The 168,147-nt window shown below is 64.2% G+C and carries 154 protein-coding genes, 5 tRNA genes and 1 pseudogene (1 of these 160 running past the window's edge); 78 read left to right on the top strand and 82 right to left on the bottom strand.

Features of this window, described 5'->3' with window-relative positions; translation table 11 throughout:
- Position 1: 1 nt before the first annotated feature.
- The 3 genes from C7449_RS11225 to C7449_RS11215 all read right to left on the bottom strand — a co-directional run bounded on the left by C7449_RS11225 (position 2) and on the right by C7449_RS11215 (position 2,248).
- Positions 2-73, bottom strand: a tRNA-Glu gene (locus C7449_RS11225).
- Between the two features lie 97 nt (positions 74-170).
- Complete coding sequence (locus C7449_RS11220) at positions 171-1,337, bottom strand: YcbK family protein (protein WP_245414358.1); 1,167 nt, start codon at positions 1,335-1,337, stop codon at positions 171-173.
- 470 nt (positions 1,338-1,807) lie between these two features.
- Positions 1,808-2,248 carry a VOC family protein gene (locus C7449_RS11215; protein WP_108002893.1) on the bottom strand — a complete coding sequence of 147 codons (441 nt, stop codon included), beginning with the start codon at positions 2,246-2,248 and terminating at the stop codon, positions 1,808-1,810.
- Positions 2,249-2,444: 196 nt separating this feature from the next.
- Between C7449_RS11215 and C7449_RS11210 the strand changes: the two genes are divergently transcribed.
- The 7 genes from C7449_RS11210 to C7449_RS11180 all read left to right on the top strand — a co-directional run bounded on the left by C7449_RS11210 (position 2,445) and on the right by C7449_RS11180 (position 8,084).
- On the top strand, positions 2,445-3,023 hold the full coding sequence (locus C7449_RS11210; RefSeq protein WP_108002892.1) for a cold-shock protein: 579 nt from the start codon (positions 2,445-2,447) through the stop codon (positions 3,021-3,023).
- Positions 3,023-3,523: a DUF192 domain-containing protein gene (locus tag C7449_RS11205; RefSeq protein WP_108002891.1), complete on the top strand. Its 501-nt coding sequence runs from the start codon at positions 3,023-3,025 to the stop codon at positions 3,521-3,523. Before C7449_RS11210 ends, C7449_RS11205 begins: the two co-directional genes overlap by 1 nt.
- A 203-nt stretch (positions 3,524-3,726) precedes the next feature.
- Positions 3,727-3,978 (top strand): hypothetical protein, encoded by a 252-nt coding sequence (locus C7449_RS11200; RefSeq protein WP_108002890.1) that lies wholly within the window; start codon positions 3,727-3,729, stop codon positions 3,976-3,978.
- Between the two features lie 77 nt (positions 3,979-4,055).
- On the top strand, positions 4,056-5,156 hold the full coding sequence (locus tag C7449_RS11195) for an alginate lyase family protein (RefSeq protein WP_170115862.1): 1,101 nt from the start codon (positions 4,056-4,058) through the stop codon (positions 5,154-5,156).
- A 141-nt stretch (positions 5,157-5,297) separates the two neighbouring features.
- Complete coding sequence (locus tag C7449_RS11190) at positions 5,298-6,149, top strand: D-amino-acid transaminase (protein ID WP_108003193.1); 852 nt, start codon at positions 5,298-5,300, stop codon at positions 6,147-6,149.
- 100 nt (positions 6,150-6,249) lie between these two features.
- On the top strand, positions 6,250-7,287 hold the full coding sequence (locus C7449_RS11185) for a DmpA family aminopeptidase (protein WP_108002888.1): 1,038 nt from the start codon (positions 6,250-6,252) through the stop codon (positions 7,285-7,287).
- Positions 7,284-8,084 (top strand): M55 family metallopeptidase, encoded by an 801-nt coding sequence (locus C7449_RS11180; RefSeq protein ID WP_108002887.1) that lies wholly within the window; start codon positions 7,284-7,286, stop codon positions 8,082-8,084. The genes C7449_RS11185 and C7449_RS11180 overlap by 4 nt, the downstream gene beginning before the upstream one ends.
- Before the next feature lie 36 nt (positions 8,085-8,120).
- Here the strand turns inward: C7449_RS11180 and C7449_RS11175 are convergent, their stop codons facing one another.
- On the bottom strand, positions 8,121-9,062 hold the full coding sequence (locus C7449_RS11175; protein WP_108002886.1) for a LysR family transcriptional regulator: 942 nt from the start codon (positions 9,060-9,062) through the stop codon (positions 8,121-8,123).
- A 183-nt stretch (positions 9,063-9,245) separates the two neighbouring features.
- Here C7449_RS11175 and C7449_RS11170 point away from each other — a divergent pair, with 183 nt between their 5' ends.
- The 6 genes from C7449_RS11170 (at position 9,246) to C7449_RS11145 (ending at position 16,260) form a co-directional block, all read left to right on the top strand.
- Positions 9,246-10,874 (top strand): amidohydrolase, encoded by a 1,629-nt coding sequence (locus C7449_RS11170; protein WP_108002885.1) that lies wholly within the window; start codon positions 9,246-9,248, stop codon positions 10,872-10,874.
- Positions 10,875-10,944: 70 nt separating this feature from the next.
- Positions 10,945-12,537 carry an ABC transporter substrate-binding protein gene (locus C7449_RS11165; protein ID WP_108002884.1) on the top strand — a complete coding sequence of 531 codons (1,593 nt, stop codon included), beginning with the start codon at positions 10,945-10,947 and terminating at the stop codon, positions 12,535-12,537.
- Positions 12,538-12,633: 96 nt separating this feature from the next.
- The gene (locus tag C7449_RS11160; protein ID WP_108003192.1) at positions 12,634-13,569 is read left to right on the top strand and encodes an ABC transporter permease; all 936 of its coding nucleotides are present in this window, start codon (positions 12,634-12,636) and stop codon (positions 13,567-13,569) included.
- 5 nt (positions 13,570-13,574) lie between these two features.
- Positions 13,575-14,396: an ABC transporter permease gene (locus C7449_RS11155; RefSeq protein WP_108002883.1), complete on the top strand. Its 822-nt coding sequence runs from the start codon at positions 13,575-13,577 to the stop codon at positions 14,394-14,396.
- Positions 14,393-15,301, top strand: a complete 909-nt coding sequence (locus C7449_RS11150; RefSeq protein WP_108002882.1) for an ABC transporter ATP-binding protein — start codon at positions 14,393-14,395, stop codon at positions 15,299-15,301. Before C7449_RS11155 ends, C7449_RS11150 begins: the two co-directional genes overlap by 4 nt.
- Positions 15,298-16,260: an ABC transporter ATP-binding protein gene (locus tag C7449_RS11145; RefSeq protein WP_108002881.1), complete on the top strand. Its 963-nt coding sequence runs from the start codon at positions 15,298-15,300 to the stop codon at positions 16,258-16,260. The genes C7449_RS11150 and C7449_RS11145 overlap by 4 nt, the downstream gene beginning before the upstream one ends.
- Positions 16,261-16,316: 56 nt before the next feature.
- Here C7449_RS11145 and C7449_RS11140 read toward each other — a convergent pair whose 3' ends face one another.
- From C7449_RS11140 to C7449_RS11125, 4 genes are all read right to left on the bottom strand, one after another.
- Complete coding sequence (locus C7449_RS11140) at positions 16,317-16,640, bottom strand: c-type cytochrome (protein ID WP_108002880.1); 324 nt, start codon at positions 16,638-16,640, stop codon at positions 16,317-16,319.
- A gap of 372 nt (positions 16,641-17,012) precedes the next feature.
- Entirely contained in the window at positions 17,013-17,735 is a 723-nt protein-coding gene (gene aqpZ, locus C7449_RS11135; protein WP_108002879.1) for an aquaporin Z, read from the bottom strand.
- Between the two features lie 181 nt (positions 17,736-17,916).
- Positions 17,917-17,993 (bottom strand) — tRNA-Arg (locus C7449_RS11130).
- Between the two features lie 18 nt (positions 17,994-18,011).
- Positions 18,012-18,317 carry an ETC complex I subunit gene (locus C7449_RS11125; RefSeq protein WP_108002878.1) on the bottom strand — a complete coding sequence of 102 codons (306 nt, stop codon included), beginning with the start codon at positions 18,315-18,317 and terminating at the stop codon, positions 18,012-18,014.
- Between the two features lie 338 nt (positions 18,318-18,655).
- On the opposite strand from C7449_RS11125, the gene C7449_RS11120 reads away from it, so the two are divergent.
- Together C7449_RS11120 and C7449_RS11115 are read left to right on the top strand one after the other, a co-directional pair.
- Entirely contained in the window at positions 18,656-18,931 is a 276-nt protein-coding gene (locus C7449_RS11120) for a hypothetical protein (protein WP_108002877.1), read from the top strand.
- A 95-nt stretch (positions 18,932-19,026) separates the two neighbouring features.
- Positions 19,027-19,103, top strand: a tRNA-Pro gene (locus tag C7449_RS11115).
- 94 nt (positions 19,104-19,197) lie between these two features.
- Here the strand turns inward: C7449_RS11115 and C7449_RS11110 are convergent.
- The 4 genes from C7449_RS11110 to C7449_RS11095 all read right to left on the bottom strand — a co-directional run bounded on the left by C7449_RS11110 (position 19,198) and on the right by C7449_RS11095 (position 25,653).
- Positions 19,198-20,556, bottom strand: coding sequence for a PQQ-dependent sugar dehydrogenase (locus C7449_RS11110; RefSeq protein WP_108002876.1), 1,359 nt, complete (start codon positions 20,554-20,556; stop codon positions 19,198-19,200).
- Positions 20,553-21,002 carry a DUF2231 domain-containing protein gene (locus C7449_RS11105; protein WP_108003191.1) on the bottom strand — a complete coding sequence of 150 codons (450 nt, stop codon included), beginning with the start codon at positions 21,000-21,002 and terminating at the stop codon, positions 20,553-20,555. The genes C7449_RS11110 and C7449_RS11105 overlap by 4 nt, the downstream gene beginning before the upstream one ends.
- A 257-nt stretch (positions 21,003-21,259) precedes the next feature.
- Positions 21,260-24,397 carry an efflux RND transporter permease subunit gene (locus tag C7449_RS11100; protein ID WP_108002875.1) on the bottom strand — a complete coding sequence of 1,046 codons (3,138 nt, stop codon included), beginning with the start codon at positions 24,395-24,397 and terminating at the stop codon, positions 21,260-21,262.
- 56 nt (positions 24,398-24,453) lie between these two features.
- Positions 24,454-25,653 carry an efflux RND transporter periplasmic adaptor subunit gene (locus C7449_RS11095; RefSeq protein WP_108002874.1) on the bottom strand — a complete coding sequence of 400 codons (1,200 nt, stop codon included), beginning with the start codon at positions 25,651-25,653 and terminating at the stop codon, positions 24,454-24,456.
- A gap of 233 nt (positions 25,654-25,886) precedes the next feature.
- Here C7449_RS11095 and selD point away from each other — a divergent pair, with 233 nt between their 5' ends.
- Positions 25,887-26,936, top strand: coding sequence for a selenide, water dikinase SelD (selD, locus tag C7449_RS11090; protein ID WP_108002873.1), 1,050 nt, complete (start codon positions 25,887-25,889; stop codon positions 26,934-26,936).
- Positions 26,937-27,002: 66 nt separating this feature from the next.
- Positions 27,003-27,359 (top strand): hypothetical protein, encoded by a 357-nt coding sequence (locus C7449_RS11085; RefSeq protein ID WP_108002872.1) that lies wholly within the window; start codon positions 27,003-27,005, stop codon positions 27,357-27,359.
- Between the two features lie 75 nt (positions 27,360-27,434).
- Here the strand turns inward: C7449_RS11085 and C7449_RS21765 are convergent.
- Positions 27,435-27,530, bottom strand: a tRNA-Sec gene (locus C7449_RS21765).
- A 103-nt stretch (positions 27,531-27,633) separates the two neighbouring features.
- On the bottom strand, positions 27,634-28,725 hold the full coding sequence (locus C7449_RS11080) for a YihY/virulence factor BrkB family protein (RefSeq protein WP_108002871.1): 1,092 nt from the start codon (positions 28,723-28,725) through the stop codon (positions 27,634-27,636).
- Positions 28,726-28,994: 269 nt separating this feature from the next.
- On the opposite strand from C7449_RS11080, the gene C7449_RS11075 reads away from it, so the two are divergent.
- The 3 genes from C7449_RS11075 to C7449_RS11065 are packed head-to-tail and all read left to right on the top strand — an operon-like array spanning position 28,995 to position 30,989.
- Entirely contained in the window at positions 28,995-29,600 is a 606-nt protein-coding gene (locus C7449_RS11075; RefSeq protein WP_108002870.1) for a nutrient deprivation-induced protein, read from the top strand.
- Positions 29,593-30,012, top strand: coding sequence for a phage holin family protein (locus tag C7449_RS11070; RefSeq protein WP_108002869.1), 420 nt, complete (start codon positions 29,593-29,595; stop codon positions 30,010-30,012). Before C7449_RS11075 ends, C7449_RS11070 begins: the two co-directional genes overlap by 8 nt.
- Positions 30,009-30,989 (top strand): DUF3618 domain-containing protein, encoded by a 981-nt coding sequence (locus tag C7449_RS11065; RefSeq protein WP_108002868.1) that lies wholly within the window; start codon positions 30,009-30,011, stop codon positions 30,987-30,989. The genes C7449_RS11070 and C7449_RS11065 overlap by 4 nt, the downstream gene beginning before the upstream one ends.
- Positions 30,990-31,087: 98 nt before the next feature.
- On the opposite strand, the gene selB is transcribed toward C7449_RS11065, so the two are convergent.
- The 11 genes from selB to C7449_RS11005 form a co-directional block, all read right to left on the bottom strand.
- Positions 31,088-33,040: a selenocysteine-specific translation elongation factor gene (gene selB, locus C7449_RS11060; RefSeq protein WP_108002867.1), complete on the bottom strand. Its 1,953-nt coding sequence runs from the start codon at positions 33,038-33,040 to the stop codon at positions 31,088-31,090.
- Positions 33,040-33,831, bottom strand: coding sequence for a tetratricopeptide repeat protein (locus C7449_RS11055; RefSeq protein WP_108002866.1), 792 nt, complete (start codon positions 33,829-33,831; stop codon positions 33,040-33,042). Before C7449_RS11055 ends, selB begins: the two co-directional genes overlap by 1 nt.
- Positions 33,818-35,218: an L-seryl-tRNA(Sec) selenium transferase gene (selA, locus tag C7449_RS11050; protein WP_108002865.1), complete on the bottom strand. Its 1,401-nt coding sequence runs from the start codon at positions 35,216-35,218 to the stop codon at positions 33,818-33,820. The genes C7449_RS11055 and selA overlap by 14 nt, the downstream gene beginning before the upstream one ends.
- A gap of 4 nt (positions 35,219-35,222) precedes the next feature.
- Entirely contained in the window at positions 35,223-36,143 is a 921-nt protein-coding gene (fdhE, locus tag C7449_RS11045) for a formate dehydrogenase accessory protein FdhE (RefSeq protein WP_108002864.1), read from the bottom strand.
- A gap of 38 nt (positions 36,144-36,181) precedes the next feature.
- Positions 36,182-36,868 (bottom strand): formate dehydrogenase subunit gamma, encoded by a 687-nt coding sequence (locus tag C7449_RS11040; RefSeq protein WP_108002863.1) that lies wholly within the window; start codon positions 36,866-36,868, stop codon positions 36,182-36,184.
- On the bottom strand, positions 36,855-37,838 hold the full coding sequence (gene fdxH / locus C7449_RS11035; protein ID WP_108002862.1) for a formate dehydrogenase subunit beta: 984 nt from the start codon (positions 37,836-37,838) through the stop codon (positions 36,855-36,857). Before fdxH ends, C7449_RS11040 begins: the two co-directional genes overlap by 14 nt.
- Positions 37,835-40,930: a formate dehydrogenase-N subunit alpha gene (gene fdnG, locus C7449_RS11030; protein WP_146165068.1), complete on the bottom strand. Its 3,096-nt coding sequence runs from the start codon at positions 40,928-40,930 to the stop codon at positions 37,835-37,837. The genes fdxH and fdnG overlap by 4 nt, the downstream gene beginning before the upstream one ends.
- Positions 40,931-41,115: 185 nt before the next feature.
- Positions 41,116-41,886 (bottom strand): amino acid ABC transporter ATP-binding protein, encoded by a 771-nt coding sequence (locus C7449_RS11020; protein WP_108002859.1) that lies wholly within the window; start codon positions 41,884-41,886, stop codon positions 41,116-41,118.
- Positions 41,887-41,904: 18 nt separating this feature from the next.
- Entirely contained in the window at positions 41,905-43,056 is a 1,152-nt protein-coding gene (locus tag C7449_RS11015; RefSeq protein ID WP_108002858.1) for an amino acid ABC transporter permease, read from the bottom strand.
- Between the two features lies 1 nt (position 43,057).
- A complete protein-coding gene (locus C7449_RS11010; protein ID WP_108002857.1) occupies positions 43,058-44,266 on the bottom strand; it encodes an amino acid ABC transporter permease in 1,209 nt (402 codons plus the stop codon).
- A 94-nt stretch (positions 44,267-44,360) separates the two neighbouring features.
- Complete coding sequence (locus tag C7449_RS11005; protein ID WP_108003190.1) at positions 44,361-45,389, bottom strand: amino acid ABC transporter substrate-binding protein; 1,029 nt, start codon at positions 45,387-45,389, stop codon at positions 44,361-44,363.
- 368 nt (positions 45,390-45,757) lie between these two features.
- Between C7449_RS11005 and C7449_RS11000 the strand changes: the two genes are divergently transcribed.
- Complete coding sequence (locus C7449_RS11000; protein WP_108002856.1) at positions 45,758-46,948, top strand: cystathionine beta-lyase; 1,191 nt, start codon at positions 45,758-45,760, stop codon at positions 46,946-46,948.
- 66 nt (positions 46,949-47,014) lie between these two features.
- Here the strand turns inward: C7449_RS11000 and C7449_RS10995 are convergent, their stop codons facing one another.
- Together C7449_RS10995 and C7449_RS10990 are read right to left on the bottom strand one after the other, a co-directional pair.
- Positions 47,015-48,181, bottom strand: coding sequence for an FAD-dependent oxidoreductase (locus C7449_RS10995; protein WP_108002855.1), 1,167 nt, complete (start codon positions 48,179-48,181; stop codon positions 47,015-47,017).
- Positions 48,182-48,207: 26 nt separating this feature from the next.
- Positions 48,208-48,453, bottom strand: coding sequence for a zinc-finger domain-containing protein (locus C7449_RS10990; RefSeq protein WP_108002854.1), 246 nt, complete (start codon positions 48,451-48,453; stop codon positions 48,208-48,210).
- A gap of 172 nt (positions 48,454-48,625) precedes the next feature.
- Here C7449_RS10990 and C7449_RS10985 point away from each other — a divergent pair, with 172 nt between their 5' ends.
- The 8 genes from C7449_RS10985 (at position 48,626) to C7449_RS10950 (ending at position 55,435) form a co-directional block, all read left to right on the top strand.
- The gene (locus tag C7449_RS10985; RefSeq protein ID WP_108002853.1) at positions 48,626-49,411 is read left to right on the top strand and encodes an alpha/beta fold hydrolase; all 786 of its coding nucleotides are present in this window, start codon (positions 48,626-48,628) and stop codon (positions 49,409-49,411) included.
- A 116-nt stretch (positions 49,412-49,527) separates the two neighbouring features.
- Positions 49,528-50,361 carry a serine O-acetyltransferase gene (cysE, locus tag C7449_RS10980; protein ID WP_108002852.1) on the top strand — a complete coding sequence of 278 codons (834 nt, stop codon included), beginning with the start codon at positions 49,528-49,530 and terminating at the stop codon, positions 50,359-50,361.
- A 93-nt stretch (positions 50,362-50,454) separates the two neighbouring features.
- Complete coding sequence (locus C7449_RS10975; RefSeq protein ID WP_108002851.1) at positions 50,455-50,658, top strand: DUF3126 family protein; 204 nt, start codon at positions 50,455-50,457, stop codon at positions 50,656-50,658.
- A gap of 170 nt (positions 50,659-50,828) precedes the next feature.
- Positions 50,829-51,182: a phasin family protein gene (locus C7449_RS10970; protein WP_108002850.1), complete on the top strand. Its 354-nt coding sequence runs from the start codon at positions 50,829-50,831 to the stop codon at positions 51,180-51,182.
- Positions 51,183-51,426: 244 nt separating this feature from the next.
- Entirely contained in the window at positions 51,427-51,777 is a 351-nt protein-coding gene (gene clpS / locus C7449_RS10965) for an ATP-dependent Clp protease adapter ClpS (RefSeq protein WP_108003189.1), read from the top strand.
- A gap of 9 nt (positions 51,778-51,786) precedes the next feature.
- Positions 51,787-54,279 (top strand): ATP-dependent Clp protease ATP-binding subunit ClpA, encoded by a 2,493-nt coding sequence (clpA, locus tag C7449_RS10960; RefSeq protein ID WP_170115861.1) that lies wholly within the window; start codon positions 51,787-51,789, stop codon positions 54,277-54,279.
- 71 nt (positions 54,280-54,350) lie between these two features.
- Positions 54,351-55,097, top strand: coding sequence for an AzlC family ABC transporter permease (locus tag C7449_RS10955; protein ID WP_108002849.1), 747 nt, complete (start codon positions 54,351-54,353; stop codon positions 55,095-55,097).
- Positions 55,094-55,435 carry an AzlD domain-containing protein gene (locus C7449_RS10950; protein ID WP_108002848.1) on the top strand — a complete coding sequence of 114 codons (342 nt, stop codon included), beginning with the start codon at positions 55,094-55,096 and terminating at the stop codon, positions 55,433-55,435. The genes C7449_RS10955 and C7449_RS10950 overlap by 4 nt, the downstream gene beginning before the upstream one ends.
- Positions 55,436-55,466: 31 nt before the next feature.
- Here the strand turns inward: C7449_RS10950 and C7449_RS10945 are convergent, their stop codons facing one another.
- Genes C7449_RS10945 through C7449_RS10930 form a run of 4 tightly spaced genes read right to left on the bottom strand, consistent with a single transcriptional unit; the run spans position 55,467 to position 58,328 of the window.
- A complete protein-coding gene (locus tag C7449_RS10945; protein WP_108002847.1) occupies positions 55,467-55,892 on the bottom strand; it encodes an HIT family protein in 426 nt (141 codons plus the stop codon).
- 38 nt (positions 55,893-55,930) lie between these two features.
- Entirely contained in the window at positions 55,931-57,127 is a 1,197-nt protein-coding gene (locus C7449_RS10940) for a GNAT family N-acetyltransferase (RefSeq protein ID WP_108002846.1), read from the bottom strand.
- A 2-nt stretch (positions 57,128-57,129) separates the two neighbouring features.
- Positions 57,130-57,861, bottom strand: coding sequence for a glycerophosphodiester phosphodiesterase (locus tag C7449_RS10935; RefSeq protein ID WP_108002845.1), 732 nt, complete (start codon positions 57,859-57,861; stop codon positions 57,130-57,132).
- The gene (locus C7449_RS10930) at positions 57,861-58,328 is read right to left on the bottom strand and encodes a RidA family protein (protein ID WP_108002844.1); all 468 of its coding nucleotides are present in this window, start codon (positions 58,326-58,328) and stop codon (positions 57,861-57,863) included. The genes C7449_RS10935 and C7449_RS10930 overlap by 1 nt, the downstream gene beginning before the upstream one ends.
- A 167-nt stretch (positions 58,329-58,495) precedes the next feature.
- Here C7449_RS10930 and C7449_RS10925 point away from each other — a divergent pair, with 167 nt between their 5' ends.
- From C7449_RS10925 to lpxB, 14 genes are all read left to right on the top strand, one after another.
- The gene (locus C7449_RS10925; protein WP_108002843.1) at positions 58,496-59,323 is read left to right on the top strand and encodes a cell envelope integrity EipB family protein; all 828 of its coding nucleotides are present in this window, start codon (positions 58,496-58,498) and stop codon (positions 59,321-59,323) included.
- A 203-nt stretch (positions 59,324-59,526) separates the two neighbouring features.
- Positions 59,527-60,291 (top strand): 30S ribosomal protein S2, encoded by a 765-nt coding sequence (gene rpsB / locus C7449_RS10920; protein WP_108002842.1) that lies wholly within the window; start codon positions 59,527-59,529, stop codon positions 60,289-60,291.
- A gap of 282 nt (positions 60,292-60,573) precedes the next feature.
- Positions 60,574-61,497, top strand: coding sequence for a translation elongation factor Ts (tsf, locus tag C7449_RS10915; protein ID WP_108002841.1), 924 nt, complete (start codon positions 60,574-60,576; stop codon positions 61,495-61,497).
- Between the two features lie 176 nt (positions 61,498-61,673).
- Entirely contained in the window at positions 61,674-62,396 is a 723-nt protein-coding gene (pyrH, locus tag C7449_RS10910) for a UMP kinase (protein WP_108002840.1), read from the top strand.
- 57 nt (positions 62,397-62,453) lie between these two features.
- Positions 62,454-63,014 (top strand): ribosome recycling factor, encoded by a 561-nt coding sequence (frr, locus tag C7449_RS10905; protein ID WP_108002839.1) that lies wholly within the window; start codon positions 62,454-62,456, stop codon positions 63,012-63,014.
- A 43-nt stretch (positions 63,015-63,057) separates the two neighbouring features.
- On the top strand, positions 63,058-63,801 hold the full coding sequence (locus C7449_RS10900) for an isoprenyl transferase (protein WP_108002838.1): 744 nt from the start codon (positions 63,058-63,060) through the stop codon (positions 63,799-63,801).
- Complete coding sequence (locus tag C7449_RS10895; RefSeq protein WP_108002837.1) at positions 63,801-64,631, top strand: phosphatidate cytidylyltransferase; 831 nt, start codon at positions 63,801-63,803, stop codon at positions 64,629-64,631. The genes C7449_RS10900 and C7449_RS10895 overlap by 1 nt, the downstream gene beginning before the upstream one ends.
- A 27-nt stretch (positions 64,632-64,658) precedes the next feature.
- Complete coding sequence (gene rseP, locus C7449_RS10890; RefSeq protein ID WP_108002836.1) at positions 64,659-65,792, top strand: RIP metalloprotease RseP; 1,134 nt, start codon at positions 64,659-64,661, stop codon at positions 65,790-65,792.
- Between the two features lie 216 nt (positions 65,793-66,008).
- Positions 66,009-68,369, top strand: a complete 2,361-nt coding sequence (gene bamA, locus C7449_RS10885; RefSeq protein WP_108002835.1) for an outer membrane protein assembly factor BamA — start codon at positions 66,009-66,011, stop codon at positions 68,367-68,369.
- A gap of 49 nt (positions 68,370-68,418) precedes the next feature.
- A complete protein-coding gene (gene lpxD, locus C7449_RS10880; RefSeq protein WP_108003188.1) occupies positions 68,419-69,483 on the top strand; it encodes a UDP-3-O-(3-hydroxymyristoyl)glucosamine N-acyltransferase in 1,065 nt (354 codons plus the stop codon).
- Positions 69,480-69,947 carry a 3-hydroxyacyl-ACP dehydratase FabZ gene (gene fabZ, locus C7449_RS10875; RefSeq protein ID WP_108002834.1) on the top strand — a complete coding sequence of 156 codons (468 nt, stop codon included), beginning with the start codon at positions 69,480-69,482 and terminating at the stop codon, positions 69,945-69,947. Before lpxD ends, fabZ begins: the two co-directional genes overlap by 4 nt.
- Positions 69,944-70,759 carry an acyl-ACP--UDP-N-acetylglucosamine O-acyltransferase gene (gene lpxA, locus C7449_RS10870; RefSeq protein WP_170115871.1) on the top strand — a complete coding sequence of 272 codons (816 nt, stop codon included), beginning with the start codon at positions 69,944-69,946 and terminating at the stop codon, positions 70,757-70,759. The genes fabZ and lpxA overlap by 4 nt, the downstream gene beginning before the upstream one ends.
- Before the next feature lie 5 nt (positions 70,760-70,764).
- Positions 70,765-71,643, top strand: a complete 879-nt coding sequence (locus tag C7449_RS10865) for an LpxI family protein (protein ID WP_108002832.1) — start codon at positions 70,765-70,767, stop codon at positions 71,641-71,643.
- Positions 71,640-72,821 (top strand): lipid-A-disaccharide synthase, encoded by a 1,182-nt coding sequence (gene lpxB, locus C7449_RS10860; protein WP_108002831.1) that lies wholly within the window; start codon positions 71,640-71,642, stop codon positions 72,819-72,821. The genes C7449_RS10865 and lpxB overlap by 4 nt, the downstream gene beginning before the upstream one ends.
- 73 nt (positions 72,822-72,894) lie before the next feature.
- On the opposite strand, the gene gltA is transcribed toward lpxB, so the two are convergent.
- Positions 72,895-74,184, bottom strand: coding sequence for a citrate synthase (gene gltA / locus C7449_RS10855; protein ID WP_108003187.1), 1,290 nt, complete (start codon positions 74,182-74,184; stop codon positions 72,895-72,897).
- Between the two features lie 295 nt (positions 74,185-74,479).
- Between gltA and C7449_RS10850 the strand changes: the two genes are divergently transcribed.
- The gene (locus C7449_RS10850) at positions 74,480-77,014 is read left to right on the top strand and encodes a ComEC/Rec2 family competence protein (protein ID WP_245414357.1); all 2,535 of its coding nucleotides are present in this window, start codon (positions 74,480-74,482) and stop codon (positions 77,012-77,014) included.
- Here C7449_RS10850 and lexA read toward each other — a convergent pair.
- On the bottom strand, positions 76,995-77,711 hold the full coding sequence (lexA, locus tag C7449_RS10845; protein ID WP_108002829.1) for a transcriptional repressor LexA: 717 nt from the start codon (positions 77,709-77,711) through the stop codon (positions 76,995-76,997). The genes C7449_RS10850 and lexA overlap by 20 nt on opposite strands.
- A 220-nt stretch (positions 77,712-77,931) precedes the next feature.
- Here lexA and C7449_RS10840 point away from each other — a divergent pair.
- Positions 77,932-78,021, top strand: a tRNA-Ser gene (locus C7449_RS10840).
- Positions 78,022-78,426: 405 nt separating this feature from the next.
- Here C7449_RS10840 and C7449_RS10835 read toward each other — a convergent pair.
- The 3 genes from C7449_RS10835 to C7449_RS10825 form a co-directional block, all read right to left on the bottom strand.
- Positions 78,427-79,533: a hypothetical protein gene (locus tag C7449_RS10835; protein WP_108002828.1), complete on the bottom strand. Its 1,107-nt coding sequence runs from the start codon at positions 79,531-79,533 to the stop codon at positions 78,427-78,429.
- Positions 79,534-79,652: 119 nt separating this feature from the next.
- The gene (locus C7449_RS10830; RefSeq protein WP_108002827.1) at positions 79,653-80,048 is read right to left on the bottom strand and encodes a hypothetical protein; all 396 of its coding nucleotides are present in this window, start codon (positions 80,046-80,048) and stop codon (positions 79,653-79,655) included.
- The gene (locus C7449_RS10825; protein ID WP_210204720.1) at positions 80,045-80,359 is read right to left on the bottom strand and encodes a hypothetical protein; all 315 of its coding nucleotides are present in this window, start codon (positions 80,357-80,359) and stop codon (positions 80,045-80,047) included. Before C7449_RS10825 ends, C7449_RS10830 begins: the two co-directional genes overlap by 4 nt.
- Before the next feature lie 33 nt (positions 80,360-80,392).
- Here C7449_RS10825 and pglZ point away from each other — a divergent pair, with 33 nt between their 5' ends.
- Positions 80,393-81,664 (top strand): BREX-3 system phosphatase PglZ, encoded by a 1,272-nt coding sequence (gene pglZ, locus C7449_RS10820; protein WP_210204719.1) that lies wholly within the window; start codon positions 80,393-80,395, stop codon positions 81,662-81,664.
- Here the strand turns inward: pglZ and C7449_RS10810 are convergent.
- From C7449_RS10810 to C7449_RS10755, 12 genes are all read right to left on the bottom strand, one after another.
- Complete coding sequence (locus C7449_RS10810) at positions 81,633-83,648, bottom strand: DEAD/DEAH box helicase (RefSeq protein ID WP_245414356.1); 2,016 nt, start codon at positions 83,646-83,648, stop codon at positions 81,633-81,635. The two genes, pglZ and C7449_RS10810, sit on opposite strands and share 32 nt — an antisense overlap.
- Positions 83,593-83,847, bottom strand: a complete 255-nt coding sequence (locus C7449_RS10805; protein ID WP_245414355.1) for a DUF6079 family protein — start codon at positions 83,845-83,847, stop codon at positions 83,593-83,595. Before C7449_RS10805 ends, C7449_RS10810 begins: the two co-directional genes overlap by 56 nt.
- Positions 83,848-83,861: 14 nt before the next feature.
- Positions 83,862-84,320: a BREX-3 system P-loop-containing protein BrxF gene (gene brxF / locus C7449_RS10800; protein WP_108002826.1), complete on the bottom strand. Its 459-nt coding sequence runs from the start codon at positions 84,318-84,320 to the stop codon at positions 83,862-83,864.
- 1 nt (position 84,321) lies between these two features.
- On the bottom strand, positions 84,322-85,212 hold the full coding sequence (locus C7449_RS10795) for a WYL domain-containing protein (RefSeq protein ID WP_170115860.1): 891 nt from the start codon (positions 85,210-85,212) through the stop codon (positions 84,322-84,324).
- Between the two features lie 174 nt (positions 85,213-85,386).
- Positions 85,387-85,587 (bottom strand): helix-turn-helix transcriptional regulator, encoded by a 201-nt coding sequence (locus C7449_RS10790; protein ID WP_245414354.1) that lies wholly within the window; start codon positions 85,585-85,587, stop codon positions 85,387-85,389.
- A gap of 366 nt (positions 85,588-85,953) precedes the next feature.
- Positions 85,954-86,325 carry a hypothetical protein gene (locus tag C7449_RS10785; RefSeq protein WP_108002823.1) on the bottom strand — a complete coding sequence of 124 codons (372 nt, stop codon included), beginning with the start codon at positions 86,323-86,325 and terminating at the stop codon, positions 85,954-85,956.
- 402 nt (positions 86,326-86,727) lie between these two features.
- Positions 86,728-87,270 (bottom strand): DUF4376 domain-containing protein, encoded by a 543-nt coding sequence (locus tag C7449_RS10780; protein WP_108002822.1) that lies wholly within the window; start codon positions 87,268-87,270, stop codon positions 86,728-86,730.
- Positions 87,270-88,058, bottom strand: a complete 789-nt coding sequence (locus tag C7449_RS10775) for a hypothetical protein (protein WP_146165067.1) — start codon at positions 88,056-88,058, stop codon at positions 87,270-87,272. Before C7449_RS10775 ends, C7449_RS10780 begins: the two co-directional genes overlap by 1 nt.
- A gap of 191 nt (positions 88,059-88,249) precedes the next feature.
- The gene (locus C7449_RS10770; RefSeq protein ID WP_108002820.1) at positions 88,250-88,672 is read right to left on the bottom strand and encodes a capsid cement protein; all 423 of its coding nucleotides are present in this window, start codon (positions 88,670-88,672) and stop codon (positions 88,250-88,252) included.
- 14 nt (positions 88,673-88,686) lie between these two features.
- Positions 88,687-88,878, bottom strand: coding sequence for a hypothetical protein (locus C7449_RS10765; protein ID WP_108002819.1), 192 nt, complete (start codon positions 88,876-88,878; stop codon positions 88,687-88,689).
- 53 nt (positions 88,879-88,931) lie between these two features.
- Entirely contained in the window at positions 88,932-89,633 is a 702-nt protein-coding gene (locus C7449_RS10760) for a hypothetical protein (protein ID WP_108002818.1), read from the bottom strand.
- Entirely contained in the window at positions 89,563-90,018 is a 456-nt protein-coding gene (locus C7449_RS10755; RefSeq protein ID WP_108002817.1) for a hypothetical protein, read from the bottom strand. Before C7449_RS10755 ends, C7449_RS10760 begins: the two co-directional genes overlap by 71 nt.
- 478 nt (positions 90,019-90,496) lie before the next feature.
- Between C7449_RS10755 and C7449_RS10750 the strand changes: the two genes are divergently transcribed.
- The 9 genes from C7449_RS10750 to C7449_RS10710 all read left to right on the top strand — a co-directional run bounded on the left by C7449_RS10750 (position 90,497) and on the right by C7449_RS10710 (position 99,487).
- Positions 90,497-90,994, top strand: a complete 498-nt coding sequence (locus C7449_RS10750; protein ID WP_108002816.1) for a hypothetical protein — start codon at positions 90,497-90,499, stop codon at positions 90,992-90,994.
- Positions 90,995-91,418: 424 nt separating this feature from the next.
- Positions 91,419-91,709 (top strand): HdeA/HdeB family chaperone, encoded by a 291-nt coding sequence (locus tag C7449_RS10745; protein WP_108002815.1) that lies wholly within the window; start codon positions 91,419-91,421, stop codon positions 91,707-91,709.
- Positions 91,710-92,068: 359 nt separating this feature from the next.
- Complete coding sequence (locus C7449_RS10740; protein WP_108002814.1) at positions 92,069-93,079, top strand: septal ring lytic transglycosylase RlpA family protein; 1,011 nt, start codon at positions 92,069-92,071, stop codon at positions 93,077-93,079.
- A gap of 65 nt (positions 93,080-93,144) precedes the next feature.
- Positions 93,145-94,308: a D-alanyl-D-alanine carboxypeptidase family protein gene (locus C7449_RS10735; protein WP_108002813.1), complete on the top strand. Its 1,164-nt coding sequence runs from the start codon at positions 93,145-93,147 to the stop codon at positions 94,306-94,308.
- A gap of 151 nt (positions 94,309-94,459) precedes the next feature.
- Positions 94,460-95,143, top strand: coding sequence for a dTMP kinase (gene tmk, locus C7449_RS10730; RefSeq protein ID WP_245414353.1), 684 nt, complete (start codon positions 94,460-94,462; stop codon positions 95,141-95,143).
- Complete coding sequence (locus tag C7449_RS10725) at positions 95,140-96,174, top strand: DNA polymerase III subunit delta' (protein WP_108002812.1); 1,035 nt, start codon at positions 95,140-95,142, stop codon at positions 96,172-96,174. The genes tmk and C7449_RS10725 overlap by 4 nt, the downstream gene beginning before the upstream one ends.
- A 126-nt stretch (positions 96,175-96,300) precedes the next feature.
- Positions 96,301-97,848, top strand: a complete 1,548-nt coding sequence (gene metG, locus C7449_RS10720; protein WP_108002811.1) for a methionine--tRNA ligase — start codon at positions 96,301-96,303, stop codon at positions 97,846-97,848.
- An 11-nt stretch (positions 97,849-97,859) separates the two neighbouring features.
- Positions 97,860-98,642: a TatD family hydrolase gene (locus C7449_RS10715; protein WP_108002810.1), complete on the top strand. Its 783-nt coding sequence runs from the start codon at positions 97,860-97,862 to the stop codon at positions 98,640-98,642.
- Complete coding sequence (locus C7449_RS10710) at positions 98,639-99,487, top strand: MBL fold metallo-hydrolase (protein WP_108002809.1); 849 nt, start codon at positions 98,639-98,641, stop codon at positions 99,485-99,487. The genes C7449_RS10715 and C7449_RS10710 overlap by 4 nt, the downstream gene beginning before the upstream one ends.
- An 80-nt stretch (positions 99,488-99,567) precedes the next feature.
- On the opposite strand, the gene C7449_RS10705 is transcribed toward C7449_RS10710, so the two are convergent.
- Positions 99,568-100,527, bottom strand: a complete 960-nt coding sequence (locus C7449_RS10705; RefSeq protein WP_108002808.1) for a phosphoribosylaminoimidazolesuccinocarboxamide synthase — start codon at positions 100,525-100,527, stop codon at positions 99,568-99,570.
- Between the two features lie 579 nt (positions 100,528-101,106).
- Between C7449_RS10705 and C7449_RS10700 the strand changes: the two genes are divergently transcribed.
- Both C7449_RS10700 and C7449_RS10695 read left to right on the top strand, forming a co-directional pair.
- On the top strand, positions 101,107-103,056 hold the full coding sequence (locus C7449_RS10700) for an elongation factor G (protein ID WP_108002807.1): 1,950 nt from the start codon (positions 101,107-101,109) through the stop codon (positions 103,054-103,056).
- A 216-nt stretch (positions 103,057-103,272) separates the two neighbouring features.
- Complete coding sequence (locus C7449_RS10695; RefSeq protein WP_108002806.1) at positions 103,273-103,695, top strand: DUF4864 domain-containing protein; 423 nt, start codon at positions 103,273-103,275, stop codon at positions 103,693-103,695.
- Between the two features lie 124 nt (positions 103,696-103,819).
- Here C7449_RS10695 and tgt read toward each other — a convergent pair whose 3' ends face one another.
- The 5 genes from tgt to coaD all read right to left on the bottom strand — a co-directional run bounded on the left by tgt (position 103,820) and on the right by coaD (position 107,777).
- A complete protein-coding gene (tgt, locus tag C7449_RS10690; RefSeq protein ID WP_108002805.1) occupies positions 103,820-104,962 on the bottom strand; it encodes a tRNA guanosine(34) transglycosylase Tgt in 1,143 nt (380 codons plus the stop codon).
- Positions 104,959-106,044 (bottom strand): tRNA preQ1(34) S-adenosylmethionine ribosyltransferase-isomerase QueA, encoded by a 1,086-nt coding sequence (gene queA / locus C7449_RS10685; RefSeq protein WP_108002804.1) that lies wholly within the window; start codon positions 106,042-106,044, stop codon positions 104,959-104,961. Before queA ends, tgt begins: the two co-directional genes overlap by 4 nt.
- A 106-nt stretch (positions 106,045-106,150) precedes the next feature.
- The gene (locus C7449_RS10680; RefSeq protein ID WP_108002803.1) at positions 106,151-106,660 is read right to left on the bottom strand and encodes a peptidylprolyl isomerase; all 510 of its coding nucleotides are present in this window, start codon (positions 106,658-106,660) and stop codon (positions 106,151-106,153) included.
- 23 nt (positions 106,661-106,683) lie between these two features.
- A complete protein-coding gene (locus C7449_RS10675; protein WP_108002802.1) occupies positions 106,684-107,253 on the bottom strand; it encodes a peptidylprolyl isomerase in 570 nt (189 codons plus the stop codon).
- Positions 107,254-107,282: 29 nt separating this feature from the next.
- A complete protein-coding gene (gene coaD, locus C7449_RS10670) occupies positions 107,283-107,777 on the bottom strand; it encodes a pantetheine-phosphate adenylyltransferase (RefSeq protein WP_108002801.1) in 495 nt (164 codons plus the stop codon).
- A gap of 380 nt (positions 107,778-108,157) precedes the next feature.
- Between coaD and C7449_RS21760 the strand changes: the two genes are divergently transcribed.
- Positions 108,158-108,298 (top strand): hypothetical protein, encoded by a 141-nt coding sequence (locus C7449_RS21760; RefSeq protein WP_170115859.1) that lies wholly within the window; start codon positions 108,158-108,160, stop codon positions 108,296-108,298.
- Positions 108,299-108,377: 79 nt separating this feature from the next.
- On the opposite strand, the gene gyrA is transcribed toward C7449_RS21760, so the two are convergent.
- Positions 108,378-111,185 (bottom strand): DNA gyrase subunit A, encoded by a 2,808-nt coding sequence (gyrA, locus tag C7449_RS10665; protein ID WP_108002800.1) that lies wholly within the window; start codon positions 111,183-111,185, stop codon positions 108,378-108,380.
- Between the two features lie 237 nt (positions 111,186-111,422).
- Here gyrA and C7449_RS10660 point away from each other — a divergent pair, with 237 nt between their 5' ends.
- Positions 111,423-112,052: a MarC family protein gene (locus C7449_RS10660; RefSeq protein ID WP_108003184.1), complete on the top strand. Its 630-nt coding sequence runs from the start codon at positions 111,423-111,425 to the stop codon at positions 112,050-112,052.
- 10 nt (positions 112,053-112,062) lie between these two features.
- On the opposite strand, the gene C7449_RS10655 is transcribed toward C7449_RS10660, so the two are convergent.
- A complete protein-coding gene (locus C7449_RS10655) occupies positions 112,063-112,926 on the bottom strand; it encodes an oxygenase MpaB family protein (protein ID WP_108003183.1) in 864 nt (287 codons plus the stop codon).
- 260 nt (positions 112,927-113,186) lie between these two features.
- Positions 113,187-113,714 carry a single-stranded DNA-binding protein gene (locus tag C7449_RS10650; protein ID WP_108002799.1) on the bottom strand — a complete coding sequence of 176 codons (528 nt, stop codon included), beginning with the start codon at positions 113,712-113,714 and terminating at the stop codon, positions 113,187-113,189.
- A 296-nt stretch (positions 113,715-114,010) separates the two neighbouring features.
- Between C7449_RS10650 and uvrA the strand changes: the two genes are divergently transcribed.
- Genes uvrA through C7449_RS10635 form a run of 3 tightly spaced genes read left to right on the top strand, consistent with a single transcriptional unit; the run spans position 114,011 to position 118,405 of the window.
- Complete coding sequence (uvrA, locus tag C7449_RS10645; protein WP_108002798.1) at positions 114,011-116,929, top strand: excinuclease ABC subunit UvrA; 2,919 nt, start codon at positions 114,011-114,013, stop codon at positions 116,927-116,929.
- A gap of 5 nt (positions 116,930-116,934) precedes the next feature.
- Complete coding sequence (locus tag C7449_RS10640) at positions 116,935-117,558, top strand: glutathione S-transferase family protein (RefSeq protein ID WP_108002797.1); 624 nt, start codon at positions 116,935-116,937, stop codon at positions 117,556-117,558.
- Between the two features lie 34 nt (positions 117,559-117,592).
- Positions 117,593-118,405, top strand: a complete 813-nt coding sequence (locus C7449_RS10635) for a DUF72 domain-containing protein (protein ID WP_108002796.1) — start codon at positions 117,593-117,595, stop codon at positions 118,403-118,405.
- Positions 118,406-118,426: 21 nt separating this feature from the next.
- Here C7449_RS10635 and C7449_RS10630 read toward each other — a convergent pair whose 3' ends face one another.
- A complete protein-coding gene (locus tag C7449_RS10630; RefSeq protein WP_108002795.1) occupies positions 118,427-119,320 on the bottom strand; it encodes an EamA family transporter in 894 nt (297 codons plus the stop codon).
- 150 nt (positions 119,321-119,470) lie between these two features.
- On the bottom strand, positions 119,471-120,958 hold the full coding sequence (locus tag C7449_RS10625; RefSeq protein WP_108002794.1) for an NAD(P)H-hydrate dehydratase: 1,488 nt from the start codon (positions 120,956-120,958) through the stop codon (positions 119,471-119,473).
- Positions 120,959-121,300: 342 nt separating this feature from the next.
- Here C7449_RS10625 and C7449_RS10620 point away from each other — a divergent pair, with 342 nt between their 5' ends.
- The 3 genes from C7449_RS10620 to hspQ all read left to right on the top strand — a co-directional run bounded on the left by C7449_RS10620 (position 121,301) and on the right by hspQ (position 123,726).
- Positions 121,301-121,639 (top strand): P-II family nitrogen regulator, encoded by a 339-nt coding sequence (locus C7449_RS10620; RefSeq protein ID WP_108002793.1) that lies wholly within the window; start codon positions 121,301-121,303, stop codon positions 121,637-121,639.
- Between the two features lie 74 nt (positions 121,640-121,713).
- Positions 121,714-123,123, top strand: coding sequence for a type I glutamate--ammonia ligase (gene glnA / locus C7449_RS10615; protein ID WP_108002792.1), 1,410 nt, complete (start codon positions 121,714-121,716; stop codon positions 123,121-123,123).
- Between the two features lie 267 nt (positions 123,124-123,390).
- Positions 123,391-123,726 (top strand): heat shock protein HspQ, encoded by a 336-nt coding sequence (gene hspQ, locus C7449_RS10610; protein WP_108002791.1) that lies wholly within the window; start codon positions 123,391-123,393, stop codon positions 123,724-123,726.
- Between the two features lie 84 nt (positions 123,727-123,810).
- On the opposite strand, the gene C7449_RS10605 is transcribed toward hspQ, so the two are convergent.
- Positions 123,811-124,434 carry an invasion associated locus B family protein gene (locus tag C7449_RS10605; protein ID WP_108002790.1) on the bottom strand — a complete coding sequence of 208 codons (624 nt, stop codon included), beginning with the start codon at positions 124,432-124,434 and terminating at the stop codon, positions 123,811-123,813.
- 265 nt (positions 124,435-124,699) lie between these two features.
- On the opposite strand from C7449_RS10605, the gene C7449_RS10600 reads away from it, so the two are divergent.
- Both C7449_RS10600 and C7449_RS10595 read left to right on the top strand, forming a co-directional pair.
- The gene (locus C7449_RS10600) at positions 124,700-126,511 is read left to right on the top strand and encodes an extracellular solute-binding protein (protein WP_245414352.1); all 1,812 of its coding nucleotides are present in this window, start codon (positions 124,700-124,702) and stop codon (positions 126,509-126,511) included.
- Between the two features lie 110 nt (positions 126,512-126,621).
- A complete protein-coding gene (locus C7449_RS10595) occupies positions 126,622-127,293 on the top strand; it encodes a DsbA family oxidoreductase (protein ID WP_108002789.1) in 672 nt (223 codons plus the stop codon).
- An 82-nt stretch (positions 127,294-127,375) separates the two neighbouring features.
- On the opposite strand, the gene mfd is transcribed toward C7449_RS10595, so the two are convergent.
- Together mfd and C7449_RS10585 are read right to left on the bottom strand one after the other, a co-directional pair.
- Entirely contained in the window at positions 127,376-130,885 is a 3,510-nt protein-coding gene (gene mfd / locus C7449_RS10590; RefSeq protein WP_108002788.1) for a transcription-repair coupling factor, read from the bottom strand.
- On the bottom strand, positions 130,882-131,199 hold the full coding sequence (locus C7449_RS10585) for an FAD assembly factor SdhE (protein WP_108002787.1): 318 nt from the start codon (positions 131,197-131,199) through the stop codon (positions 130,882-130,884). The genes mfd and C7449_RS10585 overlap by 4 nt, the downstream gene beginning before the upstream one ends.
- Positions 131,200-131,373: 174 nt before the next feature.
- On the opposite strand from C7449_RS10585, the gene recG reads away from it, so the two are divergent.
- Positions 131,374-133,479: an ATP-dependent DNA helicase RecG gene (recG, locus tag C7449_RS10580; protein ID WP_108002786.1), complete on the top strand. Its 2,106-nt coding sequence runs from the start codon at positions 131,374-131,376 to the stop codon at positions 133,477-133,479.
- A gap of 6 nt (positions 133,480-133,485) precedes the next feature.
- Here the strand turns inward: recG and C7449_RS10575 are convergent, their stop codons facing one another.
- From C7449_RS10575 to C7449_RS10555, 5 genes are all read right to left on the bottom strand, one after another.
- Entirely contained in the window at positions 133,486-134,184 is a 699-nt protein-coding gene (locus tag C7449_RS10575; protein WP_108002785.1) for a DUF502 domain-containing protein, read from the bottom strand.
- A 22-nt stretch (positions 134,185-134,206) separates the two neighbouring features.
- Positions 134,207-134,701 (bottom strand): GNAT family N-acetyltransferase, encoded by a 495-nt coding sequence (locus tag C7449_RS10570; RefSeq protein ID WP_108002784.1) that lies wholly within the window; start codon positions 134,699-134,701, stop codon positions 134,207-134,209.
- Positions 134,698-136,524 (bottom strand): glutamine--fructose-6-phosphate transaminase (isomerizing), encoded by a 1,827-nt coding sequence (gene glmS, locus C7449_RS10565; protein WP_108002783.1) that lies wholly within the window; start codon positions 136,522-136,524, stop codon positions 134,698-134,700. The genes C7449_RS10570 and glmS overlap by 4 nt, the downstream gene beginning before the upstream one ends.
- A gap of 194 nt (positions 136,525-136,718) precedes the next feature.
- Entirely contained in the window at positions 136,719-138,098 is a 1,380-nt protein-coding gene (gene glmU, locus C7449_RS10560) for a bifunctional UDP-N-acetylglucosamine diphosphorylase/glucosamine-1-phosphate N-acetyltransferase GlmU (RefSeq protein WP_108002782.1), read from the bottom strand.
- Positions 138,099-138,173: 75 nt separating this feature from the next.
- A complete protein-coding gene (locus C7449_RS10555) occupies positions 138,174-139,817 on the bottom strand; it encodes a Na/Pi cotransporter family protein (RefSeq protein WP_108002781.1) in 1,644 nt (547 codons plus the stop codon).
- Between the two features lie 343 nt (positions 139,818-140,160).
- Between C7449_RS10555 and C7449_RS10550 the strand changes: the two genes are divergently transcribed.
- Genes C7449_RS10550 through C7449_RS10530 form a run of 5 tightly spaced genes read left to right on the top strand, consistent with a single transcriptional unit; the run spans position 140,161 to position 145,641 of the window.
- Positions 140,161-142,044: a peptidylprolyl isomerase gene (locus tag C7449_RS10550; RefSeq protein WP_108002780.1), complete on the top strand. Its 1,884-nt coding sequence runs from the start codon at positions 140,161-140,163 to the stop codon at positions 142,042-142,044.
- Between the two features lie 23 nt (positions 142,045-142,067).
- Positions 142,068-143,090: an anthranilate phosphoribosyltransferase gene (gene trpD, locus C7449_RS10545; RefSeq protein ID WP_108002779.1), complete on the top strand. Its 1,023-nt coding sequence runs from the start codon at positions 142,068-142,070 to the stop codon at positions 143,088-143,090.
- Between the two features lie 9 nt (positions 143,091-143,099).
- Positions 143,100-143,915, top strand: coding sequence for an indole-3-glycerol phosphate synthase TrpC (trpC, locus tag C7449_RS10540; RefSeq protein ID WP_108002778.1), 816 nt, complete (start codon positions 143,100-143,102; stop codon positions 143,913-143,915).
- Positions 143,915-144,409: a cyclic pyranopterin monophosphate synthase MoaC gene (moaC, locus tag C7449_RS10535; protein WP_108003181.1), complete on the top strand. Its 495-nt coding sequence runs from the start codon at positions 143,915-143,917 to the stop codon at positions 144,407-144,409. Before trpC ends, moaC begins: the two co-directional genes overlap by 1 nt.
- A gap of 2 nt (positions 144,410-144,411) precedes the next feature.
- Entirely contained in the window at positions 144,412-145,641 is a 1,230-nt protein-coding gene (locus tag C7449_RS10530; RefSeq protein WP_108002777.1) for a molybdopterin molybdotransferase MoeA, read from the top strand.
- A gap of 49 nt (positions 145,642-145,690) precedes the next feature.
- On the opposite strand, the gene C7449_RS21560 is transcribed toward C7449_RS10530, so the two are convergent.
- A complete protein-coding gene (locus C7449_RS21560; protein WP_146165066.1) occupies positions 145,691-145,921 on the bottom strand; it encodes a hypothetical protein in 231 nt (76 codons plus the stop codon).
- A 72-nt stretch (positions 145,922-145,993) separates the two neighbouring features.
- Between C7449_RS21560 and C7449_RS10525 the strand changes: the two genes are divergently transcribed.
- Positions 145,994-147,670 (top strand): M10 family metallopeptidase, encoded by a 1,677-nt coding sequence (locus tag C7449_RS10525; RefSeq protein ID WP_108002776.1) that lies wholly within the window; start codon positions 145,994-145,996, stop codon positions 147,668-147,670.
- Between the two features lie 170 nt (positions 147,671-147,840).
- Here the strand turns inward: C7449_RS10525 and C7449_RS10520 are convergent, their stop codons facing one another.
- The 5 genes from C7449_RS10520 to cysG form a co-directional block, all read right to left on the bottom strand.
- The gene (locus C7449_RS10520; protein ID WP_108002775.1) at positions 147,841-148,653 is read right to left on the bottom strand and encodes a ferredoxin--NADP reductase; all 813 of its coding nucleotides are present in this window, start codon (positions 148,651-148,653) and stop codon (positions 147,841-147,843) included.
- Between the two features lie 214 nt (positions 148,654-148,867).
- Positions 148,868-149,368 carry a DUF934 domain-containing protein gene (locus C7449_RS10515; protein ID WP_108002774.1) on the bottom strand — a complete coding sequence of 167 codons (501 nt, stop codon included), beginning with the start codon at positions 149,366-149,368 and terminating at the stop codon, positions 148,868-148,870.
- 14 nt (positions 149,369-149,382) lie between these two features.
- On the bottom strand, positions 149,383-151,053 hold the full coding sequence (locus C7449_RS10510) for a nitrite/sulfite reductase (protein ID WP_108002773.1): 1,671 nt from the start codon (positions 151,051-151,053) through the stop codon (positions 149,383-149,385).
- Between the two features lie 9 nt (positions 151,054-151,062).
- Positions 151,063-151,380 (bottom strand): DUF2849 domain-containing protein, encoded by a 318-nt coding sequence (locus C7449_RS10505; protein WP_108002772.1) that lies wholly within the window; start codon positions 151,378-151,380, stop codon positions 151,063-151,065.
- A 1-nt stretch (position 151,381) separates the two neighbouring features.
- On the bottom strand, positions 151,382-152,818 hold the full coding sequence (gene cysG, locus C7449_RS10500) for a siroheme synthase CysG (RefSeq protein WP_245414351.1): 1,437 nt from the start codon (positions 152,816-152,818) through the stop codon (positions 151,382-151,384).
- 74 nt (positions 152,819-152,892) lie between these two features.
- Here cysG and C7449_RS21555 point away from each other — a divergent pair, with 74 nt between their 5' ends.
- From C7449_RS21555 to mazG, 3 genes are all read left to right on the top strand, one after another.
- Positions 152,893-154,431, top strand: a complete 1,539-nt coding sequence (locus C7449_RS21555) for a GGDEF domain-containing protein (RefSeq protein ID WP_170115857.1) — start codon at positions 152,893-152,895, stop codon at positions 154,429-154,431.
- Positions 154,432-154,525: 94 nt separating this feature from the next.
- Complete coding sequence (locus tag C7449_RS10490) at positions 154,526-155,113, top strand: nucleoside deaminase (protein WP_108002770.1); 588 nt, start codon at positions 154,526-154,528, stop codon at positions 155,111-155,113.
- A 20-nt stretch (positions 155,114-155,133) separates the two neighbouring features.
- Entirely contained in the window at positions 155,134-155,967 is an 834-nt protein-coding gene (gene mazG / locus C7449_RS10485; protein WP_108002769.1) for a nucleoside triphosphate pyrophosphohydrolase, read from the top strand.
- 116 nt (positions 155,968-156,083) lie between these two features.
- Here the strand turns inward: mazG and hflX are convergent, their stop codons facing one another.
- The 9 genes and pseudogenes from hflX to dusB all read right to left on the bottom strand — a co-directional run bounded on the left by hflX (position 156,084) and on the right by dusB (position 166,891).
- Positions 156,084-157,424 (bottom strand): GTPase HflX, encoded by a 1,341-nt coding sequence (gene hflX, locus C7449_RS10480; RefSeq protein WP_455363810.1) that lies wholly within the window; start codon positions 157,422-157,424, stop codon positions 156,084-156,086.
- Between the two features lie 44 nt (positions 157,425-157,468).
- Positions 157,469-157,711, bottom strand: coding sequence for an RNA chaperone Hfq (gene hfq / locus C7449_RS10475; RefSeq protein ID WP_108002767.1), 243 nt, complete (start codon positions 157,709-157,711; stop codon positions 157,469-157,471).
- A 110-nt stretch (positions 157,712-157,821) separates the two neighbouring features.
- A pseudogene (locus C7449_RS10470) lies at positions 157,822-158,111 on the bottom strand (hypothetical protein); the annotation flags it as partial.
- A complete protein-coding gene (trkA, locus tag C7449_RS10465; RefSeq protein ID WP_108002766.1) occupies positions 158,071-159,447 on the bottom strand; it encodes a Trk system potassium transporter TrkA in 1,377 nt (458 codons plus the stop codon). The pseudogene C7449_RS10470 and the gene trkA, both read right to left, overlap by 41 nt.
- A gap of 27 nt (positions 159,448-159,474) precedes the next feature.
- On the bottom strand, positions 159,475-160,839 hold the full coding sequence (ntrX, locus tag C7449_RS10460) for a nitrogen assimilation response regulator NtrX (protein WP_108002765.1): 1,365 nt from the start codon (positions 160,837-160,839) through the stop codon (positions 159,475-159,477).
- The gene (locus C7449_RS10455) at positions 160,829-163,117 is read right to left on the bottom strand and encodes a sensor histidine kinase NtrY-like (RefSeq protein ID WP_108002764.1); all 2,289 of its coding nucleotides are present in this window, start codon (positions 163,115-163,117) and stop codon (positions 160,829-160,831) included. Before C7449_RS10455 ends, ntrX begins: the two co-directional genes overlap by 11 nt.
- Positions 163,118-163,274: 157 nt before the next feature.
- Entirely contained in the window at positions 163,275-164,729 is a 1,455-nt protein-coding gene (gene ntrC / locus C7449_RS10450; protein WP_108002763.1) for a nitrogen regulation protein NR(I), read from the bottom strand.
- Between the two features lie 12 nt (positions 164,730-164,741).
- Entirely contained in the window at positions 164,742-165,824 is a 1,083-nt protein-coding gene (locus C7449_RS10445; RefSeq protein WP_108003179.1) for a two-component system sensor histidine kinase NtrB, read from the bottom strand.
- Between the two features lie 44 nt (positions 165,825-165,868).
- Positions 165,869-166,891, bottom strand: coding sequence for a tRNA dihydrouridine synthase DusB (dusB, locus tag C7449_RS10440; protein WP_108002762.1), 1,023 nt, complete (start codon positions 166,889-166,891; stop codon positions 165,869-165,871).
- Between the two features lie 151 nt (positions 166,892-167,042).
- Here dusB and C7449_RS10435 point away from each other — a divergent pair, with 151 nt between their 5' ends.
- Positions 167,043-168,147, top strand: the 5' portion of a protein-coding gene (locus C7449_RS10435; protein ID WP_108002761.1) for a bifunctional 2-C-methyl-D-erythritol 4-phosphate cytidylyltransferase/2-C-methyl-D-erythritol 2,4-cyclodiphosphate synthase. Its footprint extends 107 nt past the window's final position; only the first 1,105 of its 1,212 coding nucleotides appear in the window; it begins with the start codon at positions 167,043-167,045; the stop codon falls past the right edge of the window.

The following is a 168,147-nucleotide window of genomic DNA, read 5'->3' as shown; positions in this document are numbered from 1 at the left end:
GCACGCCCTAGGGGAGTCGAACCCCTCTTTTCAGAATGAAAATCTGACGTCCTAACCGATAGACGAAGGGCGCGTGCGGGGGTGCTTCTACTCAGCCGGGGCGGTTCGCGCAAGGCCCGAGGAAGGGGGCGCTGCAAGATATCCACAGGCCGCCCGCCCGCCCCGGAACGTTACTTGCGCTGGGCGCGGCACTGCCAGTTCCAGTCGCGCTCCGGACCGATGTCGATGTGGACCGATTCGGTGTGGCAGTAGGTGCCGACGCCGCCGCGGCCGGGCATTGCGCGCAGGTACTCGGCGAGCTCCCAGCGGCTGACGCCGGCGATCTGGATGTCGGCGGCCTCGCAGCTGGTGTGCAGGGACTGGCGGGAGCGTCCCCCTTTCACCTGCCGGACGCCGGAGGTGACGATGACCGGCTTGCCGTAGTGCTTCTCGACCGTCTTCAGCACGTCCAGCAGCTGCGGCTTGAAGCAGCCGGTTTCGACCTTCTCGGTCTGCAGCCACAGGCCATTGGGCGAGAGGCGGGCAAGGCCCGCCAGCGAGGCGACCTCCGTCACGCCGTTGCCGGTCGGCTGATCGTGCGGGGCGTCCTCCTCCGCTTCCGAATGGTCCTGCGGCGCAAAATCCGCTTCGGGCAGGGTGGTGGTGCCGAGCGAGGCAAGCTGGGCGGCGGCGGCCGTATGGCGGTTCAGGACGGGCTTAGCGGCGTTCTTCGGAACCGCTCCCTGGGCGGGATCCGCCTTGCGCTTGGCGGCAAAGAGCGCCGCAAGGGTCAGGGTCTTGTCGAGATCGCCGGCCGGCGCCTGCCGCGGGGCGCCACCGCCTGGCACGCCGGAGACGGCGGCTTCGAATGCTTGGGGTGCGGCTTCCGCATCCGCCTCGGCGAACATGGCCGTGCGGGCGCTTGTCGGCAGCGGCACGTGCGAGGGCACGAGCGACGCCTCGTTGTCGCTGCCGGGCACCGGTCGGCGCGCGCCGGCGGACGGGATCGAGCCGGTTGTCTCGGCGCCGTCCTGAACCGGCATGCCAGCGGCATCGACCCGGTAGAGATTGCTGAAAGCCGCGTTCTGCGGCGCAGCGGCAGGAGCTGCGCCGGATGAGGCCGCCGGTGCATAGATGCTCGCGGCGTGAGCGTTCAACTGGGCCGGCTGCATGATCGCGTCGGCGAGGTTTGCCGGCTGGGCGGGCATGGCCGGCGCCGCCGATTCCGTCCGGCCGCCGCCGGCTCCAGCCACCGTCACCATCGGATCGCGGTAGCCGGCCACCGCCGCATCGGGTTGTTCGATCTGTTCGGGTCCTTCGGCCGTCTCGACGGAAGGGATACTGTCTTGCGCGCTCATGTCTGCCGTCGCGGACACGCAGCCGGAAAGAGCCAAGACGGCGATCAGGAGACCGCTCCGAAGGCGGAAAGCGTCTCCGCCGGATTTTCGTGAGACCAGCAAGCCGCACTCCTGCATTCTGCACTGCCGGATCGTCGCCGACCCGACGTCATTCGAATCGGAAAAACGCATGACGCCGAAGGCCTATGCCTTGCGTTTTCCCATGGCCCGCGACGAACGTGCGGGCGACGAGACCAATGCACCGGAATGAGGCCGACGAGCGGGAGCGGAGCCCTTCACTCATGAGCGAATCATTCCGTCGCCGGCGGCCACGGCAGGGTCCGGGCGCAGGACGGCGAAAGCATGACGAGGCCACGTGCATGCGTTGCAGGCACGGCCCTCTGGCTAACGCCGGTGCCTAAGGTCGCAGTAGACTTCCGGCACCGGTGTTTGCTTGCTCGAGAAATTAGGGGGTGGGCGTTGCGCGAGGCTTACCAGACGCCGGTATTCGGCATCGACAGCCAGGGTTCTGCCGGGGAGAGGCTGCCGCCCTTCTGCAGGAGCTCGATGGAGATGCCGTCGGGCGAGCGGACGAAGGCCATGTGGCCGTCGCGCGGCGGGCGATTGATCGTCACGCCGTTGTCCATCAGCTTCTGGCAGGTAGCATAGATGTCGTCTACCTCATAGGCGAGGTGGCCGAAGTTGCGTCCGCCGGTATAGGCCTCCGGATCCCAGTTGTAGGTAAGCTCGATGCAGGGCGCGGCGTTTTGCCTGGCGGTCTCGGCGTCGCCAGGGGCGGCGAGAAAGATCAGCGTGAAGCGTCCCTTCTCGTTCTCGATGCGACGGGTTTCGACGAGACCCATCAGATCGCGGTAGAAATGCAGCGATTGCTCGATGTCGGTGACGCGAACCATTGTGTGAAGATAGCGCATGAAAAGTCCTCGGGTCAGATCGGTGATGCGCGCAAAGATAGGCCACCGCAAGCCAGAGGCAAGCCTCGCATCGTAACAGCGGACGGGCAAAACTTTTCGTGAGGACTTGTCCATTCAAGACGGGACGATGTTATTCTGATCGGCAAGAATCAGTTAACCGTAAATCATGTGACGCGTAATCGAGGGGCGGCAGGTCATGGCGGACAGGATGTCGACGAAGGAAATCACCGGGCGTGATGACCAGGGTGGCGATGCGGTCGACCTGATCGAGATCACCGGCGTCATCAAATGGTTCGACGTCGCCAAGGGTTTCGGCTTCATCGTGCCGGACAACGGTATGCAGGACGTCCTCGTCCATGTCACGTGCCTGCGCCGCGACGGCTACCAGACGGTGCTGGAGGGAACGCGCGTCGTGGCGCTGATCCAGCGCCGCGAGCGGGGCTATCAGGCGTTCCGGATCCTGTCGATGGACCAGTCCACTGCCGTCCATCCCTCACAGATGCCGCCGGTCAGGACGCACGTGCAGGTCACGCCGACGAGCGGCCTGGAGCGGGTGCTGGTCAAGTGGTTCAACCGCACCAAGGGCTTCGGCTTCCTGACCCGCGGCGAGGGCACCGAGGACATCTTCATCCACATGGAGACGCTGCGCCGCTTCGGCCTGACCGAACTGCGCCCCGGACAGGTGGTGCTCGTGCGCTTCGGCGACGGCGAAAAGGGGCTCATGGCTGCCGAGATCCATCCAGACAATCCGGCGCCGGGGAACCGGGCGCACTGATGGCGATCCTCGATCGCCTGCCTGCCCTTGCAGGCCGCAGCGCCCTCGTGGCGCTTTTTTTGTCGCTGCAGGCACCGGTCGCGGTCGTTGCGCAGGAGGTGTTCGGCGAGGAGCCGCTGGCGATCATCACCGCCGACGGCAAGCGGCAGGAATTCACCGTCGAACTGGCGTTGACGCCGGGCCAGCGCGCCCAGGGACTGATGAACCGGCGCACGATGGCGCCCGACCGTGGCATGCTGTTCTCCTTCGGGCAGACGCGGCAGGTGCTGATGTGGATGAAGAACACCTACCTGCCATTGGACATGCTCTTCATCGACAGGGGCGGCACGATCCGGACGATCCGGGAGAATGCCGAGCCGCAATCCGAAACGATCATCGATTCGCAGGTGCCGGTCGCCTTCGTGGTGGAACTCAACGCCGGGACGGTCCGGACCCGCGGCATAAAGATCGGTGACACGGTCGAAAGCGAAACGATCCGCAATGCAGGCGACGGGCCCTGAGCCTATGCGCGGGTGGGGCAGGGCGTGTTCGTTGCCTTCAAGTGCCTGCGGCCTGTGGCGAGCCTGCAAAATTCTGCCGCATCTCGCCTGAGCGCGGCGGTTCCGCACAAAGCCATGCATAAGGCCAAAATCTCAGGGAAGATTGCGTGCTTTTTGCCCGATCTGCTTTAATAGCTTCCCCGAACGACAAGCGGGACGACGAAATGGCAGCGCGCGATCGATACTCGAGAAAGCTCGAATGCTCCAGATGTGGACGTGCGGGCTTCGCCGAAGCGTCGGAAGACGACGATCCTAGGCGCAAGAACCCTGGTTTCAGGGTTGATGAGATGCCCTCCGGGTTCTCGACGGAGCGCGCTTCCAGCGATCCGGCCCGCTATATGATCCGATGCCGCTGCGGCAACGTGTTCGCATTCAAGCAGCGCACCCATTATCCGCCGGGTGGTGAGCCGGCCTGACGAAGCGGGCCGGTTCATGGCACCGGATGGTGCAGGCCTCGGGTGGCGCGCTGGCAGCGCACAAGAGGAGAATGGACATGCACCTGCTCCGATTTCCGGTAGTCATCGTCATCTCCCTGGCATTGACCGTGCCCGCGCTCGCGGCCGACTTCGTCCACCCCGGCCTGATCAACTCCGGCAAGAGCCTCAACGAACTTTCGCAGCTGGAGACGGCAAACGGCAACTCGGCCCGGCGGGAGAGTTATTCCCGGCTGCTGCAGAAGGACCATCGCTTTGCGGCCGATTATCAGCCGCAACCGATGGCCTATGTGGTCGTTACCGCCGGCGGCACCAATCCCAAGGAACGGCGTTTCCGAAACGATACGATCGCCGCCTACTTCACGGCGCTGCGCTGGGTCGAGGCCGGCGACGACCGCTATCGCGCCACGTCCATCGCGATCATGAACGCCTGGGCGGAAACCTTCGTCGCGCTGCAGAACGACGTCGGGACATGGCCCGAGCAGGAGCGCCTGGAAGCGGCCTGGGCGGTTCCGATCTGGACGAACGCCGCCGAAATCATCCTGTCCTATAGGCCCCGGCTGGACGTGCGAACCGAATGGAAGGACAACGATGTCCGGCAGTTTCGCCGCTTCGTGAAGCGCATGCACGACCAGATCGCCGAGATGCACAACAAGCCGAGCAACCAGGGCGTTTCCGCCGCCCTGGCCGACGTCACCCTCGGTGTGTTCGACAACGACCGGCCACTCTACGAATCGGGGCTGCGCCAGATGCGCGAGCTGATGCCGAAGATCATCCATCCCGACGGCGAGGTAAAGGAACTGCGCCAGCGCGACTGCAACCATCCGCAATATTCGCTGGTCGGCTTCACTCAGGCGGCCGAGATCGAGATGAACCAGACGGGCAGGAGCACCCTGGCGACGCTGCGCCGGCCGGGCGAGGCGGCACCGATGCTGGCCGCCGGCATCGAATACATGGCACGGGCCCTGAACGAAGTGTCCGATGCCCGGGACTGCCGCGCCAAGCGGCTGATCGATGGCTTCGCACCGATCGCACTGCGCCTTTACGCGACCGACGGCAGGGTGAAGCTGCGCGAGTTGCATGAAGTGATGGACAGCGGCCCGCCGCGCATGTCCGGCCTTTTCCCGGAGGGCACCGCGATCACGCATGGTGGGCCGTAAAAGACGAAAACCGCCGCTAACCTGCTGAAGGATATAGGGTCAGGCGATTTTTGCATGAACTTTTGCCCAAAATGAATTGGTCAGCCGCCGCAAGGCGCACCAATGTCCGCGCCGACGCAACGGATGCATTATGAGGAACAGATGGGCAGGATCGTCTATGTCCACGGTGATTTCGTCCCGGAGGAACAGGCCCGGATCGGACTTTTCGATCGTGGCTTCCTGTTCGGGGACGCGGTCTATGAGGTGACGGCGGTGATAGAGGGGCGGATGGTCGACAACGACCTGCATCTCGCCCGTCTCGAGCGCTCATTGAAAGCGCTTGGGATTCCACTGCCCCAGTCGCTTGCGCAGATCGTGGAGGTCCAGTCGCAGCTGATCGCCCGCAACGCCTTGCATGAGGGGGCCGTCTATCTTCAGGTGTCGCGAGGCGAGGCGGATCGCGATTTTCTCTATTCCGAGAACATGACGCCGAAACTCATCGGCTTCACGCAGGCGAAGACAATGGTCGGCACCAAGACCCAGCGCGACGGCATCTCTGTCGACCTGGCCGCCGATCCGCGCTGGCAGCGGCGAGACATCAAGACAACCATGCTGCTCGGACAGGTAATGGCGAAGCAGGCAGCGCGGGCGCGCGGCTTCGACGACGTCTGGCTGGTCGAGGACGGGCTCGTGACCGAGGGGGCGTCGTCGACCGCCTATGTCGTTACCGCCGACGGGCGGATCCTCACCCGGGCCGCTTCGCAGGCGACCTTGCCGGGCTGCACGCAGCGGGCCCTCGCCCGCCTTTGCGCCATGCATGACGTGCGCATCGAGGAACGCGCCTTCACGCCCCAAGAGGCGCAGGGCGCCGCGGAAGCCTTTCAGACCTCCGCCACCAGCCTGGTGATGCCGGTCGTGCGCATCGCCGACCGGGTAATCGGGGACGGCAAGCCAGGCCCTATCACCAGGCGGCTGCAGGCCCTCTATCTGGAAGCGGCCGGCGTTCCTGCCTAAAGGCAGAGTGAATGGCGCGTCCGCCTTGCTGAAGCGAGACGGCGACACACTTTCGGCAGTCATCCAGTAGGGAACGTCAACGGCGTTCGAAGGGACGAACATGAAAACGGCACGGGAACTGGGGCTGATGCCCAAAGGCAAGCTGGCGGCCGGACCGAACAATGCGATCACCGACGTGACGGGGGTCACGGTCGGGCACCGCTCGCTGCGGGGCGAGGGCATTGCCACCGGCGTGACGGCCATAATCCCGCATCCGGGCGACATTTTTCGCCTCAAGCCGCGCGCCGCCGTCGAGGTCATCAACGGCTTCGGCAAGTCGGCGGGCCTGATGCAGGTGGCGGAGCTCGGCACGATCGAAACGCCGATCCTGCTGACCAATACGTTTGGCGTCGCCGCCTGTACCGAAGCGCTGATCCGCCGCGCCATCGCCGCCAACCCGGCCATCGGGCGAAAGACCTCGACCGTCAACCCGCTGGTCTGCGAATGCAATGACGGCAGCATCAACGATATCCAGGCCATGGCCGTCACCGCGGCCGATGCCGATGCGGCGCTGGACGACGCCCGGGCCGGTGCGGTGGAGCAGGGGGCGGTCGGGGCCGGGTCGGGCATGACCGCGTTCGGCTTCAAGGCGGGAATCGGCACCGCCTCACGCCTGATGCGGGTGGGGAAACGCGATTTCACGCTCGGTACGCTCGTGCTCGCGAACTTCGGCGCGGCGGGCGATCTCGTCCTACCCGACGGGCGGCGCCCGGATCCCCGCGTGCCGGCGAGTCCCGAGCGCGGCTCGGTGATCGTCGTCATGGCCACCGACCTGCCGCTGGGAGACCGGCAGTTGCAGCGCGTGGCGCGGCGTGGCGGGGCGGGCCTTGCACGGCTCGGTGCCTTCTGGGGGCATGGCAGCGGCGACGTCTGCCTGTGCTTCACGACCGCCGATCCGGTCGAACATGATCCCGCCGCGCCGATCGCCAGCCAGCAGCGGCTTTCCGACGACTTCATCGACATCGCCTTCCGCGCTGCCGCCGAAAGCACGCAGGAGGCGGTTCTCAACGCGCTCTGCACGGCGCCGGCGACCGCGGCGCGCAACGGCCGCATCTATCCCGCCCTTGCCGACTGGCTGAAGGAGAACCCGCTGTCATGAAAGTCTTCATCTCCGCCGACATCGAAGGCACGGCAGGCATCGCCCATTGGGACGAGGCCGAACGCACGCATTCCGACTGGGCCGAGTTCCGGGCGTTGATGACCGCGGAGGTGGTCGCCGCCTGCGAAGGCGCGCGCGCCGCCGGCGCGACCGAGGTGGTGATCAAGGACGCCCACGACAGCGGCCGCAACCTGATCCTCGAGCGGCTGCCGGACTATGTCCGGATCGTCCGGGGCTGGTCCGGCCATCCCGACGGGATGATGTTCGGGCTCGATGCCGGGTTCGCCGCGGCGATCTATACCGGCTACCATTCCAAGGCAGGCAGCGAAGTCAATCCGCTCGCCCACACCAACAACCTGCGCATTTCGCGTCTGCTTCTGAACGGGGAGGTGGCCTCGGAGTTCACGATCAACGCGCTGTGTGCGGCGGGCTATGGCGTGCCATCCGTCTTCCTGTCCGGCGATGCCGGCATCTGCGCGGAGGCTCGGGAGGCGGTGCGGGGGCTGGCCACGGTCGAGACGCTGGACGGCAGGGGCCGTGCCTCGACATCGATCTCGCCCGCCTGGTCGCGCCGGCTGATCCGCGAAGGCGTGGCGGCGGCGCTGTCGGGCGACTTCACCCGGGCGCTTCCCGCGCGGGCCGAGCGCTACGAGGTGGTGATCGAGTTCAACAATCCGACCGATGCCTACCGGGCTGGCTGGTATCCAGGCGCCAGGGCGCATGGGCCCCGTGCCGTGGCCTTCGCCAATGCCGACTTCGCGGAAATCCTGCGGGCGCTCGTGTTCATGAAGGCGTAGGGTTCGGGTTCGGGCACTCCACGCGCGCGTTCGCCTTCAGGCTACTTCGAATTCCAGCATTTGCCGGGCCGTACGCCACAGGTCCTCGACCTTGCGGTTGCGACTGCCGGCATGGCGGTAGAGGCGGATTTCGAGGTCGAGATTCCAGCCGTCATCTGCGGAGGCGGGCACGAGACGCCCGGCCTCCACCTGTTCGCGCGCCAGGCTTTCCGGCAGCCAGCATACCCCGGCGCCGGTCAGCGCCAGGTTCATCAGGCCGGCGCTGATCGTCGCCTCGTGCGTCGTGCGTCGGCGGAAGGGCGGCCGGCGCAGCAAGAGCCGCGCCAGGGCCACGCCGAAGAAGGAATTGAACCCGTAGCTGAGATAGGGAATCGCCAGGCGCGGCTGTGCGACGGCCCGATCCAGCAGGTTGCGGCCCGCTTGCGTGCTGCCGGCGATCTCGACTTCGGCCGCCACCAGCGGGACCAGCCGGTCGTGGGCGACGGTGAGCGATTGGAACTTGCCGCGATCCAGGTGGAACGGCACTTCCGGATGGGCATAGGTAAGAAAGAAATCCGCTTCGTCGTCGACGAGGGCGTCCAGATTGGCCTCGATGCCGCCGCGGTCGGGGATCAACGAGGTACTGAAGAGCCCGCCGGCCTTCTCGAGCCCCTTCAGCCAGCGCGGGAAGAACGTCACCGTCAGTGTGTGGAGCGCGGCAAAGCGGATCAGGCCGGGTTCGTGCGGGGGGCGCAGCGCTTCCCTGGCCGCATAGAACGTCCGGATCGCTTCCTCGGCGACGGGCAGGAAGTTCCGCCCGGCCGGCGTCAGTTCGGCCGGCATGGTGGCGCGACTGATCAGGGTGGCGCCCAGCCAGCCCTCGAGCTGCTTGATTCGACGGCTGAAGGCCGGTTGCGTCACGTTGCGCAGTTCGGCGGCGCGCGAGAAGCTGGATGTGTCGGCAAGCGTGACGAAATCCTCCAGCCACTTGATTTCCATTTTCCCGCTCTCCCCTCGCTGTTCGCCTGTGACCGGGGATCATAAGTGTTTCTTTCAAAATGAGTATGCCAATTTCGCATGGGATTTTGCCAAAAGCGAATTGGCCAAGGCTGCTGCAAAATCACACGTTGCAGCTGGAGGAAATTGGCGCTGGTCGTCCGGTGCCGACAGGGGGAGTTGTGAATGGCATTCGGAATTGAAGCTGATCTTATCCTTCATAATGGCCGTATCTGGTGCGGCCGGGAGGAGGGCATCAGCAACGCGGTCGCCGTCTGGCAGGGAAAGGTTCTCGCAACCGGGACGAATGCCGAGATCATGGGCCTGAAGGGGCCGCGGACCGAGACCATCGATCTGGAGGGCCGCTTTGCCAGCCCCGGACTGATCGACAACCATCTGCATCTGATTGCGACCGGCATCGTCATGGGCTGGGTCGATGCCACGCCGGCCGCCGCGCCGACCCTCGCCGTACTGATGGAGAAACTCGCCGAACGCGCCGCGAAGACGCCGAAGGGCGGCTGGGTCCGGGCCCGCGGCTATGATCAGGTCAAGCTGGATATCGGCCGGCATCCGACGCGCGAGGAGCTCGACAGCGCGGTGCCCGACCATCCGGTGCTGCTGACGCGGGCCTGCGGCCATGTCGCGATCGCCAATTCCCGTGCGCTCGAACTGGCCGGCGTGACCGAGGTGACGCCGGTGCCGGAAGGCGGCGTGATCGGCCTGACCGACGGCAAGCTCAACGGCTTCCTTGCGGAAAATGCCCAGAACCTCCTGAAGGCCGCCATGCCGCCGGCCACGACGGAAGAGCTGATCGCCGGCATCGAGCGGGCAGGGAAGTATCTGCTGTCGTTCGGGATCACCAGCTGCATGGATGCCGCCGTCGGGCAGATCGCCGGGCTTGCCGAAATCCAGGCCTACGAGATGGCCAAGCTCGCCGGGCGGCTGCCCGTGCGGGTCTGGCTGACGCTTCTCGGCGATCCGGGCGTTTCGATCGTCGAGGACTGCTGGCGCGCCGGCCTGATCTCGGGTGCGGGTGACGACATGTTGCGGGTCGGCGGCGTGAAGATCTTCCTCGACGGGTCGGCCGGCGGGCGCACCGCCTGGATGTCGAGCCCCTACGAGGGCGAACCCGACAACATCGGCGTGCAAATGCTGCCCGACGCTCAGGTCCAGGACATCGTGAAGTCCTGCCATGACCGGGGCTACCAGATGGCCTGCCACGCCATCGGCGACGGGGCGATCGAGCAGCTCATCACCGCCTATGAAAAGGCGCTGGCTGCCAATCCGGACCCGGATCGCCGCCATCGCGTCGAGCATTGCGGCTATTCAACCCCCGACCAGAATGCACGCATGCAGGCGGCGGGTATCCTGCCGGCGCCGCAAATGGCCTTCATCCACGATTTCGGCGACAGCTACATTTCCGTGCTCGGGGAGGAGCGCGGCATGCAGTCGTACCCGATCGGCACGTGGGCGCGCATGGGGCTGCGGCCGTCGACCGGTTCGGATTCGCCGGTCTGCTCGCCGGATCCGTTCCCGAACCTCTATGCGATGATCACGCGCCAGACGGGGAAGGGCACGCTGATGGACGCGTCCGAGCGGCTGAGCCGTGAGGAGGCGCTGCAGGCATTCACCGAATACGGCGCCTATTCGCAGAAGGCGGAAGCGGTCAAGGGACGGCTCGTGCCCGGCCAGTGGGCGGACATCGCAGTGTTCGACAACGACCTGCTGACCGCGCCGCCGGAAACCATCCTGTCAGGCACCCGCTGCCTCCTGACCCTGCTTGCAGGCCGTGTCGTGCACGATGCGCGCGGCTGACACCTGCCGGAATGACTAAAGTGAATAATGCCGAAGCCGGACGGCGATCGGCACAACGAGGGAGAACAGAATGCTGAAGAGACTGTCACTTGCCGCCATGCTCAGCCTTGGCGTTGCGTCCGCGGCGCTGGCCGAGGGCGAGCGCTACGGCGGAACACTGGTCTTCACCGCGCCCTACGGATCGAGCTTCGCGACGCTCGATATCCAGGCGAGCCCGAACACCCAGGAAGAATTCATCACCCAGGCCATCCACCGGGCGCTCTACAGCTGGGATTCGATCGACAACAAGCCGGTCCTGGAACTGGCGACTTCGGCCGACGTCTCGGACGACGGCACGACCTACACCTATCACCTGCGCCAGAACGCCGTGTTCCATAACGGCAAGCCGCTGACGGCCGATGACATCATCTACAGCTACAAGCGCATCGCCAGTCCGAAGAATGCCTTCCCCGGCGCCAGCTTCGTCGCCAACATCAAGGGAGCGGAGGACTTCATCGCCGGCAAGGCCGAGGACATCAGTGGCCTGAAGAAGATCGACGATCACACGCTGGAGATCACCTTCACCGGGCCGATCAATCCGGGCTTCCCGCTGATGCAGAACACGACGGCGATCTATCCGTCGAACATCGAAGACGAATCCACCTTCGCCAAGAACCCGGTCGGTCTCGGCCCCTTCGTCTTCAGGGAGCACGTGCCGGGCTCGCAGGTGGTAGTCGAGAAGTTCGACAAGTACTACGAGGAAGGCAAGCCCTATCTCGACCGCGTCAACATCGTGCTGATGGCCGAGGATGCGGCGCGCGACGTGGCGTTCCGCAACAAGGAAATCGACGTGTCGGTTCTCGGGCCGACCCAGTACCAGGCCTATCAGGGCGAGGACGCGCTGAAGGACCACCTGCTGGAAGTCGCCGAGGTCTATACGCGCAATATCGGCTTCAACCCGGCCTTTGAGCCCTTCAAGGACAAGCGGGTCCGCCAGGCGATCAACCACGCGATCAACGCGCCGCTGATCATCGAGCGGCTGGTCAAGAACAAGGCCTATCCGGCCTCCGGCTGGCTGCCGATCTCCTCGCCCGCCTTCGACAAGGACAAGGCGCCCTATGACTACAATCCGGAAAAGGCCAAGGCGCTGCTGGCCGAAGCCGGTTATGCCGACGGCTTCGAGTTCGAGGTGACCGCAAGCCCGAACGAAAGCTGGGGCGTGCCGATCGTCGAAGCCATCCTGCCGATGCTGAAGAAGGTCAACATCACCGTCAAGCCGAAGCCTGTCGAAAGCTCGGCGCTGGGCGACGCGGTGACGTCGAACAACTTCCAGGCCTTCATCTGGTCGAACCTCTCCGGTCCCGATCCGCTGAATGCGATGCGCTGCTACTACTCGAAGACGCAGCAGTCGGCCTGCAACTACACCAGCTACTCGAACCCGGAATTCGACAAGCTGTATGAGGCTGCCCAGCAGGAACGCGATCCGGCCAAGCAGAACGACCTCCTGCGCCAGGCCAACAACATCGTGCAGGACGACGCGCCGGTCTGGTTCTTCAACTACAACAAGGCCGTCATGGCCTACCAGCCATGGGTCCACGGGTTGGTTCCGAACGCCAATGAACTGGCGGTCCAGCCCTATGAGGAGATCTGGATCGACGACACGGCGCCTGCATCGCGCAAGTAACACGAGCGTCATGCCGGTGGCCGCGGGAAACATCCGCGGCCACCGGATCGGATACGGCTGTCTTTCGCCAGGATGGCGACCCAACAGGAATCGCTCATGCTTCGTTTCGCGCTGCGACGCAACCTGCAGATTGTGCCGACGGTCATCGTGGTGGCGTTGTTGATCTTCGTCATCTTCAGCGTCGTGCCCGGCAGTTTCGCCGCAAGCCTCTTCGCCGACGGCAAACGCGCCGCCGACCCGCAGATGATGGCCCGCCTGACCCAGGAACTGGGCCTCGACAAGCCGTTGATGGAACGGTTCGTGACCTATGTCACCGATCTGGCCCGGTTCGATCTCGGCACCAGCTTCCGCACCCGACAGCCGGTCATCGACCTCATCAACGACCGCATGTGGGCCTCGCTGCAGCTCGCGATCGCCGCCATGGTGTTTGCCGTGCTCGTCGGCGTGCCGCTCGGCTTTCTCGCAGCGCTGCGCCCCGGATCCGTTCTCGACACGGTGACGATGATCGGTGCGGTGTCGGGCCTTTCCATGCCGCAGTTCTGGCTCGGGCTGCTGATGATGTATGTCTTCGCGCTGCAACTGAACTGGCTGCCGAGCTTCGGCTACGGCGACGGATCGCTGCAGAACCTCATCCTGCCCGCCGTGACGCTTGGCGTCACCCCGCTGGCGCTGCTGGCACGGACGACGCGGGCCGGGGTTCTGGATGTGCTCAACGCCGATTTCATCCGCACCGCCCATTCCAAGGGGATGAGCGAGGCCAAGGTCGTGCGCTGGCACGTGGCGCGCAATGCGCTGGTGCTGATCGTCACGACCGTCGGCCTGCAGTTCGGCTCGCTGATCGGGCAGGCCGTCGTGATCGAAAAACTGTTCGCCTGGCCCGGCATCGGCTCGCTGCTGGTCGACAGCGTGGCAATCCGTGACATCCCGGTGGTGCAGGGCACGATCCTGGTCATCGTGCTTTGGTTCCTCATCATCAATACCGCCGTCGATCTGATCTATGCCGCGATCGATCCGCGCATCAAGCAGGAGTGACGCGGATGCGTTTCGGCTTCAACTTCATGCTCGGCGCCACCCTGACGGCGCTGGTGATCCTGGCGGGGATTCTTGCCCCGTGGATCGCCCCCTTCGACCCGGTGCTCGACGCCGACCTGATGAACTCCGAACTGCCCCCCGACGCGACGTTCTGGTTCGGCACCGACGGGCAGGGGCGCGACGTCTATAGCCGCATCCTCTATGGCGCCCAGATCTCGCTGACGGTCGGCATCGTCTCGCAGGTCATCAACTCCATCATCGGCGTCACGCTCGGCATGACGGCCGGCTATTGGGGCGGCTGGTGGGACGACCTGGTGAACGGGCTGACCAACGTGATGCTGGCGATCCCCTCGCTGATCTTCGCGCTCGCCGTCATGGCCGTGCTGGGACCGGGCCTGCCGTCGCTTCTGATCGCGCTCGGGCTGACGAACTGGAGCTGGACCTGCCGCATCGCCCGCTCCTCGACGCTGTCGCTGAAGTCGCAGGGCTACGTGCAGGCGGCACAGACGCTCGGTTACGGCGACCTGCGCATCATGTTCACGCAGATCCTGCCCAACATGATGGGGCCGATCCTCGTCATGGCGACGCTCGGCATGGGCTCGGCGGTGCTGTCCGAGGCTGCCCTGTCATTCCTGGGGCTCGGCATCCAGCCGCCGTTCCCGAGCTGGGGGTCGATGCTGACGGATGCGCGGCAGCTGATCCAGATGGCGCCGTGGGTGGCGGTCTTCCCGGGCCTTGCCATCTTCCTGTCGGTGCTCGGATTCAACCTTCTGGGCGACGGTCTGCGCGACAGCCTCGATCCGCATATGAGGACGCGCAACCCATGACCGCACCGCTTCTCGATGTCCGCGGCCTGAAGGTGGCTGCAAGGCTGGGGGACCGGGCGCATCCGATCCTCAAGGAGGTCTCGTTCCAGATCATGCCGGGCGAGGCCTATGGCCTGGTCGGCGAATCCGGCTCCGGGAAATCCGTGACGTCGCTGGCCGTCATGGGGCTGCTGAAGAAGCCTCTGCGGGTGGCGGGCGGCGAGATCCTGTTCAAGGGCCAGGATCTGCTGCAACTATCGAAACGCGAGATGCGCCGCCTGCGCGGCAACCGCGTCGCCATGATCTTCCAGGAGCCGATGACGGCGCTGAACCCGCTGTCGACCGTCGGCCGGCAGATCGCCGAGATGTTCGTGCTGCATCAGGGCAAGGGCTGGGACGAGGCGCAGCGGCTTGCCGTCGACGCGCTGGCGAGCGTGCGGGTGCCCAATCCCGACCGGCGGGCCCGGAATTTTCCACACCAGATGTCGGGCGGGCTGCGCCAGCGCGTGATGATCGCCATGGCGCTGGCCTGCAATCCCGATCTTTTGATCGCCGATGAGCCGACCACGGCGCTCGACGTGACCGTCCAGGCCGAGGTGCTGCGCCTGATCAAGGAGCTTTGCGCCGAACGCGGCACGGCGGTGCTGTTCATCAGCCACGACCTCGGCGTGATCGCCAGCACCTGCCAGCGGGTGGGCGTGATGTATTCGGGCTGCCTGGTGGAGGAGAACGAGACGCAGGCGCTGTTCGGCGATCCCCGGCACGAGTACACGCGCGGCCTTCTCGGCGCGCTGCCGCGGCTGGGCAGCCGCAGCCAGCATGGAAGGCAACGGCTGGTGGATATCGACAGCATCATCAGCGACCGCTCGAAGCTCACCGAAACGCGATTCATCGCTCCGCGTGCTGCGGAAGGAGGCCAGCCATGACCGCCCCGCTGCTGCAGGTGGATGACCTGCATGTGCGTTTTCCCATCGCCGGGGGCGGCCTGCTGGGGGGCAGGCGGACGCTTTATGCCGTCAACGGCATCAGCTTCGATCTGGCAAAGGGCGAATGCCTGTCGATCGTCGGCGAATCCGGCTGCGGAAAGTCGACCACAGCGCTGTCGATTTTGGGGCTGCAGGAGGCGACGGAAGGTTCAATCCGGTACCGTGGCCAACCGTTCAGCGGGGCCGGTGGGCCGGGGCGGATGCAGCGGGCGAGGGCCGTGCAGATGGTGTTCCAGGACCCCTATGCCTCGCTGAACCCGCGCCAGACGGTCAGGACGTCGCTTTCGGCCCCGCTGCGGCTGCACGGGATCAAATCCGCTTCGGAGATTTCCGACCGGATCGAGGCGATGCTCGCCGACGTCGGCCTCACCCCAGAACAGGCCGACCGGTATCCGCATGAGTTTTCAGGCGGCCAGCGCCAGCGCATCGGCATCGCCCGGGCGCTGATCCTTGAGCCCGAGATCGTCGTTCTGGACGAGCCGGTCTCGGCGCTGGACGTCTCCATCCGGGCCCAGATCATCAACCTTCTCCTGGACCTGCAGGAAAAGCGCGGCCTGTCCTATCTGATGATCAGCCACGACCTGAGCGTGGTGGAGCACATGAGCGACCGGGTGCTCGTCATGTTCGCCGGCCAGGTGGTGGAGGAGGGGGGCTGGCGGCAGATCTTCGAAACCCCGGCCCACCCCTACACGCGCCGGCTGATTGCGGCCATTCCCGATCCGGACGTGGCCTTACGGCGCAGCGAAAGATCGGAGCGGTCCGCCGACCTGCCGATGCTGGACGGACGGGCATTCGTGGCCGACGGCAGCGTGGCGCCGGACGTTTTCGTCCGACCGGCGCCGTCGGAACTGGTCGAGTTCGCGCCGGGTCACAAGGTCCGTCTCGCCGCGGCGCATTGACACTGCGGGAACGCGTCGGCCAGGGTCGCCGGGTTCTGAAGTGATCGTCGCGGCGCCTAGGGCTGTTTTGCCTTGATGTACGCCGCGAGATCGGCGATCTCTGAACGTGTGAGCGACAGGTTGGGCATCCGGGAGTGGGGCGGCGCCGCCAGGAAAGCCGACAGGCTGCCTTCGTCAAATCGTTCCGATCGACCGATCTGGGCGAACGTCGGCACGCCATCGGTACCGTGGCTTTGGCCTGGCGCCACGACGTGACACTCACTGCACCAGCGTTGCGCGATGTCACGGCCCCGGGCCGCATCGGCCGCGACGCTCTCGCCGACGCCCATCAGGGCAAGAGTAACGGCACCGGCACATTGGAAAGCGCGTATTGCATGCATCGCAAGGCGTCTCCTTGTTACACCAGAAGCTCTGTCGTCAATATTTGGCGGTTTCGGCTTTGCGAATGCATCCAGGGTATGGATTCGCTAGCGTCCGACGTCGTGATATGATGCCAAAAATCGGGCTGTGTCCAGCAATGGCGGAGGCTGCCGCCACACCCTCTTTCACCGCAGCAGAGCGACCCGCACACGCGCGCACATTGACTTCGAAGGTCCAATCGTCACCGGGCGGCGGGACGGGTTTGAGGGCGGCGAGCGAGGCTCGATACGCTCGGGCATCGGATCGCGGGGAGTTGGGGCGGGACGCTTGGCCAAGGCACATTATGGGGCAGGAACCGAAGCGTAAGGAAGTCAGCCGAATTATCGGCGCGATTATACGTCCCCAATCACAGGTGCAGAGGGCTCGGCGCTGATCCAGCGATAGAGCACCCCGCCGGCTGCACCACCGGCCAGCGGGGCAATCCAAAAAAGCCAGAGCTGCTGCAGTGCCCAGCCGCCGACGAAAAGAGCCGGTCCGGTACTGCGTGCCGGATTGACCGAGGTGTTCGTCACGGGAATGCTCACCAGATGGATCAGGGTGAGCCCAACTCCAATGGCCAGCGGTGCGAAGCCCGCGGGCGCCTTGCCATGCGTTGATCCCATGATGATGAACAGGAACATCAGCGTCATCACGAATTCGGTGACGAACGCAGAGGTAAGGTTATACTTGCCCGGAGAGTGTTCCGCGTACCCGTTTGCCGCGAATCCGCTGGCGACGGCATCGAACCCCGCAGTGCCGCTGGCAATGAGATAAAGGAGTGCAGCGCCAACGATGGCGCCAATGATCTGAGCAACCACGTAAGGAACAATCTGCGAAGCCGGGAAGCGGCCCCCGGCGGCCAGCCCGACCGTAACCGCCGGGTTGAGGTGGCAGCCCGAGATGTGGCCGACAGAATACGCCATGGTGACTACGGTGAGGCCGAAGGCCAGCGAGACGCCGAGAAGCCCGATGCCCAGGGTGGGAAACGCCGCTGCCAAAACAGCGGAGCCGCACCCGCCAAACGTCAACCAGAACGTACCGATCGCCTCGGCCGCATATTTACGTGAGTCAGCCATGAGATTGTCCACTCTCAGTTCGCCATCCCGCTTTCCGGATATATGGCGCCAACTGGAGCGGCAAGTCGAGAGCGACGATATCATCGCAATGCGACTCTTGGGCGTCGAAGCGCTGCGAAGAACCTCAAGCCCCGCGACCTCTGTCACCATCGGCCAGTGGACGGAACATCTGGGCGGGTGGTGGCGACCCCTGCAGGATTCGAACCTGCGACCTAGTGCTTAGAAGGCACTTGCTCTATCCAGCTGAGCTAAGGGGTCGTGTGCATCAACCCGCCGTCAATGCGTCCAGGGCTGGATCCGGTTGAAGCGGAAATTGTCCGGGTAGGCGAGTTTCTTGGGCGTCGGCTCGTGCGGCTCGATCACCCGGTAGGCGATGCCGTTGCGCTCGGCATAGGCGACGGCCAGTTCGCGCGTGTCGAAAAACAGCTTCACCTGCTGGCGCATGTCGCCGGAACTGGTGTAGCCCATGATCGGATCGATGGTGCGCGGCCGCTCCGGATCGAATTCCAGCACCCATCGTTGCGTTTTCGCCTTGCCGGACTGCATGGCGGTCTTGGCGGGGCGGTAGATCTTCGCGGTCATGGGTTTGTCTGGCTCCGACGGTTTCACATGTGCCGCTTCGACGTGCACCGGAATGGCGCAGTCACCGCACGGCAAACGCATCGGACGTTTCCCGCAAAGCCGGCCGGACGAGCGCACGGCTCGCGCGGCGGGCCGAACCGCCCTCTGCTGCGCCAGTCCTTAGCATCCGACCGGACGCATTTCAACGGGATAGCCATGCCATCAGCGACGGCCGGCGCAGGCGGCTGTCGCGAACGCCCTGCGGGTCGCTATCATGAGAGGGCCACGTCGCGGTGCCGGCCATGGGACGGCCTGCGCTCTCGTGGCGACGCATCGATGCGGATGGGAGCTGGCAAACGATGAGAACGCCGATTGTTCTTTGCGCAGCCGCCATCGGCCTGGCCGGCTGCGTGACGCAGGGCGGTAACATCTACCCCGAGCCGATCCCCGGCAGCATCACCTATGGCGGACAACCCCGCTCGAAGCTGACGAAGGCGCCGGTCGGCAGTTGGTTCCATCATCGCTTTACCGACCAGTACGGCCGCACCGTCGAGGAGACCTACGTCATCCAGCCCGACCGATCGCTGCTGCTGACCCAGCGGCTGGTGCTGGAGTATTCCGTTCATTCGCATTGACGGCTGTGGATGTCGTTGCGCTCACGTCGGGTTGCGGTCGATATTTGCTGTTGCGGGCTTTGCCGGATGCGTGTATCTCCGCCTGCACGGAACGGCGGAGTGTAGCGCAGCCTGGTAGCGCATCTGGTTTGGGACCAGAGGGTCGGGAGTTCGAATCTCTCCACTCCGACCACCGTCATATCACCCTCTAATTTCAGGCCGAATCGTTAGCTAGTCTTCGTCCCCGCGGCGGACGGATTCGCGGCCCTCTCCTCAAAGCTGCAAACTCAAGTTCCCGGTGCGGCTGCCGCTGTGACGCGCCAGACCGTGTTGCCGACATCGTCGGCGACCAGCAGCCCGCCCGACTTGTCCACGGCAAGGCCGACGGGGCGGCCATGGGTCTTGTTTTCGTCCTGCAGAAAGCCCGTGACGACGTCGCGAGGCTCGCCGTTCGGACGGCCGTCCTTGAAGGGAACGAACACAACCTTGTAGCCATTGAACTTGTCGCGATTCCAGCTTCCATGCTCGCCCACGAAGGCGCCGCCCTGGTAGGCGGCCGGCAGGTTGGTTGCGCTGTAGAAGGCCAGGCCGAGCGGGGCGACGTGGGAGCTCAGGGAATAGTCCGGGACGATCGCCTTGGCGACGAGATCGGGCCGCTGCGGCATCACCCGCGGATCGACGTTCTGGCCAAAATAGCTGTAGGGCCATCCGTAGAAGCCGCCGTCCTTGACCGAGGTCATGTAGTCGGGGACGAGGTTGGGTCCGAGCTCGTCGCGCTCGTTGACGACGGCCCAAAGAGCGTGGGTCTGCGGCTCCCAGCTCAATCCGTTGGGGTTGCGCAGCCCGTCGGCGAAAATGCGGTGGCGGCCGCTTTCCCGGTCGACTTCCCAGATCGCGGCCCGTTCCTTCTCCGCCTCGAGGCCGTTTTCCGTGATGTTGCTGTTCGAGCCGACGCCGACATAGAGAAGCTTGCCATCCTCACTGGCAACGAGGCTCTTCGTCCAGTGATGATCGATCGGACCGCCCGGCAGTTTGGTCACCACGGTGCCGGGCGCGGTGATTTTCCTCTCGCCCGGCTGATAGGGGTAGCGCACGATCGAATCGGTATTGGCGACGTAGAGGTCGTTGCCCACGAGCGCCACGCCGAACGGCGAACTGAGGTGGTCCAGGAAGGTTTCCTTGACGTCGGCCACGCCGTCGCCGTTGCTATCCCGCAGCAGCGTTATCCGGTTGCTTTCCTTGCTGCTGTCGCCCCCGCCGGATGTTGCAACCGACTCGACCCAGGCCATGACGATGTCCTTGGGGCGTTTCACGGCCGTCTCAGGCGGGGCAACCGACTCAATTGCGAGAACATCGCCGTTCGGCAGAACATAGACGGAGCGCGGATGCTTCAAGCCCGTAGCGAGCGCCTTGATCTGCAGATCCTTCGGCACGACCGGCGTCTCGTTCTCCTTCCAGCCCACGACGGAGGCCACGTGCATCGGAGGGAGAAGGTACTGCTTGAGGGCGGGAAGTTTCGGATTGGACCCTATTTCGCTGTCCGGAACAGGTTCGCTCTCGCTGCAGGCCGCCAGACTTAGACCGCAGCCGCAAAGAAGCACGACGGCGACGGCTCGGCCGCCGCTCGGAAGCGAAAGGCTGCTCATGGCGTCAAAACCTCGAAACGTTGGCGTTGGACGATGCGGCCGAGGACGGCATTGATGACCATCAGAACGACGACGACAGCCGAGAGCGTCATTCCGGTCGGTACGACCGACGTCCAGGCATCGCGGCTGTGGATGAAGGCGTTGAAGAGCGCGATGACGAAGGCGGCGATATTGCCCAGCACGTAGAGCCATCCGACGCCCTGGCGGAGCGGCAGCCTTCCGGTGGCGATGTCGATGATGCCGGCCATGCCGGCAAGGCCGCCGACGAGCAGGCCCGCCGCGAGCAGCCACGCCGAAAAATCGGCCCACGTCATTTCCGCCGTCATCCAATAGGCGATGTCGGTCGCAAGGACACCCGTGAAGCAGGCGGCGGAGAAGTGAAGAAGAATGGAGCGCAAGGGGCGGGGCGGAATCAGTATCTTGGCGGAGGGTCTCGCGTAGGTCATCGTCATCATCCGCATGTAGCTGACGGCGGTGAAACTCGGTCTTCGGCGCAATGTTCCGTGCATGGTCATGCAAATATCGAGTGTATCCACCGGGCGCGTAAATAGGTTCCGGCCAGCCGCCGGCCGCGATCGGGACCAGGCGCGACAGCGCATTGTCCTGCCGTATATGCGCCCTGGCGATCACCGGCAGGCATGCCTGGAGCCGCGGGTGTCGGTCAGCGCCGGTTTCAACCTCGGTCCAAGGCACGCATTCCGCTCTATTCAAGGGCAACGCTGCCGCGATCCGGGGCCGGTCGGTTGCGCCGCGTGAACAGGTGCGGCACCGAGGTCTTGAGGCGCTCCATGAAGAGATAGATCACGGGCGTCACGTAAAGGGTGAGAAGCTGCGACACCAGCAGCCCGCCGACGACCGCCACGCCGAGCGGCTGCCTGAGTTCGGCGCTGGCGCCGGTTCCGAGTGCGATCGGCAGGGCGCTCATGATCGCGGCGACCGAGGTCATCATGATCGGCCGGAAACGCATCAGGCAGGCCCGGTGTATCGCCTCGAGCGCCGGGCTGCCGTCTCGCTGCAGCGACAGCGCAACGTCGATCATCATGATCGCGTTCTTCTTGACGATGCCGATCAGCATCAGCAGGCCGATCACCGCGATGATGGAGAGATCAAACCCGAACAGCCACAGCGCCAGCAGTGCGCCGGACGCCGCCGACGGCAGCCCCGACAGCACGGTGAGCGGGTGGATGAAGCTCTCATAGAGGACGCCGAGGACGATGTAGATGGTCACGACGGCCGCCAGGATCAGCAGGCCCTGGTTGGCGGCGGCGTCCTGGAACAATTGCGCAGTTCCGTAAAAGCGCGTTGTCACATCCGGCGGCAGGCCGATTTCCGCCTTCAGGCGGTCGATCTCGCGAACGGAGTCGCCGAGCGCCACCCGATCGGGAAGGTTGTAGGAGATGGTGACGGCCGGCAACTGGCCGAGCTGGTTGATGGTCAGCGGTCCCGGCATGGTCTCGATCCGCGCAAAGGCACCGAGCGGCACAACGCCGCCGCCAGCGGTCCCGACCTGCAACTCCGCCAGCCTTGCGGCGGACCAGTTGATCGCCGGATCCAGTTCCATGATGACCTCGTAACTGTCGCTCGGCGTGTAGATCGTCGAGATCTGCTCCGTGCCGAATCCGTCATAGAGCGTCGAGCGCAGTTCGCCGGCACTGACGCCGAGCACCGAGGCCTTGTCGCGATCGACGACGAGCCTCGTCTGCGGCGCATTGTTCTGGAGGTCGCTGCTCACGTCGGCAAAGTAGGCCCGGTCGCCGCGCATCGCCTCGTAGAGCTTGTCGGCCCAGCTGTTCATGATGCCCTCGTCGAGACTTTGCACGATCAGCTGGTACTGGCTCGCCGAGGCACGCGATCCGACAGAGAGGTTCTGGGCAGGCGTCATGAAAGCCTGGATGCCGGGGACGGTCGCAAGGTGGGCTCGAAGCTTCGACAACACGACCTGCAGCGGCGGGCGTTCGTTCTTCGGCTTGAGCTCGACGAACAGCCGGCCGGAATTGAGGCCGGCTGCGGCACCGCCGGCGGTGCCGACCGAGCTTGCAACATGGGCGACATAGGGCGAGGCGGCGAAGACCGCCTCCACCTTGGCTTGCAGGTCCGACATGGCGGCGTAGGAGACGTCCTCACGGGCGCGGGTCGTCACCAGCAGCTGGCCGATGTCTTCCTGCGGGAAGAAGCCCTTAGGGATCGTGGCAAACTGATAAGCGGCAATGGCGAACGTTGCGAGGAACAGCACGAGCATCGTCGGCCGATGACGCAGGCAGACCTTGAGGGACCGGTTATAGCCCTGCAACATGGCGTCGAAGGCTTGCTCGAATGTCCTGTCCAGTCGTCCGGCAAGTCCGCTGCTGATGCCAGCAGCGGGTTTATCCGGCAGGCGGGAGGCCAACATCGGCGTCAACGTCAGCGAAACGAACGCGGATGCGAGGATCGCGACGGTGACGACGACAGCGAACTCGTTGAAAATGCGGCCGATCACGCCCCCCATGAGCAGGACGGGAATGAAGACGGCTACGAGCGACAGCGAGATTGCAATGATCGTAAAACCGATCTCCCGCGAGCCGGCAAGGGCAGCTGCGAGCGCGGGCTTTCCATCCTCTTCCATGTGCCGGACGATATTTTCCAGCATGACGATGGCATCGTCGACGACCAGGCCGACGGACAGGGTCAGTGCCATGAGAGAGATGTTGTCGATTGAAAAGCCCAGGACATACATCGCTGCGAAGGTGGCGATGATCGATACCGGGACGGCAAGCGCCGGGATCAAGGTCGCGTAAAGCCGGCGGACGAAGGCGAAGATCACGAGGATGACGAGACCGACGGTCAGTGCCAGCGTCAGCTGCACGTCGCGCACCGCGCCGCGGATCGACGCCGAGCGGTCGTTCAACGGCGCGATCGTGGCTGCCGCCGGCAAGGCCTGGCGCAGCGATGGCAGCTTCGCCATCACCGCATCCACTACAGCCACGGTGTTTGCATCCGGCTGGCGCTGAATTGCCAGAATGATCGCGCGCTCGCCGTCGCTCCAGCTTGACGTCTGGTTGTTGGCGACGGAATCGATGACCTTGGTCACCTCGCCGAGGCGCACGGTCCTGCCGTCTTTGCTCTTGACGACGACCCTGGAAAAGGCGGCGGCATTGTCGAGCGGGGTGTTGGCGACGATGGCCATCTGCCGGGCGCGGGTCTGCACGGTGCCAAGCGGCGAACTGTCGTTTGCCGAAGCAACCGCCGCCTTCAGGTCATTGAGGGAGATGCCGCGCGCGGCGAGCGCATCCGGGTCGATCTGGATGCGAACCGCGTATTGCTGACTGCCGAAGATCGACACTTCGGCAACGCCCTCGAGCGTCGAGAGCGTCGGCGAGATCACCTGCTGGGCGATCGCATCGAGCTGCGTCAACGGCACCGTCTGGCTTCGCAGCGCCAGCAGCAGAACAGGCGCGTCGGCCGGGTTGACCTTGCGGTAGCTCGGCGGTGCCGGCATGTCCTGCGGCAGGGTCCTGAGGGTTCGGGTGATCGCCGCCTGGACGTCGGCCGCGGCAGCGTCGATGTTGCGGCCCAGATCGAACTGGATGGAAATGGACGTCGAGCCGAGCGCGTTGGTCGTCGAGATCGTGCTGATCCCGGCAATCGTGGCAAACTGCTTGATCAACGGTGTCGCGACCGAGGTGGCCATTGTGTCCGGCGACGCCCCGGGGAGGCTGGCCGACACATTGATGACCGGAAAGTCGGTGCGCGGCAGCGCCGCGATCGGCAGGCCCAGATATCCGAACAGACCGGCGATCACCAATGCCACCGACAGAAGCACGGTTGCCACCGGGCGACGAATGCAGAACTCGGACAAGGTCATGGCCGTATATTCCAGGGCCGGAATTGCGGGGCGTACCGGCGGTACCGATTAATCTATCAACCCGTCGCCGGCGCAGCCGACGCGACCGACACCCGCTCGCCCGGCTTCAAGCGGGACTGTCCCTCGATCACGATCCGGTCGCCGGAAGAAAGGCCCGCCTTGATCGCAGAACTGGTTCCGTCGTCGGCGGCCACGGCGATCGGGCGCACTTCGACGGTATCGTCATCCTTGAGGCGGTAGACATAGGGGCCGCTCTGTCCGAACTGCACCGCGACGGTGGGGACGACCGGAACCTGCGCCAGGGTCTCTTCTTCCACGTCCACATCCACATACTGGCCGGGCCAGAGCTTCTGCGCACCGTTCTCGAAGGTTGCGCGCATCCTGATCGTGCCGGATGCGGTATCGACGGCCGAATCGATGAAATCGAGCATTCCCTGGCCGATCACCGTGTCCGTACCGCTGACTTTTGCCACCACCTGCGGCCTTGCGCCGCTATCCAGCAGTTGCTTGAAGGTCTGCAGGCGGTCTTCCGGCAGGGTGAAGTCGACATCGATCGGATCGACCGCGGTGATCGTCACGAGGCTGGTCGACGCGGTGCCTGACTGGCCGACGAGATCGCCGATCGCCACCTGCACCGTGCCGAGCCGGCCGTCGATCGGTGCATGAATCTGCAAGAGGCTGAGCGCGACCTGGTCGGCATCGATCGTCGCTTGATCGGCGGCGATCGTGGCTTCGGTGGATTTCTGGACGGAGAGGGCGGTCTCGTAGGCCTGCTGGGTGCCGGTGTTTTCATCGCGCAGGGTGCGTGCCCTTTCAAGCCCGGTATTCGCCGCCGCCAACAGTGCGTTATCCTTGGCAAGGATGGCTTGGTCTCGGGCGAGGTCGGCCTTCGCCTGGCGATCGTCGAGGCTGAACAGGAGGTCGCCGGCCCGGACCATCTGGCCATCCTTCACGTGGATTGCGGTGATCTGGCTCGCTGTCCTCGCGGCAACGGCGACGGTCTGGGGCGCCTGGACATGGCCGAAGGTATGAAGGACGACCGGGAAATCCCGGTTCTCCACGATCGCTGTCTGCACGGTTATGCCGGCTCCGTGCGCCCCGCCCGGTTCGCCTCGCGCCCCGGCGGGCGAGGTGGAGGCCGTGGATGTGGCGTAGGCCGTCTTGTCCGCCCCCGGCGTGGCATACAGTCCGTAGAGACCCGAAGCGCCGAGAAGCGCGATGAGCGAAACCACGAGTACGGCGCGTTTGTTGACCATGAAGGCCTCCGGGGCTTAGCCCATCCGCCATACTTGCTCCGTCAGTTCGGCGCATTCAAGCAGATTACAGAGATTTAACCTGACCAACGGCCAGCGACGCGTGGCGAGGGCGCGAACGTGTCGGCTTTGGGCTGGGAAGGGGGCTGCCCTGATTTGCACACGGTTGCGGGTGTCGCTTTCGTGCCCGCCCTGTTAAGGTAACGGCGAGCCTGAAGGACTGGTCAGGAGGATCCATGGACAGCATCGTTCCTCGCATCACCGAACTTGCTCACGGTGGCGGTTGTGGCTGCAAGCTGGCGCCCTCCGTCCTTCAGAAGCTGCTTGCCACGCAACCGGCTGCACAGCCCTTTGCCCAGCTCCTCGTGGGCAACGAGGCGGCCGACGACGCCGCGGTGTGGCAGGTCGACGACAAGACATGCGTGATCGCCACGACCGATTTCTTCATGCCGATCGTCGACGACCCGCGCGACTTCGGGCGGATTGCCGCCACCAACGCCATTTCGGACATCTACGCCATGGGCGGCAAGCCGATCCTGGCACTGGCGATCGTCGGCATGCCGATCAACAAGCTCGACCCGGCGACGATCGCCGCCATTCTCGAAGGCGGCGCTTCCATCTGCGCGGAAGCGGGGATTCCCGTTGCCGGCGGGCATTCCATCGATTCCGTCGAGCCGATCTACGGACTAGCCGTCATCGGCATCTGTCGCCCGGAGCAGGTACGCCGCAACGGCGGCGCAAGGCCCGGCGACAGGCTGATCCTGACCAAGGGCATCGGCGTCGGCATCTATTCGGCGGCCATCAAGAAGAATGTGCTGCCGGAGGGCTGCTACGAGGAGATGATAGAATCGACGACGCTGCTCAACCGCATCGGTGCGGACCTAGCGGCCGACGCCGACGTGCACGCGCTGACGGATGTCACGGGTTTCGGCATCCTCGGGCATGGGCTCGAGATGGCGCGTGCATCCGGCCTGTCCCTCACCCTTCGCCGGTCCGCCATACCCTGTCTGTCGCAGGCGGAGCGGCTGGCGCAACAGGGCTTCGTCACCGGGGCCTCGGAACGCAACTGGGCGAGTTACGGGGCCGACGTGGTGTTGCCGCAAGACTTGCCGGACTGGCAGCGCCTGCTGCTCGCCGATCCGCAGACCTCGGGCGGGCTTCTGGTCGCGTGCGCACCGGAAAGGTCCGATGCCCTGGTCGAGCAAGTCCGGCGCGCCGGTTATCCGCTCGCCAGCATCGTCGGAACCGCGCAGCAGGGAAGCGCTGGAATTCAGGTCGTTCCCTGAGGGTTTCCGTCTCCGGCGGAACAAGCGCCGCCGAGCGCCGTTGGTGAACCACGAAGGGAGATCGCCATGCGCAACCTGATAACCACCCTCCAGTCCGCATTAGCGTTGGGTGCCGTTTGCCTGCTGACCACCGTTCCCCCCGGTCCGGCATTCGCGCAGACCGCGAAAGGAAAAACCGATTGTGTCACCCCGGGTCCCAAGGCAGGCGCCAAGGCGGAGCCGGGGACTGCTCCCGACCGGACCAGCGCCGACGGCACGGCGCCGGGCAACAGCGGCTCGACCGGCTGGACCGGCGGCACCGGTGGCGCGCATATCGGCACAAATCCGCAAGGGGCGACGGCTACGTCGACCACCTGGCAGCCGCCGACCGCACGCGGGCTCGACCTTGCCATGGCGCCGAAGGCGGCGGAAACGGGCTGCTGAGGATTTGGAAAGACCTCTTCCTCAAGCCTGGTTTGACGATGCTCTTGCCAACTGACGGCATCTCGGCCGTCAGGCTGGCGGAAGAGAATGGGAGTCGAACCCACCCGAGACAGCCTCGCTGCCCCACCCGGATTTGAAGTCCGGACATGCCACCGGGCATGGTTCTCTTCCGTCGCCTGATTTCACTGTTGCAGCGCAGCCAGCAAAGCACGATTGTCGCGGCGTTGCCATCCTTGCGCTTGATTTTGGGATAGGGCGCCAATGGACCGGCGACCTAGTCGACGGTCTTTCCAATATCGTCGGCGACAAATGCGCCCCGTTCTCCGATCGGCTGCGGTGGGCCGGTTGTCGAGTCCCGTTCCGTCTGGTGCTCGAGTTCGGCGTTCACTTCCGCTCCGACGATGAGAACAGCAACGGAAAGCCACATCCAGACCATGAATCCGATCAGCCCGCCGAGGGCGCCGTAGGTCGCATTGTAGTTCGCGAAGTTGTCGAGGTACCAGGAGAAGCCGAGCGTCATCAGGAGCCAGGCGAATGTGGCCAGGGTCGCTCCCCAGGTAATCCACCTTACTTTTGCTGGCTCGCGGCTCGGGCCGAAGCGATAAATCGCCGTGAGCGCCAGGAACATCATCGCCAGCAAGAACGGCCAGCGGGCAAGCAGCGTCAAACTCTCCTTCAGCGGGGTCAGCGAAAGATGTGAGGTGATCACGGGCAGCAAGGCGAGGGCGCCGATCATCAACGCCGCGCTCACCATCGCGCCAAGTGTGAAGGCTAACGCGACCAGGTTCAGCCGGATGAAGCCGCGCTTCTCCTTTTCATCGTAGGCCACGTTCATGGCCTGGAAGACCGCCAACGTGCCGTTGTGAGCGCTCCACAGGGCGATCGCAAGTCCGCCAAGGAATGCAAATCCTAGCGTGGTGTTCCTGTTCTGAATCAGTGACTGAAGCTGGTCGGAGAAGATCTGAATGGCAGCCGGCGGCAGGACGCCGGCCATGTCGCGGATATGCGCGGAGATATCGGCGGGATCTGCAAGCAACCCGTAGAGCGACACTACGGCCGCAAGGGCCGGAAACAGCGCGAGAAGCAAATAGAAGGTGACGCCGGCAGCGACAAACGTGACGTTGTCGTCGGAGACCGAACTCACGGTTCTCCAGAATACGTCGAGCAGCCCCGGTACAGGAATTTCGGTTGGGCGTTCGGCATGTCTTCCGCGGCCATCCGACGCAGATTGCGTTTTCCGATCGGTCCCTTTGTCGAGGGTCCGAGCGGGGGCGTCTCCTCGCGGCGACAAGACACCGGCCACTAGTCCGAGGCCTACGAGTGCCAAGGCTGCGGGAGTGTTGATAATGAACTGTCCACGAGACATGACGACGCCTCCACCAAACCGAAGGCGTTAACGCCTGGAACTTGAAATCGATGCATCGCTGGCTTGGTTTATTGAGGCGTCTCGAAAGTTCGCAGCATCGGCTACGAGAACCGTCATCGTCATCTTTTCCATGCTCATCTCCCGTGGGTCCGCTTTCCGTAGGGCGGAGCCAGGTCGTTGTCCTAGTCTGCTGGAACAATCCGATTGACCGTTTGTTTCATAAACGGATTGCGGCCGTCGATGGCTGCAAATCAGTCGGGAGAATGATGATGAGCAACCCATTCGAAGGCGACGGCACGATCGTTCCCGAGGGGCAACGCCCAGTGAACCCGAGTGTGGCCGAACCACGGGCCACTGCGGGCGAGCCAAGGGATACTGAACCTCGGCAGGGAACGGCGCAGAGCAGCACAGGCGAACTGACCCAATCCCTGCAAGAGGACGTGCAAACGCTGGGGCAGCTCGCCAAAGATCAGACGCGGCAGGTGAAAGAGGCAGCAGGCAAGCTCGCTGCCGATCAGAAGGGCTTCGCCGCCAGCAAGGTCAGCGGAGTTGCTGCAGCCATTTCGAAAGTCGGCGCAGAACTCGAACAGAGCGATCAACCGGAGGTCGGCCGCTATGCCCGACAAATCGGCGACTCCCTCCAGAACTTCGCGGGCGAAATCAAGGACCGCGACCTGGGCGAGATCGCCCATATGGCTGAGGATTTCGGACGCAGGCAGCCGCTGGCCTTCCTGGGAATGGCCGCACTGGCGGGACTGGTGACCAGCCGCTTCGTCATGGCCTCGTCTCGGCGACGCCCGCGGAGAACAGCTTCGACTGGAACCACCTCAGTGCGACAAGGCCCACAGGATCAGGAGGGTATGTATAATGGCTAATCACAGCGACCATCGTCCGCTCCCCGAACTGGTTGGCGGTCTGCTCACGGACATTTCCGGGCTCTTTCGCAAGGAAATCGACCTGGCTAAGGCCGAGGCCTCGGAAAAGATGGACCGCGCCCTCGGCGGGCTCGAACTTCTTGCCATCGGTCTCGTTTTCGCCATCGGAGCGATCGGCGTTCTCCTGAGTGCGGCGGTGACCGGGCTGGCTGCTTTCCTGGTGTCACAGGGAATGACCGGGCCGAACGCCAATGCGCTTTCGGCCGTTATCGTCGGCGTCATCGTCGCCATCCTGGCATGGGCCATGATCTCACGCGGGATCGGGGCGCTGCGCTCCAACAATCTTTCGCTCGACCGGACCGCGACATCGCTCCGGCAGGACGCTGAAGTGATCAGGGGAGATCGGCTATGAAACACGATCAAGACCATCGCACCGCCGCCGAACTTCAATCGGAGATCGAAGCCGACCGCGAGCGCATCGAAGAGAAGCTGCATGCCATTCAGGAGCGGATGTCGCCCGGCCAAGTGGTCGACGAGCTGATCGAGTACGCCAAGAACAGCGGCGGCGCCGAGTATGTCAGCAATCTCGGTACGGCGTTGAAGACGAACCCGCTCCCGGTGGCGCTGATGGGCATCAGCCTCGCCTGGCTCATGGCCAAATCCGGCTCCGCTTCCAACGGTTCAGGGGGGCGGACGGAGCGGGAAGAGTATCCCCTCGCCAGGGTCACCGGCGCGGTGAGGAGGACCGAGCCCGTGCAGGATCAGTTCGGTGAGCGATACAGTCATTTCTCCGACGAGCGCGGCAACCGCTTCCGGGCTCTGACAGATAAGGCCGGTCGGCGGGCGGGCCACTTTATCGATGAAGCCGGCCGGACGTACCGCGGATTCGCCGATGCCGCCGGAAACCAGATCCAGGACATCAGGGACGAGGCCGGCACGCTGTTTGACGAGGCATCCGGCTGGATTTCGCAGTCCTGGTCGCAGATAACCGAGTCCGCGGCAAGGGTCCAATCCGCGATCAGCGACGCCGGGCGAAGTGTCGGCGAAAAATCCGCCGCAGCCGGCAACGCGATCAGCAATCAGACGGCCAACCTCAATCAAGCTCTGTTGACGCAGTTTCGGGAACAGCCGTTGGTGGGCGGTGCGCTCGCATTTGCTGTCGGGGCAGCGATCGGATCGGCGCTTCCCAACACCGAGCAGGAAGACGAAATCATGGGCGAGCCTGCCGATGCGCTTCGCGAGGCCGTCGCCGATCGGGCGAGTGATGCGATGCACAAGGTCGGCGAAACCGCTGCCGATCTATACGGTCGGGCAACTGCTGTTGCCTCCGACGTCCACGACGCGGCGAAGGAACGCATCGCAGAGGAAGCGCGCGACTACAAAGGCTAGCGAATGCTGCCCCAGGGTGGTGCCTTGGGGCAGTGTTGCCATGTGTTCCCGCCATGTTGCTTGAGGTTTGTGCCATCAGACCTGCGCTGAATTGAAGTTCAGACGATCCCTGGGACGCTCCCGGCTCCGGATTCCCCGTAAAGATCAAGCCTGTGCGGATTGACCCGACGGACATCGCCGCGCCGGATCGTGACGCCCTGACGGTCGAAGAACTCGAGGATCTCGATCGCGACCTTCCTGCCGTTGTTGACGCGGTCGCGAAAGTGGCCGGCGGAAAACTCGCCCCGCTCCGCGTGCGCGGCGACATCCTTGATGATCTCGACCATCTCCGCCGTCGTCCCGCGGATGAAGAAGTGGTCGTGACGAATTTCATCGACACGGCCGAGGCGGGCACAGAGTTTTAGGACGCGTCGGATCTCCCGCTCGTCGAGGCCCAGCATTTCGGCGAAGTCGCGGACCCGGGGCGGGCGAAATCTTTGCTCCTCCATCAGGTAGGGGCGGATTTTCGCATAAAGGTCCTCCTCCCTCTCATTAAGCCGAACTTCGTGTCCGGGCAGTCGCACGAACGCGCCCTGGAGCACCAGCCGCCCGGCCGCCTGTTCGATCCTGAGCGCAGCCAGAAAGGTCGGCGGAGGAAGGCGCGGGGTCATCTGCAGCCGCAGTCGTTCGCGACCGATCCCCTGCAGGTCGGGGTGCTCGGCGTGAAAGGCGCCAAGTATCCCCTGCAGGGTGTCGGAGAATTCGGCATGCCGGCGTATGGAAATGGCGTGCCGGGCCGGCGGAGCCTCAATCGTGTCGGCCTGCGCGAAGGCGATCGCCGTCTGCAGGTCCGCTTCGGACAGCACCCTGTCCCGGGCAAAGGCCACGAGATCAACGAGAAACGGCGGGACATCGAGCAACGCCGCAAGCGCAGAGCCGGGATGCGACAGGGACGCGGCATCAAGGAGGTCCAGCCGCTCGGCGGACCGCCGTTTGCGCAAAGGCGCCCGCAGGTCGAGAAGTCGGCCGCCGCCGATGGTGCGTTGCGCCGAGACGTCGCGCAGGATGAAGCGGTCGCCAAAGGCGGCGGCGATCGGTCGGTCGAGTACGAGCTGAACCTTTCCGCGACTGCCTGGCGCCAGCGGCCGTTTGAGCGGGACGATGCGCGCACCGGCCTCGGCGCTGCCGTGATGGAAGCGGGCCGGAAACCAGTCGCCGATTGCCTTCGCCTCGCTATCAAGCACCCGTAGCTCGGCATCGATGCGGTCGGTCGGGGCATGCAGGGAGGGATCGACGACCAGGTCGCCGCGGCCCACCGCCTCCTTAGAGATATTCTCTCCGGTCAGGTTCAACGCACACCGCTGGCCGGCAAAGCCGCGCTCGGCCTGCTGATTCTGGGCATGGATGGACCGAACCCGTGCCACAAGTCCGGAGGGCGAGATCATCACCCGGTCGCCAAGGCCGACCGAGCCGGAAAGCACGGTTCCGGTGATCACGGTGCCTTTTCCCGGAAGCGTGAAGCTGCGATCGACGGCGAGCCGGAAGCAGCCTTCGGCACTCGCGGCAACCGTGGCGCGTTCGGCTGCGGCCAGCCGGTCCCTGAGCGGCTTGATGCCCTCACCGGTTGCGGACGAAACGGGCAGGATCTCGGCATCGCGAAGATGGGTGGACGCCAGCATGCCGCCGATTTCTACCATCAGGCTGTCGAGGCGGGCAGGGGCGGCCAGGTCCGCCTTGGTGATCGCGACGAGCCCGCGGTCGATGCCGAGCAGGTCGAGGATTGCGAGATGTTCGCGGGTCTGGGGCTTGATGCCGTCGTCCGCCGCAACGACCAGCAGCGCGTAGTCGATGCCGCCGGCACCGGCGAGCATGGTGTGAATAAAGCGCTCGTGGCCGGGGACATCGATGAAGCCGGTCACCGCGTCGTCTGCGAACCGGGCATAGGCAAAGCCGAGCTCGATGGTGATGCCGCGCGCCTTCTCTTCCTTCAGGCGGTCGGTGTCGACACCGGTCAGCGCCTTGACGAGCGTCGTCTTGCCATGATCGATGTGCCCCGCCGTGCCGACGATCATCACGCCCTCCCAGACAGCGGCTCCGCGGCCCGGCGTTCCGCTTCCTCGGCATCGGCCGGCGAGAGACTGTCCCGGACAGCGCCGATGAACGGCTGCGCCAGCGTGCTGCCGCCGTTGGTCGCCCGGATCAACCACGCCAATGCCGCCACGCCGTCGCGCGCCGTGCCGGCGCCCATGTGACAGGCCGCGCCGAGCATCGCCTGAGCGTCGGCGTCACCTCTCTCTGCGCCTTGCCGCCACCAGTCGGCGGCCCTCTTCGGGTCTCGCTCCGCGCCGAGCGCATCGTGATAGAGCATGCCGAGCCGCGTCATCGAGGAGGCGATGCCGGCCGCCGCGGCACTTTCCGCCCAGCGTCGGGCCTCGACGGGGTCGGCTGGCATGACCTCGCCTTCGAGCAGCAGCCAGCTCAGCATGTCCTGGGACGGGGCGTCTCCCTTTTCGGCTGCGCGCCGGTAATATTCGGCGGCCGTCCGGTAATCCGGATCGCTGCCGTTCAGCCCCTGCATGTGAAAGGCCGCATAGTTGCGCTCGCCGACCGGATCGCCAGCCTCCGCAGCAAGCCGCAGCCATTTGAGCGCCAGTTCGAGATTTTGGGGCACGCCGATCCCTTCGGTGAAACAGGCACCGATATTGTTCTGTGCGCGTGGGACACCGGCTCGCGCCAAGGGTGTCCAGATCCGCAACGCGGTCGCGTAGTCGCCGGCCTTGGCCGCTGCAAGGGCATCGGCCATCGCGTCGGCCTCGGCCGCAGCCTCGGGTTCGCGCCGAAGTATCCGATCAAGCCACCGCATGACCTCTGACCTCGGACAGGCTTTCCAGGAACGCCGCCTCGTCGGACAGGCACCGCAGGTCCAGCACGAGGGCGCCGTCCTGCAGGCGGCCGAGGATCGGACGGGGCAGGGACCGGAACAAGGCGGACAGCGCCTCGAGCGCGCTTCCGCTCGGCGCTGCGATCCTGATCCCCGCGCTTTGGATGGTTTCGACCGGAAGTGCACCGGAGCCGATCTGGCTCGAACAACAGCAGACCTCGACCGTGTACCCCTGCGGCGTCAGGAGAGCCCCGATTTCGGGGGCCAGCCGTTCCGCCTGTGCCCGTATCTCAGCCTGCTGGCGGGCGAGCATTTTGAGTGTCGGAAGGCGGGAGGCCAGGCGATCGGGGTCGCGGTAGAGCTTCAGGGTGGCCGCCATCGCCGCGATGCGGATCTTGTCGACGCGCAGCGCCCGCTTCAGCGGGTTGCGATTAATTTCCGCGATCAGATCCTTGCGGCCGACGATGAAGCCCGCCTGCGGCCCGCCGAGCAGCTTGTCTCCGGAAAACGTCACCAGATCGGCGCCTTCCGCGACGGCGTCGCGCACGGTGGGCTCCCTACCAAGACCGTAGCGCGACAGATCGATCAGCGTGCCGGCGCCGAGATCGTTGAGGAGCACCACGCCGGCCTCCTGTGCAATCGCCGCAAGCTCTGCACCTGGGACAGCGGCAGTGAAGCCTTCGATCCGGTAGTTCGATGTGTGTACCTTGAGGATCAACGCGGTTTCGGCACCGATCGCGTTGATATAATCCTTCGCATGGGTGCGGTTGGTCGTGCCGACCTCGACGAGTTCGACGCCGGCGCTCTGCATGATGTCGGGCATGCGAAAGGCACCGCCGATCTCGATGAGCTCACCGCGCGAGACGATCGCCTGCCGTCCGGCGCCGATGGTGTGGAGAGCGATCAGGACGGCCGCCGCATTGTTGTTGACGATGGTGGCAGCCTCGGCGCCGGTGAGTTCGCAGAGCAGTTCTTGCAGATGGCTGTCGCGTTCGCCCCGCTTGCCGGTCGCAAGGTCAAATTCAAGGGCTGCCGCGTCGCGCATGGCAGCCACGGACGCGGCGACGGCCTCCTCGGCGAGCAGAGCCCGGCCGAGGTTGGTGTGCAGGACCGTGCCTGTGAGGTTGAACACCGGACGAAGCGTCGAGCACTCGCGCTGATCAAGCCGGCTCAGCAGCGAGGCGACGATGCCGTCCTCACCCGGTAACGTACCGCCGCCGCGCACGGCGATGCGGATGTCTCCGAGCACCGCACGCAGTTCGTTTGTCACCACCACCCTCCCGTGGCGTTCGACGAGCGGTGAAACGGACGCAGCTTTCAGCATCTGGTCGACCGAGGGCAGGGCGCGCAGCGCGGCAGGTCCCGACATCGCATCAATACCCCATCATGAATGGGTCGAAGCCCGCCCGCCTGTATTCGGTATCCTTCATCAAGAGATCGAGCCCGAGGCTCGCGACATCATCGGCCACGGCCTCGATGGAAGGATTCTTGTTCTGGTAGAGGATCTTCACCCAGCTGTGGCAGCTGTCGCAGACTTCGGCCTTGACGGTAGCCTCTTCGTCGCCGGTCTCGACCGCCCGATAGCCGATGCCCTTGGTGGAACCGCAGGCCAGACATTTGATGCGAACCTCGTTCCACATCGTGGCGCAGCAGGAGCAGCAGGCATAGCGCACGCCTTCGGCGGGCTGAAAGCCGACCACCATGGAAGCGACCGGCTTGCCGCCGCAGGCGGGACAGACGCCGATGCGGATCGGCACCAGCCGGCCTCCGTCAAGCCCGGCCGCGATGCGCGCGGCGTGGACCTGGACCGCGGCGGCAATGTACAGGTGATGGGCAAGGCTGTCGCCCGGCAGGTCGTCGCTGATAACGTTGCCGATCAGCCAGGCAAGTGTTTCCTCGTCGGCGCCGCGGACCTGCGCCAGCGCCTCGGCCGCGGCATCAGGCTTCTCCAGTGCGTCGGCTGCATTTAAGAACTGGTCGAGCATCTGCCGAAAATCCGGCGATGTCGCCATTGCTGAACGATCGATCGGCGGCATGGCGTTCGCCCGGGCCCGCGCGAGTTGCTCTGGGTCGATCGGCGGAAGCTCGGGCAGAGTGGATGCAAGTTCGCCCTGGATGCGCACAATCGCCGCCAGGAAACGGAGGTAAGGTCCCAGCCGGCTGCCGTCGGCGAGCACCTCCAAGCGATCGGCGCGAACCTTGAAGAGGCGTGACGGGTCAGGCATCAAGGCAAAGAGGGCCTTGGGAACTCCCCCGACCATCGACGGATCGGGCTCTAGACGGGATCCGGACATCACACCTCGCGGGCCGACCGGCCACTGCTATTGCCACCTTACTCTGCCGGATCGATCCGTCCGCGTCCAGCCAGTTCCCTGAGCCATTTGCGATGGTGCCGCCAGGCCCATCCGCCGGTGACCGAGCCGCGCGTCATGGCGCGCAGCGTGCCGCGCGTCCAGAATGCCGCATAGACGTGCACGATGAACACGCAGATGATGACCGCTGCGGCTATGGCATGGATCAGCACGGCAATGCGGTTTGTCTGGATCGACGTGTAACTATGAAAGTACTGATCCCAGATGATGACGCCGGTTGCGATCAGAATTACGATGAGGATGGCCATCGACCAGAAGATCACCTTCTGGCCGGCGTTGTATTTGCCCATCTCTGGCAGCCGTTCCTCGTTGCCGCCAATCACGTCGCGAACGCCCATGAACCACTCCATGTCCGCCCTGTTGAATATGTTGGCCCGCCAGAGTTGGAAAAAGAAGACGTAGAAGCTGAAGAACAGCACCACGCCGATCCAGGGATGCAGCATCCGGGTGTTCTGCCCGCCGCCGAACAAGCCGGTGAGGAAAAACAGCGAGGGGTGAAACATCGCAAGGCCGGACAGCGCCAGCAGGATCAGGCTGGTGGCCGTGATCCAGTGATTGACGCGCTTGGCCGGCCCGTAGCGGTTGACGGTCACCGGCGGCCCGCGATGGATCGTGTCCTCCGATTGAATGTCGCTAGCCGGGGTCATCAGGCGTCCTCCCGCGCGTCTCTGCGCTATCGACCAGCCTTTCCGCGTTAGCCTCGTCTTCAGGCTGCACGCGGTTCGCCCTGCCGAAGATCCCGTGGAGCACCGCGCCGACGGCGACAAGCCCCATGGCAGCGAGACCGGTATACTTCGTCACACCCTTCCAGGTCTGGACGACACCGGAAATCTTCGGGTGATCAGGCAGATCGGAATAGATGTGCGGCTTGTCGTTGTGATGAAGCACGTACATGACGTGGGTGCCGCCCACGCCTGGCGGGTCGTAGAGACCGGCGTTCGCATAGCCGCGCGACTTGAGATCGGTAATGCGGTCGTCCGCATGCTTCTTCATGTCTTCCTTGGTGCCGAACACGATCGCCTGGGTCGGACAGGCCTTGGCACAGGCCGGGCCCTGACCGACGGCCACCCGGTCGGAGCAGAGGGTGCATTTGTAGGCAGTGTGGTCCACCTTGGAGATGCGCGGGATGTTGAACGGGCATCCCTTGATGCAATAGCCGCAGCCGATGCAGTTCTCGTGAATGAAATCAACGATGCCGTTCGAATACTGCACGATCGCGCCGGGTGCCGGGCAGGCCTTGAGACAGCCCGGATCGGCGCAATGCATGCAGCCGTCCTTGCGGATCAGCCATTCCAGATTGTCCGTTTCCGGATTGACCCACTCGGTGAAGCGCATGAGCGTGAACATGTCCTCGGTGAGGTCATGCGGGTTGACATAGGAGCCGACATTCTCGCCGATCTCCGGGTTGGTGTCGTTCCACTCGACGCAAGCCGACTGGCAGGCCTTGCAGCCAATGCATTTCGACACGTCGATCAGCTTGGCGACGGGCGTCAGCTGCCGCTCGGGGGGCGGCAATTCACTGGTGGCAGAGCGGCGGATCAGATCCTTCTGCGTGAGGTTCGTCTCCATCGGCTGCACCGGCGGATTGCTGACGGCCGTACGAGGACTGTCCATCATGCGCTTGCCCCCCTGTCCTTGGGTGCAGTCGAAGGCTCGATGTTGACGAGGAACGCCTTCGATTCGGGCGTCTCGATATTGGCATCACCGACAAAGGCTGCGAGCGAATTGGGGCCGAAACCCTTCTTGGCCGAGCCGGTGAAGCCCCAGTGCAGCGGCACCCCGACAATATGGACCGTCTTTCCGTCGCAGGTCAGAGGGCGGATGCGCTTCGTCACCATGGCCTTGGCTTTCACCTCGCCACGCTTCGACCAGACGCGTACCCAGCCGCCGTTGTCGATGTTCTTCTCCTTCGCCAGTTCCTCCGAGATCTCCACGAAGAATTCCGGCTGAAGCGCCGAGTTCACCCGGTTGTGCTTCGTCCAGAAGTGAAAGTGCTCGGTCAGGCGGTAGGAGGTCCCCGCATAGGGGAATTCGTCCGACGTGCCGAGCTGCGCCACGTCGGTCTCGAACACCCGCGCCACCGGATTGCCGCGCATCTTCGGATTGAAGACGTTGGCGACCGGGGATTCGAACGGCTCCATGTGGGCAGGGAACGGCCCGTCACGCATCAATCCGCGCGCGAACAGGCGGGCTGTGCCCTCCTGGTTCATGATGAACGGACCGACTTCGTCCGGCTTGGCCGTCGGGGCAATGTCCGGGACGTCGTAACCCGTCCATTTCGAGCCGTCCCACTCGAGCAGCTTGCGCGACGGATCCCAGGGCTTGCCTTGCAAATCGGCCGAAGCGCGATTGTAGAGCGTGCGCCGGTTGAGCGGCCAGGCGAACGTCCAGCCGAGATAGGCGCCGGTGTCGTCTGGATCATGATTGTCGCGCCGGGCCATGTTGTTGCCCTGCTCGTTGAAGTTGCCGGAATAGATCCAGCAGCCGCACATGGTCGAGCCGTCGTCGCGCAGTTGCGAGAAGTTTGTCACCTGCTTGCCGGCCGCGACCAGGACCTTGGTCGGGTCGGCAGGGTCCGTGAGATCGCTCAGCGCGCGACCGTTGATCTCCTTGGCCAGTTCCTCAGGAGTCGGATTGTTCGGATCGGCATACTCCCATGACAGGTTGACGATCGGATCGGGGAAGGCGCCGCCTTCCTTGCGATACAGGTCCCGCAATCGCAGGAACAACTGGGCGATCGTATAGGTGTCGTGCTTCGCTTCGCCGGGCGGCGTCCCGCCCGCCCAGTGCCATTGCAGCCACCGGCCGGAATTGGTCAGCGAGCCGTCGTCCTCGGCAAAGCAGGTCGTCGGCAGCTGGAACACCTCGGTCTGGATTGATGCGGTGTCGACCGGGTTGAAGTCGCCGTGGTTTTCCCAGAACCGTGACGTCTCGGTGTCGAGCGGATCCAGGGTGACGAGCCACTTGAGGTTCGACAGCGCCTTGGTGTTCTTCGCCCGGTTGGGGAAGGCCAGCAGCGGATTGAAGCCCTGGCAGATGTAGCCGTTGACCTTGCCGTCATACATCAGTTCGAACACCCGCAGCACGTCGTAGGACGGCACGTCCAGCTTGGAGAGGTAGTTGAAGGCCCAGTCGTTGTCGGCGCGGGCGGCGTCGCCCCACATGGCCTTCTGGAAGGAGACCATGAATTTCTTGTAGTTCTGCCAGTAGCTCGTCTGGCCGGGACGCAGCGGCTTGAACTGGCGCGTCGACATGTAGGTCGCGAAGTCGACCTCCTTTTCCGTCGGCATCGTCAGGTAGCCGGTCAGCAGGTGCGACATCAGGCCGAGGTCGGTCAGGCCCTGGATGTTGGAATGGCCGCGAAGCGCATTCATGCCGCCGCCGCGCACCCCGATGTTGCCGAGGATGAGCTGCAGCATGGCCATGCCGCGGATGTTCTGCGAACCCTTGGAGTGCTGGGTCCAGCCGAGCGCATACATCGACGTCATCGTCTTGGTCGGCGACGAGCATTCCGAGATCATCCCGGCGACCTTCAGGAACTTGTCCTTTGGGGTGCCGCAGATCCGTTCCACCATGTCGGGCGTGTAGGGGGCGAGGTGCTCCTTCAGCAGGTTCCACACGCAGCGCGGGTTCTGCAGTGTCGGGTCGGTTACGACAAAGCCGTCGTCGCCGATCACATAGTCCCAGGTCGACCGGTCATAGTCGCGCTTTTCCGCATCGTAGCCGGTGAACAGGCCGTCCTTGTAGCCGAAGCCGTCCTTGACGAGGTAGGAGGCGTTCGTGAACGCCTTCACGTACTCCCACTGTACCTTGTCGTTGTCGATGCAGTACCTCATCACGCCGTTCAGGAACGCGATGTCGGTTCCCTGGCGGATGGGGGCGTAGAGGTCCGAAACCGAAGCCGTGCGCGTATAGCGCGGATCGACGACGATCAGCCTGGCGCCGCGGTTCGCCTTCGCCTCGGTTACCCATTTGAATCCGCAGGGATGGGCTTCGGCCGCATTGCCGCCCATCACGACGACGAGGTCGGTGTTCTTGATGTCGGTCCAGGAGTTCGTCATCGCTCCACGGCCAAAAGTCGGGCCCAAACTGGACACCGTGGGGCCGTGTCAGACGCGCGCCTGATTGTCGAAACCGACCATTCCCAGGGCCTTGGCAAACTTGAACGTCGCCCAGGCCGTCTCGTTCGTCGTCGCGGACGCGGCAAGCAGGCCGACCGTCGTCCAGCGGTTGACCGGAACGCCCGCAGCATTCGTCGCCACGAAATTGGCGTCGCGGTCGTCCTTCATCAGCCGGGCGATGCGATCGAAGGCATCCTCCCAGGAGATTCGCTCGAACTTGTCGGAGCCCGGCTTGCGGTGCATCGGGTACTGGAGGCGGGTGGGGGACTTCACGAAGTCCTTGAGCGCCGCGCCCTTGGGGCAGAGCGTCCCGCGGTTGGTGGGATGATCCGCGTCGCCCTCGATGTGGACGATGTCGGCGGTCTCCCCTTTCCGAAGGTCGCCCTTCGAATACATGATGATGCCGCAGGCGACGGAACAATAGGGGCAGGTGTTGCGCGTCTCGGTGGTGGTGGTCAGCTTGAAGGGCCGGACATGCGCGATTTCGGCCGCCTCAGCCTCGCCAAACCCCATTGCACCGAGTGATGTCGCTGCAACTCCCGTTCCGGCCAGCTTCAGAAAGCCGCGCCGAGAGAGTTCCATGTTCATTAGAACAGCCCTCCATCTTCGAACGCCGAGAAACGAAGCGTATCGCGCAAGGCCAGAAAGTCAACGTAATCTGTGGCCGGTTCCATGGAGAGGACAATGCGACGCGGACGCGCGGGCGAACGCGGAGGCAACAAAAAGCGGGCGGGTCAGGGACCCGCCCGCTGCATTCGGCTTGCCGTTCAAGTTCAGTGCAGGATCTGGCTGAGGAACAGCTTGGTGCGCTCGTGCTGCGGATTGTCGAAGAAGTTGTGCGGGTCGTTCTGTTCGACGATCTGGCCTTGGTCCATGAAGATCACGCGATTGGCGACCTGTCGGGCGAAACCCATCTCATGGGTGACGCAGAGCATGGTCATGCCTTCCTCGGCGAGCGACACCATGGTGTCGAGCACTTCCTTGACCATTTCCGGATCGAGCGCCGAGGTCGGCTCATCGAACAGCATGATCTTCGGCTTCATGCACAGCGAGCGCGCGATGGCGACGCGCTGCTGCTGACCGCCGGACAGCTGGCCCGGGTATTTGTGGGCCTGCTCGGGGATCTTGACGCGCTCGAGATAGTGCATCGCGACCTTCTCGGCTTCCTTCTTCGGCATCTTGCGCACCCAGATCGGCGCAAGCGTGCAGTTCTCCAGGATGGTCAGATGCGGGAAGAGGTTGAAGTGCTGGAACACCATGCCGACCTCGCGGCGCACCTCATCGATCTTCTTCAGATCGTTGGTGAGCTCGATGCCGTCGACGATGATCTGCCCCTTCTGGTGCTCTTCCAGCCGGTTGATGCAGCGGATCATCGTGGATTTGCCCGAACCGGACGGCCCGGCGATGACGATTCGCTCGCCCTTCATCACCCTCAGGTTGATGTCGCGCAGCACGTGGAAGTCGCCGTACCACTTGTTCATGTTGACGATGTCCACGGCCACGTCCGTGGCCGAAACCGTCAATTTCTTGGCTAGATTTGCCATCGATGTATTCCCCCTGAATTATCTCGTGTGGCTCGTGTCGAGCCGGCGTTCCACGAATGCTGAATAGCGCGACATGCCGAAGCAGAAAAGCCAGAACACGAAGCCTGCGAAGATTAGACCCGTCAACGGGGTCACCGGCGTGATCCAGCCGCTGTCTCCGAAGCTCGCCTTGACGATTCCGAGCAGGTCGTACATCGAAATGATCGTCACAAGCGAGGTATCCTTGAACATGCCGATGAATGTGTTGACGATGCCCGGGATGACGAGCTTGATCGCCTGCGGCAGCACGACGAAGGTCATCTTCTGGAAATAGTTGAGACCGAGCGCATCGGCGGCCTCGTACTGGCCCTTCGGAATCGCCTGCAGCCCGCCACGGATCACCTCGGCCATGTAGGCCGAGGCGAAGATCGAGACGCCGATGAGCGCACGCAGGAACTTGTCGATATTGTTGCCGGGCTGAAGGAAGAGCGGCAGCAGCACGCTCGCCATGAACAGCACGGTGATCAACGGAACACCGCGAATGAGTTCGATGAAGGTGATCGCGAACGTCCTGACGATCGGCATCTTCGAGCGGCGCCCGAGTGCGAGGAGAATGCCGGCCGGCAGCGATATGGCAATACCCACGAAGGACAGGATCAGCGTGACCATCAGGCCGCCCCAGAGCGGCGTCTCGACGTGCGACAGGCCGAAATAGCCGCCCAGCAGCAGTACGTAGGCGACGATCGGAAAGGCGATGAGCAGCAGGATGGCGTTCAGCCCCTTGCGCGGCACCTTCGGCAACAGCATCGGGATGAGGAGCGCCACGAACATCGCGACAACGAGAAGCGGCCGCCAGAGCTGGTCGCGCGGATAGGAGCCGAACATGAACTGGATGAAGCGGTCATTGACATAGGCCCAGCAGGCGCCGCTCCAGCCGCTTGGCAACAAGCCGCCCTGGTCGACGGTGAGGCAGACGCTGCGGTCCGGTCCGGACCAGACGGCGGAGAGGAACAGCCAGTCGATTGCTGGCGGCAGGAAGTACACGATCGCGGCGATCGCGATCAAGGTCAGCGCCCCGTCGGTCCAGGAGGCGAACAGGTTCCTGTGGATCCACCCGAGTGCGGTGGATTCGGAAACCGGCGGCTTCTCGGCGGTCAGAAACCGGTCGCGGACGAAGGAAATCTCGGTCATCTCAGCGCTCCACCAGTGCCATCTTGGCGTTGAACCAGTTCATGAACAGCGAGGTGACGAGGCTGATCGTGACGTATACCATCATCCAGATCGCAATGATTTCGACGGAGTGTCCGGACTGGTTGAGGATGGTGCCGCCGACCGCGACAAGGTCGGCATAGCCGACCGCAACGGCAAGCGAAGAGTTCTTGATGAGGTTGAGATATTGTGAGGTGAGCGGCGGAATGATGATCCGCAGCGCCTGCGGCAGCACGACCAGCCTGGTCGCCAGTCCGGCTCGCAGCCCCAACGCATAGGATGCCTCGCTCTGGCCCTGCGGCACGCCCCGGATGCCGGCGCGCACGATCTCCGCGATGAAGGCGGCGGTGTAGAGCGAGAGCGCCAGATAGAGGGCGAGGAATTCCGGTGCGACGACCATCCCGCCGCGCATGTTGAAGGAGCCGGGGATCGGGTAGTCGAAGGACAGCGGCCGGCCGAGCAGGGCGAAGACGACGAGCGGCAGCAGCAGGACGAGTGCAAGATTGACGTTCAGCACCGGCGGGCGCTGGCCCGTGGCGCGCTGCCGCGCATTGGCCCAGGCCGTGTAGGCGATCGCGGCCACGACACCGACGCCGAAAGCGGCGATCACGTAGCCGAAGCCTTCGCCGAAGATCGGGGCGGGCATGTAGATGCCGCGGTTGGAAATGAAAAACACCGCGTTCGGGTTGTCCTTCACGTGCTGGAAGATGCTGCGGATCGACGGCAGCAGGGCAAGCACGCCCAGGTACCAGAAGAAGATGACGAGGAGCGGCGGGATGTTGCGGAAGATCTCGACATAGACCGTGCAAAGCCGCGATACGAGCCAGTTGGGCGACAGGCGGCCGATGCCGATGAGAAGCCCCACGATCGTTGCGGTGACGATGCCGCAGGCGGCAACGACGAGTGTGTTCACGAGGCTGACCTGCAGCGCCCGGAAATAGGTCGAATCGGCGCTATAGGCGATCAGGCTCTGGGCGATGTCGAATCCGGCGCGGCTGTTGAGGAAGCCGAAGCCGGTGGTCATGTTGGCGCGGGCGAGGTTCTGCGCCGCGTTGCTCCAAGCGTACCAGATCACCCAGACGATCAGGATCAGTGTTGCCGCCTGGTAGACATAGCTTCTCAGCGCAGGATTGTAGAGGAGCGATACCTTCGGAGGATCGCCGGACCCGGTTCGGGCGTCCGCAACAGCCATTTAGTACCCCTATCATTGTGTTCGCCCTTTTTTCCGGGCGTTCAGGTGAGGAGGGCGGCTGGCCGCCCTCCCGTCAGTCAATCGGCATTCCGTCTCAACGGATCGGCGGCGCGTACTGCAGGCCGCCCTTGTTCCACAGCGCGTTCAGGCCGCGGTCGATCTTGAGGGGTGACCCCTGGCCGACGTTGCGCTCGAAGGATTCGCCGTAGTTGCCGACTGCCTTGATGATCTGCACGGCCCAGTCGGAGGGCAGGCCAAGGTCGGCGCCGATGGTCGAATCGGCCTCTTCACCGAGGAAGCGCTTGATGTCCGGGTTGTCGGACTTCTTCATTTCCTCGACGTTGGCCTGCGTGATGCCGAATTCCTCGGCGGCGACGAGCGCGTAATGCGACCAGCTGACGACGTCGAGCCACTTCGAATCGTTCTGGCGGACCGCCGCACCGAGCGGCTCCTTGGAGATGATCTCCGGCAGAACCATGTGGTCGTCCGGGTTGGTCATCTTAAGACGGATAGAGTAGAGGCCCGAGGCGTCGGTCGTGTAGGCGTCGCAGCGGCCGGCGTTGTAGGCGGCGTCCGCTTCGTCCTGCGCTTCGAATACGACCGGCTTGAACTCCATGTTGTGGGAGCGGAAGTAGTCGGCGAGGTTCAGTTCGGTGGTGGTGCCGGACTGTACGCAGACGGAAGCACCATTCAGCTCCAGCGCCGACTTGACGCCGAGTTCCTTCTTCACCATGAAGCCCTGGCCGTCATAGTAGGTGACGGCGCGGAAGTCGAAGCCGAGCTGCGAATCGCGGCTGGTGCTCCAGGTCGTGTTGCGCGCCAGCATGTCGATTTCGCCGGACTGCAGCGCGGGGAAGCGATCCTTGGCGGAGAGCGGGGTGTATTTCACCTTGGTCGCATCACCGAAGATCGCGGCCGCAACGGCCTTGCAAAGATCGATGTCGAGTCCGGCCCAGTTCCCGGCCGAATCCTGCGCGCCGAAGCCGGCCAGATTCGAACCGTTCACGCCGCACTGTACGAAACCTTTTGCCTTTACGTCTGAAAGCGTGTCGGCCTGAGCGGCCGAGGCGCCAATCCCCATGACGGCAGCGCCGACGAGGGCTGCCACGATTGTTTTTGCCATGTTCAACAACCTTTGTTCATTGTCATTCTGTTGTTTGCCCGGCGTCGGCGTCTTGCGGAAGCGCCGCGGCACCCGCCACCCTCCCGGGGCGAGTTAAGCTATCTCATGCTCAAAAAGCCGCATGGTCAAGAGAGACCGCCGATTTTCCGACAACCCCGTTCAATTGTTCGGTACAGTTCGGAAAAGCCTTGAAGAATCATGCGCCAACAAACGTTTTCTCATTGGAGAACTTCCCGCCGGGCAGCGCGCCGATTGCCACACGTCAGCGTTGCGTGATGGGTTCTTCAGGAATTTTGTCTTGACCGCGGAAACCGGCGGGCCGACTAATCCGGATTCATTCGATGCATAAAACCCCCGGAAAGTAAGCGATGAACGACAAAGCAGCAGTGCTCGCCGATGCGGGCGACAATACCCGCCTTGCCCATATTGGAAACGATCCCGCGGAGTTTTACGGCTTCGTCAATCCGCCGGTGGTTCATGCCTCGACCGTGCTGTTTCCCAACGCCGAGACGATGGAGAAGCGGGCCCAGAAATACAGCTACGGCACCCGCGGGACGCCGACCACGGATGCGCTCTGCGACGCCATCAATGAACTGGAGGGATCGGCCGGAACGATCCTGCTGCCGTCGGGGCTGGCGGCCGTCACCGTGCCGTTCCTGGCCTTCCTGTCGGCCGGCGACCACGCGCTGGTGGTCGATTCGGTCTACAGCCCCACCCGCCACTTCTGCGACACGATGCTCCGCCGGCTGGGCGTTACGGTCGAGTATTACGATCCGGCCGCAGGCGCCGACATCGCCCGGCTGATGAAGCCGAACACGAAGCTCGTCCACACCGAGGCGCCCGGCTCCAACACCTTCGAGATGCAGGATATTCGCGCGATCGCCGATGCGGCCCACAAGGGCGGGGCGATCGTCACGATGGACAACACGTGGGCGACGCCGCTCTACTTCAAGCCGCTCGACCACGGCGTCGACATCTCCATCCACGCGGCGACGAAATACCCGGCCGGCCACTCCGACGTCCTGTTCGGCACCGCCTCGGCCAATGCCGCCCACTGGCCGCAGCTCTGGGAGGGCAATTTCGCGCTCGGGATCTGCGGCTCGCCGGATGATTCGTACCAGATCCTGCGCGGCCTGCGGACGATGGGCGTGCGGCTGGAGCGCCATCAGGAAACGGCGTTGCGGCTCGCCGAATGGCTGGAGGGGATGGACGGCGTCACGCGCGTGCTGCACCCGGCGCTGCCGAGCTTTCCCGGCCATGCGCTCTGGAAGCGCGACTTCAAGGGCTCCAGCGGCATCTTTTCCATCGTGCTCGATGCCGGCAGCCCGGACCGTTTCCGCGCAAAAGCGCACGCCTTCCTGGACGCTCTGCGCATCTTCGGCCTCGGCTACTCCTGGGGCGGCTACGAGAGCCTGGCGGTGCACGTCAACCTCAACGACCGCACGGTCTGCACGGCCCCGAAGGAAGGTCCGGTGCTGCGCCTGCAGATTGGGCTCGAGGACATTGCCGATATCCGGGCCGACATCGAACGCGGACTGGCCGCGGCGGCCGCTGTCTGACGGTCCGGCTCGGACGCTTGCGCCTGCCCAGAGATAGCGAGAAGCAGAAGCCGCGGCATCGCGGCTTCAGATGGCCGGGCGATAGCCGTAGAGCCAGTCGAAATCGGCGGCCAGGCTTGCCTGGCTGCGCAGCGCCAGCACCGCGTCGCGCGCCAGCGCGATCGGCCCACGGGCGTGGTAGGCGAAGCGGTTGAAGTCGGCGCGGGCCCGGACCCGGCGCAACCGCTTGCGCCGGGCGGTCTCGAAGGCGGCCAGCGCGATGTTCGCATCGGCAGCGCCTGCCACCGCGGCGGCGAGTTCGGCGGCATCCTCGATCGCCATGGCGGCTCCCTGCGCGGCAAAGGGCGTGGTCGCGTGGGCGGCATCGCCGATCAGGATCAGGCCGTTGCCGTCGAACCAGCGTCCATCCCCGCATTCGTAGAGCGGCCAGGCCAGCGGCGCGTCGGCATTGCGCAGGAGCGCCACGATCGCTTCATTCCAGCCCGAGAAGGCTTCGACCCGCAGAGCAGCGCCCGCCGCTGCGGGGGGCGTCGACCAGTCGTGCCGGCCCGCCGGTCCCTGGTGGATGGCGACCAGATTGAACGCCTTGGCCTCGAGTAGCGGGTAGGCAACGAGATGGGCCGAGGGACCGACCCAGGCGGTGACGCAACGGGCGTCAAGAAAATGAGGGGCGCTTGCGAACGGCACCGAAAAGCGCCACGCGATGTAGCCGCTGAAGCGGGCCGGGGCTGCTCCCGGCACGGCGGTGCGCATCGTCGACCAGACGCCATCGGCGGCGATCGTCAGGTCCAGCTGCGCTGCTATGGCAGCGGCCAATGCTGCGCCATCATACCGATCGATCCGTTTCCCGAGATCGAGACTTATAAGCGGGTCGGCCCGCACGGCATCGAGAAGGACGTTCTGCAGGGTGGCCCGATGCAGTACGCCGTATGGAAAGTGCCAGCGTCGTCGCGCATCGACACCGACCGGGACGGCCGTCAGGGGTTTCAACGTCCGGCCTGACGCGAGCACGACGCGATCAGGCTCGAGCCATTGGGCTTCAAGGGCGGAGAGGAGGCCGAGCGTGGCGAGGACGGTGGTGGCGTTCGGCGACAGTTGCAGGCCGGCGCCGACCTCTTCGAGGCGGTCGGCCTGCTCGAACAGGTGGACCTTGATGCCCTTGCGGGCGAGGCACAGCGCCGCCGCCAAGCCGGCGATACCGGCGCCGACGATTGCGACCGTTCGCACGGTCATCGCCGCGACGCCGCAGAGCACATCGATCAGGCCACCTGATTGGCGAAGGTGCAGCCGACCGGATTCGTCTGATGCGGCTTGAGCGTCGGATTGTAGCGGTACAGCGTCGAGCAGTAGCCGCAGACCTTCTCGTTGTCGTCGCCCATGTCGATGAAGATGTGCGGGTGGTCGAAGGGAACGGAGGCGCCGACGCACATGAATTCCTTGACGCCGATCTCGATCACGGAATGTCCGCCGTCGTTCTGGAAGTGGGGAATGCTGTGGCCGGCCATAGGGGTACTCCGAAGTCGAAGGTCGATTTTGCGCCGGACCATATAGGGCTTGCCCGAAAAAGTGTAGCGGCAAAAGCGCGGCAAAGTTCGACAAATAGTGCCGCTAAACGTTTCCACGGCGGCAAAAGCGGTCTATGAGCGGGCCGCTTTGATCAAATGGCAGAGGCGCGCGATGAACCTCAATCCTCCCTCTTTTTCCCGGTTTCGTCACGACGGCCTGGAACTCGCCTATTTCGACGAGGGCGACCCATCCGGCGCGCCGGTGCTACTGATCCACGGATTCGCGTCGAGCGCCACCGTCAACTGGGTCAATCCCGGCTGGTTGAAGACGATTGGCGAGGCCGGCTATCGCGTGATCGGCATCGACAATCGCGGTCACGGCGCGAGCGACAAGCCGCACGATCCGGCGCTCTACCATCCGCCGCAAATGGCCGCGGATGCGGCGGCCCTGCTCAGTCACCTCGGCATATCCGAGGCGCACGTGATGGGGTATTCCATGGGTGCGCGCATTACCGCCTTCATGGCGCTTGCCCATCCGCACCGCGTCCGCTCGGTGGTGTTCGGCGGCCTCGGCAGCGGCATGGTGGACGGGGTAGGGGATTGGGACCCGATCGCCGATGCCCTGCTGGCCCCCTCGCTCGAGGACGTCAGCCATGAGCGCGGGAGCATGTTCCGCGCTTTTGCCGAACAGACGAAATCGGACCGCCGGGCCCTTGCCGCCTGCATCATGACCTCGCGCGATCTGCTTTCGCCGGCCGACATGGCACGCATCGACCAGCCGGCCCTCGTCGCGGTCGGCACCAAGGACGACATCGCCGGCTCCGCGCAGGCGCTTGCCGCACTCATGCCGAATGCGCGTGCTATCGACATCCCCGGGCGCGACCATATGCTGGCCGTCGGAGACAAGGTGTTCAAAAAGGCGGTCCTCGAGTTCTACGCGGAGATTGACCAGCGGTAGTGCGGCGCTTGGCATCAAAACCGGCCGGCCGCTCGGGGGCAGAGCACGCGATGATGCATTTCGCCCGGGAGGCGTTTGCACTATATAATGACGAGGATCGAGAAGGGAGTACGGCGATGGTCGCCACCAGCGAGAAACGCGCGGACGAAAAGCTCAAGGCGATGGACCCGATCTGGGACAGCCTGCAGCAGGAGGCACGCGCCGCAGCGAAAGAGGATCCGCTGCTTGCAGCCTTCCTCTATTCGACGGTCATCAACCAGCCCTCCCTCGAGGCGGCGGTCATCCACCGGGTGTGCGAACGCCTCGATCATCCCGACCTGCAGGCGAACCTTCTTCGCCAGACCTTCGAGGAGATGCAGGCAGCTTCCCCGGAGTGGGGTCCGATGCTGCGCGTCGACATCCAGGCCGTGTATGACCGCGATCCGGCCTGCATCCGTTTCATCGAGGCCGTGCTTTATTTCAAGGGCTTCCACGCGATCCAGACCCACCGACTGGCGCATTGGCTCTACCTGAACGGCAGACGGGATTTTGCGCTGTACCTCCAGAGCCGGTCATCCAGCGTCTTCCAGACCGACATCAATCCGGCAGCCCGCATCGGCAAGGGGATCTTCCTCGATCATGCGACGGGCCTTGTCGTCGGCGAAACCGCCGTGATCGGCGACAACGTGTCGATCCTGCACAATGTGACGCTCGGCGGCACCGGCAAGGAGGGAGGCGACCGTCATCCGAAGATCGACAACGGCGTTCTGATCGGGGCCGGTGCGAAGATCCTTGGCAACATCCATATCGGGCATTGCTCGCGGATTGCCGCCGGTTCCGTGGTGCTGAAGGATGTGCCGCCGAAAACGACCGTCGCCGGCGTGCCGGCCAAGGTCGTCGGCGAGGCCGGCTGCTCCGAGCCGTCGCGGGCGATGGACCAGATCCTGCACGGCGCCGGCTTCGACATCTGAGCGGAAAACCGAGAACGACGTCGGTTCGCGGGTTTACAGCTTCGGGCGCAGGTGCGAGAAGCGGCCAGATCGAACCCATACGGAGACACCATCGTGAAGCCCGAAGAGATCCGGAAGCTTGAGGCCTACTTCAAGCGCAACTTCAACAAGGACATGGTCGTCAAGGCGCGTCCGCGCAAGGACGAGTCCGCCGAGGTCTACCTGGCCGACGAGTTCCTGGGCGTCGTGTTCCGCGACGACGAGGACGGCGAACTGTCCTACAATTTTTCGATGGCGATCCTCGACATCGACCTGTGATCCATCGTTCCTGCGGCGCTAGAGAGCCCGGTGCAGCCGGGTCGTCTTCAACAGCGGGGCGTCATCAAGCAGTTGCGAATGCTCGGTATTGTTGCGATGCGGCATTTCATTGACTTCATTGTGCACCGCATATAACGTGCCGCATCCGGGTGGAACGAAGGAGCAGTTACATGTTCAGTTTCGATGAGGCCAACAAGAAGGGCCAGGAGGCGATGGACACCATGCTGAATAGCTATTCCTCGCTGGCCAAGGGCATGCAGGCGATCGCCACCGAGGCCGCTGACTATTCCAAGAAGTCCTACGAAGAGAGTGTCGCCCACTTCGAGCGGCTCACGAGCGCTGGAAGCCTTGAAGCGGTGATCGAGCTACAGGCCTCCTATGTGAAGAATGCCTGTGAGGCCTACGTTGCGGAAGCGATGAAGATCGGCGAAATGTATTCCGATCTCGCGACGGGAACCTACAAGTCCTACGAGGCTCCCGTTGCCAGAGCGGCGGCTCCGGCCAAGGCCGCCGCAGCTGCCTGATCGTCCGTTTCTGTTACTTTCGAGCCGGCGGTGCGCGAGTGCCGCCGGCTTTTTCATTTGCGCGCTACGGGTTCCGGACAAATTGCCGGCTTTCCTTTCGGGAAGGGTCGATTATCCTTGCAGGACGAAGCGGGGGCCTTAAAATCTGCGAGGAAACCACTAGATTATGTAGATCTGACGACGGCACTCATCGCCGCCGCGGCTCCGCCCCAGGATGGCCGCGCTCACGGAGAATGAACTGGAAATGAATGCGACACCGGTCCGGTTGCAGGGCAATGAAGGAAACGGCGACAGTCCGGGCCGCGGCACTTCGGTCATTGCCCGGACGAAGCCGAAGATCAAGAAGCCAAGCCTCTATCGGGTGCTGCTTCTCAATGATGACTACACGCCGATGGAGTTCGTGATCCATATCCTGGAACGTTTCCTCCAGAAGGACCGCGAGGCGGCGACCCGTATCATGCTGCATGTGCACAATCATGGCGTGGGTGAGTGCGGTATTTTCACCTACGAGGTTGCCGAAACCAAAGTGACACAGGTGATGGATTTCTCCCGCCAGCACCAGCATCCGCTCCAGTGTGTCATGGAAAAGAAATGAGGAAAGAACGTGCCAACTTTTTCGACCAGTCTTGAGAAAGCGCTTCACCAGGCACTGACGTACGCCAACGAGCGCCACCACGAATATGCAACGCTGGAACACTTGTTGCTGGCGCTGATAGACGATGCCGACGCGGCGGCCGTGATGGGCGCCTGCAACGTCAACCTCGCAGCATTGCGCAAGACGGTCACCGATTACGTCGACAACGACCTCGCCAACCTTGTGACCGGCTACGAAGAGGATTCCAAGCCGACCTCCGGCTTCCAGCGGGTCATCCAGCGCGCCGTCATCCACGTGCAGTCGTCCGGTCGCGAAGAGGTGACCGGCGCCAACGTGCTGGTGGCGATCTTCGCCGAGCGCGAGAGCCACGCCGCCTATTTCCTGCAAGAGCAGGAGATGACCCGCTACGACGCGGTGAACTTCATCTCGCACGGCATCGCAAAGCGGCCCGGCTCCTCCGAGGCGCGAACGGTGCGGGGTGCTGACGAAAATGAGAACGAGCAGAAGCAGCCACGCCAACAGGGCGAGCAGGAAGACGGTGCCAAGAAGCAGGATGCCCTCAGCGCCTATTGCATCAATCTCAACGAGAAGGCCCGGAACGGCAAGATCGATCCGCTGATCGGCCGACATGCCGAGGTCAACCGCACCATTCAGGTGCTCTGCCGCCGCTCCAAGAACAATCCGCTTTATGTCGGCGATCCCGGCGTCGGCAAGACGGCGATCGCCGAAGGGCTGGCCAAGCGCATCGTCGAGAAGAAGGTGCCGGAGGCACTGCAGGACGCGACGATCTTCTCGCTGGACATGGGGACGCTGCTCGCCGGCACCCGCTATCGCGGCGATTTCGAGGAGCGCCTCAAGCAGGTCGTCAAGGAACTCGAGGACTATCCGGGCGCGGTGCTGTTCATCGACGAGATCCACACCGTCATCGGCGCCGGTGCTACCTCCGGTGGCGCGATGGATGCCTCGAACCTGTTGAAGCCGGCGCTGTCCAGCGGGGCGATCCGCTGCATCGGCTCGACCACCTACAAGGAATACCGCCAGTTCTTCGAGAAGGACCGGGCGCTCGTCCGCCGCTTCCAGAAGATCGACGTCAACGAGCCGACGATCGACGACACGATCGAGATCATGAAGGGGCTGAAGCCCTATTTCGAGGACTACCACAAGCTGAAATACTCGAACGAGGCGATCAAGTCGGCCGTCGAGCTGTCGGCGCGCTACATCAACGACCGCAAGCTGCCGGACAAGGCCATCGACGTGATCGACGAGACAGGTGCCGCGCAGATGCTGCTGCCGGCCGGCAAGCGTCGCAAGCTGATCACCGAAAGAGAGATCGAGGCAACGATCGCCACGATGGCGCGCATTCCGCCAAAGTCGGTCTCCAAGGACGACGAGGCGGTTCTTGCCAACCTCGACAAGGAACTTCGCACGGTCGTCTACGGCCAGGACCTGGCGATCGAGGCGCTTGCCTCGGCGATCAAGCTGGCCCGTGCAGGCTTGCGCGAACCCAACAAGCCGATCGGCTGCTATCTGTTCTCGGGCCCGACGGGCGTCGGCAAGACGGAAGTGGCCAAGCAGCTTGCCGCCTCGCTCGGCGTGGAACTGTTGCGCTTCGACATGTCGGAATACATGGAGCGTCACACGGTCTCGCGCCTGATCGGTGCGCCTCCCGGCTATGTGGGCTTTGATCAGGGCGGGCTGTTGACCGACGGCGTCGACCAGCATCCGCATTGCGTGCTGCTGCTGGACGAGATCGAGAAGGCCCATCCGGACCTCTTCAACATCCTGCTGCAGGTCATGGATCACGGCTCGCTGACAGACCACAACGGGAAGAAGGTCGACTTCCGCAACGTCATCCTGATCATGACGACGAACGCGGGCGCCTCGGACATGGCCAAGGCCGCCATCGGCTTCGGCTCGTCCAAGCGCGAGGGCGACGATATGGAGGCGATCAACCGGCTGTTCACGCCGGAGTTCCGCAACCGCCTGGATGCGATCATCCCGTTCGCCTCGCTGCCCACGCCGGTCATCCACCAGGTCGTCCAGAAATTCGTCATGCAGCTCGAGACGCAGCTTGCCGAACGCAACGTCACCTTCGAACTTCAGCCGGAGGCGATCGCATGGCTGGCCGACAAGGGTTATGACGAGAGAATGGGCGCCCGGCCGCTGGCGCGCGTCATCCAGGAGAACATCAAGAAGAAGCTCGCCGACGAAATCCTTTTCGGCAAACTCAAGAAGGGCGGCGTCGTGCGTGTGTCGGTCGGCGTGAAGGAAGACGGAAGCAAGGGCATCCTGCTCGACGCCGTTCCGGAAACCGCGCCGATCAGGCCGAAGGCCGAAATCCCGGCACAGGCGCGCAAGGCGGCGAAGCCCCGGAAGGCCAAGGAGACCGTTGCCGCGGAGACCCCGGCGCGCGGCAAGTCCGGCAAGGCTGGCGAGCCAGATCAGCCAACTCCGCCGACCCGGAAGGGCAGTGCGGTGCCGAAAGTGCCGCGGAAGCGGTGACGCAATAAAGGACGACTGGTGCCGGGCGGGCGATCGCCCGGCATTTTCATGTGCAGGATAGGAATGCGTGAATGGATGCCGAGGTGCGGCTAAGCGAGAAAACGAACCGCTACTGGTTCGTTCAAGGCATGTGCGGCATCTGGAGCGTTCCGGCGGTGATCCTGATGCTTTCCTTCGTCGGTTTCGCCGCTTTCACGGCGGAAGCCGGCGTGCCGGTCGGGCAGGTCATGTTCATGACCGGCATCGTCTGGGCGCTGCCCGCCAAGGTCATCCTGGTCGGCAGCATGCTGTCCGGCGCCAACCTCCTGGCCGCGTTCGTCGCCGTATCCCTGTCCTCGGTGCGGATGATGCCGATGGTCGCCTCGCTCGTGCCCGAACTGCGGGCGCGCACCACGCCGACCTGGCTGCTGCTGATCCTGTCGCATTTCGTGGCGATCACCGCATGGGTGTTTGCCACGGAGCGCATCTCGTCGGTACCGCGCGAACGGCGGGCGGCCTTTTTCGCAGGCTTTGGAGTAACGCTGACGACGGTGAACATCCTGCTCGTCGGCATCGCCTACAATCTGGTGACGCAGATGCCGCCGGTCGTCGCCGGCTGCCTGTTCTTTCTGACCCCGGTCTACTTCCTGACGTCGCTCTGGATTTCGGCGCGCCACCGCGTGATCCACTGGGCGCTGGGAATCGGCCTCGTGCTCGGTATTGTCTTCCACGAGCTTGCGCTGGAGTTCGACATCCTGCTTGCCGGGCTCGTCGGCGGCACGGTCGCCTGGGCGGCCGAGCGCCGGTGGCGGTCGGCGCGGGCAGGGGGTTCCGCATGAGTTTCGAAGGCCTTTGGCCCTATGTCTTCATCGGCATCGCCGGTTGGCTGGCGACCGACATCTGGCGCTGGCTGGGCGTGCTGGCCGGCAACAGGCTCGACGAAGACTCCGAAATGCTGAACTGGGTCAAGGCAGTGGCGACCGCGCTCGTGGCGGCCGTGATTGCCAAGCTGATCGTCTATCCGACCGGCACTCTCCAGGCATCGCCGCTGTGGCTGAGACTGGCCGCAGTCGCTATTGGCGCACTTGCATTTTTCGCCAGCGGTCGCAGGCAGCTTTACGGCATCGTCGCGGCGATCGCCTTCCTGGCCGGCGGCCTGTCGCTCCTCGGCGCCTGAGCGCCAAGGAGTACGGTTTTTCATGTCGGCTTCAGGCGGCCAGCGCGTCGCGCATCTTGCGCGCATTGGCGGCGAGGATCTCCTGGTCCTCCATGGTGCCGGAGTGCGGCTTGAGCGGCACGCCCTCGAACCGGGGGATGACGTGGAAATGCAGGTGGTAGATCGTCTGGCCGGACGCCGGCTCGTTGAACTGGATCACCGTCACCCCGTCGGCCTCGAACGCCTCCTTGGCCGCGATCGCGATCTTCTGCACCACCGGCATCAGCCGCGACAGCGTCGCAGGGTCCGCATCGAGGATGTTGCGTGACGGTACCTTTGGGATGACCAGGGTGTGGCCGGTTCCCTGCGGCATCACGTCCATGAAGGCGAAAGCGTCGTCGTCCTCGTAGATCTTGTGCGCGGGGATCTCGCCGCGCAGGATCTTGGCGAAGATGTTCCCGGGGTCGTAACTCGTCATTTGCAGTCTCCTTGGGTCCGGCTCGTCGGCCGTGTCTGTCAATCGTTGCCGCGCGGCGGCGCGCCGGTCTTGCGGAACGGGCCGTGTTCGGCAAGCCACTCACCGGCCTCGGCGACGTCGCGGCGCTCCCGCTCGAGGTAGTCGGCGACGGCCCGGCGCAGGCCCGGATGGGCGAGATAGTGCGCCGAATGGGTCGTGATCGGCATGTAGCCGCGTGCCAGCTTATGCTCGCCCTGGGCGCCGGCCTCGACGCGCTTCAGGCCGCGGTCGATCGCAAAATCGATCGCCTGGTGGTAGCAGACCTCGAAATGCAGGAAGGGGTGGTCCTCGACGCAGCCCCAGTGGCGGCCGTACAGCGCGTCTTCGCCGATGAAGTTGATGGCGCCGGCGATGTAGCGGCCGGCGCGCCTCGCCATCACCAGCAGGATGTCGTCGGCCATGCGTTCGCCGACCAGGGAATAGAAGCGGCGCGTCAGATAGGGACGCCCCCACTTGCGCCCGCCGGTGTCCATATAGAAGGCGAAGAACTGGTCCCAGATATCCTCGGTGAGGTCGCCGCCGGTCAGCCAGTCGATCTCGATGCCGTTTTCCAGTGCCGCGCGCCGCTCCTTGCGCAGCGCCTTGCGCTTGCGGGAGGCGAGCGTCTCGAGGAATTCGTCGTGCGAGCGATAGCCTGCATTGATGAAATGGAACTGCTGGTCCGTGCGATGCAGGAAGCCCGCGGCCTGCAGGGCGGGCAGTTCGTCCTCCGGCAGGAACGTCACGTGCGCAGACGACAGGTCGTGTCGGAGCGTCAGTTCTCGTAGGCCGGCGGCCAGCGCCTGCCGGACCGGGGCCGGATCGAGACCATGGCGGTGCAGCAGTCTCGGTCCGGTTGCCGGCGTGAAGGGCACCGACGCCTGAAGCTTGGGATAGTACCGGCCGCCGGCGCGCTGGAACGCCTCCGCCCAGCCGTAATCGAAGACGTATTCACCGCGGCTGTGGTTCTTCACGTAAGCTGGCACCGCGCCAAGCAGCGTGCCGTCCTCCTGTTCAAGCAGCAGGTGCTGGCCGAGCCAGCCGGTTTGCGGCGTCGCCGAGTCGGATTCCTCCAGCGACGACAGGAAGGCATGGCTGACGAAGGGATTGTAAGGCGTTCCGGGGCCGCCGCGCGAGGCGCCGGCAAGCCCCGCCCAGTGTTCCGCCGCGATTTCGGCGAAACTCTGGATGACGCGTATCCGGCAGGCGTCGGTCATCGTCAGGCGACCACGGGTTCTCGCGGGTCGAATCCCTCGAACGTCATCTGGTCGGCTTCCTCGCGGGTTCTGTCGATCCCGTCCTGGTCGCGGACGGTCCAGGTGATCACCGGGATCCCGGCCTGCCGCTCCTTGGTGATGAACGGATTGGGCAGGTGAGCGTAGTGATAGGAGATGAAGTCGAGGCCGAGCTGCATGGCTTCCTCGTGGACGAAAAAGGTCTCCGGATCGGTCCCCTCCGCCGTAAGGCCGACCGGCCGGGGCGAGCCGAGTTCCTTGAGCTCCTTCAGTAGCCAATGATCGAAGCTCATCAGCGCCACCGGGCCGTCATAGGCCTCGACCGCCTCGAGGACGCTGGCGGCGAAGCCGTCGTCATCCCCGGCCCGGCCCTTCAGTTCGATGACGAGCGGGACCCGCCCGCCGACGAGCTTGAGCATCTGCGTCAGCGTCGGCACCTTGTCGGCTGTGCCGCCGACCGAAAGCATGCCGAGCTCGACCGAGGTCTTCGCCCGCACGTCGCCGGTGATCGCGCACAAGCGCTCCAGCTGGTCGTCGTGGAACACGACCGGTACGCCGTCGGCCGCGTATTGCAGGTCGCATTCGATCGCATAGCCGGCGTCTACCGCCCGGGAGAATGCGGTCAGCGTGTTCTCCCAGACCGTGCGGTTCAAATCATGCAGGCCGCGATGGGCAATCGGCCGTTCGGTCAGCCACCGGAGGTCATGGCGCGGCATCAGGCGATTTCCATGATGGCGTCGATCTCGACGGCGGCATTCAGCGGCAGTGCTGCCATGCCGACCGCAGCGCGGGCATGCTTGCCGGGCTCGCCAAGCGCAGCGACGAGCAGGTTGGAGGCCCCGTTGATGACGAGGTGCTGTTCGACAAAAGTGGGAACGGAAGCCACGAAGCCGTTGATCTTTATGATCCGACGGATGCGGGACAGGTCGCCGCCGAGCGCCGCCTTGGCTTGGGCCAGAAGGTTGATGGCGCACAGCTCGGCCGCCTTCTGGCCGGTTGCAACGTCGACGTCATTGCCGAGATGGCCGGTGACGGCGATCTTGCCGCCATCGATCGGCAGCTGGCCGGATATGTGCAGGATCGAGCCGCTGATCACGTAGGGCACGTAGTTGGCGGCCGGAGCGGCGGCCGTCGGGATCGTGTAGCCCAGTTCCTTTACCCGGTTCTCGATTTCAGCGGACATTCTTCTCTCCCCATGCGAATTCTGCGTTTCAGCGCGGCATGCCGGTGTCGTGCAAGGCTGCCTCGATTGAGTTTCCTGCTATAATAGGGCATGCAGAGGCTCTGACGCCTCGCTCTTGCCGGAACTGTTCTTATAACATCTAGGCGGAGTTCAACAGGAGGAAACGGATGTTTCGCTCAACCTTTGTCCCGGCCCTTTCCGCCGCGACATGCCTGGCGGCGCTGCTGCCCGGTCCCGTTTCCGCGGCCACGGCGGTCGGCCTCGCACCGCATCGCGCCGTCTACGACCTGCAACTGAAGGATGCCTCCGAACGGTCCGGCATTGCGGGCATGTACGGGCGCATGGTTTACGAATTCAACGGCAATCCTTGCGACGGCTACACCGTGAGCTTCCGCTTCGTCACCCAGGTCAACACCGGGGAAGAGACGCGGGTGACCGACCAACAGACGACGACCTATGAGGACCTGAGGAACAAGAGTTTCCGCTTCCTCACCCGTTCCTTCACCGATGACAAGTTGGACAAGGAAGTCCGCGGCAGCGCACGCGACGACAAGAAGGGCGTCAATGTGGAGCTGACCTCGCCCGACCCGAAGGCGGTGGAACTGGCGGAAAGCATCTTCCCGACCGAACACATGCTGGAGGTGATCGACCGCGCCCGAAAGGGCGAGCGGTTCTTCGAGGCGCGAATCTTCGACGGCTCCGATTCCGGAGACAAGACGCTGATGACGACCACCGTGCTCGGCAACAGGCAGATGCCCGAGGCCGGAGACGTTGACGCGGCCCAGGCCGGATCCTTCGCGAAGCAGGCCTATTGGCCGGTCACCATCGCCTATTACGACGATGTGGCGAAAGGCGACGCCCTGCCGGTCTACAGGATGTCGTTCAAGCTCTACGAGAACGGCATCACGCGCGATCTGACCATGGACTACGGCGACTTCGTGCTGACCGGCAAGCTGGCCAATCTCGAGGTCTTCAAGAGCACCGAGTGCAAGTAGCCCTGGACCTGCCGCCCGCTGCGGCGTTTCGGCTTTTTCGCCGGGCCGGTCTTGATTTCGGGGGCGACTGCGGTTAAGGCCACCGCATTCCACACGTGAGGCATGGGGCGTCCGGGAGAAATCCGGTGCGTTCCGCCGGTGGCAGGGCCGATGGGTTCTGCTGTTCGCCTTGCGGAGGTTCAACCGGAAAAGGAGAATAAGGCATGGCATTGCCCGATTTCAGCATGCGCCAGCTTCTGGAAGCTGGTGTTCACTTCGGCCACCAGACCCACCGCTGGAACCCGAAGATGAAGCCGTACATCTTCGGCGACCGCAGCAACGTCCACATCATCGACCTCGCCCAGACCGTGCCGCTGCTCAACCGCGCGCTGCAGGTCATCAGCGACACCGTGGCCGGCGGCGGCCGCGTCCTCTTCGTCGGCACCAAGCGCCAGGCATCGGAAATCATCGCCGACGCCGCCAAGCGTTCGGCCCAGTACTACGTCAATGCCCGCTGGCTCGGCGGCATGCTGACCAACTGGAAGACGATCTCCAACTCGATCCAGCGGCTTCGCAAGCTCGACGACATCCTGGCCTCGGAAGCCTCCGGCTTCACCAAGAAGGAACGCCTGAACCTCGAGCGCGAGCGCGAAAAGCTGGACAAGGCTCTCGGCGGCATCAAGGACATGGGCGGCACGCCCGACCTGATGTTCATCATCGACACCAACAAGGAGTCGATCGCGATCCAGGAAGCCAAGCGTCTCGGCATCCCGGTCGTCGCCATCATCGACAGCAACTGCGATCCGGATCCGATCGACTATCCGATCCCGGGCAACGACGATGCGTCGCGCGCCATCGCACTCTACTGCGATCTGGTCGCCCGTGCCGCCATCGACGGCATCGCCCGCCAGCAGGGCGCTTCGGGCCGTGACATCGGCGCCTCCGCCGAAGTTCCGGTCGAGCCGGCACTGAACGAGGCCGAAGCCTGAGCAGGGCAGGGCGCGAAACATCGTCCTAGGTATTGATCGGACAAGGCCGTTTCTCGCCGGAAGGTCGAACGGCCTTGTCGCTTTTGCGACGGGAATGCGGACGGCGTTGCCGCTGGCGAGCCGGCCTGTCATCATCCTGTAACGCGCAATGAATTGGCTGCCGCCACGGTGGATGCCCCCCGCGGCATAAGGCGCCGAACGAAATGAAATCGCGCATCGCAACGGTACGGCTCTTAAGTGAGCGGCCGGCGCGAGGCGCAGAAACCGCGAAGAGGCGAGACGATGGAAATCACTGCAGCAATGGTGAAGGAACTGCGCGAGAAGTCCGGCGCAGGCATGATGGATTGCAAGAAGGCGCTTGCTGAGACCAACGGCGACATGGAAGCGGCGATCGACTGGCTGCGCGCCAAGGGCATCGCCAAGGCCGACAAGAAGTCGGGCCGCACGGCTGCCGAAGGCCTGGTCGCCATCGTCAGCGGCGGCGTCAGGGCCGTGGCCGTCGAGATCAACTCGGAGACCGACTTCGTCGCCCGTAACGAGGCCTTCCAGGATCTCGTCCGCGGCGTCGCCAACGTGGCACTGAGCACCGACGGCAGCGTCGAGGCGATTGCCAAGGCCGCATATCCGGCGACCGGCAAGTCCGTCGAAGACACGATCAAGGACGCGATCGCCACCATCGGTGAGAACATGACGCTTCGCCGTTCGGCACTGCTGACGGTCGAAGACGGCGTAGTTGCAACCTACATCCACAACGCTGCCGGCGACGGTATCGGCAAGCTCGGCGTGCTCGTCGCGCTGAAATCGACCGGCGACAAGGAAGCGCTGAACGCTATCGGCCGTCAGGTCGCCATGCACATCGCTGCGACGAACCCGCTGGCGATCCGCGCCGAAGAAGTCGATGCGGCTGTTGCCGAACGCGAGCGCAACGTCTTCATCGAGCAGTCCCGCGCCTCGGGCAAGCCGGACAAGATCATCGAGAAGATGGTCGAAGGCCGCATGCGCAAGTTCTTCGAGGAGGTCGCGCTGCTGTCCCAGGCGTTCGTCATCAACCCGGAGATCACCGTCGGTCAGGCGATCAAGGATGCCGAGAAGGCCGCCGGCGCGCCGATCGAAGTTACCGGCATGGCCCGCCTCCTGCTCGGCGAAGGCGTCGAGAAGGAAGAATCGGACTTCGCAGCCGAAGTCGCGGCTGCCGCCAAGGGCTGATTTCTTTACCCGATCCGGGAAAAACCGAGGGCATCGCGTGACAACGCGGTGCCCTTCGTGTATCCGGCTGACGGCGAAACGCGCCAGCCTCTGACAGCGCCGCGGCATGCGGCCTGGCGCATAGCAGCAGCCTCCGCTTCGCCGTGACGTCCAGAACAACCAGCCCAGGAGCGCCAATGTCCGCCAAACCTCTCTACAAACGCGTTCTGCTGAAGGCATCGGGTGAGGCGCTGATGGGCTCGCAAGGGTTCGGCATCGACGTCGCCGTCGCCGACCGAATGGCCGGCGACATCGCCGAAGCGCGGGCGCTCGGGGTCGAGGTCGGCGTGGTGGTCGGCGGCGGCAACATCTTCCGCGGCGTCGCGGTCGCCTCCAAGGGCGGCGACCGGGTGACGGGCGACCACATGGGCATGCTCGCCACCGTGATCAACGCGCTGGCACTGGCCACCTCACTGCGCAAGCTCGACATCGACACCGTCGTCCTTTCGGCAATCGCGATGCCGGAGATCTGCGAAAGCTTTTCGCAGCGTGCGACCCTTCACCACCTTGCGCAGGGGCGCGTGGTGATCTTCGCCGGCGGTACGGGCAATCCGTTCTTCACCACCGATTCCGCCGCAGCCCTGCGGGCCGCCGAAATCGGCGCCGAGGCAATCTTCAAGGGAACCCAGGTCGACGGCATCTACTCTGCGGACCCCAAGAAGTTTCCCGATGCGACGCGATTCGAGCGCTTGACGCACAACGAGGTCCTTGAGAAAGGTCTTGCGGTGATGGATGTGGCCGCAGTGGCGCTGGCGCGTGAAAATTCGATCCCGATCGTCGTCTTCTCGATCCACGAGAAGGGCGGGTTCGCGCAGATATTGACCGGTGGCGGCCGCGGTACCATCGTGTCCGACAACTAATTTCCGAAAACGGCGCCCGCGGGTGTATCGTTTCTCAACTGCCAGGAGTTCCATACCATGAGTGAAGGTGTCGACCTGAAGGAACTGAAGCGCCGCATGGACGGCGCCATTTCCGCGTTCAAGCACGATGTCGCCTCGCTGCGTACCGGCCGAGCCTCGGCCAACGTCCTCGATCCGGTGACGGTCGAAGCCTACGGGTCGCGCATGCCGCTGAACCAGGTGGCGAACATCACCGTGCCCGAGCCGCGCATGCTGGCCGTCTCCGTCTGGGACAAGTCGATGGTCAACGCCGTCGACCGGGCGATCCGCGAGTCCAATCTCGGGCTGAACCCGATCATCGACGGCCAGAACCTGCGCATCCCGCTTCCGGAGCTGAACGAGGAGCGCCGCCGCTCGCTGGCCAAGCTCGCCCACGACTATGCCGAAAAGGCCAAGGTGGCGATTCGCCATGTGCGCCGCGACGGCATGGACGACCTTAAGAAAGCCGAGAAGGACGGCGATATCGGACAGGATGTCAGCCGCAGCCAGTCGGAGAAAGTCCAGAAAATGACCGACGAGATGATTTCCGAGGTCGATCGCTTGCTTGCCGAGAAGGAAAAGGAAATCATGCAGGTCTAGCCGCAGGCCGGCCTGGTTTCCCGTTTTCTCGCACGGATCGCTGATGACGCAGCATGCTATGAACAACATCCCCAACCACGTTGCCATCATCATGGATGGCAACGGGCGCTGGGCCAATGTTCGCGGCCTGCCGCGCAGCATGGGCCACCGCAAGGGGGTGGAGGCCGTGCGCGAAGCGGTTCGTACCGCGGCCGAGGCGGGTATCGGCTACCTTACGCTGTTTGCCTTCTCCTCCGAAAACTGGAGCAGGCCGGAGAGCGAGGTCAGCGACCTGATGGGGCTTCTCAAGACCTTCATCCGCCGCGACCTCGACAGCCTGCACAGGGAAAATGTCCGCATCCGCGTCATCGGCGATCGCACGAACCTGCGCAGCGACATTCTGCCGTTGCTGCTCGAAGCTGAGGAGCGGACGCGCGACAACACGGCGATAACGCTGGTCATCGCCTTCAACTACGGCTCGCGCGACGAGATCGCCCGGGCGATGCGCTCGATCGCAGGCGACGTCGCCGCCGGGCTGCTGCATCCGGCGGACGTTTCGCCGGATCTGATCTCGGCGCGCCTGGACACGGCCGGAATTCCCGATCCCGACCTGATCATCCGGACAAGCGGCGAGGAGCGGCTGTCCAATTTCCTGCTTTGGCAGGCGGCATATGCGGAGCTGATGTTTATTCCCGATTTCTGGCCCGACTTCACCCGCGCGACGTTCCTTGCTGCGCTTGCGGCCTATGCCGGGCGTGAGCGCCGGTTCGGCGGCGTCCCGGCGGCCACGCTGGCGGTTGGCTCCTGATGAGCAGCGAGCTTCGCCTTCGCATCGCCTCCGGGCTTGTCCTCGCCGTGATCGTGCTGGCCGCCACCTGGGTTGGCGGCTTGCCGTTCCGCCTGCTGTCCGTCCTGATTGCCATGCTCGTGTACTACGAATGGTCGACGATCACGCGGCTGGTAGAGGTGGATTTCCGCGGCAACGCCTTCGGCTGGGCGATCACCGCAATAGCCGGCGGCATGATCGTTCTCGGCGAAGGCGAACTGGCGCTCGTGACCGTCGCCGTCGCCAGCATTCTGTCGTTGCTGCACGCGCTCTGGTCCCGGCGAAGTTTCTGGCTGCCGGGCGGGATCGCCTATGCCGGCCTGACGGCACTTTCGCTTGCCTCCATCCGCGCCGACGACGCCACCGGGCTGATCGCCATGTTGTTCGTCTTCGCGGTGGTGTGGGCTACCGACATCCTGGCCTATTTCGTCGGGCGGGCGATCGGCGGGCCGAAGCTGGCGCCGGCGATCTCGCCGGGCAAGACGTGGTCCGGAGCGATCGGCGGCGCAGTTGCGGCTGTAGTCGCAGGCTGCGGAGTCTACTTGCTTTTCTTTCCGTCCCCGGGCCTGTGGGTGCCGGTCGTCGCATTCGTCCTGTCGGTCTTCAGCCAGGTCGGCGACCTGTTCGAATCGTTCATCAAGCGTCGCTTCGGCGTGAAGGATTCCAGTCGCCTCATTCCCGGCCACGGGGGTGTCATGGACCGCGTCGACGGTCTTGTTTTCGCCTGTTTCGCGGCGTTCCTGTTGGGGTTGGCCGCGACTCACGGCCAGCGGACGGTCGCCTCGACCGGCGCCTTTCTTCTCGGCCTTTGACCCGCCAGCCAAGGAGGCCACGGGACCATGGAACTGCTGCACCAGGCCTTCGGGCTTCTCACAGGGACGATCATTCCGTTCCTCGTCGTGCTGACGCTGATCGTGTTCGTGCATGAGATGGGGCACTATCTCGCCGGCCGGTGGTCCGGGATCGGGATTACGGCGTTCTCCGTCGGGTTCGGTCCGGAGATCGCCGGCTTCACCGACCGCCGCGGCACGCGATGGAAACTGTCGGCAATTCCGCTTGGCGGCTACGTGAAATTCCTCGGCGACGAGGACGCCGCCTCAACGCCCGACTACGAGAAGTTCAATCGCCTGCCGGAAGCCGAGCGGGCCCGCACCTTTCTGGGCGCGGCCCTGTGGAAGCGCGCAGTCACCGTGGCGGCCGGGCCGATCGCGAACTTCATTCTGGCGATCGCCATCTTCAGCGTGGCGTTTGCCCTCTACGGCCGCCCGGTCGCCGACCCGGTCGTAGCCGAAGTACGCGAATCGAGTGCCGCAGCCACCGCCGGCATCCAGCCCGGCGACCTGCTCGTTGCCATCGATGGCGAGCCGGTGCGGACGTTCGAGGACGTGCGCCGCTATGTCAGCGTGCGCCCCGAGACGCCGATCGTCGTGACGATCCGGCGCCACGGCGTCGAGCAGGACCTGCGCATGGTCCCCCAGAAGACGGAACTGACCGACCAGTTCGGCAACCGGATGGAAGTCGGCGTCATCGGCATCGTCACGACGGAGGCAACCGGCAATTTCCGCGTCGTCCATTACGGACCGCTGGAGGCGCTGGAGCAGGGCGCCCTGCAGAGCTGGTATGTGGTGAGCGGAACGTTCGACTATCTCGCCAATGTGGTAACCGGCCGCATGAAGGCCGACCAGATCGGCGGACCGATCCGGGTGGCGCAAGTGTCCGGGCAAATGGCATCGATCGGGGTGGCCGCGTTGCTGCAACTCGCCGCCGTACTGTCTGTTTCCATTGGACTATTGAACCTTATGCCGGTGCCGGTACTTGATGGTGGCCATTTGATGTTCTATGCGATTGAAGCTGTACGGGGCAAACCGATCGGCCCGAGGACGCAGGAAATCGCCTTCCGCATCGGGATGGCGCTGATCCTGATGCTGACGGTGTTTGCGACCTGGAATGATACATTTGGAAGGCTTGGATAGTGCCGCCAGGTACGCCAGTGACACGGAGGGGTAGGCGCTAAGGTGCTGTTTACCGTAAATGAAAGCTTTTAGTGGCCGAAGGGCCACGGTGCGATTCGAAGTAAACAGAATTTAACGGCCGCGCTTGCTTGTATGGCAGAAGCGGTTACAAACGGCAGCGTTGCCGGAATCGGGTTCTGCTCTCCGCGAGACATTGAAACAAAGGTAAGTTGTGAAATGAAAGCTGGTTCAAGATTTTTGAACGCGGTGTCCGCCGTCGCCCTTTCAACGAGCATGGTGGTGGCTGGTGGAGCAGCCGTCTCGCTCGTTACCGTGAGCGCAGCAGAAGCCGCCGTAATCCAGCGCGTCGAAGTCCGCGGCGCAAATCGCGTCAGCCCCGAAACGGTGCGTGCAAACCTCACGATCCAGCCCGGCAAGAGCTTCAGCAATACCGATATCGATGCCTCGGTGCGCCGCCTGTTTGCCACCGGCTATTTTTCCGATGTGCGCATCAGCGTGTCCGGCAGCACGCTCGTCGTCGTCGTCGACGAGAACCGCTTGATCAACCAGGTCGTTTTCAACGGTAACCGCAAGATCAAGGACGACAAGCTTGCGGCCATCGTGCGCTCCCAGTCGCTCGGTCCGTATAGCGAAACCACGATCGAGGCCGACATCCAGGCGATCAAGGAAGCCTACGCCGCGATCGGCCGCAGCGATGCGACCGTCACGACGCAGACCTATGACGTCGGCAATGGTCGCGTGAACCTCGCTTTCGTCATCAATGAAGGCGATCGCACCAAGATCTCCCAGGTCAACTTCGTCGGCAACAACGCCTACAGCGACGGCCGGCTCCGCTCGGTCATCAACACCAAGAAGTCCGGCCCGCTCTCGTTCCTGACCCGCAAGGACGTCTATGACGAGATGAAGATGCGCGCCGACGAAGAGGCGCTGCGCCAGTTCTACTTCAATCGCGGCTATGCGGACTTCCGGATCGTGTCGTCGGATGCCGTTCTCGACGAGACCACCAACGAGTACACCCTGACGTTCACGGTCGAAGAAGGCGAACGCTACAAGTTCGGCGACATCACCGTCGAATCGACCGTCGAGGGCATCAATGCCGAGGAGCTCAAGGGGCTTATCAAGTCCCGTGCTGGCGAGGTATACCGCGCCAACGACGTTCAGGATTCGATGTCCGATATCTCGAAGGTGGTGGCTGCCCAGGGATATCCGTTCGCCCGTGTCACCCCGCGCGGCAACCGCGACTTTGCCAACCACACGATTGCCGTCGACTATCTGGTCGACCAGGGCGAGCGGGCCTATGTCGAGCGCATCGAAATCCGCGGCAACACCCGCACGCGCGATTACGTCATCCGCCGCGAGTTCGACATCAGCGAGGGCGATGCCTTCAACCAGGAAGTCATCAGCAGCGCCAAGCGCCGCCTTGAGGCGCTGGGCTTCTTCTCCACCGTAAACATCACCACGGCACCGGGCACTGCTTCGGACCGCGTCATCCTGATCGTTGACGTGCAGGACCAGTCCACCGGCACGTTCGGCGTGGGCGCCGGCTACACCACCGGCAGCGACGGCGGCTTCAAGCTCGAGGCCTCCATCGAGGAGAGGAACTTCCTCGGGCGTGGCCAGTACATCCGGATTGCGGCCGGCGGCGGGAGCGATTCGCGCAACTACAGCCTGTCGTTCACCGAGCCGTATTTCCTCGGCTATCGACTGGCGGCCGGTTTCGACATCTTCCGCAACGAGGATGACTCGGAGGATTTCTACAACGTCGACTCGCAAGGCGTCACGCTGCGGGTGACGGCGCCGATCACCGAGGCGCTGTCCACGACGTTGCGCTACAATTACGCCAAGTATGACTACAGCACGAGCGTCGATCAGACCGCCGATCTCGCCAAGCCGCCGTCTGAGCGCAAGATCTCGCAGCCCTACTGGGACGCGATCAACGGCAGCCCCTGGGTGCGTTCTTCGATTTCCCAGTCGATGACCTACGACACGCTTGACGACCGCAAGCTGCCGCGTGATGGCATCTATGCGACCTTCACGCAGGAATTCGCGGGTCTCGGCGGCGATTCCGACTTCTACAAGATCTACGGCAAGGCGCGTTACTTCCGCACCTTGATGGAAGACGCCGACATCATCGGCAGCCTGACTGCCGGTGCCGGATACATGCTGCCGACCAGCGGCGACCTGCATGTTTTCGACCAGTTCCAGCTCAACGCCAACGACCTGCGTGGCTTCGAGAGCGGCGGCATCGGGCCGCGGATGACCAACGGCGACCAGATCGGCGGCACGACCTACTTCACCGTTTCTGCCGAGACGTCGTTCCCGTTGCCGTTCGTGCCGCGTGACGCGGGCTTCCGTGGCGCCCTGTTTGCCGATGCGGGCACGCTTTATGGAAACAAGGTCGACCTGAGCGGTAGCCCCGTGAACGGCACGAGCATGGAGTGGCGCGCGTCGCTCGGCGCAAGCCTGATCTGGTCGTCGCCGTTCGGACCGCTGCGCGTCGACTACGCGATCCCGGTCCTGAAGGAAGACTTTGACCAGGAGCAGCGGTTCAAGTTCGGTATCTCGTCGAACTTCTGATCCCGGCAGTCCAGAACTGCGAAGAACAACCGTTCTGGAGTCCATGCTGATGGAGCAAAACTGGTTCTTTCCGCCGCATGACGGCATCCGCCTGGGAGACCTAGCGGAGCGTCTCGGGGCCGAACTGCTCGACGGTTCGGCCGCCTCGCGGCTCATTCGCAACGTTTCGCCGGTCTACCGGGCGAAGGACGGCGACATCTGCTACATGCTTTCGCGGAAGAGCAGAGCAGACCTCGACACCTGTCGCGCGACGGCCATCCTGTGCGACAAGGCGATCGCCGCCATCGTTCCGCCGCACATCGCCGTGTTGCAGACGTCGCGGGCCCATATGGCCTTCGCGCTTGCCGGGGAGATCCTGCAGCCGTCTGCCATGCGCCCGGCGCTGACGACCTCCGAGTTGTCCGGCATTTCCCCGCTGGCCTATGTCGATCCGACCGCGCGCCTGGAGGCGGGGGTGGTGATCGAACCGACCGCTGTGATCGGTGCCAATGTCGAGATCGGCGAAGGCACCCGCATCGGTCCGGGTGTCGTGCTCGGGCAGGGGGTAAAGATCGGGCGCGACTGCACCATATCCGCTGGTGCCAAGGTCCAGTGTGCGCTGCTCGGCAACCGTGTGATCCTGCACCCCGGCGCCTGCATCGGCCAGGACGGCTTCGGATACGGGCCGAGCCCGAAGGGCGGGATGATCAAGATTGTCCAGGTCGGCCGCGTCATCATCCAGGACGACGTCGAGATCGGCGCAAACACCACGATCGATCGCGGCACGATGGACGATACGGTGATCGGCGAGGGCACCAAGATCGACAACCAGGTCCAGATTGGCCATAACGTCCGCATCGGCCGCCACTGCGGCATCGTCAGCAAGGTTGGCATCGCGGGAAGCACGACCGTCGGCGACGGCGTGATGATCGGCGGGGCGGCTGGCCTCAACGGCCACATCACCATCGGAGACGGCGTTCAGATCGCCGCGATGAGCGGCGTTGTGGCGGACATTCCGGCAGGCGAACGGTACGGCGGCATCCCTGCACGTCCCATGCGCGACTTCCTGCGCGACGTTGCAGAAATAACGATGCGCGGGACCAACAAGAACAGCAAAAGGGGTGACAAGGAATGAGCGAGGAAACCAGGCAGGTCTTGGGCATTGCGGAACTGAAGGAAATCCTGACGCTTCTGCCACATCGCTATCCTTTCCTGCTGGTCGACAAGATCGTCGATATCGATGGCGACAACTCCGCCGTCGGTATCAAGAACGTCACCGTCAATGAGCCCCAGTTCACCGGCCACTTCCCCGATCAGCCGATCATGCCGGGCGTTCTGCTGATCGAGGGCATGGCTCAGACGGCGGGGGCGATCTGCGCCCGCAAGACCGGCTCCGGTTCCAACCTCGTCTACTTCATGACGATCGACAACGCCCGCTTCCGAAAGCCGGTGGTGCCGGGCGACCGGGTCGAGTACCACGTCGTCAAGCAGAAGCAGCGCGGCAATATCTGGAAGTTTCACTGCGATGCAAAAGTTGATGGGCAACTTGTCGCCGAAGCTGATATCGGCGCCATGATCGTGAAAAAGGAAGACGCCTGAATATGATTGCAGCCAGTGCCAGGATCCATCCGCTATCCGTCATCGAAGACGGGGCGGTGATCGGGGAGAATGTCGTTATCGGCCCCTTCTGCCATGTGGGGCCGAAAGTCGTTTTAGGGGATGATGTCGAACTGCTTAGCCATGTGGTGGTCACCGGCCGCACCACGGTGGGCCGTGGGACGCGCATTTTCCCATCGGCGGTGATCGGCGGCGATCCGCAGAGCATCCATCATGGCGGCGAGGAGACGACGCTCACTATCGGCGAGCGCAACACGATTCGCGAAGGCGTCACGATGAACACCGGTACGACCGACGGCGGCGGCAAGACGGTCGTCGGGGACGGCAACCTGTTCCTTGCCTATTCGCACATCGCCCACGACTGCATCGTCGGCAACAATGTGATCCTGTCGAACAACGTCATGCTGGCGGGACATGTGACGCTCGAGGACCGCGCCATTCTCGGCGGCGGTTCGGCGGTCCATCAGTTCACCCGCGTCGGCCGACAGGCCTTTGTCGGCGGCCTTTCCGCCGTTTCCTATGACGTCATTCCCTACGGCATGCTGAACGGCAACCCGGGCATCCTCGGCGGCCTGAACGTGGTCGGCATGTCGCGCGCCGGCATGGACAAGCCGACGATTCATCGGGTCCGCCGCGCCTACAAGCAGATTTTCGAGGGCGAAGGCTCGATCCGGTCGAATGCTGCAGCAATCCGCGGCGAGTACCTGGATTGCGCCCCGGTGATGCACATTCTCGATTTCATCGCCAGCGACAGCGACCGCGCGCTCTCCTCGCCGAACCGCAACAAGGGCTGACCCGCATGGCGAGCGGCCGGCCTGACAACGGGAAGCGGCTGGCCATCATCGCCGGCAGCGGACTACTGCCGTTCCATGTGGCGCAGGCGGCCCGCAGCCATGGGGAAAACCCCTACATTCTGGCGCTGACCGATGAGGCCGATCAGGACTGGTCGGCGTTCGACCATATCCGTATCGGCGTCGGGGATTATGCCGCCATGAGCCGGGCCTTCGAACGCGAGGGTATCGACCGCGCCGTGCTATCGGGTGCTGTCCGACGCAGGCCTGAGTGGCGCGACATTCGCCCGACGCTGCGCACGCTGCTGGGGCTCCCCGCGGTGGTGCGCACGCTGTTGATGGGCGGTGACGATGCCGTGCTTAGAATGGTGATCCGGCTGATCGAGGCGAACGGCGTGCGCGTCGTCGGAGCCGATGAGATCGCCCCGGAGCTCTTGGCGACCGAAGGGGTGATCGGCAAGGTGACCCCGGATGCGGAAGCGATGCAGGATATCGCGGCCGGTTGCGCCGCTGCCCTTGCTCTCGGCTCTCTCGATGTGGGGCAGGGCGCCGTCGCAGTTGGTGGGCGGGTGATCGCGCTGGAAGGGGCCGAAGGGACCGACCAGATGCTCGAGCGTGTCGCCGAGCTGCGCCGCCAGGGGCGGATTTCCAGCCGACGCAAGGGCGTTCTGGTGAAACTGTGCAAGCCCGGTCAGGACAGCCGCGCCGATCTGCCCGCCATCGGTGTCGACACGGTGCACTGGGCCCAGGCTGCCGGACTGGCGGGTATCGCCAGCGAGGCAGGGCGGTCGCTGGTCCTCGATCGCCGTCGGATGGTGGAAGAGGCCGATCGCGCCGGATTGTTCATTACCGGCATCCTGCCGCGCAGATCGGAGGGATACCGATGAGCCGTCCACTCAAGCTTGCCCTGGTCGCCGGCGAAGTGTCCGGCGATCTTCTGGGCGCTGATCTGGTCGCTGCGCTGCGTCCCCGGCTGCCGGACGGCATCGTCCTGGTCGGCGTCGGCGGCGAGGCGCTGCAGGCGCAGGGGCTTGCCTCGCTGTTCGATTATTCCGAACTGTCGATCATGGGCTTCTCGCAGGTGCTGGCGAAGCTGCCTAAGCTCGTCGCCCGCATCCGGCAGACGGCGGCTGCAATCGTCGCAGCCAGGCCGGACCTCCTCGTGATTATCGACAGCCCGGATTTCACCCATCGCGTCGCCCGCGCCGTCCGGCAGCATCTGCCCGATCTGCCGATCGTGAACTATGTCTGCCCGAGCGTCTGGGCCTGGAAGGAAGAGCGCGCGCCGCGCATGCGCAGCTATGTCGATCATGTGCTTGCTGTGTTGCCGTTCGAGCCGGAGGTGATGGAACGCCTGCAGGGACCGCCGACCACCTATGTCGGGCACAGGCTGGCGAGCGATCCGCACGTCGCCTCGGTCCGCGACGCCCAGATCGCCAGGCCGGCGCCCCAGCTCGGGACGGCGACGGCGCGCACCTGCCTGTTGTTGCCGGGGTCCCGTCGGGGTGAGATCACGCGGCTCTTGCCGGTCTACCGAGAGGTCGTGGACGAGCTATGCGCCGGCAACGTCCCGTTCTCGTTCCGGCTTCCCACGGTGCCGCGACAGGAGAACCTGGTCCGACAGATGGTTGCGGACTGGCCCGTCGTGCCGGAGGTGACGGTCTCTCCGAACGACAAGTGGCGCGCCTTCCAGGCCGCGGACGTCGCGATCGCGGCATCCGGGACCGTGCTGCTGGAACTAGGGCTGGCGCGGGTGCCGGTGGTCTCCTGCTACAAGCTCGACTGGATCGCCCGGCTGATGACCCGGAAGATCAGGACCTGGACCGCCGCGCTGCCGAACCTGATCGCGGACTATGCCGTGATCCCTGAATATCTCAACGAGGTGGTCCGCCCGGGGAGCCTGGCCAGATGGGCGGTGCGCCTGTCCCACGACACGATCCAGCGGCGGGCGATGCTGGAGGGATTTGATCTCGTCCACGCCCGCATGCAGGACGAACGCGCCCCCGGCGACAAGGCGGCCGGTGTCATCGTCGATCTCCTGGAAAGAAAAAAGCCCGGCATCTGACCGGGCTTCTTCTTGTTCTCCTGAACGTCTCCCGAAAACCGCTCTTCGGGTCCTTCGGGAGACGCTTGCCGATTCAGCGCTTGGAAACGGGAACGTAGTCGCGTTTCGGCTCGCCGATGTAGAGCTGACGCGGACGGCCGATGCGCTGTTCCGGATCTTCGATCATTTCGTTCCACTGGGCGATCCAGCCGACCGTGCGCGCAAGAGCGAACAGCACGGTGAACATGGTGGTAGGGAAGCCCAGCGCCTTGAGAGTGATACCGGAGTAGAAGTCGATGTTGGGGTACAGCTTCTTCTCGATGAAGTATTCGTCGGTCAGCGCGATGCGCTCCAGTTCCATTGCCACTTCCAGCATCGGATCGTCCTTGACGCCGAGCTCGCCGAGAACCTCGTGCGTCGTCTTCTGCATGATGCGGGCGCGCGGATCGTAGTTCTTGTAGACGCGGTGGCCGAAGCCCATCAGACGGAACGGATCGTTCTTGTCCTTGGCGCGGGCGACATATTCCGGAATGCGATCGGGCGTGCCGATCTCGGCCAGCATGTTGAGCGCTGCTTCGTTGGCGCCGCCATGTGCCGGCCCCCACAGGCACGCGATGCCGGCCGCGATGCAGGCGAACGGATTGGCGCCGGACGAGCCGGCCAGGCGCACCGTCGACGTCGAGGCGTTCTGCTCATGGTCGGCGTGCAGGATGAAGATGCGGTCCATGGCACGCGCCAGTACCGGATTGACGACATATTCCTCGCAAGGAACCGCAAAGCACATGCGCAGGAAGTTCGAGGCGTAGTCGAGGTCGTTCTTCGGATAAACGAAGGGTTGGCCGATGTGGTACTTGTAGGCCATGGCCGCGATCGTCGGCATCTTGGCGATCATTCGCAGCGAGGCGACCATGCGCTGGTGCGGATCGGTGATGTCGGTCGAGTCGTGATAGAACGCCGACAGCGCGCCGACGCAGCCGCACATCACCGCCATCGGGTGCGCGTCGCGACGGAAGCCGGTGAAGAAGCGCGACATCTGCTCGTGCACCATCGTGTGGTGCGTGACGCGATAGTCGAAATCGTCCTTCTGGGCCTTGGTCGGCAGCTCGCCATAGAGAAGCAGGTAGCAGACCTCGAGGAAGTCGCCGTGTTCGGCGAGCTGCTCGATCGGATAGCCGCGGTGCAGCAGGACACCCTCGTCGCCATCGATGTAGGTGATCCTGGATTCGCACGAAGCCGTCGAGGTGAAGCCAGGGTCATAGGTGAAAGTGCCGGTCTGCTTGTAGAGGGTCCCGATGTCGATCACCGACGGACCGATCGATCCGGTTCGCAAGGGCAATTCCACCTTCTTGTCACCAACCGTGACATCCGCGCTTTTTCCCGTCATGACGATCTCCATTGTCCGTATGGTGGCACAGCTGTGCCGTATCGTGCCGCTTTGCTGCCCTTCCGCGACGCCCCGCCAAGCCCAGACGAGAGCCACATTGTGCGATGCAAAATCCGGCGACCCGGCTTGGCAATATCTACTCTTCAACGGCAGTTGCAAGCAACCTATGGGCGAGTAAAAACAAATGTGGAGGGGGCATTCTTTCTCCGGCAGGAGAAGGCCCTTCACCGCCTTGTGATTGAATTCGGTAATCACAAGTTGCAGTATGCGTGGATCGGCGGCCGGGGACATCGCCATGGAGGAGGGGAGCGCCACCAAACTCGACAGTCCCGCCCTGCGTGTGGAGCGCGCAACGGGGGCGGCTGCGGGCTCACCCCCCGTGCGCCGGCCGATGCTCGGCACGTTTGCGGCTGGCGTTAAAGGGCTGGTCCGCGTGCGGCCCGGCGCCCGCTCAAGTGTATCGGCCGCTTGGCAGAGCGAACGCGATCACGGCATCGGACTTCTTTTCGTGCCGGTCTTCATGGGGTGTGGCAGTTGGGCGTGGTTCGAACTGGACCGCGAACCATCGCTGCTGGCGCTGATGGCGGTTGTGCTGGTCAGCGGCGGTGGCGCCTGGGTCTGGCGGCATCGGCGGGACTTGCCGGGCTACACGACGCGCGCCGTGTTCCTGTTCGTTCTCGGCATGGTGCTGGCAGCATTCGAAAGCCACAGGCTTTCGACGCTCATGCTCGATCGCCCGGTGACCACCACGATCGATGGGCGCGTGTTGAGCCGCGAAGCCGACGATCGGGGCCGGATACGATACAGGATCGAGGTGCGTTCGACGCTCGACCCTGCGTTGCGACGGCCACCTGAAACGGTGAACCTGCTTGCGCGCGGCGACCATGCACCGATTGCGATCGGCGAGGGGATCACCGGGCGGGCCCGTCTGAATCCGCCATCGGGGCCGGCGCTGCCGGGGCTCAATGACTTCGCCTTCGATGCCTATGTCGCTGGCACCGGCGCGATCGGGTTCTTTTACGGCGCGCCGACGAGGCGGGAACTGGATGACGCCGGTGCGGGCCAGGCTTGGCCGGCCGTGGTTGCAAGGATTATTGCCGGCTGGCGTGCCGCGCTCACCGAGCACATCCGCGCCCGAATCGGCGGCGACGCCGGTGCTATCGCCGCGGCCCTCATAACCGGCGAACAGCGCGGCATAAGTCCCGGCACGATGGAGGCGCTCCGGCAGGCGGGCCTCGCGCACATTCTGGCGATCTCCGGCCTGAACATGGTGCTCGCCGCCGGAACCCTTCTCGTCGGTGCGCGTCTTCTCCTATCGATCGTGCCGGGTGTCGCCGAACGCTTTCCCGTCAAGAAAATCGCCGCAGTCGGCGGCCTGATCACGGTCACGCTGTATATCCTGATCTCCGGCGGCGCGGTCTCGGCGATCCGATCCTGGCTGATGATCGTCGTGATGCTGATCGCCGTCCTGTTCGACCGTGCGGCCATCAGCAGGCGCAATATCGCCTTGTCGGCGATCGTCATCCTGGCAGTCACCCCCTCGACCGTGACCGGCCCTGGCTTCCAGATGTCCTACGCTGCCACGTTGGGACTTGTCGCCGGCTACGCGATCTGGCGCGACAGGCCGGTTTCGCGACGACCCGCCGCAATCGGCGGCCGGCGGCTCTTCGGCGCTTTTTCCAGCTTCCTCGGCGGCCTGCTTCTTTCATCATTGATCGGCGGCGTGGCGACGCTCGTCTACTCGATCGGGCATTTTCACCGAATTCCGGCCTATGGCCTTGCCGGCAACCTGCTGGCGATGCCGATCATCTCCATCCTCGTCATGCCGATGGCCGTCATCGCGATGCTGCTGATGCCGCTCGGCCTCGACGGCCTGCCGCTGGCTGTCATGGGGCGGGCGATCAGCTGGATGATCGAAATGGCCACCTGGGTGTCGGGCTGGGGCGGGGAGGTGACGACCGGACGGCTGCCGCCAATCGCCTTTGCGTTCATTGCGGTGGGCGGCGGGCTCGCCTGCCTGTTTCGCACACGCCTCGCGCTGATTGCCCTGCTGCCAATCGTCGGCGGGGCGGCGCTCTCCTATCTCGCCCAGCCGGCGACATCACCGCAGCTGCTCATCTCCGAAGACGGCCGCTTCGTCGCCATGCTCGCAGACGGGCAGGCCGCCAGCAACCGCACCCGGCCGCCCGATTTCCTCTACGACCAATGGCGGCGTGCGCTGCGGGTCGACGTGCACCGGCCGCCGGTATTCCTCGAAGCAAACGACGACCGACGCGTCCGGAAGGCGCCAGCGGCTGAAACCAGCGAGTCCCAGTCCGACACACCGCAGCGTCGAATCCAATTGTCGCGCACGGGAGAACCGAGGCCTCCAACCGGCGCCCCGGCGGCATCGCTGGCCTTCACTGCGCAGGAACCTGGCGAACTCCAAGCCGCCTTGTCGGCATCGGCCGGGGAAAAGCGCTTCGTCTGCCGTCGCAAACAATGGTGCGCGGCGGTCACATCGGCGGGCTGGCGCGTCGTCACACTCGATGACCCGGCTTATCTGGGGATCGCCTGCGACAGCGCCGACTTCGTCGTTGCGCCGCAGTTCATCAACCGAAATTCCTGCCGCTCGGGTGCGAGACTGATCACGGCCGCCACCCTGCGCCGCACCGGAGCGCTGGAGATCGCGCCAGGAAAGGCAGACGGACCACCGGATGGGACCGGCTACAGAATCACCAAGGCTGTCGACACGCTGGACCGGCCATGGGCGCGCCATCGGCTCTACGACTGGCGCACCGACAGCTTCGCCGATCCACAGTTCCCGGAAATCATTGATAACGCCGAATGAGGCCAACCAGCTTGCCCTGCACCTTGACCCGGTCGGGGCCGAAGATGCGGGTCTCATAGGCCGGGTTGGCCGCCTCCAGCGCGATCGAGGCGCCCTTGCGCCTAAAGCGCTTCAGCGTCGCCTCCTCGTCGTCGACCAGGGCGACGACGATGTCGCCGGGGTTGGCGGTATTGCCGTTGCGGATGATCACCGTGTCGCCGTCCAGAATGCCGGCCTCGATCATCGAATCACCCTTAACTTCCAGCGCATAGTGTTCACCGCTGCCCAGGATCTCCATGGGTACGGAAATGTCGTGGGTGTTGTTCTGGATGGCCGAGATGGGCACACCGGCGGCGATGCGGCCCATCACGGGAACGTTCACCGAGCCGTCGGCCCCGGAGGCGGCCCGGGTCGCTGCGGCGGGGGCAGGGGTGGGCTTGCCGAGGCTGCCCTCGATCACAGAAGGCGAGAAACCGCGCCGCCCCTTGAGGCTCGGCGAATAGGCCTCCGGCAGCTTGATGACCTCGAGCGCACGGGCCCGGTTCGGCAGACGGCGAATGAAGCCGCGTTCCTCGAGTGCCGTTATGAGACGGTGGATGCCGGATTTCGACGCCAGGTCGAGCGCGTCCTTCATCTCGTCAAAGGAGGGCGGAATGCCGGTCTCCTTCATCCGTTCATGGATGAATAGAAGCAGTTCCTGTTGCTTGCGGGTCAGCATGGCGCGCCATCCAGAATCGTGAAACAAATCCAGAACGGACACTATCTGTTCCACATGTGTTCCGCAAGTGGATAATATTTGCGAACGATCGGGAGTGACGGGCGGTGCAGTGCACTATTTGAGAGACCAACGCAGCCCGCTGTCGTGTTGACGCCAGGTCGCGAACAGCTATAAAGCGCCGACGGGCTGGTCGCGCAATTCCGACCGGTTTCGGCGTTATGGAAGAGTGTCCGAGTGGTTTAAGGAACCGGTCTTGAAAACCGGCGTGCGGGCAACCGTACCGTGGGTTCGAATCCCACCTCTTCCGCCATTATCTTGTAGCGAACCCGAGATGAGGCTCCCGTTGGGGGCCTTTTCCTTTTTGTTTCGAAGGCGTTTAGCGGAGACGCCCGAACCTCGGAGACTGGCCCCGCGCCGAATTTCTGTCTCTGAACAGCCCTCCGTCTCTAACCGACCGAACCTCGTCCGGCCCGGTTCGGCTTCGTGAACGCCAGCGTTTCCAACGGGTTTCGCAGTTCGCTCGACAATGCATTCAGCGGGCGTTCTTCCGGTTGGCGTGGCCGCCGGGGAACACGCGGTAGGCGTTTTGAGGCGAAAGGCCACGCAACGGACCACTTGCCGATACTGGGGATCGCAGTGGCAGACGTGGCCTGATCGCGACTACACGGATCACCTTCGATCTACAAAGCCATGCCTCGCCCGCCCAACCCGGTGCTCAAGGTGCCACCAGCTCGTTCAGCCATTCGCTGAGAAGGATTTTCGACTCCAGAAACATTTCGCAGAAGGCGAAAACCGATACAAAGGGTATCCCCTCAATGCGAAGAAGGTGCGTTCGAAACGTAGCGTCCTGCACTTTGCCATGCTGAAGGCTCTGCCCAAAACGTTTCTGCCGGTCTTCTCCGGCGTATACGTTGATAGCCAAATCGAGGTGCTGCATCTCAACCTCACCGAGAGGCGTGAACGCCGGATCGTGGGTGTCGAGATGAATACAGCGTCCGACCATCAGTCCATTCGGATCGTCGGCCCTGGGCAGTTCCTCTATCAGCATCGAGAGATAGTTGTCCTCGCGGCGCTGAACGTGGACTTCCAGCCGGCGCAGATGTCGAACATGATAGTCCCAATATTCGGCATGTCCTTCTGAAACTGGCCGGTTCTGAAGCTCGTAGGCGGCAAAGTCCTTCATCCCCTTGCGAAGGCTGAAATCAGGCAGCCATCGCGGGTTTGCGGGTACTAATGTGGCTTCAGTCAGCAACTGAACTGGTTGGTCGCCGAAGTAGGCATTGGCGTCGAGCCGAACATAGGTTGGCGCCGAAGGCCACTGCTTCTGTACCCAGTTGACAATGCCTGGACTGAGGAACGGACAGAGCTTTGTGAAGCCGTTTCCAGCTTGATAAACCTCGCTTCCTGACACAGATCGGACCGCCCCCAGATCAATGAGTTCATAGTCCTGGCTACCGCCTTTCTTGCGACGGATGCGCTCGAACAGCGACGGCACATTCTGAAAGAGCAGCTGTGTCTGGCTATAGGGCTCACATTGCGCCCGCAGTCTCAGGCGAGTGGCCTCGTGCTGCACATCGAACGTCATTGCGAAGCTGGCGAGACGTGCTCGACGTAACCGGCCTGCGAAAAAGCCGATCGCCAGATAACAGCTGAGATCATTCTCTTCTTCGCCGGAAAGAAGGGTTTCCCTGAATTGTACAGACGGATTGACAATCGAGGCGTACCGGCCTGGACTTTCTATCATTTCATGAATGGCAGCATTGGCCTCGTTGGCGAAGGTAGCCAGCTTTCTGACATTAGCGAAGAAGGTATCGATGTCCAAGACTACGGGCCTCCTGAGCGCCGACCCAAACTCTCTGTTGCTTGTCCGCGCGACCCAAACAGAGCAAAGCGAACCTGCTGCGATCGTACCCCCGAAAGCATGATGGCACCTAAGCTGCTTTAATCCAACGATGATCCGGTAACGAGTTCCATCTGCTCCGCCCACGGCCGTTCGGCAACCGCAACGAGGTCGTTCAGCGAAAGCGCCGGCGGCACGCGCCTGATGACGAGGTGATCGAGCACCTCGGGCGACAGATAGGCGAGCCGCATCATTCGGCTGACGAACCGGTCGGAGACCTTCTCGGCCGCAGCGATGTCCTGGATCGTGGAAGCGGCGCCCGTTTCCAGTTGCCGCCGCCAGCTCCAGGCGCGGGCAATGGCGCGCAGCACATGAGGGTCTTGCGACCGGCCGTCCCGGACTGTCACCTCGTCGGGCGGGAGGATCTTCGTCCGCCCATTGCGTTTGCGGATCGTCAGGGGGATGACGACGCGGATGGTGTTCGTCGAGTCGGTCATGCGTGGGCCTCCGTCTGGCGGGTGGCCATCATGTCCCGCAGGACCGAGCCCAGCCCCTCATGGCGCAGATCGACGGCGATGCCGTCTTCGCCGACGGTCACCCGTTCGACCAGCAGCTGGACGATGCGGGTCTGCTCCGCCGGATAGAGCGCCGCCCAGAGCTGATCGAACTCGCCAAGCGCCTGGACGACCGCCTTCTCATCGACGGTCGAGCTCTCGTCGCGAAGAGCCTTTATGGTTCGCGCCGCGACTTCGGGTGCGCGGATCATGCGGCGGATTTCGCCGACGACGGCATCCTCGACCATGTCCACAGCGAACGCACCTCGGACGACCCCGCAGAGGTATTGCCGGAGGTTTCAGTACCTTTTGAGCATCCCGACGTCAGGGTCATCGTCGATACGATGTTCCTCGAAGGGGCTCTTCAGCCTGTCCAGGCGCATGGCTCTCCGACTGACTTGCCGGAGTGGGTCAAGGTGGGGCTGGTTGAGGATCCCCATGCGCTCGGTAACCTTGTATCCGAAGGTGTAAGGAGGATTGCCGCTGACCTACCTGATGCCAACGCGACGCATCGCGACTGGGTCGAACTGGCCCGCCGGCTCGGCGAAGTCATCTCGCGCTTCAATAGTCTCAGCACAGAGATCGCCGAGCCGATCCAGCAGCAACTTTGCAAGCTGCAGCGCGACGCTGACGAGCGGTTGAGGGGCTGGCTAGTTCAGCATTACGCGGATCTGCCCTCCCTCCCGGCGGCGAAAGGGCCAGTGATGGTTCATCACGTGCCGCGATACCTGGCGCTGCGCCGAAATGTAGTCGAGGAACGGGTGGCGCTCCTTGTGTTCGACGGCTTGGCACTGGATCAGTGGTTCCAAATCCGAGAGCACCTGGCGGCTCGTCTACCTGGCTTTTCAGCGGAAGAAGGTGGGTGCTTCGCATGGCTGCCCACCCTCACTTCCGTCTCACGACAAGCTCTTTTTTCAGGTCTAAAGCCCCGTGAGTTCTCGAACTCGATCGAAACTACATCGCAGGAGCCGTCTCTCTGGGCACGCTTCTGGCAGGAGAACGGCCTTCGCAAGCCAGAGATCGTTTATCAGAAAGGCCTGAAGCGGACGGAGCAGCTGGCTGAGCTGGAGGATGCCATCTCCAAGCCGGCAACAAGGGTTGCCGGCATAGTCGTCGATATGGTCGATGAAATCGTTCACGGGGCGATGCTTGGAAAGCGAGGTATCGCCGGGCAAATCAATACGTGGTGTGAAACTGGTTTCGTCGAGAAGCTGTTCTTGCTCCTCACAGAGCAAGGGTATCAAATCTACCTCACCGCGGACCACGGCAATGTCGACGCAGAAGGCATTGGCCGTCTCAGCCAAGGTGTCGTGTCAGAGCTGAGAGGCGAAAGGGTTCGTACCTATCGCAGTGAACCGCTGGCAGCATCTGTGCCGTCGGAAATCGATGCGTTTAGGTTCAATAGTTCTGGACTACCGCCAGACTTCTTGCCGGTATACGCCGGCACGCGGGGAGCCTTCGTTCCAAAGGGAGATCAAATCGTCGCGCACGGGGGGATTTCCGTTGAGGAACTCATCGTTCCCTTCATCAAGATAAACATAAAAAGACCAGCATCATGAACTCCTCGTCGCCGCAAATAGGTTTCGACCGCTTCATCCAACTGGACTGGGCTTTGCTTGCCCTCCGCATTCGAGCTGGTAGGAGCACTCTCGATGACCTCGACGAGGTTCTAGCGTCATCACACTCCGGACCAGCAGCGAAGAAAAAGACCAGGACGGTACTCAACCGCCTTTGGCTGGAGCCCCGTGCGGACCTTGTCGACTTTGCCGACCGCGGAGTTGAAATCTTCTGCGATGCGCCCGAGACAACGGTGCCAGCACTGACATCGTAGGCGTACTTGGCGCGTTCGCGCTCTTCCTGGATAAGGGCCCTGTGCTCCTCCACCATCTCCGCGAAGATGCGTTCGCCTTGGGTGAGAGCGGCATTCTTAGCGCGGTCAAAGCAGCCGTTTGCATCTGCGGCGGCGACAGCTCCGACACTCTCGACCCGTTCCGTCAGAAGAAGATCCCAGATCCGCTTTGCTGTCGGCAGGAAGGCTCGCCCTTCGTCGTTCACGAAGACGGACAGGAAGCGCCGTCGGCTGAAATCATCGGCAGACAGGCTAATCTCCCACAGCGACCATACGCCCCGGACACTCTCCGGAAGGCCGGCAATCCGGACGGTAGGAAGCGGTTGACCCGAAACGCAGCGCGGCAGATCGCTGATCACTGCCCGAGCCCGGGGATCTTCAAGCGTTACCCATTCCACATCGGGCCGCTCCTCGGCCGTCCTCGCGTCGAAGCAGACCTTGGCCGACTCGCTGCCGTCCACCCAACGCACCCGCCAAACATCGGCTTCCCTAACGGCATCCCCGCCGCGCGCGGGCAGTCCGGTCGTGATTGCCCGTTCCAGCCAGAACTGCGCCGGGTGGTCTCTCCATTTGCGGGCATCGTCTGCATCAAGCTGATGCCCATCCGACAAGAGCTCGCTGCTCTTGCGGCTTTCGGCGATGGTCGACCTAAGCTGCGACACAACCGCGTCGCATTCGCTTTCGATGGCGTCTGGGTTCTTAAGCCCTTGGACGAAGAGCTCATCGAACAGCGGTTCTGCTTCGACCGAGTCCATTACGTCGGCGGCTTTGTCCACGCCGAACTCTTCGGCGATGACCGCGAGCTTCGTTTCCAGAACCTCGCGCACGCGATGCTCGACCGTGTCCTCTAGGACGAAGTTGATCGCGCGCACGACGTGCGGCTGCCCGATACGGTCGACGCGGCCGATGCGCTGTTCGACTCGCATAGGGTTCCACGGCATGTCGAAGTTCACGATGACGTGGCAGAACTGGAGGTTCAAACCCTCGCCACCAGCGTCTGTCGAGATCAGAATGCGAATATCTCGGGAGAATGATTGCTGCGCCCGAGTGCGAGCTTCGAGATCCATGCTACCGTTCAAAGTGGCGACCGAGAAGCCACGGCTTTCGAGGAAGTCCGCAAGCATTGCCTGCGTGGGCACGAACTCGGTGAAGACCAGCACCTTCAGCTCAGGATCATTCTCCTCCTGCTGAAGCTTGTAGATCAGCTCCAGGAGCGCCTCAGCCTTGGCGTCCGTCCCCTGCGCCTCGGTGGCGCGGGCCAGGTCGAGCAGCGTGTCCACCTCGGCCTTTTCCATCTCCCAGCCCTTGGTCTGGATGGCGAGATCCACCTGGGTCTGCCCGTCCAGCTCAGCCCACTCGTCAACGTCGGCTGTCTCGAACAAGGACGGTTGAAGCTGCGGCTGGTCCAGCAAAGCTTGGCGTTTTTCGAGGGTGGCCCGAATGGCGGCAGTGCTGGATGTGACGAGCCGTTGCATCAGGATCATCAGGAATCCGATGTGCCGCTGCTTCGCGGCCATGGCCTGGTTGTAGCCGTGGCGGACATAGTCCGTGACGGCCTCGTAGAGCTTCTGCTGGCTCGCGTGGCGGTCCTGCCATGCCACCGGATGGAGGCGGGTCATGCGCGGTTTGAAGAGCGGCTTACCCTCGGCATCGATCGCGACGCGCTTCTCCGTGCGCACGACGAAGGGGCGCAACCAGCACGCCCTTGTGGTCTACAGCCTCGTCGAACGAGAGCTGGGGGATCATTTGCTTGGCGATCCGCTCGGCCATGTCGTCGGAAATGACGTAGGTCGAAACAAGCTTCTTGGCCTCATCCGGACGATTGGCGTCCAGAAGCTGAATGACCGACTCGATCGGTTCAAACTGAATGAGATCGCCATAATGCATCGGCATCCCGAGTTCCCCCTTCAATGAATTTTGAACGGGACCAGGCCGTCGATGCCGTAGTCCTGATGTTCTGGATGTCCTGTCGTGGCATAGGAAAGCCGGCCTTCCTGCAGCTCTCCTGGCCACACTGCAACGACGCGACGTGCGTGAGCATGCCGCTTCAGTAGATCTAGCGGGCTGAGTTGAAGTGTCCGATCGAACAGGAGTTCGATGTTATCAAGGAGCAAGAGCCCCTGACTGGCACATCCATCCGCGAGCTCTTTCAGTCGATCAGCCGCCTGTAGGTGTCTTCGGGTGCCAGGCACCGTGAGCAGTTCACGACCGAGGGCAGCGCCAACGCTCAAGACGCGCGCCTGCCGCCGCTCGGCCAACTTCCCAAGGAGATTGCTTTTCCCTGATCGTGGCGGCCCGATCAGCAGGATCAGCTTGCTGTTCAGGCCCGCGATATCCTCGACCAGTTGATCCAGCTTCTCGATCATCTCAGCCCTCCATCCGAGACCCGGCGGATCTGGCCTGAGTCTTGATGCTGAGCTCGGCCGCGTTAAGCAGCACGATTTGCTGGTCTTGGGGGCGCCGCGCTGTGGGGTCGGTGTCCAGCCCCAGCCGCTTGAGCGCGTAATAGACAAGCGCCTTGCGCACGGGAATCTTGGCCCGTCCGCCTCGCATCCCGTAATCGAGGGCAATGACTTTCTGCTGCGTGTCGGACAGCTCTGGGTGCGGTCCGATCTCCAATGTCACCTGCTCGTTCCAGTCCGCGTCGCCATCGGCATCTACCTCGCTCGATTTGGTGCCGCGGGTCTCGATGATCCGCGAGAGCAGGAAATCCTTGAAGCTCTGATCGGTGAGACAGAAGGCCCGTGTGTGCCAGCGGAAACCGTCGAACCCGATCGCGTGTGGCGCAATCCAGAGCCAGCGCGGCTCCGGCCGGGACAGCGACTGATACTTGACCTCGATCGCCTCTGATCGCCGGATTGCGGCGACCACTGACCGCAGGGTCTTTGCATTGACTCCCCGCACGGGGGTCGGTGCGGCGTCGTAGGCAGGGAACTGGCCAATCCAGGCGTCCGCGCGGTCGAGGATGCCATCGGCGACGGAACGCAGCTGAGAAAGGTAACGGCTGGCATCCGGCTTCAAAAACAGGGGACCGAACTCGCTGCCTCTGATGTAGGTCCGGGCGCTCTTGTCGTAGACCATGTTGTCCGGAGCCATTCCGATGTAGCGGTTCAGGTCGGTGGACGCCTGGTTCACCGACACACCGAACGCATCCATCAAATCGCCCCGATTCACATGCCCCTCCCAAAACAGGCGGAACTCGATGAATTCGAGCCGACGCTCGACGCCCCACCGAAGATCAGCCTTCTCTGTTCCCACCATGCACTCCCAGTGACATGATCCGTCCTGAAACTAGGCGCACCCAGTTTCTAGATTTTCGATCAAGCTATCTGAGAAGCTGTGCGGCTTCAACCGAAATTGGTAGGGTCTGCAAGCAAGGGAGAGGGCGGAATGGCGGCTGCGCCTCGGCCAACCGCCATCTCGGCGCTATGGTCAGACGCCCGCTTGCTGAGCCTGGCCAGGGTCGGAGGTGCTGGAGCGGACAATCGACTGCTCGTATTCCTCGACATCGGATAGGCGATAGACCACCCGGCCGCCCACCTTGAGGAACTTCGGCCCTTCACCGGTCCAACGCCACCGCTCAAGTGTGCGATGGCTGATCCCCCAGCGCACGGCCAGTTCAAGTTGGTTCATGCATGTTGCCTTCATTTTCGTGTCCTTTCGTCCTGGCAAGTTGGAATGCGACACGACGAAGGCGTGGCCGGAAAACACTATCAAGGTAATACTGGCGGGAGCCACAAAACCGAAGGCTTGCCGCGTCTCGTCTTGAAAAGAGAAGTTCCTCGAAAGTGAAGATTCACCTACGAATACGAAGGCGTGCTAGCGCGATGTGGGGCATACTTCGAGCGAGTTTGTCGAAGAGTCCTTTCCCTCCGCCAATGCTCTGCAGATCAACGCGCTGACCCGCCCTTGGCCGCGCCCAATCTGTGCGCCGGTGGCTGTAGCTTGTCGCGCGAAATCGGAATTTTGACACACGCAACTGGAAAAACCGTTTTTTGATCAGTCCGGCTGTAGCGGCTTCTTCGGGGCTTCATTGCTGTTCTGGATGAGGCATTTCTGAAAGCGCAGCCAGAACCTCTTTATTTCACCGACAGGCGGCTTCCGTTCCTCGCCAAATCGCCGCTCGATATCCGCGACGACCTCTCGCGCAGTCATTAAGCCTCGCCGCACAGCAATGAATATTGCAACTTCCGCGTCATGGGCGAAGAGGCCAAGGCTATTGTCCTCATTCAGAACCCCGCATGCCTTCCACGCCTCCAGACATAGCCGATCCTCACGAAGGTCGAGATACTCGGCATGGGGGATCGTTACCGTCGCCTCATCGCATACCATGCTTCTTTGAGGCAGGCTTGAAGGTGCTTCGAGGGGCATTTAAATCTCCATGAATGGGCGTTTGAGACCCTGCCTCTATGCCTCGTCCGAAGCCTCTTCACGAAGCTTGTTCCAGTACCTGTAAGCTGCACTCTGGGATGGCGTCCTGGGCGCTCCAAATCGTCGCCTACAACGCCGCAGCAGGTGCTCCATGCTTTCCAGGCCAAAGTTCTGAGCCAGAATACCGCAACCTCGGGATTGCGTTCGATGCGTGAGCGAAGGGGCGATAGCAACTGTCCGTGACTGACGGTTCGTTCCGCCAATTGACGTTTCAGGTCGAGCAGCTCGGCATAGCAGCTCAAGGGGATCGTCACCAAGTCCACGCCTGAGACGGTGCGATGTCGAATCCCTTTTGAGCGCTCTTATCGGTCATTCAAACCTATCCGAGATCCTTGACGTTGATCATGCGACTATCCACGGCGCCGTAACGTCTGCGAAGGCCGCATCGATCTGGGCAGTGGTGGTAATATTCCCCGTGCCGATGGCGGCCAGCACGTCGGCACGACGGTCAAAGGTGCGCTGCACCCACTCGCCGATGGCTTCCGCGAACGCGATCGCCTGCGAGGCGGTCAGCGTCACGGTGCCGATCGCACTGTCGAAGTGGAACGCGCGCCCACTGTCGCGCTCGGCCAGCGCGACCATGCCGTTGATGAGCGACAGGCTGCCGTCATCGAGCCGCACCGGCACGCCGTTGATAGTGGTGCCGTCCCCGCGCGTCCGCCAGGACAGGTCGCGGGCATAGGCGGTGAGATCGATGGGCTCCGGCTCCGGCTCCGGACTGGGCTCCGGCTTCGGCGGATCGATGACCGCAAAGCCGCCGTTGATGGTGACGAGCTTGCCAGCCAGCATACCCTCGATGCCGTCCTGATATTGCTGTTCCGTGATCTCGATCGCGTTGGTGCGGACATCGCGGGACACCCCGCCTCCGAATGCGTATGCGGTCATCACAGGACCCTCATGTAATAGGTGACGCCTAGGTTCTTCGGGCGGGTTTCGGTTGCTGTGCGCGCGGCTTTGGAAAGGTCGAAGTTGATCGCTCGGTCACCGGCATTGCTGCCGCCCCCAGCGCCGTTCGAGATAGGGTCAAACGTGGTGTGGAATGGCCCCGTTCCGGCGGCAATGCGGACGCCAGATCCCATGACGAGGGTACCGGTTATGTTCTGCATCGCGTCTCCCTCAGCGACCCCAGCGCTGCCAGCTCTGAGGAACCGGCGCGAGGTGTTGACGAGGTCGATCGTTCGGCCGTTGATCGTACTTCCTGCCAGGTTGATGACGGCGCTGGCCTCTACCAGCGGAGCAGTCCCGGTGACGGTCTCGCCTGTAAGCAGGCCCTCGTTGTAGCCGCCGGCGCCCGTCAGCCCGGCTGTAAGCCGGACGTACCGATAGGCCTTGTCCTTCGGTGGAGCGGCGACACCGGCCAGATTGTCGAGCAGCGGGATCGGGACGCCGATGGGCTGCGTAGACCAGCCATCAGTGATGCCGAAGGTGATGGCGCCGGTGGCAGTATCGAGGGTGTAGAGCAGCCGGTCGCTCGTGCCGTCGTAGCAATAGTACTTGTGTTGGCCGACCGTTGCAGTGTCCAGCCAGACCGTCCCGGCCACAGCATAGGACGGCCGAGATGCACCAGAATGCGCGCTCAGCAGCGCCATGAGGCTGTCGTCCATTCGGGCGGCCATCGCGGCCGGCGTGCACGGACCAGATAGCGGAACGCCAAATTTCGTTGCTTGGCTCATTGCAGGACTCCATATCGCTTTCGCGACCTAGTCGAGTGTTCGGGAGATCGCCGCACCCCGCGGCATTCTTGAAGGTGGGCAGACGGCAATACCGTCCTCAAAGAAAGCCCGGAGGCCGCTAAAGTCGTGGCCTCCGGGCTTGGCAGGCAATGGTGAACCCCGGCCTTGCCTGCCTTCTCTGCGACGAACCTTCAGCGCCGCAAGAGAACTTCAACAAATGCGCCGGCTGCGCTGGACGGTTCCAGCGCATCGGCAAAGACAAATTCCGGCAGCTCGCCCCCGGTCAACACGGTGTTGCCATTGGCAGCGGTCGACGTGACGGGCGTGGCACCGGCTGCGATCGCCAGCTTGCCGGTTGACGCGACCGCCCGTCCCTGGGTATCGACGACGAGGCTCGCGCCGATCGCAAACGCGCCGCCGGTTTCAATAACGGCAGTACCGGCAACGGTGGCATCGCTGTGCTCACCATCGGCCGCAGGGCGCGGCGCGACGCCGAGCACCTTCTGACCGGCGACGCTCGCCTGCGCGCCGTTTAAGCCGACAGCGCGGCGCTGTGAGACCGCGCCGGACGCGCGGTAGGTAAGGCTGAGAGTGGGGATGCTCTGCTGTCCCATAGGATGCTCCGGGTTCAGGTGCGCGTTACGCGCGTTTCGGCATAGCGGGCGGCTTCCGCATAGGTGCCGCCGTGCTGGTTCATATGCTGGCGAGCGATCCGATCGATCTCGGCAGAACGATAGTCGACCGTGTAACCTTCCGGGGAAGCGAAACTCTCTCCCTCCTCCGAGTACTCGCCAGCGGCGGCAAGCTCTCGCGTGTCCACTGGCTGCGGAAGCTTTGCGAGGAAATCAAGGAACCACTCGGCCTGGCTGAATGTCAGGCTGTCGCCGTCGTCACCCTCGGAGAACTCGAAGCTTTGGGATTTGCCAAGGCTTTCGGCAAAGGCCAGCGTTCCGGCAGAAGACCGATCGGCAACCGCCCTTCCTTCTGGATTCTCCGAAACGTGTCCTCGATTTCACGGCGGCGATATTGCCGCTCGCGCGCCGTGATGCTGTGCTCGCGCAGGGCAATCATATCCTCCTCGGCAAAGAGCAGCGCTTCGCCCTCCGAGAACTGGACCGCGCTAAGCCCCTTCACGGCCGGCGGCTCCGCTCCGAGGAACCCGACGTGCCGCAGATATGGCGCGCCCGGCTTCGGGTTGTTCGCGGCGTTGGCCGGATAGAAGGCGGCAGAGACCTTCTTGTAAGCGCCTTGCTGCACGAGCTCCGAGAACTCGGCATTGACCTGCCGGGGAATCGCGTGCAGGCCGTCCGACTTGGCAATAACCCTTTCGATCCAGCCATAGGCCGGAGCATCCGTCTTCGGATGGCCGACAACAATAGGCGCTTCGTGCGTACGCGGATCGTAGGACGCGGCGATGGCGTCCAGGTCGCGTTCGGTGAAGGTCAGCGTTTGGCCGCTGCTGCTGGTGTGCCGGCCGGCGCGGAAGGATGGATGCTCTGCATGCCTATTCCTCCGCAGCCGGGTTGATGAACAGATAGCCGGCCGACATGCCCGCAAGCACCGGCGCGCGCTCATAGGTCACGCCGTAGATCCAGCTCTTGACGTTCTCCTCCCAATAGGGCTGCTCCACAAAGGGATGTGCCTTCATGGTATCGGTGTAGCCGAAGCTCGGCTCCTCGACGCCACCGGGGTTCTTCGGCGCATAGGCGAGGACGGCATAGTTGCCCCAGACGTTCGCAAACTCGCCTTTGTCGTTGGCGACCATCGCCTGACCTTCAACAACCTCGTCCAGTTCGAACAGCTTGGCCAGCAGGTCGGCGGTGATCAGGTCGACGTTGCGGAAGCGGCTGGCGATGAAGTCGTTGTTCTTCAGCGCCGAATAGGCGAACGGCCCGAGAATGAGCTTGTTGGGATAGATGCCGCAGGAATTGCGGATGCGCTGCCGGCCTGCAGCGCACATCGATCCACTTCGCCTTGCAGGCGGTGGACACACGGCTTGAGTGCGATGTGTTCCGCGCAGCCTACCAGCGGATGGCGGCTGCTGCGCTGAGGTTCTACCAGACGAAAGTTGAGAGGCCCGCAGCTTGAACGCGGGCATAGACCCCTATGGACGGGTCGCAGCGATTTTGAAGCCCTTTTAAAGCTCGTAGGCGCGTTTTTAGGGCTTGCCGCGACTGGCGGAGCATCCGCGCCCCGAAATCGCTTCCTTGTGTTTCTGGCGAGGTCGGGCATAATTCGAGGCCAGGGCGCGACACGGTGATATTCTCGCTGCCGTAGGACCGCCTTCGGGCGGGATCGCTATGTAGGGTTCCTGCGAGGCCCTACCGCCCTTCCAAGCTCTTTCGGATCAATCGAAGAGCAACCGGATATCCTGAAATTCCGGCACCCCTCCAAACACCCACAACGGTTTGCGACTGTTTCGACGCAGCCGCAAACCTATGCTGTCATCCATGAAAATCACATGGACCGACCGCAATGGAAACGAGATTACAGGGCGCATTGACGCGGCACTTTGGCCGTACGTCAAGGCGCTCGGCGTGGACAAAGCAGCCCGCTTCTTTATCCGCTTCGGCGGCAGCTACATCTACATTGGCCGCAAGCGCGCTAACGGTACCAGCGAAGTGGCGGCGGTGCTTGGCCCCGTCGCATCCCAGCAGCTAATCGAAAGCGGTGTCGGCCCCGGCAGTGTGCGTGTTCCGCTCGCCAACGGATTTCCTGCCCGATACCTGCGGTCGCGTGGGCGTACCGTGAACCAGATTTGCCGCGCTGTCCGCTGCACGGACGTGCAGGTGCGCGGCCTGCTCAAAGCAGACCATGCCCGCCGCGATGCCAGCATCCGCATGGAGGCGAAACGGCGGGAGACCTACCTCGCTGATGCCGAGTTGCTGGCATCGCTTCCCCAAGCTCTTACCCAACCACAAGGACCCCAGCCATGACAATGAACGCAGCGCGCGCACGCGTCGTCGATTCCGTCCTCAGCAACCACGTCCGCGGCTATCGCCAGGCCGCCCATCTCGGACCGATCTGCTCTTCCCTGCCGTCTCTCTCTGTCAAACAACAGTGGCTACGCGACCGACACGTCCTTGCAGGGCTCCTCCCCCCAGCAGTTGCTTATTGAGGGCTCCGGGCGAGCAGATCGGTCCGAGAGGGGCGGCCAATTGAGAACGCATCACATCTATCGCGTGGCGTGAATTTTTCAGAGCGTCTGCAATAGTGCTGTGCTATTATTATTAGAGATTGCGAAACTTAGAACTGGAGCGGTATCCGGTTGTTCAGCGTTGCAGTCTTTCCAGAGAAAATCCCGAATAAATGCAACCACTTGCCCCCGATGAGGGGCGCGTTCCCTTTAGGAGACGGACTATGAAACGCCTCTTTTCGATCGCACTAGCCGTTGCAGGTATCGCCATGGCCGGGCAGGGACTGGCGAAGGAAATAGACATGTCGAAGATCACCTGCAAAGAGGTCAGCGAAATGCCCGCCGCTCGGACGCTCGGCGTCGCCATGTGGATGAGCGGCTATGCTCACGGCAAGGCCAATAACCCGATGGTGGACAGTGAGAAAGCGCATGCCAACGCGGAGAAGATCGTCGCGCACTGCAAGAGCAATCCCTCGACCACACTAACCGACGCAGTCCAGGCGATGGGCCATTAACAGCTGAGGCCGAGCCCGCCACCATGTGGCAGCCCCGAGACGGGCTCGGCTGTCCTTCCTCGGTCCCACGCAAGCCCATAAGACCGCCCACAAAAGACGGGTCGTGCCCAGCAGCCCGTGCGGACACGATCGTCGGCGCCGTCATGCCGATGGGGCATCCGGCCCCCTCAAATTCACGATCCATAAACCATAACCCCAGAAATCGCGCCGCCACCGGGCTGGAAGCGCATGTCTACTCCGATTTTCGCCATTTTGCCGTCCTGATTAACAAACTGTTTTCGGGCGGCCGGTAGGGTCGGGGATGCGGTGGCAAAGCGCCTCCGTGGAAATTGACTGTGGAATGTAGCGGCGTGGGACATATGACTTGCGGAAATTTATCGGCGGGCGCGCTTCGGGCGATGCGCCTTGTTGCCGTACCGATGGTGTGTGCGGGCCTGGCGGCCTGCGGCACAACCGGAAAGAATGAGGCCAGGGCCGGCCGCAGCAAGGAGTATTTCGCCGAGTCGGAGTATGGCGTGAAGGCCAGCCCGCGGGTCGTGAAGGAGGGGCAGCCGGTGCCCAAGGGTGGCGGCCGCTATCAGGTCGGCCAGCCCTATCAGGTCCGCGGCAAGTGGTATCAGCCGAAAGAGGATCAGGCCTACGACAAGGTCGGCCTGGCCTCATGGTACGGGTCGGCGTTCCACGGTCGCTACACTGCCAATGGCGAAATCTACGATCGCCACCACCTATCGGCCGCGCATCCGACCTTCCCGTTGCCGAGCTACGCCCGCGTGACAAACCTGGAAAACGGTGCCTCGATCCTGGTGCGCGTCAACGATCGCGGTCCGTACTCGGACGGCCGCATCATAGATCTATCCTCCAAGGCGGCGGAAATGCTCGAGGTCAAGGGCAAGGGGACCGCCAAGGTCCGCGTTCAATATGCCGGAAAGGCCCGCATGGACGGGCACGACATGCCCTACCTGATGGCCTCCTACATTCCGAAGGGCTCGCGCGCCCCGGCCGTGGACCCGGGTGGACAGATCGCTACCGGGGTGATGGTCGCGTCCGCGGCGCCGGTCGCAGATGCTCTGCCAGTGGCCATCCCGACCTTTGCCGAGCGAAGCTACGCCTCGGGCGATGCGGCCCCGATCACCGCGCTGGCAGCGCCGCGGCCGGCAAGCGCGGCAGCGGCGGCCATGCAGCAGTTCGCACTGCTGCCCGAAATCGGTCCGTTGCCGACCGAACGGCCTGATTTCGTTCCGGTGCCCGGCATCGATCCGAACTATGCGGCAGCTTACACGGCCGATGTACCGGTCTCGGCTGTCGGGGCGTTCGATGCGATCCTCCACCGTGACGGTTCGCTGAGCAAGCTTACGGACGTCCGCGGCTGAACGCCCGAAGATGGCTTGCCGTTTCCGCCGGCGTGTAGGACTGTAGGCGGCCTGCCGGAGTCTCCATGTCCATCCGTTCGATCGCCATCCTCGTTCTTTGCCTGTTGCTGCCCCTGTCTGCCGCTGCAGAGCCGGCGCGAACATCAGCGACATTCGACACCAAGGCCAGGCAGGCCTATCTCGTCGACGGCGCGACCGGCACGGTTCTTTTCGCACGCAATGAGAACGAGCCGGTCACCGCCGCCTCGCTGGCCAAGGCGATGACCCTGGCCATCGTGTTCAAGGCATTGCGGACCGGCGAGACGACACTTGAGACGCTCTATCCCGTTTCCGAGCATGCCTGGCGCACCGGCGGCGCGCCGTCGCGCACCGCCACCATGTTCGCCGCCCTGAACTCGAGGATCCGGGTCGAGGACCTGATCCGTGGCGTGGCGGTGCAAGCCGCCAACGACGCCTGCATCATCCTGGCCGAAGGGTTGTCCGGTTCAGAAGGCGCGTTCGCTGTGCGGATGAACGATGAGGCCCGCCAGCTCGGGCTTACCCAATCCCGTTTTGAGAACGCCACCGGACTGCCGGCGCCGGGCAATCAGGTCAGCATGCACGATCTGGTGGTGCTGGCGCGGCATCTGCACCAGAGCTATCCCGACCTCTATGGCTACTATGCCGAGCCGGAATTCGAGTGGAACCGGATCAGGCAGCGCAACCGCAATCCACTGGTGGGATTGAACATAGGCGCCGACGGCCTCGTCATGGGCTTTGCGGAAGATGCCGGTTACGGGCTCGTCGTCTCGGTCGAGCGCGGCGGACGCCGGCTCTACCTGGCGATGAGCGGGCTTTCGAGCGAGAAGGAAAGGCTCGACGAGGCCCGCCGCATCATCGACTGGGGGATGACGGCGTTCACGTCGAAAACCTTGTTCAAGGCCGGCGACGTCGTTGCCGAGGCGAGCGTCTACGGCGGCAGTTCGGGCCGAGTGCCGCTGGTGACGCCGAAAGAGGTCGACGTGCTGCTGCCGATCGACAACACGGACCGGCTTGCCGCCCGAGTGATCTATTCCTGGCCGCTGAGGGCGCCGGTAGGGCCCGGACAAAGGGTTGGGGTGCTGCGCCTTTGGAACGGCGACCGGTTCCTGCGCGAAGTGCCGCTCGAAACCGCATCGGCAGTCGAGGTCGGCACGCTATCCAGCCGGGCGCTGGATGCGTTGCAGGAATTGCTTTTCTTCTGGTTGTAAAGGATGCGGATCGCCGACTTTCGTGCCGGGTGGCTGCCGCGAATGCGTTTTCGGTTTTCCGGTTTATGCGTTACTAGTTGACCGACTCGCCTCGAGGCGAGCGCAGAAGAAGTACCGGCGCGCCGGTATTCGGAAGTTGGATTGAGTTGGCTTGACCGGTTTGTTCATAACGTTCGAGGGGGGCGAGGGCGCCGGCAAATCGACCCAGATCCGGTTGCTGGCCACGGCACTTCAGGAACGCGGGCGGGAGGTGCTCGTGACGCGCGAGCCCGGAGGCTCGCCCGGCGCCGAGGCGGTGCGCCACGTCATTCTGTCGGGTGCTGCGGAACGCTACGGGACTCGGATGGAAGCACTGCTCTTCGCTGCAGCGCGCAGCGACCATGTCGAGGAGGTGATCCGCCCGGCGCTGAAGGCTGGCAAGATCGTGCTGTGCGACCGTTTCCTCGATTCCTCGCGGGTCTACCAGGGTATCACCGGCAACCTCGAGCCGGACTTCATCGAGCGGCTGCAGCGCATTGCCGTCAACGGCGTCATGCCGGATTGCACGCTGATCCTCGACCTGCCTGCATCAATGGGGCTGGAGCGGGCGCGACAGCGCGCCATCGGTGGCCCGGAGGAGGGTGGTCCGGATCGCTTCGAAAAGGAAGAGCTTCAGACGCACGAGAAGCGGCGGGAAGCGTTTCTCGACCTAGCGGATCGCGAACCGCTACGCTGCCGCGTCGTCGATGCGAGCCGGCCGCGCGAGGAAATTGCCCGGCAGGTGCTCGCCATCGTCGAGCCTTTGCTGCCGTCGCACAAAGCGGACCGCTCGTCCTCCCCGGAGGATGCCACGTGAGCACCGAGCAAACCGGCGTGCTCGACGGTGCAGTCGCCCCGGCGGAACAGACCAGGCTCTTTGGTCATGATGCGGCCCAGGCCTTCCTGGCGCAGTCCTATCGCTCCGGGAAGGGGCATCACGCCATCCTGATCGAGGGGCCGGAAGGGATCGGCAAGGCGACGCTCGCCTTTCGATTTGCACATCATGTGCTGACCCACCCCGATCCGCTGGCGGCGCCGGCGACGCTGGCCGATCCGGACCCGGATTCGCCACTCGTCCGGCAGATCGCCTCCGGCGCCTCGCACAATCTTCTCCACCTCAGCCGGCCCGTCGACGAGAAGACCGGCAAGGTGCGGGCGGCAATCACAGTCGACGAGGTGCGCCGGGCCGGCAAGTTCTTTGCCCAGACGTCCGGGACCGGCAACTGGCGGATCGTCATCATCGATCCGGCCGATGACCTCAACCGCAACGCCGCCAACGCCATCCTGAAGATCCTCGAGGAACCGCCCCGCAACGCGCTCTTCCTCGTGCTGACCCATGCGCCGGGCAAGCTGCTGCCGACGATCCGCTCGCGCTGCCTGCCGCTCAGCCTCGCGCCGCTGTCCGGGCAAGATCTGACGCAGGCATTGGACAGTCTCGGCGTTGCACTGCCGCCCGCCCAGGCGGACCGCGTTCTCGCGGCTGCCGGCGGCAGCGTCGCGACGGCGCTGAAGCTGCTCAACTACGGCGGCTTCGATATCCTCGAGGCATTTCGCACGATCGTTGAAGGGGCCGGGGCTTCGCGCAAGGACGTGCACAAGCTCGCCGACGTCCTTGCGGCCAAGGACGGAGACACGCTTTACGATTTCTTCTGCAGCCAGGCGATCGAGCATGTCGCAGCCCAGGCAAAGGCGGCGGCATTGCGCGGCGACATCGTGCGGGCGGAGCGCATGGCGAGGCTTGCCTCGGCATTGACCGAAAAAATCGGCATTGCCGCCGCCTATAACCTCGACCGCAAGCAGACCGTGATCGAGTTGCTCGACGAGATCGCAGCGCACACGGCAGGGTAGGGCTGCCGCCTCACGCGGCGAACACGCGGCGCGGGCATGGCAGGCGCGCAAACTTGCTGTTTCCCTTTGCGGTCGCCATGCGTTAATAGCTGCGACCGACACAGGACAAGACAGGCCAGCTCCGACATGACAGACACGTCGCCCTTCTACATCACGACGGCAATCGCCTATCCGAACGGCAAGCCCCACATCGGGCACGCCTATGAGTTGATCGCGACCGATGCGGTGGCGCGCTTCCAGCGGCTGGACGGACGCGACGTGTTTTTCCTAACGGGCACGGACGAGCACGGCCAGAAGATGCAGCAGACCGCGCGCAATGAGGGAATCAGCGCCCAGGAGCTGGCCGACCGCAACACCGCGGAATTCCAGAAGATGGCGGTGCTGCTGAATGCCTCGAACGACGATTTCATCCGCACCACCGAACCGCGCCACCATGAGGCCTCCCGGATCATCTGGAAGCGCATGGCGGATGCCGGTGACATCTACAAGGACAGCTATTCCGGCTGGTATTCGGTACGCGACGAGGCCTACTACCAGGAGAACGAGACGGAGCTGCGTGACGGCGTGCGCTATGGGCCGCAAGGCACGCCCGTCGAATGGGTCGAGGAAGAAAGCTACTTCTTCCGGCTGTCGAACTATCAGGACCGGCTTCTGAAGCTGTACGAGGAGCAGCCTGACTTCATCGGCCCGGCGGAGCGGCGAAATGAGGTGGTTTCCTTCGTCAAGTCCGGGCTGAAGGACCTTTCGGTGTCGCGCACGACCTTCGACTGGGGCATCAAGGTGCCGGACGATCCGGCCCATGTCATGTACGTCTGGGTCGACGCGCTGACCAACTATATTACCGCGACCGGAAACCTGACCGATCCGAACGGCCCGCGCGCGAAATACTGGCCGGCCGACCTCCACATGATCGGCAAGGACATCATCCGCTTCCACGCCGTCTACTGGCCGGCTTTCCTGATGTCGGCGGGCCTGCCGCTGCCCAAGCGCGTCTTCGCGCATGGCTTCCTGCTCAACAAGGGCGAGAAGATGTCGAAGTCGATCGGCAACGTGGTCGATCCGGCCAACCTGGTCGAGCACTTCGGCCTTGATCAGGTCCGTTACTTCCTGCTGCGCGAGGTTTCGTTCGGCCAGGACGGCAGCTACAGCGAGGAGGCGATCGCCACGCGCATCAATTCCGATCTCGCCAACGGTATCGGCAATCTTGCCAGCCGTTCGCTGTCGATGATCGTCAAGAATTGCGACGGAAGGATCCCGACCTGCAGCCCGCTGACCGACGCCGATCGGGCCATGCTTGCATCGGTCGATGCCCTGCATGCGATCACGCGCGAGGAGATGGGCAAGCTGATGATCCACCGGGCGCTGACGGCGATCATCGCGGTCGTGTCCGAGGCCGACCGCTATTTCGCCGGCGAGGCGCCGTGGGCGCTGAAGAAGACGGACCCGGAGCGGATGGGCACGGTGCTGTACGTCACGGCGGAGGTGGTGCGCCAGATCGCGATCCTGCTGCAGCCGTTCATGCCCGCGTCGGGCGCCAAGCTGCTCGATCTCGTCGCCGCTCCGGCTGACAAGCGCGACTTCGCAGCCCTTGGGGAGGCGGGGCGGCTCGTCAGCGGCACGCCGCTGGAGGCGCCGGCGCCGGTGTTTCCGCGCTACGTCGCTCCGGAAGCCTGAGAGAACCCGCGATGCTGATCGACACCCACTGCCATCTGGACTTCGCCGATTTCGACCCGGAGCGCGACGACATCGTCGCCCGGGCGCATGCCGCCGGCGTCGGACAGATGGTCACGATCTCGACAAGGGTGAGGAAATTCCCGACGATCCTCGCGATCGCCGAGAAATATCCGACCGTGTTCTGCTCGGTGGGTACCCATCCGCACAATGCGGACGAGGAGCTGGACGTGACGGTGGACGAACTCGTCCAGCTTTCCGCCCATCCAAAGGTCGTCGCGATCGGCGAGGCGGGGCTCGACTACTTCTACGACAATGCGCCGCGCGAGGCGCAGGCGCAGGGGCTGCGCACCCACATCGCCGCGGCCCGGCAGACCGGGCTGCCGCTCGTCATCCACAGCCGCTCGGCCGACGACGACATGGCGGCGATCCTGACCGAGGAGACCGGGAAGGGGGCCTTCCCCTTCCTGCTGCACTGCTTCTCTTCCGGCGCGGACCTCGCCCGCATCGGCGTCGAGCTCGGCGGCTATGTTTCCTTTTCCGGCATCCTGACCTTCCCGAAGTCGGAGGAGCTGCGGCAGATCGCAAGGACCGTGCCCACCGACCGCATGCTGGTCGAGACGGATGCGCCCTATCTCGCGCCGAAGCCCTACCGCGGCAAGCGCAACGAACCGGCCTATGTGGCGCACACGGCGGCGGTCCTGGCCGAGACGTTGGGCATTGAGGCCGACGAGATGGCGAGGATCACGACCGACAACGCGTTGCGGATCTTCTCGAAGATGCCGAGGGTCTCGTGACCTACACGCGGCGCTTCACGGTCCTCGGCTGCGGCTCGTCGCCGGGCGTACCGCGCATCAACGGCGAATGGGGCGCCTGCGATCCCGGCAATCCGAAGAACCGCCGCACGCGGGCGGCCCTGCTGGTCGAGCAGATCGGCCCGTCCGGCACGACGACGGTCGTCATCGACACCGGCCCGGACTTCCGCGAGCAGATGATCGCCGCCAAGGTGCAGAACATCGACGCGGTGCTCTATACCCATGCGCATGCCGACCACATTCACGGCATCGACGACATTCGTGGTTTCGTCCAGCACCGCGGGGACCGCATCCCGATCTGGGCCGATGCCACGACGATGGCACGTATCCGTGAGGGGTTTCCGTACTGCCTGGAGACGCCGCCGGGCAGTTACTATCCGCCGATCGTCGCCGCACAGTTGATCGAGCCGATCGACCGGCCGGTCGAAATCCTCGGAGCAGGGGGGGCTATACGCCTCCAGCCATTGCTGCAGGTCCACGGCTCGATCCACTCGCTCGGCTTCCGGGCTGGTGACGTGGCCTATTGCACCGATGTAAGCGCGTTCCCGGAAGAAACGGCGGCACGGCTCATCGGGCTCGATCTGCTGATCATCGACGCTCTGCAGTATCGTCCACATGTCAGCCACTTCTCGCTGGAACAGGCGCTCAACTGGATCGGCCGCCTGCAGCCGCGGCGCGCCGTCCTGACCCACATGCACATCCCGCTCGACTACGACACCGTCATGGCCGAGACGCCCGACCATGTGGAGCCGGGTTATGACCAGATGGCGATCGAGTTCGACGTCACGGCCGAGATGAATGCCATCGAAGGCACGGGCGACGCCTGATACCGATCAAGTTCGCGCCCCCGGCGTTCTGAAGTTTTCATATCAGAACACGTTTGCAACGCATTGATTTTGATGCGGATTCACTTGACGCCGAAAAACGGCTGCAGATTGGCACGGATTCGCTCCAGTACAGTCGCGCCGGAAAGGTCCGGTATGAAGGTCTGTCCGGTGATCATCTCATAGGCCTGGATGTAAACCGCCGACGTCTGTTCGATCAGCTCAGCCGGGATTTCCGGAATCGGATCCGTGTACGGATTGCAGCGCTCCGTGACCCAGGCGCGCACGAAATCCTTGTCGAAGCTCGGGGGGCGCGTGCCGGCGGCAAAGGCCTGCTCGTAGCCCTCGGCGATCCAGTAACGGCTGCTGTCGGGTGTGTGGATCTCGTCTGCAAGCACGATGCGGCCGTCTTTGTCCGTGCCGAACTCGTACTTGGTATCGACAAGGATCAGGCCGCGCTCGGCGGCGCGGGCCTGGCCGCGGGCGAAGAGCGCCAGTGCATAGGCGGAAACGGTCTGCCATTGCTCCGCGGTCAGCAGGCCCTGGGCCAGGATCTCGTCGCCGGACAGCGGCTCGTCGTGGCCGCCGTCGAAGGCCTTGCTGGTCGGGGTGATGATCGGTTGCGGCAGCTTCGCGTTGTCGCGCAGGCCGTCCGGCAGGCGGATGCCGTACATGTCGCGCTCGCCGTTGCGGTACTTGGTCAGGACCGAGGTGCTGGTGGTGCCGGCGAGATAGCCGCGCACGACGACCTCGACCGGCAGGATGTCGAGCCGGGTGCCGATGACGACGTTCGGATCCGGATAGGCCAGCACATGGTTCGGACAGATGTCGGCCGTTTCCTCGAACCAGTAGCGCGCCGTCTGCGTCAGCACCTGGCCCTTGAACGGGATCGAGGTCAGGATCACGTCGAAGGCGCTGAGCCGGTCGGTGGCGATGATGATGCGGCGGCCGTCCGGCAGGTCGTAATTCTCACGGACCTTGCCCTTGTAGCGGCCCGGCAGTTTTGGGATGAAGGCATCTGAAAGTGTGCGGAGTTCGCTCATCGGCCGGGCCTCGCATGAGAATAATGGATGGCAGGCTAAAGCAGGCATGGCCGCAAACGTCAAGGCGAAGCCGGCGCCAGACGGGTGTAAAGATCAGCAAGACTGTTCCATAATCTATCTTATGTGACATTGATTTGGCGGTGGGTGGGTAAGGAAATCCCGCTCCCCGGGGTTCGCAATCAGCATGCTGTTCGCATGACCCTGTCTGCCCCGGCAGACCCTGTCTGCCCCGGCGATGCGATCCGAAACATAGATCGAGCTAGCGCGCTGAGAGCGTGCCTTGAATGCACCAGTCATTGAAATCCGGCATCCTGAGAAATGGTGTCGGGCCACGCTTGCCAAGGTACCCAGCCGGTTTGCATGCCGCGATTTGAGCCGTGACCGTTTGTGCTGGAGGTTCAGCCGAACTGATCGCAGAAATGGAAGCATCATTTGGTTGCTCCCGAATTCGGGCTATTGTCCGTCGGTTTCGCCGGCCCTTCACGGCGTAGCCGATAAAATCTCTCTGGCGCTTCGCCCGGCTTCGCGTCATCCTTCCTTGCGAGGAGACTTGCGATCCTGGCCATGGGAGGAATGCCGATGCGTTGCTTTGCCGTAATTGGGCCTTCGCAGACGGGAAAGACCACGCTCGTCGATCGGCTCGGGGCGCTCGAGGGATCGGCACGAAAGGCCGCCTCGCCCTATGGACTGAATATTTGCCAGTTCGAGTTCGGTGGAGAGACCTGGTCTGCCTTGGATGCGCCGGGGTCGATCGAGTCGATCATCCACGCGCAAGATGCGCTGCTGGCGAGTGACGCGTGCATACTGTGCGTTTCTCCGGTGCCGGAGGAAGCCGTGCTTGCCGCGCCCTATCTGCGGGTGATCGAGGCGTCCGGAACGCCCTGCGTCGTCTTCATCAACCGTATCGACGAGCCGCGCGGCCGCATTCGCGACGTCATCGCCGCGTTGCAGGACTACGCGCGCCACACGCTTGTGTTGCGGCAGATACCGATCCGCGACGGCGAGAAGGTGATCGGCAGCGTCGATCTGATCTCGGAGCGCGCCTGGCGTTATCGGGATGGCCAGACCTCGTCGCTGATTGCCATCCCCGAGGACATGGCGGTACGCGAGCACGAGGCCCGCACCGAGCTTCTGGAGAGCCTTTCCGAGTTCGACGACTGGCTGCTCGAAGAACTGATCGAAGACCGGGAGCCTGACAGCGCCGCCATCTATGCGATCGCGACCAGAACGATGAAGCAGAACCGCATGACGCCGGTGTTCATCGGCGCCGCCAGCCACAGCAACGGCATCCTGCGGTTGATGAAGGCGCTGCGGCACGAGGCGCCCCCCGTCGAGGCGCTGCGTGACCGCCTGGCGGTTGACACCGAGCCCGAGCCGCTCGCGGCCGTGACGTTCCACGCCTTTCACAGGCCGAACATCGGCAAGACGGTGCTGGCGCGCGCGCTCGATGGCGTGAAGCAGGCAGCCGCACTCGGCGAGACCGGCCTCGGCAGCCTTCAGGACCCGATCACCGGCCGCCCGCTGCCTAATGTTGTGCCGGGCGCCGGCGAGGTCTTCGCCACCGTGAAATCCGATCGCCTCCCCGCCCCGGCCCTGATCAAGGCGGGTGCCGCTCTGCCTCCGCCGGACTGGACCGCACCGCCCTCGCCCATGCTGGACCGCATCCTCGTGCCGTCAAGCGAGCGCGACGAAACCAAGCTTTCCAGCGCTTTGGCGAAGATTGCCGAGACCGATCGCGGGCTGTCTGTGGCACAGGAGGAGGGATCCGGCGCCTATCTGGTCAGCGTCCAGGGGCCGCTGCACCTGCGCGAGGTCATCAGGACGCTGGCGGAGGTGTTCCGCATCGCGGTCACCGATCAGGCGCCAAATCCCGTCTATCGGGAGACCGCGTCAAAAGCCTCGGACGTGCACTACCGCCACCGCAAGCAGACCGGCGGCGCCGGTCAGTTCGCGGACGTCAAGCTGAGCATCCATCCGAATGGCCGCGGCAGCGGCTTCTCGTTCAACGAAGTCGTCAAGGGCGGCGCGGTACCGCGCAACTTCATACCGGCGGTGGAGGCAGGCGCGCGGGAGGCGATGGAAAAGGGGCCGCTCGGATTCGGCGTCGTCGATGTCGGGGTGACGCTCACCGACGGGCAGCATCACTCCGTCGACAGCTCCGACCACGCCTTTCGCGCCGCCGCCAGGATGGGCGTCCGGCAGGCGCTGTCGCAGGCCTCGCCGGTCCTCATGCAGCCGATCGTCAGGGTCGAGATCCATATTCCCTCGATCCATACCGGCGGTCTCGTTCAGATCGTCTCGGCGCTGAAGGGACAGGTGCTTGGCTTCGACCGTGACGAGGCGGCCAAGGGATGGGACACGTTCCGGGCGCTTGTACCGGGCAGCGCGCTCGACGAACTGGCGCGCTCGCTGCGGTCGGTGACGCAGGGGATCGGCTATTTCTCCAAAGAGTTCGATCATTTCGAAGAGATGTACGGCAAGGAGGCGGACGCGATCGTCACCGCCCTTGGTTCTCATGCCATGGTGTAAAAGCGCCGCTCGCCTGGCCGAGGCTGCACAGCCGGTGAGGCGGTTCACGATCATTTGAGAATTCCTCTCGAAGATGAAGTTTTTTGAACAGGCCGTCGATTTGACGCATTTATCTCGGCTGTCGCGACCGCAGAGCTCGACCTGACCCGAATGCAAACGCCCTTCCTTGCGAACGCAGCAGTCCTAACTCATCCGATGTTGGTCGGAGGGCGTGTGATGAAGGCCAAACTCTCGGTGCTTGCCGTTACCGCGGCGATTCTGGCTGCGGCGCTTCCCCTGAGGGCAGAGGACCCGCTGGTCTCGGCGCAGAACGTGATCGAGCGCCAGATCGACGCCTTCCTGCGCGACGACGCCGCGGCTGCCTACGCCCTCGCCTCGCCGAGCATCCAGGAGAAGTTTCCCGACCAGGCCGCCTTCATCGACATGGTCAGGCGCGGCTATCCGCCGGTCTACCGGCCGGGCAATTATGCCTTCGGCCGCAGCAAGGTCTCCGGCGGAACGATCCTCCAGGAGGTGCTGATCACCGGCAGCGACGGCAAGGACTGGACGGCGATCTACCAGATCGTCCACCAGCCGGACGGCAGCTACAAGATCAACGGGGTCCACATGCAGCCGGCGGCCGCAGGTTCCGACATCTAGTGCCGCGCGCGCCGTGCGCGTTGGCTCATTCGGATAGAGGCAGATGGGGTGCACCCGGTTTCACCCATCTGTGCACCGGTTCGCACCTCGGCGCGACCTCGCCCGCTGAATCCGAGGCGGCCGGTCAGGCGGCGGCCCGCTTCGCCTCGGCCTCGCCGCGCGCCCAGGCCTCCTGGGTCTCCGCCATGAAGTCGGCATAGCGGCCCTGCTCGATTGCCGCCCGGATGCCGGCCATCAGTTCCTGGTAATAGGCCAGGTTGTTCCAGGTCAGCAGCATGCCGCCGAGCGACTCGTTGGCGCGCACCAGGTGATGCAGGTAGGCGCGGGAATAGTCGCGGCTCGCCGGACACGCGGACTGCTCGTCGAGCGGCCTTGTGTCTTCCGCATGGCGGGCGTTGCGGATGTTGATGCGGCCGTGGCGGGTGAAGGCGAGCCCGTGGCGACCGGAGCGGGTCGGCATGACGCAGTCGAACATGTCGATGCCGTGCGCGACCGACTTCAGGATATCGTCGGGCGTGCCGACGCCCATCAGGTAGCGCGGCTTCTCAGTCGGCAGATGCGGGCACGTCGTGTCGATCATGTCGAGCATGACCCCCTGCGGCTCGCCGACTGCCAGCCCGCCGATCGCGTAGCCCTTGAGATCCAGCCCTGCGAGCGCCTGGGCCGAGCGCACGCGCAGTTCCGGAATATCGCCGCCCTGGACGATGCCGAACATCGCCTTGCCGGGCTGGTCGCCGAAGGCGACCTTGCAACGCTCGGCCCAGCGATAGGACATCTCCATCGCCCGCTCGATCTCCTTGGGTTCTGCCGGCAGCCGCACGCATTCGTCGAGCTGCATCTGGATGTCGCTGTCGAGCAGCCCCTGGATCTCGATCGAACGCTCGGGCGACATATGGTGCAGCGAGCCGTCGACATGGCTCTTGAACGTCACCCCCTGCTCGTCGAGCTTGCGCAGCCCTTCCAGCGACATCACCTGGAAGCCGCCGGAATCGGTGAGGATCGGATAGGGCCAGCGGATGAACTCATGCAGGCCGCCCAGCCGCGCGACACGCTCGGCGCCGGGACGCAGCATCAGGTGGTAGGTGTTGCCGAGGATGATATCGGCGCCAAGCTCGCGCACCTGGCCGAGATACATGGCCTTGACCGTGCCGACGGTGCCGACCGGCATGAAGGCCGGGGTGCGGATCGTGCCGCGCGGCATGGTCACCTCGCCGCGCCGCGCCTTGCCGTCGGTCGCAAGCAACTTGAATTCAAAGCGTTCGGTCATTGGTCATTCCGGAAAAGCAGGCTGGCATCGCCATAGGAGTAGAAGCGATAGCCGGTGTCGATTGCGTGCGCGTAGGCCGCCCGCATCGTGTCGAGGCCGGAGAAGGCCGAGACAAGCATGAACAGCGTCGACTTCGGCAGGTGAAAGTTGGTCATCAGGACGTCAGCGGTGCGGAAGCGATAGCCGGGCGTGATGAAGATGCCGGTGGCGCCGGACCACGGCTCGATCGTGCCGTCCTCGCGCGCGGCGCTTTCGAGCAGCCGCAGCGAGGTCGTGCCGACGCAGACGATCCGCCCGCCCCTCGCCCGCACGGCGTTCAGCGCCTCGGCCGTCTGCTTCGAGACGTAGCCGAGCTCCTCGTGCATGACATGGTCGTCGGTGTCGTCCGCCTTGACCGGCAGGAAGGTCCCGGCGCCGACATGCAGCGTGACGAAGTGGCGTTCGACGCCCTTGCGGTCCAACCGCTCGAACAGCGCCTCGGTGAAGTGCAGGCCAGCGGTGGGCGCTGCGACGGCGCCCTCCTCGCGAGCATAGATGGTCTGGTAGTCGCGCCGGTCAGCCTCGTCGTCCTCGCGCTTGGAGGCGATATAGGGCGGCAGCGGAATGTGGCCGACGGTCGCGATCGCCTCGTCCAGCGTCGGGCCGAAGAAATCGAAGCGCAGCGTCACCTCGCCGTTCTCGCCCTTCTCCTCGACGGTGGCGTCGAGCGTGCCGAGCAGGCAGACCCTGCCGCTGTGGCCGAAGGAAATGCGGTCGCCGACCTTGATGCGCTTGCCGGGCCTGGCGAATGCCTTCCAACGGTCGGCGGCGACGCGCATATGCAAGGTCGCCGATACCTGCTGGCCGCCCGCGCCTTCCCTGTGGCGAATGCCTTCGAGTTGGGCGGGGATGACGCGCGTGTCGTTGAACACCAGCGCATCGCCAGGCTCGAGAAAGTCGGGCAGATCGCCGACCTTACGATCGGCAAAGCGGTCCGGCTGCCCGGGACGGACGACAAGGAGGCGCGCCTCTTCGCGCGGGGTGGCCGGGCGTAGGGCGATGCGCTCTTCCGGGAGCTCGAAATCGAACAGATCTATGCGCATGGGTGATCATTGGCTCAGGTTCAAATGCCGATACCCCATTCGGCAAAAAAGGGAAACCCGCCCCAACGCCGCAGGCGCCGGAGCGGGCTCGTCCGATCGCAGTGGATCAGGCGTCGGCGGCGACCTTCATCGAGATGATGGTGTCGGGATCGCGCACGGGTTCGCCGCGCTTGATCTTGTCGATGTTGTCCATGCCTTCGATCACCTGGCCCCAGACGGAGTACTGCTTGTTCAGCCAGGGCGCATCCGTGAAGCAGATGAAGAACTGCGAGTTCGCCGAGTTCGGCATCTGGCTGCGGGCCATCGAGCAGGTGCCGCGGACGTGGCTCATGTTCGAGAACTCGGCCTTCAGATCCGGCTTGTCGGAGCCGCCCATGCCGGCGCGGGCCGGGTTGAAGTCCTTGCCACCGGTCTTGCCGTACTGCACGTCGCCGGTCTGGGCCATGAAGTCCTCGATCACGCGATGGAAGACGACGCCGTCATAGGCGCCCTCGCGGGTCAGTTCCTTGATGCGCGCGACATGGCCGGGGGCCACGTCCGGAAGAAGCTGGATCACCACCCTGCCCTTCGAGGTCTCCATGATGATGGTGTTTTCCGGATCCTTGATCTCGGCCATGGTCTTTCTCCTTGTTCTGAGGCTTACTTGCCGACGGTGACCTTGATCATCCGGTCGGGATCGGTGACGGCGCCGTTGGCTGCCTCGTCGCCGCGCTTGATCTTGTCGACGTTCTCCATGCCCTCGACCACCTGGCCGACGACCGTGTACTCGCCGTTCAGGGACGGGGCGGGCGCGAACATGATGAAGAACTGCGAATTGGCGGAGTTCGGATCCTGCGCGCGGGCCATTCCAACCGTGCCGCGCTCGAACGGCACATCGGAAAATTCGGCCGGAAGGTCCGGCAGCGAGGAGCCGCCCATGCCGGCAGCCTCGGGCTTGTAGCCGTGTTCCATGTCGCCGTACTGAACGTCGCCGGTCTGGGCCATGAAACCCTCGATCACGCGGTGGAAGGCAACGTTGTCATATTCGCCGGCCGACGCCAGCGCCTTGATGCGCTCGACATGCTTCGGGGCAATGTCGGGCCGCAGTTCGATGACGACCGGGCCGTCCTTCAACTGGATCGTAAGATATTCCTTTGCCTGCGCAAAGGCGGTTCCGGTCGCGGCCGCAAGCAGCAGTGCACCGGCAAAGGCGATCTTGAAGAGTTTCATAATCACTCCATTTTCGTTGGAAGTGCGGATCACGGCCGCCGGCGCGCCATCAGGGCGGCATTGACAACCTTGGGAACGAAGGCACTGACATCGCCGCCCATGCCGGCGATCTGCCGAACCAATGTAGCGGTTATCGGCCGCGAGGCAGTCCCGGCCGGCAGGAAAACGGTCTGCACGTCAGGCGCCATTTGCTGGTTCATGCCCGCCATCTGCATCTCGTAGTCGAGGTCGGTGCCGTCGCGCAAGCCCCGGATGAGCAGGTGGGCGTTGTGGGCGCGCGCCGCGTCGACCACCAGCCTGTCGAAGGCGACCACGGATACGTCGCCGGCGCGGGCAGGCAGTACCTCGGAGATCGCCTCGCGGATCAACCCCGCGCGTTCCTCGAACGAGAACAACGGAACCTTGCCCGGGTGAACCCCGATGGCGACGATCACTTTCGGCGCGATGTTGAGCGCCTGGACCAGAACGTCGAGATGACCATTGGTGATCGGGTCGAAGGAGCCCGGATAAAAGGCGACAGCCATGGCGTTTTCCCGTTTGCCGCGTTTTGTCACGCAACGCCCCGTTAGGCAATAGAGCGCTCGGCACGTCCGGCCCCTGTCCCCGGCAAAACCCGGACCTGGAAGGCTGCTGAACTGTCTGAATGCGGCGTCGGCGCAAACGCACCACGCCCGGCCATATAGGGCGACCTGGAACAAAAGTCGAAGCAGGCTCGTTGAGGCCGCAACTGGAGTTTGAAAGCCCCCCACCTTTCAAGGAGATCCCAGATGGTGCTCGCTCTTCTCTGCCTGGTAATGTTCTTTCTGCTTACGGCAGCCAGCATGCGCGCAGTCCGGGAAGAGGTGGCCCGTCCGGTCGCTGCAGCGCCCAAAAGGCGGGGGTTCATGGCCTCGGGAGCGCAGGAATGACCAGCTACCTGACGGTGTTCGCCGGCCTCATCGCGGCAATCCTGACCGTCGATGTCTCACGGACGATCCGGACGCTGCGGAGCCAGTGCGTCGCTCTCGAAGCCCGGGCCCGACGAGGCGCCGGCTTCGAAGTGTAGCACCGGGTGTGGTCTGCCCGAATCAGAAGGGCCGGCTTTCGGCCGGCCCTTTCGTATGACGATGTGACCTGATGCGGTCTTAGTCGCGGGACTCGGGCGCTTCTTCCCCGGGAGCCGGCGCTTCGCCCGCGTCCGGCTCGGGAGCCGTGCCGCCGTTCCCGTTCTCCTCGCTCTCGTCGTCGCCATCCGGCTCGTTGATGCATTCCACCGACACCACCTTCTCGTCCTTTGCGGTCGAGAAGATCGTGACGCCCTTGGTGGCGCGGCTGGCGATGCGGATGCCGCTGACCGGAACGCGGATCAATTGCCCGCCATCCGAGACCAGCATGATCTGGTCCGCCTCGCCGACCGGGAAGGCCGCGACCAGTTCGCCGATTTCCGCCGTCTTCGACGTGTCTGTGGCGCGGATACCCTTGCCGCCACGCCCGGAGGTGCGGAAGTCGTAGGAGGACGAGCGTTTGCCGAAGCCCTTCTCCGACACCGTCAGCACGAATTGCTCGCGCGCCTTGAGCTCTTCGTAGCGCTCGTCGGAAAGCTGGCCCTCCTCGGCGACTTCCTCGCCGACAAGCGCGATCTCCTCGACCTCGCCGCCGGCAGCCCGCCGCTCGGCCGCGGAGCGCTTCAGATAGGCAGCCCGCTCCCATGGCTCCGCATCGACGTGGCCGACGATCGTCATAGATATGATCCGGTCACCGTTGCCGAGCGAGATGCCGCGAACACCGACCGAGTTGCGGCCGGCGAAGACACGAACGTCATCGACCGGAAAGCGGATGCACTGGCCGAGCGCCGTCGTCAGCAGCACGTCGTCCTGATCGGTACAGGTCTCGACGGAGAGGATCTCGTCACCCTCCTCCTCGAGCTTCATGGCGATCTTGCCGTTGCGATTGACCTGGACGAAGTCGGACAGCTTGTTGCGACGAACCGTGCCACGCGTCGTCGAGAACATGACGTCGAGGTTTTCCCAGGTGCTCTCGTCCTCGGGCAGCGGCATGATCGTGGTGATGCGCTCGCCGGGCTCGATCGGCAGCATGTTGATCAGCGCCTTGCCCTTCGACTGAGGCGTTCCGATCGGCAGGCGCCAGACCTTCTCCTTGTAGACGATGCCGCGCGAGGAAAAGAACAGGACCGGCGTATGCGTGTTGGCAACGAACAGCCGGGTGACGAAATCCTCGTCGCGCGTGGACATGCCGGAGCGGCCCTTGCCGCCGCGGCGCTGCGCCCGGTAAGTGGCGAGCGGAACGCGCTTGACATAGCCGAGGTGCGACACCGTCACGACCATGTCTTCCTGGGCGATCAGATCCTCGTCGTCCATGTCCGGACCGGCGTCGGTGATCTCGGTGCGACGCGGTGTGCCGAATTCGTCGCGGATCGCAATCATCTCGTCCTTGACGATCGCCTGGATGCGCAGGCGGGAGGCCAGGATGTCGAGATAGTCGCGGATTTCCTCGCCGATCTTGTTCAGCTCTTCGTCGATCTCGTCGCGGCCGAGTGCGGTGAGACGGGCGAGACGCAGCTCGAGGATGGCGCGCGCCTGCTCTTCCGAGAGGTTGTAGGTCAGGTCCTCGTTGATGCGGTGGCGCGGATCGTCGATCAGGCGGATCAACGCCTCGACGTCGAGCGCCGGCCAGCGCCGCGTCATCAACTGCTCACGCGCCGTCTGCGGATCGGGCGCGTGGCGGATCAGGTTGATGACTTCGTCGATATTGGCAACGGCGATTGCCAGGCCCACCAAGATATGAGCCCGGTCGCGCGCCTTGCGCAGCAGGTACTTGGTGCGGCGGCTGACGACCTCCTCGCGGAAGGCGACGAAGGCGCGCAGCATGTCGAGCAGCGTCATCTGCTCCGGCTTGCCGCCGTTCAGCGCCACCATGTTGCAGCCGAAAGACGTCTGCAGCGGCGTATAGCGATAGAGCTGGTTGAGGATGACGTCGGCGTTCGCATCGCGCTTCAGCTCGATGACGACACGATAGCCCTCGCGGTCGGACTCGTCACGCAGGTCGGAGATGCCCTCGATACGCTTCTCGCGCACCAGTTCGGCCATCTTCTCGATCATCGTGGCCTTGTTCACCTGATAGGGAACCTCGGTGATGATGATCTGCTCGCGATCGCCACGCATCGGCTCGATATGGGCGCGCCCACGCATGATCACAGAGCCGCGGCCCGTCTCGTAGGCCTGGCGGATGCCGGCGCGACCGAGGATCAGCGCCCCGGTCGGGAAATCCGGCCCCGGGATGATCTGCATCAGTTCCGGCAGTTCGATCGCCGGATTGTCGATCAGCGCGACACAGCCGTTGATGACCTCGGACAGATTGTGGGGCGGGATGTTGGTAGCCATGCCGACGGCAATGCCGCCGGCGCCGTTGACGAGAAGGTTGGGGAACTTCGCCGGCAGCACCGACGGCTCCTGCAGGGTTCCGTCGTAGTTGTCGCGGAAATTGACCGTTTCCTTGTCGAGGTCGTCGAGAAGCGAATGGGCCGCCTTCTGGAGGCGGCACTCGGTGTAGCGCTGCGCCGCGGGCGGATCGCCGTCGACCGAACCGAAGTTGCCCTGACCGTCGATCAGCGGCAGACGCAGCGACCAGTCCTGCGCAAGCCGCGCCAGCGCGTCGTAGATGGCCGCGTCGCCGTGCGGATGGTATTTACCCATCACGTCACCGGTAACGCGCGCGCACTTGACGTACTTCTTGTTCCAGTCGACCCCCATCTCGCCCATGCTGAAGAGGATGCGCCGGTGTACCGGCTTCATGCCATCACGCACGTCGGGCAGCGCGCGGCTGACGATCACGCTCATCGCGTAATCGAGGTAGGACCGCTGCATTTCCTCGATAATGGAAATCGGCTCAATGCCGGGAGGGTTCTTGCCGCCGGGAGTCGTTTGCTCTGTCAATGTCAGTCACGATCTTTGTAAGAATCAGTCGGGATTTTATAGCCTAACGGCTTGAACTGCGCCAATTTTGCCGGAGGTTTTGAACAGTCTTTTGCCAGAAATCCGCCAATTGCCGCAATTTGATGGCACTCGCCGAAGCCCTGCCGCCGTCCCCTTCACTTCCGCCCGCCTCTCCCCTAACAATAACGCGGAAAAGCGCCGCAAGAGCGCGCCCGAATGGCAAGGGGGATCGGCCGAATGTACGACATGGATCTGGTCGTCAACGCATTGACGACCGTGCTTGTGACCCTCGACCCGCCCGGCCTCGCGCCGATCTTTCTCGGGCTGACGGCGGGCATGACCCGCGCCGACCGTCGACAGGTGGCGCTGCGCGGCTGCATCATTGCCTTCGGCATCCTGGCGGTTTTCGCCGTGTTCGGCACAGGCGTGCTCGGCCTGCTCGGCATCTCGATGGGCGCCTTCCGCATCGCCGGCGGCATGCTCCTCTTCTACATCGCCTTCGAGATGGTGTTCGAGCGTCGCCAGGAGCGCAAGGAGAAGACGTCGGAGGTGGCGATCACCAAGGACCACATCCGCAATATCGCCGTCTTTCCCCTGGCCTTGCCGCTGATTGCCGGCCCCGGCGCCATCTCGGCGACGATCCTGCTTTCCGGCTCGTTTGCCTCGCCAGTCGGACGCGGCGCACTGATCGTCGTCATCGCGCTGTGCGTGGGCGTCGTCTACCTGACGCTAGCCATCGCCGAGCGCGTCGACCGCTATCTCGGCGTCACGGGCCGGGCCATCCTGACACGGCTTCTGGGCGTCATCCTCGCCGCGCTCGCGGTGCAGTTCGTGGTGGACGGGATCCGCGCGGCCTTCGTGGTCTAGGCAGGGTGCGTCAGCGCCCGTACAGATGGTCCTCCGGCAATCCCATTCGTCGGCACGCCTGTGCCGGCGGACTGGACGGCAAGACGGTGTTGTCAGCGGCGGCACAGAGCAAGCGCAAGAGGCTGACATCGCCCAACCGAAGGACGTACTTCTCCTTCAGTCCGATGTGTTCGCGGATCTGCGGCGGCACCAGCTCGACAGCACCACGTACGAACAGGCCCTGCAGGCTGCGCAGCGGGCGCGGCAGAAGCGCGCGGCTGCGCATGATGTCGAGGAATTCGAGAATGATCGGAGAAGGTTCGAGCCGGTCCAACATCCGCTCGAGCAGCAGCTCCCATTGGTCGGCCGACGCCGGCGCGTTGACGGCCCCATATAGGCGGGAAGTCTGGGCCCCTTCCGCGAACGCCTGAGAAATCTCCTGTTCGCTCAGCGGCGAGGCATAGCGGCTGTATGCGGTCACGAAGCCGAATGTCGCAGTCGCCTGGACCCAGTCCAGCAGTTCGGGGTCGCTTGCATGATAGGCAACCCCGTCCGGCGTTGTCCCGGCAATCCGCTCGTGGCGGCGGACAACGCCAGCAATCATGCTCTCGGCCGTCCGCCTTGGTCCGTAGACGGTCATCATCGCCGCGAGCCCGGTGCGCTGCAGTCTTCGGAGCGGATCCTTCCGGAAGGAACTGTGCTCCCAAACCCCCGTTCGGACCGCCGGCTCGGCAAGTTCGAGGATGACGGCCGTGATGCCGCCGATCAGCACCGAGACGGGGTTCTTGAAGATGCGCCACGACAGCGAATCGGACGACAGGAGCGCGGCTTCACCGGGCGGCTGCGAAAAATCGATGGCCCGACTGCCGGGCGGGAACATGGCGCGCACCGCCATGCCGTCGATGAACCGACCGAATGGGGACAGGAGCACTTTTGCCGGAGATGCCTTTTTCGGGTGCATATCCAACATCTGCGCCCTTGCGGACGGAAATCAACCCCTGCAGGGGCGTCCCGTCACGCCATCCGCCAAGTCGCCTGCCTCAGCGCTTTCGGATGACCGCCATGCGGAGCCGTGGTAAGACGCGGCAGGCGTTTATCCGTCCTCAGGTCGCCGGCTCATTGGGCGACCTCTAGCTCCGAAGGGCGCATGAGGGCCTAGAACGGGATGTCGTCGTCCATGTCGCGCGAGAAGTTCGACGCTCCACCGCCCCGGCTTGCGCCGCCGGACGAGGACGGCTGCGAGCCGTAGTCGTCATAGCTCGGCGCGCCGCCGCCATAGTTGCCGGCGCCGCCGAAGTCGGAGCCGCCGCGACGGTCGCCTCCGCCCTCGCCGCGACCGTCAAGCATTGTCAGCGTCGAGTTGAAGCCCTGCAGCACCACTTCCGTCGAATAGCGGTCGTTGCCGTTCTGATCCTGCCACTTGCGGGTCTGCAACGCGCCTTCGATATAGAGCTTGGCGCCCTTCTTCACATACTGTTCGACGACCTTGCAGAGACCTTCGTTGAACACCACGACGTTGTGCCACTCGGTCTTCTCGCGGCGCTCGCCGGAATTGCGGTCGCGCCAGCTCTCCGAGGTCGCAATGCGCAGGTTGGCGATCGGGCGGCCGTCCTGGGTGCGGCGGATTTCCGGATCCGCCCCGACGTTGCCGATCAGGATTACCTTGTTGACGCTGCCTGCCATACGCTTTTGTCCTTGTTGGCGCTCCGGACAGACCCCGGACCGCATGAATTTCATCCGTTCATCTTAACGGCTGGCGGCAGCAGGCGCCGCCCCATGGGCCAGACAATCCACAGATTCAGATTCCGGTGTATTTCGTTCTTTTTTTGTTCTAGTAAATCCCTGCAATCTTGTCAACCGAATCGGAAAGAGGCACGGTTTTGCCGATAACGCGCATGGACAGGCGGGTTCCAGTCCCTACATAGGGTGCGCTACCGACAAACGTCTTCTTCCGATCCCGGACATCTGGCGCTGGACACATGAGCGAACTCAAGACCATTTCCATTCGCGGCGCACGCGAGCACAACCTCAAGGGCATCGACCTCGACCTGCCGCGCAACAAGCTGATCGTGATGACCGGGTTGTCGGGCTCCGGCAAGTCGTCGCTGGCTTTCGATACGATCTACGCCGAGGGGCAGCGCCGCTATGTGGAAAGCCTGTCTGCCTACGCGCGGCAGTTCCTGGAGATGATGCAGAAGCCGGATGTCGACCAGATCGACGGGCTGTCGCCGGCCATCTCCATCGAACAGAAGACGACGTCGAAGAACCCGCGTTCGACCGTCGGCACGGTCACCGAGATCTACGACTACATGCGCCTCCTGTTCGCCCGCGTCGGGGTACCCTATTCGCCGGCAACAGGCCTTCCGATCGAGAGCCAGACCGTCAGCCAGATGGTCGATCGGGTCATCGATTTCGGCGAAGGCACGCGTCTCTACATCCTGGCGCCGATCGTGCGTGGCCGGAAGGGCGAGTATAAGAAGGAACTCGCCGAGCTGATGAAGAAGGGCTTCCAGCGCGTCAAGGTCGACGGTCAGTTCTACGAAATCGCCGACGTCCCCGCGCTCGACAAGAAATACAAGCACGACATCGACGTCGTGGTCGACCGCGTCGTGGTGCGTCCGGACCTCGCCGCCCGCCTCGCCGACAGCCTCGAGACCTGCCTGAAGCTGGCCGATGGACTGGCCATTGCCGAGTTCGCCGACAAGCCGCTGCCAGCGGAGGAAACCGCCGCCGGCGGCGCGGCCAACAAATCGCTCAACGAGACACATCAGCGGGTGATGTTCTCGGAGAAGTTCGCCTGCCCGGTCTCCGGCTTCACCATTCCGGAGATCGAGCCACGGCTGTTCTCGTTCAACAATCCCTTCGGCGCCTGCCCGACCTGCGACGGGCTCGGCAGCCAGCAGAAGATCGACCCCGACCTGATCACTCCCGAGCCGCAGCGCACCCTGCGCGACGGCGCGATTGCGCCCTGGGCCAAGTCGTCCTCGCCCTATTACAACCAGACGCTTGAGGCGCTCGGCGCAGCCTATGGCTTCAAGCTCTCGAACCGCTGGTCGGAGCTGTCCGAGAAGGCGCAGCGGGCCATCCTCTATGGCACCGACGAGAAGATCGAGTTTCACTACCAGGACGGCGCGCGGTCCTACAAGACGACCAAGACCTTCGAGGGCATCGTGCCGAACCTCGAGCGGCGCTGGAAGGAGACGGATTCCGCCTGGGCGCGCGAGGAGATCGAGCGCTACATGTCGGCTGCACCCTGCCCCGCCTGCAACGGCTATCGGCTGAAGCCGGAGGCTTTGGCTGTGAAGATCGACAAGCTGCATATCGGCCAGGTCACCGACATGTCGATCCGCGTCGCGCGCGACTGGTTCGACGCGCTGCCCGGCCACATGAACGCCAAGCAGAACGAAATTGCCGTCCGGATCCTCAAGGAGATCCGCGAGCGCCTGCGCTTCCTCAACGACGTCGGCCTCGAATACCTGAGCCTGTCGCGCAATTCCGGCACGCTGTCGGGCGGCGAGAGCCAGCGCATCCGGCTGGCCTCGCAGATCGGCTCCGGCCTGACCGGCGTGCTCTATGTGCTGGACGAGCCGTCGATCGGCCTGCACCAGCGCGACAACGCCCGGCTGCTGGAGACGCTGCGGCATCTGCGCGACATCGGCAACACGGTGATCGTCGTCGAGCACGACGAGGACGCGATCCTGACGGCCGATTACGTGGTCGACATCGGCCCCGCCGCCGGTATCCATGGCGGCGAGGTCGTGGCCCAGGGCACGCCGGCGGACATCATGGCGAACCCGAACTCGCTGACCGGAAAATATCTCTCCGGCGACCTTGCCGTCTCGGTTCCCGCCGAACGCCGCAAGCCGAAAAAGAAGAAGGAGATTACCGTCGTCGGCGCCCGGGCGAACAACCTGAAGAACGTCACAGCCTCTATCCCCCTCGGCGTCTTCACCGCCGTCACCGGCGTCTCGGGCGGCGGCAAGTCGACCTTCCTGATCGAGACGCTCTACAAGTCGGCGGCGCGACGCATCATGGGTGCGCGCGAGATCGCCGCCGAGCACGACCGCATCGACGGCTTCGAATACATCGACAAGGTGATCGACATCGACCAGTCTCCGATCGGCCGCACGCCGCGCTCGAACCCGGCCACCTATACCGGCGCCTTCACGCCGATCCGCGACTGGTTCGCCGGGCTGCCGGAGGCGAAGGCGCGCGGCTACCAGCCGGGCCGCTTCTCCTTCAACGTCAAAGGCGGGCGTTGCGAAGCCTGCCAGGGCGACGGCGTCATCAAGATCGAGATGCACTTCCTGCCCGACGTCTACGTCACCTGCGATGTCTGCCACGGCAAGCGCTACAATCGCGAGACGCTCGATGTCACCTTCAAGGGCAAGTCGATCGCCGACGTGCTCGATATGACGGTGGAGGAAGGCGTCGAGTTCTTCGCCGCCGTCCCGGCGGTACGCGACAAGCTGGTGACGCTGAACCAGGTCGGCCTAGGCTACATTAAGGTCGGCCAGCAGGCCAACACGCTGTCGGGAGGCGAGGCGCAGCGCGTCAAGCTCGCCAAGGAGCTCTCGAAACGGTCCACGGGTCGGACGCTCTATATCCTCGACGAGCCGACCACCGGCCTGCACTTCCATGACGTGGCAAAGCTGCTGGAGGTGCTGCACGAACTCGTCAACCAGGGCAATTCGGTGGTGGTGATCGAGCATAACCTGGAGGTCATCAAGACGGCCGACTGGATCATCGACTTCGGCCCGGAGGGCGGCGACGGCGGCGGCGAGGTGATCGCCCAGGGCACGCCGGAGGACGTGGTGAAGGTCGAGCGATCCTACACCGGCCACTTCCTCAAGGAACTGCTGGAACGACGGCCGGTCCGCAAGGCGGCGGCGGAGTAGGTGCGATGATCCTGATCGGCCAGTACGACTCGTCCTATGTCCGCCGCGCCGCAATCGCCATGCGGCTCTATGGGCTGCCGTTCGAGCATCGGCCCTGGTCGGTGTTCAGCGAGGGGGAAAAGGTGCGGGCCGTCAATCCCCTGATGCGGGTGCCGACGCTGGTGCTCGACGACGGCGACATCGTGGCCGACAGCAATTCCATCCTGGATTTTCTCGACGGCCTGGTGCCTGCGGAAAAGAGATTGCTGCCGCAGGACGAGCCGCAGCGACGGCGGGCGCTGAAGATCATGACCTTTGCAACCGGACTGGCCGACAAGGGCGTCAGCCTGTTCTACGAACAACATCTGCACGAGGCTCCGTCGGCCTATTTCGTCGAGCGCTGCCGCGCGCAGATCGCCGCCGTGCTCACCGCGCTGGATGCGGACCGCGCCGCGCGGCCGGGCGCTTATTGGTTCGGCCGGATCACCCATGCGGATATCGCGGTCGCCTGTGCCTGGCGGCATGTCGGCGAGGCACATCCCGGGCTCATCGATCAGGCCGCCTATAAGGCGCTCGCGGCCCACTGCGCCAGCATGGAGGCCTTGCCGGTCTTCAAGGAAATCTCGCAGCCATTCATCGCGCCCGCTTAGCGCGCGCCCCACCCTGTCGTCGAGGAGCGCAGGCATGAGCACATCCGGCACCATCCGCACCGGCATCGGCGGCTGGACTTTCGAGCCCTGGGAGGGCAGCTTCTACCCTGAGAAACTCGCGAAGAAGCGCCAGCTTGAATTTGCCAGCCGCGAATTGACGGCGATCGAGATCAACGGGACCTATTACAGCTCCCAGAAGCCCGAGACCTTCGCCCGCTGGGCCACCGAGGTGCCGGAGGGCTTCGTCTTTTCGCTGAAGGCCAGCCGCTTCGCGACCAACCGCAAGGTCCTCGGCGAGGCCGGCGAGTCGGTTCAGCGCTTTCTCGGCCAGGGACTGACGGAACTCGGTGCCCATCTCGGTCCCATTCTCTGGCAGTTTGCGCCGACGAAGAGGTTCGATCCGGTGGATTTCGAGGCGTTCCTGAAGCTGCTGCCGGACAGGCAGGACGGTCTGCCGCTTCGTCACGCATTGGAGGTGCGCCACCCTTCGTTCATCGATCCGGAATTTGCCGCGCTCGCCCGCAAGCACAGGGCCGCGATCGTCTACGCGCACCATGACGAGTATCCCGAGATCGCCGACATCACGGCCGATTTTGTCTATGCCCGCCTGCAGCGGGGCTCGGACGACGTCCCGACGTGTTATCCGCCTGCCGAACTCGACGCATGGGCCGATCGCCTGCAGGAGTGGGCCGAGGGCGGCCGGCCGCGCGACCTGCCGCTGTGCGACCCGGAGCACCAGACCGCCAAAGAGCCGCGCGACGTCTTTGCCTTCTTCATCTCCTCCGGAAAGGTGAATGCCCCCAACGGGGCACGCGAGCTTTACAGCCGCGCCGGCCCGCGCGGCTGAGCAAAGCCGAGCAGCGCAACGTCAGGAGGTAGCGGAAACCGGCCGGCGCAGCCTGCCCAGCAGCCGCGGCCCCAGGGCGGTCAGCACGAGGCCGCAGACGACGAGGCCGGCGCCAGCGAGCCGGAGCGGGCCGAAGCTTTCCCCGAGCACCAGCGCCGAAGACCCGATGCCGAACACCGGAACGAGCAGGGAAAACGGCGCCACCGTCGAGACGCCGTGCTTCCGGATCATGTAGCCCCAGACGCCGAACCCGAAAATGGTGGCGATATAGGCGATGTAAGCGACCGCGCCGAGACCCTGCCATGACAGCGCCGAAAGCGCGGCGATGTCGTGGTCGAGGCCCTCGGCGACCAGCGAGATGATCGCCAGCGGGATCGGCGGCACGAGGCTCACCCAGACCATCAGCGCCAGCATGTCGACGCTGCCGACCTTCTTCATCAGCAGGTTCGAGCAAGCCCAGGCGAGGCCGGCGGCGAGCGCCAGTGCCAGGCCGGCAAAGGTGAACCCCTTGTCGACGGTGATGGCGATCGCTGCCATGCCGACGAAGGCCACGAAAATTCCGAGCGACTGCACGGGACGCGGCCGATCGGCGTAGACCAGGGCCGCCAGCAGCACGGTGAAGAACGCCTGCGACTGCAACAGCAATGACGCCAGCCCGGCGGACAGGCCGATATCCATGCCGATGAAGAGAAAACTGAACTTCACCACGCCCAGCACAACGCCGATGCCGAGGATGAGCCGCCAGGAAACGTCGGGTCGCGGCAGGAAGAAGACGAGTGGCACCGCAGCGAACAGGAAGCGCAGCGCGGAGAAGAGGATCGGCGGGAAGTTGGCGATGCCGATCTTGATGACGACGAAGTTGAAGCCCCAAGCGGCCGCGACGAGAATGAGAAGTGCGATATCAATCAGGCCCATGGTCCCGGTTTTCCGCTGCGAGCCGCCGCGAGCGACGGCATCGATGTTTTGGGGCGCCGGTACGGCTACTCACGCCCTTCCGGCGACCAAGTGAGCGCCCGCCGCGTCATTGATGGGCGGAGCATGATCAAACGGTCAGGCTCATCCAAGTCATTTGATTTGATCGAAACCATTCAGGAAATTGATGAGGTCTTCTGCGGTCATTCCCGACCCCGCGGCCGCTGCCGCCGCGCCATGGCGCCAGACGCCCGCCGCAGCAGCCTCAAAAGCCGGCATGCCTTGCGCCAGATGGGCGGCGATGACACCGGAGAGCACGTCGCCCGAGCCGGCCGTTGCCAGCCACGGCGGCGCGTTGGCGTTGATGAGCGCGCGGCCGTCGGGCGCGGCAATCACCGTATCGGCCCCCTTGAGGACGATTACGGCATGGCTGCGCAGCGCCGCCGCACGCGCCCGGTCCACTTTCGACAGCGTCGCGTCGTCGGCGAGATCGGCAAAGAGGCGGGCGAACTCGCCGGCATGCGGCGTCATGACGAGTCTGATCGGTCCATCCGAGAAGGCATGGAAAAGCCGGTCCGGCTCATCGCGGAACGCGGTGATCCCGTCTGCGTCGAGCACCAGCGGCCTGCCCGACTCGGCCAGCGCCAGTACGTAATTGCGCGCTCGCGCAAAGTCGCCAAGGCCGGGACCCAGGGCGAAAGCGGAAAACCTCGGATCGGACAACAGGGTCCGCAATGCCGCGAGATTGTCGATCTGCCTGACCATCACCGCAGTGACGTGCGCGGCGTTGGCGTCCGCTGCCTCGGCCGGGGAAAGGAGCGTCACGAGCCCTGCCCCCGCCTTCAGGCCGGCGCCGGCCGCAAGGCGTGCCGCCCCGGTGGTAAGCCTCCCGCCGCTGAAGACCCCCAGATGGCCGTGCCCGTACTTATGGGCGTCGATACCGGCGCTGGGCAGGCTCATGCGCCAGAGGTGCGGTTCGTTGACGCGAAGATGGTGAGAGGCGGCGGAAACGATCCTTGCGGGTATCCCGATGTCGTAGATCTCCAGTGACCCGCAGAACGATCGCCCCGGCATCAGCAGGTGACCGGGCTTGCGGCACATGAAGGTGACGGTGCGCTCTGCCTGGAACGCGGCCCCCCGGACGGCGCCGGTGCGCCCATCGATGCCGCTCGGCAGATCGATTGCGATCACCGGAATGGCAAGGCTGTTCACCCGTTCGATCGCCGCGCAGAGGGGCTCCGCGAGATCGCGGGCGAGCCCGGCACCGAACAGCGCGTCGATCACGACATCGCCCCGCATGGGCTGGTAATCCACGAACGGTCGGGCAAGACCGCGATAACGCCTTCGCGCCCTGCCCGCATCGCCCTTCGTCGGCGGTGGCCCGAAGGCAAACAGTTCGACGGTGCACCCGGTTTTCAACAACGCCCGTGCTGCCACGTAGCCGTCGCCGCCATTGTTCCCAGGGCCGGCCAGCACGACAAAACGCAACGCACCGGGATGATGCCTCAACGCCACGGCGGCGACCGCCTGTCCGGCACGCTCCATCAGCGCAAAGCTGTCCAGGCCACTATCCGCGGCCGCTCTGTCGATGCCGGCCATTTCGGACGGCGTGACGACGAGGGTTTCAAGGTCGATGTGCATGCGGCGACAATGCCTGCAAATCGGTGAACGCGCCATGGCAATTTCATTTCGACCAAATGCACAAGATTTGGGCAGCTGCACGCCTTTGGCGCTCAAATCGCGGGCTGCGGTCGCTCTTTGACATGACGGTCATGCGACACAATCTATGCCGGCGCATTTTTTGGGCAGATCACGCCGCGTGTTCGCGTCGCAATGGTCGGCATTCGCAGCCGGTGCAGCAAACCGGCTGCGACAAAATGGACAGTTCCGAGCGCTAGCCTCGAACTGGCACGCAAAATGCATCAGACTGGGCAGCGGGGATCGACCCCGGTCAAAAACGAAAGAAGCGGAGAGACATTTCTCATGAAAAAGATCGAAGCGATCATCAAGCCATTCAAGCTGGATGAGGTGAAGGAGGCGCTTCAGGAGGTCGGGCTGCAAGGCATCACCGTCACCGAGGCGAAGGGCTTCGGACGCCAGAAGGGTCATACGGAGCTCTACCGGGGCGCCGAGTACGTGGTCGACTTCCTACCCAAGGTGAAGGTCGAGGTCGTGCTGGCCGACGATCACGTCGAGGCCGTCATCGAGGCGATCCGCAATGCAGCGCAGACCGGCCGGATCGGCGACGGCAAGATTTTCGTTTCCAACATCGAGGAAGTCATCCGCATCCGCACCGGCGAGACCGGCGTCGACGCCATCTGACCCCAGCCATACCAATCCATCGGTCATCCGGCCGGTGCTCTCACCTCGTCATCTCACACAGGGACTTTCGAAAAATGACGACTGCCAGTGATATTCTCAAGCAAATCAAGGAAAACGACGTAAAGTTCGTCGACCTGCGCTTCACCGACGTAAAGGGCAAGCTGCAGCACGTGACGATGGACGTTTCCTGCGTGGACGAGGACATGTTCGCCGACGGCGTGATGTTCGACGGCTCCTCGATCGGCGGCTGGAAGGCCATCAATGAATCGGACATGGTGCTGATGCCAGACCCGGTGACCGCCCACATGGACCCGTTCTTCGCGCAGTCGACCATGGTCATTGTCTGCGACATCCTGGATCCGGTCTCCGGCGAAGCCTATAACCGCGACCCGCGCGGCATCGCGAAGAAGGCCGAGGCCTACCTCAAGGCCGCCGGCATCGGCGACACCGTGTTTGTTGGTCCGGAGCCCGAGTTCTTCGTGTTCGACGACGTCAAGTACAAGGCCGATCCCTACAACACCGGCTTCAAGCTCGACTCGTCCGAACTGCCCTCCAACGACGACACCGACTACGAGACCGGCAACCTCGGCCACCGGCCGCGCGTCAAGGGCGGCTATTTCCCGGTCCCGCCGGTCGACAGCTGCCAGGACATGCGCTCGGAGATGCTGACGGTCATGGCCGAAATGGGCGTTGTCGTCGAGAAGCAGCACCACGAGGTGGCCGCTGCCCAGCACGAACTCGGGGTCAAGTTCGACACGCTCGTTCGCAGCGCCGACAAGGTGCAGATCTACAAGTACGTCGTCCACCAGGTCGCCAATGCCTACGGCAAGACGGCCACGTTCATGCCGAAGCCGATCTTCGGAGATAACGGCTCGGGCATGCACGTGCACCTGTCGATCTGGAAGGACAGCAAGCCGACCTTCGCCGGGGACGAGTATGCCGGCCTGTCGGAATCCTGCCTCTACTTCATCGGCGGCATCATCAAGCATGCCAAGGCCATCAACGCCTTCACCAACCCGACGACCAACTCCTACAAGCGTCTCGTGCCGGGCTACGAGGCGCCGGTCCTGCTCGCCTACTCGGCGCGCAACCGCTCGGCTTCCTGCCGCATTCCGTTCGGCACCGGTCCGAAGTCGAAGCGCGTCGAGGTCCGCTTCCCCGACCCGCTCGGCAACCCCTATCTCAGCTTCGCCGCCATGCTGATGGCCGGCCTCGACGGCATCAAGAACAAGATCCATCCGGGCAAGGCCATGGACAAGGACCTCTATGACCTGCCGCCGAAGGAACTGAAGAAGATCCCGACCGTCTGCGGAAGCCTGCGCGAAGCGCTGGAAAGCCTCGACAAGGACCGCAAGTTCCTGACGGTCGGCGGGGTGTTCGACGACGACCAGATCGACTCCTACATCGAACTCAAGATGGCGGAAGTCATGCGCTACGACATGACCCCGCATCCCGTCGAGTTCGACATGTATTACTCGGCCTGAGGCAGCGCAGCCGTTTGTCCCGGCTGAGGGGACGCAAGGGGTCCGGCAATTGCCGGGCCCCTTTTTTATGTGTCTCACCCTTGAGCAGCCTGCCCCCGGGCGTCATGACCAGGGACGGGAGACGCCTCACTTTGAACGTAGGCTGCCTCGCCGCACGAGAACCGTGGCGAGCAGATCGTCGACCCGGCGGGCCGCGTACTCTGAACGGCTAAGGCCTTGAGTTTTTAAGGGCCGCTTCCCAAATAGGGAACGAAAGGAAGGCCAAGGATGAAGATCAGAACTGCCAGATTCGGTATCGGAGACGTCGTTCGGCACCGCGTGCATCCGTTCCGCGGCGTGGTCTTCGACGTCGACCCGGAGTTCGCCAACACGGACGCGTGGTGGAATTCAATTCCCGCAGAAATCCGCCCGTCGAAGGACCAGCCGTTCTATCACCTCTTCGCCGAGAACGCGCAGACGGAATACATCGCATACGTCTCCGAGCAGAACCTCGAGCTGGACGACAGCGGCATACCGATGCGGCATACCCAGGTTCGGGCGCTGATGGTTCCCGACGACGCGGGCATGTACCGTTGGAAGGTGAACGCCGGCATCATGCACTGACGCACCTCCCCCTGTGACTGGTGACAGTATCGCGCCATGAAAAAACCCGGCCTGGTGGCCGGGTTCTTCGTGTATCGGTCGGACTTACTGGCTCTTGGCAGCCTTCTGGGCGTCTTCGAGCTTCTTGCGGGCTTCGTCCGCCTTCTTCTGCATTTCTTCCTGCAGCAGGCGCTGGCGCTCCTCGAGCTTGGACTGTTCGATCGGCTCGCCATCAAAGGCGCCGGTAAAGCCCGACAGCGACATCTTGATGGGGTTCGGCGAACGCTGGAAGTTGACCGAGGTGAAGACAACCTCGCCGCCCTTCTTCAGGCTGGCCAGCAACTGGTCCGTCAGTGGGGCCTCGGCGACGCACTTGTCAGGCATGCAGATAGCGTAGTCGAGCTTCTGCGGCTTGCCGCCGTCGATCTGCATGGCGATGCCCGGGGGAACCAGACGGGCGCTGGGGACCGAAACCTGGATGATCTTGCGGTTGACCTTACCCTCGACCGTGATGAGGCCGACTGCGGTGAGCAGCTGGCCACCGCCGGCGGTGAGAAGGTTCTGGACGATGCAGACGTCGTTGTCTTCCTGCTTGGTGCAGACCTTGAACCAGCCCTGCGGAGCTGCAGCCTGCTGTGCCTGGGCGACTGACGGCAGCGCGCCCGCCAACAGCGAAACCGCGAATGTCGAAAGCACAGCCTGTTTGGTGAAGATCGATTTGAAGATCATAACGAGTCCCGTCTCCTGAAGTCCGATGCCGAGCGCTGTTCGCCCTGAATGTTCCGGTCAGCCGTGCGCTCTCCTGTCGGCGAAATGAGGCAATTGCATGACCCGTCTCTTCGGTTTCCCTGTTACAATGAGCCGTTGCAGATATCCAGTCTCCCACCCGTGTTTTTGCCCAGACTTCCTGAAAAATAGGCCTTCAACATTGTTTGCGGGCGACGCGACCATGTAAGTTCGGGCCGACTCGACCCGGCATTTACGAGGAATCATCTTGCGGGCATTACTGACAGCACTCTTCATCGGCCTTGCGGTGCAGCCGGTCGGCCATGCGGCGTCCGCCCCCCTGCACGGCATCGCCATGCACGGTGATCCAGCCCTGCCGCCGGGCTACAAGCACTTTCCCTACGTCAATCCCGACGTGAAGAAGGGCGGCAGCATCACCTACGGCGTCGTCGGCACGTTCGACAATCTCAACCCGTTCATTCTGAAGAGCATGCGCACCACGGCGCGCGGCATGTGGGATCCGGAATTCGGCAACCTTGTCTACGAGTCGCTGATGCAGCGTTCGCGCGACGAGGCGTTCTCCATGTACGGGCTTCTCGCCGAATCGGTTGAGTGGGACGAGGCGCGCAGCTTCATCCAGTTCAACCTCGCCCCGAAGGCGAGGTGGGCGGACGGCATACCGGTGACACCCGATGACGTCATCTTCAGCTTCGAGCTGCTGCGCGACAAGGGGCGCTCGCCGTTCAGTCGCCGGCTCGACGTCGTCTCGAAGATGGAACAGATCGGCGAGCACGGAATCCGCTTCACCTTCAACGACAAGGCCGATCGCGAATCGCCGCTGCTGCTGGCCCTGTCGCCGGTGCTACCCAGGCACGCAACCGACGTCGAGGGTTTCGACCGCACCAGTTTGAAGTTTCCGCTCGGGTCAGGCCCCTACCGGGTCAAGGAGGTCAAGCCGGGCGAGAAGATCGTCTACGAGCGCAATTTTGACTACTGGGGCCGCGACATTCCCTCAAAGGTCGGCTTCGACAACTACGACAGGATCACGGTCGAGTATTTCCTGCAGGAAAACTCGCTGTTCGAGGCTTTCAAGAAGGGCGATGTCGATATCTTTCAGGAGGGGAATCCAACGAAGTGGGCGCGTGGCTACGGCTTTCCCGCGGTGACGTCGGGCGAGATCGTCAAGGACGTCTTCAAGCCGCAGGTCCCGTCCGGCATGCTCGGCTTCGTCTTCAACACCCGCCGGCCGATGTTTTCCGACGTCCGTGTCCGCCACGGCCTGTCGCTCGTCTTCGACTTCGAGTGGGTCAACCGGAACCTGTTCGAAAACGCCTACAAACGGACGGAGAGTTTCTGGCAGAACTCTGAGCTTTCCTCTCTCGGCGTGCCGGCGGATGACAAGGAGCGGCAGTTGCTCGGGCCGGCGCTCTCGCGAATCGAGCCGGCGATCCTTGACGGCACCTATCGCTGGCCGAAGACCGATGCGTCAGGCCGGGACCGCAAGGTGTTGAAGCAGGCGGTGATTCTGCTGAAGGAAGCGGGGTACTCGATCAAGGACGGCGTCATGAGCGACGCCTCCGGCAGGCCGCTGGCGTTCGAGATCATGACCCAGAATGCCGACCAGGAAAAACTCGCCCTCGCCTACCAGCGCTTCCTTGCAGCTCTCGGCATCCGCGCCTCCGTACGGACAGTCGACGATTCGCAATACCAGAGCCGCGTGCAGACCTTCGACTACGACGTCATCATCCGCGCCTATGCCTCCTCGCTGTCGCCGGGGATCGAGCAGGCTGTGCGGTGGCGCTCCGACTTCCGCGAACGCGACGGCAGCGAAGCCTTCGCCGGTGCAGACGATCCCGACGTCGACCGGCTGGTCGACGCGATCCTGACGGCCCGAAGCGCCGAGGACTTCCGTTCCGCCGTGCGGGCGCACGACCGGCTGCTGCTTTCCAACCACTATGTGCTGCCGCTCTACCATCTCGGACAGCAATGGGTGGCGCGCCACCGTCGTATCGCCCGCCCGGAGACCGTGCCTCTCTACGGCTACCAGCTTCCGGTGTGGTGGGACGCGAAGGCCCAGTGACGGCTCCAGCGCCCCGCCGGTGAACGGCGGGAGTTTGGGCCAGCGTGTTGAATAGTGCGGCAAGGGCGACTATCTGCCTAGTAAGCCGGATCATAGAGGACGAGACAGACATGGAAACGGTAACGATCGACGTCGTCTCCGACGTGGTGTGCCCATGGTGCTATCTCGGCAAGAAGCGGCTGGAACAGGCGATCCAGTCGGTCTGCGACGAGGTGGAGGTGGCCGTCACCTTTCGCCCTTACCAGCTCAATCCCGACATGCCGGTGCAGGGCGTCGATCACAAGAAGCACCTGGCCGAGAAACTCGGTGGCGCGGAAGCCGTCGAGAGGACGCACCGCAAGCTGACCGAAATGGGCCATGAAGCGGGCATCGACTTTCATTTCGATGCGATCGCAACCAGCCCCAACACGCTCGATGCGCACCGGCTGATGCGATGGGCGATGATCGAGGATCCCGAGGTGCAGAACCGGCTGACGCTGGCGCTGTTCAAGGCCTATTTCGAAGAGGGCAGAAATATCGGCGATCGCGCCGTGCTGCTCGACATTGCCGAGGCGGCGGGCATGGACCGCGCCGTCGTCTGCGCCCTGTTTTCCGCCGGCGCCGACGTCGATTCGGTGAAGGAGGAGATCGGCATAGCGCGCGAGATGGGCGTGACCGGCGTTCCCTGCTTCATCATCGACAACAAATATGCCGTGATGGGCGCACAGTCGAGCGAGGTGCTCGCCGGCGCGCTGCGCGAGGTCGCGGCGCTGAAGAAGTCCGAAACGGCAACCGGCGCCTGAGCAGCAGGCCGCGCAGGCCGATCAGAAACATCCGACCGTTCAGCGAGCTAACCGCAATAGGAGGCGCGGCAACCGCCGCGCCCTACGTCGGCTGCTTCGCCAACGCCGCGAGTTGCGTCATCAGCTGCGCTGCTCCCGTCAGCCGCTTCTCCGGCGTCGGCAGGTCGCGGGACAGGAACAGGCTCTGGTCCGGGCGGATCTTGGCCAGTGTGCCTTGCTTGGCGATGTAGCCGACGAGCGCGGCGGGATTCGGGAACTCCTTGTGGCGGAACTGGATGACGACGCCCTTCGGGCCGGCATCCAGCTTCTCGACATTGGCGACGCGGCAGAGCGACTTGATGTAGACGATCTTCAGCAGGTGCTGCACCTCGATCGGCAGCGGCCCGAAACGGTCGATCAGTTCGGCGCCGAACGAGTCGATCTCGCTGAGGTCGGTGATCTCGCCGAGCCGGCGGTAGAGGCCGAGCCGCAGGTGCAGGTCGGGCACGTAGTCGTCCGGGATCATCACCGGCGTGCCGACGGAAATCTGCGGCGACCAGCCGGTGTCGATGATCTCCTCGTCACCCTTGATCTCGGCGACCGCTTCCTCGAGCATCTGCTGATACAGCTCAAAACCGACCTCCTTGATGTGGCCGGACTGCTCCTCGCCGAGCAGGTTGCCCGCACCGCGAATGTCCAGGTCGTGGCTGGCGAGCTGGAAGCCGGCGCCGAGCGTGTCGAGCGACTGCAGCACCTTCAGCCGCCGCTCCGCCGTGGCGGTCAGCTTCTTGTTCACCGGCAGGGTCATCAGCGCAAAGGCACGCACCTTGGACCGCCCGACCCGACCGCGCAGCTGGTAGAGCTGGGCCAGTCCGAACATGTCGGCGCGATGGACGATCAGCGTATTGGCCGTCGGCACGTCGAGGCCCGACTCGACGATGGTCGTCGACAGCAGTACGTCGTAACGCCCGTCATAGAAGGCGTTCATGATGTCCTCGAGTTCGGTGGCGGGCATCTGGCCATGGGCGACTGCCACCTTCAGCTCCGGGACGTCCTGTTGCAGGAACTCCTGAATTTCAGCCAGGTCGCTGAGGCGCGGGCAGACGTAAAAACTCTGGCCGCCGCGATAGTGTTCGCGCATCAGCGTCTCGCGGATCACCAGTGGATCGAAGGGCGAAATGAAGGTGCGCACTGCCATGCGGTCGACGGGCGGCGTGGTGATGAGCGAGAGTTCGCGCACGCCGGTCATGGCAAGCTGCAGCGTGCGCGGGATCGGCGTGGCCGACAGCGTCAGCACATGCACGTCGCTCTTGAGCTCCTTCAGCCGCTCCTTGTGCTTGACGCCGAAATGCTGCTCCTCGTCGATGATGAGCAGGCCGAGATTGGCGAACTTGATCCCGCTTCCGAGCAGCGCGTGGGTTCCGACGACGATGTCGGTCTTGCCCTCGGCAACCTCTTTCTTGGTAAGCGCCAATTCCTTGGAACCGACCAGGCGCGAGGCCTGCTGCAGGCGGATCGGCAGGCCACGGAAGCGCTCGGAGAAAGTCTTGAAATGCTGGCGCGCCAGCAAGGTGGTCGGCACCACCACCGCCACCTGCACGCCGTTCATGGCGGCGATGAAGGCGGCGCGCAGCGCGACCTCCGTCTTGCCGAATCCGACATCGCCGCAGACCAGCCGGTCCATCGGCCTGCCGGCGCCGAGATCCTCACGCACCGCGTCGATCGCATTCGCCTGGTCGTCGGTCTCGTCATAGGGAAAGCGTGCAGCGAACTCGTCATAGACGCCGTCCTGTGCGGTCAGCACCGGCGCGTGGCGCACGAGCCGGGCGGCGGCGACCTGGATCAGGCCGCCCGCCATTTCCAGCAGGCGTTTCTTCAGCTTGGCCTTGCGTGCCTGCCAGGCGACCCCGCCGAGCTTGTCGAGGATCGCATCTGACCCCTCGCCGCCGTAGCGCGAGAGCAGGTCGATGTTCTCGACCGGCAGGAACAGCTTGGCGTCGTCGGCGTACACGAGTTCAAGGCAGGCGTGTGGCGCGCCCGCGGCCTCGATCGTCCGCAACCCGACGAAGCGGCCGATGCCGTGCTCGGCGTGAACCACGATGCTGCCTTCATCCAGGCCGGCCACCTCCGAGATGAAGTCGGCGCCGCGCTTGCGCCGCCGCGACCGGCGGACCATGCGGTCGCCGAGAATGTCCTGCTCGCCGATGAAGACCAGGTCGCCGACCTCGAAGCCGTTCTCGAGGCTCAGGACGGCAGAACCGGCCTGCCCCGGCTTCAGATTGCGCAACGAGGCAAGGTCGGCAACACCAACGACGTTGCCCAGACCATGCTCGCCGAGAACCTGCATCAGGCGGTCGAGGGAGCCCTCGCTCCAGCCGGTGACGAGCACCTTCCGACCGGAAGCGCGCAGATCGGCGATGTATTTCACCACCTGGTCGAAGACGTTGACGCGGTCGTTGCCGGCCTCGCCCTCCCTGGTGGCCTTCGCCCAACGCACCCCGGCACGTGCGCCGATCGCAAACACCCGTCGCGCCTCACCCTCATGCTCGTTGAAAGGCGAGATGCGGATGGCGTCGTGCTCGTCCAGCAGTGCCGCGAAGCGTTCGTCGTCGAGGTAGAGCTGGCCGGGTGGGACCGGCTTATAGGGCGTCGCCTGGGCCAGCTGTCCCTTGGCGGAGGCGGAGGTCTGCCGGGCCTCAAAGTAGTCGCGCACCAGCTTCGAGCGTTCCGCGGCCGCCTCACGTGCGGCATGGTCCGTCACGATGCGGAAACCGGCGAGGTAGTCGAAGGCGGTCTCAACGCGTTCGTAGAACAGCGGCAGCCAGTGTTCCATGCCTGCAAAGCGCCTGCCCTCGGAGACCGCCTGGTAGAGGGCGTCGTCGCGCGTGGCGGCACCGAAAAGCGACAGATACTGGGTGCGGAAGCGGCTGATCGTCTCGGGCGTCAGCGTCACTTCGCTCATCGGATTGAGTTCGAAGCTCTTCGCCTGTCCGGTCGAGCGCTGGCTGCCCGGATCGAAGGCGCGGATACTCTCCAGCGTGTCGCCGAAGAAGTCGAGGCGCAATGGCTCCGGACTGCCGGGAACGAAGACATCGAGGATGCCGCCACGCACCGCATATTCGCCAACCTCGCGCACGGTAGCGACCCGGTCGAAGCCGTTTTGCTCGAGGCGGGCGGCGAGGTCGTCCATGCGCACCTGATTTCCCGGCCGGGCCGAGAAGCCCAGACTGCCGATGACCTGCCGCGGAGCCGTCTTCTGCAGCATCGCATTGACGGTGACGAGGACGATCGCCGGGTGCGGCTTGTCCTTGTGGGCGTTCAGCGCCGAGAGCGCCGCGAGCCGCCGCGCCGATGTGTCGGAGCTCGGCGAGACGCGGTCGTAGGGCAGGCAATCCCAGCCGGGCAGCGTCAGAACCGGAATTCCGGGAGCGGCAAAGCCGAGCATCTGCTCCATGTCACTGATGCGCTGCCCGTCGGACATGACGTAGGCCACGGAGCCGAACTCGCGCGCCAGTTCGGCAACCACGAGCGCTTCGGCCCCGCTCGGCACCGCTCCGATCGTCGCGGGCTGGCCGATCGTGGCAAGTTCTGCGGTATCGAGCCCTGGTATCATTTCGCCTTCCCGATGGTCTCGACCGTCACCGGCGAGAAGTCCGGCTTGAACGCGCAGATGCGCGGGAAGATCCCGGTGCGGAACCGTTCCGGCGTCGGCCTTTCGCCGGTCACCCACTTCACGAGGTCAGCGTCGTCAACGGCCAGGATCGCCTCCAGTTCGTCCAGTTCGGCATCGGAGAGCGTCGCGATCTCCGCGTCGGCGAAGGCACCGAGCACCAGGTCCATCTCGCGTATGCCGCGATGCCAGCAGCGGAAGAGGGTGCGTTTGCGGCGCGGGTCGATGTCTGCGCTCGTTCGGGTGGTGCCGGTCATGTCCACTGTCTTTCCCGCATGAGAAACCTGCCGCGGCGCGCGATGGAGGGCGGCCGAACAGAAAGGCGACGGGCCCGTCCGGATGGCCGAGGGCGACCGTCGCGGTCTCTATAGACGGTCGAAAACGGATTGTCAGCCTTGCCAAGCAGCGATTTTCCAGCGCATTTTGGCCCCATGCGCCCTGCCCTGCTCGACCCGCTTTTCGCCTCACTCGCCAACCTTCCCGGCATAGGGCCGAAGACCGGCGAGCTGTTTGCGAAGCTGCTCGGACAGGAGAGCATTGAGGAGTGCCGGGTCGTCGACCTCGTCTTCCACACGCCTTCCGGCCTGATCGACCGCCGCAACCAGCCGGGCATCGCGCACGCGCCGCAGGGGGCGATCGTCACCATATCCGGCCGCGTCGACCGTCACCAGCCGCCGCCGCGCGGCAGGTCGAACGTGCCCTACCGGGTTTTCCTGCACGACGACACCGGCGAACTGGCCCTTACCTTCTTCCGCGCCAAGGGCGACTGGCTGGCCAAATCACTGCCGGTGGACGAGCAGGTGATCGTCAGCGGCAAGATCGACTGGTTCAACGGGCGGGCTTCGATGGTCCATCCCGACTACATGGTCAAGGCTGCCGAGGCCGAGGCGATGCCGATGGTCGAGCCGATCTACGGCCTGACGGCGGGCCTGTCGCCGCGAACGCTGCGAAAGGCGATCGAGGCCGCCGTCAGCAGAATCCCGCACCTGCCGGAATGGGGCGATAAAACCCTTATCGCCCGGCAGGGTTTTCCCGGCGCGACCGACGCCTTTACAGCCCTGCACAATCCACGCGATGCACTCGATCTCGATCCGCAAGCACCCTCCCGCCGGCGGCTCGCCTATGACGAGTTCCTCGCCGGGCAGGTGTCGCTGGCGCTGGTGCGGCAGAACCTGCGCCGTCTCGCCGGCCGGCCGGTGATCGCCACCGGCGAACTGAGCGGCAAGGTTCTCGGGGGGCTGCCCTTTGCGCTGACCAGCAGCCAGTCGGCTGCGATAGCCGAAATCCTCGAGGACATGGCGACCGATCAGCGCATGCTCCGCCTGCTGCAGGGCGACGTCGGCTCGGGCAAGACCGCCGTGGCGCTGATGGCGATGCTGGCAGCCGTCGAAGCGGGTGGGCAGGCCGTGCTGATGGCGCCGACCGAGATCCTGGCGCGCCAGCACCACGCGACGCTGTCGCGCATGGCCGAACCGGCCGGACTGACGATCGACGTGCTCACCGGACGCACCAAGGGCCGCGAACGGGAGCAGATCCTGGAGCGGATCGCATCCGGCGAGACGAACATCGTGATCGGCACCCACGCGCTCTTCCAGGACAATGTCAACTACCGGGACCTTGCTCTGGCCGTGGTCGACGAGCAGCACCGGTTCGGCGTGCACCAGCGCCTGCGGCTGACCGCCAAGGGGATTTCGCCTCACATGCTGGTGATGACGGCCACCCCGATACCACGGACCCTCGTGCTTGCTGCCTTCGGCGACATGGACGTGTCCAAGCTGACCGAGAAGCCGGCCGGCCGCAAACCTATCCAGACCGTGGTCGTGCCGCAGGAACGCACCGACGAGATCGTCGAACGCCTGCGGGGCGCGATCTCCGAGGGCAAGAAGGCCTACTGGATCTGCCCGCTCGTCGAGGAGACCGAGGAATCGGAGCTGATGTCCGTGGAGGAGCGCCACGCGGCGCTCGCGAGGGTGTTTGGCGACAAGGCGGGTCTCGTGCATGGCCGCATGAACGGTGCACAGAAGGACGAGGCGATGCTCGCCTTCAAGAACGGCGAGACGCGCCTTCTTGTCGCCACCACCGTGGTCGAGGTCGGCGTCGACGTGCCGGACGCCTCGATCATGGTGATCGAGCACGCCGAGCGATTCGGGCTGGCACAGCTGCACCAGTTACGAGGCCGCGTCGGGCGGGGCGACGCAGCTTCGACCTGCATACTGCTCTACAAGGGCCCGTTAAGCGAGAACGGCCGGGCGCGGCTGGGCATCTTGCGGGAAACGGAGGACGGCTTCCGGATCGCCGAGGAAGACCTGAAGCTGCGCGGCGAAGGCGAGTTGCTCGGCACCCGCCAGTCCGGCACGCCGGGCTTTCTCATCGCCAGCCTCGAAGCGCATGGCGACCTGCTGGAGATCGCCCGCAAGGATGCGGCGCTGGTGCTGGAGAAGGACCCGGACCTGATGACCGAACGCGGGCAGGCGTTGCGCACCCTGCTTTATCTCTACCGGCGCGACGAGGCGATCCGTTTCCTGCGGGCGGGCTGACTTCGACTACTTCGTAAGCTTCTGCTTCAGCCGGGCGGACAACGGCGTCGGTGGACTGAGCAGTTCGTCCGTCGGCGTGACCAGCCCGACCGAGATGATCAGCTTCGCCGCATCCTCGGCGCTCATGTCGAGGAGCACGATCTTTTCGCGCGGCACGAAGACCAGATAACCGGCGGTCGGAAACGGCGTCGGCGGCAGGAAGCAGGCGACCATGTCGCGCCCCATCGCATCGAACTTCGACTTCATCTCGCCCTTGGCATCCGTGGCGATGAAGACGATCGACCAGAGGCCGGCGCTCGGATATTCGATCAGCCCCGCCTTGTTGAACGAGGTGCCCTTCTCCTTCAGCACCGTTTCGAAAATCTGCTTCAGGCTCTTGTAGATCGTGCGCACCAGCGGCGTGCGGTTGAGGATCGTCTCGCCGAAGTTGACGATCGAGCGGCCGATGAGGTTCTTGCCGAGAAAACCGACGAGCGTGATGACGACGAGCGCAATCAGCAGGCCGAAGCCGGGGATGGCGAACTGGAGATAGCTTTCCGGATTGTAGCGGTTCGGGATGTAGGGCTTCACCCAGCTATCGGCCCAATGGATGAAGGTCCATGTGAGCCAGATAGTGATCGCGACCGGCGCGCAGATCACCAGCCCGGTGAGGAAGTTGTTGCGCAGCCGCGTGGCGAAGGAAAGTCGAGGGACGATATCGTTCATCGCGAAACAGCCGCTGCCAACCTCAACTGAAGAAAGCCGGATGATAGGTAACCGCCCCGCCCCCGTAAACGGGTGAAAACGCAAGGCGCATGAAATACTCCTGCGGGATTGCTGTCGACGTGAAGGCCGGATCGACGCCAAAGCCGAAGCGCCCGTAATAGGCGGGGTCGCCAGCGAGCACGCAGCCTCGCGCATCGAGCGCTTGCAGACGCGCCAGTCCCTCCCGCACAAGCGCGCTGCCGATGCCAAGGCCCTGCCGGGCCGGAAGGACCGAGAGCGGGCCGAGCCCGTACCAGCCGTTCCCCTGCCCGGCCACGGTCACCGGCGAGAACGCCACGTGTCCGACGACCTCGTTCTGTTCCTCGACCACCAGCGAAAGCGTCAGCGCGCCCGCGGCCCGCAGGCGCTCGATGATCGCCGGTTCGGAACCGTCGCTGTAGGGCATGTCGGCGAAGGCCGCAGCCGTGACCGACCTGATGGCGTCGACGTCGGCTGCGGTCTCGTCGCGGATGATCATTCCACCGTCACCGACTTGGCGAGATTGCGCGGCTGGTCGACGTCGGTGCCCATGAAGACGGCGGTGTGGTAGGCGATCAGCTGGATCGGCAGAGCGAAGAGCAGCGGCGCGATGATCTCGTCGACGCAGGGCAGCACGATCGTCGCCATCGTCTCGAGCCTTGTCGCGGCGGCGCCGCGCTCGTCGGTAATGAAGATGATGCGCCCACCGCGCGCCGCCACCTCCTGCATGTTCGACACGGTCTTCTCGAAGAAGCGATCGAACGGCGCGATGACGATGACCGGCAGGTTCTCGTCGATCAGCGCGATCGGGCCGTGCTTCAACTCACCGGCGGCATAGCCTTCCGCGTGGATGTAGGAGATTTCCTTTAGTTTCAAAGCTCCCTCGAGCGCCAGCGGATAGCTGGTGCCACGCCCGAGATAGAGCACGTCCCGGCACTTCGACAGTTCGCGTGCCAGATGCTCGATCGAGGGCTGGATGGTGTTGAGCACGTTCGCCATCAGCCGCGGCGTCTCGGCGAGGCTGCGCACCAGCGCGGTCTCCTGCGCTTCGTCGATCATGCCGCGCGCACGGCCGGCCTGGATCGCCAGCGAGGCGAGCACGGCGAGTTGGCAGGTGAACGCCTTGGTCGAGGCGACGCCGATCTCCGGTCCGGCAAGCGTCGGGAACACGACGTCCGCCTCGCGGGCGATCGTCGATTCCGGCGCGTTGACGATCGCGCCGATCTGCAGCCCGGCATCCCGGCAGTAGCGCAGCGACGCCAGGGTGTCGGCCGTCTCGCCTGACTGCGAGATGAACAGCGCCGCCGACTTCGGGTTGAGCGGCAGTTCGCGGTAGCGGAATTCCGATGCGACATCGATCTCAACCGGAAGCCGCGCCAGCCGCTCGAACCAGTACTTGCCGACCAGGCCGGCAAGGTAGGCGGTGCCGCAGGCCGAAACGGCAAGACTTGGAACGGAAGCGAAGTCAATTCCTTCCGCCGGCTCCTTCACTTTGTTTGCAATAAAATCGATATAGTGGCTCAGCGTGTGCGACACCACCTCGGACTGCTCATGGATCTCCTTCTCCATGAAATGGCGGTGGTTGCCCTTGTCGACCATATAGGCGGCGGCATTGGAGACCTGACGCGGACGGTCGACCGGATTGCCGTCGAGATCGAAGATGTGCACGCCGTTCTTGCCGACCACGGCCCAGTCGCCGTCGACCAGATAGGTTATCTCGGAGGTGAAAGGGGCAAGTGCGATCGCATCCGAACCGAGGAACATCTCGCCCTTGCCGTGGCCGATGGCGAGCGGCGGACCGTTGCGCGCAACCATGATGGTCGACGGGTCGTCTTCGAACATCACTGCCAGCGCATAGGCGCCGGCGACCCGCTGCAGCATCGAAAGCATCGCTTCACGACGTCCGTGCCCCTGCCTCCGCAACCGCGCCAGCAGTTGCGCGACTACCTCGGTATCGGTCTGTGTCACGAACTCGGCGCCACCGCCGATAAGCTCATCCTTGATCTCGGAGAAGTTCTCGATGATGCCGTTGTGGACGACCGCGACGCCATCGGTGAAATGCGGATGGGCATTGCCTTCGGTGGGGGCGCCGTGCGTCGCCCAGCGGGTGTGGGCAATGCCGATCGTCCCCGCCAGCGGCTCTTCCGCCAACCGGGTCTCGAGATTGACGAGCTTGCCCTCTGCCCTGCGACGATCGAGACGGCCGTCGCGAATCGTTGCAACACCGGCCGAATCGTAGCCGCGATACTCCAGCCGCTTGAGCGCCTCGACGAGACGCCCGGCCACAGGCTCGCTACCGACGATGCCGACTATTCCGCACATGATCACTCCGTCCCAGGATTTTCGCACGTCCGCATTCGATGGCGGCGCGTCTCGACATGAATGGCGCATATCCCGGGCCGAAAAGCCATTCAGGCTTTTGGGGGTATGCGGGTTAAGTGCCGCATTCTGGTAGTGATTTTTGCAAGGTAAGCAATCGCCGCGCGCTCACTTTCGGTTTCAATCGTTAACGGCGGTCACTCCGCGGCCTTCTTCCGCGCCGCCTTGAGCGCGGCGTTGCGCTCGCGCACCAGCTGGGCGCGCCCCGGCTTGTTCTCCTGACGGGCGCGGCCGAAGGCAACGGCATCGTCGGGAACGTCCTGGGTGATGACGCTGCCGGAGGCGACATAGGCGCCCTCACCGATGGTGACCGGCGCGACCAGTGCCGAATTCGAGCCGATGAAGGCGTTCGCGCCGATCCTGGTCTCGTGCTTGTTGATGCCGTCATAGTTGCAGGTGATCGTGCCGGCGCCGATATTGCTGCCGGCGCCAATGAAGGCGTCGCCGATATAGGTCAGGTGGTTGACCTTCGCCCCATCGCCGATCTCCGCCTTCTTCACCTCGCAGAAATTCCCCACCTTGGCCTCGGCCCCGAGATTGGCGCCGGGGCGCAGCCGGGCGAACGGGCCGACCGAGGCACCGGGGCCGACATGGGCGCCCTCCAGATGCGAGAAGGCGTGGATGACGGCGCCGCTCTCGACCACGACTCCGGGTCCGAAGACGACGTTCGGCTCGATCGTCACGTCGGGTTCGATGCGTGTGTCGTAGGACAGGAACACGGTTTCCGGCGCGATCATCGAGACGCCGGACAGCATGAGTTCCGCACGCCGACGCTGCTGCCAGAGCCGCTCGATGAAGGCGAGCTCGGCGCGGGTGTTGCAGCCGGTCAGTTCCTCCTCCGGCGCCTCCACCGCCGTGGCGCGGCCGCCGGCGGCGCGGACGACCTCGACGATGTCGGTGAGGTAGTATTCGCCCTTTGCATTCGCATTGCCGATCCGCTCGATAAGCGCGAGCGCCTTGCGACCGTCGATCGCCATCAGTCCGCCGTTGCAGTAGGTAATCGCCCGTTCGGCATCGGTGGCATCCTTCTCCTCGCGAATCGCAACCAGCTCGCCGTTCTCGACGATCAGGCGGCCGTAGCCGAAGGGGTCGGCGGCCATGAATCCGACGACCACGACGTCGCTGCCCTGCGCCAGCCCGGCGCGGGCGGCCTGCAAGGGGGCGGCGGTCAGAAGCGGCGTGTCGCCGAAGACGACCAGAACATCGTCATAACCCGCTCCGATCGCCTCGCGGGCCGCCAGCACCGCATGCGCGGTGCCGAGCCGCTCCGTCTGGATATAGGTCGTGGAACGGACGGCCGGATTGCGCGCCGCCGCCTCGACCTTGTCGGCGTCGCGGCCGAGCACGAGCGCGATGTCGGTGATGCCTGCGCTAGCCAAAGCATCGACCACGTGGGCGATCATTGGCCGGTTGCCGATCGGATGCAGGACTTTCGAACGGGACGATTTCATGCGGGTGCTTTCACCGGCCGCCAGAATGACGGCCAGGCAGCTGCGTTTCGTCTCGTCCTTGTTCATAGCTATCCTCGTTTCGTGCGCATCGCGAGCCGTTCCTTAGCAAAGGCGAGCGAGCATAGACAAAGGGAATCAAACCTACTCGGCGCCGCGCAAGCGGCTTTCGACCAGCAACCCGCTCTCGTCCAGGATGGGATAGGCGACCGAGACCAGGTGGGCGTTGACGCGTTTCAGGTCGCGCAGCATGTCGAGGTGCAGCGAACTCGTCTGCAAGCTCTCGAGCCGGCCGTCACGCAGGCGGGCCAGGTGACGTTCGGACGATTCCTTTTCCATCCGGCGAACCGCCACCTTCACCTCGACAAGCTGCCGCGCCAGCGAAAAATCACGGCTGACGAGGATGGTCTGGGCGATTCGCAGGTTCTCGATTGTCAGATTGAACAGGCCGGTCAGCTCGGCATAACCATCGGCCGAGAACCGCAGCCCATTGACGATCTTCTTGCGCACCTGCTCCTGCAAGCCCTTCTCGATGATGTCGCCGATGTGTTCCAGGTTGATCGCATAATCGATAATGACGATCGACCGGGCTGAATTTTCCGGGGTGAGGCTCTCGTATCCCAGACGCGACAGGTACAGCTTGATCGCCTGCTGCAGTTCGTCCACCTGTTTTTCGAGAGCGCCGATCCTGCTCAGTTCCGCAAGGTCGTTCTCTTCGAACGCCTTCATCGTGTGGATCAGCATCGTCTCGATCAGATCGCCGACCCGCAGGACTTCCCGGGTGGCGCCCGACAGCGCGACGACAGGCGTAGCCAGCGCCCCCTCGTCGAGATGCTGCGGCCCCGTCTCGCCGGGCGGTTCGTCTGGGACGAGACGCTCCATCACCCGCGCCAAGACCGGCGAAAGCGGCCAGAAAACCAGGGCGACGGCGAGGTTGAAGGCGAGATGGGCGTCGACCGGCAGTTTCGTCGCGGGCAGCGGCAATTGTGAAAGCGCCTCCGCCGCCACTCCCGCGAACGGCAGGGCGATCAGGCAGCCGACCGCACGCACCAGCAGGTTCCCGATTGTCACCCGGCGCACCGAGGCCCGCGATCGCAGCGTTGCGATGACCGGCGGGATCGCGCCGCCGAGATTGGCGCCGAGCACCAGCACGATCGTCAATGGTGGCGACAGAATGCCCATCGTGGTCAGCGACAGGATCAGGACGACGATTGCCAGGCTCGAGGAGGAGACGAAGGCGAGCGCCGTGGAAAAGGCGAGCGCCACCGGCCAGGCGCCATCCAGCAGGCTCAGGAAAGCCGCCAGCGCCGGCGACTGGCGCATGGGCTCGGTCGCAAGGCTCAAAAGATGCAGCGACAGCAGCATCAGGCCCACGCCGACCAGTGCCGCTCCGGCGCCCTGCCGCACCGTCGAGGCAGCGCGGTAGAAGACGACGCCCACCAGAATCAGGAGAGGTGCAACCCAGGCGATCCCGGTGGCGACGATCCACGCGGTCACAGCCGTACCGACATTCGCCCCGAGCAGCACCACCTGCGCCATGCGGGAGCGGATCAGGTTCTTCTCGACAAAGGATGCGGTCATCAGCGCCGTCGCAGTCGAACTCTGCAGCGCGATGGTTGACACGAAACCGGCGATGAAGGCCCGGAACGGGCCGCCGGTGCCGCGCGCCAGCCCGCTGCGCAGGCGCCCGCCGAACGCGCGGGTCACGCCGTCCTTCACCTGTGCCAGGCCGAACAGGAGCAAAGCCACCGCACCGAACAGATTGATCATGACGATGGTCGATTCCATGCACGTGCCCTTCCCGATCCGCCCCGCCGGCCCTCCTGCCGCTATCGAGGCTGAATCGCTGCGTCGTCGCCGCCACGAACTTCGCAGAATGCGCCTATTCTGCAATTCATCAATTGTTTCGGCCAAAAATCTTTTGCCGGCAAATTAAAATCAAGCGGGCCGGCCCAGTTTCGACGTCAACGGACCGGATCGTCGCCGGGCGCCGCTTGCTTCAGAATTCTCCTGTCAGCCCTGCCCCGACCGAAGCGCCTCCACTCGTTTCATCCTGCTTCAATTCCGCAAAACTTTCCGTTAAGAGACGAGTTCCGTCCGGCCGACGCCGTACCAGCAAGGAAACGCGAAAATGCTCGAATCACTGAGAAAAGGTGCCCAAACCTGGGTCGCCAAGGCCCTCATGCTTATTCTCGTCGTCTCTTTCGGCGTTTGGGGCATTTCGAGCTCGCTGGCGACCGGCACCTCCAACGCGGTGGTCACCGTCGGTGACGTCAAGGTCTCCCCGACTGACTTCCGGTTGACCTACGAACGGCAGCTTTCCGCCCTGTCGCAGCGCTTTGGCACGCGCCTGACCAGCGAACAGGCACGGGCGCTCGGGGTCGAGAACCAGGTCTTTGCCGAACTGGTGGCCGGCGCTGCGCTGGACCAGCTGTCGCGCGACATGAACCTCGGCTTGAGCAAGGACCGCCTGGCACAACTGATCGCCGACGATCCGGCGTTCCGAGGCCCGAACGGCCGGTTCGACCGCGTCGCGTTCTCCTCGATCCTGCGAAATGCCGGTCTGCGCGAGGACGACTATATCCGCAACCGCAGCCAGGTCGCCGTGCGCAGCCAGGTAGTCGAAGCCGTGACCGACGGCTACAAGGCCCCGGCAGCGTTGACCGACGCAGTCAAGCAGTACCGAAACGAGACTCGCGTAGTGGACTACCTGCTGCTTTCGAACGCCAACATCGACCCGGTCAAGGCGCCCGCGCATGACGTGCTGTCGCGCTGGTTCGAGGAAAACAAGGCCAAGTACCGGGCACCGGAATACCGGAAGTTCACCTATGTCGCGCTGGCGCCGGAGGACATTGCCGATCCGACGACCATCGACGATGCCGTGGTGCGCGAAGAGTACGACAAGAACAAGGACAGGTACCGCACGCCGGAGACCCGCACCGTCGAACAACTGACGTTCCCGGACCGCAAGGCCGCTGACGACGCCGCCGCCAAGCTGGCCGCCGGCACGACCTTCGACGCGCTCGTCGCCGAACAGGGCAAGTCCGCGGTCGATGTGAGACTCGGCGATTTCACCAAGGCCGGCATGCCGGACCAAGCGCTCGCCGAGGCGGCATTCGCGATCCCGCAAGAGGGCGGCACCTCCGCCGTCACCGAAGGCATGTTCGGCCCGGTCATCCTGCGCGCGACGAACATCCGCCCCGAAACCACCAAGTCTTTCGACGAGGTGAAGGAGGAGCTGCGCAAGGAACTCGCAATCGCGCAGGCGAGCCAGGACCTCATGACGGTGCACGACCGATTCGAGGATGCGCGGGCAAACGGCGCCGGCATAGAGGAAGCGGCAACTGAGGCGCGGCTGAAGCCGGTCACGATCGAAGCGATTGATAGCGCCGGCAAGGGCAAGACCGGCGAGGAAGTCGCCCTGCCGGAGAAGGCCGCACTGCTCGCCGAGGTGTTCAAGACCGACATCGGGCTCGAAACCCCGCCGGTCAACTACGGCCGCGACGGCTACATCTGGTACGAGGTGCGCGACATCGTTCCCGAACGGGATCGCACGCTGGAAGAAGCAGAGGACATGGCTGTCGCCGACTGGACGGCCGAGCAGCAGCGCTCGGCGCTCGCCAGCAAGGCAACGGAGACTGCGGAACGTGTCAGGAAAGGCGAAAAGCTCGCCGACATCGCCGCCGAGATGGGCATTGCCGTCGAGACCAAGGCTGGCCTGACACGTGGCGCAGAAGACGTGGCGCTCAGCCCGGCTGCCGTATCGGCTGCCTTTGGAGGATCGGTCGGCCACGTCGCCAACGCGCCGGGCGTCGGCGGAGAGGGCCAGATCGTGCTCCAGGCCACCGAGGTCAACAGCGATGCCGCAACAGACCCTCTCTCCAATGCGGAACAGCAAATCGAGGCGATCGCCCGGGCAAGCGGTGACGATATCCTCGATCAGATGGTCAGCAGCCTGCAGACGAACTACGGTGCGACGATCAACCGGCCGCTCGCCGAACGCAGCATGCAGTAACGATCCTCACACACGGAGCGGACATGTCAGACCTCAAGCCTTTCATCGCCAAGGTTGCCACCGGCCAGCCGCTCGATCGGGAAGAGGCGCGCGCCGCCTTCGAGATCATCATGTCGGGTTCGGCCACGCCGTCGCAGATCGGTGGCTTCCTGATGGCACTGCGGGTCCGCGGCGAGACGGTGGACGAGATCTACGGCGCCGTCGGCTCGATGCGGGCGCGCATGCTGCCGGTGACCGTACCGGCCGACGCGGTCGACATCGTGGGCACCGGCGGTGACGGCGCCGGCACCTACAACATCTCGACCCTCGCATCGATCATCGTCGCCGGCGCCGGCGTACCCGTCGCCAAGCACGGCAACCGCGCGCTCAGCTCGAAATCCGGAACCGCCGACGCCCTCTCCTGCCTCGGCGTCAAACTCGACATCGACCCGGAGGCGATCGCCCGCTGCATTTCGGAGGCTGGTCTCGGATTCATGTTCGCGAACCTGCACCATCCGGCGATGAAACATGTCGGTCCGTCGCGCGTCGAACTCGGCACCCGCACCATCTTCAACCTGCTTGGTCCGCTGTCCAATCCGGGCGGCGTAAAGCGTCAGCTGCTCGGCGTATACGCGGAGCAGTGGCTGGTGCCGGTGGCCGAGGTGCTGCGCGACCTCGGTTCCGAGCGCGTATGGGTCGTCTATGGCTCGGGTCTCGACGAGATCACCACCACCGGGACCACGCAGGTCGCGGCACTCGAGAACGGCAAGATCAGCACATTCGAGCTGTCACCTGCAGACTTCGGTCTGCCGCAGGTGACGCTGGACGAACTCCGCGGCGGCGACGGTGCTCACAACGCCGAAGCGCTGCTGGCGGTTCTGGACGGGGCGCAGACGCCCTACCGCGACATCTCGCTTGCCAACGCAGCCGCCGCACTGGTCGTAGCGGGCCAGGCCGGCTCGCTCGGACAGGGCATGGAGATCGCCCGGCAATCGCTCGAAACCGGCAGCGCCCGATCGGCGCTGGCGAAGCTGATCGCGGTTTCCAATGCCGACGATAAAGGATAGGCTTTCCGCATGACCGACATTCTGAAGAAGATCGAGGCTTACAAGCGCGAGGAAATCGAAGCGGCCAAGGCGCGCGTGCCGGTGACCGAACTGCGCGCCATCGCCCGCGACCTCGAGCCGCCGCGCGGCTTCTTCGCCAGCCTGCTGGGCAAGAAGGCCAACGGCACATTCGGCCTGATTGCCGAGATCAAGAAGGCTAGTCCCTCCAAGGGGTTGATCCGGCCCGACTTCGATCCCCCGGCGCTGGCAAGGGCCTACGAGGCCGGCGGCGCGGCCTGCCTATCGGTCCTGACCGACGCTCCGAGCTTCCAGGGCGCGCCGGCATTCCTGACCGAGGCGCGTGCCGCCTGCAGCCTGCCGGCGCTGCGCAAGGACTTCATGTTCGATACCTATCAGGTCCAGGAAGCGCGCGCCTGGGGTGCCGACTGCATCCTCCTCATCATGGCGTCGCTGTCCGACGCCGAAGCCGAGCGGCTGCAGGATTATGCGTTCTCGCTCGGCATGGACGTGCTCGTCGAGGTGCATGACGAAGCCGAAATGGAACGGGCGCTCAAGCTGAAGTCCAAACTCCTCGGCATCAACAACCGCAATCTGAGGACATTCGAGGTCGATCTCGCCGTGTCCGAGCGGCTGGCGCGCATGGTGCCGGACGACCGCCTGCTCGTCGGCGAGAGCGGCATTTTCACCCATGCCGACTGCAAGCGCCTGAAGACGAGCGGCATTACGACCTTCCTGGTCGGCGAGAGCCTGATGCGGCAGGACGACGTAACGTCCGCAACGCGTGCGCTGCTCACCGGTTCCTCCGATATAATGGCGGCCGAATGATGCAGGCGGCCGGCGCACTAACCCACATCGACGCCTCCGGCGAGGCCAACATGGTCGACGTCGGCGACAAGGCCGAAACCGTTCGCGTGGCAACCGCCGAGGGATCCGTGCGGATGCGCCCCGAGACGCTGGCGCTGATCCTTGAAGGCAATGCCAAGAAGGGCGACGTGATCGGCACGGCCAGGCTTGCCGGCATCATGGCCGCCAAGCAGACCGCAAGCCTCATTCCCCTCTGCCACCCGCTGGCGCTGACGAAGGTCACCGTCGAGATCACCGAGGACCATGCCCTGCCCGGCCTTCGCGTCGCCGCGACAGCAAAACTGACCGGGCGCACCGGCGTCGAGATGGAGGCGCTGACGGCCGTCAGTGTCGCCTGCCTGACGATCTACGACATGGCCAAGGCCGCGGATCGGGAGATGGAGATCGGCGGCATCCGCCTGGTCGCCAAATCAGGCGGCCGGTCAGGCGACTACCGGCGCGAGGAGAACGGCTGACGATGTCGCTCCTGCCGGTCGAAGATGCGCTTCAACGTTTGCTGACCGCATCGCGGCCGCCGACCCGCACGGAGAGCGTCCCGCTGCATGAGGCGTGCGATCGGGTGCTTGCGAGCGACGTCGTTGCCCGGCTGACGCAGCCGCCGTTCGACAATTCGGCAATGGACGGCTACGCGCTGCGTCACGGCGATATCGTCGAGACAGGAGCGATCGTGAAGGTCGTCGGCCGCTCCGCCGCTGGGCATCCCTTCAACGGCTCGGTGGGTCCCGGCGAAGCCGTGCGGATCTTTACCGGCGCGCCGCTTCCGCCTGGGGCCGATACGGTTCTCCTGCAGGAGGATGCGGAGAAACTCGACGACAACCGCCTGCGTGCCACGGAGGTGCCCGCTTTCGGTCGGCACATCCGCCGGCGCGGCCAGGATTTCGCAGAAGGCGAGACCGTGCTGAAGCGCGGCGATCTTCTCGATGCCGGGCGACTGACGGTTGCAGCGGCGATGAACTATCCGGTTCTGGAGGTTTATGCCCGGCCCAAGGTCGCGCTGCTTGCCACCGGCGATGAACTCGTGCCGCCGGGGTCGGCGCTCGGGCCGGGCCAGATCGTCGGTTCGAACAGCTATGGTGTCGCCGCCCTGGCGCGCGAGGCCGGCGCCGAAGTGATCGACCTTGGAATTGCCGCCGACGATCCGAACGCCATCCTCGATGCGGTCGACTGGGCGAAGGCCTGCGGCGCCGATGTCCTGGTAACGCTCGGCGGAGCATCGGTGGGCGACCACGATCTCGTTCAGCCGGCGCTGCTTTCCGCCGGCATGGAACTCGACTTCTGGCGGATCGCGATGCGCCCCGGCAAGCCGTTGATGGTCGGCAGGCTGGGCGGCATGCAGATCCTCGGGTTGCCCGGCAATCCAGTCTCCAGCCTGGTCTGCGCCCTTCTCTTCCTGGAGCCGCTGGTTCGCCGGCTCGCCCGCCTGCCGCAGCATGAGCGCCGCACCTCTGCCGTCGCCGGCACGCCGCTTGCGGCCAACGACAAGCGCCAGGACTACATGCGGGCGAAGCTGGACGTGCGCGGCGACGGGCAGCTCGTGGCGACGCCGTTCGAAAAGCAGGATTCGTCGATGATGAAACTGTTTGCCGCGGCCGACTGCCTGATTGTCCGCCCGCCCCTGGCAGAACGGACGGAAGCCGGCGAGGCTTGCGAAGTCCTTCTTCTACGGCCGCTGCATAGCACGCCGTAAGGACGGCTTGAATCATGGCCGGGCGGTCTGTCGGCCAACCCTCCCCGCCTCATTTCCTGCCGTAGCACTGCTCGATCTCGTTCCTGGCTTCCCTGGCCAACGGATGGTGCGGATGACGTTCGATGAACAGCTCGAGCGCCTCACGGGTGCCGCGTGCCTTGAGACGGGCATATTCTCCCGCTATCGCCTGATCGGAATACGGACCTTCTTGCATGTTTTCCTCAGCTGAAGATGTGTGAACCGACAGAGCCGGCGCCGCAGATGCGACGGTGAGTATCAAGCTCCATCCAGGGCTCGAATCGCAAGTCCCGGCCGATCGTCGCGGCCGCAGCCTTCGAACAGGAACACGTGAATGACCGGAATTGGAAAAACCACCAAGACGATCACCGCGAGCGGGTCGGACCTCGTCGATTCCGTCCTCGGCGAGGAGGCCTGGAGCGGCAGCGTCACCTACGCCTTCCCCACGTCGAGCAGCCAGTACGACTATCCGCAACATTCCGAACCGGACGAAGGCTTCCGGACGGTCTCCGACAAGGTGAAGCAGGCGGCTCTGTTTGCAATGGAGCAGTCGTACGGCTCCTCGGCCAATGACGGGTTTTCCGTGGAGGGCTTCACCAACATCGCCCTGTCGCAGGCGAGCAGCCCCGCAACGGCCAACATTCGCCTCGCCGAGTCCACCTACCAGAACCCCACGGCCAAGACGTTCTTCCCGGGGCAATACGCCGAGGCCGGAGATCTCTGGCTCGGATCGGACCTTGCCGGGACCGCCAACGACTTGCGCAATCCGGTTGCGGGCAATTATGCATGGCACACGGTGATCCACGAACTCGGCCACGCGTTCGGATTGAATCACGCCCACGACGGCGAAGGTCTCGCCACGATGCCGTCGCAGTACGACTCGCTCGAATATACCGTAATGACCTATCACACCTTCGTCGGCGACACCGGCGGGCGCTACACCTATGGACCGAACGATGCGCCGCAGACCTTCATGATGGCCGATATCGCTGCCTTGCAGCGCATGTACGGGGCCGACTATACGACCAATGCGGGCGACACCACCTACAAGTGGACTCCCGACAGCGGCACGACTTATGTCAACGGCGTAGCCGCAATAGCCCCTGGCGCCAATCGCATCTTCGCCACCATCTGGGACGGCGGCGGCACCGATACCTACGATCTGTCGGCATACAAAAAGAGTGTGTCGATCGATCTTGCGCCGGGCAAGCACTCGGCCTTCAGCGACGTCCAGCTGGCCTACCTGGGCGGCGGCGACAACGACGGCTTTGCCCGCGGCAACATCTTCAACGCGCTCCTGCACGACGGCGACACGCGTTCCCTGATCGAGAATGCGAAGGGCGGCTCCGGGTCGGATACGATTTACGGAAATGAGGCCGGCAACAAGCTCTTCGGCAATGCCGGCAATGACAAGCTTTACGGGCTGAGCGGCAACGACAGCCTCTTTGGGGGTGCCGGTAACGATTCACTTTACGGCGGCAGCGGCAACGACATACTGCACGGTGGTCCTGGCGGCGACAGGTTCGACGGCGGCACGGGTGCGGACACCGTTTCCTACGCGTCGGCCGCCAAAGGGGTGACCGCCAGCCTCGCGGCACCGTCGATCAACACGAACGACGCCGCCGGCGACGCCTATTCGTCCGTTGAGAACCTGGCTGGCACGAGCTATTCCGACAGGCTCACCGGCAACAGCGGCGCCAACCGGTTGTCAGGCGGCGCCGGGAACGATGTCCTCGACGGCGGCAAGGGCAACGACACGCTTGGCGGTGGATCCGGTGCCGACCACTTCGTCTTCGGCCCGGGCTATGGCAAGGACGTCATCACCGATTTTACCGACGGCAGCGACCGGGTCGACCTGCGCAGCTATCACTTCACCAGCGTCGCGTCGGTCCTGAACAAGGCGGATCAGGTCGGCGACGACGTGCAGTTCAAGTTCGCTGCGACGGACATGCTGGTCCTGAAGGAATTCGACATCGCAAACCTCGACAGGGGCGACTTCCTACTGGCCTGATGGCCGTACGATCGGCACATGCCGACCGGGACGATGTTCCGGCCTTTTTCAGCTTTGCCTGGAACACATGCCGGGTTCATCCTGCCGCGGCCTGTCACCCCGCCGTGCGCTCGAACAAAAAAGGGGCGACACCATGCGGCGTCGCCCCACGAATGACAGCGGCCGACATCTCAGTCGACGAAGGCGCGCTCGATCACGAATTCACCCGGCTTGCTGTTGGCGCCTTCGGTGAGGCCTGCTTTCTCCAGCAGCTCCTTGGTCTCCTTCAGCATCGCCGACGAGCCGCAGATCATCGCGCGGTCGGTCGCCGGATTGAAAGGCTCAAGACCAAGATCGGCAAACATCTTGCCGTTGCTGATGAGATCGGTGATGCGGCCCTGATAGGGGAAAGGCTCGCGGGTGACGGTCGCATAGTGGCGCAGCTTGCCGCCAACGACCTCAGAAAGAAGCTCGTCCTTGGCAATTTCCTCCACCAGGTCGAAACCGTATTTCAGCTCGGAAACCTCCCGGCAGGTATGGGTGAGGATCACCTCGTCGAACTTTGCGTAGGTCTCAGGATCACGGATCAGGCTGGCGAATGGCGCGATTCCGGTTCCGGTCGAGAACATATAGAGGCGCTTGCCGGGCGTCAGCGCGTCCAGCACCAGCGTGCCCGTCGGCTTCTTGCGCATCAGCACCTTGTCGCCCTGACGGATCTGCTGCAGGTGCGAGGTGAGCGGACCGTCCGGCACCTTGATCGAGAAGAATTCCAGTTCGTCGTCCCAGGCGGGGCTCGCGATCGAATACGCCCGGTAGACGGGCTTGCCGTCGACCACGAGGCCGATCATCGCGAACTCGCCGGACCGGAAGCGGAATCCGTCCGGCCGGGTCATCCGGAAGCGGAACAGCCGGTCTGTATAGTGCTGCACATTCGTCACCGTCTCGGCGTAGACGCCGGCGGGCACGTTGGCTGCGAGATCTTCGGTCCTGGCTGGCGCGTTCATGCGTGGTCGCTTCCTGCTTTCTGCTCGTACAGTCGAATATTATATCGCAGCTGGCCAAGGAAGGCATTGCATTCCAAAGGAACCCAGCCATGCGCAAATCGCATTCGTTCGCTGCAACATATCTGCTTGAAAAGATATAGTTGCCTTGCCTGGAACAGAAAAGGCCCGCCGCCGGCTGCAGCCGGGAACGGGCCCGATTTGCGACGATATGTCGTCAGCTGACGCGGCGCCAGCTGTAGGACTTCGGGTCGGCGGCGGGCTTCGCCGCCGGCTGGTAGTGGTTGGCGATGCCAGGCAGGCGGTTCTCGGCCAGTCGCTTCAGCGCGGTTGCGTTCGTCACCGCGAAGCTGTCGATGCCACAGCGCAGCATCAGCGGGATCTGGTCGAGCAGCACGTCGCCGACCGCCCTCACCTCGCCCTTGAAGCCGAGCCGGCTGCGAAGGAGCGATGCATGGCTGAAGGCGCGGCCGTCGTTGAACGCCGGAAACGCCACCGCCACCAGGGCGATCCGGTCCAGGTGGTCGGCCAGCCGCCGCACGTCGTCGGCGGGCCGGATCAGTACCCCCAGCCCTGTTTCATCCCCTTCGGCGACCCGCGCCAGGAAATCCTCGATCCCGAGGATTGCGCGCTCGTTCGAGCCTGCCTTGGCCTCCTCGGTCTCGACGATCCAGGGATCGTCGTTCACGAAACCGGTTTCCTTCCAGATCTTCGTCATCTCTTCCGCCCCCTTCACGCCGCTTCCGCCGCGCCGCCGTAGAGCGCTTCCTTGAACGGCTGCGGTCCGACGCGCCGATAGGCGGCAAGGAACGTCTCGGACGGATCGGTGCGCAAACCGAGATAGGTGTCGACGATGACCTCGATGGCGTCGGTCACCTTCGAAGGTTCGAAGCCGCGGCCGATGATCTCGCCAATGGAGGTGTTCTCATCACCGGAGCCACCGAGCGTGATCTGGTAGAGCTCCTCGCCCTTCTTCTCGACCCCGAGCAGGCCGATGTGGCCGACGTGGTGGTGTCCGCAAGCGTTGATGCAGCCGGAGATCTTGATCTTCAGCTCGCCGATCTCCGCCTGCCGCTCCGGAGAACCAAAGCGGTTGGAGATCTCCTGGGCGACGGGGATCGAGCGGGCGTTCGCCAGCGCGCAGTAGTCGAGCCCCGGGCAGGCGATGATGTCGGTGATCAGGCCGGCATTGGCCGTCGCAAGGCCGGCCGCGACAAGGGCGCGATAGACCGGCTCAAGGTCGGCGAGCGCCACATGCGGCAGGATCAGGTTCTGCTCGTGGCTGACGCGGATCTCGTCGAAGGCATACTCCTCGGCGATGTCGGCGACCGCCTCCATCTGCGCATCCGTTGCATCGCCCGGAATGCCGCCGATGGGCTTGAGCGAGATCGTCACCATGCCGTAGTCGGGATGCCTGTGCGGCTGGACATTCTGCCGGACCCAGCGGGCGAACTCCGGATCGGCCTTCTTCCAGCCGGCAAGGCTGGCCCAGCCTTCCGCGCGCGGTGCGAGTGCCGGCGGGGCGAAATAGGCTGCTATGGCCTGAATGTCGGCATCCGGGAGCTTCAGCTCCGTGTTCTTAAGCTCGGCGAACTCGGCCTCGACCTGCCGCGTCAGTTCCTCGGTGCCAGTCTCGTGCACGAGGATCTTGATGCGGGCCTTGTACTTGTTGTCGCGACGGCCATGCAGGTTGTACACGCGGATGATCGCGGTGACATAGGAGAGCAGGTCCGCTTCCGGCAGGAAGTCACAGATCTTCTTGGCGACCATCGGCGTGCGGCCCTGTCCGCCGCCGACATAGACGGCAAAGCCGATCGCGCCCTGCTCGTTCTTCTTCAGGTGCAGGCCGATGTCGTGCACCTGGATCGCGGCGCGGTCGCGCTCGGCGCCCGTGACGGCAATCTTGAACTTGCGCGGCAGAAAGGAGAACTCCGGGTGGACGGAGGACCACTGCCGCAGGATTTCCGCATAAGGCCGCGGATCCGCCGCCTCGTCCGCAGCCGCACCAGCGAAATGGTCGGCGGTGACGTTGCGGATGCAGTTGCCCGATGTCTGGATCGCATGCATTTCGACGGAAGCGAGTTCGGCAAGCGCGTCGGGTATTTCGGACAGCTTCGGCCAGTTGAACTGGATGTTCTGGCGCGTGGTGAAATGGCCGTAGCCGCGGTCGTACTTGCGGGCCACATGGGCAAGCATGCGCATCTGCCGGCTGCTCAACGTGCCGTATGGAATGGCGACGCGCAGCATGTAGGCATGGAGCTGCAGGTAGACGCCGTTCATCAGCCGCAGGGGCTTGAAGGCGTCCTCGGCGAGTTCGCCGGACAGGCGTCGGGCCACCTGATCCCGGAACTGGGCGACGCGGTCCGTGACAAAGGCGTGGTCGAATTCGTCGTAGCGATACATGTCTGGTCCTCAGGCCGCGGCCGAGCGGATTACGGTCAGGCCGGCATAACCGGCGGCATAAGGAATGCTCGGCCCCTCGGCCCGGATACGTTCGCGCATGCGAAGCGGCCGCAGCACGCCGTCGACCTCTTCGACGTCGACAACATTGACGTCAACCACCTTGTTGTCGGCAAAGGCCTGCTTGCCTGTCGCTTCCAGCGCTTCGACGGCCTCCTTGTGGCGCGCCACGAAGGCGGCCTGCAGCGACTCGTTCCAGTTGCCGGCGGCGTCGAGCCAGACGGATATGCCATCCGTCAGGCGATTTGCGGTCAGAACCTTTTCAGCCATGTCATGCTCCCAAAAATGCGGCGTCCGCCGTGTCGCATGCACGGACGAGCGGAACGGAATGTTCGAAATTGGCGCCGGCGACCGCGTCGCCGATGATCACCATGACCGGCCCCGTCAGTTCGTCCCGATATTGCAGGTCCGGAAGGTCGTTGAGGGTGCCGTGCAGGAGCCGCTTGTCGGCGCGGCTGGCGTTCTCGACCACGGCGACCGTGGTTTCGGCCGGCAGGCCCGCCTGCATCAGCCGCGTTGCAACCGAGGCCGCCACCGTGCGGCCCATGTAGACGGCGATCGTCGCGCCGGAGACGGCGAGCCTCGCCCAGTCCGGAAGGACGGCCCCGGTCAAGTCGTGGCCGGTGGTGAACACCAGCGACGAGGCGACGCCGCGCAGCGTCAGCGGCAGCTCGAAATCGGCGGCGGCGGCGAAGGCCGAGGTGATGCCGGGGACGATCTCATAGGTGATGCCGGCCTCCCGCAGCGCCGCCATCTCCTCTGCAGCGCGGCCATAGACGAGCGGATCGCCGGACTTCAGCCGCACAACGCGCTTGCCGGCCTGGGCGAGTTCCACCAGCAGATCGTTGATCTCATCCTGCGACTTCGAATGGCAGCCCTTGCGCTTGCCGACGGAAATCCGCTCGGCATCGCGGCGCCCCATGTCGACGACCGCCTGCGGCACCAGCGCATCGAAAACGATCGCGTCCGCCTCCATCATCACGCGCTGGGCGCGCAGCGTCAGCAGGTCCTCGGCCCCGGGACCGGCGCCGACGAGCCAGACGTGCCCTTCGACCCTGCCGGGCTCGACGAGCAGCTGGGCGGCCTTTTGGCGCGCCAGATCGGCATCGCCGGCATTGAGCGCGTCCGCAACATCTCCTTGGAAGAAGCGGCGCCAGAACAGGCGGCGGGTCGCCCCGCGCGGCACCAGCGCGTCCACCCTGTCGCGATATGAAGCCGCAAGCGAGGCAAGCCGGCCAAGCGACGGCGAAAGCAACTGGTCGATCTGGCTTCGGATCATCTGGGCGAGAACCGGCCCTGCTCCTTCGGTGCCGATTGCGACGGCAACCGGCGCACGGTTCACCAGCGCCGGGGTGAAGAAATCGCAGTGTTCCGGCTGGTCGACGGCATTGACGGGAATTCCGAGTGCACGGGCCGCTTCGGCGACCGCCCGGTCGGCGGCGGCGTCACCGGTCGCAGCGAAGACGAGCGTCGCACCGGCCAGTATCGGCTCCGGAACGTCGGTCCGGATCACTTCGATCGGCTCTTTCGCCAGGTAGGCGGCAAAATCAGGATCAAGGTTTGCCGCGGCGACGGTGACGGCCGCCTCGGTATTGCGCAGCAGCCGCACCTTGGCAAAGGCTTCATCGCCGCCGCCGGCGACGACGACCCGCTTACCCGCGACGCGGAAAAATGCGGGAAAGACAGCAAGGCGGGATTGGCTGCTCACGACCGGATCCTTGTTCAACAGGCTGCCGTTATCGCAAGTCACACCCGGAAATTGAAGGAACGGTATGCCGAGACTTGGCGGGCGCGTGCATTTCTGTTCCATCGAACCGCACGGCAACGGAAAAGCCCCCCCAAAGAGCTCTCCGACCGGGACGGCCGATCACTGCGCGCCATTCCGCAGCTCGATCTTTAATCAAATTGAAATACCCGCTTCCTAGAGAGGGCAAACGCCTCGGAAGGTCCGCCATGAATGCTTCTCCGCAATGCCTGAATCTCTGGCACGTCTGTGAAACAACGCGTCTGGACAAGGCGCGGGAAACCCTCGCCGCCGTGCTGGCGGAACACGCCGACCGGCTCGTGGGACGATTCTACGAAGTTTTCCTGAAGCACGACGAGGCTTCGCACTTCCTCAGCCACTCGGTCGTGGTCGACCGGCTGAGCCCGTCCCTGCAGCGCTGGCTGCAGTCGCTCGCGACCTTTGATCCTAACCAGGGCATCGAGGAATTTGCCGAGCGCCAGCGGAAGATGGGTGAGGTCCATTCGCGCATCAAGATTCCGGTGCACATCGTCCTCGAAGGCGCCAGCCTCATCAAGAGCGACGTCGGCGAGATCCTGTTGAGCAATCACGGCAACCGCGAGGGCGCGACCGCAATCGTCCTGCTGAACGAGGTGATCGACTTTGCCATGCTCTTGATGAGCCAGGCATACGTCACCGGGGTAGCGCAGCGTGCCAAGATCGAGGAGGCGTACCGGCTCTTCACGCTCGGGCAGGACGTCAGCGTCGAGCGGGAGAGCCAGAGAGCCGCGCTCCTGGAATGGAGCCAAGCCGCGATCTTCAGCCTGTTCGGCGGCGCTGGCGGCGCACGTCTCAAGCCGATCTCGCAGTCCGAATTCGGTCTCTGGTTCCGGCACCGGGCCAGCGTGATGTTTCAGGGGTCGATCATGCTCAACAGCATCGATGCGGCCATGAAAGAGATCGACGAACAACTGCTTCCGTCGATCGACAGCCTTCCATCGCTTCATGGACCGGACGGGGCGGCTCCGCTCGTCGCGAACCTGCAAGCCCGCGTGGAAGAAATCAAATTCCTGCTGGCGGACCTCTTTCAGAGCCTGTCGGCCTCCGCCGGCGGCCGAGATCCGCTCACGAGCACGCTCAGCCGGAAGTTCCTTCCTTCGATTCTCGGCCGCGAAGTGGCGCTGTCGCAGCAACACGGAACGCCTCTCGCCGTGATGATGATCGACGCCGATCATTTCAAGCAGATCAACGACACCCGGGGCCATGCCGCCGGCGACGCCGTGCTGCGCCAGATTGCCGAAATCATCGCCGACAATACCCGCTCCGCCGATATCGTCTTCCGGTATGGCGGGGAGGAGTTTCTGGTCGCACTCGTCGAGACCAATCTGGAAGCCGCTCTTGAGGTTGCCAACAGGGTGCGCGCCGCCGTGATGGCCGCCGAGATTACGGTCGGCGACGGTTCGAAAGTCCATGCCACGGTATCGATCGGCGTAGCTACCCATACGGGGCACCCCGACTACCAGCATCTGATCAACGCGGCGGACCAGGCGCTTTATCGCGCCAAGAACGAGGGCCGCAATCGGGTCATAGCCGCATAGCGTCCGCCGAAAGCCGTCGCGTTGGTGGCGTTTGCCGCTTTCGCTTCTCGGCGGGCGGGCTTACATTCCTGGCGCTTCATAGAGGATTACGATCTTGTCAGCGACCTTGCTTCCACAACGCCTTCTCGACGTCATCGAATACGACATCCTGCCCCTGACCGAGCGTGGCGTCGCCGAGGGCAACAAGGTTTTCGGCGCTGCGATCCTGAAGAAATCCGATCTGTCCGTCGTCATCGCCGAGACCAACAACGAGCTGGAAAACCCTCTCTGGCATGGCGAGGTTCACGCCCTGAAGCGCTTCTACGAGATCGCTCGAGAAATCTCCACCAAGGATTTGATTTTCCTGTCGACGCACGAACCCTGCACCATGTGCATGTCCGCCATCACCTGGGCGGGTTTCGACAACTTCTATTCGTTCTTCAGCCACCAGGATTCGCGCGACGCATTTGCCATCCCGCATGATCTCAAGATCATGAAGGAGGTGTTCGGGCTGGAGCCGGGCGGCTACCGCCGCAACAATGCCTTCTGGCACTCCTATTTCATCGCCGACCTCATCGCTGAGCAAGACGAGCCCCTGAGAAGCGCTCTGGCCGCTCAGGCCGACCGGATCAGGGCGGCCTATGACCGACTCTCGGGCATCTACCAGTCCGGCAAGGACGCCAACAGCATACCGCTGAACTGACCGACGCAAGGGTGGAGAGCATGCAGCCGTCCCGCGACATCCAGGGCCTTCTCGACATCATGGCCGCCCTGCGCCAGCCGGAAACCGGCTGCCCATGGGACGTCGTGCAGACCTTCGAGACGATCAAGCCCTACACGATCGAGGAGGCTTACGAGGTCGCCGATGCCATCGAGCGCGGCGACATGCATGACCTCTGCGACGAACTCGGCGATCTGCTGCTGCAGGTGGTGTTCCATGCGCGCATCGCCGAGGAGACCGGCCAGTTCGCGTTCGGCGATGTCGTGGAGGCTGTCACCCGCAAGATGATCCGTCGTCATCCACACGTGTTCGCCCGTTCGGACGCCGACACCCCCGAGGCGGTGAAGCTGCAATGGGACGCGATCAAGCAGGCGGAAAAACGCGAACGGAACGAACGGCGCGCCCGGCATGGCCTCCCCCCGGAGACCGACAAGGGGCATCTCGGCACAGTGCAACGCTCGTTCCCGGCTCTGGTCGAGGCGCTCAAGCTGCAGGAGCGCGCGGCCAAGGTGGGTTTCGACTGGTCCGAACCGGAACCGATCCTGGACAAGATCGTAGAAGAGGTGGAGGAGCTTCGCGAGGCGCTACGCGACGGCGACCGCAAGAAAGTGGCGGACGAACTGGGCGACCTGCTCTTCGCCGTCGTCAACATCGGCCGCCATACGGACACAGACGCGGAAATGGCCTTGCGCGGGACGAACTCGAAATTCCGCCGACGCTTCGCCCACATCCAGACGGAACTTGAAGCTTCGGGCGAAACGCTGGAGAAAGCGACGCTGGAGCGCATGGAAGAACTCTGGCAGGCGGCGAAGGCGATCGAACGGGATCTCGGCTGACCGATGCCTCGCTGAAGGGGCGCCGCTTCGAGCCGAGACATGCCAGCGAACAGACGCAGCTTGAGCTGGCGTCTCTGGCGCCCAACCTCAACGACGTTCCGTAGTCGTCCGCACCGTCACTCCCAGTCTTCGAGCGGGCGCCTTGCCCCCTGCCCGAGCCGGCGATCCAGTTCGGCGGCCTCGGTCTCCGTCAGCCGGACCGAAACGCGCACGCTGCCGTCTTCCTGATCTTCGCGCTCGTCCACGATCGAATGATCGTAGAGCCAGGGCAGCAGTTGCAGCTTGTCCACCGGCAGGACGACGTCACGATCGACGAGGACGCCGGACAGCCGGCGGTTGACCTCGTCCAGCAGCCGACCGACCCCCTCGCCGGTCAGCGCCGACACGGCGATGGTGTTCGGCGTCGCCGCCGATTTTTGCACCAGTGCGTCGCGCGCCTCCGCCGGCAGGTCGTCGATCTTGTTCCAGACCTCGAGGATGCGCTCGGCACCGTCCTTCTCGTCGATGCCGAGGTCGGCGAGAATGCGCAGCACGTCGGCAGCCTGGGCACCGTTGTCGGGGTCGGACATGTCGCGGACATGCAGGATCAGATCCGCCTCGAGCACCTCCTCCAGCGTCGCGCGGAAGGCGGCGACGAGGTGGGTGGGAAGATCGGAGATGAAGCCGACGGTGTCCGACAGGATGACGGTGCGCCCCTGCGGCAACTTCATGCGCCTGAGCGTCGGATCGAGCGTGGCAAACAGCATGTCCTCGGCAAGCACGCCCGCACCGGTGATCCGGTTGAAGAGCGTGGATTTACCGGCGTTGGTGTAGCCCACCAAGGCGACGATCGGATGCGGCACCTTCTTGCGCTTGGCGCGGTGGAGCTGGCGCGTGCGGCGCACCTGCTCCAGTTCCCGCTCCAGGCGGACGATGCGCTCCTGCAGCAACCGACGGTCCGCCTCGATCTGGGTTTCGCCCGGACCGCCCATGAAACCAGCGCCGCCGCGCTGGCGCTCCAGGTGGGTCCAGCTGCGGACCAGCCGGCCCTTCTGGTAGTTCAGGTGCGCCAGCTCGACCTGCAGCGTGCCTTCCTTGGTGGACGCCCGCCGGCCGAAGATTTCGAGGATAAGGCCCGTCCGGTCGATGACCTTGGCGTTCCATTCCTTCTCGAGGTTGCGCTGCTGCACCGGCGTCAGGGGGTGATCGACGATCACCAGACCCGCCTCGCCCTCATCGAGCGCCGCCTTGATCTCAGCGATCTTGCCGGCGCCGAGCAGCGTGCCGGGTTTCGGCTGCGTCACCGGAACGATCGCCGAATGGACGACATCGAGATCGATCGCGCGGGCCAGACCGATGGCTTCGGCAAGGCGCGCACCGTCGGAGCGACCGTTCGGGTCTGCCTTGTGCTTCCTCACCACCGGCGCGACGACGACCGCGCGTGAATCGTCGCGGCGTCTCTCCGGCTCCGGCACGATGGAATCGTGGCTAGTATCGCGCTTGCTAATCGACCTTGACCTTGTCAGGAGGCGGCTTCTTCGCTCTCGAACATCTGCAGCGGCTGGCCGGGCATGATCGTCGAGATAGCATGCTTGTACACCAGCTGCGAATGACCGTCGCGGCGCAACAAGACACAGAAATTGTCGAACGACGTCACGACGCCGGTCAGCTTGACGCCGTTGATCAGGAAGATTGTCAGGGAAATTTTTTGTTTGCGAACGGTATTAAGAAAAAGGTCCTGCAAATTCTGAGAACGTTCCGCCATGGCGCCGCTTCTTTCTTGATTGCCGATCCTGTTCGACCGGTTGACTGAAAACCTGAAAATCCCCGGAGTTTGGATTAACCACCTCTCCGATGGTTTTGGTATCAAATCGCAGTCTTCTCCGCAACTTCGAAAAGTGCTTCGCGCAGTGGGCAAATCGGCCGGTCGGTCCGAATCTCGCTCAGAGAGTGATCGGGCCGGTCGAGGCGCCGTGTCAGGTCCACAATGACGCCGTGGCGCACCCCGCACACCTCTAGACCCCGACGGCAAACTGGTAGCCGCGATCCTCGACATGGACGGCGGCATCGGCATGACGGACATAACGGCCGTTGACATAGGCAAAGCGTGGCGTTCGGGCCGGGCTAGAAATACTGGATGCTGACACGGAACAGCTGCTGGACATGGTGCACGGCCTCGCCGGTGGCGAACAGCACCACCCGGTCCCTGGCACGGATCCTCATGTTGCCGCCGGGCCGCAATACCGCCCCGTCGCGGTAGATCGCGCCGATCCGCAGCCCCTCCGGCAGCACCAGATCTCGGAACGGCGTACCGACGAGCGGCGAGGTCTCGAGCGCCTCCGCCTCGATCACCTCCGCCGCGCCGCGCTGCACCGCATAGACCGAACGGATGCGCCCCTTGCGAACGTGTTGGAGGATGCCGGAGATCGTCACCGCGCGCGGATTGATATGTGCGTCGATGCCGAGGCTCTTGACGAAATCCTGGAACGACGGCTCGTTCAACAGAACGAGATTCTGCTTGCAGCCGAGCTTCTTCGCCATCACGCTGCCGAGGATATTGATCTGGTCGTTGTTGGTCAGCGCGACGACGAGGTCGGCGTCCTGGATGTCGGCCTCGAGGAGCAGCTTCTGGTCGAGCGCCGAGCCGTGCAGCACGACCGTGTTGCGCAGCTGGTCGGCAATGCGAACGGCCCGGTCGCGGTCGCTCTCGATGATCTTGATGCGGGTCTTCGGCTGGTACTCCTCGATCGTCCTGGCGACGAAGAGACCGATATTGCCGCCGCCGGCGATCACGATGCGCGCCGCCTCCTGCTCCTCGTGGCCGAACAGCGACAGCGTCCTGCGGACATGTGTGGTTTCGCAGACGACATAGGCGAGGTCGCCGGTCTGCATTTCATCGGCCGAGCGCGCAACGAACAGTTTGCCGTTCCGATAAATGCCGGTGACGGTGGCATTGAGGTCCGGAAACAGCTCCGTGAGCTGCTTGAGCGGCGTGTTGACGACCGGGCAGTCCTCCATGCACTCGATCGCCAACATGACGATCCGGTCGTCCGCGAAGCGCACCACATCAGTCGCCCCGGGATACGATATGCGCCGCAGCACCATCTTGCCGACCTCGATTTCCGGCGAGATCGCCACGTCGATCGGCATGTCGTCGCGGGAGAAGAGATCGGAGTATTCGGGGGCCAGGTAGCTCTGGGCCCGGATGCGGGCGATCTTGGTCGGGACCTTGAACAGGGAATGGGCGACCTGGCAGGCGACCATGTTGATCTCGTCGTGCAACGTCACGGCGATGATCATTTCGGCCTGATCCGCGCCTGCCTTGGCAAGCACGTCCGGATGTGCGCCGTGGCCGACGACGCCACTGACGTCAAGCGTCTCGGTTATGGCGGCGATGAGCGCGGCCGACGTGTCGATCACCGAAACGTCGTTGCCCTCCTCCGAGAGGCGCTCGGCAATGCCGTAGCCGACCCGGCCGGCGCCGCAGATGATGACTTTCATGGCTTGCCCCTTCGCTTGCGTGCCGGACTATACGCCGAGCGACTTCAGCTTGCGATGGAGCGCCGAGCGTTCCATTCCGACGAACTCCGCAGTGCGGGAGATGTTGCCGCCGAAGCGATTGATCTGCGCAATGAGATAGTCGCGCTCGAACATCTCGCGTGCCTCGCGCAACGGCAGCGTCATGATGTGGTGGTCGCCCTGCGAGGAGACCTTCGGCAGCATGTCGCCGACATCCGTCGGCAGCATGTCGGCGGTGATCGGGCTGTCGGGACCGTCGCTGCGGGCGAGAATCATCAGCCTTTCGATATTGTTGCGCAACTGCCGGATGTTGCCGGGCCAGTCGTGGGCCTGCAGTACCGCCAGCGCGTCCTCGCCGATCTTGCGTGCGCGGATGCCGGCCTGTTCGCCGATCTGGCGCATGAACATGTCGACGAGGAACGGAATATCCTCCCGGCGCTCGGCCAGCGGCGGCACGCGCACCGGCACGACGGCGAGGCGATGGTAGAGATCCTCGCGGAATGCACCCTCGGCAATCAGGCTCTCGAGATGGTAGGCGGTGGAGGAGATGATGCGCACGTCGACCTTCACCCGCTTCGCGCCGCCGACGCGCTCGAACTGCTGGTCGACGAGGACGCGAAGGATCTTGTTCTGCGTCTCGCGCGGCATTTCGCCGATCTCGTCGAGATACAGGATGCCGCCGTGGGCCTCCTCGAGCGCGCCCGTCTTGCGCTGCTGGCCGCCGCCGCCTTCGGTGCCGAACAGGGCCACCTCCATCCGGTCCGGAGTGATCGCGGCAGCGTTGAGGACGACGAACGGCCCGTTGGCGCGGTTCGATTTGCGGTGAATCATCCGCGCCACCAGTTCCTTGCCGGAACCGGAGGGGCCGAGGATCATGATCCGGCTGTTTGTCGGCGCGACCTTGTCGATCGTCTGGCGCAGCTGCGATACGGCGACCGAAGTGCCGATCAGTTCGACGGGATCCCCGGACCGACGCTTCAGTTCGTTCACCTCACGCTTCAGCTTGGAATTCTCCAGCGCACGCTCGGCAATGAGGATCAGCCGGTCGGCCTTGAACGGTTTCTCGATGAAGTCGTAGGCGCCGCGACGGATGGCGGAAACGGCGGTTTCGATGTTGCCGTGGCCGGAAATCATCACGACGGGAAGATCCGGGTGGCGGCTCTTGATCTCGTCGAGAAGCGCCAGTCCATCCAGCTTGCTGCCCTGCATCCAGATGTCGAGGAAGACGAGGCGCGGGAGCCGGTCGCTGATCGCCTGCAGCGCGCTGTCGCTGTCATAGGCGGTCCGCGTCTCATGCCCTTCGTCGGACAGAATGCCCGACACGATCTCGCGAATATCCTCTTCGTCGTCCACCACCAGAATGTCAGAGGCCATGTGTCACTTCCTTGTCATTGTCATCCGCTTCGACGGCGGTGTTTTCATCGGCCGGCAGGATGACGCGGATCATCGCGCCGTGGCCGTTGTCAAACTCCGGCGGGGCGTCGTGCAATTCGAGTTGGCCGCCGTGGTCCTCGATGATCTTCTTGACGATCGCCAGCCCCAGGCCGGTGCCCTTCTCCCGCATCGTCATGTAGGGTTCGAGAATCCGGTGCCGGTTCTCGGTCGGCAGTCCCTTGCCGTTGTCGATCACGTCCACGACGAAATGCCCGCTTTGCCCGTCGCGTCGCGCCCGCACTAGCACTTTGCCCTGTTCACGCTGAGCCTCGGCCGGCAGCGCCTCGATCGCCTCGACGGCGTTCTTGATGAGGTTGCCGAAGGCCTGGCCGAGCATGCGGGCGTCGAAGTAGCCGTCGAGCGGCTGCTCCTCGAAATCCTTCTCGAACACGACATGCGTGTTGCCCATCGCCCGCAGGAAAACCGCGTCCTTCAGGATGGCGCGCAGATCCGCGCGGTCCTTGGTCGGCTTCGGCATCCGCGCGAAGGATGAGAACTCGTCGACCATCCTCCCGATGTCCTCGACCTGGCGCACGATCGTGTCGGTGCACTGGTCGAAGACGGCGCGGTCATCCTGGTTGATCTGCTTTCCATAGCGCCGCCGGATGCGTTCCGCCGACAGCTGGATTGGCGTCAGCGGATTCTTGATCTCGTGGGCGATCCTGCGGGCAACATCGGCCCAGGCCGTGGAACGCTGCGCGATGACGAGGTCGGTGATGTCGTCGATCGTGATGACGTAGGATTCCTTGGCATCCTTCGTTTCCTCGCGGGTCACCTGTACATTGAGCGTGCGTTCGGTGCCGCCGCGCATGATATTGATCTGACGGCGGTGCTCGTTGCGGTAGCGATGCGTCGCCTCCTGCAGCACCGCGTCGACCTCGGGCGCGACGTCGGCGAGCCGTGCCCCGACCAGAGAACCGGCGCTTTGGCCGAGCAGGATCTCGGCCGAGGAGTTGGCGATCGTCAGCCGGCCCTCTTCCTCAACGCCGATCACGGCGGCCGTCACCCCGGACAACACCGCCTCAATGAAGCGGCGCCGGTGGTCCATCTCGTCCTTGGCGTCGAGAATCTGGCCCTGCTGGGCGCGGATTTCCGCGATCATCTTGTTGAACGTGCGCGAAAGGTTGCCGACGTCGCCGTCGGCCGTGCGCACCGGCACCTGGACGTCGAGGTTGCCGGACGCCACCGAATCGGAAGCGCCGATCAGCAGGCGGATCGGGCGCACGATCCGGTCGGCGACCGCGATCGCGGTCCAGATCGCCGCCAGCAGAACGATCAGCGCAAAGCCCAGGTAAAGTACGCCGAACGCCACCTGCAGCGACGTCCTACCCGCCTCGAGCGACCGGTACTCGGCAGTGTTCTCCTCCATCAGCCGCATCGAGCGCATGACTTCCGGATCGACCGTGCGAACCGTGTAGAGGAACACATCCGGCATGTTGTCGAGCTTGATCACCGCTCCGACGAGATTGGTCGTGCCCGGTGGGATGAGGGTCGGCTGGCCGGCCGCGGCGGCCTTCAACGCCTCCTCCGGAACCGCCGGCAACGGCTTGTCGGTTGGGATAGCGGCCTGCAGGATCAGGGATCCGTCGCCGCGCACCAGAAACGCACCGAGCATGCCGCGTCCGCGCGCCTGGCGGGTCATCAGTTGCGTGAAACCGGTACGGTCGAGGCTGTAGAGCTGGCGGTTGCGCTCCAGGTCGTTCGACATCGACACCGTCTGGCCCTGCAGATAGCTGGCGTTCTCGAGAACATAGGCCTGCGCCACGTTCAGCGACGAGCTGACGATCGACTGTGTGCGGATCGAAAACCAGCGGTCGAGGCCGACATCGAGGGTTATCGAGGCGAAGATCGCTACAAGAATCGCCGGGGTGATCGCAACAATCGAGAAAAGGGCAACGATCCGCACGTGAAGCCGCGCGGCCGCACGTCCGCGCGAACGTGCCTTTAACAGGCGCGCAATCTCGCGTCCGATGAGAAGGATCAACCCCAGAACAAAGAACGCGTTCACCGCCACCGAGGCGACGATCACGTTCGTCACCGGCTTGATCGGCGTCAGACCGAGCAGGATGAAGAGCGAGGTAATTGCGGCGGCCAGCGCACCCCCGGCGAGGAGCAACCCCGGCAGGGCGAAAGACGCCCTGCGGTCGCTGCCATTTCCGCTGCCGCCGCCGTCCGCGCCCTCGTTTTCGCCCTCGAAGAGGGTCGCATTCTCATCCATTTGCCCGCACTCTCCCCACTGGTCAGGATCGACCATCGCCCTTCGCCACCTTGGAAACGTGGGCTAAAAAGAAGGGCAGAAGTCCCCGGGTCGATTCGCCATCTGTTACCACCAAGCAACACAATGTGGCGAAAATGCAACGCAGAATGTGGGCAAGTCAAGCTACGCGGGCACTCCGATAGACCGAAACCCCCAGCTCCCGGATCTTCTTGCGAAGCGTGTTCCGGTTGAGGCCAAGCAGCTCGGCTGCCTTGATCTGGTTCCCCCGCGTCGCGGTCAGTGCTGCGAGGATTAGCGGGTATTCCATTTCGGCGAGCACGCGGTCGTAAAGGCCGGGAGGCGGCAGGCCGTCGCCGAAACTCGCAAAATACCGGCGCATGTTCTCTTCCACCGCCTGGGATATCGACAGCGGTCCACTGCGGGTGGGCGCCGCGTCCACGGCGCTGCCCCCCACCTCGGGGCGCACTTCCGCCTCGATGATATCCCTGGTGATCACGTCCTGCGGATAGAGCGCCGTCAGGCGACGCACGACGTTCTCCAGTTCGCGCACATTGCCCGGCCATGGGTAGGCCTTCATCAGTTCCAGCGCATCCTGGTCGAATCGCTTGGCGTCCAGCCCCTCCCTCTCGGCCTGCTGCACGAAGTGCCGGACGAGATCGGGGATGTCCTCGGCCCGCTCACGCAGCGGCGGCAGGCGCAGCGGCACCACGTTCAGACGATAGTAGAGGTCCTCGCGGAACAGGCCCTGGTTGATCGACTGCTTGAGGTCCTTGTTGGTCGCAGCCACGATGCGCACATCGGTGCGGATCGGCGTTCGGCCGCCGACGGTCGTGTATTCGCCCTGCTGGAGCACCCGCAACAGCCGCGTCTGCGCATCCATCGGCATGTCGCCAATCTCGTCGAGGAACAGCGTGCCGCCCTCGGCCTGTTCGAAGCGGCCGGTCGAGCGCTGCTGTGCGCCCGTGAAGGCCCCCTTCTCGTGACCGAACAGCTCCGATTCGATCAGGTCGCGCGGGATCGCTGCCATGTTGATCGCCACGAAGGGACCGTTGCGCCGCTTGCCGTAGTCATGCAGCGCCCGGGCCACGAGTTCCTTGCCGGTCCCCGATTCGCCGGTGATCATCAGCGTCAGGTCGGTCTGCATCAGGCGCGCCAGCACCCGGTAGATTTCCTGCATGGCGGCAGAGCGGCCAACCAGCGGCATGCCGTCCTGAGCATCGTGCTCGGTCTTGGCCGGCTTGGTCTTCGGCTCGGCAAGCGCGCGGCCGATGATGGCGATCAGTTCGGTGAGGTCGAAGGGCTTCGGCAGATAGTCATAGGCGCCGCGCTCGGAGGCCTTGATCGCCGTCATGAAGGTGTTCTGTGCGCTCATCACGAGGACGGGCAGGTCGGGCCGCGCCTTCTTGATGCGCGGCAGGAGGTCGAACGCATTCTCGTCGGGCATGATCACGTCGGTGAGGACGATGTCGCCCTCGCCGGCTGCAATCCAGCGCCACAGCGTCGCCGCGTTCGAGGTGATCCGCACATCGTAGCCCGCACGGCTCAGGGCCTGGTTGAGAACGGTTCTGATCGCCGCGTCGTCATCGGCAACAAGGACTGTGGCGCCTGTCATCTGCTGTATCCTTTATTCGCGGGGCGGATCGTCGTCGCTCAGGTCCTTGGACGCCGGCATGAGGACACGGAACGTGGTGCGGTGGCCCTGGCTGTCGCACTCGACGATGCCGCCGTGGGCGCCGATGATCTTGGCGACGAGCGCCAGGCCGAGGCCGGAGCCGTTCGTCTTGGTGGTGATGAACGGATCGAACAGGTGCGGCAGAAGGTCCGCCTGCACGCCCGGGCCGTTGTCGTGCACGCAAAATTCCAGCGGCAGCGATACCTTGTCCCGCGTTCCCGCCACCGACAGGCGGATACCGGGGCGGTAGGCCGTCGTCAGCATGATCTCACCGTCCGGGCGCTGCCCAACCGCTTCGGCCGCATTCTTGACGAGATTGATGAACACCTGCACGAGCTGGCCGCGGTTGGCGAATACCGGCGGAAGCGAGGGATCGTAGTTCTCGACGATCCGGATATGACGGGCAAAGCCGGCAGCTGCCACCGCTTTCACCTGGTCGAGCACGGAATGGATGTTCAGCGCCACCCGATCGACCGGTCGCTCGTCGGAAAAGACCTCCATGCGGTCGACCAGCGAGACAATCCGGTCGGTCTCGTCGCAGATCAGGCGGGTCAGCGCGCGATCCTCGTCCGGCACGGAAGACTCCAGAAGCTGCGCGGCACCGCGGATGCCTGACAGCGGGTTCTTGATCTCGTGGGCCAGCATCGACGCCAGCCCGGTCACCGAACGGGCGGCGGCGCGATGCGTGAGCTGGCGGTCGATCTTGTCGGCCATCGAGCGCTCCTGCAGCACGACGACAACCGCACCTGGCTCGCTCGTGACCGGGGCAACATAGAGATCGACCAGCTTATCGGCCCCTAGCCGCGGCGAACTCAGATCCACCCGATACTCGTTTACGGCCGCCCGGCTCTCGCGAACCTGTTCGATCAGCGTCAGAAGAGGACTGCCGAAGGGTATGAAATTGCTGAATTTGTGACGCGCGAGGTGACTGGCGCTGGCGCCGAAGAAAGACTCCGCTTCCCAGTTGGCGAAGGCGATGAAGCCGGCCTCATTGACCATGATCACCGGGTGCTGGACCGCATTCAGCACCGCCATGGCCAGCCCGTTGCCGTCGGGCTGCTGTTCGCTGTCCGGACCGCTCACGCAGCCTCCTCTTCCGGTTCCACCGGCCCATGGGTAGCGATCAGGGCGGCTGCAAGCCGATCGGAGACGAAGCCGACGTCTGTCGAGGTCATCAGCGCCGCCTTCTCGGCGGGGGGAAGGCTCGGGGCGAACCGCTCCAGATACCAGCCGACGTGCTTGCGGGCCTGCCGCAGACCGGCGGCCGTGCCGTAAAAATCCAGCATCATGCTGTAGTGCTCGACAGCAAGCTCCGCCAGGGCCGCGCCTTCGGGCTTCGCCGCGGCGCCGGCCAGCACCGCCGGGTGCCAGGGCCGCCCCTGCGCGGCGCGGCCGACCATGACCGCATCGGCCCCCGATCGTCGCAGGATCTCCACCGCGTCCTCGGCCGTATCGACGTCGCCATTGGCGATCAGCGGCACGGTGATGCGTTCACGTACCGCGCGGATCGCGTCCCAATCCGCCTTACCTTCATAGAACTGCATGCGGGTGCGGCCATGCACCGTGATCAGCTGCACGCCGGCGGCTTCCGCGCGCGCGGCGATGTCGGGCGCATTCAGGCTGTCGTCGTCCCAGCCGAGCCGCATCTTCACCGTGACCGGCACCTTGACAGCGCCGACCGTCGCCTCGATCAGGCGCAGCGCATGATCGGGCTCGCGCATCAGCGCCGAACCGGAATAACCGCCGATGACCTTCTTGGCCGGGCAGCCCATGTTGATGTCGATGATGTCTGCACCGTTCGCTTCCGCCAGACGAGCCGCCTCGGCCATCCAGTGCGCCTCGCGGCCTGCCAGTTGCACCATGTGCGGGCGGATGCCGCGGTTGCGGATCCGCGCCCAGGATTCGGGGGCATTGCCGGCGAGTTCGCGGCTCGCCACCATCTCGGTCACCACCAGCCCGGCTCCAAACCGCCAGGCAAGTTCGCGAAACGGCAGGTCGGTGACGCCCGACATGGGCGCAAGCACGACACGATTGCGAATGACCTGGTCGCCGATGACCAGGGGTGTTGACAAGTCTGCGGGAACCAATTGCTTATCTTTCAAGCAGTCGACGCTGTTGCAACATTTTTAGCCATCCGATTGTCGCCTGCCAAGTCGTTTGACGAGCGCAGCCGAATTTTCCTAACCCGCTGGCCTTGTTCAATCGATCGGTCTAAACCGGCCAGACGTCGTGAATGGCAAGGAATCGAGGCATATGGACAAGAAAAACCGGAGCAGTTGCGGCGTGGTAATCGTTGCCGCCGGCCGTGGCGAACGGGCCGGATCGCATCCGGACGGCCCCAAGCAATATCGCCGCATCGGCGGAAGGCCGGTTATCGCCCATACGCTCGACGTCTTCGTCAACTGGAGCCCGGCGGAAAGGATCGTCGCGGTGATCCATCCGGACGATAGCGACCTGTTTGCCGCTGCGCTGGCTGAGGTCGAAGGCGACAAGGAACGGGTGAAAGCCGTTTTCGGCGGAAGTTCGCGGCAGCGGTCGGTGCTGGCGGGGCTGGAGGCGCTCACAGCATCCGGCGTCGAGCACGTGCTGATCCACGATGCGGTGCGCCCCTTCGTCGGCCCGGCGCTGCTGGATTGCATCGAGGCAAGCTTGCTCACCGGCGAGCGCGCCGTGTTGCCAGCGGTCGCGGTGACTGACACACTGAAGCGCGCCGGCGCAAACGGATGTGTCGGAGAGACGGTTCCGCGGGCCGGTCTGTTTGCAGCCCAGACGCCGCAGGCCTTTCATTTCTCAACAATCCTGGAGGCGCACCGGCGCGCTGCGCAGGATGGCCGCGACGATTTCACCGACGATGCGGCCATCGCCGAATGGGCCGGGGTCCCGGTGCGCCTGGTTGAAGGCACCCCGGATAACGTCAAGCTGACGCTGCAGAAGGATATCACCATGGCCGACGAACGCCTTTCCGCCTCCTTCCCCGACGTGCGCACCGGCAACGGCTATGACGTCCACCAGTTGGTTCCCGGGGACGGCGTGACGCTGTGCGGCCTGTTCCTGCCGCACGACCAGAAGCTTTCCGGCCATTCGGACGCGGACGTCGCGCTGCATGCGCTGACGGACGCGCTGCTTGCGACCTGCGGCGCCGGCGACATCGGCGACCACTTCCCGCCGTCCGACCCGCAGTGGAAGGGCGCGGCCTCGCGGATCTTCCTCGAACATGCTGCGCGCATTGTCCGCGACCGCGGCGGCGTCATCATGAACGCCGACGTGTCGCTGATCGCGGAGGCGCCGAAGATCGGTCCGCATCGCGCGGAGATGCGGCAGAAGCTTGCCGAGATGCTCGGCATCTCGCTCGATCGCT

The sequence above is a fragment of the Mycoplana dimorpha genome (genome assembly GCF_003046475.1).
Taxonomy (GTDB): domain Bacteria; phylum Pseudomonadota; class Alphaproteobacteria; order Rhizobiales; family Rhizobiaceae; genus Mycoplana; species Mycoplana dimorpha.
Note: the sequence above shows the minus strand (reverse complement) of the source record. Positions and strands in the feature narration are given on the sequence as shown.

Coding starts and splice junctions, on each gene's coding strand:
- C7449_RS11220 (WP_245414358.1), bottom strand. CDS start 1,337: ATGAGCGCGCAAGACAGTATCCCTTCCGTCGAGACGGCCGAAGGACCC.
- C7449_RS11215 (WP_108002893.1), bottom strand. CDS start 2,248: ATGCGCTATCTTCACACAATGGTTCGCGTCACCGACATCGAGCAATCG.
- C7449_RS11210 (WP_108002892.1), top strand. CDS start 2,445: ATGGCGGACAGGATGTCGACGAAGGAAATCACCGGGCGTGATGACCAG.
- C7449_RS11205 (WP_108002891.1), top strand. CDS start 3,023: ATGGCGATCCTCGATCGCCTGCCTGCCCTTGCAGGCCGCAGCGCCCTC.
- C7449_RS11200 (WP_108002890.1), top strand. CDS start 3,727: ATGGCAGCGCGCGATCGATACTCGAGAAAGCTCGAATGCTCCAGATGT.
- C7449_RS11195 (WP_170115862.1), top strand. CDS start 4,056: ATGCACCTGCTCCGATTTCCGGTAGTCATCGTCATCTCCCTGGCATTG.
- C7449_RS11190 (WP_108003193.1), top strand. CDS start 5,298: ATGGGCAGGATCGTCTATGTCCACGGTGATTTCGTCCCGGAGGAACAG.
- C7449_RS11185 (WP_108002888.1), top strand. CDS start 6,250: ATGAAAACGGCACGGGAACTGGGGCTGATGCCCAAAGGCAAGCTGGCG.
- C7449_RS11180 (WP_108002887.1), top strand. CDS start 7,284: ATGAAAGTCTTCATCTCCGCCGACATCGAAGGCACGGCAGGCATCGCC.
- C7449_RS11175 (WP_108002886.1), bottom strand. CDS start 9,062: ATGGAAATCAAGTGGCTGGAGGATTTCGTCACGCTTGCCGACACATCC.
- C7449_RS11170 (WP_108002885.1), top strand. CDS start 9,246: ATGGCATTCGGAATTGAAGCTGATCTTATCCTTCATAATGGCCGTATC.
- C7449_RS11165 (WP_108002884.1), top strand. CDS start 10,945: ATGCTGAAGAGACTGTCACTTGCCGCCATGCTCAGCCTTGGCGTTGCG.
- C7449_RS11160 (WP_108003192.1), top strand. CDS start 12,634: ATGCTTCGTTTCGCGCTGCGACGCAACCTGCAGATTGTGCCGACGGTC.
- C7449_RS11155 (WP_108002883.1), top strand. CDS start 13,575: ATGCGTTTCGGCTTCAACTTCATGCTCGGCGCCACCCTGACGGCGCTG.
- C7449_RS11150 (WP_108002882.1), top strand. CDS start 14,393: ATGACCGCACCGCTTCTCGATGTCCGCGGCCTGAAGGTGGCTGCAAGG.
- C7449_RS11145 (WP_108002881.1), top strand. CDS start 15,298: ATGACCGCCCCGCTGCTGCAGGTGGATGACCTGCATGTGCGTTTTCCC.
- C7449_RS11140 (WP_108002880.1), bottom strand. CDS start 16,640: ATGCATGCAATACGCGCTTTCCAATGTGCCGGTGCCGTTACTCTTGCC.
- aqpZ (WP_108002879.1), bottom strand. CDS start 17,735: ATGGCTGACTCACGTAAATATGCGGCCGAGGCGATCGGTACGTTCTGG.
- C7449_RS11125 (WP_108002878.1), bottom strand. CDS start 18,317: ATGACCGCGAAGATCTACCGCCCCGCCAAGACCGCCATGCAGTCCGGC.
- C7449_RS11120 (WP_108002877.1), top strand. CDS start 18,656: ATGAGAACGCCGATTGTTCTTTGCGCAGCCGCCATCGGCCTGGCCGGC.
- C7449_RS11110 (WP_108002876.1), bottom strand. CDS start 20,556: ATGAGCAGCCTTTCGCTTCCGAGCGGCGGCCGAGCCGTCGCCGTCGTG.
- C7449_RS11105 (WP_108003191.1), bottom strand. CDS start 21,002: ATGACCTACGCGAGACCCTCCGCCAAGATACTGATTCCGCCCCGCCCC.
- C7449_RS11100 (WP_108002875.1), bottom strand. CDS start 24,397: ATGACCTTGTCCGAGTTCTGCATTCGTCGCCCGGTGGCAACCGTGCTT.
- C7449_RS11095 (WP_108002874.1), bottom strand. CDS start 25,653: ATGGTCAACAAACGCGCCGTACTCGTGGTTTCGCTCATCGCGCTTCTC.
- selD (WP_108002873.1), top strand. CDS start 25,887: ATGGACAGCATCGTTCCTCGCATCACCGAACTTGCTCACGGTGGCGGT.
- C7449_RS11085 (WP_108002872.1), top strand. CDS start 27,003: ATGCGCAACCTGATAACCACCCTCCAGTCCGCATTAGCGTTGGGTGCC.
- C7449_RS11080 (WP_108002871.1), bottom strand. CDS start 28,725: ATGTCTCGTGGACAGTTCATTATCAACACTCCCGCAGCCTTGGCACTC.
- C7449_RS11075 (WP_108002870.1), top strand. CDS start 28,995: ATGAGCAACCCATTCGAAGGCGACGGCACGATCGTTCCCGAGGGGCAA.
- C7449_RS11070 (WP_108002869.1), top strand. CDS start 29,593: ATGGCTAATCACAGCGACCATCGTCCGCTCCCCGAACTGGTTGGCGGT.
- C7449_RS11065 (WP_108002868.1), top strand. CDS start 30,009: ATGAAACACGATCAAGACCATCGCACCGCCGCCGAACTTCAATCGGAG.
- selB (WP_108002867.1), bottom strand. CDS start 33,040: ATGATCGTCGGCACGGCGGGGCACATCGATCATGGCAAGACGACGCTC.
- C7449_RS11055 (WP_108002866.1), bottom strand. CDS start 33,831: ATGCGGTGGCTTGATCGGATACTTCGGCGCGAACCCGAGGCTGCGGCC.
- selA (WP_108002865.1), bottom strand. CDS start 35,218: ATGTCGGGACCTGCCGCGCTGCGCGCCCTGCCCTCGGTCGACCAGATG.
- fdhE (WP_108002864.1), bottom strand. CDS start 36,143: ATGTCCGGATCCCGTCTAGAGCCCGATCCGTCGATGGTCGGGGGAGTT.
- C7449_RS11040 (WP_108002863.1), bottom strand. CDS start 36,868: ATGACCCCGGCTAGCGACATTCAATCGGAGGACACGATCCATCGCGGG.
- fdxH (WP_108002862.1), bottom strand. CDS start 37,838: ATGATGGACAGTCCTCGTACGGCCGTCAGCAATCCGCCGGTGCAGCCG.
- C7449_RS11020 (WP_108002859.1), bottom strand. CDS start 41,886: ATGGCAAATCTAGCCAAGAAATTGACGGTTTCGGCCACGGACGTGGCC.
- C7449_RS11015 (WP_108002858.1), bottom strand. CDS start 43,056: ATGACCGAGATTTCCTTCGTCCGCGACCGGTTTCTGACCGCCGAGAAG.
- C7449_RS11010 (WP_108002857.1), bottom strand. CDS start 44,266: ATGGCTGTTGCGGACGCCCGAACCGGGTCCGGCGATCCTCCGAAGGTA.
- C7449_RS11005 (WP_108003190.1), bottom strand. CDS start 45,389: ATGGCAAAAACAATCGTGGCAGCCCTCGTCGGCGCTGCCGTCATGGGG.
- C7449_RS11000 (WP_108002856.1), top strand. CDS start 45,758: ATGAACGACAAAGCAGCAGTGCTCGCCGATGCGGGCGACAATACCCGC.
- C7449_RS10995 (WP_108002855.1), bottom strand. CDS start 48,181: ATGACCGTGCGAACGGTCGCAATCGTCGGCGCCGGTATCGCCGGCTTG.
- C7449_RS10990 (WP_108002854.1), bottom strand. CDS start 48,453: ATGGCCGGCCACAGCATTCCCCACTTCCAGAACGACGGCGGACATTCC.
- C7449_RS10985 (WP_108002853.1), top strand. CDS start 48,626: ATGAACCTCAATCCTCCCTCTTTTTCCCGGTTTCGTCACGACGGCCTG.
- cysE (WP_108002852.1), top strand. CDS start 49,528: ATGGTCGCCACCAGCGAGAAACGCGCGGACGAAAAGCTCAAGGCGATG.
- C7449_RS10970 (WP_108002850.1), top strand. CDS start 50,829: ATGTTCAGTTTCGATGAGGCCAACAAGAAGGGCCAGGAGGCGATGGAC.
- clpS (WP_108003189.1), top strand. CDS start 51,427: ATGAATGCGACACCGGTCCGGTTGCAGGGCAATGAAGGAAACGGCGAC.
- C7449_RS10955 (WP_108002849.1), top strand. CDS start 54,351: ATGGATGCCGAGGTGCGGCTAAGCGAGAAAACGAACCGCTACTGGTTC.
- C7449_RS10950 (WP_108002848.1), top strand. CDS start 55,094: ATGAGTTTCGAAGGCCTTTGGCCCTATGTCTTCATCGGCATCGCCGGT.
- C7449_RS10945 (WP_108002847.1), bottom strand. CDS start 55,892: ATGACGAGTTACGACCCCGGGAACATCTTCGCCAAGATCCTGCGCGGC.
- C7449_RS10940 (WP_108002846.1), bottom strand. CDS start 57,127: ATGACCGACGCCTGCCGGATACGCGTCATCCAGAGTTTCGCCGAAATC.
- C7449_RS10935 (WP_108002845.1), bottom strand. CDS start 57,861: ATGCCGCGCCATGACCTCCGGTGGCTGACCGAACGGCCGATTGCCCAT.
- C7449_RS10930 (WP_108002844.1), bottom strand. CDS start 58,328: ATGTCCGCTGAAATCGAGAACCGGGTAAAGGAACTGGGCTACACGATC.
- C7449_RS10925 (WP_108002843.1), top strand. CDS start 58,496: ATGTTTCGCTCAACCTTTGTCCCGGCCCTTTCCGCCGCGACATGCCTG.
- rpsB (WP_108002842.1), top strand. CDS start 59,527: ATGGCATTGCCCGATTTCAGCATGCGCCAGCTTCTGGAAGCTGGTGTT.
- tsf (WP_108002841.1), top strand. CDS start 60,574: ATGGAAATCACTGCAGCAATGGTGAAGGAACTGCGCGAGAAGTCCGGC.
- pyrH (WP_108002840.1), top strand. CDS start 61,674: ATGTCCGCCAAACCTCTCTACAAACGCGTTCTGCTGAAGGCATCGGGT.
- frr (WP_108002839.1), top strand. CDS start 62,454: ATGAGTGAAGGTGTCGACCTGAAGGAACTGAAGCGCCGCATGGACGGC.
- C7449_RS10900 (WP_108002838.1), top strand. CDS start 63,058: ATGACGCAGCATGCTATGAACAACATCCCCAACCACGTTGCCATCATC.
- C7449_RS10895 (WP_108002837.1), top strand. CDS start 63,801: ATGAGCAGCGAGCTTCGCCTTCGCATCGCCTCCGGGCTTGTCCTCGCC.
- rseP (WP_108002836.1), top strand. CDS start 64,659: ATGGAACTGCTGCACCAGGCCTTCGGGCTTCTCACAGGGACGATCATT.
- bamA (WP_108002835.1), top strand. CDS start 66,009: ATGAAAGCTGGTTCAAGATTTTTGAACGCGGTGTCCGCCGTCGCCCTT.
- lpxD (WP_108003188.1), top strand. CDS start 68,419: ATGGAGCAAAACTGGTTCTTTCCGCCGCATGACGGCATCCGCCTGGGA.
- fabZ (WP_108002834.1), top strand. CDS start 69,480: ATGAGCGAGGAAACCAGGCAGGTCTTGGGCATTGCGGAACTGAAGGAA.
- C7449_RS10865 (WP_108002832.1), top strand. CDS start 70,765: ATGGCGAGCGGCCGGCCTGACAACGGGAAGCGGCTGGCCATCATCGCC.
- lpxB (WP_108002831.1), top strand. CDS start 71,640: ATGAGCCGTCCACTCAAGCTTGCCCTGGTCGCCGGCGAAGTGTCCGGC.
- gltA (WP_108003187.1), bottom strand. CDS start 74,184: ATGACGGGAAAAAGCGCGGATGTCACGGTTGGTGACAAGAAGGTGGAA.
- C7449_RS10850 (WP_245414357.1), top strand. CDS start 74,480: ATGGAGGAGGGGAGCGCCACCAAACTCGACAGTCCCGCCCTGCGTGTG.
- lexA (WP_108002829.1), bottom strand. CDS start 77,711: ATGCTGACCCGCAAGCAACAGGAACTGCTTCTATTCATCCATGAACGG.
- C7449_RS10830 (WP_108002827.1), bottom strand. CDS start 80,048: ATGACCGACTCGACGAACACCATCCGCGTCGTCATCCCCCTGACGATC.
- C7449_RS10805 (WP_245414355.1), bottom strand. CDS start 83,847: ATGCCGATGCATTATGGCGATCTCATTCAGTTTGAACCGATCGAGTCG.
- brxF (WP_108002826.1), bottom strand. CDS start 84,320: ATGATCGAGAAGCTGGATCAACTGGTCGAGGATATCGCGGGCCTGAAC.
- C7449_RS10790 (WP_245414354.1), bottom strand. CDS start 85,587: ATGAACCAACTTGAACTGGCCGTGCGCTGGGGGATCAGCCATCGCACA.
- C7449_RS10785 (WP_108002823.1), bottom strand. CDS start 86,325: ATGCCCCTCGAAGCACCTTCAAGCCTGCCTCAAAGAAGCATGGTATGC.
- C7449_RS10780 (WP_108002822.1), bottom strand. CDS start 87,270: ATGACCGCATACGCATTCGGAGGCGGGGTGTCCCGCGATGTCCGCACC.
- C7449_RS10775 (WP_146165067.1), bottom strand. CDS start 88,058: ATGAGCCAAGCAACGAAATTTGGCGTTCCGCTATCTGGTCCGTGCACG.
- C7449_RS10770 (WP_108002820.1), bottom strand. CDS start 88,672: ATGGGACAGCAGAGCATCCCCACTCTCAGCCTTACCTACCGCGCGTCC.
- C7449_RS10760 (WP_108002818.1), bottom strand. CDS start 89,633: ATGAGCGCGCGCCGGTGCTTGCGGGCATGTCGGCCGGCTATCTGTTCA.
- C7449_RS10755 (WP_108002817.1), bottom strand. CDS start 90,018: ATGTGCGCTGCAGGCCGGCAGCGCATCCGCAATTCCTGCGGCATCTAT.
- C7449_RS10750 (WP_108002816.1), top strand. CDS start 90,497: ATGCTGTCATCCATGAAAATCACATGGACCGACCGCAATGGAAACGAG.
- C7449_RS10745 (WP_108002815.1), top strand. CDS start 91,419: ATGAAACGCCTCTTTTCGATCGCACTAGCCGTTGCAGGTATCGCCATG.
- C7449_RS10740 (WP_108002814.1), top strand. CDS start 92,069: ATGACTTGCGGAAATTTATCGGCGGGCGCGCTTCGGGCGATGCGCCTT.
- C7449_RS10735 (WP_108002813.1), top strand. CDS start 93,145: ATGTCCATCCGTTCGATCGCCATCCTCGTTCTTTGCCTGTTGCTGCCC.
- metG (WP_108002811.1), top strand. CDS start 96,301: ATGACAGACACGTCGCCCTTCTACATCACGACGGCAATCGCCTATCCG.
- C7449_RS10715 (WP_108002810.1), top strand. CDS start 97,860: ATGCTGATCGACACCCACTGCCATCTGGACTTCGCCGATTTCGACCCG.
- C7449_RS10705 (WP_108002808.1), bottom strand. CDS start 100,527: ATGAGCGAACTCCGCACACTTTCAGATGCCTTCATCCCAAAACTGCCG.
- C7449_RS10700 (WP_108002807.1), top strand. CDS start 101,107: ATGCGTTGCTTTGCCGTAATTGGGCCTTCGCAGACGGGAAAGACCACG.
- C7449_RS10695 (WP_108002806.1), top strand. CDS start 103,273: ATGAAGGCCAAACTCTCGGTGCTTGCCGTTACCGCGGCGATTCTGGCT.
- tgt (WP_108002805.1), bottom strand. CDS start 104,962: ATGACCGAACGCTTTGAATTCAAGTTGCTTGCGACCGACGGCAAGGCG.
- queA (WP_108002804.1), bottom strand. CDS start 106,044: ATGCGCATAGATCTGTTCGATTTCGAGCTCCCGGAAGAGCGCATCGCC.
- C7449_RS10680 (WP_108002803.1), bottom strand. CDS start 106,660: ATGGCCGAGATCAAGGATCCGGAAAACACCATCATCATGGAGACCTCG.
- C7449_RS10675 (WP_108002802.1), bottom strand. CDS start 107,253: ATGAAACTCTTCAAGATCGCCTTTGCCGGTGCACTGCTGCTTGCGGCC.
- coaD (WP_108002801.1), bottom strand. CDS start 107,777: ATGGCTGTCGCCTTTTATCCGGGCTCCTTCGACCCGATCACCAATGGT.
- C7449_RS21760 (WP_170115859.1), top strand. CDS start 108,158: ATGACCAGCTACCTGACGGTGTTCGCCGGCCTCATCGCGGCAATCCTG.
- C7449_RS10660 (WP_108003184.1), top strand. CDS start 111,423: ATGTACGACATGGATCTGGTCGTCAACGCATTGACGACCGTGCTTGTG.
- C7449_RS10655 (WP_108003183.1), bottom strand. CDS start 112,926: ATGGCGGTGCGCGCCATGTTCCCGCCCGGCAGTCGGGCCATCGATTTT.
- C7449_RS10650 (WP_108002799.1), bottom strand. CDS start 113,714: ATGGCAGGCAGCGTCAACAAGGTAATCCTGATCGGCAACGTCGGGGCG.
- uvrA (WP_108002798.1), top strand. CDS start 114,011: ATGAGCGAACTCAAGACCATTTCCATTCGCGGCGCACGCGAGCACAAC.
- C7449_RS10640 (WP_108002797.1), top strand. CDS start 116,935: ATGATCCTGATCGGCCAGTACGACTCGTCCTATGTCCGCCGCGCCGCA.
- C7449_RS10635 (WP_108002796.1), top strand. CDS start 117,593: ATGAGCACATCCGGCACCATCCGCACCGGCATCGGCGGCTGGACTTTC.
- C7449_RS10630 (WP_108002795.1), bottom strand. CDS start 119,320: ATGGGCCTGATTGATATCGCACTTCTCATTCTCGTCGCGGCCGCTTGG.
- C7449_RS10625 (WP_108002794.1), bottom strand. CDS start 120,958: ATGCACATCGACCTTGAAACCCTCGTCGTCACGCCGTCCGAAATGGCC.
- C7449_RS10620 (WP_108002793.1), top strand. CDS start 121,301: ATGAAAAAGATCGAAGCGATCATCAAGCCATTCAAGCTGGATGAGGTG.
- glnA (WP_108002792.1), top strand. CDS start 121,714: ATGACGACTGCCAGTGATATTCTCAAGCAAATCAAGGAAAACGACGTA.
- hspQ (WP_108002791.1), top strand. CDS start 123,391: ATGAAGATCAGAACTGCCAGATTCGGTATCGGAGACGTCGTTCGGCAC.
- C7449_RS10605 (WP_108002790.1), bottom strand. CDS start 124,434: ATGATCTTCAAATCGATCTTCACCAAACAGGCTGTGCTTTCGACATTC.
- C7449_RS10595 (WP_108002789.1), top strand. CDS start 126,622: ATGGAAACGGTAACGATCGACGTCGTCTCCGACGTGGTGTGCCCATGG.
- mfd (WP_108002788.1), bottom strand. CDS start 130,885: ATGATACCAGGGCTCGATACCGCAGAACTTGCCACGATCGGCCAGCCC.
- C7449_RS10585 (WP_108002787.1), bottom strand. CDS start 131,199: ATGACCGGCACCACCCGAACGAGCGCAGACATCGACCCGCGCCGCAAA.
- recG (WP_108002786.1), top strand. CDS start 131,374: ATGCGCCCTGCCCTGCTCGACCCGCTTTTCGCCTCACTCGCCAACCTT.
- C7449_RS10575 (WP_108002785.1), bottom strand. CDS start 134,184: ATGAACGATATCGTCCCTCGACTTTCCTTCGCCACGCGGCTGCGCAAC.
- C7449_RS10570 (WP_108002784.1), bottom strand. CDS start 134,701: ATGATCATCCGCGACGAGACCGCAGCCGACGTCGACGCCATCAGGTCG.
- glmS (WP_108002783.1), bottom strand. CDS start 136,524: ATGTGCGGAATAGTCGGCATCGTCGGTAGCGAGCCTGTGGCCGGGCGT.
- glmU (WP_108002782.1), bottom strand. CDS start 138,098: ATGAACAAGGACGAGACGAAACGCAGCTGCCTGGCCGTCATTCTGGCG.
- C7449_RS10555 (WP_108002781.1), bottom strand. CDS start 139,817: ATGGAATCGACCATCGTCATGATCAATCTGTTCGGTGCGGTGGCTTTG.
- C7449_RS10550 (WP_108002780.1), top strand. CDS start 140,161: ATGCTCGAATCACTGAGAAAAGGTGCCCAAACCTGGGTCGCCAAGGCC.
- trpD (WP_108002779.1), top strand. CDS start 142,068: ATGTCAGACCTCAAGCCTTTCATCGCCAAGGTTGCCACCGGCCAGCCG.
- trpC (WP_108002778.1), top strand. CDS start 143,100: ATGACCGACATTCTGAAGAAGATCGAGGCTTACAAGCGCGAGGAAATC.
- moaC (WP_108003181.1), top strand. CDS start 143,915: ATGCAGGCGGCCGGCGCACTAACCCACATCGACGCCTCCGGCGAGGCC.
- C7449_RS10530 (WP_108002777.1), top strand. CDS start 144,412: ATGTCGCTCCTGCCGGTCGAAGATGCGCTTCAACGTTTGCTGACCGCA.
- C7449_RS10525 (WP_108002776.1), top strand. CDS start 145,994: ATGACCGGAATTGGAAAAACCACCAAGACGATCACCGCGAGCGGGTCG.
- C7449_RS10520 (WP_108002775.1), bottom strand. CDS start 148,653: ATGAACGCGCCAGCCAGGACCGAAGATCTCGCAGCCAACGTGCCCGCC.
- C7449_RS10515 (WP_108002774.1), bottom strand. CDS start 149,368: ATGACGAAGATCTGGAAGGAAACCGGTTTCGTGAACGACGATCCCTGG.
- C7449_RS10510 (WP_108002773.1), bottom strand. CDS start 151,053: ATGTATCGCTACGACGAATTCGACCACGCCTTTGTCACGGACCGCGTC.
- C7449_RS10505 (WP_108002772.1), bottom strand. CDS start 151,380: ATGGCTGAAAAGGTTCTGACCGCAAATCGCCTGACGGATGGCATATCC.
- mazG (WP_108002769.1), top strand. CDS start 155,134: ATGCAGCCGTCCCGCGACATCCAGGGCCTTCTCGACATCATGGCCGCC.
- hfq (WP_108002767.1), bottom strand. CDS start 157,711: ATGGCGGAACGTTCTCAGAATTTGCAGGACCTTTTTCTTAATACCGTT.
- trkA (WP_108002766.1), bottom strand. CDS start 159,447: ATGAAAGTCATCATCTGCGGCGCCGGCCGGGTCGGCTACGGCATTGCC.
- ntrX (WP_108002765.1), bottom strand. CDS start 160,839: ATGGCCTCTGACATTCTGGTGGTGGACGACGAAGAGGATATTCGCGAG.
- C7449_RS10455 (WP_108002764.1), bottom strand. CDS start 163,117: ATGGATGAGAATGCGACCCTCTTCGAGGGCGAAAACGAGGGCGCGGAC.
- ntrC (WP_108002763.1), bottom strand. CDS start 164,729: ATGACAGGCGCCACAGTCCTTGTTGCCGATGACGACGCGGCGATCAGA.
- C7449_RS10445 (WP_108003179.1), bottom strand. CDS start 165,824: ATGGCGGTGCTGAATGCGGTCCAGCACCCGGTGATCATGGTCAATGAG.